General features: G+C 45.2%; 237 protein-coding genes, 5 pseudogenes, 1 riboswitch and 2 other annotated features (2 of these 245 only partly in view). Of the genes and pseudogenes, 132 read left to right on the top strand and 110 right to left on the bottom strand.

Going from position 1 to position 230686, the window contains the following annotated elements; all coding sequences use genetic code 11:
- The 10 genes from MTR82_RS10815 to MTR82_RS10770 all read left to right on the top strand — a co-directional run.
- Positions 1 to 1352, top strand: partial view of a DUF1846 domain-containing protein gene (locus MTR82_RS10815; protein ID WP_246809028.1) — the 3' portion only. 157 nt of this gene lie to the left of the window's left edge; 1352 of the gene's 1509 nt are visible here — the last part of the coding sequence; its start codon lies off the left edge, out of view; the stop codon is at positions 1350 to 1352.
- Positions 1353 to 1550: 198 nt separating this feature from the next.
- Positions 1551 to 3134, top strand: coding sequence for a histidine kinase N-terminal 7TM domain-containing diguanylate cyclase (locus MTR82_RS10810; protein WP_279577051.1), 1584 nt, complete (start codon positions 1551 to 1553; stop codon positions 3132 to 3134).
- Positions 3135 to 3530: 396 nt separating this feature from the next.
- Positions 3531 to 3944 (top strand): NAD(+)--rifampin ADP-ribosyltransferase, encoded by a 414-nt coding sequence (gene arr / locus MTR82_RS10805; RefSeq protein WP_246809065.1) that lies wholly within the window; start codon positions 3531 to 3533, stop codon positions 3942 to 3944.
- 15 nt (positions 3945 to 3959) lie between these two features.
- Positions 3960 to 4451 (top strand): GNAT family N-acetyltransferase, encoded by a 492-nt coding sequence (locus MTR82_RS10800; protein WP_246809027.1) that lies wholly within the window; start codon positions 3960 to 3962, stop codon positions 4449 to 4451.
- 55 nt (positions 4452 to 4506) lie between these two features.
- Entirely contained in the window at positions 4507 to 5226 is a 720-nt protein-coding gene (deoD, locus tag MTR82_RS10795; protein ID WP_246809026.1) for a purine-nucleoside phosphorylase, read from the top strand.
- Between the two features lie 22 nt (positions 5227 to 5248).
- Positions 5249 to 5731, top strand: coding sequence for a nucleoside deaminase (locus MTR82_RS10790; protein WP_246809025.1), 483 nt, complete (start codon positions 5249 to 5251; stop codon positions 5729 to 5731).
- 37 nt (positions 5732 to 5768) lie between these two features.
- Entirely contained in the window at positions 5769 to 6575 is an 807-nt protein-coding gene (locus tag MTR82_RS10785) for a hypothetical protein (RefSeq protein WP_052649590.1), read from the top strand.
- 60 nt (positions 6576 to 6635) lie between these two features.
- Positions 6636 to 7109, top strand: coding sequence for a GNAT family N-acetyltransferase (locus MTR82_RS10780; protein ID WP_246809024.1), 474 nt, complete (start codon positions 6636 to 6638; stop codon positions 7107 to 7109).
- Between the two features lie 131 nt (positions 7110 to 7240).
- A complete protein-coding gene (locus MTR82_RS10775) occupies positions 7241 to 7858 on the top strand; it encodes an NAD(P)-dependent oxidoreductase (RefSeq protein WP_246809023.1) in 618 nt (205 codons plus the stop codon).
- 135 nt (positions 7859 to 7993) lie between these two features.
- Positions 7994 to 9187, top strand: coding sequence for a DUF4317 domain-containing protein (locus MTR82_RS10770; RefSeq protein ID WP_246809022.1), 1194 nt, complete (start codon positions 7994 to 7996; stop codon positions 9185 to 9187).
- Between the two features lie 63 nt (positions 9188 to 9250).
- Here MTR82_RS10770 and MTR82_RS10765 read toward each other — a convergent pair whose 3' ends face one another.
- Entirely contained in the window at positions 9251 to 9820 is a 570-nt protein-coding gene (locus MTR82_RS10765) for a YdeI/OmpD-associated family protein (protein ID WP_246809021.1), read from the bottom strand.
- Between the two features lie 118 nt (positions 9821 to 9938).
- A complete protein-coding gene (locus tag MTR82_RS10760) occupies positions 9939 to 10853 on the bottom strand; it encodes an EamA family transporter (protein WP_246809020.1) in 915 nt (304 codons plus the stop codon).
- A 278-nt stretch (positions 10854 to 11131) separates the two neighbouring features.
- Between MTR82_RS10760 and MTR82_RS10755 the strand changes: the two genes are divergently transcribed.
- The 4 genes and pseudogenes from MTR82_RS10755 to MTR82_RS17195 form a co-directional block, all read left to right on the top strand.
- Positions 11132 to 11629, top strand: coding sequence for an LURP-one-related/scramblase family protein (locus MTR82_RS10755; protein WP_052649594.1), 498 nt, complete (start codon positions 11132 to 11134; stop codon positions 11627 to 11629).
- Between the two features lie 246 nt (positions 11630 to 11875).
- Positions 11876 to 13441 (top strand): sensor domain-containing diguanylate cyclase, encoded by a 1566-nt coding sequence (locus tag MTR82_RS10750; protein WP_246809019.1) that lies wholly within the window; start codon positions 11876 to 11878, stop codon positions 13439 to 13441.
- Positions 13442 to 13709: 268 nt separating this feature from the next.
- Positions 13710 to 15224: a malate:quinone oxidoreductase gene (locus tag MTR82_RS10745; protein ID WP_246809018.1), complete on the top strand. Its 1515-nt coding sequence runs from the start codon at positions 13710 to 13712 to the stop codon at positions 15222 to 15224.
- Positions 15225 to 15307: 83 nt separating this feature from the next.
- Positions 15308 to 15409: pseudogene (locus MTR82_RS17195) on the top strand (O-methyltransferase); the annotation flags it as partial.
- Positions 15410 to 15458: 49 nt separating this feature from the next.
- On the opposite strand, the gene MTR82_RS10740 reads toward MTR82_RS17195, so the two are convergent.
- Positions 15459 to 15992, bottom strand: a complete 534-nt coding sequence (locus MTR82_RS10740; protein WP_052649598.1) for an ECF transporter S component — start codon at positions 15990 to 15992, stop codon at positions 15459 to 15461.
- 333 nt (positions 15993 to 16325) lie between these two features.
- Between MTR82_RS10740 and MTR82_RS10735 the strand changes: the two genes are divergently transcribed.
- Together MTR82_RS10735 and MTR82_RS10730 are read left to right on the top strand one after the other, a co-directional pair.
- The gene (locus MTR82_RS10735) at positions 16326 to 17330 is read left to right on the top strand and encodes an S-layer homology domain-containing protein (RefSeq protein WP_246809017.1); all 1005 of its coding nucleotides are present in this window, start codon (positions 16326 to 16328) and stop codon (positions 17328 to 17330) included.
- A 704-nt stretch (positions 17331 to 18034) separates the two neighbouring features.
- The gene (locus MTR82_RS10730) at positions 18035 to 19285 is read left to right on the top strand and encodes a cation:proton antiporter (protein WP_246809016.1); all 1251 of its coding nucleotides are present in this window, start codon (positions 18035 to 18037) and stop codon (positions 19283 to 19285) included.
- Positions 19286 to 19452: 167 nt separating this feature from the next.
- On the opposite strand, the gene MTR82_RS10725 is transcribed toward MTR82_RS10730, so the two are convergent.
- The 3 genes from MTR82_RS10725 to MTR82_RS10715 all read right to left on the bottom strand — a co-directional run bounded on the left by MTR82_RS10725 (position 19453) and on the right by MTR82_RS10715 (position 23041).
- Positions 19453 to 21027, bottom strand: a complete 1575-nt coding sequence (locus tag MTR82_RS10725) for an NlpC/P60 family protein (protein WP_246809015.1) — start codon at positions 21025 to 21027, stop codon at positions 19453 to 19455.
- A gap of 242 nt (positions 21028 to 21269) precedes the next feature.
- On the bottom strand, positions 21270 to 22028 hold the full coding sequence (locus tag MTR82_RS10720) for a purine nucleoside phosphorylase YfiH/LACC1 family protein (protein WP_052654282.1): 759 nt from the start codon (positions 22026 to 22028) through the stop codon (positions 21270 to 21272).
- Between the two features lie 47 nt (positions 22029 to 22075).
- Positions 22076 to 23041, bottom strand: a complete 966-nt coding sequence (locus MTR82_RS10715; protein ID WP_425024018.1) for a DMT family transporter — start codon at positions 23039 to 23041, stop codon at positions 22076 to 22078.
- Positions 23042 to 23184: 143 nt separating this feature from the next.
- Between MTR82_RS10715 and MTR82_RS10710 the strand changes: the two genes are divergently transcribed.
- The 10 genes from MTR82_RS10710 to MTR82_RS10665 all read left to right on the top strand — a co-directional run bounded on the left by MTR82_RS10710 (position 23185) and on the right by MTR82_RS10665 (position 35011).
- Positions 23185 to 23664 carry an Lrp/AsnC family transcriptional regulator gene (locus MTR82_RS10710; protein ID WP_246809013.1) on the top strand — a complete coding sequence of 160 codons (480 nt, stop codon included), beginning with the start codon at positions 23185 to 23187 and terminating at the stop codon, positions 23662 to 23664.
- A 153-nt stretch (positions 23665 to 23817) separates the two neighbouring features.
- The gene (gene mnmH / locus MTR82_RS10705; RefSeq protein ID WP_246809012.1) at positions 23818 to 24879 is read left to right on the top strand and encodes a tRNA 2-selenouridine(34) synthase MnmH; all 1062 of its coding nucleotides are present in this window, start codon (positions 23818 to 23820) and stop codon (positions 24877 to 24879) included.
- Positions 24880 to 25021: 142 nt separating this feature from the next.
- The gene (locus MTR82_RS10700) at positions 25022 to 28186 is read left to right on the top strand and encodes a DEAD/DEAH box helicase (RefSeq protein ID WP_246809011.1); all 3165 of its coding nucleotides are present in this window, start codon (positions 25022 to 25024) and stop codon (positions 28184 to 28186) included.
- Positions 28187 to 28195: 9 nt separating this feature from the next.
- The gene (locus MTR82_RS10695; protein ID WP_246809010.1) at positions 28196 to 28810 is read left to right on the top strand and encodes an NUDIX hydrolase; all 615 of its coding nucleotides are present in this window, start codon (positions 28196 to 28198) and stop codon (positions 28808 to 28810) included.
- Between the two features lie 149 nt (positions 28811 to 28959).
- Positions 28960 to 30033 carry a branched-chain amino acid aminotransferase gene (locus MTR82_RS10690; protein ID WP_246809064.1) on the top strand — a complete coding sequence of 358 codons (1074 nt, stop codon included), beginning with the start codon at positions 28960 to 28962 and terminating at the stop codon, positions 30031 to 30033.
- 134 nt (positions 30034 to 30167) lie between these two features.
- A complete protein-coding gene (locus tag MTR82_RS10685) occupies positions 30168 to 31040 on the top strand; it encodes a proline iminopeptidase-family hydrolase (RefSeq protein ID WP_246809009.1) in 873 nt (290 codons plus the stop codon).
- A 198-nt stretch (positions 31041 to 31238) separates the two neighbouring features.
- Positions 31239 to 32441: a multidrug effflux MFS transporter gene (locus MTR82_RS10680; protein WP_246809008.1), complete on the top strand. Its 1203-nt coding sequence runs from the start codon at positions 31239 to 31241 to the stop codon at positions 32439 to 32441.
- Between the two features lie 175 nt (positions 32442 to 32616).
- Positions 32617 to 32967: a PadR family transcriptional regulator gene (locus tag MTR82_RS10675; protein ID WP_246809007.1), complete on the top strand. Its 351-nt coding sequence runs from the start codon at positions 32617 to 32619 to the stop codon at positions 32965 to 32967.
- Complete coding sequence (locus MTR82_RS10670; protein ID WP_246809006.1) at positions 32954 to 33952, top strand: HAAS signaling domain-containing protein; 999 nt, start codon at positions 32954 to 32956, stop codon at positions 33950 to 33952. Before MTR82_RS10675 ends, MTR82_RS10670 begins: the two co-directional genes overlap by 14 nt.
- Before the next feature lie 288 nt (positions 33953 to 34240).
- The gene (locus tag MTR82_RS10665) at positions 34241 to 35011 is read left to right on the top strand and encodes a TerC family protein (protein ID WP_246809005.1); all 771 of its coding nucleotides are present in this window, start codon (positions 34241 to 34243) and stop codon (positions 35009 to 35011) included.
- Between the two features lie 66 nt (positions 35012 to 35077).
- Here the strand turns inward: MTR82_RS10665 and MTR82_RS10660 are convergent, their stop codons facing one another.
- From MTR82_RS10660 to ytvA, 7 genes are all read right to left on the bottom strand, one after another.
- Positions 35078 to 35392: a DMT family transporter gene (locus MTR82_RS10660; protein ID WP_246809004.1), complete on the bottom strand. Its 315-nt coding sequence runs from the start codon at positions 35390 to 35392 to the stop codon at positions 35078 to 35080.
- Entirely contained in the window at positions 35392 to 35733 is a 342-nt protein-coding gene (locus MTR82_RS10655; protein WP_246809003.1) for a DMT family transporter, read from the bottom strand. The genes MTR82_RS10660 and MTR82_RS10655 overlap by 1 nt, the downstream gene beginning before the upstream one ends.
- A gap of 60 nt (positions 35734 to 35793) precedes the next feature.
- Positions 35794 to 35893, bottom strand: a riboswitch (guanidine-I (ykkC/yxkD leader).
- A gap of 67 nt (positions 35894 to 35960) precedes the next feature.
- The gene (locus MTR82_RS10650; protein ID WP_246809002.1) at positions 35961 to 36578 is read right to left on the bottom strand and encodes an FMN-binding negative transcriptional regulator; all 618 of its coding nucleotides are present in this window, start codon (positions 36576 to 36578) and stop codon (positions 35961 to 35963) included.
- A gap of 13 nt (positions 36579 to 36591) precedes the next feature.
- Positions 36592 to 37110, bottom strand: a complete 519-nt coding sequence (gene paiA, locus MTR82_RS10645; RefSeq protein ID WP_246809001.1) for a spermidine/spermine N(1)-acetyltransferase — start codon at positions 37108 to 37110, stop codon at positions 36592 to 36594.
- A gap of 23 nt (positions 37111 to 37133) precedes the next feature.
- Positions 37134 to 37586: a MarR family winged helix-turn-helix transcriptional regulator gene (locus MTR82_RS10640; RefSeq protein WP_246809000.1), complete on the bottom strand. Its 453-nt coding sequence runs from the start codon at positions 37584 to 37586 to the stop codon at positions 37134 to 37136.
- A gap of 126 nt (positions 37587 to 37712) precedes the next feature.
- Entirely contained in the window at positions 37713 to 38303 is a 591-nt protein-coding gene (locus MTR82_RS10635; protein WP_246808999.1) for a hypothetical protein, read from the bottom strand.
- A gap of 77 nt (positions 38304 to 38380) precedes the next feature.
- A complete protein-coding gene (gene ytvA, locus MTR82_RS10630) occupies positions 38381 to 39175 on the bottom strand; it encodes a YtvA family blue-light photoreceptor (RefSeq protein ID WP_246808998.1) in 795 nt (264 codons plus the stop codon).
- A 229-nt stretch (positions 39176 to 39404) separates the two neighbouring features.
- Here ytvA and MTR82_RS10625 point away from each other — a divergent pair, with 229 nt between their 5' ends.
- The 5 genes from MTR82_RS10625 to MTR82_RS10605 all read left to right on the top strand — a co-directional run bounded on the left by MTR82_RS10625 (position 39405) and on the right by MTR82_RS10605 (position 44589).
- Positions 39405 to 39983 (top strand): DeoR family transcriptional regulator, encoded by a 579-nt coding sequence (locus tag MTR82_RS10625; protein ID WP_246808997.1) that lies wholly within the window; start codon positions 39405 to 39407, stop codon positions 39981 to 39983.
- Positions 39984 to 40071: 88 nt separating this feature from the next.
- On the top strand, positions 40072 to 41451 hold the full coding sequence (locus MTR82_RS10620) for a PepSY-associated TM helix domain-containing protein (protein ID WP_246808996.1): 1380 nt from the start codon (positions 40072 to 40074) through the stop codon (positions 41449 to 41451).
- An 18-nt stretch (positions 41452 to 41469) separates the two neighbouring features.
- Positions 41470 to 41940 carry a FixH family protein gene (locus MTR82_RS10615; protein ID WP_246808995.1) on the top strand — a complete coding sequence of 157 codons (471 nt, stop codon included), beginning with the start codon at positions 41470 to 41472 and terminating at the stop codon, positions 41938 to 41940.
- 261 nt (positions 41941 to 42201) lie between these two features.
- On the top strand, positions 42202 to 43326 hold the full coding sequence (proB, locus tag MTR82_RS10610; protein ID WP_246808994.1) for a glutamate 5-kinase: 1125 nt from the start codon (positions 42202 to 42204) through the stop codon (positions 43324 to 43326).
- Positions 43327 to 44589: a glutamate-5-semialdehyde dehydrogenase gene (locus MTR82_RS10605; protein WP_246808993.1), complete on the top strand. Its 1263-nt coding sequence runs from the start codon at positions 43327 to 43329 to the stop codon at positions 44587 to 44589.
- A 44-nt stretch (positions 44590 to 44633) separates the two neighbouring features.
- Here MTR82_RS10605 and MTR82_RS10600 read toward each other — a convergent pair whose 3' ends face one another.
- A complete protein-coding gene (locus MTR82_RS10600) occupies positions 44634 to 45047 on the bottom strand; it encodes a DUF4395 domain-containing protein (RefSeq protein WP_246808992.1) in 414 nt (137 codons plus the stop codon).
- A gap of 190 nt (positions 45048 to 45237) precedes the next feature.
- Between MTR82_RS10600 and MTR82_RS10595 the strand changes: the two genes are divergently transcribed.
- Positions 45238 to 46239, top strand: a complete 1002-nt coding sequence (locus MTR82_RS10595) for an EAL domain-containing protein (RefSeq protein WP_246808991.1) — start codon at positions 45238 to 45240, stop codon at positions 46237 to 46239.
- 41 nt (positions 46240 to 46280) lie between these two features.
- On the opposite strand, the gene MTR82_RS10590 is transcribed toward MTR82_RS10595, so the two are convergent.
- From MTR82_RS10590 to MTR82_RS10575, 4 genes are all read right to left on the bottom strand, one after another.
- Complete coding sequence (locus MTR82_RS10590; RefSeq protein WP_246808990.1) at positions 46281 to 47288, bottom strand: FecCD family ABC transporter permease; 1008 nt, start codon at positions 47286 to 47288, stop codon at positions 46281 to 46283.
- Positions 47285 to 48283 (bottom strand): FecCD family ABC transporter permease, encoded by a 999-nt coding sequence (locus MTR82_RS10585; RefSeq protein ID WP_246808989.1) that lies wholly within the window; start codon positions 48281 to 48283, stop codon positions 47285 to 47287. The genes MTR82_RS10590 and MTR82_RS10585 overlap by 4 nt, the downstream gene beginning before the upstream one ends.
- A gap of 84 nt (positions 48284 to 48367) precedes the next feature.
- Positions 48368 to 49294 (bottom strand): iron-hydroxamate ABC transporter substrate-binding protein, encoded by a 927-nt coding sequence (locus tag MTR82_RS10580; RefSeq protein ID WP_246808988.1) that lies wholly within the window; start codon positions 49292 to 49294, stop codon positions 48368 to 48370.
- Positions 49295 to 49297: 3 nt separating this feature from the next.
- Positions 49298 to 50089, bottom strand: a complete 792-nt coding sequence (locus MTR82_RS10575; protein ID WP_052649651.1) for an ABC transporter ATP-binding protein — start codon at positions 50087 to 50089, stop codon at positions 49298 to 49300.
- A 133-nt stretch (positions 50090 to 50222) separates the two neighbouring features.
- Between MTR82_RS10575 and MTR82_RS10570 the strand changes: the two genes are divergently transcribed.
- Entirely contained in the window at positions 50223 to 51272 is a 1050-nt protein-coding gene (locus MTR82_RS10570) for an NAD(P)/FAD-dependent oxidoreductase (RefSeq protein WP_246808987.1), read from the top strand.
- Positions 51273 to 51455: 183 nt separating this feature from the next.
- Here MTR82_RS10570 and MTR82_RS10565 read toward each other — a convergent pair whose 3' ends face one another.
- From MTR82_RS10565 to MTR82_RS10555, 3 genes are all read right to left on the bottom strand, one after another.
- Positions 51456 to 52655: an MFS transporter gene (locus MTR82_RS10565; RefSeq protein ID WP_246808986.1), complete on the bottom strand. Its 1200-nt coding sequence runs from the start codon at positions 52653 to 52655 to the stop codon at positions 51456 to 51458.
- On the bottom strand, positions 52652 to 53095 hold the full coding sequence (locus MTR82_RS10560) for a MarR family winged helix-turn-helix transcriptional regulator (RefSeq protein WP_246808985.1): 444 nt from the start codon (positions 53093 to 53095) through the stop codon (positions 52652 to 52654). The genes MTR82_RS10565 and MTR82_RS10560 overlap by 4 nt, the downstream gene beginning before the upstream one ends.
- Positions 53096 to 53333: 238 nt before the next feature.
- On the bottom strand, positions 53334 to 53675 hold the full coding sequence (locus MTR82_RS10555) for a heme oxygenase (protein ID WP_246808984.1): 342 nt from the start codon (positions 53673 to 53675) through the stop codon (positions 53334 to 53336).
- Between the two features lie 155 nt (positions 53676 to 53830).
- Between MTR82_RS10555 and MTR82_RS10550 the strand changes: the two genes are divergently transcribed.
- From MTR82_RS10550 to MTR82_RS10530, 5 genes are all read left to right on the top strand, one after another.
- Positions 53831 to 54409 (top strand): GNAT family N-acetyltransferase, encoded by a 579-nt coding sequence (locus MTR82_RS10550; RefSeq protein ID WP_246808983.1) that lies wholly within the window; start codon positions 53831 to 53833, stop codon positions 54407 to 54409.
- Between the two features lie 76 nt (positions 54410 to 54485).
- Positions 54486 to 55343 carry an AraC family transcriptional regulator gene (locus MTR82_RS10545; RefSeq protein ID WP_246808982.1) on the top strand — a complete coding sequence of 286 codons (858 nt, stop codon included), beginning with the start codon at positions 54486 to 54488 and terminating at the stop codon, positions 55341 to 55343.
- Positions 55344 to 55429: 86 nt separating this feature from the next.
- Positions 55430 to 55685: a binding site (T-box leader), on the top strand.
- Between the two features lie 61 nt (positions 55686 to 55746).
- Positions 55747 to 56985: an MFS transporter gene (locus MTR82_RS10540; protein ID WP_246808981.1), complete on the top strand. Its 1239-nt coding sequence runs from the start codon at positions 55747 to 55749 to the stop codon at positions 56983 to 56985.
- A gap of 295 nt (positions 56986 to 57280) precedes the next feature.
- Positions 57281 to 57562, top strand: a complete 282-nt coding sequence (locus MTR82_RS10535; protein WP_246808980.1) for a hypothetical protein — start codon at positions 57281 to 57283, stop codon at positions 57560 to 57562.
- Positions 57563 to 57660: 98 nt separating this feature from the next.
- Entirely contained in the window at positions 57661 to 58128 is a 468-nt protein-coding gene (locus MTR82_RS10530) for a hypothetical protein (protein WP_246808979.1), read from the top strand.
- A 208-nt stretch (positions 58129 to 58336) separates the two neighbouring features.
- Here the strand turns inward: MTR82_RS10530 and MTR82_RS10525 are convergent, their stop codons facing one another.
- Positions 58337 to 58780, bottom strand: a complete 444-nt coding sequence (locus tag MTR82_RS10525) for a DUF4181 domain-containing protein (protein WP_246808978.1) — start codon at positions 58778 to 58780, stop codon at positions 58337 to 58339.
- Positions 58781 to 59287: 507 nt separating this feature from the next.
- Between MTR82_RS10525 and MTR82_RS10520 the strand changes: the two genes are divergently transcribed.
- The 5 genes from MTR82_RS10520 to MTR82_RS10500 all read left to right on the top strand — a co-directional run bounded on the left by MTR82_RS10520 (position 59288) and on the right by MTR82_RS10500 (position 63011).
- Complete coding sequence (locus MTR82_RS10520) at positions 59288 to 59908, top strand: hypothetical protein (protein ID WP_068869109.1); 621 nt, start codon at positions 59288 to 59290, stop codon at positions 59906 to 59908.
- A gap of 273 nt (positions 59909 to 60181) precedes the next feature.
- Positions 60182 to 60850, top strand: a complete 669-nt coding sequence (locus MTR82_RS10515) for a hypothetical protein (RefSeq protein WP_246808977.1) — start codon at positions 60182 to 60184, stop codon at positions 60848 to 60850.
- A gap of 215 nt (positions 60851 to 61065) precedes the next feature.
- Complete coding sequence (locus MTR82_RS10510; RefSeq protein ID WP_246808976.1) at positions 61066 to 61440, top strand: peptidylprolyl isomerase; 375 nt, start codon at positions 61066 to 61068, stop codon at positions 61438 to 61440.
- Between the two features lie 80 nt (positions 61441 to 61520).
- Positions 61521 to 62084 carry a hypothetical protein gene (locus MTR82_RS10505; RefSeq protein ID WP_246808975.1) on the top strand — a complete coding sequence of 188 codons (564 nt, stop codon included), beginning with the start codon at positions 61521 to 61523 and terminating at the stop codon, positions 62082 to 62084.
- A 102-nt stretch (positions 62085 to 62186) separates the two neighbouring features.
- Positions 62187 to 63011: a leucine-rich repeat domain-containing protein gene (locus MTR82_RS10500; protein ID WP_246808974.1), complete on the top strand. Its 825-nt coding sequence runs from the start codon at positions 62187 to 62189 to the stop codon at positions 63009 to 63011.
- A 106-nt stretch (positions 63012 to 63117) separates the two neighbouring features.
- Here MTR82_RS10500 and MTR82_RS10495 read toward each other — a convergent pair whose 3' ends face one another.
- Positions 63118 to 63276, bottom strand: a complete 159-nt coding sequence (locus tag MTR82_RS10495; RefSeq protein ID WP_246808973.1) for a hypothetical protein — start codon at positions 63274 to 63276, stop codon at positions 63118 to 63120.
- Between the two features lie 460 nt (positions 63277 to 63736).
- On the opposite strand from MTR82_RS10495, the gene MTR82_RS10490 reads away from it, so the two are divergent.
- Positions 63737 to 64516, top strand: a complete 780-nt coding sequence (locus tag MTR82_RS10490; protein ID WP_279576961.1) for an alpha/beta fold hydrolase — start codon at positions 63737 to 63739, stop codon at positions 64514 to 64516.
- 145 nt (positions 64517 to 64661) lie between these two features.
- Here the strand turns inward: MTR82_RS10490 and MTR82_RS10485 are convergent, their stop codons facing one another.
- Together MTR82_RS10485 and MTR82_RS10480 are read right to left on the bottom strand one after the other, a co-directional pair.
- Positions 64662 to 65390 carry a MerR family transcriptional regulator gene (locus MTR82_RS10485; protein ID WP_246808972.1) on the bottom strand — a complete coding sequence of 243 codons (729 nt, stop codon included), beginning with the start codon at positions 65388 to 65390 and terminating at the stop codon, positions 64662 to 64664.
- Between the two features lie 59 nt (positions 65391 to 65449).
- On the bottom strand, positions 65450 to 66310 hold the full coding sequence (locus tag MTR82_RS10480; protein ID WP_246808971.1) for an Hsp33 family molecular chaperone HslO: 861 nt from the start codon (positions 66308 to 66310) through the stop codon (positions 65450 to 65452).
- Between the two features lie 330 nt (positions 66311 to 66640).
- On the opposite strand from MTR82_RS10480, the gene MTR82_RS10475 reads away from it, so the two are divergent.
- On the top strand, positions 66641 to 67645 hold the full coding sequence (locus MTR82_RS10475) for a potassium channel family protein (protein ID WP_246808970.1): 1005 nt from the start codon (positions 66641 to 66643) through the stop codon (positions 67643 to 67645).
- A 283-nt stretch (positions 67646 to 67928) separates the two neighbouring features.
- Here the strand turns inward: MTR82_RS10475 and MTR82_RS10470 are convergent, their stop codons facing one another.
- Positions 67929 to 69128 (bottom strand): MFS transporter, encoded by a 1200-nt coding sequence (locus tag MTR82_RS10470; RefSeq protein WP_246808969.1) that lies wholly within the window; start codon positions 69126 to 69128, stop codon positions 67929 to 67931.
- A 411-nt stretch (positions 69129 to 69539) separates the two neighbouring features.
- Between MTR82_RS10470 and MTR82_RS10465 the strand changes: the two are divergent.
- The 14 genes and pseudogenes from MTR82_RS10465 (at position 69540) to MTR82_RS10400 (ending at position 79704) form a co-directional block, all read left to right on the top strand.
- Positions 69540 to 70404, top strand: a pseudogene (locus MTR82_RS10465) (PhzF family phenazine biosynthesis protein).
- A 162-nt stretch (positions 70405 to 70566) separates the two neighbouring features.
- Positions 70567 to 70917: a DUF3221 domain-containing protein gene (locus MTR82_RS10460; protein ID WP_246808968.1), complete on the top strand. Its 351-nt coding sequence runs from the start codon at positions 70567 to 70569 to the stop codon at positions 70915 to 70917.
- Between the two features lie 496 nt (positions 70918 to 71413).
- A complete protein-coding gene (locus tag MTR82_RS10455) occupies positions 71414 to 71815 on the top strand; it encodes a DUF2716 domain-containing protein (protein WP_246809063.1) in 402 nt (133 codons plus the stop codon).
- Between the two features lie 147 nt (positions 71816 to 71962).
- A complete protein-coding gene (locus tag MTR82_RS10450; RefSeq protein WP_246808967.1) occupies positions 71963 to 72361 on the top strand; it encodes a VOC family protein in 399 nt (132 codons plus the stop codon).
- 548 nt (positions 72362 to 72909) lie between these two features.
- Positions 72910 to 73773: a DUF4240 domain-containing protein gene (locus MTR82_RS10445; protein ID WP_246808966.1), complete on the top strand. Its 864-nt coding sequence runs from the start codon at positions 72910 to 72912 to the stop codon at positions 73771 to 73773.
- A 62-nt stretch (positions 73774 to 73835) separates the two neighbouring features.
- Entirely contained in the window at positions 73836 to 74513 is a 678-nt protein-coding gene (locus MTR82_RS10440) for a hypothetical protein (protein ID WP_246808965.1), read from the top strand.
- 34 nt (positions 74514 to 74547) lie between these two features.
- Positions 74548 to 75183: a hypothetical protein gene (locus MTR82_RS10435; RefSeq protein ID WP_246808964.1), complete on the top strand. Its 636-nt coding sequence runs from the start codon at positions 74548 to 74550 to the stop codon at positions 75181 to 75183.
- A gap of 181 nt (positions 75184 to 75364) precedes the next feature.
- The gene (locus tag MTR82_RS10430; RefSeq protein ID WP_246808963.1) at positions 75365 to 75727 is read left to right on the top strand and encodes a YxiJ-like family protein; all 363 of its coding nucleotides are present in this window, start codon (positions 75365 to 75367) and stop codon (positions 75725 to 75727) included.
- A gap of 285 nt (positions 75728 to 76012) precedes the next feature.
- Positions 76013 to 76321 carry an immunity 53 family protein gene (locus MTR82_RS10425; protein WP_246808962.1) on the top strand — a complete coding sequence of 103 codons (309 nt, stop codon included), beginning with the start codon at positions 76013 to 76015 and terminating at the stop codon, positions 76319 to 76321.
- 553 nt (positions 76322 to 76874) lie between these two features.
- Positions 76875 to 77363 (top strand): hypothetical protein, encoded by a 489-nt coding sequence (locus tag MTR82_RS10420; protein WP_246808961.1) that lies wholly within the window; start codon positions 76875 to 76877, stop codon positions 77361 to 77363.
- Positions 77364 to 77479: 116 nt separating this feature from the next.
- Positions 77480 to 77707, top strand: coding sequence for a hypothetical protein (locus MTR82_RS10415; protein ID WP_246808960.1), 228 nt, complete (start codon positions 77480 to 77482; stop codon positions 77705 to 77707).
- Positions 77708 to 78317: 610 nt separating this feature from the next.
- Positions 78318 to 78761 (top strand): annotated as a pseudogene (locus MTR82_RS10410) (ASCH domain-containing protein).
- A gap of 106 nt (positions 78762 to 78867) precedes the next feature.
- Complete coding sequence (locus tag MTR82_RS10405) at positions 78868 to 79350, top strand: DUF2975 domain-containing protein (RefSeq protein WP_246808958.1); 483 nt, start codon at positions 78868 to 78870, stop codon at positions 79348 to 79350.
- Positions 79351 to 79482: 132 nt separating this feature from the next.
- Entirely contained in the window at positions 79483 to 79704 is a 222-nt protein-coding gene (locus MTR82_RS10400; RefSeq protein ID WP_246808957.1) for a sigma factor, read from the top strand.
- A gap of 80 nt (positions 79705 to 79784) precedes the next feature.
- Here the strand turns inward: MTR82_RS10400 and MTR82_RS10395 are convergent, their stop codons facing one another.
- Positions 79785 to 80315, bottom strand: a complete 531-nt coding sequence (locus MTR82_RS10395) for a GNAT family N-acetyltransferase (RefSeq protein WP_246808956.1) — start codon at positions 80313 to 80315, stop codon at positions 79785 to 79787.
- 310 nt (positions 80316 to 80625) lie between these two features.
- On the opposite strand from MTR82_RS10395, the gene MTR82_RS17150 reads away from it, so the two are divergent.
- Positions 80626 to 81480, top strand: a complete 855-nt coding sequence (locus MTR82_RS17150; protein ID WP_246808955.1) for a peptidase MA family metallohydrolase — start codon at positions 80626 to 80628, stop codon at positions 81478 to 81480.
- A 243-nt stretch (positions 81481 to 81723) separates the two neighbouring features.
- Here MTR82_RS17150 and MTR82_RS10385 read toward each other — a convergent pair whose 3' ends face one another.
- Complete coding sequence (locus tag MTR82_RS10385) at positions 81724 to 82071, bottom strand: hypothetical protein (RefSeq protein WP_246808954.1); 348 nt, start codon at positions 82069 to 82071, stop codon at positions 81724 to 81726.
- A 252-nt stretch (positions 82072 to 82323) separates the two neighbouring features.
- On the opposite strand from MTR82_RS10385, the gene MTR82_RS10380 reads away from it, so the two are divergent.
- Genes MTR82_RS10380 through MTR82_RS10370 form a run of 3 tightly spaced genes read left to right on the top strand, consistent with a single transcriptional unit; the run spans position 82324 to position 84417 of the window.
- Positions 82324 to 82791: a DUF4279 domain-containing protein gene (locus tag MTR82_RS10380; protein ID WP_246808953.1), complete on the top strand. Its 468-nt coding sequence runs from the start codon at positions 82324 to 82326 to the stop codon at positions 82789 to 82791.
- An 11-nt stretch (positions 82792 to 82802) separates the two neighbouring features.
- Complete coding sequence (locus tag MTR82_RS10375) at positions 82803 to 83183, top strand: hypothetical protein (protein WP_246808952.1); 381 nt, start codon at positions 82803 to 82805, stop codon at positions 83181 to 83183.
- 22 nt (positions 83184 to 83205) lie between these two features.
- A complete protein-coding gene (locus tag MTR82_RS10370) occupies positions 83206 to 84417 on the top strand; it encodes a leucine-rich repeat domain-containing protein (protein ID WP_246808951.1) in 1212 nt (403 codons plus the stop codon).
- 45 nt (positions 84418 to 84462) lie between these two features.
- Here MTR82_RS10370 and MTR82_RS10365 read toward each other — a convergent pair whose 3' ends face one another.
- The 3 genes from MTR82_RS10365 to MTR82_RS10355 are packed head-to-tail and all read right to left on the bottom strand — an operon-like array spanning position 84463 to position 85875.
- Entirely contained in the window at positions 84463 to 84666 is a 204-nt protein-coding gene (locus tag MTR82_RS10365) for a hypothetical protein (RefSeq protein WP_246808950.1), read from the bottom strand.
- Positions 84667 to 84691: 25 nt separating this feature from the next.
- A complete protein-coding gene (locus MTR82_RS10360) occupies positions 84692 to 85315 on the bottom strand; it encodes an HAD family hydrolase (protein ID WP_246808949.1) in 624 nt (207 codons plus the stop codon).
- Between the two features lie 41 nt (positions 85316 to 85356).
- Positions 85357 to 85875, bottom strand: coding sequence for a cysteine hydrolase family protein (locus MTR82_RS10355; RefSeq protein ID WP_246808948.1), 519 nt, complete (start codon positions 85873 to 85875; stop codon positions 85357 to 85359).
- A 628-nt stretch (positions 85876 to 86503) separates the two neighbouring features.
- Between MTR82_RS10355 and MTR82_RS10350 the strand changes: the two genes are divergently transcribed.
- Complete coding sequence (locus MTR82_RS10350) at positions 86504 to 86941, top strand: hypothetical protein (protein WP_246808947.1); 438 nt, start codon at positions 86504 to 86506, stop codon at positions 86939 to 86941.
- Between the two features lie 792 nt (positions 86942 to 87733).
- Here MTR82_RS10350 and MTR82_RS10345 read toward each other — a convergent pair.
- The gene (locus MTR82_RS10345) at positions 87734 to 88543 is read right to left on the bottom strand and encodes a hypothetical protein (protein WP_246808946.1); all 810 of its coding nucleotides are present in this window, start codon (positions 88541 to 88543) and stop codon (positions 87734 to 87736) included.
- Positions 88544 to 88848: 305 nt separating this feature from the next.
- Here MTR82_RS10345 and MTR82_RS10340 point away from each other — a divergent pair, with 305 nt between their 5' ends.
- The 11 genes from MTR82_RS10340 (at position 88849) to MTR82_RS10290 (ending at position 95733) form a co-directional block, all read left to right on the top strand.
- Entirely contained in the window at positions 88849 to 89370 is a 522-nt protein-coding gene (locus MTR82_RS10340; RefSeq protein WP_246808945.1) for a DUF2199 domain-containing protein, read from the top strand.
- Positions 89371 to 89417: 47 nt separating this feature from the next.
- Positions 89418 to 89873 carry a hypothetical protein gene (locus MTR82_RS10335; RefSeq protein ID WP_246808944.1) on the top strand — a complete coding sequence of 152 codons (456 nt, stop codon included), beginning with the start codon at positions 89418 to 89420 and terminating at the stop codon, positions 89871 to 89873.
- Between the two features lie 480 nt (positions 89874 to 90353).
- Positions 90354 to 90722 (top strand): hypothetical protein, encoded by a 369-nt coding sequence (locus tag MTR82_RS10330; protein ID WP_246808943.1) that lies wholly within the window; start codon positions 90354 to 90356, stop codon positions 90720 to 90722.
- Positions 90723 to 90747: 25 nt separating this feature from the next.
- A complete protein-coding gene (locus MTR82_RS10325; protein ID WP_246808942.1) occupies positions 90748 to 91200 on the top strand; it encodes a hypothetical protein in 453 nt (150 codons plus the stop codon).
- Positions 91201 to 91250: 50 nt separating this feature from the next.
- Positions 91251 to 91547: a hypothetical protein gene (locus MTR82_RS10320; protein WP_246808941.1), complete on the top strand. Its 297-nt coding sequence runs from the start codon at positions 91251 to 91253 to the stop codon at positions 91545 to 91547.
- 83 nt (positions 91548 to 91630) lie between these two features.
- On the top strand, positions 91631 to 91837 hold the full coding sequence (locus MTR82_RS10315) for a hypothetical protein (RefSeq protein WP_246808940.1): 207 nt from the start codon (positions 91631 to 91633) through the stop codon (positions 91835 to 91837).
- Positions 91838 to 91870: 33 nt separating this feature from the next.
- Entirely contained in the window at positions 91871 to 92188 is a 318-nt protein-coding gene (locus tag MTR82_RS10310; protein ID WP_246808939.1) for a hypothetical protein, read from the top strand.
- Between the two features lie 195 nt (positions 92189 to 92383).
- Positions 92384 to 92707, top strand: coding sequence for a hypothetical protein (locus MTR82_RS10305; RefSeq protein WP_246808938.1), 324 nt, complete (start codon positions 92384 to 92386; stop codon positions 92705 to 92707).
- A 24-nt stretch (positions 92708 to 92731) separates the two neighbouring features.
- Positions 92732 to 93037, top strand: coding sequence for a hypothetical protein (locus MTR82_RS10300; RefSeq protein WP_246808937.1), 306 nt, complete (start codon positions 92732 to 92734; stop codon positions 93035 to 93037).
- A gap of 146 nt (positions 93038 to 93183) precedes the next feature.
- Positions 93184 to 94440 carry a Y-family DNA polymerase gene (locus MTR82_RS10295; protein WP_246808936.1) on the top strand — a complete coding sequence of 419 codons (1257 nt, stop codon included), beginning with the start codon at positions 93184 to 93186 and terminating at the stop codon, positions 94438 to 94440.
- Positions 94441 to 94758: 318 nt separating this feature from the next.
- Complete coding sequence (locus tag MTR82_RS10290) at positions 94759 to 95733, top strand: S-layer homology domain-containing protein (RefSeq protein WP_246808935.1); 975 nt, start codon at positions 94759 to 94761, stop codon at positions 95731 to 95733.
- Between the two features lie 159 nt (positions 95734 to 95892).
- Here MTR82_RS10290 and MTR82_RS10285 read toward each other — a convergent pair whose 3' ends face one another.
- Both MTR82_RS10285 and MTR82_RS10280 read right to left on the bottom strand, forming a co-directional pair.
- Positions 95893 to 96831, bottom strand: coding sequence for an aldo/keto reductase (locus MTR82_RS10285; protein WP_246808934.1), 939 nt, complete (start codon positions 96829 to 96831; stop codon positions 95893 to 95895).
- Positions 96832 to 96976: 145 nt separating this feature from the next.
- Positions 96977 to 97834: a pentapeptide repeat-containing protein gene (locus MTR82_RS10280; RefSeq protein ID WP_246808933.1), complete on the bottom strand. Its 858-nt coding sequence runs from the start codon at positions 97832 to 97834 to the stop codon at positions 96977 to 96979.
- Between the two features lie 242 nt (positions 97835 to 98076).
- Between MTR82_RS10280 and MTR82_RS10275 the strand changes: the two genes are divergently transcribed.
- The 22 genes and pseudogenes from MTR82_RS10275 (at position 98077) to MTR82_RS10175 (ending at position 119126) form a co-directional block, all read left to right on the top strand.
- Positions 98077 to 98538 carry a hypothetical protein gene (locus MTR82_RS10275; RefSeq protein WP_246808932.1) on the top strand — a complete coding sequence of 154 codons (462 nt, stop codon included), beginning with the start codon at positions 98077 to 98079 and terminating at the stop codon, positions 98536 to 98538.
- A gap of 33 nt (positions 98539 to 98571) precedes the next feature.
- Positions 98572 to 98844: a hypothetical protein gene (locus MTR82_RS10270; protein ID WP_246808931.1), complete on the top strand. Its 273-nt coding sequence runs from the start codon at positions 98572 to 98574 to the stop codon at positions 98842 to 98844.
- Between the two features lie 298 nt (positions 98845 to 99142).
- Positions 99143 to 100732: a sensor domain-containing diguanylate cyclase gene (locus MTR82_RS10265; RefSeq protein WP_246808930.1), complete on the top strand. Its 1590-nt coding sequence runs from the start codon at positions 99143 to 99145 to the stop codon at positions 100730 to 100732.
- A gap of 262 nt (positions 100733 to 100994) precedes the next feature.
- Positions 100995 to 101651, top strand: a complete 657-nt coding sequence (locus MTR82_RS10260; RefSeq protein ID WP_246808929.1) for a hypothetical protein — start codon at positions 100995 to 100997, stop codon at positions 101649 to 101651.
- 27 nt (positions 101652 to 101678) lie between these two features.
- Positions 101679 to 102245, top strand: a complete 567-nt coding sequence (locus tag MTR82_RS10255; protein WP_246808928.1) for a DNA-3-methyladenine glycosylase I — start codon at positions 101679 to 101681, stop codon at positions 102243 to 102245.
- Between the two features lie 126 nt (positions 102246 to 102371).
- Positions 102372 to 103229 (top strand): M15 family metallopeptidase, encoded by an 858-nt coding sequence (locus MTR82_RS10250; RefSeq protein WP_246808927.1) that lies wholly within the window; start codon positions 102372 to 102374, stop codon positions 103227 to 103229.
- Positions 103230 to 103330: 101 nt separating this feature from the next.
- Positions 103331 to 103726: a hypothetical protein gene (locus MTR82_RS10245; RefSeq protein WP_246808926.1), complete on the top strand. Its 396-nt coding sequence runs from the start codon at positions 103331 to 103333 to the stop codon at positions 103724 to 103726.
- Positions 103704 to 103823: pseudogene (locus MTR82_RS17190) on the top strand (VOC family protein); the annotation flags it as partial. The gene MTR82_RS10245 and the pseudogene MTR82_RS17190, both read left to right, overlap by 23 nt.
- A gap of 20 nt (positions 103824 to 103843) precedes the next feature.
- Entirely contained in the window at positions 103844 to 104494 is a 651-nt protein-coding gene (locus tag MTR82_RS10240; protein ID WP_246808925.1) for a uridine kinase family protein, read from the top strand.
- Between the two features lie 98 nt (positions 104495 to 104592).
- Positions 104593 to 105327: an SDR family oxidoreductase gene (locus MTR82_RS10235; protein WP_246808924.1), complete on the top strand. Its 735-nt coding sequence runs from the start codon at positions 104593 to 104595 to the stop codon at positions 105325 to 105327.
- Between the two features lie 119 nt (positions 105328 to 105446).
- A complete protein-coding gene (locus tag MTR82_RS10230; protein ID WP_246808923.1) occupies positions 105447 to 105935 on the top strand; it encodes a DUF1648 domain-containing protein in 489 nt (162 codons plus the stop codon).
- Between the two features lie 207 nt (positions 105936 to 106142).
- Positions 106143 to 106736 carry a TetR/AcrR family transcriptional regulator gene (locus MTR82_RS10225; RefSeq protein ID WP_246808922.1) on the top strand — a complete coding sequence of 198 codons (594 nt, stop codon included), beginning with the start codon at positions 106143 to 106145 and terminating at the stop codon, positions 106734 to 106736.
- A gap of 375 nt (positions 106737 to 107111) precedes the next feature.
- Complete coding sequence (locus MTR82_RS10220) at positions 107112 to 108590, top strand: PTS mannitol transporter subunit IIBC (RefSeq protein ID WP_052651641.1); 1479 nt, start codon at positions 107112 to 107114, stop codon at positions 108588 to 108590.
- Positions 108591 to 108623: 33 nt separating this feature from the next.
- Entirely contained in the window at positions 108624 to 109061 is a 438-nt protein-coding gene (locus MTR82_RS10215) for a PTS mannitol transporter subunit IIA (RefSeq protein ID WP_246808921.1), read from the top strand.
- Positions 109062 to 110216, top strand: coding sequence for a mannitol-1-phosphate 5-dehydrogenase (locus MTR82_RS10210; RefSeq protein ID WP_246808920.1), 1155 nt, complete (start codon positions 109062 to 109064; stop codon positions 110214 to 110216).
- A 156-nt stretch (positions 110217 to 110372) separates the two neighbouring features.
- On the top strand, positions 110373 to 110528 hold the full coding sequence (locus MTR82_RS10205) for a hypothetical protein (RefSeq protein ID WP_246809069.1): 156 nt from the start codon (positions 110373 to 110375) through the stop codon (positions 110526 to 110528).
- Between the two features lie 180 nt (positions 110529 to 110708).
- Positions 110709 to 111680 carry an HNH endonuclease gene (locus tag MTR82_RS10200; RefSeq protein ID WP_246808919.1) on the top strand — a complete coding sequence of 324 codons (972 nt, stop codon included), beginning with the start codon at positions 110709 to 110711 and terminating at the stop codon, positions 111678 to 111680.
- A 103-nt stretch (positions 111681 to 111783) separates the two neighbouring features.
- Complete coding sequence (locus MTR82_RS10195) at positions 111784 to 113817, top strand: Na+/H+ antiporter (protein ID WP_246808918.1); 2034 nt, start codon at positions 111784 to 111786, stop codon at positions 113815 to 113817.
- A gap of 122 nt (positions 113818 to 113939) precedes the next feature.
- On the top strand, positions 113940 to 114941 hold the full coding sequence (locus tag MTR82_RS10190) for a LacI family DNA-binding transcriptional regulator (protein WP_246808917.1): 1002 nt from the start codon (positions 113940 to 113942) through the stop codon (positions 114939 to 114941).
- A 154-nt stretch (positions 114942 to 115095) separates the two neighbouring features.
- Positions 115096 to 116517, top strand: coding sequence for a DUF3360 domain-containing protein (locus MTR82_RS10185; protein ID WP_246808916.1), 1422 nt, complete (start codon positions 115096 to 115098; stop codon positions 116515 to 116517).
- Positions 116498 to 117928: an aldehyde dehydrogenase family protein gene (locus tag MTR82_RS10180; RefSeq protein WP_246808915.1), complete on the top strand. Its 1431-nt coding sequence runs from the start codon at positions 116498 to 116500 to the stop codon at positions 117926 to 117928. The genes MTR82_RS10185 and MTR82_RS10180 overlap by 20 nt, the downstream gene beginning before the upstream one ends.
- Before the next feature lie 22 nt (positions 117929 to 117950).
- A complete protein-coding gene (locus MTR82_RS10175; protein WP_246808914.1) occupies positions 117951 to 119126 on the top strand; it encodes an iron-containing alcohol dehydrogenase in 1176 nt (391 codons plus the stop codon).
- 50 nt (positions 119127 to 119176) lie between these two features.
- Here the strand turns inward: MTR82_RS10175 and MTR82_RS10170 are convergent, their stop codons facing one another.
- Positions 119177 to 119950 carry an arylamine N-acetyltransferase family protein gene (locus MTR82_RS10170; RefSeq protein WP_246808913.1) on the bottom strand — a complete coding sequence of 258 codons (774 nt, stop codon included), beginning with the start codon at positions 119948 to 119950 and terminating at the stop codon, positions 119177 to 119179.
- A gap of 102 nt (positions 119951 to 120052) precedes the next feature.
- The gene (locus MTR82_RS10165) at positions 120053 to 121723 is read right to left on the bottom strand and encodes a DUF2207 domain-containing protein (RefSeq protein ID WP_246808912.1); all 1671 of its coding nucleotides are present in this window, start codon (positions 121721 to 121723) and stop codon (positions 120053 to 120055) included.
- A 274-nt stretch (positions 121724 to 121997) separates the two neighbouring features.
- Between MTR82_RS10165 and MTR82_RS10160 the strand changes: the two genes are divergently transcribed.
- Positions 121998 to 122528, top strand: a complete 531-nt coding sequence (locus tag MTR82_RS10160; protein WP_246809062.1) for a divergent PAP2 family protein — start codon at positions 121998 to 122000, stop codon at positions 122526 to 122528.
- Between the two features lie 274 nt (positions 122529 to 122802).
- Positions 122803 to 124848 (top strand): bifunctional diguanylate cyclase/phosphodiesterase, encoded by a 2046-nt coding sequence (locus MTR82_RS10155; protein ID WP_246808911.1) that lies wholly within the window; start codon positions 122803 to 122805, stop codon positions 124846 to 124848.
- A 54-nt stretch (positions 124849 to 124902) separates the two neighbouring features.
- Here MTR82_RS10155 and MTR82_RS10150 read toward each other — a convergent pair whose 3' ends face one another.
- Positions 124903 to 125469, bottom strand: coding sequence for a TVP38/TMEM64 family protein (locus MTR82_RS10150; RefSeq protein ID WP_052651653.1), 567 nt, complete (start codon positions 125467 to 125469; stop codon positions 124903 to 124905).
- A gap of 264 nt (positions 125470 to 125733) precedes the next feature.
- Between MTR82_RS10150 and MTR82_RS10145 the strand changes: the two genes are divergently transcribed.
- Both MTR82_RS10145 and MTR82_RS10140 read left to right on the top strand, forming a co-directional pair.
- Positions 125734 to 126420 (top strand): SGNH/GDSL hydrolase family protein, encoded by a 687-nt coding sequence (locus MTR82_RS10145; RefSeq protein WP_246808910.1) that lies wholly within the window; start codon positions 125734 to 125736, stop codon positions 126418 to 126420.
- Between the two features lie 241 nt (positions 126421 to 126661).
- A complete protein-coding gene (locus tag MTR82_RS10140) occupies positions 126662 to 128092 on the top strand; it encodes a carbon starvation CstA family protein (protein ID WP_246808909.1) in 1431 nt (476 codons plus the stop codon).
- A 39-nt stretch (positions 128093 to 128131) separates the two neighbouring features.
- On the opposite strand, the gene MTR82_RS10135 is transcribed toward MTR82_RS10140, so the two are convergent.
- Together MTR82_RS10135 and MTR82_RS10130 are read right to left on the bottom strand one after the other, a co-directional pair.
- A complete protein-coding gene (locus MTR82_RS10135; RefSeq protein ID WP_246808908.1) occupies positions 128132 to 128839 on the bottom strand; it encodes a Na-translocating system protein MpsC family protein in 708 nt (235 codons plus the stop codon).
- A 42-nt stretch (positions 128840 to 128881) separates the two neighbouring features.
- On the bottom strand, positions 128882 to 129748 hold the full coding sequence (locus MTR82_RS10130; protein WP_246808907.1) for an NAD(P)H-hydrate dehydratase: 867 nt from the start codon (positions 129746 to 129748) through the stop codon (positions 128882 to 128884).
- Positions 129749 to 129977: 229 nt separating this feature from the next.
- Here MTR82_RS10130 and yfkAB point away from each other — a divergent pair, with 229 nt between their 5' ends.
- From yfkAB to MTR82_RS10115, 3 genes are all read left to right on the top strand, one after another.
- Positions 129978 to 131099 (top strand): radical SAM/CxCxxxxC motif protein YfkAB, encoded by a 1122-nt coding sequence (gene yfkAB, locus MTR82_RS10125; RefSeq protein WP_246808906.1) that lies wholly within the window; start codon positions 129978 to 129980, stop codon positions 131097 to 131099.
- Positions 131100 to 131230: 131 nt separating this feature from the next.
- Positions 131231 to 132157, top strand: coding sequence for an MBL fold metallo-hydrolase (locus tag MTR82_RS10120; protein WP_246808905.1), 927 nt, complete (start codon positions 131231 to 131233; stop codon positions 132155 to 132157).
- A gap of 67 nt (positions 132158 to 132224) precedes the next feature.
- Positions 132225 to 132386: a hypothetical protein gene (locus MTR82_RS10115; RefSeq protein WP_246808904.1), complete on the top strand. Its 162-nt coding sequence runs from the start codon at positions 132225 to 132227 to the stop codon at positions 132384 to 132386.
- A 32-nt stretch (positions 132387 to 132418) separates the two neighbouring features.
- On the opposite strand, the gene ptsP is transcribed toward MTR82_RS10115, so the two are convergent.
- Both ptsP and MTR82_RS10105 read right to left on the bottom strand, forming a co-directional pair.
- Positions 132419 to 134134, bottom strand: coding sequence for a phosphoenolpyruvate--protein phosphotransferase (ptsP, locus tag MTR82_RS10110; protein ID WP_246808903.1), 1716 nt, complete (start codon positions 134132 to 134134; stop codon positions 132419 to 132421).
- Positions 134131 to 134400, bottom strand: coding sequence for a phosphocarrier protein HPr (locus MTR82_RS10105; protein ID WP_235199168.1), 270 nt, complete (start codon positions 134398 to 134400; stop codon positions 134131 to 134133). Before MTR82_RS10105 ends, ptsP begins: the two co-directional genes overlap by 4 nt.
- A gap of 177 nt (positions 134401 to 134577) precedes the next feature.
- Here MTR82_RS10105 and MTR82_RS10100 point away from each other — a divergent pair, with 177 nt between their 5' ends.
- From MTR82_RS10100 to MTR82_RS10085, 4 genes are all read left to right on the top strand, one after another.
- Positions 134578 to 135330: a DeoR/GlpR family DNA-binding transcription regulator gene (locus MTR82_RS10100; RefSeq protein WP_246808902.1), complete on the top strand. Its 753-nt coding sequence runs from the start codon at positions 134578 to 134580 to the stop codon at positions 135328 to 135330.
- A complete protein-coding gene (gene pfkB / locus MTR82_RS10095; protein ID WP_246808901.1) occupies positions 135327 to 136259 on the top strand; it encodes a 1-phosphofructokinase in 933 nt (310 codons plus the stop codon). Before MTR82_RS10100 ends, pfkB begins: the two co-directional genes overlap by 4 nt.
- On the top strand, positions 136256 to 138175 hold the full coding sequence (locus MTR82_RS10090) for a PTS fructose transporter subunit IIABC (RefSeq protein ID WP_246808900.1): 1920 nt from the start codon (positions 136256 to 136258) through the stop codon (positions 138173 to 138175). Before pfkB ends, MTR82_RS10090 begins: the two co-directional genes overlap by 4 nt.
- Before the next feature lie 172 nt (positions 138176 to 138347).
- Positions 138348 to 139574, top strand: a complete 1227-nt coding sequence (locus MTR82_RS10085; RefSeq protein ID WP_246808899.1) for an AI-2E family transporter — start codon at positions 138348 to 138350, stop codon at positions 139572 to 139574.
- A gap of 23 nt (positions 139575 to 139597) precedes the next feature.
- Here the strand turns inward: MTR82_RS10085 and MTR82_RS10080 are convergent, their stop codons facing one another.
- Positions 139598 to 139804: a hypothetical protein gene (locus MTR82_RS10080; RefSeq protein ID WP_246808898.1), complete on the bottom strand. Its 207-nt coding sequence runs from the start codon at positions 139802 to 139804 to the stop codon at positions 139598 to 139600.
- Between the two features lie 132 nt (positions 139805 to 139936).
- Here MTR82_RS10080 and MTR82_RS10075 point away from each other — a divergent pair, with 132 nt between their 5' ends.
- The 8 genes from MTR82_RS10075 to MTR82_RS10040 all read left to right on the top strand — a co-directional run bounded on the left by MTR82_RS10075 (position 139937) and on the right by MTR82_RS10040 (position 147029).
- Positions 139937 to 140659, top strand: a complete 723-nt coding sequence (locus MTR82_RS10075) for a 3-ketoacyl-ACP reductase (protein WP_246808897.1) — start codon at positions 139937 to 139939, stop codon at positions 140657 to 140659.
- A gap of 131 nt (positions 140660 to 140790) precedes the next feature.
- The gene (locus MTR82_RS10070) at positions 140791 to 141243 is read left to right on the top strand and encodes an SRPBCC family protein (RefSeq protein WP_246808896.1); all 453 of its coding nucleotides are present in this window, start codon (positions 140791 to 140793) and stop codon (positions 141241 to 141243) included.
- 167 nt (positions 141244 to 141410) lie between these two features.
- Positions 141411 to 141923: an AAA family ATPase gene (locus MTR82_RS10065; protein ID WP_246808895.1), complete on the top strand. Its 513-nt coding sequence runs from the start codon at positions 141411 to 141413 to the stop codon at positions 141921 to 141923.
- A 159-nt stretch (positions 141924 to 142082) separates the two neighbouring features.
- Positions 142083 to 142736 (top strand): Yip1 family protein, encoded by a 654-nt coding sequence (locus MTR82_RS10060; protein ID WP_246808894.1) that lies wholly within the window; start codon positions 142083 to 142085, stop codon positions 142734 to 142736.
- Between the two features lie 50 nt (positions 142737 to 142786).
- Positions 142787 to 143419, top strand: a complete 633-nt coding sequence (locus MTR82_RS10055) for a YIP1 family protein (protein WP_246808893.1) — start codon at positions 142787 to 142789, stop codon at positions 143417 to 143419.
- A 166-nt stretch (positions 143420 to 143585) separates the two neighbouring features.
- Positions 143586 to 144407: an MBL fold metallo-hydrolase gene (locus MTR82_RS10050; RefSeq protein WP_246808892.1), complete on the top strand. Its 822-nt coding sequence runs from the start codon at positions 143586 to 143588 to the stop codon at positions 144405 to 144407.
- Positions 144404 to 144910 (top strand): GNAT family N-acetyltransferase, encoded by a 507-nt coding sequence (locus MTR82_RS10045; RefSeq protein WP_246808891.1) that lies wholly within the window; start codon positions 144404 to 144406, stop codon positions 144908 to 144910. The genes MTR82_RS10050 and MTR82_RS10045 overlap by 4 nt, the downstream gene beginning before the upstream one ends.
- A 112-nt stretch (positions 144911 to 145022) precedes the next feature.
- Positions 145023 to 147029, top strand: coding sequence for an ABC1 kinase family protein (locus tag MTR82_RS10040; RefSeq protein ID WP_246808890.1), 2007 nt, complete (start codon positions 145023 to 145025; stop codon positions 147027 to 147029).
- 46 nt (positions 147030 to 147075) lie between these two features.
- Here MTR82_RS10040 and MTR82_RS10035 read toward each other — a convergent pair whose 3' ends face one another.
- From MTR82_RS10035 to MTR82_RS10005, 7 genes and pseudogenes are all read right to left on the bottom strand, one after another.
- The gene (locus MTR82_RS10035) at positions 147076 to 147264 is read right to left on the bottom strand and encodes a hypothetical protein (protein ID WP_052651675.1); all 189 of its coding nucleotides are present in this window, start codon (positions 147262 to 147264) and stop codon (positions 147076 to 147078) included.
- Between the two features lie 59 nt (positions 147265 to 147323).
- Positions 147324 to 148211: a hypothetical protein gene (locus MTR82_RS10030; RefSeq protein ID WP_246808889.1), complete on the bottom strand. Its 888-nt coding sequence runs from the start codon at positions 148209 to 148211 to the stop codon at positions 147324 to 147326.
- A gap of 410 nt (positions 148212 to 148621) precedes the next feature.
- On the bottom strand, positions 148622 to 149011 hold the full coding sequence (locus tag MTR82_RS10025) for a VOC family protein (protein WP_246808888.1): 390 nt from the start codon (positions 149009 to 149011) through the stop codon (positions 148622 to 148624).
- Between the two features lie 128 nt (positions 149012 to 149139).
- Positions 149140 to 149640 (bottom strand): annotated as a pseudogene (locus tag MTR82_RS10020) (hypothetical protein); the annotation flags it as partial.
- Between the two features lie 78 nt (positions 149641 to 149718).
- On the bottom strand, positions 149719 to 149877 hold the full coding sequence (locus MTR82_RS10015; protein WP_199876603.1) for a hypothetical protein: 159 nt from the start codon (positions 149875 to 149877) through the stop codon (positions 149719 to 149721).
- Between the two features lie 116 nt (positions 149878 to 149993).
- Positions 149994 to 150395 (bottom strand): hypothetical protein, encoded by a 402-nt coding sequence (locus MTR82_RS10010; protein ID WP_052651679.1) that lies wholly within the window; start codon positions 150393 to 150395, stop codon positions 149994 to 149996.
- A gap of 776 nt (positions 150396 to 151171) precedes the next feature.
- Positions 151172 to 151720 carry a hypothetical protein gene (locus MTR82_RS10005; protein ID WP_246808887.1) on the bottom strand — a complete coding sequence of 183 codons (549 nt, stop codon included), beginning with the start codon at positions 151718 to 151720 and terminating at the stop codon, positions 151172 to 151174.
- A gap of 295 nt (positions 151721 to 152015) precedes the next feature.
- Between MTR82_RS10005 and MTR82_RS10000 the strand changes: the two genes are divergently transcribed.
- The 4 genes from MTR82_RS10000 (at position 152016) to MTR82_RS09985 (ending at position 156921) form a co-directional block, all read left to right on the top strand.
- Positions 152016 to 152936, top strand: coding sequence for an iron-hydroxamate ABC transporter substrate-binding protein (locus MTR82_RS10000; protein WP_246808886.1), 921 nt, complete (start codon positions 152016 to 152018; stop codon positions 152934 to 152936).
- A 156-nt stretch (positions 152937 to 153092) separates the two neighbouring features.
- The gene (locus tag MTR82_RS09995; RefSeq protein ID WP_246808885.1) at positions 153093 to 154724 is read left to right on the top strand and encodes an ATP-binding protein; all 1632 of its coding nucleotides are present in this window, start codon (positions 153093 to 153095) and stop codon (positions 154722 to 154724) included.
- A complete protein-coding gene (locus MTR82_RS09990) occupies positions 154721 to 155428 on the top strand; it encodes a response regulator (RefSeq protein WP_246808884.1) in 708 nt (235 codons plus the stop codon). Before MTR82_RS09995 ends, MTR82_RS09990 begins: the two co-directional genes overlap by 4 nt.
- Positions 155429 to 155598: 170 nt before the next feature.
- The gene (locus tag MTR82_RS09985; RefSeq protein ID WP_246808883.1) at positions 155599 to 156921 is read left to right on the top strand and encodes a CitMHS family transporter; all 1323 of its coding nucleotides are present in this window, start codon (positions 155599 to 155601) and stop codon (positions 156919 to 156921) included.
- Between the two features lie 55 nt (positions 156922 to 156976).
- On the opposite strand, the gene arsC is transcribed toward MTR82_RS09985, so the two are convergent.
- The 7 genes from arsC to MTR82_RS09950 all read right to left on the bottom strand — a co-directional run bounded on the left by arsC (position 156977) and on the right by MTR82_RS09950 (position 166698).
- On the bottom strand, positions 156977 to 157396 hold the full coding sequence (arsC, locus tag MTR82_RS09980; protein WP_246808882.1) for an arsenate reductase (thioredoxin): 420 nt from the start codon (positions 157394 to 157396) through the stop codon (positions 156977 to 156979).
- Positions 157397 to 157433: 37 nt separating this feature from the next.
- On the bottom strand, positions 157434 to 158870 hold the full coding sequence (locus MTR82_RS09975; protein WP_246808881.1) for a DHA2 family efflux MFS transporter permease subunit: 1437 nt from the start codon (positions 158868 to 158870) through the stop codon (positions 157434 to 157436).
- Between the two features lie 295 nt (positions 158871 to 159165).
- Complete coding sequence (locus MTR82_RS09970; protein WP_246808880.1) at positions 159166 to 159792, bottom strand: HAD family hydrolase; 627 nt, start codon at positions 159790 to 159792, stop codon at positions 159166 to 159168.
- 61 nt (positions 159793 to 159853) lie between these two features.
- Positions 159854 to 161449 (bottom strand): long-chain-fatty-acid--CoA ligase, encoded by a 1596-nt coding sequence (locus MTR82_RS09965; RefSeq protein WP_246808879.1) that lies wholly within the window; start codon positions 161447 to 161449, stop codon positions 159854 to 159856.
- A gap of 321 nt (positions 161450 to 161770) precedes the next feature.
- Positions 161771 to 164203, bottom strand: a complete 2433-nt coding sequence (gene parC / locus MTR82_RS09960) for a DNA topoisomerase IV subunit A (protein WP_246808878.1) — start codon at positions 164201 to 164203, stop codon at positions 161771 to 161773.
- Positions 164200 to 166170: a DNA topoisomerase IV subunit B gene (parE, locus tag MTR82_RS09955; RefSeq protein ID WP_246808877.1), complete on the bottom strand. Its 1971-nt coding sequence runs from the start codon at positions 166168 to 166170 to the stop codon at positions 164200 to 164202. Before parE ends, parC begins: the two co-directional genes overlap by 4 nt.
- A gap of 120 nt (positions 166171 to 166290) precedes the next feature.
- Complete coding sequence (locus MTR82_RS09950; protein WP_246808876.1) at positions 166291 to 166698, bottom strand: CoA-binding protein; 408 nt, start codon at positions 166696 to 166698, stop codon at positions 166291 to 166293.
- A 204-nt stretch (positions 166699 to 166902) separates the two neighbouring features.
- On the opposite strand from MTR82_RS09950, the gene plsY reads away from it, so the two are divergent.
- Entirely contained in the window at positions 166903 to 167496 is a 594-nt protein-coding gene (plsY, locus tag MTR82_RS09945; RefSeq protein ID WP_246808875.1) for a glycerol-3-phosphate 1-O-acyltransferase PlsY, read from the top strand.
- A 25-nt stretch (positions 167497 to 167521) separates the two neighbouring features.
- Positions 167522 to 167821: a HesB/YadR/YfhF family protein gene (locus MTR82_RS09940; RefSeq protein ID WP_052654504.1), complete on the top strand. Its 300-nt coding sequence runs from the start codon at positions 167522 to 167524 to the stop codon at positions 167819 to 167821.
- A 6-nt stretch (positions 167822 to 167827) separates the two neighbouring features.
- On the opposite strand, the gene MTR82_RS09935 is transcribed toward MTR82_RS09940, so the two are convergent.
- The 4 genes from MTR82_RS09935 to MTR82_RS09920 all read right to left on the bottom strand — a co-directional run bounded on the left by MTR82_RS09935 (position 167828) and on the right by MTR82_RS09920 (position 172008).
- Positions 167828 to 168136 (bottom strand): hypothetical protein, encoded by a 309-nt coding sequence (locus tag MTR82_RS09935; RefSeq protein ID WP_246808874.1) that lies wholly within the window; start codon positions 168134 to 168136, stop codon positions 167828 to 167830.
- Positions 168120 to 168560 carry an acyl-CoA thioesterase gene (locus MTR82_RS09930; protein ID WP_246808873.1) on the bottom strand — a complete coding sequence of 147 codons (441 nt, stop codon included), beginning with the start codon at positions 168558 to 168560 and terminating at the stop codon, positions 168120 to 168122. Before MTR82_RS09930 ends, MTR82_RS09935 begins: the two co-directional genes overlap by 17 nt.
- 102 nt (positions 168561 to 168662) lie before the next feature.
- Positions 168663 to 171374, bottom strand: a complete 2712-nt coding sequence (gene acnA / locus MTR82_RS09925) for an aconitate hydratase AcnA (protein WP_052651693.1) — start codon at positions 171372 to 171374, stop codon at positions 168663 to 168665.
- 130 nt (positions 171375 to 171504) lie between these two features.
- Entirely contained in the window at positions 171505 to 172008 is a 504-nt protein-coding gene (locus MTR82_RS09920; RefSeq protein ID WP_246808872.1) for a DinB family protein, read from the bottom strand.
- 215 nt (positions 172009 to 172223) lie between these two features.
- Between MTR82_RS09920 and MTR82_RS09915 the strand changes: the two genes are divergently transcribed.
- From MTR82_RS09915 to MTR82_RS09905, 3 genes are all read left to right on the top strand, one after another.
- Positions 172224 to 173078: a site-specific integrase gene (locus MTR82_RS09915; RefSeq protein ID WP_246808871.1), complete on the top strand. Its 855-nt coding sequence runs from the start codon at positions 172224 to 172226 to the stop codon at positions 173076 to 173078.
- A 282-nt stretch (positions 173079 to 173360) separates the two neighbouring features.
- Positions 173361 to 173903: a cysteine hydrolase family protein gene (locus tag MTR82_RS09910; RefSeq protein WP_246808870.1), complete on the top strand. Its 543-nt coding sequence runs from the start codon at positions 173361 to 173363 to the stop codon at positions 173901 to 173903.
- 88 nt (positions 173904 to 173991) lie between these two features.
- Positions 173992 to 174252, top strand: coding sequence for a GlsB/YeaQ/YmgE family stress response membrane protein (locus MTR82_RS09905; RefSeq protein WP_052651697.1), 261 nt, complete (start codon positions 173992 to 173994; stop codon positions 174250 to 174252).
- A 41-nt stretch (positions 174253 to 174293) separates the two neighbouring features.
- Here MTR82_RS09905 and MTR82_RS09900 read toward each other — a convergent pair whose 3' ends face one another.
- Positions 174294 to 174941, bottom strand: a complete 648-nt coding sequence (locus MTR82_RS09900; RefSeq protein WP_246808869.1) for a lytic transglycosylase domain-containing protein — start codon at positions 174939 to 174941, stop codon at positions 174294 to 174296.
- A gap of 148 nt (positions 174942 to 175089) precedes the next feature.
- Between MTR82_RS09900 and mscL the strand changes: the two genes are divergently transcribed.
- A complete protein-coding gene (mscL, locus tag MTR82_RS09895) occupies positions 175090 to 175479 on the top strand; it encodes a large conductance mechanosensitive channel protein MscL (RefSeq protein ID WP_235199132.1) in 390 nt (129 codons plus the stop codon).
- A gap of 13 nt (positions 175480 to 175492) precedes the next feature.
- On the opposite strand, the gene MTR82_RS09890 is transcribed toward mscL, so the two are convergent.
- From MTR82_RS09890 to MTR82_RS09875, 4 genes are all read right to left on the bottom strand, one after another.
- Entirely contained in the window at positions 175493 to 176017 is a 525-nt protein-coding gene (locus tag MTR82_RS09890) for an SCO family protein (RefSeq protein WP_246809061.1), read from the bottom strand.
- Positions 176018 to 176144: 127 nt separating this feature from the next.
- The gene (locus MTR82_RS09885) at positions 176145 to 176273 is read right to left on the bottom strand and encodes a YvrJ family protein (protein ID WP_110925612.1); all 129 of its coding nucleotides are present in this window, start codon (positions 176271 to 176273) and stop codon (positions 176145 to 176147) included.
- Positions 176274 to 176332: 59 nt separating this feature from the next.
- Positions 176333 to 176548, bottom strand: coding sequence for a DUF2922 domain-containing protein (locus MTR82_RS09880; RefSeq protein ID WP_246808868.1), 216 nt, complete (start codon positions 176546 to 176548; stop codon positions 176333 to 176335).
- Between the two features lie 24 nt (positions 176549 to 176572).
- Positions 176573 to 176791, bottom strand: a complete 219-nt coding sequence (locus MTR82_RS09875; RefSeq protein WP_052651701.1) for a DUF1659 domain-containing protein — start codon at positions 176789 to 176791, stop codon at positions 176573 to 176575.
- Positions 176792 to 176912: 121 nt separating this feature from the next.
- On the opposite strand from MTR82_RS09875, the gene MTR82_RS09870 reads away from it, so the two are divergent.
- The gene (locus tag MTR82_RS09870; RefSeq protein WP_246808867.1) at positions 176913 to 177371 is read left to right on the top strand and encodes a DUF2621 family protein; all 459 of its coding nucleotides are present in this window, start codon (positions 176913 to 176915) and stop codon (positions 177369 to 177371) included.
- Positions 177372 to 177385: 14 nt separating this feature from the next.
- On the opposite strand, the gene MTR82_RS09865 is transcribed toward MTR82_RS09870, so the two are convergent.
- From MTR82_RS09865 to MTR82_RS09830, 8 genes are all read right to left on the bottom strand, one after another.
- The gene (locus MTR82_RS09865; RefSeq protein WP_246808866.1) at positions 177386 to 177886 is read right to left on the bottom strand and encodes a CcdC family protein; all 501 of its coding nucleotides are present in this window, start codon (positions 177884 to 177886) and stop codon (positions 177386 to 177388) included.
- A gap of 94 nt (positions 177887 to 177980) precedes the next feature.
- The gene (locus MTR82_RS09860; RefSeq protein WP_246808865.1) at positions 177981 to 178691 is read right to left on the bottom strand and encodes a cytochrome c biogenesis CcdA family protein; all 711 of its coding nucleotides are present in this window, start codon (positions 178689 to 178691) and stop codon (positions 177981 to 177983) included.
- A gap of 312 nt (positions 178692 to 179003) precedes the next feature.
- The gene (locus tag MTR82_RS09855; protein ID WP_246809060.1) at positions 179004 to 180779 is read right to left on the bottom strand and encodes an ABC transporter ATP-binding protein; all 1776 of its coding nucleotides are present in this window, start codon (positions 180777 to 180779) and stop codon (positions 179004 to 179006) included.
- A complete protein-coding gene (locus MTR82_RS09850) occupies positions 180779 to 182533 on the bottom strand; it encodes an ABC transporter transmembrane domain-containing protein (protein ID WP_246808864.1) in 1755 nt (584 codons plus the stop codon). The genes MTR82_RS09855 and MTR82_RS09850 overlap by 1 nt, the downstream gene beginning before the upstream one ends.
- A gap of 246 nt (positions 182534 to 182779) precedes the next feature.
- Entirely contained in the window at positions 182780 to 184153 is a 1374-nt protein-coding gene (gene argH, locus MTR82_RS09845; RefSeq protein ID WP_246808863.1) for an argininosuccinate lyase, read from the bottom strand.
- Positions 184150 to 185382, bottom strand: coding sequence for an argininosuccinate synthase (locus MTR82_RS09840; protein WP_279577045.1), 1233 nt, complete (start codon positions 185380 to 185382; stop codon positions 184150 to 184152). Before MTR82_RS09840 ends, argH begins: the two co-directional genes overlap by 4 nt.
- Positions 185383 to 185576: 194 nt before the next feature.
- Positions 185577 to 186134, bottom strand: a complete 558-nt coding sequence (locus MTR82_RS09835) for a DUF3221 domain-containing protein (protein WP_234398952.1) — start codon at positions 186132 to 186134, stop codon at positions 185577 to 185579.
- A gap of 113 nt (positions 186135 to 186247) precedes the next feature.
- Complete coding sequence (locus MTR82_RS09830) at positions 186248 to 187195, bottom strand: MBL fold metallo-hydrolase (protein WP_246808862.1); 948 nt, start codon at positions 187193 to 187195, stop codon at positions 186248 to 186250.
- Positions 187196 to 187315: 120 nt separating this feature from the next.
- Positions 187316 to 187523, top strand: a binding site (T-box leader).
- Positions 187524 to 187622: 99 nt separating this feature from the next.
- On the opposite strand from MTR82_RS09830, the gene proC reads away from it, so the two are divergent.
- On the top strand, positions 187623 to 188426 hold the full coding sequence (gene proC / locus MTR82_RS09825; RefSeq protein WP_110925613.1) for a pyrroline-5-carboxylate reductase: 804 nt from the start codon (positions 187623 to 187625) through the stop codon (positions 188424 to 188426).
- Between the two features lie 56 nt (positions 188427 to 188482).
- Entirely contained in the window at positions 188483 to 189499 is a 1017-nt protein-coding gene (gene namA, locus MTR82_RS09820; RefSeq protein WP_246808861.1) for an NADPH dehydrogenase NamA, read from the top strand.
- Between the two features lie 430 nt (positions 189500 to 189929).
- Here the strand turns inward: namA and rnz are convergent, their stop codons facing one another.
- From rnz to mce, 5 genes are all read right to left on the bottom strand, one after another.
- On the bottom strand, positions 189930 to 190889 hold the full coding sequence (rnz, locus tag MTR82_RS09815; RefSeq protein ID WP_246808860.1) for a ribonuclease Z: 960 nt from the start codon (positions 190887 to 190889) through the stop codon (positions 189930 to 189932).
- 7 nt (positions 190890 to 190896) lie between these two features.
- Positions 190897 to 192132 (bottom strand): DNA polymerase IV, encoded by a 1236-nt coding sequence (locus MTR82_RS09810; protein WP_246808859.1) that lies wholly within the window; start codon positions 192130 to 192132, stop codon positions 190897 to 190899.
- Positions 192133 to 192220: 88 nt separating this feature from the next.
- Complete coding sequence (locus MTR82_RS09805) at positions 192221 to 193342, bottom strand: M20/M25/M40 family metallo-hydrolase (RefSeq protein ID WP_246808858.1); 1122 nt, start codon at positions 193340 to 193342, stop codon at positions 192221 to 192223.
- 403 nt (positions 193343 to 193745) lie between these two features.
- Positions 193746 to 195287 carry an acyl-CoA carboxylase subunit beta gene (locus MTR82_RS09800; protein WP_052651715.1) on the bottom strand — a complete coding sequence of 514 codons (1542 nt, stop codon included), beginning with the start codon at positions 195285 to 195287 and terminating at the stop codon, positions 193746 to 193748.
- 15 nt (positions 195288 to 195302) lie between these two features.
- A complete protein-coding gene (gene mce, locus MTR82_RS09795; RefSeq protein WP_246808857.1) occupies positions 195303 to 195701 on the bottom strand; it encodes a methylmalonyl-CoA epimerase in 399 nt (132 codons plus the stop codon).
- Between the two features lie 166 nt (positions 195702 to 195867).
- Here mce and prli42 point away from each other — a divergent pair, with 166 nt between their 5' ends.
- A complete protein-coding gene (gene prli42, locus MTR82_RS09790; protein ID WP_199876604.1) occupies positions 195868 to 195963 on the top strand; it encodes a stressosome-associated protein Prli42 in 96 nt (31 codons plus the stop codon).
- Positions 195964 to 196023: 60 nt separating this feature from the next.
- On the opposite strand, the gene MTR82_RS09785 is transcribed toward prli42, so the two are convergent.
- The gene (locus MTR82_RS09785) at positions 196024 to 196635 is read right to left on the bottom strand and encodes a 3'-5' exonuclease (RefSeq protein ID WP_052651717.1); all 612 of its coding nucleotides are present in this window, start codon (positions 196633 to 196635) and stop codon (positions 196024 to 196026) included.
- A 103-nt stretch (positions 196636 to 196738) separates the two neighbouring features.
- On the opposite strand from MTR82_RS09785, the gene MTR82_RS09780 reads away from it, so the two are divergent.
- Positions 196739 to 196918, top strand: coding sequence for a CsbD family protein (locus MTR82_RS09780; protein WP_052651718.1), 180 nt, complete (start codon positions 196739 to 196741; stop codon positions 196916 to 196918).
- Between the two features lie 46 nt (positions 196919 to 196964).
- Here the strand turns inward: MTR82_RS09780 and MTR82_RS09775 are convergent, their stop codons facing one another.
- From MTR82_RS09775 to MTR82_RS09715, 13 genes are all read right to left on the bottom strand, one after another.
- Positions 196965 to 197954 (bottom strand): aromatic acid exporter family protein, encoded by a 990-nt coding sequence (locus tag MTR82_RS09775; protein WP_246808856.1) that lies wholly within the window; start codon positions 197952 to 197954, stop codon positions 196965 to 196967.
- A gap of 484 nt (positions 197955 to 198438) precedes the next feature.
- Positions 198439 to 198879 carry a BrxA/BrxB family bacilliredoxin gene (locus tag MTR82_RS09770; RefSeq protein WP_052651720.1) on the bottom strand — a complete coding sequence of 147 codons (441 nt, stop codon included), beginning with the start codon at positions 198877 to 198879 and terminating at the stop codon, positions 198439 to 198441.
- A gap of 65 nt (positions 198880 to 198944) precedes the next feature.
- Positions 198945 to 200012 (bottom strand): methylmalonyl Co-A mutase-associated GTPase MeaB, encoded by a 1068-nt coding sequence (meaB, locus tag MTR82_RS09765; protein ID WP_246808855.1) that lies wholly within the window; start codon positions 200010 to 200012, stop codon positions 198945 to 198947.
- Positions 200012 to 202159 (bottom strand): methylmalonyl-CoA mutase, encoded by a 2148-nt coding sequence (scpA, locus tag MTR82_RS09760; protein WP_246808854.1) that lies wholly within the window; start codon positions 202157 to 202159, stop codon positions 200012 to 200014. The genes meaB and scpA overlap by 1 nt, the downstream gene beginning before the upstream one ends.
- Positions 202156 to 203856 carry a methylmalonyl-CoA mutase family protein gene (locus MTR82_RS09755; protein ID WP_246808853.1) on the bottom strand — a complete coding sequence of 567 codons (1701 nt, stop codon included), beginning with the start codon at positions 203854 to 203856 and terminating at the stop codon, positions 202156 to 202158. The genes scpA and MTR82_RS09755 overlap by 4 nt, the downstream gene beginning before the upstream one ends.
- 136 nt (positions 203857 to 203992) lie before the next feature.
- Positions 203993 to 205342, bottom strand: coding sequence for a dihydrolipoamide acetyltransferase family protein (locus MTR82_RS09750; RefSeq protein ID WP_246808852.1), 1350 nt, complete (start codon positions 205340 to 205342; stop codon positions 203993 to 203995).
- A 109-nt stretch (positions 205343 to 205451) separates the two neighbouring features.
- Positions 205452 to 206435 carry an alpha-ketoacid dehydrogenase subunit beta gene (locus MTR82_RS09745; protein WP_246808851.1) on the bottom strand — a complete coding sequence of 328 codons (984 nt, stop codon included), beginning with the start codon at positions 206433 to 206435 and terminating at the stop codon, positions 205452 to 205454.
- Positions 206435 to 207439, bottom strand: coding sequence for a thiamine pyrophosphate-dependent dehydrogenase E1 component subunit alpha (locus MTR82_RS09740; RefSeq protein ID WP_246808850.1), 1005 nt, complete (start codon positions 207437 to 207439; stop codon positions 206435 to 206437). Before MTR82_RS09740 ends, MTR82_RS09745 begins: the two co-directional genes overlap by 1 nt.
- 13 nt (positions 207440 to 207452) lie before the next feature.
- A complete protein-coding gene (lpdA, locus tag MTR82_RS09735) occupies positions 207453 to 208880 on the bottom strand; it encodes a dihydrolipoyl dehydrogenase (protein ID WP_246808849.1) in 1428 nt (475 codons plus the stop codon).
- Between the two features lie 17 nt (positions 208881 to 208897).
- On the bottom strand, positions 208898 to 209989 hold the full coding sequence (gene buk / locus MTR82_RS09730; RefSeq protein ID WP_246808848.1) for a butyrate kinase: 1092 nt from the start codon (positions 209987 to 209989) through the stop codon (positions 208898 to 208900).
- Positions 209990 to 210011: 22 nt separating this feature from the next.
- Positions 210012 to 211106, bottom strand: a complete 1095-nt coding sequence (locus MTR82_RS09725) for a Leu/Phe/Val dehydrogenase (protein ID WP_246808847.1) — start codon at positions 211104 to 211106, stop codon at positions 210012 to 210014.
- A 24-nt stretch (positions 211107 to 211130) separates the two neighbouring features.
- Positions 211131 to 212039, bottom strand: coding sequence for a phosphate butyryltransferase (gene yqiS / locus MTR82_RS09720; RefSeq protein WP_246808846.1), 909 nt, complete (start codon positions 212037 to 212039; stop codon positions 211131 to 211133).
- A 132-nt stretch (positions 212040 to 212171) separates the two neighbouring features.
- Positions 212172 to 214217: a sigma-54 interaction domain-containing protein gene (locus MTR82_RS09715; protein WP_052651729.1), complete on the bottom strand. Its 2046-nt coding sequence runs from the start codon at positions 214215 to 214217 to the stop codon at positions 212172 to 212174.
- Between the two features lie 123 nt (positions 214218 to 214340).
- On the opposite strand from MTR82_RS09715, the gene MTR82_RS09710 reads away from it, so the two are divergent.
- Entirely contained in the window at positions 214341 to 214586 is a 246-nt protein-coding gene (locus MTR82_RS09710) for a DUF2627 domain-containing protein (RefSeq protein WP_246809058.1), read from the top strand.
- Between the two features lie 26 nt (positions 214587 to 214612).
- On the opposite strand, the gene MTR82_RS09705 is transcribed toward MTR82_RS09710, so the two are convergent.
- From MTR82_RS09705 to MTR82_RS09620, 18 genes are all read right to left on the bottom strand, one after another.
- Positions 214613 to 215338, bottom strand: a complete 726-nt coding sequence (locus tag MTR82_RS09705; RefSeq protein ID WP_246808845.1) for a glycerophosphodiester phosphodiesterase — start codon at positions 215336 to 215338, stop codon at positions 214613 to 214615.
- 133 nt (positions 215339 to 215471) lie between these two features.
- A complete protein-coding gene (spo0A, locus tag MTR82_RS09700) occupies positions 215472 to 216230 on the bottom strand; it encodes a sporulation transcription factor Spo0A (RefSeq protein ID WP_052651732.1) in 759 nt (252 codons plus the stop codon).
- Positions 216231 to 216263: 33 nt separating this feature from the next.
- A complete protein-coding gene (gene recN, locus MTR82_RS09695; RefSeq protein WP_246808844.1) occupies positions 216264 to 217961 on the bottom strand; it encodes a DNA repair protein RecN in 1698 nt (565 codons plus the stop codon).
- Positions 217962 to 217980: 19 nt separating this feature from the next.
- Positions 217981 to 218430 (bottom strand): transcriptional regulator AhrC/ArgR, encoded by a 450-nt coding sequence (ahrC, locus tag MTR82_RS09690; RefSeq protein ID WP_052651734.1) that lies wholly within the window; start codon positions 218428 to 218430, stop codon positions 217981 to 217983.
- A gap of 194 nt (positions 218431 to 218624) precedes the next feature.
- Positions 218625 to 219449, bottom strand: coding sequence for a TlyA family RNA methyltransferase (locus MTR82_RS09685; protein ID WP_246808843.1), 825 nt, complete (start codon positions 219447 to 219449; stop codon positions 218625 to 218627).
- A complete protein-coding gene (gene dxs, locus MTR82_RS09680) occupies positions 219446 to 221347 on the bottom strand; it encodes a 1-deoxy-D-xylulose-5-phosphate synthase (RefSeq protein WP_052654516.1) in 1902 nt (633 codons plus the stop codon). Before dxs ends, MTR82_RS09685 begins: the two co-directional genes overlap by 4 nt.
- Positions 221348 to 221442: 95 nt before the next feature.
- Positions 221443 to 222321 carry a polyprenyl synthetase family protein gene (locus MTR82_RS09675; protein ID WP_246808842.1) on the bottom strand — a complete coding sequence of 293 codons (879 nt, stop codon included), beginning with the start codon at positions 222319 to 222321 and terminating at the stop codon, positions 221443 to 221445.
- Positions 222318 to 222554, bottom strand: coding sequence for an exodeoxyribonuclease VII small subunit (gene xseB / locus MTR82_RS09670; protein WP_052651737.1), 237 nt, complete (start codon positions 222552 to 222554; stop codon positions 222318 to 222320). Before xseB ends, MTR82_RS09675 begins: the two co-directional genes overlap by 4 nt.
- Positions 222547 to 223908 (bottom strand): exodeoxyribonuclease VII large subunit, encoded by a 1362-nt coding sequence (xseA, locus tag MTR82_RS09665; RefSeq protein WP_246809057.1) that lies wholly within the window; start codon positions 223906 to 223908, stop codon positions 222547 to 222549. Before xseA ends, xseB begins: the two co-directional genes overlap by 8 nt.
- A 72-nt stretch (positions 223909 to 223980) precedes the next feature.
- Positions 223981 to 224856, bottom strand: a complete 876-nt coding sequence (gene folD, locus MTR82_RS09660; RefSeq protein ID WP_246808841.1) for a bifunctional methylenetetrahydrofolate dehydrogenase/methenyltetrahydrofolate cyclohydrolase FolD — start codon at positions 224854 to 224856, stop codon at positions 223981 to 223983.
- A 14-nt stretch (positions 224857 to 224870) separates the two neighbouring features.
- Complete coding sequence (gene nusB / locus MTR82_RS09655; protein ID WP_246808840.1) at positions 224871 to 225260, bottom strand: transcription antitermination factor NusB; 390 nt, start codon at positions 225258 to 225260, stop codon at positions 224871 to 224873.
- Between the two features lie 225 nt (positions 225261 to 225485).
- Positions 225486 to 225881, bottom strand: coding sequence for an Asp23/Gls24 family envelope stress response protein (locus MTR82_RS09650; RefSeq protein WP_052651740.1), 396 nt, complete (start codon positions 225879 to 225881; stop codon positions 225486 to 225488).
- A gap of 17 nt (positions 225882 to 225898) precedes the next feature.
- Entirely contained in the window at positions 225899 to 227248 is a 1350-nt protein-coding gene (gene accC / locus MTR82_RS09645; RefSeq protein WP_052651741.1) for an acetyl-CoA carboxylase biotin carboxylase subunit, read from the bottom strand.
- 14 nt (positions 227249 to 227262) lie between these two features.
- Positions 227263 to 227766, bottom strand: coding sequence for an acetyl-CoA carboxylase biotin carboxyl carrier protein (gene accB, locus MTR82_RS09640; RefSeq protein ID WP_052651742.1), 504 nt, complete (start codon positions 227764 to 227766; stop codon positions 227263 to 227265).
- Between the two features lie 190 nt (positions 227767 to 227956).
- On the bottom strand, positions 227957 to 228517 hold the full coding sequence (gene efp, locus MTR82_RS09635; protein WP_246808839.1) for an elongation factor P: 561 nt from the start codon (positions 228515 to 228517) through the stop codon (positions 227957 to 227959).
- Positions 228518 to 228535: 18 nt separating this feature from the next.
- Complete coding sequence (locus MTR82_RS09630; RefSeq protein ID WP_199876605.1) at positions 228536 to 229603, bottom strand: M24 family metallopeptidase; 1068 nt, start codon at positions 229601 to 229603, stop codon at positions 228536 to 228538.
- Positions 229604 to 229609: 6 nt separating this feature from the next.
- Complete coding sequence (gene aroQ, locus MTR82_RS09625; RefSeq protein ID WP_052651744.1) at positions 229610 to 230041, bottom strand: type II 3-dehydroquinate dehydratase; 432 nt, start codon at positions 230039 to 230041, stop codon at positions 229610 to 229612.
- A 229-nt stretch (positions 230042 to 230270) separates the two neighbouring features.
- Positions 230271 to 230686: the final stretch of a vitamin B12-dependent ribonucleotide reductase gene (locus MTR82_RS09620; protein WP_246808838.1), read on the bottom strand. Its footprint extends 2143 nt past the window's final position; the window shows 416 of its 2559 coding nt (coding positions 2144–2559); its start codon lies beyond the right edge, outside the window; its stop codon occupies positions 230271 to 230273.

Below are 230686 nucleotides of genomic sequence, written 5' to 3'. Positions count from 1 at the left end.
ATGCCAAAATCAAATTATTGCACACACTGAAGGAAAATGCGGAAATCATCATCTGTGTGTACGCTGGAGACATTGAACGGAACAAAGTCCGTGAAGATTATGGCATCACCTACGACCAGGATGTTTTGCGCTTAATTGATGAATACCGGGCATACGGCATTTCGGTCAACAGTGTCTTGATCACGCGCTACCAAGGCCAGCCAACCGTTAAAGTGTTTATGACAAAGCTTGAGAGAAACGGCATCAACGTCTGCATTCACCGCGAAATCGAAGGGTATCCGACAAACGTGGATGCGGTCCTTGGGGAAGAAGGGTTTGCGACGAATCCTTATATTGAGACGACCAAGCCGATCGTGGTCGTGACGGCTCCTGGCCCGGGCAGCGGAAAGCTTGCCACGTGCCTTAACCAAATGTACCACGAGAACAAGCTGGGGAATGAAGTCGGCTATGCCAAGTTTGAAACGTTCCCCGTTTGGAACTTGCCGTTAAAGCATCCGGTAAACATCGCTTATGAAGCCGCTACGGTCGATTTAAAAGACGTGAACATGATTGATAATTACCACTTTGAAGCATATGAAAAAGTAGCGGTCAATTACAATCGTGATATTGAGACGTTTCCGGTCATCAAACGGATTATCGAACGGATTACCGGCAAAGCGTCTGTTTACAGCTCACCGACGGATATGGGCGTGAATCGCCTGAAATCGGGCATCACCGATGATAACGTTGTCCAGGAAGCGGCCAAGCAGGAAATCATTCGGCGCAGCTTCGTCGTAGAGAACGACTATAAAAAAGGGCTTGCCAATGAGGACAGTGTCCGCCACATGCAAGTGATTCTGGAAGAGACCGGTTTAAAGAAAGAGGACCGGGCGCCGGTATTGCCAGCCCGCAATTATGCGAAAGCCATCCAAGCACAGCTGGACAGCACGAATTTACAAGCCGTCATTGCGCTTGAACTGCCGAACGGCGAGATGATCACGGGCCGGACGACCACGTTGATGGATGCTTCGGCAGCCGCAATTTTAAACGGGTTGAAGAAACTGACCAATATTTCTGATGAAATTGATTTATTGTCGCCGATGATTCTGCAAACGATTCAACGGTTGAAAACAGAGGACTTGAACAGCCGCGTCCCGACATTGAGCGCCAATGAAGTGCTGATTGCACTGGCGATCAGTGCCGTCACCAATCCGACTTCCGAGCTCGCTTATAAGCAATTGCCGAATTTAAAAGACACGCAAGCGCATTCCACGGTGATATTGAATAGAGAAAACGAACAAACCTTTAAGAAGCTTGGCATCGACATCACCAATGATCCGGTCTATCCGACTGAGAACTTGTATTACAACTAAAGTTTAGGAAATCATCGCTTCTTCAGGCTGTCGAGAAACTTTCTCGACAGCCTTTTTTTAATGTTATTTATTTTGAAAATTTCAACCGCTAAGAAAAGAAAGGATAGTGTAAATAAGAAACTGCATGCTAATATTACGATTAGATAGACCAAAACTAAATTTCAATTTGCATCCTTTCCCAGTCATCTGCAGAAGCTATTGAAAGACATTATCGGGGGAATTCACATTATCAGCCTTAATTTTATCCTTTCATCCATTTTATTTCTCTTCACTTTTTGCTACATGGTGCTGCTCCATTACGCATGGCAAAATAGAGCCACCCCTATTTCCATTAGTTATGGCTTAGGGGTCATGGCTGCTTTTTTCTACACCTTTGGCTACGCGTTTCAGCTTTTAAGTACGACCGTGGAGCACATGATGTTTTGGATCCACATTCAATATTTTGGCATCGCTTTCGCTCCGTTCGTTTGGATTGTGATGGTCCTGCAATTCACTGGAAATCACCGGTTTTTGAAGAAAAAATGGCTCGCATTGTGGCTTCTTGGCCCGATTTACACATTAAGTGCCCATTTTACAAACGAATGGCACCATTTGTTTTATAGGAATGCAGGCTTGGACGGTTCCCTCGGATTTCCGCTGATCGATCTCGACAGGGGACCGTTGTTTTACATCCATATCGGCTGCATTTACAGCTACCATTTAATCGGCATCGGTTTACTGGTTAACTTGTATTTGAAGGCGAATAAAGAAAGGAAAAAGCAGGCAGCCTTGATGATGATCGGCTCATTATTTGTATTTGGTGTGCCGTTCATCCATTCCATTGGCGCGGTCAAAGTGCCAATCGATATTTCTCCTTTTGGGCTTGTCATTTCTTCTTTGTTTTACTTATGGGGGATTAACCGATTTAATTTGCTGAAGCTTTCTCCGCTGGCCATGAAAAAAGTTTTTGAATCCATTAACGATGCGGTCGTTATTTTTGATACGGACAATCAGCTAAAACTCTATAATAAATCTGCCAAAAGATTGTTAGCCCAATTGCCGGACAAAAAGTTGATTGGCCACCCGGCTGCAGAAGTGCTGTCCCAATTCCCATCCCTCGTCCAATTTATTGAGCGCTCAACGAAAACCAGTGCAGCTACCCAATCCATGCAACTGAAGGATAAGCATTATACGGTTCACTTTTCATATGTGGAAGGAAGCAATCATCAGCCGATAGGCAAAATGTTTATACTTCATGACATTACGGAATCTATAAAGTATGAGAAAAGTCTGCTCGAACAATCAAAGCAATTTGAATATTTGGCCCACCATGATGTTTTGACAGGGTTATACAATCGCACTTATTTTGAAGAGGAAGTAAAACGAAAACTGGCTCAGCCCGGCAAAACAAATGCCGCAATGGTGCTATGTGATTTAAACTTTTTTAAAGAAATCAATGATGTATATGGCCACCTGACAGGAGACCATGTGCTGATGTTTACAGCCAATTGCTGGCGTGAACATTTGCCGGAGCCCAGCATCCTTGCCCGTTTAGGGGGCGATGAATTTATCATGTTTTTTGAGCATATAGCATCCAAAGAAACGTTTATGAAGCAAATCCATGAGGTGCGCTCCGCTTTTCAAGAGAATTTATTCAGGCAAGACGGAATCGAAATTGAAGTGGTCCCGAGTATTGGCGCAGCTTTTGTGGAAGAAGACGGCAATGATTATGAGCATCTCTACCATACGTGCGATACGCGCATGTATAAGGATAAAAAGAAGACAAAAGCATTCTATGTATAGAAACATCCAGTTTCCGGAATTGGCTCGTATGAACTCATATTTTATTTGGAGGGAACTTCTATGGAGACAAAATTCAGTCCGGCGAACGCCGTCGTGCAGCTTTGCATGAAGGGAATGGCTCAGGAAGACAGCGGCAGCAAAGAAGCAGCCGCCGAAATTTTTATGCAAGCCTGGAAGGAAGCCACTGATGACTTTGAACGGTTTATCGCAGCTTACCACTTCGGCCGTATCCAACAGAACCCTGCCGAAAAATTGGAGTGGACGGAAAAATCCTTGCAATGTGCACGGACAATCAACGATGAGAACGTCAAAAGCGCGTATTCCACGCTGTACCGAACCATTGCCGAATGCCAGAGGGAATTGGGTGATCAGGAAAGCGCAAAAAGACAGGAAGAATTGGCCAAATCATTTGAAGGGCCGCCAACAGATACGGGACCGTTTTATCACGGAACGAAAGCGGATTTGGCAGTCGGTGATTTATTGACGCCGGGCGGCAATTCCAATTATATAGACGGGCTGAAGATGAACCATATTTATTTCGCAGCGAATGCTGACGGAGCTGGCCTTGCAGCGGCACTTGCGGCAGGGGACGGAAAAGAGCGCGTTTACCGAGTGGAACCGACAGGCGAATTTGAAAATGACCCCAATGTAACGGACAAAAAATTCCCTGGAAACTTAACGCGTTCGTACCGCTCGAAAGAACCGCTGCGAATCATTGGAGAAGAGACGGAATGGACAGCATTGCCCGCCGCTCAACTGCAAAGGATGCGGGAAGGTTCTGCGAAGAAATCAGGGGATATCATCAACTAAAAAGGCGTGAGAAAAATGGAGACAGCGTCAGTATTTACTTCCGAGAGGTGTTTAATCCGGCCATTTCAAGCAACTGATCTGGATGATTTCATGTCTTATCGCAACAATTCCGAATGGATGAAATATCAATATTTCAAAGGCCGTACAAAGGAAGAATATGAAGAAGTGCTATTGGCAGACTCGTCCATAGAAAGCGGGGCGCAATTTGCGATTATCCGAAAAGCCGACCAGCAGCTGATTGGAGATGTCTACATCAAAAAAGAAGCGGACACGTTCTGGATCGGCTATACGGTGAGCCCGGCTTTCAAAAGACAGGGATATGCATATGAAATCGTCCGTGCACTGATTGGTTGGATCCGGCAGCAAGGAGATTACAGCATTCGGGCAGGGGCCGCGCCGGAGAATGTCGCTTCCATTCGCTTACTCGAGAAATTGCGATTTTCAAAAGTGGGAGCGAACGAAGTGGAAGTAGTTTATTTATGGGATTTTGCAAACTTCAGCCATTAAATTCCAGCATCTCTCGCAAGAGTAAAGAGAGAGAAAAACAAAAGGAGCGAGTCAAATGACCAATAACGAAATAAAAGAAACGCCGCACATCAAGCCGAACGGAGTGGAAATCGCCGAAACGATCCTGTTGCCGGGGGATCCGTACCGTGCCAAATTCATCGCTGAAACCTTTCTGGAAAACCCTGTGTTGTTTAACGAAGTGAGGGGGATGCTTGGCTATACAGGAGAATATAAGGGAAAGAAAGTTTCTGTAATGGGCACCGGCATGGGGACGCCGAGCATGGCGATCTATTCCTGGGAATTGATCAACGTCTTTGGCGTTAAGAATTTAATTCGCATCGGATCTTGCGGCGCCATGCAAAAAGAGATCAAATTATACGACCTCATCTTCGCCATGGGAGCAGCGACGGATTCGGATTATGCCCATCAATGGAATCTGCCCGGCCAATTTCCGCTGACCGCTTCTTATGACCTGTTGGAGAAGGCTAAAAAGGTGGCGGATGAAAAGAATTATAAAGTTCATATCGGAAATGTCCTATCAAGTGATATTTTCTATAATGCCGATGAAACGGCCACGGAAAAATGGGCGAAGATGGGGATCCTGGCGGCGGAAATGGAAACGACAAGCCTGTACTTGAATGCTGCGAGCGCGGGTGTCAAAGCCTTAACCATTTTGACAGTGAGCGACCACATGATTACGCACGAACAGACAACGCAGGAAGAAAGACAGACTGCCTTTACGCAAATGATGGAAATTGCTTTGGGTATGGTTTGAAAAGAAGGGAGAAGGTGCAAACGTGATCACTGAAACGGATTTTAACCATCTGCAGCGTTGTGTGGAACTTGCAGAAACTGCTTTAGAAAAAGGGGACGAGCCATTCGGTTCGGTATTGGTGTCTGCTGAGGGGGAAGTGCTGTTTGAAGACCACAATCATGTGGCAGGCGGCGACTACACCCAGCATCCGGAGTTTGCGATTGCAAGGTGGGCTGCCAGCCATATGGCGCCTGACGACAGAAGGAAGGCAATTGTTTATACATCGGGGGAGCATTGCCCGATGTGTTCAGCGGCTCATGGGATGGTTGGGTTAGGGAAGATCATCTATGCGAGTTCTTCGAAGCAATTGGCCACTTGGCTCCGCGATTTTGGGGTGGAGCAGGGGCCTGTCTACAATCTGGCCATTGAAGAAGTGATCAGAGACGCCCAAGTGGAAGGGCCGGTTCCCGAACTGGCAGAGCAGGTCCGTGAACTTCACCGCCGGCTTCACGCGGCAAAAGGATGAAAATAACTATCCATAGCAAAAGGAGCGTCTTTTACGGGTGAACATGAAAACTTTTTCTTCCTATATCGTGCTAATCGGCACTGTAATCGTGGCCTTAAGCGGAAATTGGGTGCTGAAACATTACGATACTCTTTCCCTTTATCCGAAATCCCTCTCCATAATGTTTGGAGTCGGCTGGCTCCTGATTGTATGCGCCTACATCTTAAATATCCTTTCCCCTTACCACGAAGTTCCGCCCACGGACAGAAGAGACAACCGGGACGTAATCAATCAGTGGGAGCGGCATAGGAAACGGCTGGAGAACGGATTCATCGGCATCGCACTCGTAACGCTGGTGCTCGCTGCTTTCTCCAGTTGGTCGCTTGTGTTCGACTTGTTCTTCCTGTATTTTTTCATTGGCATGGTAGCGGCCGGTTTTCTTTTTGTCATGCAAGGCGATCGAGTGGAAGGGCCGGACGATTTGAATTTTAAGGGAAAAACGAAAAAATTTCTGGATGTCATTGACTACCGGCGGCATCCGTTCAGCCTTTCCCTGATTTTATTTACCTTGATCGTGGGAAGTTTTGTGTTGAGCAAGGAATTTGGCATTCCTTTCTATATGGAAGTTAGCGGCGATCCGCGCTACGCCACGGATTTGCCGAATTTCGCCTTTTCCCTCTCCAGCCTATTAATCGTCAGCGGCTTTATCTACATCATAAACAACGGCGACCTGTTTGGAATTCGCAAAGCCAAGCAAAACGGGATGAAAGTCTTGTTCATTCATTTTTTTGAACTGATTATTTGCGGCGCTTCGTTTTGCATCTGGCTGTTCATTGTGATTGAAGCACTGGTTTTGCATTATTAGCTGGACGGAATAAAAGAATTTGAAAGTGCAAGATAAAGAATGGTTCTGAAGGAGAAGTCTATGGAATTTACAAAAGCTGCGGAAATGAAACATGCCTTTATTCAAATGTTTAATCTTTATGCCCATGAACTTTCGGCGCATAACCCTTGGATCGGAACACAAATCGATAGGGAGGGGAATTATTTATCAGAAGCTGTAAGCCAATTGCTGACGGGTGTAAGCCAGGAAGCGTTTTGCCTAACAGAAGACGGGAGGCCGATTGGCATGGCCGTATTTTCCTCTTCTGAAAAGGAATGTTCTATCGATGAAATTTTTTTGGTGCAAACAAGCAGGGGGAAGGGAATAAGCGAAAGAATCTGCACTGAGTTTTGGAACAAACATACAGGCATCTGTACCTTGCATGTATTGAAACGAAATGATGCTGCCGTGAAGTATTGGGAAAAACTCATTCCACGATGTGGGTATCGTTATAAAAAGCGTGAGGAAAATGAACAAATGTGGCGTTATGAAGTTGAACTTGAATCAGGCAGATAAGGGGAGGCAGCCCCGCTCCGCTTATTTCAAAATCGAAATGGCAGATGCATGTATAATGGGAGTGAGCAAAAGATTCATAAGAGCAGGCTATTTGGCGCTATAGCCTACACGAGAAAAGGGAGGGACCTGTAATGAAAATCATCGTTTTCGGCGCAACCGGCGGAGTCGGGCAAGCGGTTGTCAAACAAGCAGTGGAAAGCGGACTGGAAGTGACGGCATTTGTCCGGACTCCGGAAAAATTGAAAACGTCTCATGAAAACTTGACGGTAGTCCAAGGGGATGCCTTTAAACCGGCAGAAGTGTCTGCAGCCATTGCCGGACATGACGCCGTGGTGTCTTGCCTCGGTTCGAGCCAAGGCATGAAGAAATCATCGGAACTGGAAGAAATGACGAAGCACATTGTCGCAGGGATGCAAGAGCACGGCGTAAAACGGATCGTCTATACGGCTTCAGCCGGCATCAACAATGAGCTTCCGGGTATGAGCGGCAAGCTGATGATGGGCATGCTGAAGAACGCGCTTATCGACCACCGGGCGGCCGTAGACTGGATTGAATCGCATGGATTAGTCTATACGATTGCCCGTCCGATGGGGTTGACCAACGGCGATTTTACAGGCGTCTACCGCGAAGCAAAAGAAGGCGTTCCGGAAAAATCCAGAACCATCCCGCGTGCGGATGTGGCGCACTTCCTCTTAAAAGCCTTGAAAGACCCAAGCTATGAAAACACATCGGTTGGGATCGCCACTTAAAAGGCAGAAAAGGTGAAGCCATTCATTTACCCAAACTATTGGTATACTAAAAGAGCGCCAAAAGCCGGAATTTCGCTTTGGCTGCTCTTTTTTTGCACCACACGGATTTTATGAGCCAGGGAGTTGGAATTGAAAATGAATAACAAAGATATAGCCGATATTCGCAAACGTTTTAAGCTTGATACGGATTTACTGAAAATCGCAGAGATTTACAATGTCTACATCCAGGGAGAAGCGACGGAAATTTTCCACGAGGACAGCCGTTCGTTTTCACTGCTCGACCGGGAGCAGCAAGAGCTGTTTTTAGCCAATTTTAAAAAGGTATTGGGCGGGAAGCTCGATGCCAAACTGTTTGAAGTGAAGTTTCTGCCGCAGGAAGAAGGGCAGGCAGACCATACGCAGCGCTTATTGTATGAAGGGCTTGAGGCGGAAGATGCCGCGGAATGGCAGGAAAACATGCAGCGCATCGCGTTAAAAATGATTGAAGAAAAACCGTTTGAGAAGGACATGGTCATCACATTTATCCGCGGGACGTATTTCAAGACGACGAAGCGCGAAGCGGATGAAACCGAAATCGATATGCGCGATGAAGTGTACACGACGCCGTTCATCCTTGGCAGCATGAATCAGACCGAATTGCCGAAAAGCTCGCTCGTGTTTGATTTTGCCGAAAAGGAATTCAAATCGAACATCCTGCTCGATCCGGTGATCAAATTAACTTCACCAGTGGGAGGCTTCCTGTTTCCGGGCTTCACGGACAATGCTGCAGACATCAACCACATCGTCTATTCGGCGAGCAAAGCGAACAAACCCGATTTCCAGTTTATCGAAAATGTATTGAATGGCGACGAAATCATCACGGCGGAAGAAGACAAAGCGGTGTTCGAGGAAATCGTCAAAGCGGTAATCGGCGAAGAAGTGAATTCCCGGACCTTAGCCGGCCTCTACGATGAAATCAACCTCATGCTCGAAGTGGAAAAAGAAGCGGAGAAAGAAGAGGTGGAGATCCCGGTTTTGGATACGGTGGAGGTGACGCGGGTACTGAAGGCGAGCGGCGTGAAAGAAGTGAGCGCTGAAAAAGTGGAGCGCGCTTTCCAGCAGGTTGTGGAAGACAAAAACTACGAAATGAAAGCAAGCCATGTCGTGCCAAGCTATGCATCGAAATCCATCAAGATCAACACAAAAGTGGCGGAGATCAAAATCAGCCCGCAAGACTTGCGCTACGTCAAAGGCGTCAATTACAACGGCAAGCGCTGCATCCTGATTGAAGTGGAAGAAGACACGATGATCGAGGGCTTTAAGCTGCTGGAAGAAGAACAGCTGGAATAGAGAAAAATTACACAAATACAGGCCCCAAACTTCTCTGCTGAGAGGCTTGGGGCCTTTTTCTGTCTAGCTGTCAATCAAACGCCCATTGTCATGCCACTGGCCGTACAATTTATTTTCCCGTGTGTTTTCGATGAACTTCGCCAATCGTTTATTGAACAGTTCAGGGTCGCGTTTAACGCTTTGGATCGTGTCGATGCGAATTCGTTTGTAGGCATCCGGAAAGTCGAGGAAATGCTGCCAGACTTGTGTGTCTTCTTTCAAGCGAGCTTGGATTTCCAGATCGATGACAAAGGCTTCCGGACGCATATCCGGCAAGGCGCTCCGGCCCTGGTCTGTCATTAAGCCCAGTTTCTCAAGCCGTCGGACACGTTCTTTATTCAACTCTGTGAAGTTGCTCTTTTTCTGGCGCGGCGAAAGCCTTTGGGCCACTTCGGTATCCGAGATCCTTTTTTTGGTGCTGTCAATCCAGCCGAAGCACAGGGCTTCCTCTACCACATCTAAATAGAGAAGCGTATTCGGCCGCTCTTTGACGCTGACGACCACCCAGCAGCATTTTTCAGTGGCTGCGTGCTCTTCCAGCCAAGTTCGCAGTTCCTGCCGGGTTTTAACAGGGAGTAAATTTTCCATCTCCAATTTGGACAGATCCTTTCGCTTTAGAAATTCCTGTTCAGTTCCTATTGGCTTATATATTTCCTATTAAATCGATTTGAGTCCGTTAAATCAAGAACGAAAAGGACCAGCGTCTCAAGTTTTATTCACGAGACGGCGCGCGATTTTGCCGCCTTTTCCGGATCCAGTTCGGGCCGAGCTCGTTTAAAGCAATCGCGCCCAGTATAATGCCGATGCCGAACCACTGGTAAAGAGCGACGGATTCAGACAAAAAGAGGCTCGCTGACAGAATGGCGATGGGCAGTTCAACGGAAGTCAGGATGTTTGCTACACCTCCGGAAACCAACGGAGCGCCGGCCGCATAAAACAGCGGAGGCAGCACGGCTCCGAATAACGACACGCCTGCTGCCGAAGCAAACAAGTCTTTTTCTAACGGCAGAACCGTTGGAATTTCACCCATGAACAAAACAAGGACCAAAATGGCCGAGCCGGAAACCATGATTGAACTGCGTGTCCAGGCATCGACTTTTACGGCGACTTTGCCGCTGCAGAAAATGAAGCCGGCATAGGTGAAGGCGGAAAGAATGCCGAAAACCAATCCCTTAATCGGCAGGCCCTGAATCTCACCGCCGATAAAATTCGAAGCAAAAAAGACGCCGATCAAAATTAGAACGATAGAGAAGACTGTGATGCGGGCCGGTTTTATGTTCATGAAAATCCATTCCAGAATGATTCCGATCCATACGAATTGGAACATCAAAATGATGGCCAGCGAAGCCGGCAAATATTGCATCGATCCGTAGTAAAAAATACTGGTTAAACCGATCAGACAGCCGGTTGCCATGATTTGAAGAATGTTTTTCACGTGGAGCCCTTTGAAACTGGCCCGTTTGATCAACGTAAATCCCCACAGCAAAACGAAAGAAACCATCATGTGGACAATATTGATTTGACCTAGCGTATAGCCATGGCTAAATCCGATTTTGGCAAAAATCGGGGTAAAACCGAAAAATGAAGCACCTAATAAAATAAATAAAATTCCTTTATTGAATTTCATCCTATGACCTCCTGCATGCTGAAGCACAATTAGATTATCTTAGCATAGATAAGCGGCAGATAGGGTTTTCCGGCGCATTTGAAGCCCAAGAAATAGAGGGCGGCGACATGGTTTGGACAAATAGCGGGACACTTTCCAAAGCGCACTTCCTGTAGGTATCATTCTCGCCATGCAGGCATTTTCAAAAGCTGTATGGAATTAAAGAAGAGGAGAAATCACATTGCATGAATCCGGTACGAATATTCACAGAAAACACGACGATAAGAGGGGGACCAACAATGAAACAGTTCTACATCAAACAGAAAGTCTTCAGCCTGAGCGGCAAATTCACGGTAAAAGATTCAGCAGAAAACGATGTGTATTATGTGGAAGGCAGCTTTATGAAAATCCCTAAAACCTTCAGCCTCATGAACCCCGAAAGAGAGGAAGTGGCGCTGATCACGAAGAAGACGTTCAGCTTCCTGCCGAAGTTTTTCGTGGAAGTGAACGGGCAGGAACGGCTGACGATCCAAAAAGAGTTTTCTTTCTTGAAAGCCCGCTATAGGATTGAAGGTACAGGCATCCAGGTTCAAGGCAATTGGTGGGATATGAATTTTCAAATCCTGCAGCACGGAGAAGTGGTAGGGCAGGTCAGCAAGGAATGGTTTACTTGGGGAGACAGCTACAAAGTAGAAATTCTGGATGAAGAAATGGAAACAGTGGTGATTGCCATTGTGGTGGCCATTGACTGCGTCAAATCGGACCAGTCTGCTGCGGCTGCTGGAGGAGCGGGGTAATGAGGCGGCAGGAAAAGCTGCAAAGAATGTTTGCCCTAGGCCAGTGGGCTTAAAAAATCCGAAGTCCGCTTGCTTCACCCGGTTTGCAGGAGCACGGGAGCTCGGACGCTAGAGAAAAAATCGGAATCCATCATTATGGGAAAAATGTGCTAATTTTTTTGGAATTTCCTTCTACTTTCTATCTACTTTTACCAGAACATGTGCTACATTATAAGAAAAAATGTAAAGTTTGAAGAAGGGAATAGGATGAGTTCTCAATTAACGACCTATATTACGCTGATCTGTACATCCGGTGTATTGAATTTATATTTAGGCGCATATGTCTTTGCGAAAAGGCAGCAGTACAAGAAAATCGCTAATTTTTTTATGATCTATACAGCTTCTATCACCATCTATTGCTTCGCTTCCGCTTTTAGTTTAACCGCCGACACCATTGGGCAATTGAAGCTTTGGAACATTTTGCTCTATATCGGCATGGCAGCTTCGGCGCCTTTAGGATTGCTGTTCGTCATGCATTACTTGAGCATAAAGCTGACGAAAAAACGAATTGCAGCGATGCTTGCTATACCTGCCATCAGTGTCTTGATGGTAGCAACAAATGATGTTCATCATCTTCATTACAAAGTGTTTGAAATTGACCCTTCGCTAGGCGCCCCTTTCGTTCATCAGGAAATCGGTCTCTGGTACCTTATCCACGGAATTTATACCTTCGGCTGTATGCTGGCCGCATTCTTGCTCGTGATTTTCCGCTGGCGGGAAACGGCGAAAGCATACCGTCCACAAATCTTTGCCTTATCAATCGGCCAGCTGATTCCAATGTCCACTGCATTTATTTACTTGATCGGCTTAACGCCCGAAGGAATTGATCCGGTGCCGATGGTCATTTGCGCTTCTTCCATTCTCTATCTCTGGGTGATCAACCGCTCACAATTATTTGCAGTTATGCCGATTGCCAAAGATGCCATATTCAATAGCATAAGCGACGGCGTTTTTGTGCTGAACGAATCACTCAATCTCATCGAATTCAACCAGTCGGCTGAAAAGATGTTTCCTTCGCTCAACGCATCGCTGTTCGGCATGCATTTTGAAAGTGTATGGAAAGGCTTATCAGAAACAGCGTTTCCTTTTGAAATAAAAGCCGCAGAGTCGCTGCAGGAAATCGAGCTGAAGAACGGACTTTTGGAACGCGTTTATCAAGTCCGTATTTCTCCGTTGCGGCATGGCAGTGAAAACAAAGGCTTGCTGATCATCTTCACCGATATTACGGAAGTAAAGAGCTTACAGCGAAAGCTTGAGCATCAAGCCTATTACGATGAGCTGACCGGAATTTTCAACCGGCGGGCGTTCTTCCAAACAAGTGAGCAGCAATTTGCGAAAGCGAAGCAAATGGAAACTCCTTTCACGGTGATGCTGATTGACATCGATCATTTTAAACAAGTAAACGACAAATACGGGCATCAAGTAGGCGACCAGCTGTTAAAACATGTGGTCGACATTTGCCGAGCGGCATTGAAAGAAAATATGTTGTTCGCGCGCTACGGCGGCGAGGAGTTTGTATTGGCGTTAGACGGGATGAATATGGAGGAAGGGGCCGTAGTTGCAGAACGGCTGCGCCGCCAAGTGGAAACCAGCTTTTTGCATGTGGATGGGAACCGGATTTCCGTCACCATAAGCAGCGGCGTGGCTGAAGCTTCGGCGATGCAAGAAGAAACCCTCTATCAGCTCTTAAACAAAGCGGATCTCGCTTTATACGCAGCCAAACACGAAGGGCGCAACCAGGTCAAAACCCATGCGGCCGAACAGCTCCTATAGGCGCACGGCAGAGATCCATAAAAGTTCAAAAGCCTTCTCCTAAAGAAAATAGGAAAAGGCTTTATTTTTATGCAATTTGAAGCCTTTTGGACGGACTTTTCTCTTGAAATGTCTTATAATAGTAATGTTTTGAATTGTAAATAACTACGAACCAGTATGATATAGTTAATAGTAAAGCAGAAATCGGCAGTTGCTTTGGCGGCGCTAGTCACCAAGAAAGCGATGCCCCAAGTTTTCTGCAATAATCGGTTAGAAAAGGAAGGTTATAATGGGCAACCTACAGAAGAAAACAGACGTTATTTTAATCGGTGCTGGAGTCATGAGTGCAACTTTAGGGTCAATGCTGAAAGAAGTAGCACCTGAGATGGAGATCCAAGTGTTTGAGAAGCTTCCAAACGCAGGGGCTGAAAGCTCCAACGAATGGAATAACGCAGGTACAGGCCACGCCGCATTGTGCGAGCTGAACTACACACCTGAGAACTCTGACGGATCCATTGATATCAACAAAGCAATTAAAATCAATGAACAGTTCCAGCTGTCCCGGCAATTCTGGTCCTACCTGGTGAAAAATGGCCGGATCAGCAACCCGGAAGATTTCATTAAATCGATTCCTCATATGAGTTTAGTAGAAGGGGAAGACAACGTAAAATTCCTAAACAACCGCTTCAAAGCATTGGCTGATATTCCGCTTTTCAAAGGGATGGAGTACGCAGAAGATGCGGAGACGTTGAAAAAGTGGATTCCACTTATCATGGAAGGCCGGACTTCAACTGAGCCGTTGGCAGCCACAAAAATCGATACGGGGACAGATGTAAACTTCGGTGCGTTGACAAAAATGCTCTTTGAACATTTGAAAGAGCAAAATGTCGACATCAACTACAAACATAGCGTAAAAGACATCAAACGCAACAGCGAAGGCAAATGGGAAGTGAAAGTGCATGATCTTGAAAGCGACAAAATCGAGTATCATACAGCAAGCTTCGTATTCATCGGAGGCGGAGGCGGAAGCCTTCCATTGCTGCAGAAAACAGGCATTCCGGAATCCAAGCACATCGGCGGATTCCCGGTAAGCGGCTTGTTCCTTGTCTGCAACAAACCGGAAATCGTTGAACAGCACCATGCAAAAGTATACGGAAAAGCCAAAGTCGGAGCTCCTCCGATGTCGGTTCCGCATCTGGACACACGCTTTATCGACAACAAAAAGTCATTGCTGTTCGGTCCATTTGCCGGCTTCTCGCCGAAATTCCTGAAAACCGGTTCAAATATGGACCTAATTGGATCTGTTAAACCGAATAACGTTTTCACCATGCTTGCAGCGGGTGCAAAAGAGCTTTCGTTGACGAAGTACCTTGTCCAGCAATTGATGCTTTCAAACGAACAGCGCATCGAAGAATTGCGTGAGTTCATCCCGACGGCAAAACTGGAAGACTGGGATGTCGTGGTCGCAGGCCAGCGCGTTCAAGTGATCAAAGATACCGACAAAGGCAAAGGGACGCTTCAGTTCGGTACGGAAATCGTAACAGCGGCTGACGGTTCGATCGCAGCATTGCTGGGAGCTTCTCCAGGGGCATCGACAGCGGTTCACGCCATGCTTGAAATCTTTGCGAAATGCTTCCCGGACCAAATTAAAGAATGGGAGCCGAAGATCAAAGAAATGGTGCCGTCTTACGGCAAATCATTAAACGAACATCCGGAACTTCTAAAAGAAGTCCACACTTCAACAGCCAAAACATTGGGCTTAGTTGAAGAAAAAGAAACAAAAGCAGCAGTGTTGACGAAGTAATTCCAAAAGAACCATTCCTCCCGCAACCGGGAAGAATGGTTCTTTTTTTGATCGGGAAGTTATAATAAAGGCAGCATCCATTGTTCATGAAAAAATACAATGAACTGGTTGCCAATCATCTGCGCCTGGAATCTTTATTAATTCCGGTTGGAGATGGAATAACCGTATCCAGAGTCATCAATTGATTGAAATGAAAAAGGGGATGCAGCTATTTTGCATCCTCTTTTTTAGCAGTTATTTAAAAAATGGGGTTTTCTTTAAGGCTGCAACAACTGGAATCGCCACCGCAAGGCCGACAATATTTTGAACAAGGTTGCCGGGAATCGAAGCCATCGGAATGATCCAGCTGCTGAATAGAACCGCCTCGCAAATATAATAGCCGGCCAGCATAAACGGAAGTGAGACAAGAGCCGCCAGAATATTAAAGCCGATGCTTCCGCCATTCCGCCCGTTTGCCCAGGAAATTTTGCCGACAATGTAACCTTGGAGGCCGCGTGTCACAAGGCTGAAGGGAGCCCAAAGCGTCCAGCCGGAGAACAAATCGAATAATCCCATACCGACACCGCCTGCGATTGCGCCTTTTTTAGGGCCGAAAAGAGTGGAAATGATGAACAGCATAGCGGTTCCTAAGTGGACCAATCCGCCATTGGCCGCAATCGGAAGACGGATATTCAACAAAAGAGTAGCTACAAATACAAGAGCAATGGCCATGGAAGTCAAAATCAAATCGAAAGTGCGTGTATTCGGGTAAGTAGTCGTTTTTTGCATAAGAATCCATCCTTATCTAGTTGTTTCAGTCCATTGATCGGCTGTAATGGACTGTTACCATACATTATCAAAGGGGTGATCTAGTGAAAAGTATCAATTTAGAAGAAAATATAGGGGTCAGTTATAAAGAAACTGAAAAAACTAATTTTTATTTCCTATAAACGTCAATAGATAATTAGTACGAATTTTCAAAATTGGGTATTTCTATTCTATTAATATCGATGGGGCATTGGTATAAATAGGAGAAGGCCTTTATTACAAATATTACTAAAATGTTTTAATGGTTGGGAAATAAAGGCGAGAATGCACCCATTTAAGAGGAGGAATTAGTGGATGAGAATCGATTCGAAAAAATTCAAGTATTTTGCAGTAGCAGGAGCTTCGGCAGCTTTAGTGGCCACTGCAGTAGTACCGGCGGTTGCAGCTGACGAAGTAAAAACTGCAGCTTTCACTGATGTTTCCGAGCGTTATGCTATGCCAATTACGTATTTGGTGACAAACAACTTATCAAATGGATTGACTAAGACTTCATTTGGCGTCAACGAAACGATCAAACGCGGCGATGCAGCCATCATTTTGGCTCAGGCATTGAACTTGAAGGATCCGAAAGCTCCGGCATCCGGATTCAACGATGTGCCAACGCGTGGTACCCTTGCGATCAATTCATTGAAAGCAGCGGGAATCATTAAAGGAAAAACATCAAAAACGTTTGGCTTTAACGACACGATCACTCGTGGAGAAGTCGCGTTGATGATGAGCAATGCCAACGCTTATAACTTTAAAGGCGATGTGTCGAACATGACATTCACGGATGTAAACAGCCGTTATAGCCAAGCAGTAGCGGGCTTGATGGCAAATGGCATCACGCAAGGCGTTTCGGCTACAAAATTCGCTCCGGACAATTCCATTAAACGCGGAGATTTCGCTATCTTCATTTACAGAGCAGAAATGCTTGAAGTTGAAGAGTTGAGCGAAGATTTCCGTGATGCCATGAACGGATTTGCTTCCCTTGGAGCAGAATACGGCTACAATGTGGTAGTGGATGAATCCCGCGTGAATACATTCAACATCGAAGGATCTGGAGATCTTCCAGCACCTGAATCAGGTACAGGATTCTTCCAATCGTTGGCTGACCAAGGAATTGAAACCGTTCTAGTCAATAACGCTTCGTATGAAATTTCTGATGGCAATGGCAATGTTGCAGCTGGTGCACAAAATGCAAAACAAGCCATTATGGTATCATTGGCAAGCAAAAATACGGTAGACATTACATTTAACCTTCCATACAACGATGAATTCCGTGGCATTACTTATACATTCAATTTCTTCCCAGAATGAAAAAAGTAAATGAACACTGATAGTTTTTCCTCTTAAAGAAAATGGCCTGCAGCTGTTAAAGATTATTTAACGACTGCAGGTCTTTTTTTTATACATACTGAAAAGGAAGGGTATCGAAAACAATCGAAACTCTTCTTTTTTTGCTTATGAGCAATTTCAGACTGTCAATCTAAAAAAATTTCCGTATCGCTTGCTAAAAAGAGATCTCGATAAGTTAAGTATTAAATTCTTCCCAGCTTTAGAATGTTTCACATGAAACATTTTAAAGAAATGAATTAAAACTAATTTTTTCTCTTTGAATTTATTCGTATATAGTTTCTCGACCATAAAAAATTGGATGAATTTGCTGAATTCCTGAAAAAGAAGAGAGTAAGGTGTTAAATAGTTTAAAAATAGTACTTTGTTCAAAGCACTATTTAAAAAGTGAAACCACAAGAGAGAGAAGGAAATGATCGACGTGGACGAATCAAGAAAGAACTTTGTTGATTTCATGAATAATTATTTTAACAGCAGAGCATATAGCCCATTGGATCGAAGAGACGATCAAACGCATCAAAGAAAGAAAAATCTAGAAACTGAAAAGCTTCAGGCAAGACACTATTAAGGTGTTCGTTTGCTGAAGCTTTTTTTATAAAATCTAGAATCGAGTAGCGGAGCCGACTGGTGCTTTGGAACGCAAAAGTTTAACTTTGAGAAAGAAAGGAATGAAGGGAAGTAAGGTCATTGTAGAAAATTCGAAAGGCGTGGATAGCTTGCTGGCTCATCAAATTTTACTGCTCTTATTGATTGGGTACATTGTTTACACAATCGATATCAAAAAAAATTACTTTCCGGTTCCTGTAGTTCTTGTACTAATCGGAATCGGTCTTTCATTTCTTCCATTTTTCTCAAATCTGCATATCACCAAAGACATCATTTTCACTGTTTTTCTTCCTGCTATTTTGTTCACATCGGCCTATCAGTTTCCAATCAAGCAGCTGAAGGAAAATGCAGGGATTATTGCGGTACTCAGTACATTGGGACTGATGGCGACCGCAATGCTTTTAGGGCTTGGCATCTACTGGATGAGTGGATTGTTCATATCCATTTCACTGACGGCGGCCTTTCTTCTGGCTGCGATTCTGGTCCCGACAGATCCGGTTTCGATTACTTCCATCTTGAAGCAAAGCAAAGGAGAAGAAAAAATTGCGGATATAGTGGAAGGGGAATCGATGGTCAATGATGGAACAAGCGTCGTCATTTTTACAATTTTCCTTGCCATGTTCCAGACAGATAGCGGCTTTTCTGCAGGGAAATTTATTTCCGAATTTTTGCTGGTCTCGATAGACGGCATTGCTATTGGCTGTTTTCTTGGCTGGCTCATGAGCAAAATTATCCATTATACAAAAAATCGGCATTATCATGTCATGCTTACAGTGATTATTGCTTATGGCGGTTTTTACATGGCGGAAGCGCTTGGGGTTTCCGGAGTCCTCGCAACCGTAGCAGCCGGAATCATGCTTGCGTTTGAATTCGGCAAAAATATTAAAGAGAATCATATTCAGCAGTCGCTGGACGGTTTTTGGGATATTCTCAACCCGACACTTTTAGGATTGCTGTTTCTCTTGATCGGAATCCAAGGTGCTGAATACTTGGCATTTTCGGAATGGGGGCTGGCTCTTGGGATTTTTGTTTTGTCTATTTTGGCCAGGTTCCTTGTTCTTGGCGGGTTCGTTTACGGCGTTCCTGCTTGGAGAAAGGAATTTGCAAACGATTTTTCCACGACTTCATTGATTACCTGGTCGGGCATTAAAGGAGCCATGTCGGTTGCATTGTTGCTGTGGCTAGAAAATGAAGTGGGAGGAAAAGATGATTTATTGGTGTCGCTGGCTTTTGCTGTCATTCTTTTGTCGCTTGTAATTCAAAGCATTGGGGTCTATCCTTTAACCAAGTTCATCAATAAACAAGACAAATGAGAAGCTAAAAGCATTGACACCCTTTCCGCGATGCTCTATTGTTAAAGACGCGATGAGCTCGTTTGCGTAAGACGGACAAGCATTCCTTATGGAGCACGTTGTGGAGCGTGGCTTGATACGCCGCAAACTATCGAAAACCCCCATGCCTTTGGCGTGGGGGTTTATTTTTATTTCAAATATCTTCGGGCTCCTGAATAGTTTTTCAAATAAACCCCGGAATTTAACGCCTCGATTCGCACTTTGGAAGATGCATTCGGCGCATGGAGCATTTTGCCTGAACCGATGTAGAGCCCCACATGATAGACTTTTCCTCTCCCGCCGTTATAGGCGAAGAACACCAAATCGCCAGGCTGCAGATCTTTTTTCGCTACTGCTGTTCCTTTCGTTGCCTGGTAGAACGAATCGCGCGGAATCGTGATTCCGAAGTTTTTGTATACCGCATAGATGATTCCGGAGCAATCAAAGCCGTACGCGGAAGTGCCAGCCCATAAATAGGGGAGGTCCAGGAACCTTTTCGCTTCATTAACGATGTTGGCCTGAGACGGTTTTGGAACGGCTTTATCATTCTTATATGATTTGGCATCCGCTTTCCGCAGAAGTTTGACGCCATTAGCCGGTGTTTGTACATGGTACCACTTGCTGTCCGATTTAATGACCGGCAAGATGGTCGAATAGCTGATTTCCATGAACTGTTTTTGGTCGCTTGTATTGTACAGCGGTGCAAGTTTTGCCGTAACGATGGCAATTGCGCAGTCCGAATAGTCTTTTGTCACTTTTGCGATATGGGATTTCGGCACCCAGCCCGGATAGCCTTCTTTCTGGTAAGGGACGTACTGATCGTTCGCTGCAATTTCAACCCAGTTGCTGCCGGTTGTGAGCAAACTGACGTCTTCGCCGAACACCGCTTGAGTATCGGTTTTTTCGACGAGCCATTTCTTTTCGTTCAACGTCATGCCATTGATCCATTTTTTCATGTCAACCGGCTTTGACAGGGAAGGCTTGTCGACGGCGCGGGTTTTGTTCGGGTTCTTCCACATATTTGTGACAGCCACATTCACTTTATAGCTGGCAGTTTTGCTCGGCTTTTCACAGGAAGCCGGCGGGGCTGGCGCTGGAGCAGGCGGCTTTGGATCTGCCCGGAATGCCGGATTCAGGATTCGTGCAATGAATACGGCAAAATGCGATTTGGTTAAATACGTATAAGGCTTGAACGTGTAATCGTTGTAGCCCGCTGTGATTTTATTGGCAATCAAGATTTGAATCGCGCCGTAAGCCGCTGAACTAGGGGAAACGTCTTTGAACACGGTGGTGGTTTTGCCGGATAGTTTAAAGGCTTTTACCAGAACGGTGGCCATTTGGGCGCGTGTCAGTTTTTCATAAGGGTTGAATTGGCCTTTGCCATTTCCAACCATAATTTTCTCGTCAACGATGGTGGCAATGAGCGGGAAATTCGGGTCGGCTGCTTTCACATCGGTGAAGACGGGAGCCGGCCGGTTGTTGGTGTCGAGCTTTAAAGCCTGGATCAAGATGCTAACCGCTTCAATGCGGGTAATTTCTTGATCCACACCAAATTCTACCGCCGGATCTGCGGTCAAAATTCCTTGTTTCACTAAATAATCAAACTCTGCTTTAAATTTGTAGGGGTCCGGAACGTCTTTGAAAACAGGAGCGGCCAAGGCAACGTGAAACGGCGTTAACAAGATGAAAAATGCAATTAACACCACCAGCAATTTTCTTTTCATGTAATTTCCCCTTTTAATCTGTAATTTTATGTTAACTATACCTGATAAAGAAACGAAATATAAGACTAAATATTTAGAAATATTAGTTTATAATTGGAGTAAGTGAAAAATAAAAAAGAGGTGTCCCGAAACGCTCTTGGGACACCTCTTTTAGCATGCAGATGAAATAAATCGATAGGGGGGAGAAAGAAGCAGAAGCCCCAATCAGCCGAGCCGCTTCCTTTGTATTGCTTTTCATGCATTTATTTTTTCACAATAAAGCCCATATGGCGGCCGCTTTTTTTGTTTTCGCGGTACGAGAAGCCGGCGGGATCCTGAAATGTACAAGTCCGGTCAATGGTGATTTGGCTCGCCGGAATACCGGCCAGTTCACATTGTTTTTTAACCACTAATTGATTGTCGATATGGTATTTGCGCGTTTCAGCGTTATAGCTAATAAACTCTTCGGCGTAGCCCAAGTCTTTGAATTTCAAGAAAACATCTTCGTCGACTTCAAATTTCTCCTGGCTGAGGGCAGCGCCGATTTGCACATGGAAATTAACCGGATTGCATTTTTCGTTTAGCTTCAAATGTTCGAAAAGTTTGAGGGAAATTTCCTTCGTTGTGCCTTGCCAGCCGGAATGGACAGCACCGGCAACGCCTGAGATTTCATCATAGAAAAGGACCGGCACGCAGTCAGCGGCAAAACAGCTTAAGACGATGTCCGGTTCAAACGTATACAGCGCATCGGTATCTTTGATGGCAGTAGCCATTGTGTCAGCGCCGCGTCCTTTATCGGCCATTTCAACCCGGTGGAAATTTGCGCTATGCGTCTGTTCGGCCGCCACAAAATCTTCTAAAGAATAGCCGAGGCCGGCCGCCAATATTTTGCGGTTTTCCACAATAACCGAAGGATTCTCGCAAGCATGCAGTGCCATATTATGCTGCTCCGCTTCTGTTGGATCTTTAAACGTCATTCCAACAAGAAACGCTTCATTATTTCCATACATTTTCTTTTTCATCTTCATCACCCGCTTCCAATATAGCGGAAATCTTCGGTTCTGTGTAGTTAGACCTTCGAGCTTTGCAAGTTTGCCGGGATGACCTTCTGAGCAATGAGTTTTCGGGTTTTGAAATAGCTGAAGAAATAACAGCCGCTAATGACGATCAAGCTTCCGAGAATTTGAATCGCTGTCATCTTTTCACCGAGTACGAAAAAGGCCAGAATGGCTGTAAAGACCGGATTGAAATTCAAGAAAAGGCCGGATGTGGTCGCACCGAGTTTTTGGACGCCTAAATTCCATAACACAAAACAAAGAACAGTTGAAATGACGCCGGTGTAAAGAATGGAATAGACAAAAGAAGCATTGATATTTGTAATGGCAAAATCTGCAGCATTGAACGGCAAAAGAAAAGCGAGCCCGAAAATTCCGGAATATAAAGTGGCCATGGCAGCAGAAGTATAGGCCATGGCCCATTTGCTGAGAACCGAATAGATGCCCCAAATGCCGACAGCAGCGAGCATATACAAATCGCCTTTATTGAACTGCAGCGACAGAAGCAAGTTCAGCTGGCCTTTGGTCAGGACAAGAAGAACGCCGAAAAAGGAGAAAGCCATTGCCGCCATCTGAAAGGGGTTAAGGCGCTCCTTCAAAAAGATCACTGAAAACAAGGCGATGGAAAGCATATTCAAAGTGGAAATCAACCCTACGTTAGAAGCGGAAGTCTGCTCCAAAGCAAGGAATTGGAGAATGTTAAAAAAGGCTACGCCTGTAATCCCCATTAAAGCCAATGGAACGATCGCTTTCCGCGAAGGTTTGATCTTTTTCTCTGTCACCCACACTAAAGGCAGAAGGCAGAGGATTGCAATCATCCAGCGAAGGCTGGTTAATGTCATAGGAGAAGCATGGCCAACAAGCCATTTTCCGACGATAAAATTGCCGGCCCATAAAAAGCTCGTCAACAACAGTAAGAGGAAATACAAATTGCGCATCTTCAGCCCTTCTTTCGAATCGATAATGAATAATTTTATCATTCTTAAAGATTTTTCCGTATATTATTCTGCGAATTTTGATATATTTAAAATAAAATAAATTATTTCAATTAAATTATTTATTTTATTCTGTGAGAGTGCAGAAATGGCTGGCTCGATGGAATAAATGAAAAGGGGCGAAAACGATGGAATCGATTGTCAACAAAGTGCTCGACCAAACCGATGTGCACATTTTGGATATTTTGCAGAAAGAAGCACAGCTCAGCAATACGGAAATTGCCAAACAAGTGAATTTGTCGCCGCCCGCTGTCCATTCCCGCATCAAGCGCTTGGAATCGGAAGGCTACATCATTCGGCAAGTGGCCATCCTCAACCAGGAAAAGCTCGGCTTCGATTTGCTGTGCTACATTTTCATCAGTACGGATATCCATCAGGCGGAAGAACTGCACCGGCTGGAACGGGCATTAGTGGAGATGCCGGAAGTGCTGGAATGCCAGTGCCTGACGGGGGAGTATGATTACTTGCTGAAAGTGGCCAATAAAAATCGGAAAGACCTGCAGGATTTCATCCGCAAGCTGAATAAACTGGGGATCACCAAGATTCAAACCAGCCTTGCGCTTAGAGAAGTCAAATATTCAACGGTGCTGCCAATCATGGAAACTTGATGCCTCTCAGTCCAAATTGTTCCAAAATGGGTGTATACTTAATAAAGGAAAGTCCAAATTAAAGGACCTTAAGCCAGTAAAATCAGGGGAACTCCCCGGTACTATAAAGCGCTAAGCAAGCGAAAGCTCGCAGCAATGCTTTTGGAGGAAAAAATGTTCAGCAATATCCGAGTAGAAGAGTTAATGTCCGGCAATCGAAAAAATGAAATGACGCTGATCGATGTGAGGTCGCCGTCTGAATATAAAAGTTTCACGATTCCGGGAAGCATCAATATTCCCTTTTTCGATGATGCGGAACGGGCAGAAATCGGTACACTCTATAAACAAGTAAGCGTCCAAGCGGCAAAAGAGCGGGGCCTTGAAATCATTTCTGCCAAATTGCCGAATTTTGTCCGCCAGTTCAAAGAAGTGGAAGGCGATAAAACAGTCTTTTGCTGGCGCGGAGGCATGCGCAGCAAGACGACAGCCACGCTTCTCAGTTTGATGGATGTCCACGTCAGCCGGCTGGAAGAAGGCATCCGAGCTTACCGAAAATGGACAATCGATCAGTTGGAGCACATCGAGGCTCCCCAAAAAGCGATTGTGCTAAACGGGTTGACCGGGACGGGCAAAACCCGGGTTTTGAAAGCCCTTGAAAAAGAAGGCTATCCGGTGATCGATTTCGAAGGGATGGCCAATCATAAAGGCTCAATTTTCGGCCAGATCGGCCTGGAACCGCACAATCAGAAAACGTTTGATGCGTTATTGAATGAACGGTTGATGGAACTTAAAAGTGCACCCTATATTATTTTTGAAGCGGAAAGCACGCGGATTGGCCGAGTCGTCATTCCACCGTTTCTCAGCGAACTGAAAAACGACAGCCTTCATTTGATCATTGATTTGCCGATGGAAGAGCGCATCAAAGAAATCATGGAAGATTACAATCCTTCGAAATACCAAGCGGAATGCCTGGAAGCTTTCCACCGCATCCAGTCGCGCATCCACGTGCCGGTTGCGAAAAAAATTGAAGAAGATCTCCAAACAGGGAATTTTGAGTCTGCGATTCGGCTGCTGCTGGAGTATTACTACGATTCCCGGTACAAGCACACCGGCCTGCAATATCCGGACTCCCAAAAAATGCATTTGGACGTCAAAAATCTTGAAGAAGCCATTCAAGCGGTCAAAGGGCAATTGCCTGAACCTGAAGGCAAACTGTCCAGCCCAATAAAATCATAATTCTCCCAAAGCCAGCTCTTCACACTCGAGCTGGTTTTGTTTTCTTTAGCTGCCGCCGGAAATTTTGACCCTTCGGGGAGCGGGTGGTAGGGTGAAAAGACAAGAACGATAGCTTGGCTGAAAGCTAGGAAAGGATGGCTGAATGAAATTCGCATTAAGTGAACAGATGATTAAAGAACTGTGCGGAATCGCCGCTTATAAAAAAGGAAAAGCCTATTATGAAGCGAATAAAGTGCTGCTGCATGCGGCTCCAAAAGAAGAAGCCGCAATTCGTGCTACGGTAAAAGCAGGGGAAGATTTCACTGTCTTGATTCGCCACGGAGAAGGCAGCCAGCTTATGGCGGAATGCAGCTGCCCGCCGCTTGGTTTTATCAAAACCCATTGCCAGCATATTGCAGCGGCCCTGCTTGCGGCAAAAGATGTTCAGGCGGTGGACAGTCCACTCGCTGACCAAATGCTGAGCTTGTTCAGCCGTCCTGCCGGCCGTCCTGCGGGCAAACAGCTTCGTTTTGATATGCGCCAGACAGTGGCGGTGGAATTTATCTGTTTTCCTTTTTTGCTGGAAAACTCGGAATATGGAATGGGCCTTCGCCTGGAAGCAGGAATCAGCGAACGGCATCCTGTCTCAAACATTTCAGCTTTTTTGAAGAATATCGAACGGAAAGAACCGGCGGAAATCGCCAGCGATTTCACCTATAATCCGGAACGGCATAATTTCAACCGTGAAACCGATGCCGTCCTTCAGCTCCTTATTAAGAGCGCCCGCATCCCGAGCCTGCGGATGGACCAGGAAAGCATGCTTTTAGTTTCTGTGTCGGACTGGCAGCAGCTTCTCCCGCTATTGCAGCAAGCGCCGCATGCCAGCATCCAACAAGAAAATCAATTATATAAAGGGCTGCGGTTGGCAGACCGGCTTCCTGTCCGGTTTGAAGTGGAAGAAGGGCCTTTGGGCAGCTATATTTTGGAGGCAAAAGGCCTCACGGGCGTCTCGGTATTAAGTGCTTACGGCTATGCACTTGCAGATGGAGAGCTTGTGCCGCTGCCCGAAGAAAGCTGCAAGCAGCTAATGGAATTGAAGAATCTGCTGGAACTGGCGGGGGAACCGCGCCTAACGATTCCGGCAAGCCAGATGGAGCATTTCATGAAAACGGCCATCCCAGGGCTGCTGAAGCTTGGACATGTAAAAATGGATGACGGCGTAGCCATAAGTTTAGGCGAAGTGCCGCTTCGGGCAAAATTATTCCTGGACCGTGTCAGCAACCGGCTTCTCGCGGGGCTTGAATTTCATTATGGCCAACTAATCATCAATCCCTGCGCGGAAGAAGAAGCGGGGCTTGAGCATTATCCAGGGCTTCGCCGGCATATCGCAGAAGAGCAGCGCATCCTGCAGATGATGCACGACAGCCTGTTCAACCAGACTGACGGCGGATTTTATATCCATAACGAAGAGGCAGAATACGATTTCCTTTATCATTGGATCCCGAAATTCGAGGAAGTTGTGGAAGTCTATGCCACTACTTCGGTAAAGATGCGGCTCCATACCGGGTACATCGGACCGAAAATCAAAATGGACTTCGGGGAACGGACGGACTGGCTTGAATTCCGTTTCGATTTGCAGGGAATTCCCGAAAAAGAAATCCAAAAGCTCCTAAAAGCGCTTGAGCATAAACGGAAATATTACCGGATTCCGAATGGCCAGCTGTTGTCGCTGGAAACACCGGATTTTAGTGCCTTCAACGATTTTATGAATGAACTCGAACTGACGGCGCAGCAGTTGGATGAACAGGAATTCCGGATTCCGCTGCTGCAGGCGATGAAAATGCTGGACGTGGTGGAAGACGGCCAAGTGATTGAGCCGGGAGAAAATTTTGCAAGGCTTTTGAAGAATTTGAACCAACCGCTTGAACATGCAGCAGAGGTTCCGGAAAGTTTGGAAAGCACGATGCGGGATTACCAGAAAGCCGGCTACAGATGGCTGAAACTGCTGGCAAAATATCAGTTCGGGGGCATTTTGGCGGATGACATGGGTCTCGGGAAAACCTTGCAGAGCATTGCGTATATCGTGTCGGTGCTGCCGGAAGTCCGCGCCCATAAACGGCCGGTGCTCGTCGTTTCACCGGCATCGCTCACCTACAATTGGCTGAATGAAATGACGAAATTCGCACCCGAATTGAATGTACGCATCATCGACGGACCGAAAGCGAAAAGAAAGGCTGTTTTCGAAAGTTCGGCAGATGCGGATGTCTTCATCACATCGTACCCGTCGCTCCGTTCAGACGCCGCTTTTTACAGCGGAAAAATTTTTCATAGCCTGTTCCTGGATGAAGCCCAGGCGTTCAAAAATCCACTTACCAAAACCGCCCGGTCGCTGAAGTCGATCCAAGCGGATTATAAATTCGCATTAACGGGAACACCAATAGAAAACTCCATCGATGAATTGTGGTCGATTTTCCATGTCGTCTTTCCGGAGCTGCTTCCGGGCAGAAGGGCGTTCAGTGAGCTCAGACGCGATGACATTGCGAAAAGGGTTCGACCATTCATCCTCCGCCGCTTGAAAAAAGAGGTGTTGACCGAGCTGCCGGAGAAAATAGAAACGATGCAGTATTCCGATCTTCAGAAAGAACAGAAAAAAATCTATGCAGCTTATTTGGCTGAACTTAAGCACGATGCGTTGAAACATCTTGCGAAAGGCAGCTTAAAGAAAAATAAAATCCGGATTTTGGCCGGGCTCACAAGGCTTCGCCAAATCTGCTGCCATCCTGCGCTGTTTGTAGAAGGATACACGGGAAGCTCTGCGAAATTCGAGCAATTGCTTGAAATCCTTGAAGAAAGCCGGTTATCAGGCCGCAGGGTGCTGGTTTTCTCGCAGTTCACCCAAATGCTGGGGCTCATTGGCCGGCAGCTTGCACGCCAAGGCCAGCCGTACTTCTATTTGGATGGACAGACGCCTGCAGCAGAACGTGTAGCGCTTTGCGACCGCTTCAATGAAGGAGAAGGCGATCTGTTCTTGATTTCATTGAAAGCAGGCGGTACGGGGTTGAATCTGACAGGGGCCGATACGGTGATTTTGTACGATCTTTGGTGGAACCCTGCAGTTGAGCAGCAGGCAACAGACCGTGCCCACCGGATGGGCCAGCAAAATACGGTGCAGGTGATTCGCATGGTGGCCAAAGGGACAATTGAAGATAAAATCAACGAACTTCAAGAGAAAAAGAAGAGCCTGATTGATGAAGTCATCCAATCCGGCAGCGAAGCGCTGACGGCGTTGACCGAAGAAGACATCCGGGAAATCTTGATGATTGAATGAGGTGATGGAATGGAACCGGAAAAAATACTCGAAAAGATAAAAGCGCATGACCCGGCTGTCTTGGGCAGCAAGGATTTCTCGAAGTACGCCATCTTGTTGCCGCTGTTGGAGCGGAACGGAGAAATCCACATTGTTTTTGAAGTCCGGGCCCATACATTGCGGAGGCAGCCGGGAGAAATCTGTTTCCCGGGCGGCCGGATCGATGCGGGAGATGCGACCCCGCAAGCTGCGGCGCTTCGGGAAACACGGGAAGAACTTGGCATCCGTTCAGAAGAAATTTCCGCTGTCTATCCGCTCGATTACATGGTCTCGCCGTTCGGCATGATCATTTATGCTTTTGCGGGCACTATTGACGCAGAAGCGGAATTTAAACCAAATCCTTCTGAAGTCGATAGCCTCTTTAGTGTGCCGCTGTCTTTTTTCTTAGAAACCCCGCCGGAAATCTATTACATGAATTTTAATATACAGCCAGAAGAAAATTTCCCTTACGATTTGATTGAAGGCGGGCAAGATTACAGCTTTCAGCCAAGGCAGATGGAGGAGTATTTCTATTTATACGAAGACAAGGTGATTTGGGGGCTCACGGCCCGCATATTGGCGCATTTTGTAGAGATCATTCGCTGAATGGTCTTTTTTTATGGAAAAACAGCTCGGGTCTTTTTTCTTAATTTTCACTAATTGAATAAAAGAAGCTTGAAATTCAACGAAGAGAATGTATAATCATTCAAATACCTGTAATTATATTGCTTAAGCGAGAGGAGTGCCGCACAATGGTGAATACATATCAATTGGAAGTTGTAGAAAGCACAAATAAGAAAGACAAGCCGTTGCATGACCAAGTGCCGTTTGGCACCATCTTCACGGACCACATGTTCACAATGGAATACGAGGAAGGAAAAGGGTGGCATGAACCGAAAATTGTTCCTTATGGCCCGATCACTTTAGATCCGGCAGCAATGATCTTCCATTACGGCCAGACCGTTTTTGAAGGCATGAAAGCCTATCGCACCGAAGATGGACGCGTCTTATTGTTCCGTCCGGAAAAGAACTTTGAACGCTTGAATTTATCAAGTGAACGTTTAAGCATTCCGCCGGTAGACGAAAAAGCGATGCTTGAATATTTGACAGAACTGATCAAGCTTGAAAAGAATTGGGTGCCTGCCACACAAGGCACTTCGTTATACATTCGCCCGTTCATCATTTCAACAGAAGCAAATCTGGCCGTAGCTCCCGCCAAAGCTTACAAGCTGATGATCATCCTTTCACCGGTGGGCTCGTATTTTACAGGAGGGCTGACGCCAGTCATCATCCACGTGGAAGATCAGTTTACGAGAGCGGTAAAAGGCGGCACAGGGATGGCCAAAACAGCCGGGAACTACTCATCGGGCTATCAGGCCCAGGCTAATGCGAAGAAAGCCGGAAATGCCGATGTGTTATGGCTTGATGGAATTGAGAAGAAATACATCGAGGAAGTCGGCAGCATGAACATTTTTTTCAAAATCAACGGGGAAATCGTGACACCCGAACTCAATGGCAGCATCTTAAACGGCATCACCCGGACATCGATCATCGAATTGCTGGGTTCCTGGGGGATATCCGTTGCGCAGCGGAAAGTATCGATCAATGAAATTTACGAAGCGTATGAGGCGGGGCAGCTGGAAGAAGTGTTCGGCACCGGAACAGCAGCCGTTATTTCGCCGGTCGGCGAGCTGAACTGGCAAGGGAAGAAAATGGTCGTCAACAATCACCAAATCGGTGAATTGTCCCAAAAATTATACGACACGATCACAGGCATCCAGACAGGAAAAGTGGAAGATCCGCTTGGCTGGACCGTGGAAGTAAAATAGGGAAAAGGTGCGTATCTGCTAAGGATGCGCGCTTTTTTCTATGAGTACCCTATTCTGAACCATACCGAAATAAAGGAATTATCCTTCACTTGAAGAATCAGTAAACAAGTGATCTTGAAGGGGGAGGGGAAGAAATGGATAACGTAACGGAAGGGTTTGTTCGTGTTAATGGCGGGAATGTTTGGTATCGCATTACTGGCAGTGGGCGAAGGACTCCGCTCTTGCTGCTGCACGGGGGGCCAGGCGGAAAAAGCAATAGCCGGGATCCGCTTCGTGCACTTGGCAACGAACGTCCGATTATCCAATACGATCAATTGGGCTGCGGCAATTCGGGCCGTCCGAGAAATACGGAGCTATGGACGGTGGAGCGCTACGTAGAAGAACTGGTACAGGTCCGAAATGCGCTCGAGCTGGAAGAAGTCCATATTCTTGGCCATTCATGGGGAACGATGCTTTTGGCAGCCTACCTTTCCAAACAGCCGCAAGGCGTAAAAAGCGCCATTTTTTCAGGGCCGGCACTGCAAGCGCGAAGATGGGAACAGGATCAGCGAAATCACCTGAAGAAACTTCCTTTGGAACTGCAGGAAGCCGTAGAAAAAAATGAACGCCTGCATACGACCGATTCTCCTGAATATCAGGCGGCTATGTACAGCTTCTACCACCGCCACCTTTGCCGGCTCGATCCATGGCCGCCTGAAGTAAACGAGGAATTGGAGAATATGAATCCGCAAATCTACAATTTCATGTGGGGCGCTTCTGAATTTACGGTGACGGGAACCCTGAAAGATTACGATGCGTCAGAGTGGCTTCAGGAATTGAAGATGCCGGCTCTTTTCACTTGCGGCCGCTATGACGAGGCCACGCCGGAAGCCACTGCCTATTATGCAAGCCTGGTGCCGGAAGCCCAATTCCATGTATTTGAAAACAGCTCCCATATGCCAAGCGTAGAAGAACCCGAAGCCTACATGAAAAAAATCCGTGAATTTTTAGTTCAACAGGAAAAATAAGCGATTTATCTGCCTTCATTCTGAGAATGAAGGTTTTTATATGGATTAAAAAGCGTTGCAGGAACCACAAAACGAAATAATGAAAAGTCAAATAAATTCATACAGGCAAAGTTTTGTGCTACTGTATGAAGATGTATTTCAAGTTCCGAAATAAAAAGCGTGATTGGCTGTTTTTTATATAGAAAGGTTGTTGCTGGAATGGAAACATTGGTTGGCTTTAAACGCGTCCGCTTTATTCTTTTACTGGGTGCCCTTACGTCCTTGATCCCTTTTACCATTGATATGTATTTGCCGTCTTTTCCTGTCCTGGCAGAAGTATTTGAAACGAATGCTTCTTCTATCCAATTAAGTTTGACGGCGTGTTTGCTTGGGCTTTCGGTAGGGCAGCTAGTCGCCGGTGCGTTGAGTGATGTGCATGGACGGCGCAGGCCTCTGGTGATTTCGCTGTTTATCTATGCCGCCGCTTCTGCCGCATGCGTATTTGCACCGAACATTTATGTTTTTGTGTTCCTTCGTTTTCTGCAAGGATTTGCGGCTTCTGCCGGCCTAGTTATTTCCCGGGCAATTGTCCGAGATGTCAGCAGCGGGGCAGAACTAACCCGGCTGTTTGCATTATTGATGGTGGTAAATAATCTTGTGCCGCTATTGGCCCCTTCGGTAGGCAGCGGGGTGCTATTGTTTGCCGACTGGAAAGGGATTTTCCTGGCTTTAACGATTTTAGGCGTGGTCCTCCTCCTGATCACCGGTTTTCGCCTGCCAGAAAGTTTGCCGGTGGAACAGCGGGTTCCAAGCAATTTAAGGGCTACATTCTCTAACTTTGCGGCCATCCTAAAAGATAAAAAATTTACAGGGTACGCACTGGCCCAAGGTTTTTTGATCGGCGGGGTCTTTGCCTATGTTTCCGGAACGCCGTTCATTTATCAAAATATTTACGGCGTGTCTCCGCAAGTCTTCAGTTTGCTTTTCGGCATGAACGGTATTGGCTTGATCATCGGCAGTTATGCCGTCGGAAGGTTCAGCCATGTCTTTTCAGAAAAGAGATTTCTTGAAACCGCTCTTTATGGGGCGACGCTTGCCGGAGCTGTTTTGCTTGCCGTCGTGATTTTGCAGGGGCCATTATGGGCAGTCGTAGTGCCGATTTTCTTTTTCGTGACATCGATCGGAATCGTCGGAACAGCGTCTTTTACACTGGCTATGGAATCCCAGAGCAAAGCGGCGGGAAGTGCTTCCGCTTTGCTCGGCCTTCTGCCATTTGTCTTGGGTGCATTAAGCGCACCGCTTGTCGGGATTGCCGGAGAAGAAACCGCCGTGCCGATGGGCTTGACCATTTTTTCCATGTGCCTGATTGCTTTGGTGGCTTATTTGTTTTTAGTGAAAAAAACGGAACGGAAGGCTGTGTAAAGCATAACTCAACTGGATTTGCAGACTGTTCGAAATTGGCTCTTTGGAGGGCCAATTTTTTTATGCTCAAAAAACAGTTCGAATTATCAGATTATTATTGTTTTCCATTTCATATTAGTGTATTATACACAGTATAAAGGTGTACGTCGTACAGTATAGATCGGGAGGTGTAAAAATGGACAATTCCTTATTGAATAGCTTATCCACTGAACTGCGGAGAGGGACTTTGACCTTAGCCGTTTTAAGCCAGCTGCAGACGCCTCAATATGGCTATTCGCTTGTTCAATTATTGGAGAGCAGCGGGATATCGATAGAGCAAAGCACGTTGTACCCGCTGCTTCGCAGGCTAGAAAAACAGGAACTTGTCACAAGCAGTTGGGATACGACCGAAAATCGTCCACGGAAATATTATGTGCTGAGCGATTATGGGACGGAAATTTTTGAGAAGCTGAAAGAAGAATGGGAAAAGACGTCGCGGGAGCTCTACACTTTACTCAAAGGAGCGGAGACTGATGAATCTGATTGAGCTGTACATTGGAGAAGTGACGCGCAGGCTGCCTGAGAAGAGCAGAGAAGACATTGCCTTGGAATTGCGTTCGACCATTGAAGATATGCTGCCGGACGACTACACAGTGCACGATGTAAAAGAGGTGCTGGCAAAGCTCGGAAATCCTGCAATTCTTGCCAGCGGCTATAAAGAACGGCCGATGCATTTGATCGGACCGCGGTTCTATGATCTTTACATCGATTTATTGAAGCTGATCTTGCCGATTGCCGTCCTTGTTTCCTTAATTGCCGTCCTCATCACTTCGATTTTCACTGCAGATGGAGGGGGTGTGCTTGCGGAAACCATCACAGCAATTGTCGGGAATGCGATTTCAGCAAGTGTCAATGCAGCCATCCAAGTGTTTTTCTGGCTGACCGTTGTATTCGCGATCATCGAAAGAGCCGACCATTCAACGGCCCAAACGCCTTTAACGTCGAAGTATCAGGAATGGACGCCGGATGATTTAAAAGAAACCATCCATATTCCAAAAGAAAAAAGGATTACCAAATATCAAATTGCGGGAAGTTTGATTTGGACGGCGATTTGGTCTGTGTTTTATTTCAATGCAGACAGCTGGGTAGGCGTTTACCGGAACGGCGAACTGATTACGCCGACATTCGATCAGGAAGTTCTCGTATCTTATTGGCTTCTCGTCGCGCTGGTCATCGTATTGGAAATTGTTTTATCGGTTTTCAAATGGCGCGAGGGGCAATGGACAGTTAAGTTGGCCGTCTTGAATGCTGCTGTCCAGGCTATTTCGACGATCGTGTTCGTCATTATTTTCACCGACGCAACCTTGTTCAACAACCGTTTCTTAACGGAAGTCAACACGATATTCGATGCGGATCTGAATATGAACTGGGCCGTCGGCAGTGTCCTCGTGCTGGTGATTGTGTTTGCTTTGGTGGATATTGTCCAAGGATTTCAAAAAGCACGCATCCAAGAAGCAAAAAGAAGCATTTAAGGAAACGGTTGGCCGATGCGGGCTTCCGGCTTTAAATGGCTGCTGTGCCATAATTTAGACAAATATGATGGTTCATAGTGTTGAAAGAGATGCTATACTGGCCTTACAACTCAATAGACTTTGACTTTATGTCAAGGGGGAGTAGCTATAGGGAAACCTATTTCACAGTCGTCATTACATGGTTCGGAGCCATCGGTTGTGATAGCAATCAATTTTGCTTAGCGAGACCTTTGCCTTTTATTAGGCAAGGGTCTTTTTTGTTGGCAAAAATCAGGAGGAGGAAGAAAGATGGAAGCAATTTTATTGGAGTATTTATGGGTGCTGCTTGTATTGGTAGCGCTGGAAGGGTTGCTGGCAGCCGACAATGCGGTGGTCATGGCGGTCATGGTGAAGCATTTGCCGAAAGATCAGCAGAAAAAAGCATTGTTCTACGGTTTACTGGGCGCGTTCGTTTTCCGCTTTGCTGCACTATTCATGATTACGCTGTTGGTGGACGTTTGGCAGATTCAAGCTTTGGGAGCGGCTTACTTGCTGTTTATCGCCTTTAAGCATATTTACGATCAACGAAAAGGCAAAGACCATACGATAGAACCGGAAGCGACAAAAGGTTCGGGGTTCTGGATGACGGTATTGAAAGTGGAGTTGGCGGATATCGCGTTTGCGATCGATTCGATGCTGGCTGCTGTGGCTCTGGCTATTACCTTGCCGCATTTGGAATTATTCGGCATCGGTGAAATCGGAGGCATCAACTCCGGCCAATTTGCAGTGATGTTGGCAGGCGGATTGGTCGGACTTGTCATTATGCGATTTGCTGCCCATAAATTCGTTAAGTTATTGTCGAACTATCCGCAATTGGAGACGACCGCTTTTGTGATTGTCGGCTGGGTTGGAGTTAAATTGACGGTGCTTACATTAGGGCATAAAGAGCTTGGCCTTATCCCTTATGAGTTTGCCCATTCGACCGAATGGAAATTGATTTTCTGGGGAGTCCTGCTCGGAATTGTAGCGGTTGGCGCGTTAATCAGTGTGAAAAAGAAGAAACAGGAACAACAGCAATAAATAACTGGATAGGAGAGGAAAAGAAAAGAAGGCGAAGTCTACCGCAGACTTTGCCTTCTTTTGCGTTTAAGAAACTAATTTCAGCCCCACAGCTGCCCCCAATACCAGGGCAATGAAAAAGATTCGTTTCCAGTCTTTTGATTCGTTGTAAAAAAGCATTCCGATAATAGCGCCGCCGGATGCCCCGATGCCAGTCCAGATGGCATAAGCGGTTCCCATCGGCAAAGTTTCCATCGCGTAGGCCAAAAAGACAAAGCTTGCCCCGAACCCCAAAACGAGTAGAACGGCAGATTGCCAATTCCGGTCGTGATGCAATCTATTGATCATCGCGACGCCGACCATTTCACAGATGCCAGCTAGTATAAGTGCTGCCCAAGCCATTACGCATCGCCTCCTTCCGGTTTTGCATCAGGGGTGACGAGCTTCAGCCCTATGACGCCTGCCAGCAAAATGCCGACCAAAATTAATTTTTCGATTTTCAGCGGTTCTTTGAATAATAGAATATCTGAGAGAACCGTCCCGGCGGTGCCGAGCCCGACGAATACCGCATAAACGGTTCCGACGGGCAGTTTGCGGCCGGCCAGAATCATCACGGTAAAACTGATAATGATCGCAACGACCGTAACCGTCCATTCCAAAAAACTATCCGCATGCTTTAACCCGATGACCCAAAGCACTTCAAAAACAGACGCCAGTATGACTTTTAGCCAATTTAAATTCATGATTGCTACCTCCTTTTAACTAATGAAAATAAAAAAGCCTGGGAGAACTGTAAAAACAGTTTCTCCCAGGCTTTTGTCCTTCCGTGGCATAGCGAAAAGCTATGAGTTTTCTCTCGGACCAGGCCAGCACGCAGGCTGCGGAACCCTAGAAAACATTTCTGATATGCGGTTACTCCAAAGTCTACTTGAATTCGTACGTTGTTTCAAACGAAAGGGGTGCGGGAAAATCAGTACACGCGCTTTTTCTTCATTACGTGCGCCATTTCTACAGAAGCAGCTGATTCTTCTGCCTGCAAATTTTGAACGATATTGCGGTAATCCGCTTCGCTGCGATTTTGGCTGAGTTTATTGGCAGCCAGGATTTCAGTGATTCGAATCTTGAAGCCGACGATGCCTTTCAGCTCTTTTTCCAGCAGTTCAGGAGACAGGGTCTCCCAAAGTACAGCGTGTTTGCGGTGCTTCTCGTATTGGTCCAGAAGCGCCGCCAGATCCTGCTGCAATTCTTGTCCGGATAGAAGCTGAGGCGTTCCGTAGACATGGACAGACTGATAGTTCCAGGTCGGGACATTCTCCTGTTCATACCAGGAAGAGGAGATATAGGCATGCGGCCCTTGGAACATCGCGAGCACTTCTTCCGTAGTTTCGAACGTCCGCCATTGGGGATTTCCATAAGCCATATGCCCGGTTAGATAATCGCCTTCCTGTTCTTTTGCAAATTGGAACGGGAGGTGTGTGGCAATAGGCCGTCCTTTTCTCGTGGTGACAAGTGTTCCAAACGCGTGCTGCTGGAGGAATTCCCGGACTTCATCAAAATCAGTGACTTTAAACTGTTTTGGAATATACATATCGTTCCGCCTTTCACGAAAGGTTTTTGGCCATGATCAAATCCACTTGCTCGTCATCGCCCATAAAGAACGAATGCGTGCCTATCTGGACAAACCCTTTCTTCTGATAGAAGCCGATGGCATTTTCATTTTCTTCCCATACCCCGAGCCATATTTTCTGTTTCCCTGATTGCAGCGCAAAGTCGATTGCTTTTTGCATCAATTGTTTGCCGAGCCCGTGTTTATGGAACTTTGTTCTGACGTAAATCCGCTCGATTTCGAGAGCATCTTCGTCCATTTCTTCTGTTTGGGCTGATCCTGTGTTGATTTTCAGGTAGCCGGCAAGTTCCTGGCCGCTGTAAATGAAAAAGAAGTGCGAAAGCGGATTGGCCAATTCTTCCTCTAATTTCTCTAAATGATAGGCCTTTTCCAGGTAGGCCTGCAAATGTTCGGGCGAATTCTGTTCCTGGAATGTATCCGTGAAGGTTTCAATACTGATTTTCTGAAGTTCCTGCAAATCTTCTGCGGTGCATTTTTGTATAATTGCTGTCATCGAGCCGCCACTCCTTTTCCGGATTAATAAATTCGTTTATGTCCTTTTTTCACGAATTCCCAGTCTTTTTCCACGTTTTTTCGGATACGTTGGAGTAAGGAAAATGCCATTTCCTTCTCTTCTTCTGAAAATCCATCCATAGCCATACGATCCGAATGGACATTTTCCTTTTTGATAAAAGGATAAGCTGCTTTCCCTTTTTCAGTAGGAAACAGCTTTTTCGTTTTTTTATTCTGCGGGTCTTCGCGTTTCTCGATAAAACCGTTAGCTTCCAGCTTTTGAACGGCCCGGGCTGCGGTGGAACGGTCAACTTTAATCAGTTCCAGCAACTTCTCCTGAATGATGCCGGGATGTTCACAAATCCGGACCAGATAGAGGTATTGCCCTTTTGTCAGATTCAATTCCTTGAATTCGATATTGCTGATGGAATCCAATGCTCTGGAAATCATCCCAATTTCCCGAAGAATTTCTTTCATGGCTGCCGCCTTTCTTTTTGTTGCAAATGCAACAAAAAATACGTTAGATTCAATTTAATTCATTTTAAGATCAATTGCAATCGTAATCGTATTTTTTATGAATTAATAATCAAGCAAAAAATCCAGTCAGTCTTCCCAATAAAAGAAAGCATCAAGTATCAAGTAATCTTTCGGCTTGCGATAAAGGGTGGGAATCCGGCCCTGAAATGGGAGAAGTTCACCAAGCTTTTCGGCTTCCATTTCTTCGTAGCCAAATTCTTTCAATGCTTGGACCAATTGAGAAGCAAGAGGCTGTAATTTCTCCGGCACGTTTAATCGTTCTGGTCCGTCCAGAAGGGAGCCGTATGCTCCGCTGATTTCTTCGCCTGTCCTTCTGTCGATGGTTCGATAACGGACATCTCCACCTAAAATGGCTGCGGGGGCCAATCGGCATATATCAATAATCAAGCCTTCTCTTTTTTCCTCACGGATCGTTGCTTTTTCTTGAATGACAGAAACATCCTCGTTTCGATAACAGAAAAACTCCACAAAAGAAGCATAGCCGCTGCCGAAATGATTCCATTCGGCTTCGCACACCACATTCGGAATTCTGCAGATCCGGTGGAACAATCGGTTAATATGGGCGCTGACTTCCTTTTCGTCCCGAGTATCGTATGGGAATTGATCGCTGATGATTCTTCCGGCAACCAATTGTTGCAAGTCGTCGTTCGAAAACATAAACAGCCTCCTTAAAAATAAGCCTTGATCCCTCGTTGGTTGCGAAAGGATTAAGGCTTCTGATTTATCTAGTTGTTTTAGTTGTTCAGTTTTCCGTTAGCACCCATCACGGTTTCAATCGCTTGCTGAACGGTCGAGAACGTCCGAAGGGAATGCTCAGGTGCTTGCATGCTGGAGATTTCGATAGCAGTCTTTGGTGTGATGCCGGTAATATACAAAGTTCCGCCCATTAGGCGAAGGACATCCTGAATCATTAAGAGCCGGACATATAAGAAGCTTTCTTCCCAAATGACGCCGGAAATATCAATAATGATATGGCGGGTTGCATTCTTTTGGACGTATTCACTCAATTTTTCAGTTAAAACAGTAAAACGCTCTTCATTCATTTTGCCGACTAATGAGACAGCACCCAAGTTTTCGTGGATGGGTAAAATCGGCAGCAGCAGACGATTGATTTCGTCCTCTTTTTCTGCAAGCAAAAGGCGCTGATATTCTTCAGTTGAAACATCTGTCTGGGTTCCGATGAAGTATAGATGGTCTTCTATAGTTATAGGTTCAATATTCAAACGGTTCCAGAAAGCTGTACCGTCTTTACGGAAGTTCTTTATGGTCACAGTAGTTTGCTCTTTGTTGGCAATGGCATCTCTTAATTGCTGAATCGCTGCTTGATCCGTTTCCGGCCCTTGCAAAAAGCGGCAATTGTGTCCGATTGACTCTTCACGGGAGTAGCCGGTCAGTTTTTCAAAAGTTTTATTCGTATAAATAATCGGGTTATCTTGCTGCTGCGGATCTGTCACAACAGTCGCTACACGACTGCCATTCAACATTGCTTCAAAAATAGCAATTTGTGTTTCAGGGGTTAAATTTTTCATGAAGATTACTCCAGTCTATTATGGATTCGCATACTGTTTTCAACTATTTCAATTTTATAGATAAATTAAATTCTACAGAATATGAGAGGTTTCAGCAAACTGGAAACAAGGGATTGTGAATGTTCATCATAAATTCACATTTATCAACAAGAAGTACTAGTTCTTTCATAGCCTTTCTTTTAAGATGAAACTTAAGAGCAAAAATTATAAATGAGAAGAGGGACAAGCCATGCTTCCTATTGAACGGCAGCAACAAATACTAGACTGGTTAGAAAAAGAAGGGGCATTAAAAGTTTCCGCCATCAGCAGTCGATTAGGCACATCAGAAATGACAGTGTACCGGGATATACAATCACTCGTCGAAGAGCAGAAAGTGGAAAAGACGTCGAACGGGGTAGCGCTAAAAACAGCGGTTTCCACTGCGGCAGATACATGTTCTTATTGTTTTAAAAAAGCAGATACGCGCTTAGCATTCCAACTGATCAAAAAGAATCATCAGGTAGAACAGGCTTGCTGCGCTCATTGCGGGCTGCTGCGTTATCGCGACATTGCTGATGAAGTGGCCTATGTCATCGGCAAAGATTATTTAACGGATATAACCTTTAATGCGAAAACAGGAAGTTTTTTAATGAACGCGGAGATTAAACTCAATTGCTGTGAACCACAATTGATCCCGTTTGCAAACAGCAGCCAGGCAGACCGCTTCCAGCTTGGGTTCAGCGGTGAGAGTTATCCCTTTGAAGAAGCGGTGGAACGCTTAGCCAAAGAGATGGGCGGCGGACATTGCTGCAGCAAAAAAGAGATCTAAAACGGGATTTCTTCCGTTAGATAAAGTAAAAAATAAAACTGCAGGAATTCACCGGAAATCTGTAAGTTTCTGAAATGAGGAAAACCAAATGGAAGAAAACAAAGAACAAAAAGGTATTGCTGGTGCACAAAAAAGTTCAAAAAATAATCAGCTCCATAAAACCATTTGGCGTTGGCATTTTTATGCGGGCATTATCTTTGCACCGATTCTCGTGCTATTGGCAGTAACAGGATCCATTTATCTATTCAAGGCGGAGATTGAGAATGTACTATACGCGGATTATTACCAAGTGGAGCCTCAAGGCGATAAAGTATCTGTATCGGCGCAGCTAGAGGAAGTGCAAGCTTTGCATTCAGGGGCAATTGTCACCAAATACCGTCCCGGAGAAGATGAAGCGCGATCCAACGAAGTGACGGTCAGTTCAAATGGAGAATCGCTTACGGTATTCATGGATCCTTATACGGGCAAATCGGTTGGTGAATTAAAAGACGACGACCGAATCATGGATAAAATCGAAGAAATCCATGGGGAGCTGATGGCGGATACGCTTGGCGACCGCATTGTAGAGTTAGCTGCCTGCTGGACGATTGTGCTGATGGCTACAGGCTTTTTCCTGTGGTTTCCGAAAAAGCGGAAAGGCCTCGGCGGCGTATTATTCCCCCGCTTTGGAAAAGGCAGCAAAATCCTTCGGCGCGATTTACACGCTGTACCGGCTTTTTGGGTAACGGGCGGTCTTCTGTTTTTAGTAATGACCGGCTTGCCGTGGTCCGGCTTTTGGGGAACCAATTTCCAAGCCATCATCACAAATTCCGGTGAAGGCTATCCGCCATCAGTATGGATCGGGGACGCTCCATCTTCAGACATCGAGACCCAGGAAATTGCAGAAGTTCCATGGGCAGCAGAAACATTGGATGTCCCGCTTTCTTCTGTGCAGGGACTGATTCCTATGCCAATAGATAAAGTAGTGGAAATCGCAGATCAGCAAGGAATCTATCCGGGATACTCGATTTTCATTCCGCAAGAGCAAGACGGGGTTTATACTTTGTCAGTCTTCCCGCCGAAAGCACAGGATGAAGCGACGATGCACATCGATCAATACTCAGGTGCTGTTTTGGCCGATTACCGGTATGACAATTACGGCATCATCGGAAAAATAGTGGCATGGGGAATTACGCTTCATAAGGGGTCGCAGTTTGGGTTGGTTAACCAGTTAATCAGTTTAGCCATCTGCCTAGGAGTGATTTTCACCGTTTTCACCGGCATTTATCTTTGGTGGAAACGCAAACCGAACAAGGGGTCAGGCGCTCCGAAAGCACCGGCCATCTTCAAGACAAAACCATTCTTGGCGCTAATGATCGGCTTGGGGATTTTGTTCCCATTGGTCGGATTGTCGATCCTGATTGTCTGGCTTGTGGATTGGGCAATCATCCAGCGCGTGCCTGCAGTTAAGCGATGGTTGAATGCTTAGTGAAAGAGGGAGATTCAGATGAAATCAATTCGTTTGCTGCTGTTGCTCTTTAGCAGTTTGTGCATTCTCTCCGCTTGTTCTGCAAGCGAGGATGCGGCAGACTTATATAAAAAAGAAAAGCCGCTTCAAGTGGAAGTCGATATGCCGAAGTCGCTGTCGGCAGAAACCACACAGACAGTGAAGGCTATCTTAAAACAAGACGGAAAACCGGTGGAAGGCGCCGGGTTTGTCCATTTTGAAATTTGGAAACAGGATCATTCAGTCCGTTATCCAATGGAAGAAGCGGCAGAAATCGGAAATGGCGTCTACCAGATGGATATCCGATTTAAAGAAGATGGCCTGTATTACCTGGAAGTCCATGCCGGCAACGAAGGTTCGCTGGTCAGCCCGGTCCGGCAATTCATTGTTGGTGAATTGTCCGAACAGGAAATGGAAAGCTTAAAACAAGGTGCTCCAACTCAGCAGGAAGTTCCGGGACACCATCATTGAAGGTACTTAGGTGCGAATTCAACAAATAATAATTCCATTTCTACGAAAGCCTGAGAAAGTCATTCTCAGGCTTTCATTATGCATTGAAAAAGAATAAATATACATAACAGGTAAATTGAAATTGTCGAAAAGCCAGAAAATAAAAGAAATAATCCGAAATGATTTCTAGTATAGTGTTGACTAAAAATTCAATATAACGCATAATAATGCTATTATTCTTTTTCAGAAAAGTCTCGGAATACAAACAGGTGGTGTCGGTGCGTGAAAAAGAAAAGAATCGTAGTGAAAATCGGCAGCAGCTCGCTGACGAACAAAAACGGCGGGCTGTGCCTGGAAAAATTGCAGGAACATGTTCAGGCGCTTGCCCGGTTAAAAGCGCTGGGCCATGATGTCATTTTAATTTCATCCGGGGCAGTTGCAGCCGGTTTCACCGATCTTGGCTACACGTCGCGCCCGGTCAGCATTGTCGGAAAACAGGCAGCCGCTGCTGTCGGCCAAGGGCAATTGCTGCACGCCTACTCGCAGGAATTCAAAAAGCACGACATTGTGTCCGCTCAATTATTGTTGACGAAGCAGAACCTGCTCGCAAAAGACCTTTACCAAAATGCCACAGCCACTTTAACGGAATTGCTGAAACGCAATGTGCTGCCTATCATCAATGAAAACGATTCAGTGTCCGTAGACGGCCTTACATTCGGAGACAATGATATGTTGTCTGCACTTGTCAGCGGATTGGTCCAAGCGCAAATGCTCATCATTTTAACGGATGTAAACGGCATTTACCGGGATAATCCACGCGTCAATCCGGAAGCCGCAAGATACGATTTTTTGGCGGAAATTCCAAACGAGCTGATCAAAGCGACTTCGAGCGAAGGGTCTTCTGTCGGGACCGGCGGGATGAAGTCAAAAGTGGAAGCAGCCCAAACGGCTTTGGCACTCGGCTCCCAAGTCTTTATCGGCACCGGCTCAGGAAGCGGCAAGTTGGTGGATATTTGGGAAGGCAAAGGAGACGGCACATACATTGGCGACGATCCGCAGGCTACAGTCAAGAATTCAAAACAATGGCTGGCGCTCCATTCGATGCCGACGGGAAAAATCGAAGTGGACGACGGAGCCGCATTAGCGATTTCAGCGCAAGGAAGAAGCTTGCTGCCGGTGGGCATTACAAAAATTGGCGGGCGCTTCAAAGCGGATGATGTCGTCGAAGTCTTAAATCCGGCCGGTGAAGTGATCGGCAAAGGGCAAGTGAATTTCTCCTCGGAGGATTTAGCGGAAATTAAAGGATTGTGCAGCGAAGAAGCCCGTGTCATAACCAAAACAGGGAAAAGGCAAGTTGTTATCCATCGAGACCAATGGTTCAGCGCTACCCGAAAGGAGCAGATGTGAATGAGTGAAGTTCTTCAAAAAACTAGTGATCTTTTAGAAAAAGCAGCTCTTGCCAAAAAGGCGGCTGCTGAAATGGCGAAACAATCCACGGAAGCTAAAAATAAGGCCTTGCGGCTGATGGCAGACCAATTGCTGCAGGAACAGGATTTCCTGCTGGCTGAAAATGAAAAAGATATCGCTGCCGGCCGGCATGCGGGAATGAGCGATTCGCTGATTGACCGGCTCCAATTGGATGCAAGCCGTTTAAAAGGCATGGCGGATGCGCTGGTTTTATTAACCCAATTGGAAGACCCGGTCGGAGAAGTGCTGGAATCCTGGGAGCAGCCGAATGGACTTGAAATGGCCAAAATCCGTGTGCCGCTTGGCGTCATTGGCATGATTTACGAAGCGCGCCCTAACGTAACAGTTGACGCATCCAGCCTCTGCCTGAAAACCGGAAATGCTGTGGTGCTTCGCGGCAGTTCGACCGCCATCCATTCCAACAAAGCTTTAGTAGCCGCGATTCACCGTGCGCTGGCGAAAAGCGAGCTGCCGGTGGATGCCGTTCAATTGATCGAAGATACGAGCAGGGAAACCGCATCCCATATGTTCAAGCTGAATTCTCACTTGGATGTGCTGATTCCAAGAGGCAGCGCGAAACTGATCAAGACCGTGGTGGAAAACTCTACCGTTCCCGTTCTTGAAACAGGGGCAGGCAATTGCCATGTCTATATTGATGAAACGGCGAATGTGGAAATGGCCATTGCCATAGCACTTAATGCGAAAACGCAGCGTCCCTCTGTCTGCAATGCCTGTGAAACGATTTTAGTGGAGAAAAATTGGGCAGCCGCCCATCTCGGGAAATTGGTGGAAGCTTTGCAGGAAAAAGCCGTTGTGATTCATGGCGATTCTTTTGTCCAGCAATGGGAAAACGTCATTCCGGCAATCGAAGAGGATTGGGGAACCGAATACCTCGGCCTTGAAGCTTCGGTGAAGGTGGTGGATGCGGTGGACGAAGCGATTCGGCACATCAATTCATACGGAACGAAACATTCGGAAGCCATTATCTCAGAAACGCCGGAAAATGTTCAACAATTCTTTATGGAAGTGGACGCAGCGGCGGTCTATCATAATGCCTCGACGCGGTTTACTGATGGCTTTGAATTCGGCTTCGGTGCAGAAATCGGCATCAGTACCCAAAAGCTGCATGCAAGAGGGCCGATGGGGCTGCCGGCGTTAACGTCCACAAAATACTTGATTAAAGGAAATGGCCAAACCAAATAAATGAAAAAGGAGTTGTCCCACATGCTTTTGGGACAGCTCCTTTTTCAATTTGCCGCTTTCGCGCGATTGTGCTTCCACATCATATAACGGTAGCGGATGGTGCAGCCGATGCAATAGCCGAGAAGGGCCACCCCTGCGGCCAAAACGACCATGATGCTAAAAGCATAGCCCATTACCGTAAAACCGAAAGCGAAAGACACAAGCGACAAACCAAGGCAGATCGTAGCGATCCATTGGTTGAACAACTGTTGGTCCCGGTCTTCCTGAATATAAGACATAGGGGGACGTTTCAAAAATCGTTTACTGAAACGGATAACGGGATTGGATTTTGTGGCCAACGTGTAAACTCCAACTGCAAAAGGAAGGAGCAAAAGGGCTTTATGGAAAACGAGTGCTAGTATGACGGTCAAAACGATAAAAGCTTGATTGGTTTGCACGAGGGGTTTTGGGATAGTCAAAGAAAGACCTCCTTTTTCGATTAGTATACCAGGTTGTTTACTCGGAATAAATAAAGGTGCTTGTTTTCTGTCCCTTGGTAATATATTTTGCCATTTAAAAAAATTCCAGCACATTGGGTACAAAATACTTTCTTTAGTTAGGTATTTTGAAGTAGACTCAAGTTATACAAGAAAAGGGAGGCTTCCTAATTTGGAATGCAATAACTGTTCCGTTAACGAACTGAAGTTTGAAATTAAAGTCGAAGGCGAATTGAATCAGTCGATTTTGCCGCAAGTCATTGAGCATCTAGTGAGAAGAGATATAGAGGTAAAAGAAAAAGAGCAAGGCCTTATCATTCCTGAATCAGGCGCAAAAGAGTTCATGGATTTTTGCGAGCACTTCATGGCAACGGAACTGGTGGAATTCCGCATCAACAAAGAAGAATGGAAGCCTTTTTCTCAAATTGAAACCGTCATGGATATGCAATGGATCGACAATGTCATTAAAAAAGAGCTGATCACTTGCCATTACCAGCCGATTATTAACGGGGATGGAACCATCTTCGCGTATGAAATGCTGTCGCGTTTCCAAAACGAAGACGGCTCAATGATTTATCCGAATGAAATTTTTCCGGCTGCTAAAAGCCGCGGCCGCTTGTACGCCCTTGACCGGGTATGCCGAATGACCGCTGTGAAGTATGCAGCGAAGCTTGAAGATAAAAAAGCTTTTATCAATTTCATTCCGACATCGATTTATTCTCCGGAATTCTGCCTGCGCTCAACGACGCTTTTGGCCAATCAATTAAATGTGGATCCGAAGCAGCTTGTGTTTGAAGTGGTTGAAACCGAACAAGTCGACGATTTGGATCATTTAAAGAGAATTCTTACCTATTACAAGGAAAAAGGCTTCAGTTATGCCTTGGATGATGTGGGCGAAGGATTCAGCACAGCTGAAGTACTGGCCGAGCTAAAACCGAGATACATGAAGCTCGATATGCAATATGTGCAAGGCGTCGCAGAGGAAGCGGGCAAACAGAGAGTCGCTTTGTCGTTCTTGGAAAAAGCGATTGCTGTCGGTTCTGTGCCGTTAGCTGAAGGAGTGGAAACCGAGGAAGATTTCAATTGGCTGAAAGAGAAAGGCTATGAATTATTCCAAGGCTATTATTTCGGCAAGCCGGAAGCCGAACCGAGAACAGAACTTGTATACGCATAAAATCGAAAAAACTCTTGGGAAGCGTTTGCTTCTCAAGAGTTTTATTTTTTAAGCAATAAATACATAAAGTAAGGGGCGCCGATCAAAGCGGCGACAATCCCTGCTGGAATGCCTGAAGGCTCCAACACATTCCGGCCGATCGTATCTGCCAAAAGCAGCAGCCAGCCGCCGATTAAAATAGCGAGCGGCAGGGCCAGTTGATTCCGTGGACCGATCAGTGATTTAGCAATATGCGGAGCCATAAGGCCGATAAAGGCGATTCCGCCCGTTACCGAGACGGCAGAAGCAGCTAGAGCGACAGCCGCAAGCAGCAGCACAATGCGTTCTTTTTCGATGGAAAGGCCGAGTCCGATGGAAACCGGTTCGCTAAGGCTGAGCATGTTCAGCTTATTCGCTTTATACAAAGTGAAAGGGATCAAAATGAGCAGCCAAGGCAGCAATGCCCAGATGAACGGCCAATCCGCCCCCCAAATATTGCCGGCAAGCCAGCTTGCAATGAAATCCACTTTTTCCCGCTCCGTCGAGGAGATCAAGACAATCATGACGCCTGACAAAGCTAAGGAAAAGCCGATCCCTGTCAATACAAGGCGCACCGGCTGCAAGCCCGACTGGCGGCTATAGGAAAACACGTAAATCAGCACAGCGGTAAGCAATGCGCCGCAGAAAGCGACAGCCGGCATTAAGTAAACGAAAGAACCGGCTTCAACTGGGATGAACAAAAAGAAAACCGCAATGGCAACCCCAGCTCCGGAGTTGATGCCGATGATGCCGGGGTCCGCCAAATCATTCCGCGTCACGCTTTGAAGGATGGCACCGGAGAGTGCCAGCGCCATGCCTGCAAGCAAGGTGATTAGAATGCGCGGCAAGCGGATGGAGAATAGAATGAAATCTTCTTTGAACGTTCCGTTTCCAAGAAAAGCAGGAAGCAGACGGTCAATCGGAATGGAAGAGTAGCCCAGGCTTAATCCCAGAACAATGGTAATCAGGATCATGGCTAAAAGAATAATCATCAATATGCGTTGTTTTCGCAATAAAGCAGGCTGCATCATGAGAAAGCTCGCCCTCCTTTACGGACAATGAATAAGAAGAACGGCAAGCCGAAAATCGAAACGATGGCAGCCACCGGCGTTTCAAAAGGCGCATTGATCGTGCGTCCAAGCAAATCAGCGAACAGCATAAAAATGGCCCCGGCAATGGCGGACATCGGGATGATGAAGCGGTAATCGGTTCCGACAATCGCACGGACGATATGCGGGATCATCAACCCGATAAAAGCCATATTTCCGGCAAGGGCCACTGCAGCCCCGGCTAAAATGGTAATGCCGAAAAACAGCACGGCTTTGATGAAGCCGGTTTTTTGGCCAAGGCCAATCGCCGTTTCTTCGCTTAAACTTAAAATTGTCAACTGTCTGGCGAGGACCAAAGCGATGATCAGCCCAACGGCAATAAATGGCACGACAATCTGCAACTGGCCCCACGAGGTACCGATCAATCCGCCTGCAGTCCACATAGAAACGTCTTTTGAAATTTTAAAATAAAGCCCAATTCCTTCCGCAACAGCGGCAAGGAATGCGGACACGGCGGCTCCAGCGAGAACAATGCGGAAAGGCGAAAAGCCGCCGCGCTTGGATGCGCCAAGTCCGAAGACGATGCCGGCGCCGGCAGCGGCTCCGATAAAGCAGGCAACCGTAATCCAGAAATAATTCGCAGATGGAATGAACGCCAGCGTCAACGCCAGAGCGGCATTGGCTCCTGCTGTAAGCCCAAGCAGTCCGGGATCCGCTAAAGGATTCCGGGTCATTCCCTGCATCATGGCGCCGGAAACGGCAAGAGCGGCACCGACAACAATCGCTGCCAGCTCACGCGGCAGCCGGATTTCCTGGATGATGGCGATGCTGTCATTCGAGACATTTGAGAAGAGGGCAAGCCCCACATCTTTCAAGCTGATATCTGCTGCTCCAAAGACGATGGAAGCCACAAACATGAGGACGAACACAGCGAGGCTCAATATAATTTTGATAGAAAAAGACATTTTCCCGGGCATAGTCAACCATCATTTCTGTTATAGAGTGAAAAGAGGGATTCTCATAAGCAGAATCCCTCTTTTTGGTATGGTCCAGATTCTAAATTACTTGCCTAAAAAATTCTCCAAGAAGAACTCAAGCTGATACTCCAATGAAATAGGATCATTAAAGTAAAATTCTTTTGCATTGGCTTCAAATACTTGGCCGTTTTTCACAGCTGGCGTATTCTTGAACAACTCGGTTTCTTGGAATGAGTTGTCCTGTTCACTGTCTTTGCTGAAGATCACATAATCTCCCATGTATTCAGGAAGCACTTCCTGAGACAAAGCATAGAATCCGTCAGCTAATGCCATTTCAGTAACTTTTTCAGGCATTTTCAATTTCATTTCCTGGTAAAGGATTTCGGTGCCGCGGCCCCAGTTATCGCCGAACACATATAGTTGCTTGTCAAAGTTTTCAATGACAGAAACGGTTGCATCTTCACCGATTTCAGCACGGATTTCTTCGCCAGCTTCCTGTGCGCGTTTTTGGAAATCTTCAATCCAGGTTTTCGCTTCTTCTTCTTTGTTCAAAAGCTTCCCGATCTCCAAATGCTGGTCAAGGTAGCTGAGTTTGCCATAAGTGAAAGTCACGGTTGGCGCGATCTCTTTCAGTTTATCGATATTGTTGATGGTAGACAAGCCGATGATCAAATCCGGATCCAATTCGATGATTTTTTCCAAGTTCTGATCTGTAACTTCTTCCACGCCCTCTAAATCTTTTTCAAAACGAGGATTCATTTTTGACCAGGAATCGACGCCGACTAAAGGCACATCAAGCGCCATCACGTCACCTGCGTATGTAGACAATACAAGAACCCGCTGCGGGTCTGCCGGTACTTCGACTGGTCCGTTTTCAGATTCATACGTGATTGTGCCGGATTCCTCTTTCGGTGCATCTGCTGTATTTTCATCTTTTGCTTCATCATTTCCGCATGCTGCCAGCAGCATGACCATAATCAATAAGAATGGAAGGATTAATTTCTTTAACATGATTTAAGCCCCTTTTATTAAATTATACGTAATGCACATCGGTTTTTGCGTTCTCGGATCCAGGCCGATTTCAGCGTCGATTCGGAACACTTCTTTTAAAACAGGTTGTGTAATGATTTCATGGCAATTTCCGGCTTTGACCACTTGGCCATCTTTCATGGCGATAATGTGGTCGGCGAAACGGGCAGCCTGGTTTAAATCATGGAGTACCATTACAATGGTGCGGTGCTGTTCACGATTCAACTTTTCAAGGAGTTCAAGGATTTCAAGCTGATGGGCCATGTCCAGGTAAGTGGTCGGTTCATCGAGGAAAATCATTTCCGTTTCTTGAGCCAAAGCCATCGCAATCCAGACCCGCTGGCGCTGCCCGCCCGATAAAGCATCTACCGGATGGTATTTAAAGAATTGTGTGCCGGTGACATCGAGTGCCCAATTGATGATTTCATAATCTTTTTTCGAAAGGCGGCCGAATCCTTTTTGGTAAGGGAAGCGTCCGTAGGAGACCAGCTCTCCGACAGTCAATCCATTGGCGCTTTCCGGCGTCTGGGGAAGAATCGCCATCTTTTTCGCCAATGCTTTGGTGCCTTCCTTGGCAATATTGCCGCCATCCAGTACAACAGAACCTGATTGATGGGAAATAATGCGCGTAATCGTTTTCAGAAGCGTCGATTTCCCGCAGCCATTCGAGCCGATAATTGTCGTGATTTTTTTATCCGGAATTTCAATGCTTAAGTCTTTTACGATTAATCGCTCACCATAACTTACATTCAAATCCTCTGTAAAGAGACGAACCATAATTGAAGGCCCTCCATTTCTCAAAAATTTATCAACAAATCAATTGATAATGATTATCATTTTCGGTACAATACATACTATAAGATGAAATTTTTTCAATGTCAATTGAAAATATGCGAACGGGAGTGATCACGTGAGGGAGCAAGAGGTTTTCGACGTAACGATTATCGGTGGAGGTCCGGCTGGATTATATTCAGCTTTCTATAGCGGGTTGAGAGAAATGAAAACAAAATTAATTGAATATCAGCCGCAATTAGGAGGAAAGATTCACGTTTATCCTGAAAAAATGATCTGGGATGTTGGAGGGCAAATGCCGATTCAAGGCGCGAAGCTCATTGACCAGCTCGTTGCCCAAGGCCTGACTTTCAACCCGGAGGTCGTGCTGAATGAAAAAGTGGAAATGATTTCACGCAACGGACAGGGCCTGTTCGAACTGACAGGCTCATCAGGTGAAATCCATTTCTCCAAAACCATAATCGTTGCCGTCGGCGGCGGAATCTTGAACCCTCAGAAACTCGAAATCAAAGGTGCGGAACGTTTCGAGGTCTCAAACTTAAATTATACAGTAAAATCCCTGGAACGGTTTAAAGATAAGGTTGTCTTAATTTCCGGCGGCGGCAATTCCGCAGTGGACTGGGCAAACGAATTGGAGCCGATTGCTGAAAAAGTTTTCGTCACATACCGAAAAGGTGAGTTGGCTGGCCACGAAGCGCAAGTTAAACAATTGATGAACAGCTCAGCTCATTGCCTTCTGAACACCACTATCACAAAATTGATTGCATCGGATGGACGCGATGCGATTGAGCTGGTGGAACTGACGAATCAGGAAACCGGCGAGACTTCCTTATTGCCGATTGATGAAGTCATCATCAACCACGGCTATGAACGCGATGCTACGTTATTGGAAGAAAGCGATCTGGATATTGAAATTGCGGACGGCTATTACATCTCAGGCAACGCTAACAGCGAATCATCTGTTCCCGGACTTTACGCAGCAGGCGACATCCTGCAGCACCCAGGCAAACTGAACCTCATTGCCGGCACTTTCCAGGATGCGGCGAATGCGGTCAACAAAGCGAAGAAATACATCGAGCCGGATGCAAACGGCATCGCGATGGTTTCCTCGCACAACGATGTCTTCAAAAAACGCAATAAAGAACTCGTGAAACAATTAATGTCTTAATAGAAAAGAGGCTCCTCTGATGAGGAGCCTCTTTTATTGTTGAGAAACCAGTTGGATTCGAGTATCTGCTTCTGGAATCCGCACTGCGGCGCCATGGACTTGCTTCCCGCAATAAGCCGGGAAAACCATTCGCTTTGCAGCTGTTTTGCAAAATATCGAGTTTCTAAACCAAACTTTTTTCATTTATTGGGCAAGAGTGGCGCGGTTGGCTTTGTGTTCTTTGATGCCGTGCAGGAAATAATAGAGCACAGCAAAACCGAGCGCTGCAAAAGCCAAAATGAAATAGGTGGAGCTATAGCCGATCAACGGGATGATGAAGCCCAATACGTAAGGCCCGAAACCGAGTCCCGCATCCATAAAGATGAAAAACGTCGAAGTGGCAAGCCCCATCCGGTGCGAAGGCGTCAGCTTAACTGCCACAGCCTGCGTCGTGGACTGCATGTTCCCGAAGCCCAGTCCGATTAATACACCGGATAACAATAACGCTACGCTATTGCCCGCGGTGCTAAGCAGGAACAGGCCTGCAGCGAAAAGAATGAACGCCGGATACATGACGTAATTGGCACCTTTAATATCCATTAAACGTCCAGTGAACGGACGGGAGACAAGCACCGCTAACGCATAGACCACAAAGAACAAACTCGCTGTGTCGACCAGGTCAATTTCAATGGCATAGAAATTGATGAACGAGAGAACGCTTGAATAGCAAAGGCCGACCGCTAACGTAATGACGGCAATCGGAATCGCTTTCGGTTCAAGGAAGTTTGAAAGCTTAAAGCCTTTCGAATCGTCTGCTTTTGGTGCTTCTTCCAACGGCGGAACTTGCACTAATAAGGAAATAAAGAAACTAATAACGCCTAGAGCAAGGCAAACTGCAAAGATGGTTTCAAAAGTGGTGCGCTGGCTCATGAACAGCCCGATAAACGGTCCGATGGCAGTAGCCATGGTAGCGCTCATACTGAAATAGCCGATCCCTTCCCCTTTTCGTGACATGGGAATGATTTGCGCCACGATTGTTCCGGCAGCAGTGCTCGCTAAACCGAGTGTCATGCCATGCAGCAGCCGGGTAACAATCAGGAATGCGGTACCGAGATGCACGAAGTATAAAAGACTGGTTGCTGTGAAAAGGATGAGTCCAATGATCAATGTCCGTTTGCGCCCGATCTTATCAATATAGCGTCCGATTACCAAGCGCCCAATCAAGGTGCCGATGATGAAGATCCCGGTTACGAGGCCGGCTTCGCTTGTCGTCGCTCCATATTCCTTAACCGCAAACGTAGCAATGGTGACCATTAATAGGTAGAAGATCAGGATAAGAAAGAAATTGATGCCGGAAGCGGCGATAAAATTCCTGGTCCATAATTTCGGTTTGTTTTCGTTCATTTTGTTGACTCCTTATTGATTAGATTCATGCGGATTGTTTTCATCGCATCGATAATCAGCCGCTGCGTTTCTTCCGGAATCCCATTGAGAATTTCCTGTTCGAACGCATCAACGGTGATCCGCACCTGTTCGTATACTTTTTCGCCTTCTGCTGTCAGCTGCATGCGTTTTTCCCGGCGGTCTTTGCCTGGTATATGGGTGACATACCCCAGCTCTTCCAAGCGGCTGACCGTGCGTGTCATCGTCGGCTTTTCGACGCGCTGATAATGGGCAAGTTCAACGAGAGTGGAAGGCCCTTCATTGACTAAGTAATAAAGAATGGTCCACTGGGCTCTGTGTATGCCATGTTTGCCAAGCTCCTGGTTCAGCTGGCTTTCAAAAGGACGGTACATCAGCAAATATTGCTGGAAAAATTCCTGGAATGTTTTAATTGGAAACACCTCTTTTAAATATAGTTAGCTAAGCTAATGGTTAGCTAAAGTAACTTTATTAGTTTAGCAAATCCGTTTAGCTGTGTCCAGTGTTTTAGGGGATTCTCTTCTGTTGGAGGATCTGCTCTGGATCCGAAGTGCTTGAAAACGGAATCATAAACCGGAGCGAAAAGCTGCATTGGTTTGAAATAATTTTAAGCCATAAAAAAATCCGAAAGCCTCAAAGAAAATGGCTTTCGGATCTTTTTTATTGTTCAGCTGGCGCTGCTTCAATGGTAGAAGCTACTTTGGTGATGATCAATTCGCTGCCAAGCATTGGCGATTCTTTTGGCGTTTCGTTGGAATCCGTTTCCGGACGTTTGTGGGATTCTTTGAAAGCGTCGCTGTTTTTCCAAGCGTCAAAGCTTTCAAGGTCTTCCCAGTACATGTTGACATTCAGCTCATCATATTCTGTCAGGTTTTGCGTAACAGTCACTTCGACTTTTACAAAACCTTTCATTTGCTGCAAAGCACCTGGGCGAGTGAAGTTTGGCGCCATTCTTTCGGCAAAGCCAGGTTGCATTTTGATGCGGTTCGTTACGATATACATTGGGCAGGTCTCCTTTAAGTTGATTTATATTCATTCTATAATTCTTTTCAATTATAACGAAGGAATAAAGAGGAATCTATTCTTAGCATAAGGCCGTAGCCCAAAAACCGGTACTTATCATATAATTGGAAGAATAAGTTCAAGGGGGTGCAAGGATGGGGAGAACGGAAGAGTGCATGAACGCTGAAAAATTTTATGGAAATTTGCCAAGTATTGAAACAGAACGCCTGATTTTAAGAGGGATAAAAGAAAGTGACGCGGAAGATTTATTTGCGTATGCTTCCGAACCGAAAGTTTCGCGTTTTATGCCTTGGGCAGCACATCGAACCATTGAAGATTCCAAAGCGTTTATCACGTTTGTGTTGAATGCTTACCGTCAGAAAAACAAACTGACATGGGCAATCGAATTGAAAACAGACCGGAAAATGATTGGGACCATCGATTTTGTGAAATGGCTTCCGAAACATGCAAGAGCGGAAATCGCCTACACCTTGTCGGATCATCATTGGGGGCAAGGATTAACTGCAGAAGCAGTGAAGGCTTTAGCCGAATTCGGTTTTACGGAAATGCAGCTGAATAAAATCGAAGCCCCGATTGTGCCCGAGAATGTCCAATCGCAGCGCGTACTCGAAAAAGTGGGAATGAAATTGGAAGGTGTGGCTAGACAGCATTTCCGGCTAAAAGGGGAGCTCGTCGATTTGGCGCAGTATTCGATGTTAAAAGAGGAATTTTAAAACGGTCCGATGAAAGCATAAAATGACAGGAGAAACGGGAAAGAGCCCGATAAGATAGAAGCAAGGGGTGAGCGATATGGGATGGGTAGAATCACTGCAGCAGGCAATCGATTACATGGAAGCGAATCTGACGGAAGCGATCAGCATGGAAGACATTGCACGCGAAGCGAAGAGTTCCGGGTTTCATTTTCAACGGACCTTCTCCATTTTGACCGACATGTCAGTAGGCGAGTATTTGCGGGGCAGGCGCTTGACTTTGGCTGCACACGAATTAGCGAGCACAGACCATAAAATCATCGATATCGCCTACAAATATGGCTATGACACCCCCGAGGCTTTCACAAAAGCTTTTCGCCGCCAGCACGGCGTGACGCCGAGCGACGCGCGAAAGCATATAGGAGAGCTGAAATCCTATAATCGCCTGGTGATCCAGGTGAATCTGAAAGGGGCAAGTCCAATGAAGTACCGTATTGTGGAAAGGGAAAGTTTTCAGGCGGTGGGTATCAAGGAAGAATTTTCTTTAGTAGACGGAGAAAATATGAAGGGCATACCGAAAATGTGGGAAAGGGCCAATGCCGATGGAACAAGCGACTTGTTAGTCGGCTTGAACAATGGAGAAATCAAAGGGCTGCTTGGGATTTGCGATGGAAATGCGGACGGCAAAAAAATGGACTATTGGATTGGCGTAGAAGCGTCTGGCAAAGTTCCTGCTAATCTGGCAGCCATAGAAATACCCGCTGCCAAATGGGCGGTTTTCGAAGTGCACGGCGCTATGCCGGAAGCCATGCCCATTGTATGGAAACAAATTTTTTCGGAATGGTTTCCATCAAACCAGTATGAACATGCACCGTCTCTCGAATTGGAAGTCTATCCGGCAGGTGATGCTTATCAAGATGATTATTACTCCGAAATTTGGATTCCGTTGAAAAAATAAGAAAAGCGGCTGGAGCTCCTCCAAGCCGCTTTTTTCGTAAATTATTTATAGACTACATAGCTTGTTAAATGCTATTATTAGCAAAATCAAATGCGATGAAGAGAAGAGTAAGTGAGGAAATTCTTCAAAGAGAGCCCGGTGTGCTGAAAAAGGGCAAGAACCAGTCACTGAACCAAATCTCTGAGCAGCGCATCGGAACCGTTTTTCGGGGGTGATGCGACAGGAGCTCCTGTTACAGGGCAAAAGTATAAGCAGTGAAAACTGCCGTACTTAATGAGCTTAATATGGCGACATATTAAAGGAACTGGAGTGGCACCGCGATTTTCGAATCCCGCCTCCAAGACAATCAGGTCTTGGAGGTGGGCTTTTTTGCGTTTTATGAAAATCGAAAGGGTGGGTCTACATGGCTGAAGCAAACTGGAGAAATCCGGTCATTTTGTTGATAAGCATCGGCATTGCGAATGTCGGTGCCTGGATTTATTTAATCGCGTTGAATTTGAGTGTCTTGCAAAGGGCAGATGGGTCTGCTTTTGCAGTCGCAGCCTTATATGCGATTGCCCCGGCTGCTATGCTCGTGACGAATGGATGGGGCGGCAGTATTGTGGATCGCTTCAATAAAAAACAGCTGATCATCAGTTTGGATATTTCCCGGGCAATACTAATTGGGCTCCTGCCATTCATCCATTCGCTTGAGATGATTTACTTATTGGTTTTCTTACTAGGTATATTAAATGCGCTCTTTGTTCCTGCATCTATGGTATATGTGAGCATGCTGCTGGCACCGGAACAGCGGAAACGCTTCAATTCTTTTCGGAGTCTGGTAGATTCAGGAGCATTTTTCCTAGGTCCGGCAATAGCAGGAGTTTTGCTCGTCATAAGCTCAGTGGAAGTCGCGATTGCGATAAACGCTGCAGCATTGCTGGGGTCTGGCCTGCTTGTAACGCTATTGCCGAATTTGGAAGGAAAGAAAGTGAAGGGAGAAAAAGCTGAATCAATCTCATGGACTTTATTAAAGCAAGATCTTGCGATGGTCCTTGCTTTCAGCAAGTCTAACTCTAACGTTGCGAGAGTGTATTTAGTGTTCAGCGGATTGATGGTAGCTGCCACCGCCTTAGATTCGATGGAAGCCGCGTTTTCCATTGAAGTTTTGCAGTTGAGAGAAGAGGAATACGGACTTTTGGTCAGCGTGGCGGGAGCGGGAATCATCGCGGGTTCCATTCTTACAACGATTTTTGTAAAGAAGCTTTCAGTAGCGTTTCTAATGCAAATCGGTGCTATAGGAACAGCGGCAGGATATTTAACTTATGCATTTTCATCCTCTTTCTACGGGGCTGCTGCCGGTTTCTTCGTATTGGCATTTGCACTCGCATTTGCCAACACGGGTTTTCAGACGTTTTATCAGGAGCAGATTCCTGCAGATATCTTGGGGAGGGTTTCCAGCATCTATGCTCTTTTAGAAGCCATGGGCATCATAGCATTGACTCTAGGATTTGGTGCAGTTTCTTATTTCTTTTCCATCCGGTTGGCTGTCATTATCGGTTGTTTCGGGATAGTAGTGATTGCACTGATTCTTTGGCGGCTCGATTTTCCACACAATGAAGAGCACCAGTCGAATGCTAAAGCCTTCTTGAAGGAATCTTAGCAACGCGAAAGCTTTCTCTTCTAAATGGACGGTGAACCGTTCGTAAATGTATATGACAATCAGTGAACGTTCGTAAAGTGATTGGATACATTTACGAACGCTCTTTTAAGCATCGTTCAGCTGATTTTTAACCGTTCGTAAACGTGTACTTTTACGAACGGTTTGAACCAGAAAAATTTAAGAAAATATGAAAGGCATTTTTATCAAATAAAGGGTTAAGGTAGAATCTATATTCCATATACGAATCAATGGTGCATTGATATACTAAAATCTAGAAGAGAAGGAGGGAATTGGAATGAGAATATTTTCGAAAGCTTTACTAGGATCAACGGCTATCCATGGCATTTATTTCGTAACTACTTTTGCAGTAGGATACGTAAAAACAATGACTTATAAACCGGATTGGGAAGCAGCTTGGTCAAATGTAGAAAATCTGCGAAGCGATGTTGCTTTCGGTTATGTACCTTCTCCTATTCTTTATGTAGGTTCGTTTTTAGTAACGGCATTAGTATGTAGCATTATTTTAAGAAGGTATGAAAAATTTTCTTCCACTTCTTCTGAAACAGGGGTGTCATAAACCTTTGATTATTAGCGAATCTGAATGTAACTTATGTGCAGTTAAGTTACATTCGATAAAATATAGAATGGCTGAATTTTAAAAAGGGAGAGTAGAAAATGAAAGATATCATTGGTGTTATTTTTGTTCTCCTGTCATTTCTTGGTTTCTATCTAATAGAAAATGTGTTTACGATTGAGCCACAAGTAACTTCTGGTAATGGAAATCTTGGTATGTTAATTATCTTGCTTCTGTCCCCCATTTTCTTTGTGAGCTATTTTTACACCTTTAAAAAGACCAGAGAAGTATTTTACAAGGTACAGAAAAAGATAATAAAAGCACTAATATTATCTTTATTACTTTTATTGATCGTAGTATTGGTGTTTTTAAATATTGAATATACAAATGAATTGATAATTGCACTGGGAGGAACGCCTTCTGATCCCGACTCTCGAATTTTTCGTTTTGGTTGGTTTAATCAGTATACAAATAGTATTTATTTTAATCTCTACACCTTTTTATTGACCCATATACTAGCTGTAATCATTGGCATTCTATCTGCTATTCGAAATAAAGAAAAAAGATAATAGTCTACTTTAAATTACAGAGTTGTTAAAGATCTCCGTCACTTTTTTTGATTTTGAATGAAACTTAATGTGAATTAAGTTACATACACTTATAGATAACAAGGCTGTTTAGATACCATAGAAAAAAGCCCTCCCAACAGAAGGCTTTTTTCTATGAGAATTGTATGGTTGATCACTTGATTATTAGCTTAAACTATAGGGGTTTAGGTCAAAAAGTGAGAACATTTGGTTCGATAATACCGAAAAAGTTAGTCGCAAACAATAAAGTTAGAAGAACTAGTATAAAAGCTAACTGACTGATTGTAAAAACGTAAGAATTGGAATTCTTCTCGTAATTCCTTTGCATGATTGCTCTTATAATTTCAGTAACAAATATTAGCACAAACAATAAAAACCAGGGTTGCAATAATAAATAGGGTCCTCCTGGAATCACTGTTACATTGAGAAAACCTCCTACTATCATTACTACAATGAAGAAAATCCTAACACTCCAATCGATTTTTTTATGTTGATCATTTACATGGTTATGTGAGAATGCTTTTGGTTTTTCGACTCCTAACAAACGCCTCGTAATGATATTAAATAAAGCCATTAATACAAAATAAACGGTAATTAAGAGAAGTAATTTTAACCAGAACGATGTCAATGACATACATGAAATTGCCTCCTTGATTGTTTAATTAGCTATTATTACTATACCAATCTATTCCCTAGAATGTTTCATTTTTCCTAAAAAGAGGGAATTGCAAAAAAATTTTTATTATTTTTGAATGTTATTTCTTAAAAAAATTAAGTTACATTCAGATTCTTGATTCCATTGATTTCACTAGAAAACCGTACAGAACGGGTTCCATTAGAAAGAAAGATACATTTAAAACGTTGTTCTGTAAGGTTTTAAAGCTTGAATCTCAAAAGGATAGAGGTTTACATATCATGTGTTTTATCGGAAGTTGTATGAACACAAAATGGAGAAAAGCGGCCAATCAAAGCGTCTCTTTTCTCCAGTTTTTTCGTCAAGGTATATTTACGAGCAGATTTATTCTGACATAAAAAAAGATAAGAGATATTAGAAAATTTTGATATAATATTAAAAGGGAGAAATATCCCTGCTAATTTATGTAAGTTAGGCTTAGGAAACAATACGGAGGAGGACATTCAGATGATGGAAGAAAAGCGCATGCCGCCTGAAGCAGCCATATTTGGAACAGCAAACGGCGTATTTTTCATGGCGATATTCGGCACATTATGGGCATACACTGGCATTATGGGTTTGCAATGGCCGGGAGGAACGCAAACAGCATTGCTTATCATTGCACTATTAATCGGAATCGCTTTGTGCACAACGGGCTTTCTGCTGCTGCGATCGGGAAGGAAGTTTTCTGGCACCAGCGCTGGTTCAAAGTCCGGAAAAAAACAGCGCAATGCATTTAATCTTATTTTCGCTGCTGAAGGGATTGCCATCGCAATTGCCATCTTTGTTTGTAACGCGACACAAATTACGCAACTCATTCCAATTATCGTGGCGTTGATTGTTGGTGTGCACTTTTTCCCATTGGCTTCACTTTTCGGCGTTCGTGTTTATCATCTGACGGGGGGACTGATTTGTGCAATCGCTCTCGTCGCCTGGATTTTTATTCCGGAGAGAATTTCGATTGGCGGATATGAAGCAAATGCATACATGACGGTAGTTGGCCTGGGGTCTGCACTGGTCCTATGGCTCACGTCTTTGCAGATTGTCCGTATCGGCAGGGGAATTGTTCAGAATGCAGAAGCACGTTAATTCGAACAAAATTGGAGTTAAGAGATGGAGCCCGAAAAGCTTCTTCTCTATATTGATAAGCTCTTTTCTATGTATGAATTGTACTAAATCCAGTTACATATAATTGCTTATCTGAAGGAAAGAAGTGATGGAATAAGCTTCTTTCCTTTCGTTCGTGTAAGTGTACTTTTACGAACGGTTCTCTTTTCGAAAACTTACTGGTTTTCCATTCTTTTACTTAATATAGTTAAAGGAAATGTGTGATTACAAAAGGTAAATAAAGGGGGAAACAAATTGTCTCCATATCTAATCATGGAACAAGGGTGGTCACATGAGGAATTGCGGCAAGGCTGCATTTTGGCATCCATCGCTCATGCTATTTTCATCGCTGATGCTCCAGAGCTTGCCCATGAAATTTCATGGGATGGTTTTAACTGTAATATGAATAACAGTCAGGGAAGTAGAGGCACCATAACCTTTCATCCGGATTTTTTTGTAGCCGGATTTCGGAATGATGAACTTTCGTCTGACAGTTTAAGCGCAAAAGACTATTTAGATCAGGCGCCTGAAAAAGTCATCCAACTCGCTGAGCAGGAAACGCTCCAGTACTTGCTGGACGATGTAGATGGGGAGACTCTTCCTTCAATTACTACAGCCATGTGGGGAGATAGAAATCAGGTTTTCTCCTGCCATTTTTTTGATGAAATGCTTGTAAGAGGAGGGGAACTTTTAGAAATTCAATCCCTGGACCCTGAAGCAGCATTTGAGGCTTGTGAAGAAGAATATGAATTTACGGAAGAGCAAATGGCGTTGTTGAAAAAACTCTTTTACTTGAAAATAGCAAAGCCTAACGAAGCAATCACTTTGAGTCAACGTGATATAGATGCCATTGGATCAAGAAATGAAGAAGGAATGAACGAAAGTAAACTTTTATTTGCTGAGATAGGTATTGAATGGATATAGCCTCTTAAAAAATTTTGTGTTAGATAGAATTCGAGAAGAGGGAAGACAAGATTGATTTGGAGAAGTAATAAAAGATTCTCGGCAAAATCCAATTGAAAGTGTTGGCTTAAAGACTAGGATTTGAATGTAACTTAAGTGCAGTTAAGTTACATTCAAAATGAATAAAAATTTAAAGTTATTGAGATTTAGTATTAGAAAATATAGGGGGAAAATTCATGAAAAAAATATTACTTTTAATTTTGGTATCTGTTCTTTTATCAGCCTGTAACTCAAATGACTCCGAACTCAGTTTTAGCGAGATTGAGACGGTGCCAGACAATATACAAGCACTGATTGAACCGACTTCTACTTTGCAATTGATTAACGAAGGAGAAAGTGTCGCTTATATTGTTTATCAAACCAAAGGGACAGTGGCTACCGACCTTGAAGCACAAGAGGATAAGGTAAATGTAAAATTGGATGTATCAAATAGTGATAATGATGATATTAAGCAGCATGTCTATAAATTAACATTGGATCCCAACCACGAAATAATTGATGTTTATATAAACGGTGACTCTACTTCATTCGATAATATTTCAGGTTTATGAAAATAATTCTGTTGGCTCTGAATGTAACTTAATGTGAATTAAGTTACATTCGCTTATAAGTCTAAGTAGGAGGGAAGCAATTGAAAAAGCAATATTTTGTCCAATATGCAGACGTTAGTCTAACAAATGCGTTTGTCCTTCCAAAAGACATGTTTCAATCAATTGATGTTGGAATCCGAGACATGGACACGGATTTTCTTTTTACGTTGATTCAGAATATCAGTAGTTTCCCTGTTTTTTTCGTACTGGAATCTGTGGTTTTTGAACATATAGAAGCCAATATTTCCGAGAAGAACATTTCTCACTATAAATTTTCTTCGGACGGTTATATCCTCGAAATTGATTCGGCTGATACATTAGAATGGGTTTGCACTAGTACGGTTGAATTGGTTTTAAATGGATTGGAAGTTTTTATTTTCTTTGGAGAAGATATTTCTGAAGTGGATCTAGTCCCAACAAGAAATTGGGATAGACCGACTGAATTTAAAAACCTTGATTTTGATAAAGTCGAGACATTCATTGATGTATCTGAGGTCGGCCTTACACTATTTACGAAGAATGAAACATACAACTCACCTAGAAAACTCACGCCCTACATATCGGCAGATTACTCGCTTGATTTAGAGAATAGTGACACTGAATAGTAACAGATTTTCAGTAATAGCAGCACCTGTTTTATTCCGGTTTGAATGTAACTTATTAGCAATTAAGTTACATTCAGAAATAAGGAAATGGGGGATTCACTTATGAATTATGTATATAAGAGCCCGCAGTATTTGTTTCGGGCAGATATCCAGCCTAATTTGGTTGAGGACCTTAATGGCTTAGATCAAAATTCAGAAGAACTTTTTATCCATGGAAAAACCAAAGGGATAGATTTGCTTGCTTCCTTTTCCCGATTGACTAAGTTATGGGTTCATTCCGTCAATCAAAAAGAGTTCAATCAGATCTTAGGCCAAGTGAACCCTAAAATGCTCTATGTCTACGAGATGCGGGCGGAAGATTTATCTCTTCTCAGCAATTTGTCGAACCTACAGACTTTAGGGTTGGAATGGAATACAAAAGCAACACGTTTATGGGATTTGTCGAAGAATACCAACCTCAAGGCACTCACCATTAAAGGGTTCTCTAAGCTCAGTGAAGTTCAAATACTGGCACAAGCTCAAAAAATCGAACTCCTGGAACTTGAGGGAGATGAGTCTAATGCGTTAAAACTAGATAACCTTGAACCATTGAAGCATTTGCATCATCTTGTCTATCTTGGCTTATCGCACATCAAGGTGCTGGACGATTCTTTGTGGCCTATTTCAGAATTAAGAGAGCTTAAAGAGCTAGTAATTTCTAACCAGTTTCCAACAGAGGAATTCGCGAAGCTATCAGTTGCCCTTCCAAATACCAAGTGCGATAAATTTTCAGCTTTTGTACGATTGCCTTCGCTTGCCGATGGCTCGGATATCATGGTGATTGGAAAACGAAAGCCTTTCTTAAACTCAAAAAAAGACTCATCAAGAATGAAAAAGTATGAGGATCGCTTCCGAGTATTACAAGAAACCTTCAAAAAAGAAGTGTAGAAAGTTGAGGAACGAATTTGACGCGATTGAATGTAACATAATCCTAATTAAGTTACATTCAAAACCAATAAAAAATACTCACCAGTCGAGTGAGTATTTCCTTCTTTTATTCCGGTTCTGGTTCACTTATTTTTCTCAAAATAAAGCCAAATGAAATTCCAATAATCATGGTACCCATCCCTCCAAAATCCATGTCTCCTGTCACAAGACCCAATACTGGCCAAATAATCATTACTACAAAAATAGACAGAATAAGATATTTCATCTCACACCTCCTATAAAGGATTTTATTTTTTCTGTTATTTTAACATACATAAAAGCTAATGAATGGGAAATTTTTCAATAAAATATCCTTTAATATTAAATTTGAATGTAACTTAATCGTAATTAAGTTACATTCAGATCCTTCTTTTCATTGACTTAATAAGAAGACGAAGAAAAATTGAACTTGCTAGAAAAAATGATACATTCAAAGGGCTATTCTATACGGTTTTAGAGCCGGAATTGAAGTACATATTTTACAAATCAAGATCTATTAAGAGAAGGAGCTTCAATTGAAAATTCTCCTATTCTTGTTTGTAGTAGTGTACTTTTACGAACGCTTTAAGATTATGGAAGGAACCATACTAACAAGTAAATTTAATGTAAAATAGTACTTGGTAATAAGTTTTTGAATTTTCATAACTTATTGTATTGAATTAAAAATATTTAAGGAGGTGGATTAATTGAAATTATATTATCAAGAGTATGGAAATAAGAATGCTCCGTTAATGGTATTTTTACACGGTGGCGGAGTTAGTAGTTGGATGTGGGCTAAACAAGTCCAATATTTTTCTGACTATCATTGCATCACCATCGATTTACCAGAACAAGGGGAGAGTAAGAATGCGGAATACTTTTCCATTCGAAAAAGCGCAGAGGATATTGCTAAGTTAATAGAGAAGCTAGCTAATGGTAAGAAAATAATTGTTATTGGTTTTTCATTGGGTGCACAAGTACTTATTCAAATGTTGAGTATGAATCCAAGTTTAATTCACAGCGCTATTATCAATAGTGCATTAGTAAGACCGAATGGGTTTGTACGAAAAATGATCAGACCATCTATCAAAATTACACTTCCGTTAGTGAAAAATAGATATTTTTCAAAGCTTCAATCTAAAACGCTGTACATTGAGGAAGGAGATTTTGAAAAGTATTATAAAGAGAGTTCTCAAATGAGTTCAGATACTCTTATTCGAATATTAGAAGAAAATATGTCATTCAAGATACCTGATGAATTTGATAAAACAATGGGCAAGGTGCTAGTTACTGTTGGAGAGAAAGAAAAAGGACTAATGAAGAAATCAGCTATGGACATCTTGTCGAAAAATCCAAATTGTATAGGAATCATTATACCTGGTGTAGGTCATGGCATATCTCTAGTAAACCCGAGTTATTTTAATCAAATGATTAAAAACTGGCTGGAAAATAGTGTTTTACCACATGATGCCATATCTATAAAATAATTTTCTTTACCTTATTGCTGTCCAAGAGGCACTAACTAAAATTAGAGTTTACATATCATGAGTTTATCGGAAGTTCTTTAAAAACAAATACAAGAAAGGAAGAGGGAAGCCAATTTATCAGCTTTCCTCTTCCTTATATATAAAATCACTTATGATTCAAAGCTTGATTGATAAATTGGTATAGCTCGCCATCTATTTCATATTGCAGTTCGTTCCCTGGGTTTTCGGCGTGGAAATGTTCGGCTTGCTTGCGGAAAGTCCTATCGTCTTCGGAAAAGGCATTCACGATGTCATTCCATTTTTTCGCTAAATCTTGTACTTTTTCATCGGAAGGAGAAGCGCCTTTTTCTTTTTCCAAACGTATTTCCTTGATAAGACCGTTAAATTCTTGCTCTGCTTGCTTTAAAAGTTGTTTGTCGGCATTTTCATATCTGCTTTCCATGGTATCCAATTGCTGCTTCGAAAAGTATTTTTCCTTATTCATTTTCAGCGCCTCCATTAATTTAGTAAGTTCTGTAATCGAGAGGGTCCGGTTGCTGTGTACAGCCGATAACGCATTTTCCAACTCCGCTACTAGTTTTTGCTGAACCTCTATCTCTTTTTTGACTCGAGAAATTTGGGTTTGCAAAATCTCCGCAACGGTTTGTTCCTCCGGATTAGACAACAGAAGTTGTATTTCTTCTAACGATATTCCCATCTGCTTTAAGGACAAAATTGGCTGAAGACGTACCAAATCTGCTTTCGTGTAAAGCCGATGTCCTGACTCCGTATACTGAGAAGGTGAAAATAAACAGATTTGATCGTAATAGCGTAAAGTTCGAATCGTTAAACCCGTCAATTCTGCAACTTCTCCGACTTTCCAATATTTCTTCATTCGCTTAGCCTCCATTCAACACCATTTCTATTCACCAACTAAAAACGAGAAATTCGAAGTTAGAAGAGTTGCTGCATCTCCTTTTGCTCAAACGTGTAGGTTTTCCCGCAAATATGGCAAAAAGTTTCGATGTCTTCATTTCGTTCAATGCTCCGTTTGATTTCCTCTTCACTCAATGAATAAAGCATGCCATAGAACATTTCTTTACTGCACCCGCAGAAAAATTGACTGGAGCTATGGCCGATAATTTTTGCATCCCCAAAGAACTGGGTTAACGCTTCTTCGCTGTCACTCGCTTCTTCAGCGTTTAATTTACTGAAAATATCCGGATTGGCTTTTACAATCATTTTCACTTCTGAAAGCAGTTGTGATGGTGCACCGGGAAGTAGTTGTGCATATAGTGCATGGCTGGAAAGAAGGGAAGCTCCATTATCTAACTGAATGTCGGAATAAAGATAGGTCGGCGTCTGATCACTCTGCACAAAATAGTTGGCGATATCATCCGTGATATGTTGATTTGGCATATCGGTAATGCTGGTGAATTGATTCATCTCAGAACCCTTTATGACACGGATCATCCCAGAAGGTCCAATCAAATCTTGCATCGACTTTTCTTCTATATTAGAAAATCTCAAAAGTTCCTCGTTCAGGTATCCTCTGACATTTCCATTCGCTTCGGCTTCCGCAAAAATCTTATGGCGAGGGTTGCTCAACGTTACCTGGAGGCTCATTCGCTGGTTCCCTTTGAGCGTACCAGAGAGTATGCTCATTGCTGATATCGTTTTGCCTAACAACAGTTTAAGCGGTTTAGGTAGTTCCTGGTTTAAGGCATAGATATCGCGAAGCAGCTGGGTATTATCAATAAAATATAGACGAATTTGTTCTTCTTTAATTAAAGTCTTTACAAGAACATTTTGCACAATGATTCCCCCCTTGTAAAAGTAGAATAGTTTCACTATAAAACATTACCCTACGTAAGGTTCAAGGAATAAATGTAATTTTTACGGTATTTATTTTTAGTTAACATATGAGGGATTATCGGAAGAGAAGTAACTAACAAGTTATTTCTCTTCTTTTTGTTTGGATAAGTAGACTATCAGGAACGCTATTTGTAGGAAACTTAGGTTTTTAATATGTATGGTTCATTTCTAATCTTTGAATCTATTAAAAAGAAAATTGTTTGTTGCAATACCTATCAAATTGAGGAAGAGAGGGTAGGGAATTAGTAAAGAAGAAATGGGGGAACGGCAGTGGAAATTTTTTATTTATTCATAGGGATTTTCTTGTTAGCAGCAGGAATTCTGGATTTTTTATGGACGACCTTATGGGTGGACGGAGGAGCCGGACCACTTACGAATCGATTGGCTGCGATTACGTGGAAGAGTTTGAAGCGAATGAGCAAAAAAGTTCCAAAACTTCTCAGCTTCTCCGGTCCGCTTATCATTACGCTTACGATTAATTTATGGATTTTATTGATATGGATGGGATGGACATTCATATTTGCGGGAAGCGGGACTTCAATTTTGGATTCAACCGATAATCATCCGGTTTCTTGGGTAGAAAGAATTTACTATACCGGCTACAGCATCATCACATTAGGAAATGGGGAATACAGCCCGAAAGAAGGAGGGTGGCAAATTGCGTCCATACTTGCTTCCGGAACTGGGATGCTATTGATTACCATGAGTGTCACTTACATACTTTCCGTGATTAATTCTGTAACGCAACAACGTTCTTTTGCCGATAGTGTCACGGCTATGGGGAAAAGTGGCGTGGAAATGGTGAAAAACTCATGGAATGGGAAAAATTTTCGGAATGTGGATTTGCTTTTGAATACATTTGCCGCCCAATTGTCCAGTATAGCTGAACAAAAGAAGGCCTACCCGATTCTGCAATATTACTATAGTGAGAATTCGGGAAAAGCGATAGCGCCGGTATTGGCACAATTAGATGATGCGGTAACCATCTGGCAATTTGGCATCCCGGAAGAGAATGTGCCCAATCAACTCCTTTTGCAGCAGGTTCGCTCGGGGATTGTCAGTTACTTAAATACATTTGAAGGAGATATGGACAATGCTCCTGATAATTTGCCTCCACGTCTTGACTTAGCTGAAGTCCAAGCCGCCCATTTGCCCACTGTTTCTAAGGAAGCTTTTGAAGAGGAAGTGAAGGCTCGCGAAGACCACCGCAGAAAATTGCTGCGGTTAGTTCAAGAAGAAGACCGGGAATGGCCAGGGGAAAAAGGAGAGAGGTAGATACTTCAACTAAAGTGGGGATGTGCATGTTTTAGTCAAGTAGATTTGAATGTAACCTAAGTGCAGTTAAATTACATTCACCACTTTGATTCCATTAACTTCGAAGAGCCGAAAAAGAAAGTGAATTTGCTGGAAATAATCATACATTGATAAGCTTATATACCAGACTTTGTAATTGAGCTTCTAAAGAGCGAAGTTTCCATTTCTAAGCGTTATCGAAAGCTAACAAACAAAAAGGAGACATTCAGAATATTGTCGAATGTCTCCTTTTTGTATTAAGTCCTTACACCGTTCGCCGCAAGAGGATTCTTCCTTTGTAAGCAATCAAGCTGACGATAGCCAATAAAATTCCGGATAAGATGAAGACACCCCGAATACCAAATGCATCAGCTAAAACACCCATTAAGAGAGAAGCAATCCCGAAGGTTCCCGTACCAATTGCTCCGAGTGTGGTAAACACGGTCGGCAATTGAACTTTTGGAACACTTGTCTGGACGACCGTCTGTTGCGGAATGTTTTTGAGTTGGCCTGAAACTCCAACCAAAAAAGAAAAAAGCAATGCTACCAACGGCAGGCTTGTCAATCCAAAGAAGATGGTGACTAGGCTGCTGGAGATGGCTCCGATAAAAATAAAGTGGCTGAGTCTCTGTTCGATCCACTCTGAAAACCGTAGACAAAATAGACTGCCCGCAATCAATCCCAGGAAAAATGCGCCGTTAATGAATCCCCACCATTTTTCACCTGCCATTAGGGCATCACTGACGAAGACATAGAGAATCGCGGCAATCCAAACCGTGCCAGCAATCGTCTCTAACACATCCATCCAGACAATTCGTTTGAGTACAGGCGAAGTGGAGACGGTCTGCCAGCCTTGGGTGATTTGCTGCCACTTCCCATGTGCCTTCGAAGGGGCAAAGTCGACAGTTTCCAAAAAGCTTAGAAGCAGGCTGGAAACCAAAAACAAGCCAGCTGTCAACCAGACCAATTCATTTGCAGAGAGCCATATCAACAAGGAGCTGCCAACAAACCACATGGTGGTCTGGATCAGCTGGGTAACCGTTTCCGTAAGGCCATTCGCTTTCAGCAGCTGTTCGCTCTTCACATAGTTCGGAATAAGGGATTGGGTCACCGGATTGGCACAGCCGTCCAATAAGGCGACCAGGCTAATGACCAAAAACAGTCCGTAAAAATTAGACAATGAGAGTTTCGGCAGAAAGAATGCCAAAGCAAGAAGCAGGATGGTTTTTCCCATCTGCGAGCATGCCAATAGCCATTTCAGATTGAACCGCTGCATCAGCAAAGGCGTCAAGGCATTTGAGATGAACATTGAGCTGGTGATAGTAAATGGCACAAAAGCAGATGCAGTAGCTGATCCGGTCAATTCAAAAATAACGTAAATGATGCTGACAATGTACAGGACATCGCCTATATTGGCAAGTGATTGCCCGGTCAGCAATAAGTTGAAATTTTGATTCAGTTTCATGATTCAGTTCCCCCAAGAGTTCATTTCTTAAAATGATTTCTACTAGAGGGGAGTTATCAAATTGGACGAATGGTCATGCCAGCAGTTCCTTTCCGGTTGAAGATAAATCTTGGGGGACTTCGATTTATCGAAAAGTTTGATTGTTTCCATTATACCTATGAAAAGCAAGAAATATATAGCTCTAATAGCAAAGAATGGATATAAAAATAAAGCGATGAAAATGAAAAGGAAAACCGACACGATCTAGTTATGATCTTTCAGTTAAAGGAAACAGAAAGCATTATAATGAATGAAGCGATTGTAATGGAGAAAGTTTTATAATAATCCATTAGGAAGAGAAAATATAAAGATAAACGAAAAACAGCTTTATCTATGCTACGGTTTCTTGAAAGTAAAAGGGGGAGTGGTCGAATGAAAATAGCTGTGTATGTTGCCAGTGCGTTTAGTATAGACGGGAAAGGTGAAAATAAAGCAGGCGTCGTATTCATGGAGGAACTATTGACAACTGCTCAAAAAATGGAAATCGCGAAGCAGTTAGACTTTGCGGAAACGGCTTTTATTTCAGAGTCGGAAATGGCTGATTACAAATTGGAATATTTCACGCCAAAAGAAGAAGTGCCGTTATGCGGACATGCGACCATCGGTGCGTTTGCAATCTTAATGCATTTACATAAGATTTTTAAGGATCGCTATACGATTGAAACTAAGAGCGGGGTCCTCTCTATTACAATTAAAGACGATTTGATATATATGGAACAAAACAAGCCAGAATTCTATGAAGTTATCCCTCCAAATGAGTTGATCGGCTGCTTTGATTTGGAAGCGATAAAACCTGAACATCCCATTCAGATTGTTTCAACGGGCTTAAAAGACATACTCATTCCCATTAAAACTGAAACTCAATTACGGACAGTGAATCCCAATTTTGAAAAAATCAAAGCTATCAGTAAGGCCTACCAGGTAGTCGGGATGCATTTGTATGCTTTTGAAGGGAACCGGATCGTCTGCAGGAACTTTGCTCCGCTGTACGACATTCAATGAAGAAGCCGCAACTGGAACTTCAAACGCGGCATTGGCTTGCTGCCTCTACGAACGGTTGGGTTTAGAAAAAGAGGAGTATATTTTCGAACAAGGATATTCTTTGAATTCACCATCTGAAATTGCAGTAAAATTAACGGTCAATAAATGGGAGCAAGTAGAAAAAGTCCATGTGGGCGGAAAAGGCTATTTTTGTGAATTGAAGTATTTGGAAATATATGTATATATAATGCGTTAAAATGAAACCGGTCAATGTATTGTAGATAAGAGCTAAGGACGTTTATAGATTCCCAATATAAGTTTGGAAATGGGCGAGGATAATTACATTAGCTTATAACAATATAATGAAGGCTTATAAAGAAGGATTTACTTCAATAGTGAATCCGCTGGAGGAAAATATATGAAAAAAATAGGCATTATAATTGGTATGATAATTTTAATTGCTGCCGGACTAATCTTTTGGAATAATACCCAAGAAAGTATAGAAGGATATGTTTATTCTTCTAAAGATTCCGCTTTGTGGGTCATTGAAATTGAAGCCGAAGAAGTAGAGGATGGAAAAGACCTTACTAAACTATTGGAGGCAAAAGCGGCTAATTCAGAAGGTATCATATTTGAAGAAGCATTTTTAAATAAAGTAACCAACACCTTTTCTTTCAAAAAAGGAGAAAAAGTAAAAGTTTTTTGGCCAGGCGGAGCATTTCAATCAGCACCTAGTCTGGTTGAGGATACTTTTTTTATTGTAAAATAAATCATACATGCTTCCTGTAAGGGTCCTCTATAGCTAGAGAATATAAAAAAAGAAACTCAAGGGATAACATTGATGTGGTAAAGACGCCATAAGAGCTAAAAGCTGCTAATAGATAGTAAAGAACGGAGATCCAGGAATGTTAAAAAGAATTCTTGCTGTAATTATGAGTTCCATCATATTTGCATTTGGCCTGTCATTAAGCACCTATATTCCAGAAGCACAAAGAGACGCTAATGTAGGGTATATGAGCCTATCCGGAAATTTCATTTTCATAATCTATTTTTCCCTGATTTTTTATACAGTTATTGGTTTACCTGCTTCTTGGATAATAGACATATGGAGAAAAAGATTTAGCGGCTCTTCCATTAGCAAGAGCTATCTCACAGGAGTGGTCTTGTATTCTATTGCAGGAATTGTTGTTGGATCTATTTTTTATGCTATGGCAGGTAACAGTCAATTCTTTCTAGATTTTTTCTTCGTCACAGTCTTTTATGGGTTGGGGGCTTCGCTATTGTATTTCCATAGTTTATGGACGTTTGAAAATTCTAATTATTTCAAAGATCATGCGGAGTCAGACGCTTACGAGAATCTTGAAGAGAAAACACTAGCTGCATTTAAAGCGATTTCCTCAGTTGATGAAACTATATTGGCGCTTGATTGGCAGCACCAAGGCTACTGGGTCAATCCTTATCTGGAATTTTCAAGAAATGAGTTCGAAGAATGGATAATCCCGATCTTTCCGAATGGGGATTATTATTTTTTTCTCCAGCAGGATTTTAACTGGGGGTTTTTAGGGCATCCTTGGGAAAAAAGCATAACCATATTCGGGGAAGAATTGCTGAATGCTTTGACTGAATACAAACCTATCATGCTGCAAAAGATTTTAAGGCAAGGCTGATTTCTGCTCAAATCCAATTTGCAGACGAGCAATGAGTTGAAATGAGATGCGGATGAAAATGTGATAAAATTATAAAAACAATTTTAGATTGATGAATTTTTTCGGAAATGAAATAGCCTAACAAAAATGAAGAAAGGAGAGTTGAATATGAAGAACGTAACCCCATTTTTAATGTTCCAAGGCGGCGTTGCGGAAGAAGCCATGGATTACTACACATCACTCATCGAGGATTCAGAAATTAAAACCATCACGCGGTACGGAGCGGAAGGGCCGGGAAAAGAAGGAACTGTCTTCCAGGCGGTATTTTCATTGAAAGGCCAAGAGTTCATGTGCATCGACAGTTATGTTGACCACAAGTTTACGTTTACCCCGTCTTTTTCCATTTACCTGACATGTGATTCCGAATCGGAAATTGAGAGCTTATACGATAAGTTAATGGAAGACGGCGAAGCCCTTATGCCTTTAGATAACTATGGATTCAGCAAGAAATTCGGCTGGTTAAACGATCGGTTTGGCGTATCTTGGCAGCTGAATTTGCCGGAATGATTTCGTATAAATTGAAGTTCAAGAAATTTTAAAGCGAACGCTAATCTGGCAGCATGGATTAGCGTTTTTCTTATTCATAAAACTCTCTAATAAATAATAGTAAAAATCCTGCCTGAAACGATTCAAACTCTGTATACTGATAGAAATAAAAGAAAAGCATTGAAAATTGGAGCTAGATAACTGGTTAGCGCCCAGTAGTGATTTTGTTGATTATTGAACTTGAAGGATATATGTTCCAAGTATTATTGAGTGGGAAAAAGTGTACTGTAAAGCAATTAGAACAGATGCATCTTCAAGCAACTCAATTAATTTATGAGCATAACAATTTTCCAGAAGTGTTTTGCCGGCTTCATAACTTTGAACAAATTCCTTATTCAGAGAATATTAAAGTGGACTTTGTCATCGATACTGATACAAGTAGGATTTACACGCCGAATTATTAGATTTTAAAAAAATTATAGATAATTTGCAGCTTGTTGTGAATGAACAGATAAGATGGTTAAGATAATTCATTTCTATTTATTATAGAGAACAAGGGAGTCTAGAGCATGCAAAAAACAAACCGAGCTCCAAAACCTGGAGAAGTCTATATAGCAAAACTTCCGAACGGGTATTGGAGTGCTCTTGTGGTGCTGCATAAGATTGAGAGATCTTACTTAGTCTACGCCGCTGCATATTATGAGCTGATTCCACCTGCTCTCGAAGACGTGTGTTTAACTGAATTTTACTACGAAAAAGATTTATATTCTGAAGGTCTAAAGCCGTCCATATATTGGCTGGATGGTAAGCCGAGCGGAGATTTTTTGTTGCTAGGGAGTATAGATTTAGAGGAAAAAAGTGAGATTAAAGAAAGTAATATTTACGCTGGCATTTGGAAAAACTATTTACCCTCTCATATCATGTGGGAAAAGGAACGTGAAGCAGGCGTATTTCAAGAGAAGATACAATCATTTGAACAAGCCAATTCGGAAGCAGTTGTTGTGGAGTTGGAAGATGACGTGTTTTGGAACTTGATTGATTTGATTGATTGGAAGAAAAGACATCCCATGAATCCATTGATCAGTCGTTTGAAAAAAGGCACGGAGGAAATGATCTTTGCTTTTGAAGAGACCCTTGGCCATAAACTCTTTTTGTTGGATGCACCTGCACATGCAGGCATCACGGATCAACCTGATACTTATCTATCGGTCGACGCATTTCTTTATGCCAGGTGTGCAGTCGTTGCTAAAGGCAAAGACTGCTTCAATCAAACAGTGAAAAATGCAGCAGCAATTAATATGGAATGGGACGCAGAGGAACTTTTGGAAGTGGCAAGTGAAGCTTACAGCAAAAAGACAGGTGAGCCTTTTGATTATGCCAGTTCCTATGACTACGAAACATATTCGAATAGGTTGGCTTGGGAAAGCAAATAGACAGTAATGGTTTTAGAAATACCAGGTTAAAATTTAATATATTTAATGGAAGGAGAGGCGCATTGGATAACTGGAAGAATAATACGATATGGTTCGAAGATATACCTGCTGCTTTACAGAGGGATTTCGATTTAAAAGAAGAAAAGTTGGATGTAGAATCATTTCGTGATCTGGAATACTTGACGTTATGGCATTATAAAAGTAAATTTCATAACTTTGAAGATCTTCCCCAGATGAAAAAGCTTTTGTACCTCCAGCTGAACTGGTCCAATCAGGTTGATTTGGTCGGGGCTGAAAGATTTACTGCACTTAAACGATTGGAGCTTCATTACTGTACTAGATTGACAAATGATCGAGGAATGGTCGACTTGGCTCCAACCTTGCAGCATCTGCATATTAATCAATACAAAAAATTTAGAATGACTGATGAACTTTTCTCATTAAAGAACTTACGCGTACTCAGATTGAATGCTTGTGCAGAACTTCCCAATTTGGATTTTTTAAAGCATTTTCCAAAATTGATAGAATTCAGTTTTGTGGATACAAATGTAAAGAACGGCGATTTAATGCCTATTTTGGAGCATCCTACCATTCAAAAAACGGGTACTTTGAATAAAAAACATTACAATCTAAGTTCTAAGGAATTGGACCATTTATTGGAAGAAAAACACACCGGTAAGGCATACAAGTTAGTGGTAAAGAAAAAAGGAATCGAAACTTTTCAGTATATAAAGGAATGAATAACGCCTATTTAATCGAAAACCTCAGAATGGAATGGACAATCAAATGGATAAAAATTTTTACTTGAACTCCGATAATTGGATTGGTGGATTTTACGAGCTTTCCATTGAATATCACCCGGCTGGTAATGACAAAAGGATAAATGACGCACTTTTTGCTTTGAAAGCCAGTCGTTGCTTTCATGGGTTGTGGGCAGAGAAAAAGGATTTTCAAAAGCCTGCTGTTTCCCTCCCCGTAGCAATAGAAGATGCGAGTGTGAGATCGTTTTATGGCATGATCTCCCGTGATCCCGGGGAAGAGGAGCTGCCTTGCATGATCACGGTTACCAGAATAGAAGGGGAATCGGATTGGTTGGACATTTCCATTCCGCAAGCTGTACTTGAAAAGAGATTCCGCTATCGTTATCCTCTAACAATCGAAGAAAATCATTGGTTAATGGCAATCCATGAAATTTATGAAGATTTAGCAGAGAGCATTTATCTTAAATCACCCTTTGATTTGGCGATGATTGGTGAAGAAATCACAGCTGAAACAACTCAAAAAGAATTAACTGTTGAATTTATGGAGAACAAGGAATATATCATTTTTATCCTTCCAAACCGATTGGTAGATAGGCTTGGAATGAATGGAAGTACGCCAATATTTTCTAATCGACTTAGAATATTTTAATGAATTCACATTAACGCCTTTAAAGACGGAAAGAGTTAATGAATGGAAATAGAGATTGGTTATATTCGACTTAGATTTTATGAGACAAGTCCTGATATAGGAGTTTGTCCTTTGGCATTCGAATTTGCAATTACTAAGTGGGAAAATCTAACCATTTACTGATAGGAGTGTCAGTTACAGAATGAGCAGCATAGATCGCAGTAATCTGATTACTGAACTGAAAAAATTGAATCTCACAAATGGATTCCCTTATGAAGACATCAACTTAATTCAAGAAAACTACAACAACTTTCTGCCTGGTCTTAAAGAAGAAAATCAACTAATTGAAGACTTTAACGAATTCCAATTGTTAATAGCAGGAAGCGGGACCTATGCCATAAAAGGAAGGAAAATACCTTCTTTTCAAAAGAAATATCTTGCTAACAGTTTTTTCGAAAGGTATCCGTATTACTCTTTTTTAGAAGGAGAACTGGGTAAATACCCTGATTTCAAGGAAGAATTGGAAGTGTTTGAAGCGGCCAGAGAAATTTTATGGAAAGTGTAACGCTGATTGGATACTGGAAATTACTTAGAGAAACTAAGAAAGTGTTTGAAAGGAGACTCTTCTGGTTTGATTCACTAAGATTGGAACTGATTTTTCCTTCATGGACAAGAAATCATACTAGTGGGAGTCGAAAGGGCAAACAATCTTTTAAAACTGTCGAGTTTCATCGTTTCATGCCGGTAAAAAGCTTTTTAGGTTGATTTTCCCACAAGAGTTTGCGGACTTGAGTTCCACCTATTAGGGAATAAAAAGTATAGTTTATGAAAATAAGCAGAGGGGGATATCATGGACACGCTAGAATGGATTCAACAATGGTACTGCCAACAGTGTGATGGAGACTGGGAACATCTATATGGAATACGTATTGAGACCTTGGATAACCCTGCGTGGTCTGTCATGATTAGCTTGGAAGCTACAGAGTTGGAAAGTAAAAGATTTGAAAGCGTTGATATTAATCGTTCTAATATTGACTGGGTTCATTGCAAAACCGGTTACATACAAGAGCGCCCAGGATTGCAATTCTTGGGGTATGGTGGACCTATGAATTTAACTGAAATTTTGAAGACGTTTAAATTATATGCAGAAAAAATATAACTTATCCTCTTGCCTAGCTGAAAGTTCTAAGGAGACTTTCATTTGTAGATCATCTTATGTAAGTTTAACTACGCCATTTTATCAGAAGAAACTTAGTGTCAATTAAGTTACATTCGATTATGGAATAGCAATTACCATTATTAGGAGCAATTATTCTATGAGCAGAATCAATTATATACATTTATTCTCATACTATTTCTTTAAAAACCTCATTCTTTTTCTGGGGATTTTTTATGCAGAAGACAATTTCCGAAAATCACTCCAGGCATTCACTTTAACGGATGTTCTTCAGTCTTGTACCGTCATATTCATTATTTTTCTAGCTTGGAGTACTTCTTCCCAAAGTTTTGAAATGTTCGAATTAGCATCTAAGAAAACTAGATTTCTGTTTGGAATTACAGCTGGATTAACGTCAATTTTTTTAAGTGGATATTTGCTTAGTGTTTATTTTTAAACACAAATTGTTAGCAGCTAAATTACATTTACAACTTGATTACATAGCAAAGATATTCAACAAGTAGTTATTCAATCTTTAGGCAGTCAGGAGGTCCGAATGAGCAAGAAAGAGTTTATCGAAGAATTAAAAGAAATCGTTGAAGATCCTTTATTTATTGGAAAAACTATTAAAGACCTGCAATATGAAACAGCAGAAAATACTTGGTCTGTATCAATGAACCAAGAGTTGGCAAATGAATTTACTGTAGAGGAATTGGTTTCATTCTTCTCTCAAGTAAAGTCAAATAGAAAAGAACAAATCGTTGAGAATAGTGAGCATCCGATGATTTTTTATGCTTGGTTCGATTGGCAGTCAGCTAGTTTAAAGTTTAGTTTAATTTCGGCGTTCCATGGAACTTTGCCTTTTAGCGCATCTCACAAAATGATTCCAAACATAGAGCCCATTCTAGCCGAATTTTTGCGATTTCCGTATCATGATGGTTTCCCTATAAATGAAATAAATAATGAGATTTCCGAATGTCCCGAAGATGAGCAGGAAATTACAGAGCCATTCAAGGTTTTCTCCGTTGTAATCTCTAATTTGTAAAACTGCCAATTATACTAAATTCCAAAACTTTTTAATGGCGAAAACTGAATAGTGTTAATTTTATGTCTTTTATGTTAAAATTATATCGATTAAAAGTGCGATGGGAGGCGTTGATCGTGGTTCAAAAAGATCCTTTGGAAAAAGAAGAATTCCAAAACGCCCAAGATTCTGCCGAACCTGTCAATCCATTGGAGCATGATCACTCTATGCACCACAGAGATGGTTTAGTGGAACCGAAAGTCAAGGAGTATGTGCCGCTCGAAGTCGGGATTGTCGTCTTCACGATTATTGTTTTAGGGGTAATCTTTGTCGGATTATTTTCGGATATGTGGGGATTGATGTAGTGGCGGATGAAAAGTAGAGGATTACTGCAAGACAAATAAGGATGCGCCCAAACTGATCTGTGATTTGCTTTTTAATGAAAGTACGATCAGAATTTAAGGTTCCATTAACGAAATGTCCGAATCTGCGCAACGCACAGACTCGGGCATTTTTTATTGGCAGCATTATTCAAGTTTCTTCTTACTGCGAAAACGGAAACCTTAAAATAAAACTTGGATCATCTGGAACGACAGGAACAGGTTCAGCAAAATGATTATCGAAGCGACGGACCAGGCAAAAACCTTTGTCAGCCAGTGGTTGACTAAACTGCCCATGATTTTTCGGTTGCTGGTGAAAATAGAAGCCACATTAGGAAAAAACGCAACTTAAATAATCCGATTTATTAAATTTTTTTGTTGTTAAATGAAGAGCGTTATGGCAACTATTTAATGAGAAGGCCGCTAGAGGAAGCGTTGTATTATTGATTTTTATCCATTGGTTTATTGAATTCCGGCTTAAAATTTATGATAAACTTTGGGTATGTAAAATTTTATAATAGAGCGGTAAGCCAATCTTTCTCTGTAGTGCAAGAGGAAGGAATGCGGAAAATCAAAGTGGATTGAGGTTTTGTAAATGAATGATCAAACGTTAAAATTCTGGAATGATTATTGGGCAACTCAAGAGCAAGCTTCTGACAAGGAAGCGGAGGCATTCCAATTCTGAAATGATGCGGATTGGCTCGCCAGTTTAGTCGTGGAAGGCAAAAAAACCGCAACTTGTTCGGCTCACATCTTATATGAATTGGAGAACGAGCCGCTACCTCAAGTTGACCAATACAATATCGTATTGGATTCGAAAGAGATGCCTGTTGCCATTATTCAAGTGGTCGACGTGAGTATTTTGCCAATGAATGAAGTTCCTGAAGATTTTGCTTTGGCTGAAGGAGTGAAGGATTATGCCTACTGGTGGAATGCGCATGAAACGTTTTTCAAAGGGGAATTGGGAGAGCGGGGACTAACTTACTCTGAATCCATGCCGCTCGTATGTGAGCGGTTTAAGGTTGTATATAAATCTTAAGACAGGAGGGAAGAAGCTTAAAATAGCTTCTTCTTTTTTACTCCGTAGCAAAGAAACCAAATAAGGTTGTTCCATAAAAAATCCTAAAAGGAATGAGGGACTTTGGATGCGCACGAAAAAAAGATCCACCACATTTTTAAAAGTACTAATCATCTTGGTTGGAATTGCCATAGCTGCTCTTGGAATCTTCTGGTTGCCTGGATTTGCCATTGACGATGCCAAGGCACATCCAAAACCAGCGTATTTCCTGATCCCTTTTTTAATTTGTGCTTACGGTTTCGCCATTGCATTCTCCATTGCGCTATTCCATGCATTTAAACTATTAACCTATATTGAGAGAAACAATGCTTTCTCTGTACTGGCGTTGAAGTCCTTAACCGTTATCAAAAAATGCGCTATTGCGGTCATTTGTTTGATTCTGCTTGGAATAGCAAGCCTTATGGTGCTGGCAAGAGCAACAGGGGAAGATTCCACAGGTCCCATTTCGCTGAGTCTAATGAGCATTTTTGCCGTAAGTGTCATTATCGCCATTTTAGATGCTCTTCAAAAGCCAATAAAGAATTGTCTCGAAACAAAATCGAAAGACTAGAAGGCTGCCGATTTAGTAGCCTTCTAACTATGGATGGAAAAGAAGTTCCAAATTTTAATAAAATTGAAACCCATATCGATTTACCCCCGTCTTAGGGAGGGTCAAAAATAAAGTTAAATAGGAGGGATGGAAGTGACTGAGCTGGAAAAGATTGGCTTATCAATCATCAATAAAGATCAATGGCTGAAAGACTTGACGGATGAATACGGAGACCGCCTGACAAAGCTTTCTTACAGCTACCTCCGTGATTGGGGAAAAGCACAGGAAATTGTGCAAGACGTTTTTATAACTTGTTATCAGCAATACGATACATACAGAGATATTCAATCCTATAAAGCATGGAATGAAAGCTGAAATTTTAAGTTTCTATAAATTTATAAAAAAACCAAAAGCGATCTTCACGAGGAAGATCGCTTTTATGGTTAAGTTCTGCGTCAATCCGATTTCAACTTCGAATACATATTCACATAGAAAAATTGCTGGTTTATTTTTTCGGATTGCCTTTGGGTTCCTTCGAAATGGAAATTCAGTTTTTTTAACAAATGGATTGAATTTTTGTTAAGCGGATCGACTTTGGCTTCAATCCGGTTAAGGCCCATTCCGTAGAATGCCTGATGCAATAGGGCGGCAACGGCCTCAGAACCAAAACCGCATCCCCAAAAGTGCCGGCTGAGGTCATAAGCAATTTCAGCTTTTGCATTTTCGGAATCCACATAGTTAAAGCCGCATGAACCGATAAGCTCTTTTGTTTCCCTGATAAAAATAGAATAGCGAATGGCTTGCCTGTTCCGGTGCAGCCGATCAAACAGCTGGATTATTTCCTTTGCTTGAGCTTCGGATGTAAAAGGATCAATATTCATGAACCGGGTCACTTGTGGATCGGACCAAAGTGCAAAAAGCGCAGAAGAATCTGCGGCCTCCATTTTTCTTAACATCAATCGTTCGGTGCTCATTTCTGTAATCAATAGTTTTCCCTCCATTTTTTCGTTCTCTGAGGTAATCACTTTGACATCTGCGCATAATTCAGTCCCTTCAATGAAAAGTTATTCCTAGTATAGGATAGGGGAATGTGAGGTGCAAGGGGGAGGTTGGGACCGAAGTTACCGAATGAAATTTGCTTTCTTTGGTTGTAAATATTTATAAAAATGTAAAAAATACCATAATTAATAGTAATTTATTTTTACAATCGGTATAATTATTTTAGTAGTAAATACCAGGAAAGTGAAGCCAAAAAGAAAAAATAGAGGAATTTAAGCTTAGGGGGAGATGTGAGAAGTGAAAAAGATCTTATGGGTTCTTGCAGGTTGTTTCGTTCTTTTCTGTCTCATTGGCTTCGCTTTTCAAAAACCGAAAGACCTCATCGCTGATTTTATTTTTACAATGGCGGTAGAACAAGTGGCAGCTGATTCAAAGGAAGAGCTTCTAAAACCATACAAACAAATAGCAGCGCATAAACATTCAACACTGTATTTTACAGAATCGGATGAGAACCTAATTGAGCTTACAAAAAATGCTCTCGATCGAGGAATGGAACTCAATAAGAAGTTCGTCGGTTCTTATGATGAGCCTGTTGATCTTGTCCTGTTAAAAAACAAAGAAGATATGGAGCGAATCGATATGAGTTTAGGCAACGGCCTCTATTCGCCCCAAATGAACTTGATCGTCATCGTTCCTGAAGACAGAGAAGCTTTAGCCGCTGGACCGGGTCCAATGAATTGGGAATTCAATAAGCAAGTTATGCATGAATACACTCATTACATTCTTGGACATAAATTTCAGGAACTCAAAATTAAACCGGAAGAAATTCCTTCTTGGCTAGCGGAGGGGTTTGCAGAATACATTGGGAGTGAAGAAAATAGCGTCACGGTCATGGAGCAGGAACGGCCTCCTTTAACTGCACTTTCGACGCAGGACCAGTGGCAAACGTTGGATGCTGATCCAACAGCCAATATCTACCTGCAGTCCTATATAGCAGTCCGCTATTTGATCCATACATACGGAGAACAGGTCATTTTGGATCTATTGAACGAAACTCAGATCACTCATGACTTCAATCAGGCGTTTAAGAAAGTGACAGGATTAGAAATCGACGAACTCGAGTATTACGATGAGAATGATATAGGGATATGAAAGGGGGCAGCGCTATGAATCGATTTATCTTGCCGCATATGTATTTATTTTTTGGGATACTCCTGTTTATATTAGCTGAGAATGTAGTCTATTCAGGAACTTTGTATGCCATAGCCATAATGATTTCGATAATTTGTGTGCTAGTTGGGCTCGTCTGGAATATTGGGTTGCTATTGTATCGTGAGTAAAGGAAGCAATTCTTACTTTTAAAAGAAAGCTCTTTTGAGTTTAGAAGAATTAACTTCAACCTTCTTTATCTACAAACAGTTCTTTTGCATAACAAGTTCGTGGCTCAGTATCGATACAGGAATCTTCTAAATTCGCTTTTGCTTTTTCTTGTATACGCAAATCTTGTTTTTCTAATTTATTCTTTTGGAAATCACTAATGCTAGTATGTTCACTAACAACCAGCCACATTTCTTTCTCATTTTCTTCAAGCCCTTGGGATAATTCCAAAAGTACTTTATCAGAGTAAGTTTCTGTGATGATTCCTGTCACATCATAAGTGGAAGGATCCGATAAACTATTAGCTTCTTCAGATCCTTGGCAGCCGCTCAATAATAGAACAAATACAAGAGCCTGTTTTTTCATCCTGCTATCTCTCCATTTCGTCAGTATACGTGAAAACTTTTCATTTTATAATAGATGATAAACAGGTTGGTGTCTTGCAGGAGGGAATGATCGGGCAGTTTTTCTGAGAGCGGCAAGCGCAGACGTCTGTATGTCGTTAATTTAATGAGCAGTATAGTGTGACTTGTTCCACTTGATCATTTTTCTCGCTATAATCATTGGAAGAGAATGTATTTTTTGAATATTTTATGCTTAATCAGTAAGGGGTGTCGAATGGAGAAGACGAACAGCTACACTTATTTTGCTATTAAAAGCAATGGTCAATTTGATAATGGATTTATAGCTTATGAAAAAGGGATCTTTGCGCCACAAGAACTGACGCATACTCTAGGGATTCAACCTTTCAGCTATTGGGCTTATGGTGATAAAAGGATCGATGGTTCTGTATACCGTTTCTCGACATGGAGCGCTGAAAAATCTGAGGCGGGAAAACTGGATGTAGAAGCCCAGTGCAAAGAAACCATCCGGAACCTCAAAAACAAAATCCCCCAATTACTTCAAATAAAAGAGCGATACGATGTAAATTTTATACTCACCATCGTTCCAAGTATTTATGGAGACGAACAACCTTGGCTTTCCTTTGACGAAGAAATCATTGAGTTTTGCTATTTAACTGGCACTATTATCGATGTGGATATGTATATCTATCCGCTCGAGAATGGTAATGAAGAAGGGATGTAAAGGAGTTAACGATGCGAATACCATGGTATGAAACAATTGGGCTGGCAATGAAAATGCCCGATGCTAAATTTAGCGGAACCTTACTGATTCCAGCTTTTCATTTTTACGAAGAATATAACGATGTTTTTGATAAGATTTCATCTTTGGAAATGACCTTGATCCCAGAAGAAGAGAAATCTTTTGAAGTGATTTTAAAATTTATCAATGTCTCGTCACTTCAATTAACTGGCTTTGGAAATGCCTATAACCAGTTATTAGGATTCCACATAACGGATTTAAAAGAGTACGGGGTTGAAAAGGAGCGCCGTTATTTAATTGAGGACTATGAAGACGATTCAGTGAGTTTCTATTGTGAAAAAATAGAAATTTTAAATGAAGCAACAGAGAATTAAAAAAACGGATTATGGAGGGCTTATGGATAACAGCAAACTTCGCTTACGAGAAGGCGAGAATGGAATCACGGTGCGGATTGGCAAATACAATGTTCTGGAATCAATTCAGTACATCCAAATAAATCAAATTAAAAATGTAGAGATTTCCGAATACTATCAAGCGTCTCAAATCGATTTTCTCAGCGATTGCCCAAGCATCGAATCGGTAGGATTGTACGGACCAAATGTGAACGATTTAAGCGGCCTCTATAAGTTGGAGGCATTAAAAGCTCTGTCAATCGGTGACCTTGTGCCGGTCTCTTCCGTAGATTTTAGCCAGCTTTCTTCGTTGGAAGAGATATACGGCACGCTGCCGCCTAAAGCCAAAGCGATTGGCAGTCTCCATCATTTGAAAAGCATGAAGATTTGGAGCTATAAGCCGAAAGGGAAAAATCTAGAGGAATTTAGAAGCTTGAAAGCACTTGAGAAATTAGAGCTCATTACTTCTAATATTACTTCTTTAGACGGCATTCAGGGGTTAACCCGGTTGCGGCACCTGGAGTTATATGGAATGAGAAGCTTAAAAGAGATTGAAGCGATCCAGGAACTTTCGGGCAATTTACGATCACTTTCAATGGAAGGTGTAAAAAACATTCAAAACTTATCGCCGATTGGAAAAGTCCAGTCGCTCGAACAATTGGACCTCAATAACTGCGGAACCATACCATCCATCGGGTTCATTAAGCAACTGCCTCACTTGAATAGCATACAATTTTGGGATACGACGGTCCTCGACGGCGATGTTTCACCATGCATCAATTTGGACTACGCGTATTTTACAAATAAAAAGCATTATTCCCATCGGCTAAAAGATGTATATCCACCGACGTTTATCGAGAAACCTAAGCGGAATGAGGAAGGAGAAGCAGCTTTGGCAGTGCCGCTTTTGCCTACGGATGCATGGAAAATACGGATGGAGGAAGATGACTTATTTACGGAAGAAAATCTAGCGGCCGTTGCAGACGTGCTCGAAGATTATCAAAAGAAGCTTTTACGTCTTCGCGATCCTTCTGAAAAGCAAATCTTAAAACAAGTAGAAAAAACAGTGCTCCGTTTAAATGCCTTAAATGATCAATACGATTACTTCATAGAGACGATGGAGCGGGAAGAGCTGCAGGAGTTCCTTATGGAAAAAGCACAGGAAGCCGGGTTGGAGACGGAAGAGGACGTTACCGAAGAATGGCGCGAATGGTAGGGGAAGCTTCCTAAAAAAAGCGAAGAAAAGCAGGAGGGAATAAGACTACGCCTCTTTGCCTTTCTTCGCTTTTATTTTCCTATAAATTACATAGCCTGCATTTAGAAAGAACAGAACGATGGCTGATATTAAGAAACCGAGTATTCCTATCAGATTAGGCCCTGTTATCAAGTAGAAGATTGAGCCTAAAATAAACGCTGTAAAGCCGGCCAAACTAAGTTTCCATTTGGAATTTTCGATTCTCGACATCGTTCTGTTCCTCCTTTTAGGCTAATCACTCGTTAAGTAATTGCAACATATCTTTTGGTTCCGCCAATACGTAGTCAGCGGATTCAAATCCTTTTCGCTGCTTCGCTCCCCATAACGCAAGCGCGAATTTCACGCCTGCCTCCTTAGCGCATTGCATGTCATAGACCGAATCGCCAATGTATATAGCTTCGTTTGGAGGCGCGTTCAATTTCGCTAAACAAAGCAATAACGGATCCGGATGCGGTTTATGATTTTTGGTGTCATCTGCGCAGACGATCTGTTCAAAATTAGAAGTTAACCCAAACGGTTCGAATTCATCTGCCAATTGCTGCTTTGTTTTTGACGTGACAATTCCTGTTCGAACCGGGATTTCCGGCAACGACTGTATCACTTCTCGCAAGCCTTCGAAGACCTCTACTTCATGCGAAAATTCCAATACGGCTTGCGACCATTTTGAATGGACACGCTCCAAATCGTCAACTTTCAGTTTTCTTAAGGTTTCTTGTCCGGGGATGCCCAGCGCAAAACGTAACTCTTCTATCGGATACGCATGGCCTTCTTCTCGCAAAACTTGGTCCAGTGATTTTAAAATGGCCCGTTCCGTATCCAAAATCGTTCCATCCACATCGAAAATTACATATTTAAACAACTAGAATCCTCCTTAATAATGGCAACTTTTTTGATAGGCAGCTATTGTTCGAACGTGATTTCGTTTGTTCCTTGTAAAGTGGCGAAATGGCTCAATAATTCATTTTGATGGTTGATGATTTGCTTGGCGGTGAAGTCGTCAGAATCCCACGTACCATGGGCATCTTTCACAAGAACTACATCAAACCCCAAATCGCTCGCACGGCGAGTCGTCGCAGCAATGCAATGTTCGGTCTGGTTTCCGCCTATTACGAGTTTCTGTATGCCTTCATTTTTCAAGGTTTCTGACAGCTCGGTTTCTTGGAAGGAATTCGCAGCCCACTTCTGGATGACGACGTCGCCTTCTTCCGGCGTGAGGGAGGAATGGATTTGCCAAAAATCCGTGCCTTTTACGAGCCCGGCATCGTTATGCTGCACATAAATGACCGGAACCTTAGCTGACCGTGCTTTTTGAAGAAGGGACTGCAGATTTTCGAGCAGTTTCTCGCTTTGATCGACAGGGTTGGCAGCATCGAACATCTCATTTTGAGCATCAACGATTAAGAGCGCAGTTTTAGACATCCGGCATTCTCCTTTTCATGAAAACGTTTTCTTTATATTACAGAGGATCTGCTTGTTTGTATAGCTTTCATTTATTTCGTGAGACACGAATTTTTAGTGGTGATCAACTGAAAGACAGGAAGAAAAGTAAAGGGTTAACTTATTCTACTTCATTAAGTGTGTATAGAAAAATGGGAATTAATGTTATTATTAAGTCGAATTTTCATCTTATAAATGAGACAATAAAATGGAGGCAATGATTTGATAATTCTTTTTATGTACTTAGCTTGGGTTCTTGTTCCTGCATTAAGTATTATTTTTTGTCTAAACTTGGTGGCCATTATTAAAAAGGTGAAGACAAATGAAAAGACATCGATAAATACGTTCTGGCTAACGGCTTCTTTTGTACTTATCACTTGGAGTATTGCTGTTTTATCTTCTGCCGGTATTTATTAATCCAGAGAATCAAAGTACAAAATTCAATTGCGCGTCTGCTTGGTTTTGCTGTCTTCTTTTTGGTTGATTCTGCGCATAAACCAATAACAAATGCATATGAAAACCGTGATATATAATGAACGGAAAATGTTATATCGAAGATTCAATTCGTTATTATTAAGGGTTTTAATTTATTCTAAAGGAGGATGAAACAATGATGAGGATAAAAAGCAAACCCGTCGATGAATTGACTATAGAAGATTTGAAACAATTTCCCATTTGGGACTGGGCAATCGGTTCAGAAGGCGAGGAAGGGCAGGACGAAACTTGGGTCCAGCCAGCTGAAACCACTAATTTCACAGCAGTCTTAAACGGCTCAATTGTCCTGGGCGAAGCTATGATAAACGACAAAGAATTGTTTCCGCTCTTGTGCAGCCTGGATACTGAAGGACAGGAAGCATTCATCAGTTCCATCGTTCTCTATGACAAAGAACGCGCAGCCTACTATGCGATTGAAGACAAGATTAAGCAGCTCGATTTTCCAGTAGCCATCACGATTCACCTGCAGATCAATGGAGTGTTAAGGAAACTCCACTTTAGTGCCGCTAAAGTGGATCTCTATAAAAATAAGGTGAGTACCGATTTGTTTTAAGTATTTAACAGACAGCTGAATTGGTAGACGGAAAAGCCAGATTACAGCCTTCCGTCAGAGATGAAAGGAGAAAGTTTTGATGGATGTTCATTTCAAAAAATGTCCAATAGACGCCATAGCCAAGCAATAAAATCACACTTAATCCAAAATATTAAAGACATTTATTCTTTATTTGCTTCTCTTTTTAACTCTTTTCATGAGGCTCGGGAAACGCTAGTTAAATTTCGTCTATATACTACTAGGTTAAGCCGTTTTCTTGTATTTTTGATACTTTAAAAAGAGCGAAACCACCATGGCGATTGTTACGAAGATGGGTAAATAAAATTTAACAAAGAGACTGCCTTCGTATAGATAAACGGCAACATATAAAAAGGATAGTGCCAGAACCCCTGTCCAAAGTGAACGTATAAATTTTTCTCTGTCTGACAGATTCCAATAGAAAAATTTCACCGTTAACGCCTCCGTTTTCGTTAAATAGAATCTATTAATATACGAAATAATTTCCAATTAAGTTTCGTTTTTTCCGAAAAAGAGAAATTCATTGAGTTTTCAGGAGGCGCAAGGGAATAAACGAAATCGTTTATAAACATACAGAACATCATGGAGACAAATATCGGCTACATCCAATAAATGAAGGCTTTGATACTCTTAAAACAAAGAAATACAAATTGGCTGGGCTTTTAGCTTAACAATCCTAACTTTGCTAAATTTTAATATACTAATTAGGGAGGAGGAGAGACGTAAATGCGACAACCTCTTTTCTCCCTTTTATTTTGATTAAGGAACTAACCATTAATCTCTGAAAGGGAATGTTGAGAATATTTCTTTTATAGCATTTTTATTTAAGCCATGCTTCCCTGTCCACCAACAAACTGGATAGGACCAATCGTTTTTCGCATGTGAAGGTTCCTCTCTTTCTAGGTAGGGAATGAAATGATCGATAAAGCCAGGGCGGTCATTCGTAGACAGTATGGAACAAAAGCCGAGAATTTCCAGTAAAACTCGGCGTTCATCTTTATTGGATTTCAAAACTTTGGAGAGTGCTTTTTCCAGCTCTCCAACTTTTCCTTCACCAGGGAATTCATCCACCACAGAAAAAATACGATGGAGAATTTCATGATCTTCGCGAGTCGGTGTAAGCTTTTCTGCCTTGCTGAACTGTTCAAGATCAAAAGCTATATAAAAAGGGTCAAGATGCCTTACGCCTCCCCATTTGAACCGTTCAAAATTAAGTACATTCAAATCTACAAACTCCTGTTTTTTGTTAAAACCTCCGCAATAACTACAAATATTTTCATCTCCCAGATATTCGTGGGCTATTAAGTGTCTGCCGACCATAAAACTACCTAATGCGGAACGGAGTTCTAGTCTTCTGGAAGATAGGCTCGCTACGAATTGAGTGGCAATATCCTCTAAGCTTAAAGTGCTAATGACTGCAGCCAATTTTTGAATCGCCTCATCATGAGATAGTTTCTTTTGTTCAAACATAACGCCTGCTGCTTTTGCATAATTTAATTCTTCTTTAGTCAAATATGAATTAGTCCAACCCTCAGAGGACCAATAACGCTTAAAGAGTATTTTAAGTGCCTTTTTATCTGCCATTTTTTTATCACGTTCCTTTGATGAGATTCAGCAGTTCAGTAGTGTAAGCATCCTATATCTTTTTGAAAAAAGCTATCCTCCAGAAGAAAAAAATTTCCTAGTCTGAGGTAGGGAACTTGGTAATTGATTCATATAGATGGAAACGATAATTATTTTAAAATACGCAAAGCTGTAAAAAACATCTTTTTTATTTCCCAAATTTAGCTAGCTATCTTTATCCGTACTTAATATACTTGAAAGAACGGCCAGTCTAGTATTTTTATGACATTTAGACACTTGAAATTAGGTGTGAGGAGAAGAAAAGAATGAGCAGAATCGACCAAGGATATTTCTGTAAGACTTGCGGTGAATATCATGCAGCGCTGCCAATGAGCTATGGGAGCCCACTGCCTGACTATTGTCTGGACATTCCTGAAGAAGAGCGGGAAAGCCGGATTGAGGCGAATGATGATTTATGCATTGTGGATGAGGAATACTTCTTCATGCGAGGAGCGATAGAAATTCCGGTAACGGGCGGAGACCATCCGTTTATCTGGAACGTCTGGGTTTCGCTAAGTGAAGCTAATTTTGATCAGACACTGGAATATTGGGAAACGGAAGGGCGGGAACAACAACTGAGCCCCATGTTTGGGTGGCTGTCCACTTCCATTCCGTGTTATCCAGAAACGTTGGAACTAAAGACGATGGTCCATACGCGTTCAGTTGGAATGATTCCGTTCATTGAACTCGAGCCAACGGATCACCCGCTGGCGATGGAGCAAAGAAATGGCATGACCCTCGACCGGATCCAAAAGATTGCGGAAGAACTCTGCCATAATGAGAAGTGAGGAGACCAATCGTTTTCGAATTTTGTTTTTAAAGAAGGAGGCACTAAATGACCTGGCATCAAATGGACGATTCTACAGCAATCGCAGATTTTATGGAACTTTTCGGCGGTTTTCATGACAGCTGCTTGAAAGAGCTTTACATGTGGACCGAGACGTTTGTGGATGAGGATCTCGATATGAGTATGTCGACTGATTTAGATGCTTGCGCGCGGATTTTATTTCAACGACAAGCGCCAGCGCCATCCGCAGTCGAATTGCTCTTTAAAGGCGTCACGAATTTTCATATTTGTCCTTCATCAAAAAATAGTGATCCGGTTATTTATAGCGCTAAGTTAATGGCATACGACGGACAGTTTTATTGGGCACAAGACGAAGATTGGCAAATTGATCAGCCGTTTCGTCACTCGGTTAGCTGGATTTCCGCACAAGAAGTTTACTGGCGTGACGCCAGTTCCTGGATGGGTGAAAGGCAGCGGTATGGCGTATTGAGGGTTGAGGAGTAAAAATATTGGAAATAGCGGAGTGCGTGGAACTGCACGTTCCCGTTAATTAAGTGAACAGCAAAATCTCATGCTTCTAAATTGAAAGGGATGTACGATGTTTCAAAAAAAGCAAAATTCAGATCCGGAGAGGCCTGTGATATACGTTCCCGTTCTATATACATTATTCTTAGTGGTCTCTCTAATACGTATAATTCACAATGTATATACCAATGACACCGAAAATCTAGTAAGGAATACCTTGTTCGCCATCGGCTTCTTTTTCCTTTCGCTTATCACTTGGATTATTTACAAAAAGCATTCTGCCTTATTTCAAAAAGCTTCACATTCGGTGCACCGATGAGGATCCTGGAATCTACAAGCTGCCAGACATAATGGAGAGAAGGCAGCGTGAACGGATTCGTTGAAAGAATGAAATCTAGCAGTTGGGATTTAATCTGTCAATGAACGAATATAGATGTGTTTTTATAGGGAGGAATTTGCATGTTAAGCGGCGTTGGGCTTGATTTTTATGTTGCTAATACCCGAGGTGAAGTTTTACATTCTGAAAAACACGTGAAATTTGAAGAAGAACTTCAAGCTTTTTTGTTGGAAAAGGAGGGTTATCCAGCAAAAAGCTTCGGCCTTCTTTTAAATCTTGACCAATATAAGGACCGGGTGTTTTCAGCTAGAGAGGTGGAGGAACTGGTCCTCATTTGTGAGGAGCTGCTTCAAGAATATGACATCCATACTGAGAGACAGTGGGAGGTAAATGAACGGATAAGGGGAATCAATGCATTCGCTAAAGAATTAAAAGCGCTTTGTTTGAATGCGCTCGATAATAGCAAAAAAGTAATCGCACTGGGAGATTGAAGTGCCGATAAAAAAGGGTGATATATTGAAGAAGTTTGAGAAAATGTTGTTGGCTATTGATAAATCTGAGCTTAATTGCCACGGCAGTAAAGGAAGCTGGCTCTATCTTGCGAGTAAAAAGGATACGAAGAAGCGATTGTTCCGCCTTCCAAGAGAGCATTATTACTTCGTCTCATTGGATGACCAGCGCATGCCCTGCGAGATTGGCGTAGTTAAAAAATTGTCAGAGCCTATCACGGCACTGGAACTGGCTGCAAAGGATTATGAAAGCAGAAATATGGATCCTGTAAGTTTGAATGATGAAGTGATAAAAGAATATGAACAGTTTTTAGAAAAAGTAAACGCGCAACCCGAACATACGCCAATGGCAGCGACTTGGCTAGAAAAACCATTATCGAATACAAGGCAACTGAGAGTTCATAAAGTGTTTTTTACGGGTCTTACGACAGAAGAGAAAAAAGAACTGTTTGAAAAGTGACGTGGGTACATGAAACATCGCTATAAGCGACCAGGAGAATGGAGAAACTTATGGAAATATGGATACCTTGGCTTGCGACTGTATTGTTCGGGTACTTTGGGCTCGTTAGCTTCTATGCAGGAGTGAAGCCATATCAAGAAAATGAAGAGCGGGGGTTTGATGACGCTTTTTCGTACAGCGATGGGCCGTTTGCGATTATCGGACTGTTTTTTGCTTTTGTTTTATGGGGGAGCAAAAAATTATTTTCGCCAGCGGTTCAGCTGATTGTTTTTAGAGGAGTCGCACTTGCGACGGCCTTATTCATGATGGGGCTGATTTATTTGTTTTGGCATTTGTATTTCAATTAATTAGAGATTTGAAGGCATCATGTGAAAGAATTTAACTTGAACTGGATTCTCTTGCTTTACTTCAAATTTAAAAGGAGGTTCCCTTGAATAGTATTTTATCAAAAGCAATTTATTGCATAATCGCTTTTGGTCTGTTTCTTTTTTTCCTCAACCTATATGGCTGGATCGAAAATGCTTATTTGCCGTTTACTGTGCAAACGCAGCTCATCTCGCTCATGGTTGTGCTTCCCGTTCTTGCGGTTGTTTCGTTTGTGTTGTCCAGTGTGATTGTGAACAGGTGGAAAGCGTGATGAGGAAGCAGCAAAGAAAAAGGAGAAGGTGGAATGTTCCAGGTGGATTATGCAAATAACAGCCCCCAATACTTGTTTCGGACCGCGATTCAGCCAGAGTTGGTTGAAGACCTCCGAAACACAGATCCCCATGCAACAGAACTTTTTATCCACGGAAAAACCAAAGGATTGGACTTGCTTGCTTCTTTTCACCGGTTGACTAAGTTATGGGTGCATTCTGTTAACCAAGAAGAATTCACCCGAATTTTAAGCAGCGTGAATCCTGAAATGCTGTATATGTACGGAATGCGGGTGGAAGATTTGTCGCTGATCGGGAATTTGTCCAATTTGCACGTCTTAAGGCTGGAATAGAATCCAAAAGCAATCCAGTTATGGGATTTTTCCAAAAACCTGAACCTTGCAGCGCTCACGATCAAAGGGTTTTCTAAGCTGCGGGACATCTCTTCACTCGTCCAAGCCCCAAACATTCAACTGCTCGAATTGGAGGGGGATCATACGCACCCGCTGCTGCTTGAAACGCTTCAGCCGCTAAAGGAGTTAAAGCAGTTGGCCTATCTTGGCTTATCCAATATTAAGGTAGCGAATGAGTCTCTACAGCCGCTTGCAGAACTGAAGGGATTAAAAGAATTAGCGATATCCAACCAATTTTCTACAGAGGAATTTGCAAAGCTGTCGGTTGCGCTTCCGAATACCACTTGTGATAAGTTTTCCCCTTTTGTGCGAGTTGTTCTTCCGGATGGTTTAGATCTTATGGTGGTTGGAAAACGGAAGCCGTTCTTAAATTCCACTAACGATTCAGCAAAAATGAAGAAATATGAGGAGCGCTTCCGGGCTTTGCAAGAAGCTTTTCAACTGAGGTTAGATGGTTAAGGGAGATGGAAGGAGAAGAGAAGGATGTTTGAGCTCGCCGGAGAAGGCCTTTGGGAACTCCTGAAAGCACTGAATGGAAAAATAAAATACGGTTTTCTTTCAACAGATCAAAAAGTGGAATGCAATTTGAAGAAGCTTCAGGAAAAATACTGGTTCGAGCAGCTTAGTAAAGAAGCCCCTTTTTTAGCAGACCGGATGAAAGAAGAGGAAGAGTTAAAAATCTATTTAACTTCCAGAAAGAAACTCCGAAGGCTGCTGCATACTTCTAAAGAGCGGCAGCTTTTTAAACAACTTGTCAGACGAAAAATTGAATCGAATCCAACGCCCTGAGAGCTATTAACAGCTTAAGAGCTCTCATGGCGTTTTTATTTGCACACGTTTTGCGCCTTGCAGCCAAAATTTAATTGTCCGGAAGGATTGTTCCCTTGAAATCCGTGGTATAGAATAAGAACAAGTGTTCTTTTGGGGGGGATCAAATGACAGGTTATTCAGGAAGAAAACGGGTGATTGCCTGCATCGATATGCGCAGCTTCTATGCCAGCTGCCTCGCTGTCGAAACGGGGCAAGATCCGATGCAGGCCTGCATTGCGGTGGTGGGGAATCAGGAGCGCAAAGGCAGCGTGGTCTTGGCGGCTTCGCCGCGCATGAAAACGGAATTTGGCGTCAGAACCGGCACTCGCCTTTTTGAAATTCCGGATGACCCGCGCATCCAGCTCCTTGAACCGAAAATGCATTTCTTCCTGCAAATCTCGATGGCGATCACGGATTTACTGGGCCAATATGTGGCGCACGAAGACATCCATGTCTACAGCGTCGATGAAAGTTTTATCGATTTCACGGGCATTCTGAATCAGTGGAACAGCCCGGAGGAAATTGCGGTGGATATCCAGGATGCCATTTACCGCCAATTCGGGCTGCCTTCTGCGATCGGCATCGGGCCGAACATGCTGCTGGCGAAACTGGCGCTTGACTTGGAGGCGAAAAAGAAAGGCGTCGTGCACTGGGAAATGGAAGATGTCCCGGAGAAATTATGGCCTGTCACCCCGCTCAGCAAAATGTGGGGAATCGGTTCCCGGATGGAAACCAACCTCAACCATATGGGCATTTTTTCGGTCGGCGATTTGGCGAAGGCGGATCTCAAGCGATTGGAAGAGAAATTCGGCATCATGGGCCATCAATTGTACCAGCACGCCAACGGCATCGATTTTTCAGAACTCGGTGCACCGCTTGTCGAGGGGCAGATCAGCTACGGAAAAGGGCAGATTCTGTACCGGGATTACGTGAAAACCGAAGACATCTTCACGGTGATCTTGGAAATGTGCGAGGATGTATGCAAACGGACGCGGGACGCGGGAATGGCGGGGCGGACGATTCAACTGGGCGTCGGCTACAGCAAATCGGCCTTCGGCGGAGGCTTTTCCCGTTCCCGGACCATCCATGAAGCCACCAACGATACGATGAAAGTTTACCGGGTGTGCCAGGACTTGTTCCATGAATTCCATCAAAACTTGCCGGTTCGCCAAATCCATTTGTCCATCAGCAAACTCGAAAGCGAATCTTCCGTCCAGCTGAGCCTGTTTGAAGAGCGGAAATGGGAGCGGAGAAAACTGGCGGCCGCCATGGACGAGATCCGGAACCGGTACGGCTACGCAGCCATTTTTCGGGCGGTTTCGAAAACCGAAGCTGGAACAGCCATTGCGCGGACCCAGTTGATCGGCGGACATAAAAAGTGAACGATTTGCTTGCAGGCTGTTTCATTTAAACGGAAACTCCACAACTTGGATTGTTTTCAAATACATAGTAGAAAAATGGCATATCAGGACAAGCCGATTTAGATTTAAGTTCGGGGCATCCTGAGAAAAGCAGGAATATTCTGCAGTTCTTTGTAGAAGCAAAATTAGTAAAATAAATTTCTAAAGTAGGATTGTTTTTCTAAGGAATCCCGCTATACTAATTTGGTACCGCTTATTTCGAACGACGGAACAGGAAAAACCAGTCAATAAACCCGGAGCAGAGTAGCGAGATCACATAGAGAATAGGGGATTATCCAATTGAACAACCGTAACCTTTTTATGGCTGCCAGTGCAGCCGTCGTGGCTGTAGCCGCAGTGGCATCACCTGTCAGCGCATCATCCACCCACACTTTCAGCGACGTAGGACCGCGCTATGACGAAGCCGTCAGCTTCTTGTACGAATACGAAATCATCAACGGAAAAAGCGCCACACAATTTGGCACGTACCAGCAATTAACGCGTGGAGACGCAGCGGTCATTTTAGCGAATGCCGTTGGGGTAGACACAGAATCCGCGCCGGATGCGGGCTTTACAGATTTGAATAACCGGGTGCGCGGCGCTGTCAACGGCTTAGCAGAATACGGCATCGTTTCCGGCGTCACCAAAACACAGTTCAAGCCGAATGACATCCTGACACGCGGCGCGATGGCGAAACTATTGGTCGCAGCATTTGAACTGGAAGAATTTGAAGAAGACACACCATTTACCGATGTGGGCGGCGTCTTTGCACCGTATATCGGCGCTCTTTACGGCACCGGCATCACAAACGGAAAGACCGCCACTTCTTATGGCACATACACCAATATTACACGCGGCGATTTCGCGAACCTTTTATACAACACCATTTCTTTCGTCATGGAATCGTTCTATTTCCCTGAAGCGGCGTCAGCAGAACTCGTTGGCAGTACATCCGTTAAAGTAAAACTGACAGAGGCTGTCCCAAGCGAATTCCGCGCGCAGGATGTAGCGGACCTCTTCTATTTTACTGTGCAGTTTGAAGATGGTTCTGAATTTGAGTTCACGCCGACTACAGCTTCGTTCTCTAAGGATCGCCTATTCGCTACCTTTAACTTGGGTAACTTGGATCTGGCCGGCAAAAAAGGGCAGCTCATCATCGATGACTATGAAAAAGAATTGGCTGTGCCGTTCGACTTCTCTGCACCGGTTGAAGCTCCTGTAGAAGAGCCGGTTGAAGTTCCTTTAGAAACACCTGTGGCAGTGCCAGGCGAATAAGGTAATTGCCGATGAATGATCAGTTAATTCCAGCTTTGCTGATTTTGTTATTCGGAATCATGAATTATTCATCCATTTATGAGCAAAGAAAGATAATAGAAAAACATGAGAAAGACCCTGGCATGAGTAGCCAGGGTCTTTCTTCTTTCGTATAAGAAGTCAATAACGGTCTCCAACCGCTGAATTTTTCGGCAATAGGGCATCAATGCGCTGCAAATCATCGGCTGTCAATTCGACTTGAAGCGAAGCAACATTTTCTTCGAGGTATTTGATGCGTTTCGTGCCGGGAATCGGCAAAGCGCCATTGGCGATGGTCCAGGCAATGGCTAGCTGGGAAGGCGTACAATTTTTATCTGCAGCCAGTTCTTTCACTTTCTCAACCAATTCCACGTTTTTCGCGAAGTTTTCGGGTTGGAAACGGGGAAGGTTCCGGCGCCCGTCGTTCTCATCGAAGTCTTCAAATTTCTTTAATTCGCCCGATAAAAATCCTCGGCTAAGCGGGCTGTAAGCGACAAAACTGATCCCGAGTTCTTGGACCGTCGGAAAAACGTCCGTTTCCACGTCCCGGCTCCAAAGCGAATATTCGGTTTGCACTGCCGTTATCGGATGCGTCGCATGGGCACGGCGGATTTGGTCCGGAGACGCTTCTGATAAACCGATCGCCCGCACTTTTCCGGCTTTCACCAAGTCTGCCATCGCTCCTACTGTCTCTTCGATCGGCACATTCGGATCTACACGGTGCTGATAATACAAATCGAGATAATCGACCTCTAAACGCTTCAGGCTTTTATCAATAGATTCCTTCACATAATCCGGATGGCCGTTGATGCCTTGAAAATTGGGGCCGAACGCAAATTTGCTGGCGATGACGGCTTGGTCGCGTCGGCCTTTTAGCGCTTTCGCTAGCAATTCTTCATTATGCCCATTGCCGTAGACATCCGCTGTATCCAGTAATGTTACACCTAATTCTAAAGCACGGTGGATCGTTTTGATCGATTCTTCGTCATTCACTTGTCCGTAAATAGGGGACATCCCCATCAATCCTAATCCAATCGGTGACACTTCTAAATCGCTATGGCCTAACTTTACCGTTTTCAATGTGTACCATCCTTTCTTGTATGGAAACTCCTGGTATACGTCATAAATACCTCTCTTTACTTATAGTAAACTTTCAAAAAACAATCAGCTCGATCCAACCTGTATCGTCTTTTACTGCTTACGCTGGAAACTGCTAAAAGGTATTTCAGATATTCCAATGTGACGGACGATCCAAATGAACCGGCAATTGTGTTTGGCGATTGCCTGTTGCTGAGTTGATCTGCATCTGCGTTAAAAAGAGGCTTGTCGATAAGTCTGTTCCGCAAAAGTTAGCATCCCGCAGATCGGCTCCGATAAAATCGACCGCGCGTAAATCGGCCTGTTCCAAATTGGCCGCAATCAAATAAGCGCCGCGAAGGTTCATGCCCCTTAAATCCTTGCCCTTCAAATTTTTGCCCATCCAATCAACGCCAGGCTGTTCAAGTTTCCGTTTTCCATTGTCGGGAACAGCCCGTCTTCGAATTTCGCGGCTGGCTTTCACTAATAGCTCTTTGACCGGATGACGATAGCCAATCAAGTCCAAGTTCAGCAGTTCATCTGCGTTTAGCTTCGTCAGCCTCTGCAGCAGATCCAATTGCTCGGTAAGTTCTTGCTGCAGCACTGGATTGCTTTTATAAGAAAGGGCTTCGGCGATAAAAGCGATCATTTCAAACAATTGCTCCATGACAGGGAAAGCTTTAAACATTTTCTCCGCATTTTCCGGCTGGTTCTGCCAGCTGCTTCCACCGAAAGTAGTCTGCGCAATCATTTGGCCAGCGCCAAGGCAATCAAAAACGGTACATCCTTTAAATCCTTTTTCGCGCAATTCGCTGTGAATCCGGCAGCGGTAATCCTTCTGCAAATTCGGACACGGAATCCCTGCAGGTTTATTGATGGCAAAATCGTTTGAAGCAATCAAGTTCAGGGCGGTGCAGCACAAGCCGAAACACTGTGTACAATCTGCTTTTAGACTGGATCTGATTTCTCTTGCTTGGTTCTGTGGGATTGGTTGAAGTAAAGTCATGGCTACGCTTCCTTTTCGCTTAGTCTCTTGCTATGCCGCTGCCAATTTTACATACTGTTAACTTCTCGAAAATAAAGAAAAATCCTGCTTACAGGAATGTTCAACAGCGTAGACGAGGAAAGGGCTGATTGAACTTAATATGCCCCTGAAAAGATTTCCTTAAATTGCTAGCGTTCTCCAGGCTTGCTTAGTATATTGGAAAGACAACGATTATCAGATCAAGGCGAAAGGAAATGAACTCAATGCAATTACAGGAAGACACGCTATTCGAAAGCGAGAAATGGCCCATTATTGATGCTGATTGCAAAAACCGCCAAGTCTTGGTGCTGCTAAAAGGAAAAGGCGAAAACCTTGTTCAATTGAACGGTGAAACAATTATGACAGGTTCGACCGGCCATTCGAAGATCCGCTTTACGAAAGAGCATTTCTGTCTCTTGAATGATAGGACCCTATCGTTTTATACCTTGGCGGGAGAATTCGTTTCAGATTGTGAAGTCGGCCCGTTTATTTTTGAATTGATGCCTTATCAGCAAGGGGTACTGTGCAGTTACGGCGACGAGGGCGTTTTTGGCAATCGAAATGGACAAAATCGATTAAATTATGCTGCGCCTTTCCAGCAGTTGGAATCTTATTATGATATCGCCGTTCAAAATCAGCTTTTGTACGATCCGCTTTTTGCTCGCTATAAACCTTACGCATGCTAGGGATTTAGGACGGAAAGCAACGAACTGCTCTTTTTGGATGCGCAGCTAAAAAAACAAAAAGCGCTTGCCGCACCTTTTGATACCGGAAACGTCATTGCCTTTGCGCTTACCCATGAACTTGGTGTGTTTCTAAAAGAAAACCAGTTTATTGTTTGGGAATTTGGAACAACCGGTAAAGTGATGGATTATCCGGGCTCCTTCGGCTACAACACGAGAGCCATTTATGCTCGCCACGAATCTATGTTTTTGACTGTGTCGGATTATAAAGTTCGGGTATTAAAGCTAATGGCAAGCGAATGCACATAACAAGGAATCGCTATAATAATTCGAAAAGATCAGGATATGCTTGTGCTCTTAGAGAAAACAGGTATTGTTGCAAGGCTGCCTACTTTGGTTGCCGCACCTGTTATTATTAAAAGCGCTAAGGAGGGGCTGTATCCTATCAATGAAGTGGTGGGTAAAAGTATGCTTTCATAGCATACTTTTTTGAATATATTATGTAAGTTTCAAAAATCCATCTATTATTTCCATTTTTAGCGCATTTTTTTTGGGAAACAAATATAATAGAAAAGATGTCATTTATTTTTTTGAAGGGGGCCTTTGAATGAAGAAGTTAAAAAAGAGGCGAAAAGTGAATCTTGCCGGATTGTTGACTTCTCTTGTCTCCGCTTCCGTCATTTTGACTCTGTTAATTTTGACAGTCTCCTATTATCATTCGAACAAGCAATCTTTGACGGAAACTTATTTAGCCCTCAACTATTCAAAGGCAGAAAAGATGAGTCACTCAGCTGACTCTTTATTTCTTTCAATGAATAAAAGCTTGGAAACGACGGCGGAATTTTTAGAGGATCCCGAGGCGATCAGCGAGCTTGAACTTCAAACGCAATTAAATCTTCTGCATGAAAGCAGCGGCTATTTCAATTCGCTTTCCTGGATTGATGAAACAGGCACTATCCGCGCAATCAGTCCGGACAGCATAGGATTAAAAGGGAAAAAAATAGAAGACGGCGCTGCCCAAGAAGCATTGGATGCCGAAAAACCAGGCTTAAGTCTTCCTTACACCGGGTTATCCGATCGTTTAATCGTTCTGATGAGCCACCCCATCTATGCAAAAGACGGAACTTATAAAGGAGTAATTGGCGGCACCATCTTTCTTCAAGAAGAAAACGTCTTAAACCAGCTTCTTGGAAATGATGCAGTTGAACAAAATGGATCTTATTACTTTGTAGTCGGGCCAAAAGGAACACTGCTGTTTCACCCGGACAGCCGTCAGATTGGGAAAGGCGTTTATGAAAATCCAGTGGTTCGACAACTAACTTTAGGAAACAATGGAATGGAATTAATTACAAACACGAGTGGACATAAAATGCTTGCAGCGTACAGCCATGTATCTGAAGCAAAATGGGGAATTGTCCAGCAAACCCCTTATGCATTTGTTCAAAACTTGCTGCTTGAACAATTGTGGCAGACATTGAAATATGTATTAATTCCATTTTTAATCCTGCTTCTATTTTCCATTTTCATTGCGCGTAAATTGGCAGCACCTTTTACTCAGTTAGGAAACTTGGTGAATAGATTGGCGGAAGGGAAGAAAATCGCCCAGCCTTTGAAAGAAAGCTTGATGAAACCCCATTGGAACCGGGAAGCCGATCTATTAACCAAGAGCGCTGTCATGGCCTTTGAGATTATCGAGCGCAATAATCAACAACTTACAGAGTCCGCTGTCACGGACTCATTAACAGGCCTTCCGAATCGCCGAAAACTTGAAGAAGTATTAGCTGAGTGGGCAAGCGACAAACAGCAATTTTCTATGCTCGTCCTGGATATTGATCATTTTAAATCCATCAATGATGCTTTCGGGCATCAGACAGGGGATGTGGCTTTAAAGAAATTAGCAGAAAAGCTCCAAGCGATGTTAGGGGAGAAAGACCAGTGCTTTCGATATGGTGGCGAGGAATTTGTCTTATTGCTGCCGGACCAAACCGGTATAGACGCTTATCAAAAGGCGGAGAAAATCCGGCTGGAAGTAGAGGCAACGCGCCTGATTCCGCATCAAGCTGTTACGGTTTCCATCGGAATATCAGAGTTCCCTGCCCAAACCAATTCCACTCAAAATCTTTTTAGCTTGGCTGATAAAGCGCTCTACCAATCGAAGGCTGAAGGCAGAAATCGTAGTACGCTTTCCAGAGGCTAAGGGTTTGTATCACTTTTATTAAAACGGTTGATCGAGTCCAGTAGCTGAAGGAGTTAGCTGTCGATCCAATAAGAATTAATAGAGCGAAAACTTCGGAAAAGTTTTCGCTCTTTTTGTTAAGAATGGCTTTCCTGCCATCCTTAATTTGTAAATTAATTGACCATCTTTGACTAATTCAGCTAGATTGTATAATAGTAAGTAAATTTAAAATTTAATTTTACTTCTATTTAAACAAAGCGTTGATAGACCGGGAGGGCTTAAAATGAGAAAAAACTTGCAAAGAACAGGGTATCAAGTTATCGAGGGGAAAGGAAGCTACCGGCATCTTTTTGGCGGGCAATCAATTGAATCGCTCCCTTGTCCAACTTGCGGCCTGCAAGTGCAGCTATTGTTGACTTTTGATCTTACCGATCCGATTTTTGAAAACCTTGGTACAGACATTCCAAACTTGCCTTTAGTCAGCTGCTTAAATTGCTCAGGGTGCTGGAGTACTCAATTCTATAAAATAGAAGAAAAGCGTATACGCAATTTGGAGCAGGATGACGAAGAAAAGTGGGTGATGGAGCAAGAAGATAAATTGCCAGTGCCTCTGCCGGAAGTTGAAGTCCATTTAATGCCTTTGTCTAAGAAAGGCATCCTTTCCAAGAGATCAAGCGATGAAAAAAGAAATGAAGTCTTTGATGAACTCGGATTACTTTACGTGGCGCGGCTTTTTGGAGGCGAATTAACCGACGGGGAGGAAGAGGAATTTATTTGCCGATTTTGTAAGGGCAAGATGGATTATATTGCTTCTATTGGCGAAGATGCCACTGAAGGTGAACTAATTACGGTCGTACCATTTTTATTCGGGGAGATGGTGCTGAATTTTTACTTCTGCCGCCACTGCAATACAATTAGAGTGGAGCCAATCGCAACATAGTTTCTATCAAAGAAAGGAAGGAATCCTATGCCACAATGCCAATGGCCGCAGGCAAACGAACTGATGCGGGCCTATCATGATGAAGAATGGTGCCGGCCAAGCCGGGATGACCGCTATATTTTTGAATTGCTGACGCTGGAAGGAGCGCAGGCAGGGCTGTCGTGGAACATCGTTCTAGGCAAAAGAGAAGCTTACCAGGAAGCATTCCATCACTTCGATATGGCCTATTGTGCTGGTTTGAGTGATGGAGAACTGGAAGACATTAAAGAAAATTTTCCTGTCGTTAAACATTTAGCGAAGCTTCAATCGGTTCGCACCAATGCGAAAGCCGCGTTGAAAATTCAAGAAGAGTTTGGGAGTCTTTCGGATTTTCTGTGGAAGTTTGTTGATTTTGAGCCAACCGTTAACAATTGGGAAACCGATGCGCTGGTGCCTGCAGAATCCCCTTTATCCATCCAAATCAGCAAAGAACTGAAAAAGCGCGGATTCAAATTTGTCGGGCCTGTAACGACTTATTCATTTTTGCAGGCCATAGGCATGGTTGATGACCATATCCGCTCATGTTCATTTCATACGGCTAATCGAAGCAAGTAAGCTATCGTACACTTGGATTTCTTGATTCAATCCAGGAAACTTAAGAAAACGTTAAGAATTCCCTGTGCTTTTCCTTCATATCTTTTCGTTATTCTTCTTTAAAGAAGGATAAAAGGAGACGGAGCTATGAAGAAATGGGGATTTTTGTTACTGGGTATGAGTCTTTTTTTCATTGGAGGCCAGGTTTATTCGCCGGGTCTGGATATTGAATTAGAGAGCCAACTCAGCTCTTATGAAACGGACAAGCGAGCTGCGGAACTTCAAGAGGTGGAAGTGAACGCAAATCAGCTGCATGCAGGCGACTTATTATTGGTCAACCGGGAATATGCCGCTGAAGAGCAAGGGATCAAACAAGACTTAATAGATCTTACAATTCAGCAGGAACTCGTTGAAGGCTTTTCAATCTTTGAGAAAGAGCTCGTCCTTTCAAAAGAAATTGCGAATAGGTTCGTGGAAATGATGGCGGCAGCTCGAACGGATGGCGTTTCGAATTTCGTCATGACGAGCGGCTATCGGAGTTTTTCCCAGCAAGAAGCGCTCTATGAGGAGATGGGCTCTTCTTTTGCATTGCCTGCAGGGCACAGCGAACACCACCTTGGGCTCTCGCTCGATGTTGGAAGTACGGAGATGAAGATGGAAAAAGCGCCGGAAGGAAAGTGGATCGAAGAAAACTCGTGGAAATACGGGTTCATCCTGCGCTATCCGAAAGACAAAACGGATGTCACCGGCATCGAATATGAACCATGGCATATCCGGTATGTGGGATTGCCTCATAGTGTTATTATGAAAGAAAAGAATTTTGTGTTAGAAGAATACCTAGTTTATTTAAAAAACGAGAAGCGCATTTCCGCGACGGTAAACGATAAAAACTATCTCATCAGCTATTATCCGGTTTCGGAAGCTGAGAACATTCGCGTTCAAAAGGGCAGCTCCTATGAAATTTCCGGTGATAATATGGAAGGCATCATTGTCACGGAGTTTTAGAAGCGAGAAAGAGCAATTTGAAATGCCCTAGGAGGATTATATTGAACGAATATTGCACGACTTAAGTAGTTTACACGATTCCAGCATCAGAACAACACGTAATGGAACTCATCGACGCGGATTGGACGGAAGCTTTTGGAGTGGCTTTACTTCTATTGAAAGGCGGGAAGACACTCATTCGGATAAATGGATCGGATATAGATATAGGTGTTGTCCAACATCACTTTTCACAAATACGCTGGATAAATGCGTCCACATTCTTAGTAGCCGCAATGGGCGCTGGAGAAAACGAAGATAGTATATTTATCGTCCGTGCGGATGGCACTCTGTTGCACTCATTTTTCGGCGGAGATTCCATTGCAGAAATTGTTGCAGGAGAAGAAGGAATTTGGATCAGCTATTCGGATGAAGGGATTTTTGGAGATGGAATTTCTTCTGAAGGACTGGTGCTTTTTGATCGGACCGGCCAAGTAAAGCCGAAAAGGGGCGAAGCTTGAAGGCGAAGTGGTTCAATATGAAGAATCTTACCGCCTTTGCTACCTTCGGGGGCCTGAAGGGATTTTGATGGGGTTGGCAGAGGAACTCGAAAATTGATGAGAGAAAGCAGGAAAACGATGGACATTTTCATTCAAGAATTAGCAGAAAAGATTGGCCGTTCGGAAACGAATCTCCTGATCGGCATTTCCGGTCACGGAGCTGCCGGAAAAACCGTTTTAGCCAATAAGTTGATGGAACGACTTGGTGAAAATAAGACAAATTATCTGAATACCGATCCGTATATTGTCAATTCCAGTGTCCGGATGAATACAATCCTCGAATATTCGTATGAAGAACAGCTTCATCGCTTTAAAATGACTGCTTGCCATTCCGGCGCCCATCACCTCCCGTCTTTGGACCGCGACGTCCGAAGCCTCCGGGAGGGGCTGAGCGTCAAAACGATTGGCACTCACTACATGCACAGTGAGCTGTTAACAGCGGATAAAAAGACAACAATTGTCGAAGGCATGAGTGTCGCTTTTCTGGATCCCGCACTATTTGATTTGAGAATTTACCTTTATACGGATGGTCCGACTGAATTCGAAAGAAGGGTAGGGCGCGATGTCGTAAAGAGAGGTGCGGATCTGAATTTTTTGCGGCAGTCGCACGAAGAGCGGCGGATTCAATACGAAATCTTTATGCATCCGTTTAGCCAAAACTTTGATATCATCATAAAGACAGTTGGGGAACAGGTTTATTTTGAAAAAAATGAACTTCGTTCATACTAGTAGACCCCCAGTTGTTTCCGTGTTTTTAAAAGTGTCAAAGTCCAAAGAATGGGTACATAATGAAAGTGAGAGCAATTTAGAAATGGAGATGAGTACATATGGCGACGAAATCAGCAATCATTACAGGAGCAAGCAGCGGCATCGGACAGGCAGCTGCAAAAGAACTTGCGGGGCAAGGGTATTCGGTCATGTTAGCTGCACGGCGGGAAGACCGCCTTGCGGAATTAAAAAAGGCTATTGAAGAGGATGGCGGAACAGCGGAATATCTGGTGACGGACGTTACTTCCGCTGATCAGATGAAAGCTTTGGCAAAGGCAGCTATCGAGCACTTCGGACGCATCGATGTGTTATTGAACAATGCGGGCTTAATGCCGCTGTCGTTTATGAACAAATTGAAATTGGATGAATGGGACCGGATGGTGGATGTAAACATTAAAGGCGTTCTTTACGGAATTGCGGCGGTGCTTCCGCAGATGGAGAGCCAAAAAGAAGGGCACATCATCAATATTTCTTCAGTCGCCGGGCATTCGGTCACGCCAGGCAGCGCCGTATACAGCGGCACGAAATTTGCGGTGCGGGCGATTTCCGAAGGGCTGCGCCAGGAAATTGATCCAGCCATGGCAATCCGTGTAACCATTGTCTCGCCAGGAGCCGTGGCAACGGAACTGGTAAATACCATTACCGATGACGATGTGTTAAATGGCTTCAAGGAGGGCCCTGAAATGGAATTCCTTCAAGCAGAAGATATTGCTCGCGCCATCGGCTATGCCGTGCAGCAGCCTGCCCATGTCGACGTCAATGAAATTTTGATCCGTCCAAGACAGCAGCCGTAAAAAAGGAATATAAATGAATGAATTGCCGATTTGCGAATAACGCAAATCGGCTTTTGTGTTTTTTGAAACCATTCCACTGGGTTTTCGTAAAAAGAAGAGAGAGGGGAGGGGACTTTCAGATGAAGCAGCCTAAAATAGATCTTCCTAAATCACGCTTTGAACAGGTGTTGGATGCAATTGGCCTCATTGTATTTATTGGATCAATCGTTTACTTAGTCTACGTATTCGGCGGGTTGCCGGATGAAGTGCCGGCGCATTTCAACGGGAGCGGCGAAGCGGACCGCTGGGGCAGCAAGATGGAATTATGGATCTTGCCGCTGATTGGCGGCGGTTTGTGGCTCTTGATGACTTTTTTATCGAAATACCCGCATACCTTCAACTACCTGAACTTACGGGAAGACAATATCGAAGCGCAATATCAAAACGCGCACTTGATGATGAATGTGCTGAAAAACGAAATCGTAATATTTTTCGGTTTCATCACCTATCAAACCATCCAGGTCGCTAAAGGTGCAGAAGAGGGATTGGGCATCGCATTTTTGCCAGTCTTCCTTGCCGTAATTTTAGGAAGCACTTTTTACTTTATGTTCCGTATGCTCAAATTATAAAATGCCTATCTCTGAGGAGAAGGGCATTTTTTTATTCACGCAACTTTCCATGCAGTAACCCACAGCCCCGAGAGGTTATCCACATCACATCAAAGTTATCAAGTTTTTGATAATACATCCGTATTAAATAAAGAATCGACTTATTCCGATAATAATACGACTGTATTAATTAATTGAATTTTAATATTATTCTGATAAAATGGAGGTATGCCAAAACTTATCGAACATGCCAAACGTAAAGAAATGATTGCTAAAGCCGCGTGGAAAGTTATTTTAGAACAAGGGATGGAAGGGGCGTCTGTCAGGAATATAGCGAAGGAAGCTGGGATTTCTTTAGGGTCTTTGCGGTATTATTTTGCTTCGCAAAATGACTTGCTGGGGTTTGCCCGAGACTTGATCTACCAAAAAACTGCTGAAAGGATGACGAGGATTTTTAAATTGGATATGCCGCCAAAAGAAAAAATCGTCCAGGTTTTATTGGATTTAATGCCGACGCCAGGAGAAACAAAACTGGAAGCCGAAGTAAGATTGGTGTTCAAAATCCATGCCCGCCATCAAGGGGAGGTGTTTGATGCGGAAAAAGACAGTGTCTACCTTGCGATCAAAGAAGTGATGTCGTATCTTGTTTTGCTCAATTTATTGAAGAAAGACGCGGATCTTCACCTGGAGACGGAGAGGATGTATTCATTGTTGGACGGATTGGCGCTTGATGGAATGATCCGGCCGCAATTGCTGGAAACCCATAAACTGAAGCGGATCATTGTTTATCATCTTAATTCGATTTGCATGGAGGAGTTTTAATCGAGTCGCCAATTTACCGCTTTTCAAGGAGACTGCATTTTTATGCATTGCGAATTTAGATGACATAATAAAAATATTTAGTATTAATTTGAATCAGTGAAAAGTTGAAAACCGTCTCCATTAATTTGATAATTAAGAATTTTTTAACCTTCTTCACAAAAGTTTATGCTACATTAAAATTAAGTGATATTTTTTATTCGGCTATTTAGTTCCTGTGGCTTTAAAATGGCCCAATTTCGAATTTGGGGATTAAGCAGCGGTTTAAATAGGGTACTAACTTAATATTGGGCATAATTTCAAAAAAGAAAGGGCTTGATGGTTATGTAAGATGAAAGCGTTCACTTCATTTAACTAAATATGAAAAGGGGGATTTAAATGGCGGAAACAAATGTCCGTGCAAAAGTTCAGCGTTTTGGGAGCTATTTAAGCGGCATGATTATGCCGAACATTGGAGCATTCATTGCATGGGGGATTATTACGGCTTTATTCATACCAGATGGCTGGATTCCGAATGAAACGCTGGCAAGTCTCGTCGATCCGATGATCAAATACTTGCTTCCATTATTGATCGGTTTTACCGGTGGGCGGTTAGTCTATGATTTTAGAGGAGGCGTAGTAGGTGCAACGGCCACATTAGGGGTCATTGTAGGCGCCGATGTTCCGATGTTCCTAGGGGCCATGATTATGGGGCCGCTTGCCGGTTATCTCATGAAGCTGATTGATAACCTGTTTTTGGCAAAAATCAGAACCGGTTTCGAAATGCTTTACAACAACTTTTCTGCCGGTATTTTAGGGGCGATTCTCGCCGGCTTTTCCGTCTACATCATCGGGCCAGTCGTCAGTTCATTGACGAATATCCTGGCAGATGGCGTTGAAGTGATTGTCGATATGGGCTTATTGCCGCTCGCAAGCATCATCATTGAGCCGGCAAAAGTTCTCTTCCTGAACAATGCGATCAACCACGGGATTTTAAGCCCGCTCGGCGTTGACCAAGCGGCACAAGCAGGGAAATCCATTTTGTTCCTGCTTGAAACAAACCCTGGGCCTGGTCTTGGCATTCTCCTGGCTTTCAGTATTTTCGGCAAAGGGGTTTCAAAAGCTTCGGCTCCAGGTGCCGCAATCATCCAGTTTCTCGGTGGTATCCATGAAATTTACTTCCCGTACATCTTGATGAAACCGATGCTGCTGTTAGCGGCAATTGGGGGAGGCATGAGCGGGGTATTCATGTTTACACTGTTTGATGCCGGCCTTCCGGCGACGCCGTCACCGGGAAGTATCTTCGCCTTATTGGCATTGACCCCTCAAGGAAATTATCTTGGCGTAATTTCAGGCGTTGTGGTCGCTGCTGCTGTTTCTTTCGCCATTGCTTCCGTTATCTTGAAAACGAGCAAAGTGGAAGACGAAGATTTAGCTGCAGCAGCTGGCAAAATGGAAGAAATGAAAGGCAAGAAAAGCGATGCGACGGGCTATTTAACGCCTAAACCAGCTCAAGCGGCCGTTGGTGCAGCTGCAGGTGGACAAGTCGAGGCTGATAATACGCAGCCGGCGGATTCTACAATGCTTGCGCCGGAAAATGTCCATAAAGTGGTATTTGCCTGTGATGCGGGCATGGGATCAAGTGCGATGGGTGCATCCTTATTGCGCAATAAGTTCAAGAAAGAAAATATCGACATTCCGGTTACCAATACCGCAATTAATCAATTGCCGGATGATGCCGATATCGTCGTGACACACAAAGATTTAACAGATCGCGCAAAAGCGAAACTGCCAGGGGCTGAACATATTTCTGTTGACAATTTCATGAACAGCCCGGAGTACGATAAATTAGCCCAACGTTTAAAAACAGATAAGTGAGGCTAAACCATCTTTAAAGGAGTGGTTTAATAAATGGCAAAAGAAGTATTGAGCAGAGAAAATATCAAATTAAATGTTTCTTTATCCGGAAAAGAAGAAGCGATCCGCTATACCGGGAGCATTCTCGTCGACGGCGGATATGTAGATGAAGGCTATATTGAGAAGATGCTGGAACGGGAAGAGCTGACGTCTACGTTCATGGGGAATTCGCTCGCAATCCCTCACGGCACAGAAGATGCGAAGAAAAATGTGTTGGAAACCGGTATTTCGGTCGTGACCGTTCCGGATGGCATCGATTTTGGCGGCGGCAACATTGCAAAAATCCTAATCGGCATTGCCGGAAAAGGAAATGAGCATTTGGAAATCCTTTCAAATATTGCAATTGTTTGTTCGGAAGAAGAAAATATCGATAAAATTTTGAACGCCACTACGGAAGAAGAGATTTTGGACCTATTCAGCGAGGTGAGCTGAATGAAAGCTGTTCACTTTGGCGCCGGCAATATCGGAAGAGGGTTTATCGGCGCCCTTTTATACGAATCAGATTACGAAACGCTATTTTTGGACGTCAACGGTGCAGTTGTTGATGCTTTAAATGAGCGTAATAGCTATGAAGTGACTTTAATGGGTTCTGAACAGCAGATCATTCGTGTGGAAAAAGTTCACGGCATCAATACGCTGAGCCATCCGGCAGAAGGCGCAGAAGCGATTGCTCAAACGGATTTAGTGACTGCTGCTGTCGGCCCGAAAGTATTGCCGATGATTTCAAGCCTGATTGCAGAAGGGCTGAGAGCCCGTTTCAAGAAAAATCCAGAGCCGCTGAACATCATTGCATGTGAAAACATGATCAACGCCAGTTCCTTGTTGAAAGAGCATGTCTATACGCATCTGTCAGAAGAGGAAAGGGAAATGGCGGACCGGTTGATTGCTTTCCCGAATGCGGCGGTCGACCGGATTGTACCGGACCAGACGAGCGATGATGTATTAGCAGTCGCGGTTGAACCATACTACGAATGGGTGGTGGAAAAACCGGCCATCAAAGGAGCGGTTCCTGCCGTTGAAGGCATCACTTACGTAGATGATTTAAGCGCGTTCATTGAACGGAAATTGTTCACTGTTAATACCGGCCATACGGTTCCCGCTTATTTTGGCCGTTATAAAGGGTTCCAGACGATTTACGATGCGATGCAGGACGAAGAGATCGAAGAGCTTTTAAGAGGAGCTTTAGGTGAAACCGGTGAAGTGATCATTCAAGAGCACGGTTTTGACCGGGCAGAACACGAAGCGTACATCCAAAAAATCATTGGCCGCTTCCAGAATCCGAACATCTCGGACCATGTCACGCGTGTCGGGCGAGGGCCTTTGCGCAAATTGGGCAAAAACGACCGGTTGATTCGGCCGGCAAGCCTTTACTGGCAGTTGACGGGGAAAGAGCCGATCCATTTAGCAACGGTCATTGCAGCTGTCTTGCTTTACGTGAATGACGAAGATCCGGAAGCTAAACAACTACAAGAAATGATCGCAGCCGAAGGATTTGAAAAAACACTTCAAAAAGTGGCAGAACTTGAAGCGGACGATCCGCTTATCCCGATCATTTTGAAGCGAGTGGATGAACTTCGTAGAAAATAAGAGATTTGCAATTTAAATGCCGATGAAGGTTCCTTCTTCATCGGCATTTTTATGCGCGTTTCTGGACTAATGAAGGATGACGGAATAATAAAACAATTTTATACTGAAAAGAAAAAACGTCTCCAAAGCGACTATCGACAGGAAGGAAGAAACTTCATGCCTAAATTTATTTGTGAAACGTGCGGTGTACAATACAGCGAGTCAGAAACCCCTCCAACTGAATGCATCATCTGCAATGAAGAAAGGCAATACGTCTTTGTCGCAGCCAACCGTTATTTTGTCCGAAGCGTGATCAGTTCTGGCATCAAGTAAATCAAATCTTTTATGTTAAGGGCGCTCAAAGCGAGCGTCCTTTTTCTAATGCGTGGCCGAACTTCTTGTCGAACATTTAAATAGAATTTGAGTTATGATAGAAGCATGGAAGTTTACATAAACGAATTTTCGCAAGTTAGATGAAACGCCGATTCGGCTGAGCAATTAGGAGGAAGAGTTTTGAACGCATATATCGTCATGCAAGGTGAAACGTATCAGGAAGAAAAGAATGCCGGCTTGCTCTGGGCTCCGGAAACGGATAAAGCGGGAATGGTGCCGCATTCCTATCAACGGCTGATGGAAGTGAAAAAAGGAGATCGCATTTTTCATTACGTCAAAGGGGCAATTGTGGCCATCAGTGTAGCAAAGGATACTTTCAAAAAAGAACGGAAGCCGTATGAAGAAGGGATGCTTGAAAACGAGTCAGCGGCCGGCTATTTGGTGCCGGTTGAATACCGGGAGCTGGAGAATCCGTTACTGGTGAAAGACTGCTTGGTGGACATCTTACCGCTTTTGCCGGTTAAATATGCTGCCTTTAAAGAAGACGGCACCGGCAATCCGGGATACCTTTATCCTTGCAACGAAGAGCTCGCCATTGAATTGCTGGAAGGCATCAGCCGGTTGAATGTCTATGTACCGGAAGCGGAGCAATTGGAACTTGCAATGGAAGTGGTCCGGATGACGGAGCATAATCCGCTCATCACGCTCATTGCAGAAACCATTATGGAAATGAAGACGAAAATCCAGCGCGGCCAGCTGCAGTTCAGAAAATCATTGCTGCCTTTATGGCATAAGGAATGTCCGCTTTGCGGCATGGACATCGACGCCGCGCTAAAAGCCGGCTATGCAAAACCCTGGAAAGACAGCACGGATGCAGAGAAAATCAATCCTTTTAACGGCTTGCTGCTTTGCAGCAACCACGAAGCGATGTTCACTGCCGGGTTCATCAGTTTCACAGCGGGAGGAACGCTGCACATCGCCCAACAGATTCCGGAAGAGCGCTACGCCGAATACGGTTTGAAAAAAGGCAAGAAAATCTCGGTGTATCCGGAAAACGGCGAATTTTTCCGGTGGCATAAACGAAAGATTTTTATCGATAAAAGAAAATCTGCAAATGCAGAGGCAGTAGAGGAAACCAGGGAAGGCGAATAAGCGCCGTCCCTGGTTTTTTTGTGATTCCATACGGATTTTTGTCTAAAGCCATACGCTTTAGGGGTATACAGGTAGAAACCATGAAAACGACTGGAGGTCATTTATGGACATTTTAATGACAGTCCTTCTTTTGCTTGTAGCATTGCTCATCTCAAATGTCATCAGCCATTACACACCATTCATCCCGACGGCCTTGATCCAAATCGCTTTAGGGGTCCTATTGGTGCTGTTTTTTGAAGATATATCTTTTGACATCGATACCGAATGGTTTTTGCTGCTGTTTATAGCCCCGCTGCTGTATAATGACGGCCGTCATTTTCCGAGGGAAGAACTGTGGCGCATGCGCGGCCCGATTCTTGGAAATGCGATCATCCTCGTACTGCTTACTACGGTGCTCGGCGGCTATTTCATCCATTGGATGATTGCCGCCATTCCGCTTTATGCGGCATTTGCTCTTGCCGCCATCTTGTCGCCGACTGATCCGGTTGCAGTCAACGGCATCGCGAAGCGCATCCATATCCCTGATAAAGTGCTGAATTTAGTGAGAGGCGAGTCCTTGATCAACGATGCATCCGGACTGGTTGCGTTCAATTATGCCGTCGCTGCTGTGGTTACCGGTTATTTCTCAATCCAGGAAGCGGTTTTTGACTTTTCCTATAAATTTGTAATGGGCGGCGTGCTGGGGATTGTCCTCGGGCTTTTGGTCATCTGGATTCGCCATTTGCTTCGCAAGCAAGGCATCAACGATGTCACGTTCCAGTCCTTGCTGCACATTATGACGCCTTTTTTCATTTTCATCGTGACCGAAGAATTGCTCCACGCTTCCGGAGTCATTTCGGTAGTGGTTGCCGGCATCATCCATTCGCTCGTGCGGGAACGCACCGAAACTTTAGTCGCTGAAGAACAGATGCTGGCTGAAAACATCTGGACGATTATTCTGTTTGTGCTGAACGGCATCGTCTTCTTGCTGCTTGGATTGAACATTCCTTCTTCCATGAGCGGCGTACTGGAAAATCCGGATATCGGCTATTTGCTGCTCTTCTCTTATGTAATCGGCATTGGCGTTTTCATTTTTGGCGTCCGGTTTATCTGGTCGTACCTTTTTGCAAGCTTTGAGGCCCGTTTCACAAAATCGGATCAAGTCGAAAAGCCGAGTTTTAAACAAACTCTCTTGACAAGTCTGACAGGGGTAAGAGGGACGGTGACGATGGTCGGGGTGTTGTCTATCCCTTATGCGTTGGAATCGGGAGAAGATTTTCCGAACCGTTCGCTTATCATCTTTTTAGCTGCCGGAACGATTCTCTTCACGCTGCTGGCTGCGACCATCTTATTGCCGCTCTTGAGCCGCGGTGAAACGGTGGAAGGGCAAGTTGTCGGGAAAATTGATACGGAAGAAGCGAGAAAAAGGCTCCTGCTTGCATCCATCAAGAAATTGAAAGCCGAGACGACGGAAGAAAACGAAACCGTCGCATATGAACTGATTGAAGAATATAAATTAAGGCTTAAACAAATTTTGCCGGAAGAAGAATTAAGATCGGATGAAAACAAACAGCGGCGGAAACAATTGAAGAAAATCCGGATGAAAGCTTTATCGATTGAAAAATCCCATGTCGAAATGCGGCTGAAAGAAAAAAGGTTCGGAGATGAAAAAATCCGAAAAGCCTTTGCGAAATCATTCAGAAGACGTGAAGCGGCGATCGAAAAAAACGTGCATTCCTTAAATGTCTATATTCAAAGCAAACTGATCCGGGCTTGGCGCCGTTTTAAAGGCGAGTATTTAAAAGATGATGAAACGCGTCTGGTGAATATTCAACTTGGAAAAGAAGTGCAATTGGAAGCGCTGGAAAAAGCAATGGACTATTTGCAGGGATTTTCAAATGAAGGCGAGAAACAGATGGCAAGTTCCGTCATGCACGACTACCGCCGGATGATCAAAGGATTGGAAACGCCTGAATCGCACTTCAATGAACAATACGAAATTCAAAAAGAAGAATTGCGCCTGATCATGATGGACATGGGCCGATCAAAAATCTATAAAATGTATGAAGACGGCGAAATATCGAGAGAACAAGCAAAAGAGCTGAGACGCTACCTAAACCATATTGAAAGCATTACACTTTATGAATACAGTGAGTAGTAGGGGAAGCCTAAGCGGATGCTCAGGCTTTTTCTATTTCTGCTTGGCATTCTTTTGAAATCCTGTGGTACATTATTAGTAATATACACAAGCAGACACTCATGGCTGGCAAAGAAAGATAGGTGAACGGATTGGTTTCCTCAAAAGACGTAGCGAAACATGCAGGCGTTTCTCAAACGACGGTTTCCCGGGTTTTAAATACCCCTGAACGCGTAAAAAAACCTACACTACAAAAAGTGATGGATGCAATCGAAGAACTGAATTATATTCCGGACGGCAATGCCAGGTCGTTGGTGCAGCGGAAAACGCGGACGATTGCTTTGATCTCCGGGCCATTGCATAATCCATTTTTCTCTGAATCAACAACGGCCATCATCAACTACGCGAATGCCCAAGGATTCCGCACCAATGTGCATTTCATCAATGACGACAATAGCGAAGAAGTCTATCATTCTGTCTTTGAAAACAAAGTGGACGGCATCATTTTGTCTTCGATTTACCTCGATGATCCTATCTTCAATAAATTAGAAAAATCGGGCATTCCTTTTATATCGTTTAACCGGAAACACCAAAGCGAGAAGAACTATGTGGAAATTGACAATCGGCAGGCAGGCTATTTAGCAGCCATGCACTTACTGGATAAAGGGCATGAAAACATCGTCTGGATTGGCGGCCCTCTGACCATCAGCACATTCAAGGGGCGGATGGAAGGTTTTATCCAAGCTATGCAGGATCAGCAAATCGCTATTCCAAAAGAACGAATGATTGTTACCGATACGAAAAAGGAAGAGCTTTACGAAACTTTTCTCGCATTACAGAAATCCGCTGAACGGCCCACAGCGATTTGTGCGGCGACGGATGCCATCGCGATTCGCCTGATGGACTTTTATATATCTGCAGGCATTCGCATCCCTGAGGACCTAAGCATTATCGGCATCGACAATGTGGAACTGAGCCGGCATGCTTCATTGGATTTGACGACCGTCGGCATGGAAGATGAACGCGGATTGGGATTTTTAGCAGTGGAAAAATTATTCGAAATGATTTTTCAGAAAAATAAGTCTTGCATCCAGATTAAAAAATCTGTTAGACTATTCGAAAGAAATACAACCATGAAAAAATAAATTCATATAAATGGCTATATGAATTTATTTTTTCTTTAAAATGGTTACGTATTCATTTTTTTGGAACTTTTATGTATGCGGTTTCATCAAAGGGGGAGAACGTTCATCCAAACTTGTTTTGCGATCAACTACTAAACAGAAACGAGGGGTAAAAATGAAATGGAAAGACCGTAAGTTTGGGGAAGAGTCGCCATACATACCAGCTGGCCCGTTTAAGATCAGATTGCCATTTATTCATTATCGATTTGAATGGCCCGATTATATTCAAGGGTTATTGATGTGTGCCGTTGATTTATCTGCGATTCCTTTATTGATTGAATTGCTGGGCATGCCTTTTGAAGTGGCGCTTGCCATTGTTGTATTGAACGGGGCTTTCTATTTGCTGCATCATTTGCTTGGCGATCCGGCAGTTCCTGGCTGGATTACACCCGCCATTCCGTTGATCATGCTCTATTGCATGCAGTTCCCGGAAGGCCCGGAACGAGTGCACGCACTCATCGCGTTCCAAATGACTTTGGGGATTTTATCGCTTTTCCTGGGTGCCACTGGATTGGCGTCAAAAGTGGTTCAGCTGGTGCCATCCGCGATTAAATCCGGCGTTATTCTCGGAGCCGGATTTGCAGCCGTCATTTCCGTTTTTGAAGTAGGCGGCCGGTTTGAAACCTTCCCTTGGACGATTTCCATCGCGATCGGCATTGGGTTCTATCTTTTGTTTTCAAAACATTTCAGCAAGCTGCGAAACAAAAACCTCTTTTGGAATACTATCGGGAAATTAGGGGTTTTCCCGATTATCGTTTTAGCCATTATTTTAGCGCCGTTATTTGGCGAAGCTTCATGGCCGAGAATTGAGTGGGGCATCAGTTCGCCGGACTTCGTAGGATTGTGGACAAATTACACGCTGTTCGGATTAGGCTTCCCGCCGCTTATGCTATTTTTAACAGGGCTTCCGACAGTACTGGCTACGTATATTGTGCTTTTTGGAGATGTACTCCAGACCAGTGCGTTGGTTAAAGAAGGCGCCAAAGCTCGGCCAGACGAAAAATTGGATTATAATCCGAGCCGTGCCCACTTGATCTTTGGCACAAGAAACTCCGTTATGAGTATCATTGGACCAGACGTTACGATGGCTGGCCCATTATGGTCAGCGATGCAAGTCGTCGTTGTGGAACGGTTTAAAGAAGGGCGCAAGGCGATGGATTCCTTCTTCGGCGGCGCAGGCTCTTTCCGCTGGGGAACGAATACCGGATTGTTCTTGCTGCCGATTGTCACTTTGGTTGAACCGATTCTTGGTGTTGCGCTCGCGCTTACGCTGTTGATCCAAGGATACGTTAGCGTCAAAGTAGGGATTTTGGAGGCGAAGAGCCAACGGGACCTCGGGATTGCCGGAATTATGGGTGCGGTGTTGTGCGTAAAGGGCGCTGCTTGGGCGTTCGCCATCGGCATCGGTTTATGCTTATTGATCTACGGCAAAGATTTCTTCAAAGGCGAAACCGACCGGACTTTCACTAAAGATGTGGACGGTTTGCAAGACAAATTGGAATTGGAGGCTGAAAATCGTGAGAAAAAAGCTATATAGAAACGGAGAATGGGCAGAGGCGAAGGAATATTCGGATTTGCTGTCGCCTTATTCAGCTGAAAAATTGGCTGAAATCCCAAAAGCGAGTTTGGAAGATGTCCAGCTCGCCATCGATTCAGCCGAAGCCGCCAGGGAATCGATGTCTCGTTTGACTGCATATGAACGTGCGCAGATTTTAGAGCAGCTGACGTCGTTATTCATTGACCATAAACAAAAAGCGGCTGAAATGATTGCGTTGGAATCAGCAAAGCCATTAAAGTATGCATTGGCTGAAATCGACCGGACGATTGAAACCTATAAATTCGCAGCAGAAGAAGCGAAAAGATTGACGGGTGAAATGATTCCGCTTGATGCGGCTAGAGGGGGAGCGAACCGGGTTGGCTACACGATGCGTGAGCCGATCGGCGTTGTGGCAGCCATCACGCCATTCAACTTCCCGCAAAATTTAGTAGCCCATAAAGTCGGTCCAGCGATTGCGGCGGGAAACACCATTGTTTTGAAGCCGGCTTCTCAAACGCCGCTTTCCGCCCTTTTCCTGGCCGAACTTCTCGATCAGACGGATTTGCCTAAAGGAGCTTTTAATGTGGTGACGGGCAGCGGCAAAACAGTCGGCGATGCATTGGTAGAAAGTGAAAAGGTACGGATGATTACGTTCACAGGAAGCCCGGAAGTTGGCAAAGGAATCCGAGACAAAGCAGGATTGAAAAAAGTATCGCTTGAACTAGGATCAAATGCCGGTGTGATCATCGATAAGGGCGTCAATCTGAAAGCGGTTGTCGATAAAGCGGTGACCGGCGCTTTTTCCAACCAGGGCCAAGTATGCATTTCCCTTCAGCGCATCTACATTGTAAGAGAACTGATGGAAGAATTTATTGCATTGTTTAAAGCGGCTGCGGAGCGACTTGTGATCGGCGATCCGCTGGATGGACATACGGACCTTTCTGCTATGATTTCCCAAAAAGAACAGGAACGGGCGGAATCTTGGGTGGAGGAAGCTGTTTCGGAAGGGGCAGCGTTAATCACAGGCGGGAAGATTGAAAACGGCATTTTTCAGCCGGCGATCCTCACTAATGTTCAGCGCGATTCAAAAGTCTCCTGTATGGAAGTATTTGCGCCGCTTGTCATCGTCAATCCGATTGATTCGGTCGAAGACGGCATTCGCGAAATCAACGATTCTGATTTCGGCTTGCAGGCGGGCATCTTCACGAATGATATCAGCACCGCATTCAACGCTTCGCGGAGCCTCGAAGTAGGCGGTGTCATCATCAATGACATCCCGACATTCCGGGTGGATCAAATGCCTTACGGCGGCGTCAAAGAAAGCGGCAACAGCAAAGAAGGACTGAAATACGCGATTGAGGAAATGACGGAAATGAAACTGATTGTGTGGAACCACAATCCGCTGCAATAGACCGAAGAAGGAGTGGAACACGATGTCGCATAAAATTACGTTTACCCCGCTGAGCTATACCGGCTGGGGAGCGCTCGACTATTTAACAGACGAAGTGAAAAAACTGAACGCCAGCAATATCCTGATCGTCACCGATCCTTTTTTAGTGGATCTTGGAATTGCGGATAAGATCGAAGCGCCTTTAAAAGAGCAAGGCTGGAAAACAAGCATCTATACAGAAGTGGTTCCCGAACCGCCTCTTGCAGTAGGGGAAAAACTCGTCGCTTATACGAAAGAGCATCAATTCGATTTGGTAATCGGGTTAGGCGGGGGAAGCGCCTTGGACCTTGCCAAACTAGCGGCAGTGTTAGCTGCACACGAAGGCCAAGCTGCCGATTATCTAAACTTGACCGGGTCACGTGAAATTTCAAACAAAGGCATCCCGAAAATCCTGATTCCAACAACTTCCGGGACAGGCTCTGAAGTGACCGACATTGCTGTCTTATCTCTTGAATCGACAAAAGACGTGGTGACCCATAATTTCTTATTGGCAGATGTCGCAATAGTGGATCCGGTGCTTACGGTTTCATTGCCGCCAAAAGTCACAGCGGCAACAGGCATCGATGCCTTGACACATGCAATTGAATCGTATGTTTCGGTCAATGCGAGTCCTGTAACGGATGCGCTAGCGCTTCAAGCCATTCGGCTGATCAGCGGTTCGATCCGCATCGCTGTAAACGAAGGAGACCATAAACAAGCGCGTTCGGACATGAGCTATGGCAGCTATTTAGCAGGTCTCGCCTTCTTCAATGCCGGAGTTGCCGGTGTCCATGCCCTGGCTTATCCACTGGGCGGCCAGTTCCACATTTCACACGGCGAATCGAATGCGGTATTGCTTCCCTATGTCATGGGCTACATCCGTTCAAGTTGCGAAAAACGCATGAAAGACATCCTTGAGGCATTGGGAGTCAGCTCTACTCAACTGTCCCAAGAAGAAGCTTCCTATAAATGTGTAGAGGAGCTGCAGCGTTTAGTGGCAGACGTTAATATTCCATTGAACCTTCAAGGGTTTGGCATTACGCAGGAAGCTCTTGATCACCTAGCAGATGATGCCATCAAACAGCAGCGGATTCTTGCCAGAAGCCCGATGCCTCTTGAACGCGACGATATTTTCGCGATTTACGAATCGGCTTATCATGGTGAAATCAAAGAAAAATAAAAAGAACCGGAAACAGTGGGAGCCAATCCCGGTTTCCGGTTCTTTGCTTTTTATGTGGCGTTCTCAACGGCTTCTTCCGCGTCCAATAGGATGCCGAATTCTTCTTTTAAAAGTTTCGACTTTTCGTCTGCAGTCAATTCTTTTTTCGTTTTCTCGCCATTTGCCGAAATGGTCAGCTGCATGCCGGATAGGGTGATCCGTCCGTCCGGCGTTGCTTTGGTAACCAAATCATCATGGGTGAAAGGCGATTCTCTGGAGACTTGATTGAAAACACAGCCTTCATGGAAGTCGGCAAGCATCCGTTCGTCGGTAGTAAAGCGGTAGAGGATCTGCTGATCTTCGCCGTTTTCGCGGACTAAGTCGTAGTATAGCCCTTCATGGCCAACCACCGAATACGTTCCGCTATTGTCTGTATGGCGTTCGCCGCCAAGCGGAATTGGACTGACAGTGGAATCGCCGAATCCTGCATCCACTAAATAAGGCGTATCCAGGTTGACGAGAATGGCCGCATGGGTATCGGCTTTTGTCCATGTACCATCCGGCTTCATAACAGTTGCAGAAATCAATTGTGCATCAAACCCGAGCTCCTTCAGCAGCCAGTGGAACAGCCCGTTGATTTCATAGCAATAGCCCCCGCGCCGGTGCGTGACGATCTTTTCGTAGATGTTTTCCAGGTTTAAGTAAATCGGGACTGACCGGATGACATCCAGGTTTTCAAAAGGCACATTCTGCATATGGAGCGACTGGAGCCGGGCCAAATCCTGCAAATAAAGCTCCTCGACCGGATAAGCGTTAAAACGTTTTAAATAAGCAGTGGTATCCATTTCATCAGCATCCTTTTCCGTTTAATAACATGCCTTTATCATAGCACGGACCCTACAGCAGGCCGAAGCCTTTTGACTTCGCAGGATTTCCGCAGCAAAAGGTTAGAATGCACCGGATCCGCCTCCGCCTCCGCCAACTCCGCCGCCAGAAGAAACACTTGAACTTCCGCTGCTCGCAGAAACGGAAGTATTGGAACTCGCCGCAACGAAAACGCCTGAAAGAAGAATCGGATTAAAATACAAAGCCGAATCGGTTTCTTCTGCATATTGGCCAGCCGCTGAAAAACTTCGCGATTTCTTGTCGAGCTGTTTTCCGTCGACTGCGAGAAGGTAGGCATAAGCCCGAAGTCTGTCGTCTGCATCTAACGCCTGCCATTCACTTGCCGGTAAATTCTGCATGGCAGCCCGCATATCTTTCCATTGCGCTTTGACCGTATGTCCTTCCGCTGTTATCGGTGAATAGAAAAGGGCAAAGCTGGCCGCAATCAAGGCAACTAAAAGGGACAGGGCCATTAGCGGATAAAGCTCATAAATGCCGGTATAAATGGCCAGACCGGCAGAAGCGGCAGCGATTGAAGCAACCATCCCCCTGAGGGCCGGCACCTTCTCTTTAAAATGCCGTCCTTTCACTTCATCTGCCACTTCGCGGTTCCATTTCGCAACCGCATCGTTATAAGCCGAATGATTTAATTCTTTCTTGGAATAAGCTTCCACTTCGGACAATTGAAAGGTTTGTCCGTCTCCGATTTTGTGGAACAGCAAATCGATCAATGTCTGTTCATGCGGCAGCGACGCTTTTTTGCCGGTCAGTTCAAATTGATCTTTCGACAGTTGTTTTACGATTTCCTTCCGGACAAGCTCCAGTAAAGCGGCGGCCATCGCGTCCGGCGTCAAATAAGGGGAATGGGTGAAATAGACGGCGGCAGGAAGGCTGAGTTTTTCATCGGGTACGGAAAACCCGTCTTTTCTTACTTCAATTGCCGCTTTTTTCTTCCGGGCACGCCAATAAGCTGAAAAAAGGATACCGGCCAATATCAGCCCCAGAGCGGGCAGCGCAATTTTTCCGATTGTGGAAGCTGTGTTTTGATTCGCTGTAAATGCCGCGGCTTCAGCTTCCTGCTGCTCGCGGTCGGCCAATAACTGCTCCTTTACGGTTCCATCTGAGGAAGCTGCTCCAGGGAATAATTGTGCATCATAGATGACCCGTATATCTCCGTTGCTTCCTTCAGGCACTTTGCCCAATTTAAAGACAACAGACCCTTCATCGCTTGCAATCCCTTTCTCAAATGCTTCATCGTATCCGAGAAATAGCACTTCTTCCGTTGGAGCGGGCGGGTGAACAGCGATGGTCATTTGTTCATAGTCACTTTCGTTCCGGTCATCAAAGAACGGCCAATAAAATTCAGCGCCGTCATCGAACTTTTCAATCGCTCCTTCAATGACATAATTGAGCGAAACGGTTATGGTTTCATCATCCCCGCTCCGGTAGATCTTATAAAGGCTTTTTTCTTTTTCGACTTTCAACTTTTTGTTGTTTTCGTGGGCCGTGAAGCCGGTGATCTCCGTACCGGTTTTCGGCTTGAGTTCCCGGGTGATTCCTTCAAAATCCCCATCGAATTCATAAGTGAATTGTTCTTCAACGGCTACGGTGCCATCTTCCATCAAACGTGCGTCAATGGTTGCTTCATCGATTTCAAAATCCACTGCAAAAACCGTCACAGGCAGAAGGAGCATTAAAATCAGGAGCAAAGGCATTACTTTTTTCATTTGCATCTGTCATCACCTCCCTTTAGTTTACGGCTCAGGCTGCTGCAAGTTTCATAAACTTCGTTATAGGAGCAGCAGAAAGCACGCGACGCACTTAAAAGTTTCGATTGAAGGGAATAAAATGATTTCACTTCGGGTATAAAAGAAAGACTGGAATATCTCATCCGGACGCCGGAGCGGCGATTAAAATCTGCACAGGGTGCAGTGCAGTCACGGCCATCAAATTAAAAATTAGGCAATGAGACTTGGACTGGAGGCAGCGGCTATGGAAACCACAGGAATTGAAAATATGAACAGAGGCATCGTGACAGCATTATCAGCTATCGGCATTGCGCAAGGACTGAAAATTTTTACCCATAAGAAATTGACGGGCAATTGGGATTGGAAGCAGGCCTTTACTACAGGAGGCATGCCCAGCTCCCATTCTGCCGGCGTTTCAGCTCTTGCTTCTTATGTGGCGGCAAATAAAGGCACGGGCCATACTGAAACGGCGCTGGCTGTTGTGTTCGGCACCATCGTTATGTACGATGCGCAGGGGATCCGGCGCCATACGGGGGAAATCGCCCAATTGGTCAATGACCTGGAAGACAGTTTCGTGTCTCTGACAGGGGATTTCCCGAGTTTGAAGTTTGAAAAACGCGAACATGAATTAAAGGAGCTTCTGGGACACCAGCCCATCGAAGTGCTCGGCGGCGCCTTATTCGGGGTCGTGCTCGGCTTGATATCGGCGAAAATTGAAAACGACGAAAGAGGCAAGCACCGAAGATCCCGCAGACGGTCCAACCGCAATTTGCGGATAAACCGAAAATAAAACCAATTATATAGAAGAAAAAAGCGCTTCGATTTCCAGTCGAAGTGCTTTTTTGTATTTTGTTAGATTTTTTGTAAAAAATTTCTTTATTATAAAAAAATATTCCATATTATATGATAAGATAGTCCTTTCATAAGAAAACAAAAACAGGGTACTATGGTTCACTTTTCAATGAATAGCTTATACATATATACCTTTTCTCTTTTGCTATGAACTACCCGTAGCAAAGGGAAAAGTAAGCCCCAACCGGTTACCATTCAGGAGGTCGAAAATATTGGAGAAGATCCCGCTCGCATTCAATTACCCGATTGTCATCATTTCCGTGGTCATTGCCATGTTTGCCTGCTCCACGTCTATTGAATTGCTCAAACGCTCTTTTATGAAGAACGCAAACAGCCATCTGTGGTTAATCTGCAGTGCTGTCATTATGGGTCTAGGGATTTGGTCCATGCATTTCACGGGGATGCTTGCTTATAAAATGGAGCTGGCCGTTTCCTATGACGGCTTGTTGACCATCTCGTCCATGCTATTAGCGATCATTTCTTCGCTTTTATCCTTTTGGCTTTTGCGCTTTCGCAAGACTTCTCAACGGATGCTTGTCTTGATTTCGCTGTTTATGGCCATCGGGATTTGGTCCATGCATTTTGTCGGCATGCACGGAATGAATTTATCGGCGAACATGATGCATGATTATAGGCTGGTGGCACTCGCCGGGGTACTCGCATTCAGTATTTCCTATCTGTCGTTTCTTGCTTTTGCCCGTGTCAAGAATCGGCCCTATTCGTTGCTGCACCTGTCTGCAGCGCTTCTAATGGCTGCTGGAGTCAGCGCCACCCATTATACCGCGATGGCTTCTGTGACGTGGATTGCATCTGTAAGTGAAAATCACTCCATTCATTCAGCTGTTCCGAACTTCGTCTTAAATTCAGATTATATGCTGATGGGAATTGTGATCGCGACCTTTATTTTTATTGCCATTATGCACAGCTTGCTGATGATGGATAAAAGAAAAACGGAAGAGAACATGAATTATTTAGCGTTTCATGACAATTTAACGGGACTGGCAAACCGCCTTCAGCTGACGAAGCACATTGAAAAGGCGATCCGATCCTCGAATCAACAAGAACTGGCGATCATCTATGTAGATCTTGACCGTTTTAAAATTGTCAACGATACGATGGGCCACGATTATGGAGATGAATTGCTGATTCAAGCAAGCACAAGATTGCGGGAATGTGTCCGGAAAACGGATCTTGTCGCTCGCCAAGGCGGAGATGAATTCATTGTTCTGGCCAAAGGGGTCGCCCGTGAACACGCAGCGACAATTGCAAAGAAAATTATCCATTGCTTTTCCAAACCGTTTTACCTAAAAGGCGAAGAGTTTTTCATGTCGGCAAGCATCGGCATCAGTACATATCCTAAGGATGGCAATCAAGTGGATGAGCTGATTAAATATGCTGACAAGGCGATGTATGAAGTGAAAAAACACGGCAAAAACAATTTCCAATTCTATCATCATGAAGAAACAGCGGAAGTTGCAAAAAAATTGAAGCTGGAGAAAGGCTTAAAACGGGCATTGGAAAACGGGGAATTCGAACTGTACTACCAGCCGAAAGTAGAGCTGGCCACACAAAAAGTTTATGGAGTCGAAGCTTTGATCCAGTGGAATCATCCCGAACTTGGCATGGTGCCGCCTTTGGAATTTATATCGATTGCCGAACAGACAGGACTGATTTTGCCGATCGGCGATTGGGTTTTAAATGAAGCGATTCGCCAAAACGCCAAATGGCTGAAAGAAGGCAAAGAGATTCAAATGGCAGTTAATGTATCGAACCTGCAATTTGAAGACCATATGTTCATCGACAAAGTAAGGGAAGGATTGGAAATCCATCATCTTCCTGCCGGATACCTGGAGCTCGAAATCACAGAAAGCGTCATGCAGAATATTGGCCATTCCGCTGTGATCATCCATGAATTAAAGGAAATCGGCGTGCTCATATCCATCGATGATTTCGGAACGGGCTATTCTTCGCTGAGCTTATTGAATAGTTTGCCGATCGATATCGTGAAAATTGACCGTTCTTTTATCAACGAGATGCTGTTGAGCTGGAATGCTTCCGTCTTGGTTAAAACGATTATTGAAATGGGAGAGAATTTGAATTTTCGTTTGGTGGCTGAAGGCATTGAGGAAATAAACCAATTAAAGCTGCTGATTGACAAAGGCTGCCATTATGGGCAAGGTTATTTATTCAGCCCGCCGCTGGCTGTCGGAAAGTTCGAAGCTTGGCATCAGGCAAAGAGAACGGAAGAAGTGTCGTAAAAAAAGGCTGAACGCAAATGCGTTCAGCCTTTTTTTGCCCCTTATTTAGCCCGATTAAGAAAGTTTATTGTTTTGGGCATTCATATGGTGCTTGTTGTAGCGCTCAATGGCCGCAAATAAAATAGCGAGGATGATAAACATCAAGAGGCTGACATACCAGGGCATTTCCGTTATCGCTTGGCCAAATGCCGTGTAGAGGATTGCTGGCATAATGAGCCCAAGTGTTGAAAAATACATATACTCCCGCAAATTTTTAGTCATTTCCATCAAATAAAGCGACAGCAGATGAAAGTGAATGAAAGGCATGATGCGCAAAATCATCACTTGGCCGACTGACAGCGTCCGGTCTGGAAACATTTTGTCTTTAAGCTTCGACATTTTCTCCCGGAAGTTCGGGAATTTATTGACCAGTACATATGAAACGAAGCTCATGAGAGACAATCCGATAAAAGAAAGAAGTGCACCTTCAAAAAAACCGAAAACTACGCCGCCGACAATGCATACGACAATGACAGGAAGGAATAAGATCGGCCTGATTAAATGCAGAGCCACAAATAGAATAGGGGCTAGCCACCCAAAGCTTTCGATGAACGTTTCCAGGGTTTGATCGAAATGATTCATAACGATTTCTCCTGTCTGTATAGATGATCCTATTGTTGAAGATAAGCTAAGCTGTATTTAAATGCAAGGGATTGAAACTAAAGCGACAGTCTGCCCATACCGCCGTATTTTTGCCAAGGAGGAGAGCTTGATAAGAAAATCGCAAAAAATTGGCATGGAGAGAACGACCATCGAAAGGCGCTTTAATCGAAAATTATCCCATTTTATGTTAAAATAATGTTATCAACTTTGAAAGGGATGTGCTGCTTTTTGGCGAAAACAAACATGTCAAAGTCCCTTATTAAAGGGGCAAGATCCACTCAAAATTTCAAAGAAAAAATTGAAATAAAACATATTGTGATTTTAGGCGATTCCGTTGCCTACGGCTACGGCACAAGAGGCGGCATTGCCAAATACCTGAAAGAAACGTTCCACCATAGTACGGTAACAAATTTAGGGATCAATGGCTTAACGAGCAATGGATTGGTTGATCGGCTGCAAAACGGGCAATGGGACCGGGTTTTGGCGGATGCCGATATGGTGCTTCTGAATATCGGAGGCAATGATTTGCTCCGCGGATTTAAAGGGAGCGGTGCCAAAGGGCTGGTCAAACAGTTTGCGAACCTGAAGAAAAATTACCGCAAAAACCTCCTGGAGATTTATCGGCATTTGCGCAGCCTCAATGAACATCAATTGATTGTACAAAACAACCTCTATAACTCCATGAAAAAAGAAGTGCAGTATTTCGGCTTCACCAATCTATTATTCCGCATGTGGAATTCGGCTATCGGCGAAGAAGGCATCATTATCTCGCGTACAGAGCCGATGGGGAAAAACCCTTCCATTTGGCTGGACGCAATCCATCCAAATGAAGAAGGCTATAAAATGATGCATGAGCTTCTCTTAAATACCTTGGCTTCAACCGGCATTTCCATTCCGGAAAGGGAAGCGGCTACTGCTAAACAAATATGACGTAAAAGCTGCCATTTCGAGATGGCAGCTTTTTTGTCTTTTTTTTAAAAATAATATTGTGAAATATTGACTTAAGAAAATTCTAATAATATAATTAGAGGCATTCGTAATACTTTTCGCTTTATTCTACATATTGAATACGTAACCAATATGCAAGAAGAGGAAAATTGGTTAAAATTATGTTCAAATATCGCTATTTTATGAAAGCGTTTACTAAGAAAAATAGGAAAAGAGGTTCCAGATGATTACATTCTTTGCTTCAATTATTATCCTCATCATCGCTTATTTTACATACGGTAAATTCATCGAAAAAATGTTTGCACCGGCAGAATCCCGGAAGACGCCAGCCTATGCTAATGGCGACGGAGTGGACTTTGTCCCGATGAACAAACATAAAAATGCGATGATTCAACTTCTGAATATCGCAGGTACGGGACCGATTTTCGGTCCGATTATGGGAGCATTATATGGACCTGTCGCTTTTCTTTGGATTGTCATCGGTTCCATTTTTGCTGGAGCTGTCCACGATTACTTGACAGGTATGATTTCCATCCGCAATAAAGGAGCGCATATTCCGGAACTGGCCGGCAAATTCCTTGGCACGGTTTCCAAACATATTGTGAATGTGTTCGCGTTATTGCTTCTTTTATTGGTCGGTACGGTATTCGTTACGACACCGGCATCGCTGTTATCCATTTTATTGGACGGGAAAGTGGCTGTAGCCGTACTAATTGGCGTCATCTTTTTGTATTATTTCTTGTCGACCATCTTGCCAATCGACAAAATTATCGGACGCCTGTATCCGTATTTCGGAGCGGTTTTGCTGATTGGTACACTCGGCGTCGGTATTGCACTTGTCTTCTCGGATTATAAGATTCCTGAATTGTCATTGACGAATTTGCATCCGGATAATTTACCGATCTTCCCAATGCTGTTCTTTACAATTACATGCGGAGCTTTATCCGGATTCCATGCAACACAATCACCAATCATTTCACGGACTGTACAAAAAGAATCACAGGGCCGCTACATCTTTTACGGGATGATGATTGCTGAAGCGATCATCGCGATGATCTGGGCTGCTGCATCAATGAGTATTTTCGATGGGCAGACATTAAGTTCGATGATCAACTCAGGTACACCATCAGCTGTCGTAAATGAAGTTTCGATGACATTGCTTGGTGCTGTGGGGGGAACCATCGCCGTTCTCGGTGCTATTGTTCTGCCAATCACTTCAGGGGACACGGCTTTCCGTGCTGCCAGATCGATTATTGCCGACTACATCAAATTGGACCAGCAGAAAATAATGAAGCGTTTGATCATTGCTATCCCATTATTTGCAGTGTCTATCATGCTCACTCAAATTGACTTTAACCTCTTATGGAGATATTTCTCCTGGGCAAATCAGGCAACTGCTGCCATCGCTTTATGGATCGGTACGATGTATCTCTACATCCAAGGCAAGAATTACTTGGTTGCGATGGCACCGGCCATTTTCATCACATATATGGTGTTCGTTTATATACTAAATCAAAAAATCGGTTTCAATCTCGATTTGAATATTTCCTTTATTGTCGGCTTGATCTTAACAATTGTCATCGTGGCTATGTTCTATGCGAAAGCAAGAAAGAACCGCATCGACAATGTGGAAACCGCCGTAGCCGTAGAGTGATAAAAAAACTGGCCGAACTCATTGGAGTTCGGCCAGTTTTTATTTTCCAGTTTTTGAGGGAGCTTCCAAGATGAACACCATATAACCTAAATCTTTTTCGAAATTCCAATCAACAAATGTCTCGATGACTTTTCTTTCAACAATAGCTTCTATGCTGCTGATATCCAACATTTTCCGCTCTAAGGGCCGTTTGGCCATTTTTAATTCTTCTATAACGCCGATGCGGATCAGTTCTTTCTCGAGCTGGATTAAGATTCCGGACCGTTCCACCAAAATCATGCGGTCATTCAACCAGACAAGCTTCGTCTGTTCTGGAGTTTTTTCAGCTTTTGCACTCGCTTTATTGATTTCGCCTTCAAAAGCCTTATGATCAACTTCTTTAGGCCACGGCATCTCTTTTTTTCCGTCATCCGCTTTAATCACACCGATGATCAAACCTGTTTCATTCTGCAAATCCCAGTCTGCATAGATTTCCTGAATTTCAAGGTTGGCAATTTTCCATAATTCCAAAATGATATCCGATCGCAACTCATTCAACAATAGATCCCGGATTTCCATAATGCGTTTCATTTCATTTTGTTTCAATAGAATTTTTTCCATCGGCCCTATAAATCCGCGAAGATGGATGGCTAAATAAGGACCATTGATAGCGACGAATACGGAAGTGGGGCCCTTGCCGAAATTGGTACGCAATAAAGTCGAGAAATAGCCGCCAATCAAAGATTCTGTTGTTTTTACTTTTGCCATAGCAATTCCTCCCGACACACATAAATTTTACTAACAGGTCTATTATTCCTCTGATGAAAGGCCCTCCAGGCTTTTCCAAACTTCCGGAAGCATAGAAGAGAGTTCGTGGGCCAATAAGGTATGGGGCGATTTCGTTTTCGTCCAATGTTCTGCGCATGCACCGTGCAAATAAACTGCATTTAATACCGCGTGTTTCCAGTTGTCATGGCAGCACAGCATCCCGAGCATCATGCCAGTCAGCGTATCGCCGGTGCCGCCTTTTGAGAGAGCGGAATTGCCGGTCGGATTTGTCCAAGCTTCGCCGTCCGGAAAAGCAATCACCGTTTCGGGACCTTTTAAAACGATTGTCGCATGGAGTTCTTTTGCTAAGCGTTTTGCATGTTGTGCATTATCTCTAGCGATCTCTTCTACTGGGATTCCGCTGATTCTAGAGAACTCCCCAGGATGCGGCGTCAAGATGGTGGGTGCATTTCTTTTGGGATAAGAGCGTTTTGACAAAGCTCCGGCATCGAGTATAACCGGAACTTCTGACTGGAATAACTTTACTAAGTTCTGTTCCATCTGGCTATCCGGAATTTTTCCGGGGCCGATGGCGATTGCTTTATATCCATCAAATTTAAAGTCATTGGCAGAGAGTGCTTCTTCAATGTTTCTTATATAGGTGGCTTCAGGAAGTGAAGGGAGGATCATCGGAATCACTTCCGCTTCTGTTGCAATTTCGAGTTTCCCTAAACCGCTTCTCATGGCGCCTAGACCCGCGAGAAGTGCAGCGCCTGGCATATCACGGGTTCCGGCAATCAATAAACCTGTCCCGAAGCTTCCTTTATGCCCATCTGCGCTGCGAATAGGCAAAGTGGATTTGACTTGCTGTTCGTCCCAAGCTGGAACGGTCTCATAATGAGCTGGCAATATAATTCAACCGCCTTTCGTATTTTAAAGAAATCTTGATGTTAGAATATACCCATAAACGCCATTCGTTTAACAAAAGAAAGCCATCCACTGTGAAATCAATCTTTAATCGCTCATAGCATGAATGATTTTTTGAACAGTATCAAAAAACTGACTTTTTGAATAGCCTTGCGCCGATTAACTTCGAAGCTCATAATTAATAGCTGAAGAAAAGTAAGGAGACTTTAGCATGAATACACCACAGCAAATGAAAGAAATAACGCCGGAATTTGATCCTTGGGAAGCATACATGGACATCGAACAGCACGGCAAATTGACTTTATCGAGCATTGAATTTACAACGACGTACCTTTGCAATATGCGCTGTGAGCATTGTGCGGTCGGCTACATGCTGCAGCATAAAGACCCGGATGCCTTGCCGATCGATTTGTTGATCGCCCGCCTTGAGGAAATTCCGCATTTACGGACAATCAGCATTACAGGCGGAGAACCGATGTTTTCCAAAAAGTCTGTCGAGCAGATCGTTTTGCCGTTGATGAAATATGCACATGATCGCGGCATCCGTACCCAAATGAACTCGAACCTGACGATGCCGCTTGAACGGTATATGCTGATTGCCCCTTATTTGGACGTCTTGCATATCTCCCATAACTGGGGCACGATTGACGATTTTGTGGACGGCGGATTTGCCAATATGGAACGCCAGCCGCCGCGTGAACGTCGAGCAGCACAATTCAAGCGCATGATCGATAATAGCCGGGCTTTAGCTGAAGCGGGCGTGATGGTCTCTGCTGAAACGATGCTCAATAAACGGACATTGCCGCATCTTGCCAAAATCCATAAACAAGTGATCGAAGAAATGAAATGTGCAAGGCACGAAGTACACCCGATGTACCCTAGCGATTTTGCGAGCCAGCTCGAAGTGCTGCCGCTCGATGAAACGCGAAAAGCGATCCATCAATTGCTTGATGAACGCAATGAAGACGTTTGGATGCTCTTTGGAACGCTTCCGTTTTATCCGTGTAGTATGGACGATGAAGATATTCAGCTGCTGAACCGGATTCGCAGCAGCAAAAACGTCACGGTCCGGAATGACCCGGATGGCCGGTCCCGTTTGAATGTCAACGTCTTTACTGGAGAAGTGATCGTTACAGATTTTGGCGACACGCCGCCAATGGGCAATATCCAAACCGACTCGCTGCCTGAGATGCTGGACCGCTGGCTGGAACGTCCATTGGCTAAGACAATCGCCTGCCATTGTCCGGCTGTCAAATGCCTAGGGCCGAACCTGCTCGTGAAAGACGCTTATTACGCTGACCAAGATTTTACGAAAAATAAAGCTAGAATCTAAATGCGATTTGAAAGCAAGGGGACTTATAGAGTCTTCTTGCTTTTTTATTTGCCCCTTATTCATTGGTCTTGTTTCAGAAATTTGTTAAAATGGGTGAATATTCAATCTAGTTTAAGAGAGGGGAAAATACGATGCCGCAGCAATTGGATGACCGAATTTTTATCATTGATGACCATGATTTAAAAGTGGAAGAACGGACAGGCACCTATGTGTTAACCGAAGAAGAGCTGACCTTGATTGACACATGCGCGAGCCCTTCTGTTCCATATATTAAAAAAGGGTTTCACGAGCTCGGGCTTTCACTGGAAAGTGTGAAATACATAATTGTCACCCATATCCATTTAGACCATGCCGGGGGAGCGGGCTTATTGCTTGAGGAATGCCCGAACGCAAAAGTAGTGGTCCACCCTAAGGGAGCGCGCCTTTTAGCGGACCCCAGACGGTTGATCGCTGGAGCGAAAGAGGTCTACGGAGATAAATTCGAGCAATTATTCGATCCGATTATTGCCATTCCGGAAGAGCGGCTGCTTGTAAAAACAGAAGGGGACCAGCTCGATATCGGAGCGGGATGCCGATTGGAATTCTGGGATACGCCAGGCCATGCAAAACATCATTTTTCCATCATCCATCCGCCGAGCAACGGTGTTTTTGCAGGGGATACAGTCGGCATCCGCTACGAACAACTGGCAAAAGACGGCATCGAATTTTACTTGCCGTCGACTTCACCGAATCAATTCGATCCCGTCGCTATGCAATCAGCAATCGAACGCTTTCGGGATGCCCAGTTTGATGCGATTTACTACGGCCATTACAGCAAATCTTCCTTTTCGGAAGAAGCGCTGGCTCAAGTGGAAAATTGGCTTGGGATTTTTGTAGAAGAGGCAAAATCTGTTTGGTCAGCAGGAGGATGCGCTGCCGATTTAGCCGCTCGGTTAATGAACCGGGTTAGAGTCCATTTGGAGGCATTAGGCGTTCCGGAAAACCATCTGGTATATGAAATTATCCAATTGGATCTTGAAGTCAGTGCGATGGGGTTGATCGACACACTCAGCAAATAAGGGATTGCGTTGCCTGATTTCGGGTAAACAGCCAATAAGACGACAAATTTACCGGAGGAGTGAGACGATGGCTGATAAAAAAAGGGAAGAAGAGAAAGACAAGGAAGAATTCACTGAAATGCCGAATGCAGACCTTCCGGATTTTGAACCCGAACAAGACAAAGAAGAACAGCTGAAGCAGTTCAAAAAAACTGCCAATACCGGGAAAGAAGAATCCGAAAAAGAATAAAACCAGTGGGGTTGAATCCCCACTGGTTTTTATTATGAAACAATCGATTTTACGTAAGCTTCAACTTCATCAGAAGTGCCAAGCGCTAAAATGCGTTCGGTATGGCTCGCCATTTCCGCTTTAGATAATTTGCTGATTTGCGCACGTGCTTTTAAGATCGATGAAGCGCTCATTGAGAATTCATCGAGTCCGAGGCCGAGCAGGATTGGGATGGCAATTTCATCGCCTGCCATTTCTCCGCACATGCCGGTCCATTTTCCTTCCCGGTGCGACGCATCAATGACCATTTTCACCAGCCGCAAGATCGCCGGATTGAACGGTTGATACAAATAAGATACTTGTTCATTCATCCGGTCTGCAGCCATCGTGTATTGGATCAAGTCATTGGTGCCGATCGAGAAGAAGTCCACTTCTTTCGCAAACACATCGGCCATAACTGCCGTGGATGGAATTTCCACCATGATGCCCACTTCGATGCTGTCGCTCACTTCGATGCCTTCTTCAAGCAATTTCGCTTTTTCTTCCAGCAGCAATGCCTTCGCTTCGCGGAACTCTTCCAACGTCGCAATCATCGGGAACATGATCTTCAAGTTGCCGTGGACACTTGCGCGAAGCAAAGCGCGGAGCTGGGTCTGGAACATGTCCGGCATTTCCAGGCATAAACGGATCGCTCTGAGGCCAAGGAAAGGGTTGAGTTCTTTTGGCAAATCCAAATAGGAAAGCTCTTTATCGCCGCCGATATCCAACGTACGGACCACGGTCGGTTTGCCATCCATTGCTTTTAATACAGCAGCATATGCTTCGTACTGCTGCTCTTCTGTCGGGAATTCATCCCGCCCCATATAAAGAAACTCGGTCCGGTAAAGGCCGATCGCTTCGCCGCCGTTTTCAAGAACCCCGGTTGTATCTTTAGGCGTTCCGATGTTGGCGCCGATTTCAACGGCTTGGCCGTCTGCAGTTACCGTGGCTTCATTTTTCAATTTTGCCCATTCGGCTTTTTGTTCTTCGTATTGGGCTTTTTTCGCTTGATATTCGGCAATCGTTGCTTCGTCCGGATCGATCAGGACTTGGCCATCCAAGCCGTCGACAATAACCGAAACGCCGTTTTGAATCGTCCCCATCAATGATTTCGCACCGACGACAGCGGGAATTTCAAGTGTTCTCGCAAGAATCGCTGAATGCGACGTACGTCCGCCGATTTCTGTCACAAAGCCTTGCACGAATTGCGGATTGAGTTGAACCGTATCAGAAGGCGTCAAATCCTCCGCAATGATGATCACTTCTTCCGAAATCATGCTTGGGTTCTGGATGGAGACGCCGAGAAGGTGGGCAAGGACACGCTTCGTCACATCGCGGATATCCGCAGCCCGTTCCTTCATGTATTCGTTGTCCATCGCTTCGAACATGGCAACGAAACCATCCGCTGTCTCTTTTAAAGCCGACTCGGCATTTTGCTTGTCATTTGTAATTTTTTCTTTGATCGGTCCAATCAGTTCAGGATCGCTGAGTACGAGCAAGTGCGCACCAAAAATTGCAGCTTCTTTGTCGCTTATCTGCTCGCGCGTCCGTTGTTGGATCACTTCAAGTTCGGCTACGGATTTTGCTAAAGCGGCGTCCAGCCGGGAAATTTCTTTTTCCGTATCTTCGACTGTCGTTTTTTCAACATCCAGCTTTGGGTTTTCCAATCTGAATGCTTTCGCAAAAGCGATTCCGTTTGAAGCCGCAATTCCAGAGAGGGAAGTGCTCATTGATCAGCAAGCCCTTCGGATTTCATCACATTTGTAATTTGTTCGATGGCTTCATTTTCATCTTCGCCATCAGCTGCGATTGTAACGGTTGAACCTGAAGAAACGCCTAAAGACATAACGCCTAAGATCGATTTCAAGTTCACTTTCTTGCCTTTATGTTCCAACGTAATGTCCGATTTGAATTTAGCCAACGAGCCGACTAGGGCTGATGCCGGACGTGCGTGGATCCCTGCTTCATCTGTAATTGTGAATTGTTTTTCTACCATGTAAAATTCCTCCTAATGAAATGTGATTGAATTTGCTTGTATCAAAGTCATTCATGAACGATTTTGAAAGGAAAACTAAGTTCATGAATGTTTTTGACTGCTTATGAATGATTATGATTGATTTTGGAAGGGGTTTCAAGTATTATCTACTTAACCTTAAATAAAGAAGGTGCAAACATGCTGACGAATGAACGCCACGAATACATTTTGGGCTTGCTCGACCAAAAACAGACCATCAAAATTCAGGAAATCGTAGATGATACCGGAGCTTCCGAATCAACCATCCGCCGAGATTTGACGGAACTCGAAAACCGCCAGCTTTTAGTGCGGGTATTTGGCGGCGCCGTTTTGCCTGGCCGCAACCTTTCTGAACCGAGCATCTCCGATAAGTCGACACGGAATCTTGAAGAAAAGATCAAACTTGCAAAATATGCGGCATCATTCGTCCAAGAAGGCGACAGCGTCTTCCTGGATGCCGGCACCACGACATTCCAAATGATTCCTTTTCTAAAAGACAAAGATGTGGTCGTTGTCACCAACGGCTTAACCTTGGTGGATGCTTTGAATGAACATGGCATTACGACGTATCTGACGGGAGGGTTGATGAAATCCCGTACAGGTGCCATGGTTGGCTCCCAAACCATTCAAGCATTGATGAATTACCGATTTGACCTTTGTTTTCTGGGCGTCAACGGCTTTCATCCCGACTACGGCTATACGACGCCGGATCCCGAAGAAGCGGCCGTCAAAAGGCTTGCCAGTACCTACGCGCGAAAAACCTTCGTCCTTGCAGACCATACGAAAGCGAATCAAGTCAGTTTCGCTAAAATTATGGACCTGGACGGCGCTGATCTCATTGTAAATGAAATCGATCGGCACATGATGGAACAGCTGGAAAAAAAGACGACAGTAAAGGTGGAGAAACAATGATTTATACATGCACGATTACGCCGTCTGTTGACTACACCACGTATTTACCCTCTTTTGAAAACGGAAAACTGAACCGCACATCAGAGGTATTCTATTATCCCGGAGGCAAAGGCATCAATGTCTCACGCGTCTTAAAGCGACTGGGAGCCCGCAATAAGGCACTCGGGTTCATAGGTGGATTTACAGGCAATTATATAGAAGATTTCCTTCTGCGTGAAGGTGTTGAGACAGATTTTATTGAAACGGCTGAAATCACCCGCATAAATGTCAAGATAAAAGCGGCGGAAGAAACGGAATTGAATGGACCCGGACCCGCGCTTCGTGCAAACGATTTGGCCCAATTGACTGAAAAAATAAACAATATGGAAAAAGGGGATTGGCTGGTTCTTGCAGGAAGCCTTCCTGCGGAAATACCTCTTTCTTATTTCAGCGAAATTGCTGAACGCTGCAGCGAACGGCAGATCCGGTTTGTGTTGGATACATCGGGTCCTGCTTTAAAAGAGCTGGTGAAATTTTCGCCTTTTCTGATAAAGCCAAACATCCATGAGTTGGGCGAACTGTTCGATGCTGCCATTTCCACGAAAGCGGAAGCTTTGCATTATGCTAAGAAATTGGCAGCGGGCGGAGTGGAGAATGTCATTGTTTCACTGGGCGGCGACGGTGCCCTATGGATTAATGAATCATCGGCATTTGAAGCAAAAGCACCGATCGGCAAAGTCGTCAATACAGTCGGATCAGGTGACTCGCTCGTTTCGGGCTTTATCGCTTCGTATTGCGAAACAGAAGACCCGCTTGAAGCGTTTAAATACGGAGTGGCCAGCGGGAGCGCTACCGCTTTCCGATCCGATTTGTGCCGAAAAGAAGATGTTGAAGCGTTGGCGGGGGAAGTTCACGTGAAAGAAATCAAACATGGGGATGTGATCGTATGAGAATTACACAATTATTGACTGAAGAAACCATTATTTTGGATCTCAAAGCCGGCTCGAAACAAGAAGTGCTTTCTGAACTGATCGGCCAGTTGGACCGAGCCGGAAAATTAGCCGATCCGAATCTTTTCCAATCCGACATCCAAGCGCGCGAAGATCAAAGCACGACAGGGATCGGCGACGGCATTGCGATTCCGCATGCGAAATCGAAAGCGGTGAAGTCGCCGGCAATCGCCTTTGGGCGCTCGCTGGATGGCTTGGATTACGAGTCGCTTGACGGGCAGCCTGCACATTTATTCTTCATGATTGCTGCGACAGAAGGCGCAAATGACGATCATTTGGAAGCGCTGTCTCGCCTTGCCACATTTCTGATGGACAGCAAGTTCCGGGATCGAATGCTTGCGGCAACGACAAAGCAAGAAGTGCTTCAAGCCGTAACAGACAAAGAATCGGAAGTGGACGGGACAGGTACTGAAGCTGTGGATGCAGGCAGTACACCCTCAGCTTCAGGCAAGAAAATCCTCGCGGTCACAGCGTGTCCGACCGGCATAGCCCACACGTATATGGCGGCTGAGAAATTGAATGAACGGGCGAAAGAGCGCGGCATCCAATTGAAAGTGGAAACGAACGGCTCAAGCGGCGTCAAGAACCGGTTGACGGATGCGGAAATTGCAGAAGCGGACGCCATCATTGTTGCGGCCGACACGAAAGTGGAAATGGCCCGTTTTGCCGGAAAGCCGGTGATCCAGACAAAAGTCGGAAAAGCGATCTATGAAACAGACGATCTGCTCGACCGTGCAATTGGCGGAGATGCACCGGAATACAAGCACGACCGGACAAAAGAAGACGCAAACGACGGCGATTCTAAAGGCGGCTTTTACAAGCATTTGATGAACGGTGTTTCGAATATGCTGCCCTTTGTGGTCGGCGGCGGGATCCTGATCGCCATATCTTTCTTCTGGGGCATTAATGCATCGGACCCAGCAAGCCCGGATTACAATGAATTTGCGGCCATGCTGAATACGATCGGCGGCGGCAATGCATTCTTCCTGATGGTGCCGGTGCTTGCCGGATTTATTGCGATGAGCATCGCCGAGCGGCCTGGATTTGCGCCTGGGATGATCGGCGGTTTGATTGCCATTACCGTCACAGGTGTGGAAGAAGCAAGCGGCGGTTCCGGATTCCTTGGCGGTTTGATCGCCGGTTTCCTGGCGGGTTATGTAACGCTTCTTGTGAAAAAAGCGTTTTCGGTGTTGCCGGATGCGCTTGAAGGCCTAAAGCCGGTCTTGTTTTTCCCGGTGTTCAGCATCGCCATTACCGGCATCATCATGATGCTTGTGAACCCGCAGCTGACAAAAGTCTATACGGCGATTTCCTCGTTCCTCGAGAGCCTCGGCGGAACAAACTTAGTGCTGGTCGGCTTGCTGCTTGGCGGCATGATGGCGATCGACATGGGCGGCCCTGTCAATAAAGCGGCCTATACATTCGGCATCGCCATGCTCGATGCACAGAACTTCAATTTCATGGCGACGGTCATGGCGGCCGGTATGGTACCGCCGCTTGGCATGGCCATCGCAACCACGCTTTTCAAAAATAAATTCACAAAGCCCGAGCGGGAAGCCGGAAAAACGGCGTACGTCCTCGGTGCTTGCTTTATCACAGAAGGTGTCATTCCTTTCGCGGCAGCGGATCCGGCACGCGTCATTCCGGCATGTGTGGCGGGAGCGGCGACTACTGGTGCGCTCGTGATGCTGTTCGATATCGGATTGCGGGCACCGCACGGCGGCATATTCGTCATGGGGCTGGTTGACGGCGGCATTACGAAAGTATTGTTCTACGCACTCGCCATTATCGGAGGCGCAGTCATTACTGCAATCGTTGCAGGGCTATTGAAGAAAAAAGTGGCGGCAGCCGTTTAATCAAAAACCGGGTGGATCTCAACAGATTCATCCGGTTTTTTGTGCTGGGTAAGAAAAATAGTTAAGCGCTTAACTATTTTTCAACCGGGTATTTTATTGCTATAGAAGCTTTTGGCTCCCCATATACATAGAGGCATCAAGCGGTCCTCAAATTCGCTAAGGGGGCTTCATCATGGAAGAGCAGAATGACAAGCAAATGCTGAAACTCGCGGCCAGCTGGTTTATGAAATGGGTATTGAACAATAAAGCGGTGTCCATTTTGTTCATCCTGCTGCTCGTGCTCCTGATTCTATTCCTATTGCCGAAAGTCAGTTTTGTGTTTCGGCCATTCGTTGCTTTTTTTGACGTCATGGGACTGCCGATCATCATGGCGGGTGTGCTGTATTATTTGTTGAACCCTTTGATCGACTGGATGGAAACGAAAAAGATCCACCGTGCGGGCGGCATCGCACTTGTCTTTCTCATCATCGCAGGATTACTGGCATGGGGGATTGCTACGCTGATTCCGATTCTTAGGGAGCAGACGCTAAGCCTGATTGACAATTGGCAGGACTATTTGAACCGCTTCATCTCCCAAGTGAATGGCGTTTTTCAAAGCGATGTCCTGTCCGAACTTCAAAAGCAGCTGACTGGAGACGAAGACGGCATTACCGATTCCATCAGCGGGCAGACGGAGGATGTTGTGGATACGACGGTCACGGGAATCGGCAGTGTGGTCGGTGTTTTGTCCACAACGGTTCTTGCGGTGATTACGACGCCGTTCATCTTGTTTTATTTGCTGAAAGACGGCCACCATTTGCCGTACTACTTGATGCCGTTTGTGCCATCCAAAATGCGGGTGAAATCGTATGAATTGCTGCGGGAAATGAATCTCCAAATCAGCCAGTATATCCGCGGACAGCTCATTGTCGCTTTTTTCGTCGGCTTGATGTTCTGGATCGGCTTCAGCTTAATCGGCCTGGAGTACGCTTTGATCCTCGGCATCATGGCGGGGGCATTGAACCTGATCCCTTTCCTTGGGTCGTTCATCGCTTTTATTCCCGTCGTCGTTATCGCGATCGTGCTTCATCCGCCGTTTATGCTCGTGAAAATTGCGGCTGTGTTTTTTGTCGAGCAAACTTTGGAAGGCCGGGTCATCCAGCCGCTCATCCTTGGCAATAACTTGAACATTCATCCGATCACGATCATTGCGGTGTTATTGACTGCAGGGAATCTGTTCGGGATTCCGGGCGTCATCCTTGGCATTCCTGCCTATGCAGTCATCAAAGTGGTCTTCATTCATTTGTTCCTGTGGTATAAAGCGTACACCGGCCTTTACGACGATGAATTTAATCCGGCACCGCCGCCGGTCTATTCCAAGAAGAAACAGAAGCGGACATTGAAAATAAAACGCCAATAAAAAATGAAGTCATCGACATGACTTCATTTTTTGGCTTTGGTTGAAGTTGGCGGCGTTTCTTTGCTGTCTTTTTCCCGTTTCCATAAGTAGAAGGAAAAAGCGAAGAAGAAAAGTGCGGTATTAAAGAAAAAGACCAAGTCGTTCAAAGCACCATCGAGGAACACGATATTCACCATGGTCAAAAGGTGCATGATGCCGAGCGTTAAAAGTAAAACGGTTGAAGTTTTCATAGAGCCATCCTTATGTGTCTGTCTTTCTTCTATTGTACCTAAAAGCGGGAAGGGAAGGAATCTAGAATTTTTGCGTTTTAAAGGCAATTCATTCAAACTGAACGTATGAATAATTAAAAAGGTGGAGAGCATATGGCACAATCATTGGCAGGAAAAACGGCATTCATTACAGGTGCGGGCAAAGGGATTGGGCGAGCAGCTGCCTTGGCGCTGGCGAAAGAAGGCGTCCATCTCGGTTTGATTGCACGTACGGAAAGCGATCTGCAAAAAGTGGCGGCAGAAGCGAAAAAAGAAGGCATCCAAGCGGATTATGCTGTGGCGGATGTTTCTTCGCTGGAAGAAGTGGAAACGGCGATTTCGAAATTGACGGAGGCGTTAGGTTCGGCAAACATCCTCATCAACAATGCAGGAATCGGCAAATTCGGCACGGTTCTGGAAACGTCGCCGGAAGACTGGAAGCAAGTCATCGATGTAAATTTGATGGGCATGTTCTATGTGACGCGCACGGTGCTTCCTCAGCTGGTAGAGAAAAACGGAGGAGACGTCATCAATATTTCTTCGATGTCCGGACTGAAAGGCGATCCGGGGTCGAGTGCTTACAGTGCTTCGAAATTCGGGGTGCTCGGCTTTACCCAATCTTTATCCCAGGAAGTGCGCAAACATAACATCCGCGTTTTCGCTTTGACGCCGAGCCGGGTCATTACAGAATTCGCCGGATCGACGGAAACGCCGGAAAACAGCGAAGAAAAATTCATGCAGCCGGAAGACATTGCAGAATATATCGTAGCGCAGCTGAAACTGCATCCGCGTATTTTCATTCCAACCTCCAGTCAATGGGCGACGAACCCGTTTTAAGAGGCGGCGGATAGTATTTCAGCTGGAACCGACAGTAAATCGCCGGCTTTGGACAGTATTTCGAGCCTGACGGACAGTATTTAGACGCGCCAGGCTAGTAAATCTTTAATTTGGGAAAAGGAGCTATCATCGTGGCCAAGTGGAAAAAAGAAATCCTCATCGATGCACCTATTGAACAGGTCTGGCAATTATTCATGGACCGGAACGTCAAAAGAATCATGCCGAAAGTGGAAGAGCATCTGTTGCTGGAAAAAGAAGACGATACGCTAGGCGCCAAACATTCGCAAAGCTATTATGCGGGCAGCCAGCTCGAAAGCTATCTCGTCGAAACGATTGCATTCGATGACACGCCTGAGCGCAAGCATAAAGCGGTAAAATTTGAAATGAGCGGCATGTTTGAAGTGGAGTACCGGTATACGCTCGAAAAAGTAGATGATAACCAGACGAAATTTATATACGAAGGATCAAATAAAGGCACCAATATGACCGGCAAAGCCATGCTGCTAGCAGGATCAAAGAGAAAGCGCGAGGAAACAATCCATGCATTCATGGAACGCGTAAAAACAGAAGCAGCGAAAACTTAATGATCAACTGTCCTGGGAGAAAATTGTAACACTACATGAGCCTAAGCGTAATTTTCTTAGGCTCATGTATTTTTTTGCCCATTTTCAGCAAACCCGCTTTTTCCGTAAAGCGCTTCGGTATAATAAATGAAAGCGAAGGCCAAGTCTGCATGAAGGCGTGATAATTATTGAAAATCTACATAACAGGTTCGGTAGGCAGCGGAAAAACAACATTGGCAAAACATTTGGCGACTGAACTGGGTCTGCACCATTTCGAGACGGATAATTTTGTCTGGAAACGTGCACCGGGCGGTGATATTCGGAACTCAGAAGAGCAAAGGAATGCTCATTTAGCCGAAGCATTGATGTGGCCGGAATGGATCGTTGAAGGGGTCCATATGGATTGGACGGACGCCGCGATCGATCAGGCAGATTGGATAATTTTTTTAGATATCCCATTAAAAGAGCGGAAGAGACGCATTATCAAACGTTTCTTAAAACAAATAGCGGGAGCAGAGAGCGCAAATTATAAACCGACATTCAAGATGCTCCAGAAGATGTTTACCTGGAATCGCTACTTTGAAGAGAAGATGAAGCCCGTATTCGTAAAGAAATTTCATGCTTGTCCTGATAAGACCGTTATTGCTACATCATCGGAAGAAGCTTTAAGGATTTTATTCGAAAAAATAAAGTGCAACTGATGGTTTTTCAGAAATACATGTAGAATATTACATAAGGTTTATAAATAAAACCCAAAAAAGCGCAATCAAGAACTTCAAAAGCAAAAGATTTCTATTTTATTTGAAACCGATATGGCTATATTACGTATAAAGATTATAGAGAATAGAGGGGGAAGTCTTATGAATGAACAGCACGAAACGACTTACAACAGCAAACTCAATCCATTTTTATCCGTGTGGTTGAACACACGGAACACGGTGCGCTATGTCATTGAAGAAAAATCGATGGTCTATGTTTTTCTGCTCATTTTGCTTACGGGAATCACCAGTACTTTTGTCAGCCTGTACCAAGGAACGGATGATATCGGGATTCCTATCGGGATATTAATCGTTGGGAGTGCGATTATTTCGCCGATTGCTGTCGCGATTGGAATCGCCATTATGTCCGGCATCTATTTGCTCGTCGGGAAACTGTTTAAAGGAACAGGGACTTACATCGAATTGTTCAAAGCGGTTGCCACTTCCATGATTCCGCAAATCTGGCTGCTGCCACTGTTCCTCATTTTGATGATTGTTTCACCTGATTTATTTTTCGCGGGCAGCGAATCAGCTTCTAATGGCGCAATTTTCTTTATGGCCATTTTCGCCGTGATTTTAGCGATTGTGACGATTTGGGGCATTGTGATCCAAAGCAAGGCAATTGGGGAAGCGCATCGTTTTTCAAGCTGGAAAGGATTTTTCACCTTGCTCATTCCATCGCTCATCATTGGAATAATTGTAATCGCATTTATGGTTATTATTTTTATGATTCTTATCGGCACCGCTTCACTCTAAGAGACTTCGGTCTCTTTTTTTATTAAATGAATACGGAAGGAGTGCAGGGAATGGATAAACTTGAGAAAGAACAGCAACTCAATCCATTTACAGCCATCTGGCTGCATACTCGCGAGGCGATTCGCTGGGTCCTGGTGACTAAAGCATGGCCTTATTTTTTCTTTTTGCTTTATTTGGCAGGCATTAGCGCCGGATTTATCAGCCTGTCCCAATCCGCCATGCTTGAATTGCCATTGGGGGCAGCACTGTTATTTGCTTTTGTCATGGCTCCAGTTCTGCTTTTAATCGCATCCGCTTTTATGTCGGTCCTTTATTTATGGTTCGGGAAAATAATGAAAGGTTCAGCTGCTTATAAAGACGTTTTTAAAGCGGTGATTGCCGGATTGATTCCGCAGATTTGGCTGCTTCCGCTCATATTGTTTTTCTGGATCATTGCCCCCGAAATTTTCCTGTCGCTAACGCCAAAGGAGGATCCGTTTAATGTCTTTTTGTACGCAGCCTATTTTGTGATTTTGATGGCTACGAGCCTTTGGAGCATCGTAATCCAAAGCAAAGCGATAGCAGAAGCCCACCGGATGGCGACTTGGAAAGGATTTTTGACTTTGCTTGTACCGAGCGCCGTCATGTGGGTGATCATGACTTACGTATTTATTCTGCTCGTTTTTGCGTTAGCCGGTTTTTAACGGAGACTTCGGTCTCTCTTTTTTGCAGAAATTAGTCAATTGTAGATTTCTACATAAGGAAAATAATATAAAAAAACAAAAACGTAATAAAAGAAGGGCTTCAAGAAGATGACAGAAAATAAAGCGATGCGTATGATTAAGGAAATGCATTCCAAGGGGGAATACGATGTTAAGCAGCTACGTTAAAGAAGGAGTCTTTTGCGCAGAAGGGACTATAGAGAAATACGGAAGAAAAGTATTTGTCTATTTAGTCGATGGCATGCTGATTGATTCAGGCCCTGAAATACTTTTAACCGAACTCGAGTCTTTTTTTGAAGAACATGATTTTGATCGAGTGGTTTTTACGCATAACCATGAAGACCACACGGGGAATGCCGCCTTTCTTGCAGCAAACTTTCGCGTGCCGCTCTTGATGTATGAAAAAGGCATCCCGCTTTGCTTGGCAGACGGAAAGTACCCATTATACCGCCAAATGATCTGGGGACAGCGAAAAGCGTTCGAAGCAGCCCCGATTCCAGAAGTGATTCATTCCAACAATCTGGAATGGAAAGTCATCTACACGCCCGGGCACGCCCACGATCACGTGTCTTTGGTTAATGAAGAAACGGGGCGGCTCTTCAGCGGCGATTTGTATGTGTCCCCCCACACGAAAGTGACCATGGCCACTGAATCGGTCAAACAGATAATGGACTCACTTGAGACTTTATTATCTTATCGCTTCACGGACCTTTACTGCAGCCATGCAGGCTATTTTCCAAACGGCAAAGAAGTTCTCCAGAAAAAGCTGGACAAACTCCGTGAGATGAGCGAAAAAATTATCATGCTGGATGCTGAAGGGCTGTCCATGAATGAAATCAATGAAGCCCTTTTTCCGGGGAACTATCCAATCGTTCAATACTCTGAAGGGGAATGGGACACGCTCCATACCATCCGCTCCGTCATTAGCGAGTTAAAACCGCTTGCGCCAAAGGGACAGCACGGCGTATGAAGGCTTTAGCGGAATCAGAGCGTTTAGGCCTTGTGGTGATGAATGAACAGCATATTGAAGGAGCTATGCAATTTTGGGGCGATCCCGAAGTGATGGCAGCGTCTGGCGGAGCCACCGACCGAGAAACGCTGCCGCTTGTGATCAATGCTTACCGGAAGTGCTTTGAAACGACCGGGCTTACGGTGTTTGGGGTCATAGAAAGGCATTCCGGGCAGCTGGTCGGAGCATGCGGATTTAATCCAGGGGAAGATGAGGAGAAGAGCGAATTGATCTATCATTTCGCCGCTGCTTTTTGGGGAAAAGGCTATGCTACGGAAGCTGGGGCACTTGCATTAAGCCTTGCTCGGCAAAAAGCCGGAATTGCCACCGTTTATGCTTCAGCCGATCCTGCTAATGAAAGTTCCAAGCGAGTGCTCGAAAAACTCGGATTTCACTTCATCGATCACCGCTGGTTTGACGATACGCAGCAAGAAGAGCCTTATTATGAATTGCCGATTGAGTGAACGGACCCTTCTTTGTGAAGGGTTTTTTTGTTTCGCCCCAAATTTTGCTATACTGAAACTGACAAAATGTTAAAACAAATCAGCTATTTCGGAACGGGAAGGAAGAGTTGCCTTGGTTTATGTAATCCTGCTCGCAGAAATCCTATTAATTACCGTCTTCATTTATTTCGTCAGCGGCCGTCTGATGGGAGCCAAAGTGAATTTCACGAAACGCGTTCTGTCAGTCACGATCGGTGTGGCGCTTACCACTTTTGTCTACTGGTATTCCTATTTGCGCTATACCGATTTCCTGAACGAAAGCGTCGTGGAAAACGCCGCCAATGTCAGCACCATCATCTGGATCGGCAGTATTTTACTGATTTCGATGCTCCTGTATTTGCTTTTTGAATTATTCGATCCGATCGAATTAGGATCTAGAGGCGAACGGATCACCGGACGCAAGTTCTTCCTGAAACGCATCCAGCATCGTTGGAGACGGCAGAAACGGTTGAGCCAGGTCGTGGAAATTGCCGTTCGCAACGGCATATCACGGGCCTTGAAATACGCAAGACACCGGGAAAATGACCGGGAGCTCGCGATTGCCTTCCGGGATACCCTGGAACAAAGCGGGGGGATTTTCATCAAATTCGGCCAGGTGCTTTCTACACGGACCGAACTTTTCCCGCCGGTGTTCGTTGAAGAGCTCGGAACGCTCCAGCAAAACGTCAAACCGCTCACAACGCTGCAAGTCCAGACGATTCTTCAAAACTCGTTAGGCCATAAAATGGAGGATGTTTTCTCTTCTTTTGATATGGAGCCGCTTGCTGCTGCGTCGATTGGGCAAGTCCATAAAGCGGTTTTAAAGAAAAACCACCAGCCGGTTGTCGTGAAACTGCTGCGGCCGGACATTAAGCGCATTATGCGGGACGACTTGAACATCCTGGTGGAATTCGCCGAATGGGTCACAAGCAAATCCAAATGGGCGGAAAATCTCGGGTTTAAAGAGCTCGCCATTGGATTTGCAGCGGGTTTGCGCGAAGAAGTCAATTTTGATATCGAAGCCCGCAATACGGTGCAAATTTCAAACGCCTTAAAAAATAGCCCTTATCAAGTGAAAATTCCGCACATCTACACCGAATACAGCAACAGCCAACTCATCGTCATGGAACAGGTCATGGGCAAAAACCTAGCGCAAGGGCAGGAACTTTTCGATCGGTTTGACACCGATTCAAAAGAATTTGCACGGACCATCCTTTTTTCCTTCTTTGAACAGATGCTGTTTTCCGGCATTTTTCACGCAGATCCGCATCCCGGAAATATTTTCATTGACGAACGGGATGGATCGCCAATCTTGCTTGATTTCGGGGCAGTAGGGCGCTTAGCGTCTTCTCAGCAGGAAGGGCTGAACCTTTTCATCTTAGGCGTGCAGCAAGGGGATTCCAGCGTGATTTACGATGCGATCACTTTGCTCGTTGAAGACAACAAGCACATCGACCGCCACCGGTTCGAGCAAGCCATCGGACAATTGCTGCTGCGCATTTCGTATGTGGACCGGATTCCGACAACTGAACTCATTCATTCGCTATTTGATGTCGTCAGAGATTTCGGTTTGTCGTTTTATCCGTCAGTCGGCATCGCGCTGCGGTCGTTGATCACGCTCGATGGCACCCTCCATTTAATCGATCCGACTTTTGATATGTTCACGGAAGCGAAGACGTTTGCGAAGAAATACAAAACGTCGTTCCTGAAAAAGCCGTTTACGGAACCGAAAGCGACGAAGGAAAAAGTCGAAAGCGAAATGGCTGTATTAATTCCGGAACTTTTGAAGCTGCCAAAACGCGTAGACCGTTTAGTGGAACGGGTTGAAAGCGGCAAAATTATCTTGCACCATGATGTCTTTTCCGATAAGCAAAACGCCAATTTCGTCGTTCAATTGTTTTCACGGTTTGTGCTCCTGATGACCGGAATCACATTCGGACTGGTGTCGGCGGCGCTGCTCGCCATTGCCCAGTTCATTGAGACGGCTTATGCGGTGTATTTGAATACGGCAGCCTACACAGGCTTGTTCCTATGCGTCATTTTGCTGGTGCGGTTATCCGTGCAGGCCATCCGCGACATGAAACGCAGCAATAGCAGCTAATCCACAAAAACGCCCCTAAACCGGATCAGGTCTAGGGGCGTTTCGTTTAATTGGATTTCCGTTCAGCAATTCGTTTCACTAACGCATCGGATTTGGTGACGTGAACCGGTTGGATGAGATTGCCTTTAATGCTTGGTTTTTCAGCGGCCCGGCTGCGTGACCGAATGGATGTCAGCCGTTTTTCGGCACGTTCTTTAACCGTTTTCTGTTTCAGTGGAGTATTCGCGCTTACCATAGTACATCACTCCTTTTTTTCATCATAAGGCATCAAGGCCATAAGGTCAAAAGAATCGGTCAGGCATTTGCATCCATTGTCGCAACAGCAATCAGCAACTCATAATATTCCTGGTTTCTCGTGACTGTATGGTGCAATGTTTCAAAAAGATACTGGTCGAATAAATCAAACAGGCTCGTATAGCTGCTAATGACAGTGATGGATTCTCTTTCAGCATTTTGGTACGCATAGACGAAATAGCTTTTCTTCATCACATTATCCGGATCCGCTTTATTGCTGATGATCGAAGCATTTGCTTCTCGAGAAGCGGCAATCAGCTCGTTCAATTCAGCAGGGGGGTTATGCGTGTAGACGGTGAAGGAAAAATTCGTATTCAAAGGCGATTTCTTGTAGCCTGCTTGAATTTCTTCCAGAAAATAAGCCAATACATCAGCAAATTGGGCAGATTCAGCGTCCAACAGCGCAATTGTGCGGTCAGTTGCTTCTGAACTCGATAAATAAGCCATTAACTTCGCTTTCGGGGCACTGACTTCAATCGTTTCAATGACCGTCTGAGCAGCTGCATCAACTTCAATTTCTAAATTGAAGAATTTAAACCGCGTAAGCCGCCTAAAAGCTAATGGAATGACCAAAAAGAGCAGCATCCAGACCAGCAGCATAAAAAGCCCTTTAAAAACGATCTGGTTGAAATCAGAGGCAAGAATCGGTTTAATTAAGACATCGAGCCAAGAAGTTCCAGCGATTAAGTCAGAAGAGCTCGTACCAGTTGCTGTCAGCATCAGCAACGAAGCCGGATCGTCCCGGAAAGTAACGATAGCCAATGCGATGGCTGCAACAGCCATCCATAACAAAATGGCCAAGATGCCGATGGTATAAAGATAAGGAATCAGGAAGTTAATCCATTGGAAGAAAGTTCGTTTCTCGTTGGCAGGTGTCACTGGATGCATCACTCAATTCGTATAAGATAGAAAAGGAATACTTAATCCATCATAGCATAATTGCAGGTAATCGAGAGAGCTCATCTAAGAGGAGAGCAAGAATCTCAGCTGCAAAAACGAAAATAAAATTTAAGTTTACATAATATAAATTATCGGAAGTAAAGTTTCACTTAATAAGTATACTTAAGACAGTGAGACAAAATCGTTTTTTTACGTGATTTTTGCAGTTTCAGCATTTTCACTTTAAAATTCGTTTTGCACATTTTAATGGTCAATCAAATTCCATTTATCATTTGCAAATGAATCATTAAACAATCCCGCTGAAAAATTTTATAAACAATCCTCAAGCGTCGGGTTTGTTAATCGGCATCGGCTGACCATGCGCTTGAGGATTTTATTTCGTTCTTCAGCATAACTTGCTACATGATCAGTAAATTCCACCGGTGCCCATCCAAATCGCAGAATCCCGCTCCATATATGCCGTTTCGTTCTCCAGGCTCGGCAAAAACCTTTCCACCTGCATTTTTTGCTTTTTCGGTCATTTCACGGACTTCCCGCTGTGAATTCATGGATATGGACAATAAAACTTCGCTTCCTTGCTGCGGATCTGCTACGGGGCTTCCTGTAAATGATTGGAATGTCGCTTCCGGAAACAGCATAACCATCACTTGGTGGTCGCCAATCACTAATCCTGCCATATCCTCACTATCAGCAAACCGCTCATTCAGTTTAAATCCAAGCATTTTAAAGAATTCACGCGACTTTTTTAAGTCTTTTACCGGCAGATTGATCCAGAGTTCATGTGCCATTTCGACCGCTCCTTTTTCCAATTTTCATCAACTGCTTTTTCGCCCTTTTTTCCATTTTCCGAGTCTAACCCCCGTAAAAACGGATAATTACTTGCTTTTTTAGCAATTTTACGCTGTATCCATACCCGTTAAACGGTTAAAAAATTTCCAGTAAATGAAGCGGGATTTGCCGCGATTTGCTCCGGCGTACCGATGGCTACGATGTCCCCGCCCGCATCACCTCCTTCCGGCCCCATATCAATGACCCAATCGGATTCTTGGATCATTTCCGTATTGTGCTCGACAATGATCACCGTATGGCCAGCATCGACGAGTTTATTCAACAGCACCAGCAATTGCTTGACGTCATTCGGATGGAGCCCGGACGACGGCTCATCCAGAATATAAAGCGTCGGACCTTTCGCCGGCTTGTTCAGCTCTTTTTAGAGTTTCAAGCGCTGTCCTTCGCCTCCTGACAACGTCGTTAGCGTCTGTTCCCATTGGAGATAGCCGAGCCCTTGGCAATGTTCGCACCGTCCGCCTTCGGTATTAAAAGAGAAATGTTTGGCTGTCAACTGCCGTTCTTTCGTTTCCGGCATACGGGCATATAAATTCCGGAGCATCGTGTAAACATCGGTATAGGTTGCAATCTACCATAAAAGACGGTCGAAAAAACCCCGAACCATGACGGCCGAGGCTTTCGAAAATTATATGCTTGCAACTTCCTGTTACTGTGCGACTTCCATATTAGAAAACGCAGCGTCTTTTTTTGATTTCCGCTTTTCTTCTTTGTATTTCTTGTATCCGGCGATATGATTCAAGTAAAGTTCCAGGTAGTTGATTGCGTTTTCTTCCATCTCGATTGTTTCTTTTTGAATGATTGTCATGTTCATTTCCCCCTTGTAATGGTCAGTCATTGACTAGAATGAATACTGAATTTCCGTGGCTGAGGCTAAAATGGACAAATTTATGAAACAAAAATCCGGAAACCCTAATGAGAAGATCAACTTGCCGCTTGCCCGTTCAATTGCTTGAGGGCTTGAGACAGCCGCTTGGCAAAGTCTTCGGGCGGCTCAGTGGTCGTCAGCTGAATGCAAGTCAGGCCCTGGGCTGCGGTTTGCACTTGCGAAAAATTCGTCGGAAACGGAATTGGGTGGCGCCAAAGCGCGGTGCTGAATGCCGAAAGCTCATCAGGCAGCAAGTAAACGCTTGCTTGGTTGGCCGCTTGCGCATCCTTGCTCAATTTATCAAGCGGAGCGATTTCAAGTGAACAAAGGAGCTGTTCTTTGCCCTGGAGGGTTCGCTTTGTTTGGAATCGGTAACGCCCCGCAAGAAACTCTCCCTCTGTTTCCAGCCATAAGCCGATTTTTTGAACTATTGCTTCTTCGAATGAGATGCACACCATATCGATCCTTCCTTCCTTAAAAACTGGCAAACCTTCTTTTTCGTTCTACTATATAAAACTGAATGGTCTTTTTAAAAATAACCACAAATTCAGAAAACTTAAATTAGTAAAAAAATATAAACATTCGGACTATATCTTTTAGCATATATTTGTCAGATTCCCTCTTTCGTTTTTCTTCTTTTCGTTACCAACAGACTATAATATCCTATATCTTTTGTAAATACTTAATTTTACGGTATTTTTCTATCGTCCTCGTTTTCCTTAAAAATTGTTATTTTTTGATAGCTTTATGAATTATTAGATAATTCAAACTATTTTAAGATATATTTTACCTCTCTTTTTATCGGCTCTTTTTATTAATGTGATCAAAATTTCAGGTTCAATAAATGAGATTCATCGACAGTAAAAAGAGCCATTTTACTGGACCGACTATTTCCCGAAGGCGCGCGCTAAGCAGATGCGGTCAATTATCCACTTTTAAGGATTATGGAAAATAAAAGGAAATCGCTATACTCGGAAAGCAAAAAAAAATTAAAATTTTTTTCGCTTTCGGAGTTTCAGAATCGGGCATTTTACTCTAAAGCGCTCCCTTTTATCGATTTCCAGCCATAAACCGCTTCTTCATATTTTTCTCCTGCGATCGTTCCGGCTTCCGTCGGAGTCTATTGAGCACCGAAGTCTGAATGGTGATGCTCCTTCCTGAAAGAGTTTCTACTATATGAATAAAAGAAAGGGCAGAAAACCTGTCTCTGCCCTTAAAAACGTATGGTTCGCCATCAATTGATCAGTTCCGTCATTTTTTCTTCATTCGCTGCGTAAAACGCTTCAAAATCTTCTTCGTAATCTTTTGCGTTCTTCTTGTCGATATTTCCCGAAAGCGCGAGTTGATTAAACTCTTCCAAAAGCTGATGATAGCCGATCAGTTTCGCGTAAGATTTCTCCGTCAGCACGCCGTCTTTCGCATCGTCCATGATTTCCCGGATGCCGATCGGCAAGTAGAAATCAAATTGATCCTGCACTTTATAGAAGAATTCCATATTTGAAAAATAGACAAAGCCTGGGACCGCTTTGAGATCGTTCGGCAAGCCGTATAGTCCGTCTGCTGCACCATAAGCAATGATTAAATCATCCGCAAGCGCTTCGGCATTTTGGGATTCCGTGTATTCTTCAATCCCGATCTGAAGCGCTTGCTCTACCGATGCATGCTGCAGTACATAATCTTTGATCACCGCTTTCTCCACTTGCCGGTGCTGAGCTACCAGCAGGAAAGCCAGCGAAGCGACTAAGATCACCAAAATTCCGCACGCCCATTTCCATTTATTCATTCCCTGTCCTCTTTTCTCATTTCACGTGAAATGTAAAATTATCCCTTGGTGCTAGCGTACCATTCTTATCAGCTTTTCCACAATGCCCATTCTTCCAATAGAAGAGCCCCTTTCCCCCATAACCGCATCGTCGGGAGCGAATGTGAATCTTTACAGAGTTTGCTATAGGCAGCTTTAGCACCTTCTCCAATAAATTTAGGATTGACAGCCGCCCGCTTTCATTTTATGATTTAAAAGAATCTAATTGAAAATGATTATCATTTTCACGGATGACCGAAAGGGGAAAGAGAATAAGATGAAAAAGTTGATCTTGCCGTTTCTTTTCTTCCTGCTGCTTTTGCTTGCGGCATGCGGAAATACGGAAAACGAAGGAACTGCAGCGGAAGCTGACAAAGACTCGGAAAAAGATACCATTACCTATGAGTCGGAAACAGGCCCTGTTGAAGTGCCAAAAGAACCGCAGCGCATTATCGCATTGACGAATGCACCGAACGTCCTTGCACTCGAAGGCAATATCGTCGGAGTGGATGAATGGACCAATGCCAATCCCCTCTTTACCGATAAGCTGACAGACGCTGAAATTGTGACAGAAGACAACTTGGAAAAAATCCTTGAGTTGGAGCCCGATTTGATCATCGCAGGTTCCCATGTGAAAAACTTGGACAAACTCGGCGAAATCGCACCGACTGTCGCTTTTACATGGGGCAAGCTCGATTACTTGGATCAGCAAGTGGAAATCGGCAAATTATTGAACAAAGAACAAGAAGCAACGGATTGGGTTGCGGACTTCCAAGAACGCGCGGCAGCTGCTGGCGATGAAATCCGTGCGAAAATCGGTGAAGACGCGACCGTATCGGTAATCGAAAGCGGCAATAAAGAATTTTACGTGTTCGGCGACAATTATGCGCGCGGCACCGAAATCCTGTATCAGGCCATGAAATTGAAAATGCCGGCCAAAGTTGAAGAATTGGCGCTTGAAGCAGGCGTGTACATGTTCTCTTCTGAAGTGCTTCCGGAATTCGCCGGAGACTATGTCATCTTCAGCAAAAACCCGGATGTCGACAACTCTTTCGTTGAAACCGATGTCTGGAAAAACATCCCCGCTGTGAAAAACGGCCAAGTGTTTGAAATCAACACGAAAGCTTCCACCTACAGCGATCCGATCACATTAGAAACGCTTTTAACTTTCTTTGAGGAATCATTTTTAGGAAACTAAGCGAAAACGCCCCTGGGTGACAGCACTCGCCACCGAGTGCCACTGTCCCGGGGCGTTTTTCTTTTTGATCGAAAGGCAACGACCTCCCTTCCTCTGCTTTCCCCTCGCCGCATTTATGCTATTATGGCAAAAGCAACTACTAGAGGAGAGGCTGCCATGATCTACTCACAAAAAACTGCGTACAAGCTACAGCGCCGATTGAGCTTGAAATTAAAAATGACGGTTTTGATTGGTGTATTAATCATCGCCATCACAGCAGTCACCGGTGGCTTCCTTAATTACTTTGTCACTGACACCTTAAAAAGCCAGCTGGGTGAACAGGCTTTAGGGTTGGCAGAGAGCATCGCCCTCAACCCGAACATCGCAGAAGCGTTTAAAGAGCCCGATCCGGCGGCTGTGATCCAACCGCTCATTTCCCCTATCCAGCAAGCGACAAAAGCAGAATTTATCGTCGTCGGCAATACTGACGAGATCCGCTACTCGCACCCGATCCCTGAAAAGATCGGTAAAAAGATGGTTGGCGAAGACAACAGACGGGCACTGGCGCTTGGCGAATCATACGTATCGGAAGCCAAGGGGTCGCTTGGAAATTCCCTGCGTGCGAAAGTGCCGATATATGAGGGAAACGAAATCATTGGAGTCGTATCTGTCGGGTTTCTCGCAACGGATGTCCAAACGCTGATCCAGGAATATAAGCAGGAGCTTTGGTTGATGCTTTTACTCATCGCGGCAGCCGGGTTGATAGCGGCTATCGGCATTGCGACCTATATCAAGCGCCTTCTGCACGGCCTTGAACCCGAAGAGATTTCCCACCTGCTGTTCCAGAAGGAAGCGATTCTGCAATCGACGCACGAAGGAATTGTTGCTGTGGACGGCAATGGCCGGATCACTTTGCTCAATCAAAAAGCCCAGCACTTGCTCGTTGGCCAAATCCCTGCAGAAGAACTAATGGGCCGACCGATTTTAGATGTCCTGCCTGACTCGGAACTGCCGGACATTTTAACCACAAAAGAAAGCCGTTTTGACAAAGAGCGCTTGTATGGCAAGACAGCCGTTTATGTCACATCCGTACCGGTTTACTCGGAAGGCGAACTCGCCGGAGCCATCTCCACTTTCCGCAATAAAACCGAAATTGACGAATTGACGAAAGAGCTTTCCCAAGTCAAACAGTATGCACAGGCATTAAGGGCTCAAACCCACGAATTTACCAATAAGCTCTATACCATCTCGGGGCTGATTCACTTGAACAAGAAAGAACAAGTATTGGAGTTTATTCAAATGGAACGACAGACGCAGCAAGAATGGAGCCGCCAATTGATCGATAAAGTGGCTGATCCGTTGATTAGCGGCCTATTGCTCGGCAAATTCCATCAAGCCCGGGAACAGCACATCGACATGATGCTCGAACCGGAAAGCACGTTAAGCGCAGCCATGACGGTTCACCAGAAACAAGCACTGCTTTCTGCCCTTGGCAATCTGCTGGACAATGCATTGGAGGCCGTTAAAGCGATGCCAGCGGAAAATCAGCGCGTTTCGCTGTACTTCACGGATGTCGGACAGGATATTTTAGTTGAAATCGATGATTCCGGACCAGGCTTCGCGGAAGCTGAACTTGACCGGTTATTTGATCGAGGCTATTCTTCAAAAGCAGGCAAAGACCGCGGCTACGGCCTTCACATGGCCAAGCGCTTAGTCGAATCGGCAGGCGGCGAATTGCACGCAGAAGAAAGTGAACTCGGCGGCGCCTGCTTCATTATTTCCTTGCCAAAAGAGGTGAATTTCAAATGACACAAAGGATCCAAGTATTGATTATAGAAGATGATTTCCGCATCGCGGACATCAACCGGGAACTGGTTGAACAAATTGACGGCTTTCAAGTGGCGGCAATTGCCAAAACCGGCAATGAAGCGATCGCATTTTTGGAACAAGCGGACCCGCTGCCCGCACTAGTCTTCTTAGACGTCTACATACCGGACCGCGCCGGTTTGGACCTGTTCCGGGAAATCCGTCATCACTATCCCGCTGTGGACGTGATTATGCTGACAGCCGCAAACGATGCCGGGACCATTCAACAAGCCTTGCGCGGCGGAATTTTTGACTTTCTGGTCAAACCCGTCAATTTTGAGCGGTTTGAACAAAGCCTTCTCCGCTACCGGGAGCAGCTAGCCGTCTTTACCACCCATGAGGAGCTGGGCCAACCCGATATCGACCGCTTGCTCGGCCAAAAACACGTGGATACCCCTGCCGGTACAAGCGATTCGGAATTGCCAAAAGGCATTGACCCGTTAACGTTAAACGATGTCTTTCACGTCTTGCTGGCTGCAGCTGCTCCCGGTGTCAATGCGATGGAAACGGGGAAAGCGGTCGGCGTCAGCCGGTCGACTGCACGCCGCTACCTCGAGCATCTGGTGTCGACAGGAGACGCGAAAGCCCAATTGAATTACGGTGAAATCGGGCGTCCGGAAAGGCGTTATGTCCCGTGGACAAAATGAACAAAACAACCGCAATGCGCATTACTTTCCTTAATTGAATAATCTTATTTTTCGAATCTCTCTGTGCTAAATTTAGAACACTTGCTGCAGAGAGATTTTTTTTCGTAGTTATTGTATGCGTTTTCATTCTCCTCTCTCAGCTGATTTTATTCGTTACGGGAGGAATGTATATGTTAAGTATTATCGGATTATTGACCATCGTCCTGATCGTCGGTTTATTGATCAGCAATAAAATTACGCCGATTGCAGCACTGGTGCTGGTGCCGATTGTTGCAGCCTTTGCAGCCGGCTTTAACTTCGCAGAAATTGGCGAGTTTTTCAACAGCGGCATTGAATCGGTTATGAGCGTTGTCGTGATGTTCATCTTCGCTATTTTGTTTTTTGGCATCATGCAAGATGTCGGACTTTTTGATCCCTTGATCAATAAAATGATCAAAGTGTCCCGCGGGAATGTGATTGCGGTGGCAGTTGGCACCGTGTTAATTGCAGCAGTCGCCCATTTGGACGGCTCCGGTGCTTCGACTTTCCTCATTACCATTCCGGCGTTGCTGCCGCTTTACAAACGCCTGAAAATGAATCCGTATTTATTGCTGCTGCTAGTCGGTGCTTCAGCAAGTGTCATGAACATGGTTCCTTGGGCGGGTCCTCTCGGCCGGACCGCAGCAGTTCTTAGTATGGACGTCACGGAATTATGGCGTCCGCTGATTAAAGTGCAAGTGATTGGGCTCGTCTTATTAATCGGATTGGCTGTACTGCTCGCAATCCGGGAAAAACGGTTAATCGCCAAACGCGGCGATTTCAACCAAGCCTTATTTGAAGAAGCTGATCCGTTAAGCAAAACCGCAGAAGACGAAGCGTCGCTTAAAGCCCAGTCCCTCCGCCGCCCGAAATTATTAGGGGCGAATGCATTGCTCGCGCTTGCCGTAATCGGGATTCTTGTGTGGGGAGTTATCCCTGCCGGCTTCGCTTTCATCATTGGTGTCAGCATTGCGCTGCCGCTAAACTATCCGAATATGAAAGATCAAATGGAGCGCATTAAAGACCATGCACCGAATGCATTGTTGATGGCTGCCATCATCCTTGCGGCCGGTTCGTTTCTTGGCATTTTAAACGGGACATTGATGCTCGATTCAATCGCAAAAGACCTTGTCACCATCTTGCCAGCATTTGTGCTTCCGTATATTCATCTTGTGATCGGCTTTTTCGGGGTTCCATTCGATTTGCTGCTTAGCACGGATGCCTATTACTTCGCTCTTTTGCCGATTGTTGAACAAGTGGCATCAAGCGCTGGCGTTTCCTCACTGTCTACTGCGTATGCGATGATCATCGGCAACATCATTGGTACCTTCGTCAGCCCGTTTTCTCCGGCACTGTGGCTTGCTCTCGGCCTTGCCGGTCTGGAAATGGGCCGCCACATCCGCTACTCGCTTTTGATCATGTGGAGCTTCAGCATTGTGCTGCTTGTCATTTCCATCCTGATTGGCGTCATTTGAACAGAAAAAATACCGCTTCCCAAAATCGGGAGCGGTATTTTTAATTGCTATTCATTCAATTGCCGGTCCGGCTAAATTCACGGATCCGTTCGCCGATTGCATCGCGGACCCTTTGGAAAACCTGCCATTTTTCTTCTTCTGTGCCTTCCGCTTTTGCCGGATCTTCAAATCCCCAATGAGCGCGTTTTACATGGGGCGGAGTTACCGGGCATTTATCTGCTGCGTCGCCGCATAAAGTAACCACAAAATCAGCGTGATTAAGAATATCCAGATCAATTCTATCCGATGTTTGAGCAGAAATGTCAATTCCCACTTCCTTCATCGCTTTGACTGCATTTGGATTCAAGCCGTGCGCTTCGATTCCCGCACTTAGCACTTGCCAATCCTCGCCAAGAATTTCTTTCCCCCAGCCTTCAGCTATCTGGCTGCGGCAAGAATTGCCTGTACATAAGAAATACAAAGTTCTTTTTGCCATAATGAAAACTCCTTTCAAAAAACAAATGGTTCTGACCTCACTCTTTCGCAGCGAGCGGGGATTTGATGAAGAACGAAATGACCAATCCGACAGCCGCTAAAATCAAGCCGAATGCGAAGGCGTTTTGAATGCCCGCTGTCAAAGACGCGGCGATGGCAGAAGGATTTGCCGGTTCAGCCGCACCTTTTAGGAAACTTTCCTGCGATGTGGACATGATCGTAATCGCGACAGCTGTACCGATTGCGCCGGACACTTGCTGCAGCGTATTCATTAACGCTGTACCGTCCGGATACAAGTTTCGCGGCAACTGGTTCAAGCCATTTGTCTGAGCGGGCATCATGACCATCGAGATGCCGATAAATAAGAATGTATGCAGTACGATGATCCAGTAAATGGACGTTTCGGTTGTAACGTTTGTAAATTGCCAAAGCATGATCATCATGAGGATGAATCCGGGTGTCACGAGTCCGCGCGGTCCGTACTTATCAAATAAGCGTCCCGTCACCGGTGACATCAATGCGTTCAAAAGCCCGCCTGGCAGGAGCACAAGCCCCGCGATTAAAGCAGCTAAGCCAAGCCCCGTCTGCAAGTAAAGCGGCAGCAGGATGCTCGTTGACAAAATAACCATAAAGGCGATGAAGACGCTCAATAAGCCCAATGTGAACATCGGAAACTTAAAGACGCGCATATTGATCATCGGCTGCTTCATTTTCAGTTGACGCAATACGAACAGGGACAGGGCGATGACACCGACAAGCAAAGTCGATACAACAATCGCGCTTCCCCATCCTTCTTCTCCTGCACTGCTGAAACCGTAGACGATGCCGCCAAAACCGATCGTCGAGAGAATGATGGAAACCACATCGATTTTCGGTTTGGTGATTTCAGAGACATTTTGCATGAAGACAATGCCAAAAACTAAGGCAAAGACTAAGAACGGCAATGAAATCCAGAAAATCCAGTGCCAGTTCAAGTTTTCAATCAATAAACCGGAAATCGTCGGCCCAATGGCAGGCGCCGATACGATAACCAGCCCCATCAATCCCATGATTGCTCCTCGGCGATGGACCGGATAGATGACCAGAATGGTATTGAACATCAGCGGCAACAATAAGCCGGTGCCGATTGCCTGGATAACACGGGCTACCATTAAAACTTCAAAAGTTGGCGCCAGCGCTGCGAGCAACGTCCCTCCGATCGAAAAGCCGAGTGCGGCCATGAACAGCTTGCGCGTTGTAAACCATTGCAGCAATAGACCTGATACCGGCACCAGGATGCCGAGCGTTAACAGGTAACCGGTCGTCAGCCACTGAACGGTGGCTGAATTGATATTGAATTGCATCATCAAATCCCCTAATGCCATATTTAAAGCCGTTTCACTGAAAAGCCCGATAAAGCCGGCAATCAGGAAAGAAATGAGGATGGGGGTGGTTCTGAAAATAGGTTGTTTCGGTAAAGCGGTTGTTTCGGCCATGAATGAGTTCCTCCAATAATCATAAATCTACATGTTTCGGTTTGGACAATGCAGGATGGCCGCTTGGTGTGCGAAGGATGGTTGCTTGACCCGGCAATTTTCAAAAGGGGCCTGCCTCCCCTTTTTATCGTCGTCCGGCCAACCAAGTGTCTTTCTGTATTTCTTCTATAACCGCCAAGGGGATTCTGCAGCCCGTTTTTTTCTCCTTTGTCCATACTACCTCATTCAGGGCAAACAAAAAAGAAGGGCTGTGAATGTAAGCCCTTCCTTTCTTAAAAAATAGAGATGCGAGAGATCAAGCGAGCTCTGCGACTTCAAGCAGGTGTTCAAAACGGTCAATTTTTTGGTCGAAGCTTTCTACTTCGCCAAAGCCATACGCAGCATAGACAAAAGGAATTCCGGCATACCCAGCCGCTTGCTGATCGCCTATTGTATCGCCTACATAAATTGGATCCTTCAGCCCGTTCCGCTCCATCAGCAGCTGAATGTTTTCGCCTTTCGTCAATCCTGTTCTTCCCGGATTTTCAAAATCCTTAAAATACTCCTCCATCTCATGGAAAGCGAGAAAAGCTTCAATATAGCCTTCTTGGCAATTGCTGATGATGTAGAGCGGATACTTTTCTGCGAGCTGGCCGATAATTTCCTTCACCTCGGGGTAAAGCACCCCTCCGCTTTTCTTCAAATAAACGCATTCAATTTCCCCGCACGTCTCGATCAACTCATTCCTCGCCGTCTCATCATATTGCGGAAACAGTTTCTTCATGATGTCCGGCATTTGAAGGCCCATCGTCGATTTTAAATCTTCGACCGTGATCGGCTCAGCGTCCAGCTTGTTTTGCTCGATTGCGGCGTTCCACGCAGCAGCGACGATTTTCCGGGAATCCCATAACGTTCCATCTAAATCAAATATGATGCTATCCACTGGCGTCCTTCCTTCCTTTCTTTCTCAAACAAAAACGGAAGCAGTTTGCTTCCTTCAATGATCAATTTACTTTTTTCGAGCTGTTCCAATACATTTCCCGCAGCCGGAACTTTTGCAGTTTTCCTGTCGCTGTTTTCGGCAGTGCTTCAACAAATTCAATCGATTTCGGCGCTTTAAAGTGCGCCATTTTCGAACGCGTATAATCGATGATTTCTTGTTCTGTTACCGTTGCTCCCGGCTGCAGCACAATAATGGCTTTTGGCACTTCGCCCCATTTTTCATCCGGCACGGCAATGACGGCGACTTCCATCACGTCGGCATGCTGGTAAAGCACGCCCTCGATTTCCGTAGACGAGATATTCTCGCCCCCTGAAATGATCATGTCCTTGATCCGGTCCTGGATCTCGATATAGCCATCTGGATAAGTAACGGCTAAATCGCCTGTATAAAACCAGCCATCTTTGATCGCTTCCGCTGTTTTTTCAGGATCCTTGTAGTAGCCGCTCATAACGACGTTGCCGCGTGTGATGATTTCGCCGAGTTCTTTGCCGTTCCAGGCCACTTCACGGCCATCTTCTTGATTGACCACTTTCGTTTCTCCGTTGAAGGCCAGTTCAATTCCTTGCCGCGCTTTTATTTCTGCCTGTTCTTCCGGCGTTTTGCTGTTAAACTCCTTTTTCCATTCACAATAAAGGATGAACGGGGACGTCTCCGTTAACCCGTAGACATGCATCATGTTCAAGCCGAGAATCTGCTGGGCTTTTGCGATCAATGCGGCAGCAGGCGGAGCCCCGGCTGTCGCCATCCGCGGATTGGTGGTGATTTTCACTTGTTTTGACTTCGGTTCATTGACAAGCATGTTCACGACGGTCGGAGCCCCGCAAAGAAGCGAAATGCGGTGTTTCTCAAATAGCTCGAGTATGAGCGGAGGATCCACTTTCCGAAGGCACACATGCGTCCCGCCGGCAGCTGTCAATGCCCAGATCCCGCCCCAGCCATTGGCATGAAACATCGGCAAGGTGTGCAGATAGACATCATCATGGGTGACATTCAGATGATGCAGAAAGTTTGCCGCATTTAAATAATTGCTGCGGTGCGTCAGCATCACGCCTTTAGGGTTTGAAGTCGTGCCGCTTGTGTAGTTTAACGTCAGCATCTGATTTTCGTCGATCTCGCCTTCAGGCAATTGCCCTTCGCTTCCGGATGAAGCAATAAACGATTCATACGTTTCTCCCTCAATGCTTGAGCCATGTCCGTCCACTTCGACGACAATATATTTTTCAATTGGCAATTCTTTTTGGATAGTTTCAATGATTTTCCCGAATTCGGCATCGACGATCAACATCCGTGCATCGCTATGGCGAATGATGTATTCCAAGTCTTTAGCAGTCAGGCGGTAATTCAGCGGAACCATGACCGCACCTAGCTGGCAAATGCCATAGAAGCTTTCCAGCATATAGTGGGTATTCGGCAGCATGACCGCTACATGGTCGCCCTTTTGGATGCCTGCATTATGTAGGGCTAGAGACAATTGATCGGTGCGCTTACCAAATTCCCGGTATGTAAACGACTTTTCTTCATCAATGACCGCCGTCTTGTCAGGATAGTACTTGATCGCACGGCGTTTCCAATCGAGCGGTGTTAAAGGTGCAAACATAATAAACGTTCCTCCCTTATATCCAAAGATTTTGCCTCTGCAATAGATCAAGTATATTTCTGTGGAGAAAGAGTGTCAAATGAATCGTCGGAATTCACCGACAATTAGAGGAGTGGCCATTCGGTCATGCTATATGATTATGTTTTGTTTACATAATTTATTTATTTAATCAATAAGTATGGACTTATATGAATGATTTCAAATTCAATTGAGTTAGTATACATAATAAATTTATTAATTCTATAAGCGTTTGCTTATGTATCAATTCTAGTCCTCTACATACCAAAAAAAACACTGCCCAAGGACAGTGCTTTTTAAAGTCTATTCTTCTGTTTTCGTTTCTATCCGATATGCGGCAATGACTTTTCCATCCGCCCCTTCATCTAAGATGAACGATCCATTCGAATAGCGGTCAACCGTCTTCAAGTTATTCGCTGGCAGATTCATGCGTATGCCTTTAGCTGTTTCAAGAAGCACTTCTTCCTTCCCGGCAGCGGCCATAACAGCAACTACTCGGTGAGGGTTCGATTTCAACTCGCGCAGCATGACCACACCACGCTTCGCCCGGCTCCCTACTTCAAATTCCTGAAGCTTCATTTTTTTCGCAGCTCCACGGTGTGTTACCAAAATCAAATCCTGTTTCTCATCCGGATTGATCAGGATGGCAGATACCACTTCGTCGCCGTCTTTTAAATTGACGCCTTTAACGCCGGCTGTACGAAGCCCTGTAACCGGAATTTCTTCAATTGGGAATCGCACGCCATATGCTTGGTTTGTTCCGATGAAAAGTTCGGTTTCTTTTTTCATCACCCCGGCAAAAATCATAGCATCGTCTTTTTTCAAATTCATTGTTTTGATTGCACGGGAATAGCGCTGCACATGATAGTCCTTCAAGGCAGAGCGTTTGACCAATCCGTTTTTCGAGACAGTCAAGATATAAGCGTCGTCTTCGAAATTCTCAAACGGATATGCTGCAAGAATCGATTCATTCGGCTCCAACTGCACAATGCTTGATAAATGCTGGCCTAAGTCTTTCCATTTAATATCCGGCAATTCATTCACCGGCTGGTAGACAAAGTTGCCGGCCGTTGTAAACAGCAAAATGGTATTTTGCGTATTCAGATTGCCTTCAAACAGCAGATGGTCCGTCTCTTTCATCGCAAAATCCTGGCCGTTGGATGCCGCGTGCGAGCGGGTGCTTGTACGTTTCACGTATCCTTCTTTTGTTACGGTGACTACCACATCTTCACTCGGAATCATCACTTCGCGGGTAATCGTGATTTCCTGGATTTTCTCTTCAATGGAAGAGCGGCGCGGCTCTGCAAATTGCTTGCGGACATTCGCCAATTCTTTCTTGATGACATTCTTCAGTTTCGTAGCGCTTGTCAAAATTCCCGTCAATTCCGCAATCAGCTTTTTCAAGCTCTCCGCTTCCGCTTTCAGTTCCGTGATATCGGTGTTCGTCAAGCGGTATAGCTGCAAGGAAACGATGGCTTCTGCCTGGGCTTCCGAAAACGCGTAGGAAGCGATTAAATTATTTTTCGCATCGCGTTTGTCTTTCGAAGCGCGGATCGTTTTGATGACTTTATCCAGAATAGATAGCGCTTTGATCAATCCTTCGACAATATGCATGCGGTCATTGGCTTTTTGCAGATCAAATTCCGAGCGTTTCGTCACGATCTCTTTTTGGTGGTCAATATACGCATCGAGCATCGTCGGCAGCGTCATCATCGTTGGACGGCGGTTGTAAATCGCCACCATATTGAAGTTATAGCTGACTTGCAAATCGGTATTTTTGTAGAGATAATTCAAAATGCCGTTCGCATCCACGTCTTTTTTCAATTCGATGACAATGCGCAGCCCACTTCTATCCGACTCGTCGCGAACTTCAGAGATCCCTTCCAATTTGCGGTCAAAGCGGTGGTCGTCGATTTTTTTGATCATCGAAGCTTTATTGACTTCGAATGGAATTTCGGTGATGACGATCTGCTCTTTTCCGCCTTTAAGCGGTTCAATAGCGGCTCTTGAGCGGACAATGATTTTTCCTTTACCGGTTTCATAAGCCTTTTTAATGCCGTCCACTCCTTGGATAATTCCCCCTGTCGGGAAATCCGGTCCATGGATGACGGTCATCAACTCGTCAACGGTCGCTTTCGGATTGTCCATGCGCATCAATACAGCATCCAATACTTCGTGCAAGGCATGGGGCGGAATATCGGTAGCATAACCGGCCGAAATACCGGTCGAGCCGTTGACTAATAGATTCGGGAAGCGCGACGGCAAGACGGTTGGCTCCATATCCGAATCATCGAAGTTCGGAATGAATTCAACGGTCCGTTTATCAATATCGCGCAGCAATTCCGAGGAAATCGCGGATAGCCGCGCTTCCGTATAACGCATGGCTGCCGGTGAATCGCCGTCCATCGACCCGTTGTTTCCGTGCATTTCTACGAGCATGTGGCGGATTTTCCAGTCCTGGCTCAAACGCACCATGGCTTCATAGACAGAACTGTCTCCGTGCGGGTGGTAATTGCCGATAACATTCCCGACGGTTTTCGCCGATTTGCGGAATGCCTTGTCATTTGTATTGCCTTCTTTGTACATCGCGTAAAGGATCCGCCGCTGTACAGGCTTTAAGCCGTCCCGGGCATCGGGCAGTGCGCGGTCCTGGATGATGTATTTGCTATAGCGCCCAAACCGATCGCCGATGACTTCTTCTAATGGCAGATCTTGGTAACGTTCGGTTTGTGTCATACAAGCTCCTCCTCAGCATGAATCAAATCATTTTCTAGAATATTGGCGTCTTCCTCCATGCCGAAGTCGACGTTGCTTTCAATCCATTTCCTTCTTGGTTCTACTTTATCGCCCATTAAGGTCGTGATTCTGCGTTCAGCGCGTGCGCCGTCTTCAATCGTCACGCGGATCAAAGTCCGCGTCTCCGGATTCATCGTCGTTTCCCATAATTGGTCCGCGTTCATCTCGCCAAGTCCTTTATAGCGCTGCAGCATATAGCCTTTGCCGACTTTTTTGGTGGAAGCTTCAAGATCCGCTTCCGTCCATGCGTAGTCGACCACTTCTTTCTTGCCGGCGCCCTTTGATACTTTGTAGAGCGGAGGCAAGGCAATAAAGACTTTTCCGGCTTCGATCAATGGTTTCATGTAGCGGTAGAAGAACGTCAACAGCAGCACTTGAATATGCGCGCCGTCTGTATCCGCATCGGTCATGATGATGACTTTGTTGTAGGCGATGTCGTCAATGGAGAAATCCGCTGATACGCCTCCGCCAATGGCGTGGATGATCGTCGAAATTTCCTCGTTTTTCATGATTTCTTCGAGTTTCGCTTTTTCGGTGTTGACGACTTTTCCGCGGAGCGGCAAGATCGCCTGGAAGGTCCGGTCGCGGCCTTGCTTCGCGGAGCCGCCGGCAGAATCCCCCTCGACTAAGTAGAGTTCGTTTTTCGCCGCGTTGCGGGACTGGGCCGGCGTCAATTTACCGGACAATAATGCATCCGATTTCTTGCGTTTTTTGCCGTTGCGGGCATCTTCCCGTGCTTTTCTTGCCGCTAAGCGGGCCTGGGAAGCACGGATGGCTTTTCGTACAAGCGATGCACTCAGCTCCGCATTTTCCTCAAGGAAATACATCAATTTCTGCGATACGACAGCATCGACGACGCTGCGGGCTTCGCTCGTGCCGAGCTTGCTTTTCGTCTGCCCTTCAAACTGCAGCAGCGCTTCCGGAATGCGGACCGATACAATCGCCGCTAATCCTTCGCGGATGTCTGAGCCTTCCAGGTTCTTGTCTTTGTCTTTCAGCAAATTGATTTTCCGTGCGTAGTCATTGAAGACACGCGTCATAGCGGCTTTCGCACCGGTTTCGTGCGTGCCGCCGTCACGAGTTCGCACGTTGTTGACGAAGGACAGAATCGTTTCCGAATAGCCGTCGTTGAACTGGAAAGCGAATTCGACTTCCATCTCTTCCTGCTGGCCTTCTATATAAGCGACAGGATGCAAAACATCTTTTTCTTCGTTCAAATAGCCGACAAACGCTTCAATTCCTGTTTCAAAGAAAAACGTATCGTGGGCATCCGTGCGTTTGTCCGTTAACTCGATTTTTAAGCCTTTTAATAAAAACGCAGATTCGCGCAAGCGCTCGCATAAGGTTTCATAATTGTATTTGGTTGACGAGAAAATGGTATCGTCCGGCAGGAAATGGATCGAGGTGCCGGTTTCTTTAGTCGAACCGATTTCTTCGAGCGTCGTTATCGGCTTTCCGCCGTTTTCAAAGCGCTGGCGGTATTTTTTGCCGTCGCGGTGAATTGTCACTTCGAGGAATTTGGACAATGCGTTGACGACCGAAGCCCCCACGCCGTGGAGTCCGCCACTCGTTTTATAGCCGCCTTGTCCGAACTTTCCTCCGGCGTGCAAAACGGTCAAAATCACTTCCGGCGTCGGTTTTCCGCTTCGATGCATTCCTGTGGGCATGCCCCGGCCGTAATCCCGTACGCTTAAACTATTGTCTTCGTGGATGGTCACATCTATTTTTTCACCAAATCCGGCCAATGCTTCATCGACCGAGTTGTCGACGATTTCATAGACCAGGTGGTGCAAACCTCTTGCATCGGTTGAACCGATATACATACCCGGGCGTTTTCTAACGGCATCTAGGCCTTCGAGTACTTGAATTGCTTCTTCGTTGTATGCCGTATTTTGAATTTTGGCCATTGCTTTCCCTCCATCAAACATCTGTTCGTACATCTCACTCTTTTAATCGTATCGATAACGGTGCTATCTGTCAATAATCACAGAAAAAGAGAGCTTTGCGCCCTCTTCCCCTTGGTGATCTTATTTAAGGATGGCATGTTCCACTTTGATGCACCGGTCCATGATGACCGTGTAGCCTTTTTCGGTCAAGTCATTGAAGACTTCTTCATCGACAACGTTCAATTGCGTCCAGAACACGGGGCAATCGATCCTTTTGAAATCTTCCGCAAGATCCGGTAAAAATTCACTGCGTCTGAAAACGTTGACGATGTCGACCGGCTCCGGCAGATCCAGCAAAGAGGCGTAGCTCTTTTCCCCTAAGACTTCATCGGCTGCCGGGTTGACCGGAATGATCCGGTATCCCGCTTTTTGCATCGCTTCGGAAACCATATAGGACGTCCGGTTCACGTTCGGGCTAAGCCCCACGACTGCAATGGTTTTTGCAGCATCCAACACTTTTTTGATTTCTTCACGGCTTGGATTGTTCATGCAATTCACCTGTCCTTTTTCCGTTTTTCTTTGCATTAACAGTATCATGCGAAGCCGATGATTTCACTCATCAACCGCTGTGTTCCTCTATTGTATCATATCCGACAGCAATCAGCATTTGCAATCCGGCACTCGATATTGTCGGATGAATGCGCTTCATGTTAAACTTGAACTATAAATATCAGCTGTTTAAAGGAGTTAAACATGGACATCTTGCTTCCAGTCATACTAGCCTATTTGCTCGGCTCGATCCCGTCCGCTTTGTGGGTAGGGAAAATTTTTTATAAAACGGACATCCGGACAAAAGGAAGCGGCAATCTGGGCGCGACCAATACGTTCCGCACCCTCGGCATCAAAGCAGGCATTGTGGTGACGGTTCTCGATATTTTAAAAGGAACGGCAGCAACCCTCATTCCGCTTTATATGGACACCAACATCCATCCGCTGGTATTTGGGGTCATTGCGGTCATTGGCCACATGTTCCCGATTTTCGCGAAATTCAAAGGCGGCAAAGCGGTTGCGACGTCCGGCGGCATTTTGCTCGGCTACCAATGGCCTTTGTTCATCGTGGCGGTAGTTGCTCTGCTGATTGCCTTGAAAATCACTAAAATGGTATCGCTGTCATCAATCATCCTTGCGGTCGTTGCGGTCATCTATACGTTGATCTATGCACTGAACACAGGGGATTATCCGTTTTTGATCGTCATCATCATCCTCGCATCATTTATCATTTTCCGGCACCGGGCGAATATCGCCCGCATCAAAGCCGGTACGGAACCAAAAGTCAAATGGCTGTAGCTGAATGAAAGGGCGTGCACATTACGTGGAAATCAAAATCACTGAAGATGCATTTACATGGTTCCATAACGAAATGGAAGTTGAATCCGGCGACACCGTGCGATTTTTCGTCCGCTACGGAGGCGCAGGAAATCTGCAGCCCGGCTTCTCGCTCGGCGTCACAAAAGACGAGCCGGACGAGGCGGCTGTGAAAATCGAACAGGACCAAGTGACCTACTATATCGAAGAACGGGACATTTGGTATTTTGACGGCCACGACTTAGTCGTCTCGGTTAATGACGACCTGCACGAACTGGATTATTCATACGAAAAAGAAAAAGCGTGAGGCTCCTCACGCTTTTTCTTTTTTGAATTTATTCAATTGATCGAGCATGCCTTCGGCTTCCATGATGCGGACCTGGTGTTCCCCAAAAAGGTCAAAATGCGGATAGTTGCCGCGCAGGTCCATCCATTCCGGTTTCAGCCCGTATTGGCTGCCCCATTTTTCGAGTTTTTCCAGATTGCTGCAGCCGACTTTTGTGACGGTCGACGAACCCGGGAAGCGCTCATCGATCCAATAATGGGTCAGAAAAGCGATTTTTTCTTCCTTCACGTCCTGCTTCCAGCGATTCAATTCGTCCCGCTTAATTCCGAACGCCATCGGGTGACTTCCTTTTGATTTCTTCGTATTTCGCATGCCATTCCGGATAGATTTTCTGGATCGATACGGGGCGGAAAGTGTCTTTTTTCACGACGACATGCTCGGATGTCGCTTTCGCAGCAAGTGTCCCATCTTCGTGGAGCACTTCGTAGCCGTATGTTGTGCGCAAACGGCCGTGATCTTCCACCCACGTCCGCACGATGGCTTTTTGGCCGTAGCGAAGCGCGGCTTTGTATTGGATTGAAATGTCCGTCACCGGCGACAGGTAGCCGTCTTCTTCCATTCCAGCATATGTAAACCCTAAGTCTTCGATCAATTTCGTCCGGCCGATTTCCAGCCAGATGATGTAATTGGCGTGGTAGACGACGCCCATTTGATCGGTTTCCGCATAGCGGATTTCAATTTCTTTTTCACTAATGTGCATTTCCTTTTCACCTCTGTCTGTAAGTATACAAAAAATCCCGTTAGAAATAAAAAATAAGCTGCCGAGAATTTTCTCGGCAGCTTATTGGCGATTACGCTTTTCTTAAGCTTCTACTAATTTTCTGCGCAGTACCATTTGAAGGATCCCACCATGGCGGTAGTAATCCACTTCAACTTCAGAGTCGAAGCGCACTAATGCGTCGAATTCTGTTACTGTGCCGTCTTCAGCAGTTGCAGTGACTTTCAAGATGTCGCGTGGTTTCACGTCATCCGTCAAGTTAACGGAGATGCTTTCGCGTCCAGTCAACCCTAGTGAATCAGCGTTTTGTCCATTCACGAATTGCAATGGAAGAACACCCATCATCACAAGGTTTGAACGGTGGATACGCTCATAGCTTTCTGCGATAACTGTTTTAATGCCAAGTAAGAATGTCCCTTTCGCAGCCCAGTCACGTGAAGAGCCCATGCCATAGTCTTTGCCCGTAAGCACGGCTAGGCCGGTTCCTTGTTCCTGGTATTTCATCGCTGCGTCATAGATCGGCATGATTTCACCCGTTGGCCAGTAAGTCGTGAAGCCGCCAGTTGTTCCTGGAGCCACTTGGTTACGGATACGGATGTTCGCGAATGTTCCGCGCATCATGACTTCATGGTTTCCTCGGCGTGAGCCGTAAGAGTTGAAGTTGCGTGGTTCTACGCCGTTTTCGCGCAAGTATTTCCCTGCTGGTGTATCTTTGCCGATTGCTCCAGCTGGTGAAATGTGGTCAGTCGTGATCGAGTCAGCGAATTTCGCCACTACACGGAGATCCGTAAGTGTTTGGATTGGCTGTGGCTCTCTTGAAAGACCTTGGAAGAATGGCGGGTTTTGAATATAAGTCGAATTCTCATCAAAGTTGTAGAGAGAATCGTCATTTGTTTCAATCGCATTCCATGTTTCGTTCTCGTCGAAGACGCGCGCGTATTCTTTACGGAACAATTCAGGCGTCACTGTGCTCTTCACGACTTCGTTTACTTCTTCCGTCGTTGGCCAGATATCACTCAAGAACACATCGTTGCCTTGTTGGTCTTGTCCGATTGGGTCGTTTTGAAGATCGATATCCACAGTACCAGCTAATGCATAAGCAACAACTAACGGCGGTGAAGCCAAGTAGTTTGCTTTTACAAGCGGATGGATGCGCCCTTCAAAGTTACGGTTACCGGAAAGAACAGAAGTTACCAACAAGTCGCTGTCGAGAATCGCTTCTTCAATTTCAGGAAGCATCGGGCCAGAGTTCCCGATACATGTTGTACAGCCGTATCCGACCAAGTTGAAGCGGATTTGCTCAAGGTAATCCAAAAGACCAGCTTGCTGCAAGTAGCCCGTTACAACTTTTGAACCTGGTGCCAATGACGTTTTCACGTAAGCTGGCGGCATTAAGCCTTTTTCAACCGCTTTTTTCGCAACAAGTCCAGCGCCAAGCATAACGTATGGGTTAGAAGTGTTCGTACAAGATGTGATGGCAGCGATGCCGATGGCGCCTGTCTTCATTTGGGCTGTAGAGCCGTCTTTGAAGTTGACAGTAGCTGTCTTGTTGATTTCTTCTTCGCCAAGTGCAAAACCGTGCGGGCCTTCAGGTCCAGTAACCGCTTTGTTGAATTCCGTTTTCATTTGAGAAAGAGGAATCAAATCCTGCGGGCGTTTTGGTCCAGAAAGGTTTGGCTCGACTGTTGAAAGGTCAAGTTCAATTGTATCTGTGTAAATCGGATCTTTATCTGCATCGAAGAACATGTCGTTCGCCTGCAAATAAGCTTTCACTGTCGCGATGTGGTCTTCTTCGCGGCCAGTCAAGCGCATGTAGTCAAGCGCTTCTTCATCAACTGGGAAGAATCCGCAGGTAGCGCCGTATTCCGGTGCCATATTCGCAATTGTTGAACGGTCTGCAAGCGGCAATGTCGTAACACCCGGACCGTAGAATTCCACAAATTTCCCAACTACGCCTTTTTGGCGAAGCACTTGTGTAATTTTAAGCGCCAAATCCGTAGCTGTTGCGCCGTTTGGCAAGGCATTTGTCAATTTCACTCCGATTACTTCAGGAATCGGGAAGAATGAAGGTTGTCCAAGCATTCCAGCTTCCGCTTCGATACCGCCGACGCCCCATCCAAGAACACCAAGACCGTTGATCATGGTTGTATGGGAATCCGTTCCGACTAATGTATCCGGATAAGCTTCGAATGTACCGTCTTCGTTCGCAATCGCATGGACGACGTTCGCTAAGTACTCAAGGTTAACTTGGTGAACGATCCCTGTCTCCGGCGGAACTGCACGGTAGTTGTCGTAAGCTTTTTGAGCCCAGCTAAGGAACTGGTAGCGCTCTGCGTTGCGTTCGAATTCCAATTTGGTGTTGATTTTCAATGCTTCGTTAGTGCCGTAGCTGTCTACTTGCACCGAGTGGTCAACCACTAGATCAACCGGTACGTCTGGATTGATTTTGTTAGGATCTCCACCCATTTCAGCCATAGCTGAACGAAGCGCTGCCAAATCGACAACTACTGGAACTCCTGTAAAATCCTGTAGAATAACGCGGGAAGGTTTGAACGGAACTTCAGCTTCCTTGTTAGCGTTCTTGCCCCATTTTGCAAGTTCTTCTACATGCTCGTCTTTGATGACGTATCCGTCGTGCTGGCGCAGGACAGACTCTAAAAGGACTTTAATTGAATAAGGAAGTCGTGATACTTTCGCGATTCCTGCTTCTTCTAATGCAGCTAAACGATAGTAGTTATACGTTTTGCCATTTAGCTCAAAAGAAGTACGGCTGTTATGCAAACTGCTTTTTGCCATGATCATGTTCCTCCTTTAAATCTTCTGAAAAGGCTCTTGTTAGCGTCTTTTCTCCTCTTCTATCATAACGAATCCAGAAGCATAAGTAAATTACATTAAAATTATAGAATGTGATAAGTTTTTCCAATTACTAATTCGTACTACCCTGAAGTTTTTCCAATGTCTTTTCCAACTGCTTCAGATGTCGCTTTTCATGCAGGCCCACAAACGGAAACCATTGAATCAGAGGCACTTTCCCGAAAACAGGATGCGGCAATGATTTTGCTTCTAGCGCATCTTCCGGCGCGTCTCTATAGACTTGGTCGAGCAATGCTGTGGACGCCTCCAACCGTTTCTTCATCTCTTCAAGAGAGACGAAGCCATTTGTTGGAACCACATATTTCGGGGCATCCACTTTAATCAATCGGCTAACGGTCAATTGAATCGGTTTCTTCCGTACTTTTTCGCTTTCGCTTTTCGCCAGCTCTTTGCGGATATTTTGGGCGACCACCGATTCCATCAGCTGTAGATGATCGAGGATTTGCATGGGAGACCACTCTTCCGGCGAAGGTTTCGTATTTAACACTTCGTCGGGAATCCCTTCGACCGCGTTTAAGACGGCTGTCCGCACTTTTGCATTTTCTTCTTTGTACATTCGAATGCCTCCATTTTTTGCTCATAAGCCATATGCCTTCTTGTATGCCATACCCCATTTCCACCAAATAAAAGCATTTTGCCTGTAAGATCGAAAATGACAGGAATTCCTTCAAAAAACCGCGTGAATACTGGATTTCAAAGGGGAAAGTGCGTTCTATTCCATCCAATGAATGGTATAATTAAAGGAAAGAATGAGAAGAGGGGTGTGACGAAATGCCTTATGGCTATGAAAAATATCGTTTGAAAAATGGCATTAGCCCGAATACGGTTGTCCATGAAGTGCAACTGATTCGAGCGCTCTTCGCCTTTTTGCGCAATACGTATAAAAAGCCGGTGGAACCGCACGAGATCCGGCCAGTTGATATTCAAAAATTTCTTCAGCAACAGCACGAAACGGGCATAAAAGACAGCACGCTGAACCGCAAGCTGATCTACATCCGCCTCTGGTTTGATTACATGTGGCAGATCGGTAAAATTCCAGTGGACTTCATGCCCAAATTCAAATTTGCTGAAAAGCTGGATTTGACGCCGGCTGATATCCATGTCAATTACGCTGAACTGCTCGAGAAAAAAGATTCGGTGCTGGAATCCAGCCAATTGTCGTTGAATGCCAAACTCCTTTTTATCTTATATATGAGAGGATTGCGCTTGCGTGATATGACTACGATTGAAGTGGATGATTTTGAAGATGCCGATGGCGGCCTTTTGCTGCCGCTTGAGAAAAAAGACGGCTATGTCTGCCAGCTTAGATTTTCCGGCACAGAAGTTCCGGTTTTGATGGAAGGCATCGAGCGAGCGGTTTTCCGCAATACGCCCTACCTCCTTTCATCAAAAGTGAAAGACGGCTATTCCATGTTCAAGATGGGCTCTCTATCAGATTATACGGAAGCCTTAACGGATTTTCTAGGCGTGCCGATCCGCTCTGGAGACCTTCGTTTCGCTTATGTCCATTATCTTTATACGGTGGAACATAAGAATTTGGAAGAAATCCAGGAAATTATGGGAGTTTCATTGGACTCCGCTTCGCGCATGCTCACAGAGTCCCTGACTCGACTAAAACAAGATTAAACCGAAAAAGCGCCTGTCCCATTGCCGGGACAGGCGCTTTTAGGATTAAATGAAGAATTCGAAATCGATGACGAAATTCAGAATGACTAATGTATGAAGCGCCACAAACAACAAGGCTTGGCGATTCAGCTTCTGCGTATTTTCATATACCATATTTCTCATCTCCTTATCTCCTTTTAAGGAGTATACTGAATTATGATTTTATTTGCAAAAGATTTTTTCTACTTTTCTTTAAATTGTTTTTATGATTAGATGAATCCATAATGGATGGGAGGAATTGGGATGAAAAAAGCATTATTGGTTGTGGATTACACAGTGGATTTTGTCGCAGACCATGGGGCGTTGACGGTTGGAAAGCCGGGACAAGCTATTGAATCGAAAATTTGCGCGTTGACAGAGGAATTTGTAGAAAATGGCGATTTCGTTGTTATGCCGGTCGATTTGCATGAACACGAAAATGAACTGCATCCGGAGTCGAAATTGTTTCCGCCGCATAATATTCGCGGAACAGCTGGGCGAGATCTTTACGGTCGCCTTGCAGAAGTTTATGAGCAGCATAAAGAAGAAATTATTTGGATGGATAAAACGCGGTATAGTGCTTTTGCCGGCACCAACCTGGAAATCATGCTGCGAGAGCGAAATATCACAGAAGTTCATATTGTCGGGGTCTGCACGGACATTTGTGTGCTCCACACTGCAGTGGATGCTTACAATAAAAACTTCGCGATCAAAGTCTATGAAGAAGCGGTTGCGAGCTTTGACGAAGAAGGCCATCGCTGGGCATTACGGCATTTCAAAAACACCCTTGGCGCTGAAATCCTATAAAATTTACTTGTACATGTTTCAAACGTCCTGAATAAGGTTATATATTCAGTGTAGCAATTATTCATAACCTTAAAAGGAGCTGGACAGAATGGGATTTATATTATTTTTGATCATGGGTGGTATCATCGGATGGCTTGCGGGTCTAATCCTCGGCAAAGACATTCCTGGAGGCATTATCGGGAACATTATTGCAGGGATTATCGGTGCATGGCTTGGTAGCTTGCTGCTTGGAGACTGGGGCCCAGAAATCTGGGGCGTATTTATCATCCCTGCATTGATTGGTGCTTTAGTCCTTGTCTTCGTATTGAGCTTGATCTTAGGTTCAATGAGAAAAGGCCGCAGAGCATAACCACAGGCATAAAAAAAAGCGGGGCACCTGCCCCGTTTTTTTTATGGCGTTTTAAATTGCTCTTCATACAAATGATAGTAATGCAGAATGTCCTTTACATAAGTTTCACTATGATTGTATTGGAAAATCGCGGTTTCCAAATCGCCGTCCGCCGCTCCATATTTTGATAAGAAGTTGGCTGCGCTATATAAAGCATCGGTTAAATCATAGGGATCTGCCACGCCGTCGCCGTTCCCATCGACTCCGTATCCACCGTATTCTTTAATGACAGCGGGATCGGTTTTCTCTTCCTCCGATATTTCCCCTTCCCCTTTTCCTGAACAGGTTGGGTGCTGCCAACCGACGAATGTACAGGGCATAAATTGCAAATGCCCCTCAGCGCCAACTGGCGATAACATTGGATCCATCGTTGAAAATTTGGTTTCAATGCGATGGTGCGCAGCAAGCAAAGTCCACGGAATGCCGTACGTTTCGGCCGCTTCTTTGTACAACGGAATGTTTTCTTTTGGGACTTCCAGTTCAAATAATTGCTGGGGTGTTTCTTTAATCGTATGAACAATATCTTCCGGGTTAAACACATAAAAAACCACAATCGCGAGTGTGGTCATCACAAGCAATACCGGCACCAGGAAGATCAAAAACCAGATCCGGATCCGTGTTGCCAGGCTCTTCTTTTTCTTTTTCTTCATTTCCCCACACCTATCACATATTTCCCCTAGTTTACCATAAAGTTTTTTATTTTTCTTTTGGAAAATAAAAACAGCCTGCCATTTTCCATTAATTGTGCCTAGCCAAAGGATGCCATTTCGGTATACTTAAAGAAAGGTGGTGATAAACATGTGGGAAGATTTTAAGAAATTTGCGTTAAAAGGAAATGTTTTGGATCTGGCTGTCGCGGTTGTCATCGGGGCAGCATTCGGTAAAATCGTCTCTTCTCTTGTTGAAGACATCATTATGCCGCTTGTTGGGATCTTAATCGGCGGTTTCAGTGTCGAAGATTTAACCTATTCTTTGAATGGCGTAAACCTTCGTTACGGCGCTTTCGCCCAATCGGTCATCGATTTTTTCATCATTGCATTCTCTATATTCTTAGTGATTCGATTGTTTACGAAATTCAAGCGCAAAAAAGATGTGCCTGCAGAGGAAGAACCAGAAGTGCTCGACAAAAAAGAAGAGCTTCTTGTGGAAATCCGCGATTTGCTGAGCAAAGAAAAAACCGGTCTCTAGGGACCGGTTTTTTTCATTCGATTAAATTTTCCAAGTCTTTGACGATGTCATCCACCGGCACTTCTTCGAAACCATCGTAATTATGGGCGACCTTGCCTGCCTGGTCAACGAGATAAAAGGAAGTTCCGTGTACGACCTGATTGCTGTTCGGATCATCTTTGACAAAAGCTTTAAAATTTTCTTTCGCAAAATCCGCAATCTCCTGCTGACTGTAGCCAGTCAACAAATTCCATTTGGAGTCATCCGGCACGGAGAAGTTGGCGAGGTATTCCGCCAGTTTCTCAGGCGTATCCTCTCTCGGATCCACACTGAAAGCAATAATTTTGTAGTCTTCGATGCCTTTTTTGATCAGTTCTTCTTGAATTCCTGCCATATTGAACGTCATTGGCGGACAAACCGTTTCACAATTTGTAAAAACAAATGTTGCAAGCCATGGCGTGCCTTTTAAACTTTCCAATGACACCGTTTCGCCTCGCTGGTTTGTATGCGAGAAATCGTCAATCGGCTGATCTCCGCATGCTGAAAGCAATAAGACCATAGCGAAAAGCACGAGCGTTTTAAAACCTTTCAATTGCCTGCCCCCATTCTTCTGCTCTATCCATCTTATCGAAAGGGATCGCTGAATTCAATATTTCGGGGCTCTCCTTTATCACAATTCTGTGAAGTCAGGATGTCTTCAAGGTGATGAGCGCGTCGTGTATTGCGACCAGCTTCGCTTCCACCCGGTGCATCAAATAAAATGACACAAAGATCGGAAATCCCACTTCCTGAATTAAACGCATCCATTCATCCATCGTTTTTCACCTCGTTCCTATATTAAAAAGCTCTCCTTTTTAAGGAGAGCCCTTGCTGCTTATAATGGATAATCGGTGACATTCCGTTCTACGAGCCGGGCTGCCTTCGCTTTTGCAAAAGCGTAGCCTTCCACTTCAAAGATATTTTGCGTAATGATCGTCTGCATGCCTGCGTTTAATTCTTGCGGCGAGATATCTTCACGCGGTTCTTCAACTGACAGCGTCACATCTTTTCCAGCTGCTGTTTCAAAAATCAATTCCAGTGTTTTGGCCATTTCCTATTCCCCCTATGTTTTGGATTACGCGAAGATGTTCAAGCCGGATTGTTTCTCAACAAGCATCATCGGTTTTGTGCCGAAGTCTGCCAATACGACTGCCACTTCATAAATCTGTGTAGCTCCTGCTGCTTCTGTAACATTGTGGTACGCTTTTACTTTTTTCTTTGGTTTGCCTTTGCTGTCTAAGCCAAGGTCAAATGTGCAGCGGATGCTTGCACTTTTAAATTCGCTGACTGCCATGTTGATCACCTCCTTTCATTCGCTATATAGACACAAATGAAAAAAGAAGATACCTTTTTAATGAATTTTTTAAAAAACCCTTCTATAATAGGAACAGGTATGAATAAATGAGGTGAACAACATGGCACTAGAAGGTTGGTTTTTGTGGTTTATTTTATTCTGGGGCGCTGTTTTAATTGGCAGTTTTGCCATAGGCGGATATTTCATGTTCCGCAAGTTTCTTAAATCGATGCCAAAAGAAGATGGGCTTTCAGATTTAAACTGGGAAGAATATTATGTGGATAAAACCATCCATTTATGGGGCACTGAAGAAAAAGCAATGTTGAATGAATTGGTCCAGCCTGTTCCAGATCTTTTCCGCCCAGTAGCCAAGCAGAAAATTGCCGGCCGGATCGGACAGATTCTATTAGAGGAAAATGTGAAGTCAATGAAACTTGAACATATCATTCGAGGCTATATTTTAGCTACGCCAAAGAGGGACCATAAATTCCTCCGCAAAAAACTGGCTGAAATGCAGATCGATGTGAGCCCTTATGAAGTCTATTTCAATCAGGAAAATCAAAAGGCCGTATCCCAATAAAAAAGCGCAGCCCCTTAATTCGGGACTGCGCTTTTTATTTTATTCGTCATTTTCCGATATTGCAGATACATAGCCAAGCGCCAAGGCACGATCATACTGAACGCCAGGATAAAGAACATGCCCCCAAGTTCGCCTACGTCAATGCTTGCACTCAATACCACTTTGGCAACGACGCGAATCAATAATAAACCAAATAAAATGAACATAAAGGCTTTAGACTGTTTCAAGTAAATATCGCCGTCGCGCACTTCAAATTTCGACGTCCAAATTAGGACCGTCGAAAATAGTATGCCCACTAAACAGGCTTCCAGGATTTGCATCGGATGCACCCGGAAAAATGGGAAGATGAACATCAACGCGCCGGTCGACATAAATAATGGCGGCAAAACGATCTTTTTGATAGAAGCCGGCTTTTTCGCCGATTTGCTGCGGACAAACATCGCCAAGACCCCCATGCCAAGTGCGCCGACAGTCGTCACAATCAGCATTATTTCAGGGGAGATCATATCAAACATCAAACCCCACCTTGTTTCCTCGTTTTAATAGTAATTTGTTTTTCATACTTACACCCGCTTAATCAGCTTTTACTGATGATAATCATACCATCATTTAAAACCCTTGGAAATCTCCAAAAAGTGGACCTAAAATCCGGATAATGTAGGTCATGCCGTCGAAGAAAAGAAGAATGCCGACTGCAATCATGACATAACCGCCGATTTTCATGATTTTGTTGCTGTTTCTGCGCAGCCATCCGGTTTGTGCGACGAAGAACGACAACACAAAGAATGGAATCGCAAATCCAAGGATATACGCGATCATATACCAGATCCCTGAACCCGGATTTGTTGCCGCCAGCGCATAAATTGCTGCTGTAATCGGTCCCGTACAAGGCGTCCATCCGGCGGCAAAGGCAACGCCGATGATAAATGTTCCAAGAAAACCGGATGGCCGGTTTTTAAATGAGAACTTCCGGTCCTGCATGAGGAATTTTGGCGTAAAGACGCCGACGATCATCAGTCCGAAAATCACAATAAAGATGGCACCCAATTGGCGGATCAAATCATCGTAGCGCAAGAACCATTCGTAGAAGAACGATGTGCTGAATCCAAGCGCAATAAAAATAGTTGAAAATCCTAAAAGGAAAAACAAAGTATGGTACATCCCGCGCCGCTGCATTACCTTTTTGTCATTTTTAATCTCATCGATCGTCATCCCGGTTATATAAGATAAAAATGCTGGATACAGCGGCAGCGTACACGGCGAGATAAAGCTAAGAAATCCTGCTCCAAACGCCAAAAACAAGTTTATATCAGCAGCCACTATCGGTCACTCCTTATCTTTGCTCCAACTGCAAGAATCGACTTGCGCGTCAAAGTCCAATTGAATCCACTGCTGCTCCCCAATTTCCAATGAGCATAGTTTCTCTTTTTTACTCCTCCCATCTTACCAAATAATCTCGCTCAAAACCGCCTCTTTGCCTGTGACATATTTGTGGACATTGATTTTTGCCTTATTTTCCTTTTTTTATTACTGGTTTTTTCTTTTTTTAAATAAACCTTATGTAGTTTTCTACATGTATTTCAAGAGTGCTCACCCTATATTTTTGAACACAAAAAAGCGGCCGAAGCCGCTTTACATTGTTTCTACTATTCCGTTTTGCAGTAAATACATTTTATGGTAAAGTCCGCGTTGTGATAGCAATTCTTGATGCGTGCCGCGTTCGACGATTTCGCCATGATGCAGGACTAGAATCTGATCAGCATCTTGGATCGTACTGAGCCGGTGCGCAATCGCAATCGTCGTCCGCCCTTTTCGCATGCGTTCAAGCCCTGCCTGGATCGCAATTTCCGTTTCCGTGTCAATATTCGCTGTCGCTTCATCCAGCACTAAAATTTTCGGATTCGTTGCCATCGTCCGGGCAAATGCCACCAGCTGCCGCTGTCCGCTTGAAAAAGTCGAACCCCGTTCTGTGACGTCCTGCCGGTAGCCGTTTGGCAACGCATGGATAAACCGGTCAGCTTGGACAAATTCAGCCGCTTCCTGCACTTCTGCATCCGTCATCTTTTGGTTATGAAGGCGGATATTGCTTTCGATGCTGCCATAGAAAAGGAAGGGATCTTGCAGCACCAAACCGATTTTCTTCCGGAGCTCCTGAGATTCGTAATTCTTAACCGATTTCCCATCAATTAAGATGTCTCCTTTTGAGAATTCATAAAAACGCATCAATAAATTGATGATTGAACTTTTGCCGCTCCCCGTATGGCCGACAAGTGCAACTGTCTCGCCAGGCATTGCCGTAAACGAAATATTTTTCAGCACGTCTGTTGTGCCGTCATATGAAAAACTGACCCCTTTAAATTCAATCCGGCCATCTTCTATCGTGCCAGCCGTGCTGTTTTGAGCAGGCGCCAAGTCGTCTTCGTCCAGGAGCGAAAAAACACGCGCTGCAGCGACGATCGCTTGCTGGAAAATGGAAAGCCGCTGCATGACTTGGTTGATCGGCTCAAAGAACCGGTCAATATAGGTCACAAAAGCATAAATCACTCCGACTTCAACGGTATTTGAAAAAGAAGTGATGCCAAAATAACTCAATAAAATAATTAGCGCCAATGCATACACCAAATCGATTGCGGGCCGCAGCAGCAATCCGTCAATTTTGATGTTGCGCTTTCCTGCTTGCCAGTGCTGCTCGTTGATGCCACTGAATTCATCTTTCAAACGCTCTTCCTGCCCTAATGCCTGGATCATGCCCATCCCTTGGACGGATTCTGAAATCTTGGCATTCAATTGCCCAAGCCGCTCGCGCAGATCCTGATAAAACACGGAACTGTATTTACGGTACAGATACATGATCCAAAACAGAATCGGCAAAAGAACGAGCGAAATGGCCGCCAATTTCACGTTCAGGAAAAACATCGCAATATAGACGCCGATAATCAAGAAAGCGCTCTGGAGAAAGCCGATCAAGACGCTGACAAACATTTCCTTGATCGCTTCCGTATCATTCGTCACTCTTGAAACGATGCTGCCGGCCGGCGTTTTGTCAAAATAGCGCATGCCGAGATTCTGGACTTTGGCAAAAACATCGATGCGCATTTGCTGAATGATCTTTAAAGCCGCTTCCTGGAATTTCAATAATTGAAAATAACTGATCACCACATTGGAAATTTGGATGAATAAATAGCCTATTGCCAGGCCAACGACCGGGCCTGTTGGAAAATTGCCCGGCGTCAGAAAATCATCGATAAACGTTTTAATGATGAATGGCCCCAACACATCTCCTAAAACGGTCAATACCAGAAGCAGCATAGCAAATGCCAGCATTTTCTTGTGGGGAACCAAATAAGTCAAAAGGCGCTTAAACACAATCCATTGGTCTTTGCCGGTAAGCGTCGGCTGTTTTTCCATCATACCTCGCCTCCCTGCTCAACGAGCGCCTCTAATTGCTGGAGCTCATACATTTCATAATAACGCCCTTTTCTCCGCATCAATTCATCATGGGTACCAATCTCCGCCACTGTCCCTTCGTCCATGACGAGGATTTGATGTGCATGTTGGATCGCACTAAGGCGGTGCGACGTAATAATCGTCGTCTGCCCGCTGCGCGTTTCTTTTAACGACGACAAGATGGCTTCTTCCGTTTTTGCATCAACTGCTGACAACGAATCGTCTAAAATCAGCAGTTCCGGCTTCATCATTAACGCACGGGCGATTGAAATCCGCTGTTTCTGCCCGCCGGAAAGAGAGACGCCGCGTTCTCCGACCACGGTTTCATAGCCATGCGTGAAATTCAGGATATCTTCATGGATATAAGCGAGTTTAGCCGCCGCCTGAACTTCCTCCATCGTCGCGTCCGGCCGGGCAAATGCAATATTGCCGGCAACTGTCGTTGAAAACAAGAAATGCTCCTGCGGCACATAGCCGATCGCTTCGCGCAAGTTCTGTTTTTTGTATTCATTGATCGGAATGCTGCCGAAGGTGATTTCACCTACGTATTGATCAAATTCCCTCAATAATAAACGCAGGATGGCCGATTTCCCGGATCCGGTCTTTCCTGCAATGCCAAGGGTTTCGCCGCGTTTTAAACGGAAATGGATATTTTGGAGAGCTGCCCGCTCATCATTGGTGAAATGAAACCGGTCAAGTGCAAATACCAGGTCTCCTTTCGGCTCCAGGTCAACGGCGTCTTCCTGGTCTTCAATTTCCACCGGTGCAGAAAGCAAAAGCCGGATGCGGTCATAAGACGCGCGGCCGCGTTCGACGATATTGAATAGCCAGCCAAATGCGAGCATCGGCCACACCAGCAATCCAAGATAGGCGGTGAACGCGACAAGGTCGCCGATGGTCATGCTGCCGGAAACGACAAAATACGATCCGAATCCAATCGCCAAAAGGTAGCAAATGCCGATGATGGCCGAAATGGTCGGATCAAACAGCGAATCGACGCGGGCCACTTTAATATTTTCATCGACTACCGTATGAGACAGCCTTTTAAAGTCTTCGATGTCTTCATTTTCCTGGCCAAAAGTCTTGATCACTTTCATGCCGGAAATGCTTTCCTGCGTCTTGTCATTCAAACTCGAAAAGGCTTCTTGTGCTTTGTGGAAACGCTGATGCATCAGTTTGCCGTAATAGTTTGTCATGAAAGCCATCAATGGGAGCGGGAGCAGGACAATCAACGTTAATTTCCAGCTGACCGTGAGCGCCATGGCCGCAATGACAAACCCGCCGGTAGCCAAGGAATCGACAAGAGTCAAAACGCCGGCCCCTGCAGTCTGCTGGACGGCTTGAATATCATTCGTTGCATGGGCCATCAAATCGCCGACCCGCCGCTTCTGGTAAAACGCCGGAGACATCCGGGTAAAATGCCGGAAAAGCTGTTCCCGTAAATTTCTTGCCAAAAGAATGGAGGATCCAAAAATCATGATCCGCCATGCGTAGCGAAGCGCGTACATGGCGAGTGCAGCACCCGCCAGCACTCCGAGCCACATCAGCAAATATGAAACTGTCAGCGTCCCTTTGCTGATTTCATCCACCACAAAACCGATAATCCTCGGTGGCAACACTCCAAGAAATGCCACAATCAACAGCATGAAAATACCGCCAGCATAATGAAGCTTCCGTTCTTTAAAAAACCATCCTAACTCGAAAAACACACGCATATTCTCTTCCCCTTGCTGTACGATATGGAACTGCATAAATTGAACAAGATATACTTTTATTATTCTATCAATACCGTTATGGAAAAGGAATAACTATTTCGATTTTTGAAATAAATCAGACTCATGACTGAGATTGCTTGTATAAAACAGCATAAAAAAACGGAATTCCTAAGGGGGATAGGAATTCCGCTCAAAAGGCGCCGATAGCGGGTACCAAGCGCTACGGCTTTATAACATTGGACTTGATTACCCGATGAGTTGCTTGGCAAGTCCCAACTGGTGGTGTACTTGTTCAAAGCCTGTGCCGCCGAGTGAGTTGCGGCGTTTAACAGCGGTTTTGGGCATTAGCGTCTCATAAATATCTTCGTCAATCAAAGCACTTGCTTCTTGAAGGTCGGCAAGCGGCAGATCTTTTAAATAATAGCCCCGCTGGATGCACGTAAAGACCAGTTTCCCGGTGACGTCATGCGCTTCACGGAAAGGCATGCCTTTCGCTGCCAAGTAATCGGCAAGTTCCGTGGCATTGGAAAAGTCGGAATGGACCGCTTTTTCCATCGAATCCGTCCGGACAGTCATCGTACGGACCATGCTTTCAAATATCGGCAAAGAGCCCATCAAGGTATGGACAGTGTCAAACATGCCTTCTTTATCTTCCTGCATATCCTTATTGTAGGCGAGCGGCAAGCCTTTCAAAGTTGTGAGCAAACCAAACAGATTGCCGTAGACACGGCCGGTTTTGCCGCGGATCAGCTCTGCCATATCAGGATTTTTCTTTTGCGGCATGATGCTCGAACCGGTGGAAAAAGCGTCATCCAATTCAATGAAGCGGAATTCTTCGCTCGACCAAAGAATGATTTCTTCCGCAAAACGCGACATATGCATCATCAGCATTGACGCGTTGCTTAGGAATTCGACGATGAAATCACGGTCGCTGACAGCGTCCAGGCTGTTCTGGTAGACGCCTGAAAAGCCGAGCAGGCTCGCTGACAGTTCCCGGTCAATCGGGAATGTCGTCCCTGACATCGCTCCTGCGCCAAGCGGCGAAAGGTCAATGCGCTTGAGGGATTCCGACAAACGTTCCTTATCGCGCTGGAGCATCCAGAAATACGTCAGCAAATGATGGCCGAATGAAATCGGCTGTGCCCGCTGAAGATGGGTATAGCCCGGGACAATCGTTTCCACATGGCTTTCTGCCTGATCCACGATTGCCGCCTGAAATGCAGTTACAGCTTCTATTATTTCTGTTACCCGGTTTTTCAAATAAAGATGCATATCGGTCGCTACTTGATCGTTTCGGCTTCTCGCTGTATGGAGCTTGCCGCCGACCGGACCGATTTCATCGACCAGGAATTTTTCCAAATTTAAATGAATGTCTTCATTGGCTACACTGAATTCCAAATCTCCAGCTGCCGCTTTTTCTTTCAGCGTCTCCAGCCCGGATAGGATGAGCGCCGCATCTTCTTTTGAAAGAATGCCGGAAGCCGACAGCATGTTGACATGGGCCGTGCTGCCTTCTAAATCTTCAAGTACAAGTTTTTGGTCAAAGGAAATCGAAGCGCCGAACTCATCCACCCACTGTTCGGCCGATTTCTGGAAACGGCCTCCCCACAGTTTGGTCATGACTGAACGCCTACCTTCACATTTTCAGGGATCGCGACTTCTTTTTTATTGACCTGCGCATTGACGACCGTCGGAAGCCCCCACAATTCAATGAAGCCGACAGCCGATTCATGGTTGAATGTATCATCCGTTGAATAAGTAGCCAGTTGTTCGCTGTAAAGAGAATTTGCTGACTTACGTCCTTCAACGATGGCATGGCCTTTAAACAATTTCACACGCACCGTACCGTTGACGAAAGTTTGCGTTTCTTCTAAAAAGGCTTGAAGCGCTGTACGAAGCGGCGAGAACCAAAGGCCTTCGTAGATCAATTCGGTCAATTTCTTTTCAATTACCGGCTTGAAATGCGCCATTTCTTTAACAAGTGTAATATCTTCGAGTTCTTTATGTGCCGCAATCAATGTCATCGCTGCAGGAGCCTCATAAATTTCACGTGATTTGATGCCGACCAGGCGGTTTTCTACATGGTCGATTCTGCCGACGCCGTGCTTGCCTGCAAGCTTGTTCAATTCCAGGATCAAGTTCGCGAATGAGTAAGAAACACCGTCTAATTGGACGGGAACGCCGTTTTCAAATTCAATTTCCACGACATCCGGCGTATCCGGCGTATTTTCCAACGCATTTGTAATGTCATATGCATCTTCCGGCGGCGCAGCCCATGGATCTTCTAGAATGCCGCATTCGTTCGCGCGGCCCCATAAATTTTGGTCAATCGAGAATGGGCTGTCCAAATTGATGGGAATCGGCACATTGTTTTCTTTCGCATAAGCGATTTCTTCATCACGCGACCATGCCCAAGCACGAACCGGCGCAACCACTTCAAGTGCCGGGTTCAATGATTTGATGGAAACTTCGAAACGGACCTGGTCATTGCCTTTCCCCGTACAGCCGTGCGCGACTGCAGTCGACCCGGTCGCTTCGGCAATTTCCACCAATTTTTTCGAAATCAATGGACGGGACAAGGCAGACACAAGCGGATATTTGCCTTCATATAACGTATGCGCCTGCATGGATATAAGTGCATATTCATTCGCGAATTCTTCTCTTGCATCGATCATATAGCTTTCAACCGCTCCTACTTGAAGCGCTTTTTGTTTAATAAAGTTTAAATCTTTGCCTTCCCCAATATCCAGGCAAACAGCGACGACGTCGTAGCCTTTTCCTTTCAGCCACGGAATGGCCACCGATGTATCTAATCCACCTGAGTATGCGAGTACGATCTTTTTATTCAATATGAAAACCTCCAATGTATTTTTATGCATTATCTAATATGAATATTCATATACTAACATGGAATATTTATTAGCGCAAGTGAATTTAATTACATTGAAGCAAAAAAAGAAAAGCAGCCGCAGCTGCTTTTCTTGTTGAAATATTCGCACAAATTCAGGATTTCCTACTAACACTTAAGATTGGCAAAGAAAGCTTATTCTCCGCCAATTGTATATTCATGTGTATCTAAGTCGATTTTGACTTCAGACATTTTGCCATTCTCCATATTAGTGAACAGGAAGCCGATTTCGTTTTCGCGGACAATCGGCTGGCCGAGCATCAACAAGCGCGGCAGTTTCTCGCCTTCGATAAAAGCGGTCAAAGCTTCGGCCTGTTCCACTGATGCTTCATCTTCCTGGATGGAAACCGTTTCGGCCTTGCCTTCCATCGGGAACGAATCTTCGAGCGGCCCTTTATAGTCTACGACCACTTTCATGCCCGTGCGGATATCGCTGATCACGCCGTCTTTCTGTTCCTTGCCGTCATCATGCTTTATGCTAACTTCTTCCGGAATCGTAAAGTAAATATTGTTGACGAGAATCTGGTCGGTAGTCACTTGCGTGATAAATCCTTCTTCCGTCATCGCTTGCTGCTGCTCCGTCGCAACTTCTTCTTTTTTAGGTTCTTCCACTTTCGGCTTTGCCTCTTCATCATTTGAACACGCGGCTAAAAATAACAAACTTGTCATCACCATTGCGAATTTCTTCAACATAACCCATTCCTTTTCGTGTTAATCTCAGTTGTGCTGTCCATATTTAGAAAAGTCCAACGGCTTCATTTTACCCTCTAACCTGCCATTACGCAATATCAAACGAAAGAAGGGCGCTACGCTTTTTGGTAATAAAACAGGCCGTCGCTGTCCAGCCTTTCGGTAATGAGCCCATCTTCCAAAAGATAATCGATCTGGCCAATCGTTTCGGAAAGCGTCAATCCGAGTTCTTTCACATACGCATGCGGGAACAATTCCTTAGCAAGCATATAAACTGTTTTTTCCTCGTGCGCAATCATGTTCAATACTTTCATGGCCCGGAGATGCTGCTTTTCCAAACGGGAAGAGATCAATTCTTTCATATTGTAGACTTCTTCACCATGTCCGCTGTAAATGACCTGGATCGGCATTTTCAATAGCCGCCCGAGCGACTCATTGTATTGAAGCAATGATTTTGGCCGCCCCTGGTCCGGATCAAGCGGCGGTTCAATCAATGGATTGGACGATACTTTTGCAATGACATGGTCGCCGCCGATCATTTCGCCCGTTTCTTCATTCCAAAATGACAAATGGCTTTGCGCATGGCCCAGTGTCTCCATGGCTTTCCATTCCGCATGGCCTGGCAGGGCATCCCCTTCGTTAATCGACATGTCGAGCGGCCGGCTGCCCATCAGATTCAGCGGCCGCTTCATCTTTTTGACCCAGTATTCCAAGTCATCCGGCACACCTTCTTCTTTTAAGCGTTCCAAATAGAAGGCATCGTGGTATTGAAAAAAGGCTTCATCTCTCCTTAACCATAAATCGTTATAGGGATGTCCATACAATTTTGCATTTTCAAAACCATCCACCCAGCCAGCGTGGTCGGGATGGTGGTGCGTTAAAATCACTTGTTCAATATCCTGCGGGCGCAGATTCACTTCACTAAGCCCCGCTTTTATCGCTTCCCATGCTTCTGGCGTTTTTGGCCCCGCATCGATTAACGTCAGCGCGTCGCCTTTTAATAAGTAGGAGTTTACATCTCCTACGGCAAAAGGTGTCGGAATAATAATCTTATGTATACTCATAAATTCAGCTCCTTAAAGAATGAATGGCTATTCATCTATCATACAGCTTAAGAACCGTGTCGTCACGCCTAAAAGCCAATTGACAAACGTTCAACCCACCCCCTATAATGGCAGTTACATAGCCGAGCGAAGAAAAAGACCAGTAAAGACGGTGATGGTGTAAAGAGAGTGCACTGATGGTGAAATGTGCATCCCCGCTCCCTTCTTGAACCTACTTTTGAGCTGCCGTGAAAACACGGACGTTTTATCCGCGGTAAGGATTTCGAGTCGTGCCGTTTATCGGCAAACTTAGGTGGTACCGCGGAAACCAAGCGTTTTCGTCCTTGCAGATGCTGGGACGGATGCGCTTTTTTTATTTGGCGCTTCCCCGGATTTTTAGAGTATGCGCAAACTTATATTATGACTTTTGACAAAGGACGTGAGGCAAATGAATATTGTATGTGTAGGCGCCGGTTCAATGGCAGAATCCATGGTTCATGGATGGATTCAAAAGAAGATTTTGAAACCTGAAGAAATTGCGGTGACAAACAAGTCCGATAAAGAACGGCTGGAATTCCTAAAAGACGAATATGGCGTGAAAATCGTCCAGGAAGAAAAGAATGAATTGAAGAATGCGGATTTCATTTTATTGGCTATGAAGCCTAAAGATGTGGAAGCCGCTTTAACGAGCATTAAAGACAAGCTTTCAGGAGATGCTGTCATTTTATCGGTAGTGGCTGGCGTTTCGATCCAGACCATCCAAAAATACGTCGGCAATTTGCCGGTGGCGCGCGCAATGCCAAATACGTCGGCAAAGATCGGCAAATCCGCTACCGGTGTGGCCTGGAGCCGCTACGTTTCCACAAACCAGCAGCACGATTTGCGAAACTTGCTGTCGTCGATCGGCGGCGTCACTGTCGTAGAAGAAAGCCAGCTTGATGCTGTAACGGCAGTGGCCGGCAGCGGCCCGGCATATATCTATTATTTTGCAGAAGCGATGACGGAAGCGGCTATACAAAATGGCCTGTCCCCTGGCGATGCCAAAAAATTGGTCCGGCAGACATTTTCCGGAGCTGCCGATATGCTGCAGCACGAGGATTTTGCTGAGCTGCGGAAAAAAGTCACGAGCCCGAACGGAACAACTGCTGCAGGCATCGCTGCGCTTGAAAAAAATGACTTCAAGGGAATCGTCAGCCAATGTGTCGAACAAGCAGCGGCCAGATCCCAAGCTTTGGGACGAGAGTTTGAATAAGGTATTTTGCTATACTTAAACTCTGATTGTTTTGTAAATAAGAGGAGGCATTTGGAATGGCAAAATTATTCGAAGAATACACCATCAAAAACACAACCTTTAAAAATCGCATCGTCATGGCCCCGATGTGCATGTACCAAAGCGATAAAGAAGACGGCCAGGTCACGGACTGGCACCGGGTCCATTATCCGGCGCGTGCTGTCGGCCAAGTAGGGCTCATTATTCTGGAGGCTACAGCTGTCCAGCCGCAAGGACGCATTTCTGCTCAGGACCTTGGGATCTGGGAAGACGGGCATATTGAAGGATTGGCTGAACTTGTACGCCTCATGAAATTGCATGGCTCGAAAACCGGCATCCAATTGGCGCATGCCGGAAGAAAAGCGACGGTAGACGGCCCGATTCAAGCTCCGAGTGCAATCGCCTTTAGCGACCAATACAAAATGCCGGAGGAAATGAGCGTTGCGGAAATCAAAGAAACAGTCGAAGCGTTTAAAATGGCGGCTGAGCGTTCGAAACAAGCTGGATTTGATGTGATTGAACTGCACGCAGCTCATGGTTATTTGATCAATCAGTTTTTGTCGCCGCTTAGCAATAAACGCAGCGATGAATACGGCGGATCATCTGAGAATCGCTACCGTATCTTGAGAGAGATCATTGATGCTGTAAATGAAGTATGGCACGGTCCTCTATTCGTCCGCATCTCAGCCCATGATTATACGGAAGGCGGCATGACGCCGGAATTGTACGTAGAAATGGCGAAGTGGATGAAAGCCCAAGGAGTGGATTTGGTGGACGTCAGTTCAGGAGCTGTCGTTCCAGCAAAAATCAACGCTTTCCCAGGATATCAAGTGCCGTTTGCAGAAACGATCAAACATGAAACCCCTATCGAAGTCGGCGCTGTCGGATTGATCACAAACGCGCTCCACGCAGAAGAAATTCTGCAAAACGGCCGCGCGGATTTGGTCTTCCTGGCCCGTGAATTGCTCCGTGACCCCTACTGGGCATATACTGCAGCAAAAGAGCTGAAAGCAGATATCGACGTGCCAGTGCCCTATAAACGCGGATGGGTGTAAGGCAGTTGCAAAAAACTCAAAATTTAGTATACTAAAAGTAATACAATGAAAGATGGACGGGTCTGATTCAGGCTTGGACTTCTTCATAAAAAAACCGAATGCAAAGCGCATTCGGCCAGCTGCTTACCGCCTGAGAGCGGCTTGGCTGGAACTCGGCTTTAGAAAATAACCGTCATTCCTCACCACAGGGACGGTTATTTTTTTTTATTTATGACGAGAATCAACGACACAACAAAAGTTAACGCACTAATGGTCAGGCCAATGCTCGTAAAAACAAGCCCGAATGATTCTGTAATCGTCATTTCACCACCCCCTTTCCTGGGGAATGGCCGTACCGCCCTCTGCAGCTGTACCTTTATTTTAACACAAAAGGAACGTATGTTCTATTATTTGCATAAAAAATTTTGAACTCTCAAAAAAAGCCATCTTTTTATCGATGGCTTTCCATTTTCTTCTTAAATTTTCGTGTATGCATATTCCAGTCGAATTCCATGAAATCCCGGGCGATTTCCAGATCCGGAAAGAGCTCTTTGACCTGATTTTTCAGGGTTTTTTCGTCTTCCGGCAAAAACCTCGCGCTGATGTGATTCGCAATCAGCAATTTCGCTTCTGCTCTCCGTGCCGTTTCCGCTGCGTCGGAAATGGTGGAATGGCCATAGTCTTTCGCTAATTTCTGCGTCTTCGCATCAAATGTGGCTTCATGGACCACAGCATCCGCCCCCCGGCTTAAATCGATGGCCGCTTGGCAAAAGCGGGTATCGCCCAAAATGGAGACGACAAATCCCGGCTCTTCCGCTTCTGTCACTTCAGAGCTTTTTACTATTTTTCCGTCTTCAAGCACCACGTCTTCTCCGCGCTTCAGTTTCGCAAGCAGCGGGCCTTTCGGTACACCGAGCAGCGTCGCTTTTTCAATATTTAATTTCGGCGGCCGCGGTTTTTGGGTGATCCGGTAGCCGTAAGATGGAATGACATGGTCCAGCAGAGCCGTTTCAACCACCATCGTGTCGTCTTCAAAAATGCGGCCTTCCAGCTTTTCAATAAAAACAAGCCGATAGGTCAAGTGGGTCCGGCTAATTTTCAAGACGCTTTCCACAAATTCCCGGATGCCTTCAGGCCCATAGATTTCAAGCGGCTGATCGCTCCCTTGGAACGACCTGGAGCCGAGCAATCCCGGCAATCCGAAAATATGGTCGCCGTGCAAATGGGTAATGAAGATTTTCTCGATTTTCCGGGGTTTCAACGTTGTATGAAGGATTTGATGCTGAGTGGCTTCCCCCACATCGAAAAGCCAGATGGTGCCGCGTTCTTCAAGCAATTTAAGTGCAAGCGAACTGGTATTTCGCTGTTTGGACGGCATGCCCGCTCCGGTTCCAAGAAATAATAATTGCATAATCCCCCTACTTTCTTTCGTGGTCATCCAAAAAGTCTTTGCTGAAGCTCGTTTTTGAATCATACGAGGTTTTTTTTAGTTTGACCCCTTTGCTCAGCACATTTTTGCCAAACTTTGTTTCAAGCTGCGAAATCAAATTCAGGATCGGCTCTTCTTTCGCATGCTCCTGAAAATTAAATATGGATAGCTGTTCGGTCATATCTTCTTTTGCCGCTACGTTTGATACCGTCACGCCTACTAGCCGCAAGGGCTCCCCGTTCCAATTTTTGATGAATAGCTGCCAAGCGTTGCGAAAAATATCATCGGCTTTCCATACCGTATTTCTTAATGTGACGCTGCGCGTCCGATTTTTCCATTCAGAGCTGCGGGTCTGAATGCTGACAGTAGGCCCAGCCAATTCCTTTGCTTCCAACCGGTTTGCGACTTTTGCGCTGAGGTTCCGGAAGATCACCCTTAAATTTTCTTCATCTGTTTCGTCAATCGGCAAAGTGGTGGAAGTTCCAACGCTTTTTGTATCGTAGATAGATTCCGGATCCACTGCCCGGTCATCTATTCCATTGGCCCGATTTTGCAGCCTTAAGCCATTCTTGCCCATCTTCTCTTTGATTAATCCAGGATTGGCCAAAGCTAAATCGCCAATCGTCGCGATTTTTAAGTTTTTCAGCTTTTCTGCTGTGCTTTCGCCGATGCCGTGCATTTCAATGACGGGGAGCGGCCAAAGCTTCTCGCGGATTTCACGTTTTCTCAATATGGTGATGCCCATAGGCTTTTTCATATCCGAGGCCGTTTTTGCCAGGAATTTATTCGGCGCAATGCCAATCGAACAGGGAAGATCCAGTTCCGCTAAAATGCGCTGCTGTATTTCTTCCGCGAGCGAAACCGCATTCCGTTCCTGGGCCAGTTCAGTCATATCGATGTAGCCTTCGTCGATTGACACCGGTTCGACCAAATCGGTATAGGACCGCAGAATTTCGAACATGGCTTTTGACGCCGTGCGATACCGATCAAAGTTCGGAGGCAACAGGATCAATTCCGGAAACTTTCTCTTCGCTTCAAAGACCTGCATGGTTGTGTAGATGCCATGCGCTCGCGCCTCGTAAGAGCAAGTCACGATAATGCCGCGCCGTTCTTTCGGATTCCCGGCAATCGCAATCGGCTTTCCTTTAAGGGTCGGGTCGTGAGATTGCTCAACCGAGGCATAAAAACTATTCATATCGATGTGGAAAATCACTCGCCCGCTCATGAAAATCGCTTCACTTTCGCTTTTTCTTCCATTTTAACAAAAAAAGAGAGAACAAACAGCTTGTTCTCCCTTTGTCCAACTTATTCGATTATTGGGCTTTCGTTGATTCTTTCACAATTTCAATCAGCATTTCAGCTAATTTCTCCAATTCTTCTACCGGGATGCGCTCTTTCGTCGTATGAATTTCTTCGTAGCCGACGCAAAGATTCGCGGTTGGAATGCCGAAGCCATTGAAGATGTTCGCATCGCTTCCGCCGCCGCTTGTCAAAACAGGCGATGGTCGTCCGATTTTTTGTGCTGCTTTTTTTGCAATTTGAACGACCCGTTCCGATTCTTCGAAACGGAAGCCCGGATACATCAACTTCACTTCCGTTACGGCCTTCCCGCCCATTTGTTTCGCCACCGTTTCAAAAACGGATTCCATATGCGCCGTCTGGGCAGCTAATTTGTCTTCACTGATGGACCGCGCTTCAGAAAGGATATGCACTTCGTCGCAGACGATATTCGTCGCTTGTCCGCCTTCGAAGCGGCCAATATTAGCTGTCGTTTCTTCGTCGATGCGGCCAAGGTTCATCTTCGCAATGGCTTTTGCTGCAATTGTAATCGCCGAAATCCCTTTTTCAGGTGCAACGCCTGCATGCGCCGTTTTGCCATGGATCGTCGTCCATAATTTTGCCTGATTCGGTGCTGACGTGACAATTCCGCCGACTTTTCCGTCGCTGTCTACCGCATAGCCGTATTCCGCAATCAACATGGATGGATCCAGCTCTTTCGCTCCTGCAAGGCCGCTTTCTTCTCCAGCGGTGATGACAAATTGGATATCGCCGTGCTCCACTTGCTGTTCCTGGATTGTCCGGACCATTTCAAACAACGCGGCTATTCCGGCTTTATCATCCGCACCGAGAATGGTCGTACCGTCTGATACCACATAGCCATCACGCACTTCCGGTTTGATGCCTTTGCCTGGCACTACCGTGTCCATATGGACGGTGAAATAGATGGCTGGCACTTCTGTAAAAGCGCCGCGCAGCGTCGCAATCAAATTGTTTGCCCCGTGCCCGTTGCGGACCGATGAATCATCTTCCGCCACGTGAAAGCCGATATCCTCTAATTTTCGCTTTAGCACCGAAGCGATTTCCGCTTCATTTTTTGTTTCCGAATCAATCTGGACCAATTCCAGAAACTCGTTTAATAATCTCTCCTTGTTCATCTGGCACCCCTCTTTTATAAAATCTATGAAAGTAAAGACATTCCAGTTTGAAAAGGAATGGAAAGGAACTTGTCTTTTGCGGACAACCGTTTCTCGTTTCTTTATTTGGTGCAGCGAATATGGCTGGCGAACCTGAACGGCCGTTTCTGCTTTTCTTATTGTCCAGCTGCAACGGCCAGCCTCTCGAGGTCTTAAGCCGTCTTGCCTGTGCGGCAAAAAGCGCCGCTTCGACAATCCGTCTTAAGCTGGTCGAGGCTGAACGGCCGTTTCCGCTTTTCTTATTGTCCAGACTCCAACGGCCAGATTCTCGGACATAAGCCATCCTGGCTATGCGGCATAGAACGCCGCTTCGCCAGCTTGTCTTATGCCTGTCGAACCTGAACGGCCGTTTCCGCTTTTCTTATTACAGCGGCATATTCCCGTGCTTTTTCGCCGGTCTAGTATCTTTTTTATTGCGCATCATTTCAAGCGCCTGGATCAGTTTGATGCGGGTTTCGCGCGGATCGATGACGTCATCGACCATTCCGCGTGCAGCAGCCACGTATGGGTTCGCAAACTTTTCGCGGTATTCTTCGATTTTGGCAGCCCGCGTTTCTTCCGGATTATCACTTGCCGCGATTTCGCGGGCAAAAATGATATTTGCTGCGCCTTGGGGGCCCATTACCGCAATTTCCGCATTCGGCCACGAATATACAAGATCGGCGCCGATTGATTTCGAGTTAAGCGCCACATAGGCGCCGCCGTATGCTTTCCGAAGAATAACCGTCATTTTCGGAACGGTCGCTTCTGAATATGCGTAAAGGATTTTCGCACCATGGCGGATAATGCCGCCGTGTTCTTGTTTGATGCCCGGGAAGAATCCGGTCACATCTTCAAACGTAATGAGCGGAATGTTGAACGAATCACAGAAGCGGATAAAGCGCGCTGCTTTGTCGGATGAATCGATGTCAAGGCCGCCAGCCATTACTTTCGGCTGGTTGCACACCAAGCCGACTGTTTCGCCTTTAATGCGGGCAAGTCCAATGACGATATTGCGGGCAAATTCCGGCTGCACTTCCATAAAGCTATCGGTATCCACTACTTGTTCCACCACTTTGCGGACGTCATATGGACGGATGGCTTCAAACGGCACAATGTCCGCAAGATCTGGCCGGTAATCGTCTTTTTCATCCACTTCCAGTCGCGGCGGCATTTCCTGATTATTTTGCGGCAAGTAGCTGATCAATTGGCGCACCATTTTCAGCACTTCCTGCTCGGAATCCGAACGGAAATGCGCATTGCCGCTTATTGCTGTATGTACGCGAGATCCACCGAGGTCTTCAGAAGAAATTTTCTCCCCCGTCACCGTTTCAATTACTTTCGGTCCGGTAATGAACATCTGGCTCGTTTTGTCGACCATGAACACAAAGTCTGTGATGGCCGGCGAATAGACAGCGCCGCCTGCGGATGGTCCCATGATGACTGAAATCTGAGGGATGACGCCCGAATAGATGGAATTCCGGTAAAAAATATGGCCGTATCCGTCGAGGGACAGGACGCCTTCCTGGATGCGCGCGCCGCCTGAATCGTTCAATCCGATGAACGGTGCGCCATTTTTAGCGGCTAAATCCATCACGTTGGCAATCTTTTGGGCATGCATTTCGCCGAGCGCCCCGCCGAATACTGTAAAGTCTTGGGAAAACAAATAAATCGGACGTCCGTTCACTTTGCCGTATCCGGTAACAACCCCTTCGCCCGGCCCTTTTGCCATGCCAAAATCCGTTGTGCGATGTTCCACGAACGGGCTAAGTTCGACGAAGGAACCTTCATCGACAAGCAATTCAATGCGTTCCCGTGCCGTCAATTTCCCTTTTTCATGCTGTTTGTCAATGCGTTCTTCTCCGCCTCCGAGTTCAATCTCCCGTTTTCGGTCGTATAATTCATTGATTCTTTCGTAAATGTCCATTTCCCCACTCCTCAATCATTGCTTTTCACAAAGTTCGTATAATACGCCATTTGAAGATTTTGGATGCAGGAACGCCACTAAAGCACCGCCTGCTCCTGGATTTGCATGTTCACTTAATAACTGTACTCCATTATCCCGGAGTTCTTTCATGCGGGATTCGATGTCATCTACTCCAAAAGCGATGTGATGGATGCCTTCCCCTCTTTTTTCGATAAATTTATAAACCGCTCCAGCACGATCCATCGGTTCAAGCAATTCCAGTTTAATATTGCCCGCATCGATAAAAGCCACACGCACGTTCTGCGATTCCACTTCTTCGATTTTCAATAAAGGACAGCCGAGCGTCTCCGTATAATAAGGAAGCACTTCGTTGATGCTGCGCACCGCAATTCCGATATGGTCGACTTTCTTCATTAAATTCACTTCCTTTTTTATGTTCTCTTTTATTGTACAGATTCAGTTCGGAAAACTCTAGTTCTTCTTGAATATTTGGATAATGCCAAAGGTCTTCCTATAAAATGCATTTGAAATATGCTATGATAAAGACAAAGTTCAACTATCTATAAAGGAGTTTCGATGGATGAGAAATAGTGCTTTCCGAAAAGTGATTGTCTACACAATGGTCGGTCTAATGCTGCTTTCAAGTTTGCTTATGGGCATCAGCTTCATCATTTAAAGGCTGGAAAAATAGAAAAAGACGGAAAATCGCACTTGCCGATTTTCCGTTTTTTCGTTTTCAGCGCAGCCGTTCCACACAAAATTGATAGATGGAAGCCGTCGCCAGGCAATCGCCAAGCGCATCATGGGCATCATGCTCTAATTTCAAAAAAGCGGTCAGCGTCGTCAGCTTATGGTTCGGCGTCTCCGTAATCGCTCTTCTGGCAAGTTTAACGGTATCAATGACCGTATATTCCGGGATCGGCGTAATGTCTTCCAATGCATAAAGAAAGCCCATATCAAACGGCGCATTATGTGCAACTATCGGCAGTCCGCCAATAAAAGCAATCAGTTCGTGCGCCACTTCTTCGATCACGGGCGCATTTTCAACATCCTTGTTCGTAATGCCGGTGATCCGCGTAATGGTTCCGGAAATCGGGCATTCTGGATTGACCATTAAATACATCGTTTCTTTCCGCTCGTGCTGAATGTATTTCACAGCGCCGATCTGAATGATTTTATCGCTGCCGGAACGGAGCCCGGTCGTTTCAAAATCCAATACGACGTAATCTTCAGGGGTCTGCATCGTTGATTTATATTTTTTAGGGCGCGCAGATTGGCTTCGGGTCCATTTCGGCCGCGTCTCTTTCATTTTTTGTTCCAGAATCTGTCTAGCATCGCGTTTTTCCATGCTTTCCCTCCTTGGTTTCCTGCTTCCATTATACGCGAATTTGTTTTAAATTTCTTTTTTCAGGCTATATATAGAATAAGACAACAACAAGGAGGAATACACAATGGCAGAAAACAACGGATTCGGAGACAAACTAAAAGGCACTGTCAGCAAAGCAAAAGGCGAAATGAAAGATCAGATCGGCAACGCAACCGATGATCCAAAAATGCAGCGCGATGGAAAAGCCGACAAATTAAAAGGCAAAGCACAAGACGCCATTGGCGATCTAAAAAACAAAAAATAAAACACAAAAACCGATGAAGGATCCCTTCATCGGTTTTGTGTTTTTATCAAGCAATAGCAGGTTTCGCGCTTTTAAATCCTTTATAGGAAGATTTGATTTCCAAATAAGCATCCATCTCTTCAATCACTTGATATAAAGCGGCCATTGCCAGGAATTTATCGTGGGTATCGGGCAGCGGCATGTCCGCAAATTCATCTTTGACGGCTTGCAGCTTGCCGATATAGCGGTAAGCGGTATTGCCCGAATGGACATGGCTCGCCAGATCTTCCAAAAAATCTGCGATCAAATGGGAATGTCCGACAATAACCGGCAATGCTGTAATTTTAGGCAAGATGCGTTCGATGATTTCCAGTTGCTGCTCCCTCATGTCAAAGTAATGGTAATATTTGTTTTCAAGGCGGGTCACGTGGTTTTCAACATCCTGATAAGCGAGGGCTTTGGCATTTTTCAGCAGCTCTGTGCTTTCCATCAATTCTTTTCCCGTCCAGTCCGATTCCCCTTGCCGGAGGTAATTAGCAATTTCCGAGAAAATCGAGGAGTACATCACTTCAATCTGGTAGCGGTAATCGTCCAGCTTTTTCTCGATGCTCGGCATGTACATATTGACGGCGAGTGCCGTGCCAAAACCGACAGCCATGAGCGATAATTCATTGACAAACAGATCCAGCGTCAAGTTCTGGGAATCGTAAATATGCAAAAGAATGACCGAACTTGACACAAATCCATCCGCAAAACGGAGCGTCACCAAAGTCGGGATGAACAGCAAAATCATAATGCCGATGGTCAAAGGATGATACGCAATTCCTTCAAAAAACAGAAAAGCATAAGCAATTGCAATTAAACTCGCGACCAGGCGGGAAAAAGCAGCGCGGATCGATTTCTTTTTCGTCGGCTGGATGCAGAGAATCGTTAGGATTCCAGCCGAGACGTAATAATCAAGCTGCAGCAACTGCGCTAGCGAAATGGCAATCGCCACGCCCGCAGCCGTCTTCATCGTGCGGTAGCCGATCCGGTATTTCTTAAGTTTCATAGGCATCCCCTTATAAGAAAAGCGTAAACGGCCATTTAAGTTCGAAAGGCATAAGGCGAATGGCCGAAGCGGCGTTCTTTGCCGCACAGGCGAGGCGACTTATGACCCGAGAACTTGGCCGCTGGAGTCTGGACAAAAGAAAAGCGTAGGCAGCCGTCTAGATTCGACGGGCATAAGACAATCTGGCGAAGCGGCGTGTTCTCAGCCGCACAGCCGGATTGGCTTATGACCCGAGAATCTGGCTGCCGTAGTTTGGACAACGCAGAAAAGCGTAAGCGCTCGTTTAGCCCCGACAAGCGCTGGAGGGCTTGCAGTGAATGGCGTCTTTTTGCCATTCACAGTAAGACCGAAGCGACTCGAGGGGTTGGGCGCTGGAATCTGGACAAAAGAAAAGCGTAGGCGGCCGTCTGGATTCGGCGAATAAATACCAAACCTTTAACCTCCACATTCTCCGTAATAAAAAAATGCCCCTTTTTGAGGGGCATTCTCTTTAGATTTCTTCGCAATGCTCTTCAAAGATTTCTTGAATATGCGTGATTACAGACATCGGGTCATGCCCTTCAATTTCATGTCTGCCGATTTCATCAACCATTTTGCCATCTTTCATGAAGACGAACGATGGAGATGAAGGCAAGTGGTCTTCGCCGAAAATCGCACGTGCTTGAGCCGTTGCTTCTTTGTCCTGGCCTGCAAATACCGTTACTAAACGGTCAGGGCGCTTGTCGTAATGCACGGCATGCGTAGCTGCTGGACGTGCAATTCCGCCGGCACAGCCGCATACAGAGTTGATCATCACAAGGCTAGTCCCTGGCTGAGCTAATACATCTGTCACTTCTTCAGGCGTTTGCAATTGCGTATAGCCAGCGTCAACCATTTCCTGGCGGGCTTGCGTTACTATATCATTCATCAGAAAATTAAAATCCATTGCCATATCGAACACTCCTTATTTATTACTCTATTTATCATAGCAGGACTTGAAAAGAGTTGCAAAAAAGCTTACTCGAACAGATCCGCAATGGCTTGGGAAACCGTCATTTTTTCTTGAAGCACTTCGCGTTCCAGCATTTTCACCTGCTGGCTGCGGCTGGGGTCTCCATAAAAGCGGCCGAGCAATTCATCCGTGATCATGGAACGGAACCAATCCTTCGTTTGGTTTTGGCGCCGTTTCTGCCAATAGCCGCTCGACTTGATCAGCTCTTCAAATTCCCGGATCATGGCCCATGTTTCCTGGATTCCGGTCTTTTCGAATGAAGACACCGGCAGCGCCTGCGTTTTCCAGCCTTCAGTTGCCCGCTGCATAAAATGCAGAATCTGTTTGTATTCGCGCACCGTTTTCTGGGCAAGCTCCAGATTATGCTGGTCTGCTTTATGGACAATGATAGCATCAGCGAGCTCCAGTATGCCTTTTTTCATGCCTTGGAGTTCGTCCCCGGCACCAGTCAAGACGAGCAGCAGGAACATATCGACCATGCCCCGCACTAAGGTTTCGCTTTGTCCGACGCCGACCGTCTCAATTAAAATGACATCATAGCCGGCCGCTTCGCAAAGAAGCATCGTTTCGCGTGTTTTTTTATGGACGCCGCCGAGTGTGCCAGCTGTCGGGGAGGGCCGGATGAACGCATTCGGATTTTTGGCCAATTGCTCCATCCGGGTTTTATCCCCTAAAATGCTGCCGCCGGTAATCGAAGAGCTCGGATCGATGGCAAGTACAGCCACCCGGTGGTCTTCCCTTGTCAGCATTTCGCCGAACGTTTCGATGAACGTGCTTTTGCCGGCTCCCGGCACTCCGGTGATGCCGAGGCGGATGCTGTTGCCGGTATGCGGCAGGAGCCGGTTCAACAGCTCCTGGCCATTCGTTTTATCCGCTGGATTCGCGCTTTCTAGTAAAGTGATCGCTTTTCCGAGATGCAGACGCGAACCGCTGCGCACCCCGTCAGCCATAACTTCCACATCGAACGGTTTAGCTTCCGGCTTTTTGAATTTTTTCCGCGGAGAAGACTTCATGCCGTCATGTGCGGCTTTCACGCCTTCCATGACACGACGCGACCCTTTTTGCCGGTCCATCAGTCTGCCACTTCCTCATATCCAAGGCGTACATAAATTTCCTCAATGACTTTTTGGGCAGCGACAGGAATGACTGTTCCCGGCCCGAAAATCGCACTCGCCCCGTTGTTGCGAAGGAACTCGTAATCTTGCGCCGGGATGACCCCACCGACGACAATCAGAATATCTTCCCGGCCGATTTTTTTCAGTTCTGCTGCAAGGTCCGGCACCAACGTCATATGGCCCGCTGCAAGTGAACTGACCCCGATCACATGGACGTCATTTTCTGCCGCCTGCTGGGCCGTTTCTGCCGGCGTCTGGAATAGGGGCCCGATATCTACATCAAAGCCAAGATCGGCAAATGCGGTAGCGATGACTTTCGCTCCGCGGTCATGGCCATCCTGTCCCATTTTCGCGACCAAAATGCGCGGTCTCCGGCCTTCATTTTCAATAAAGTCCTCGGTCATTTCCTTGACCGTTTCCATTTCCTGCTGATTGGAGAAGTTCGAGCTGTAAACGCCGCTCACCGAACGGATCACCGCTTTATGGCGGCCGAACGCGGCTTCGATCGCATCTGAAATTTCCCCAAGTGTCGCCCGGTATCTGGCAGCTTCAACAGCGCATTCCAGAATGTTTGCTTCGCCAGTTTTCGCAGCTTCCGTCAACTTCGCAAGTGCTTCCTTCACTTTTTCCTCAGCGCGATTTGCTTTCATCTGTTCAATCCGCTCAATTTGTTTATTGCGGACCATCGTATTGTCGATATTCAAAATGTCGATCGGGTCTTCTTCATCTAAGCGGTATCGGTTAACCCCGATGATCACTTCTTCATTGGAATCGATTTGCGCCTGCTTTTTAGCCGCCGCTTCTTCGATTCTCATTTTCGGAAGGCCGGTTTCAATCGCTTTCGCCATTCCGCCGAGCTCTTCCACTTCCTCGATCAGCTGCCATGCTTTTTCCGTCAATTCCTTTGTCAGAGATTCCACGTAATAAGAGCCGCCCCAAGGATCGATCACTTTGGTCATCATCGTTTCTTCCTGCAAGAATAATTGCGTATTGCGGGCGATCCGCGCAGAAAAATCGGTCGGAAGGGCAATGGCTTCATCCAATGCATTCGTGTGCAGCGACTGGGTATGCCCCATTGCTGCAGCGTTTGCTTCGATCAATGTCCGCGTGACGTTATTGAACGGATCCTGTTCGGTCAAACTCCAACCCGAAGTTTGGGAATGCGTACGCAATACCAATGATTTTTCATTTTTTGGATCAAAGCTTTTCATCATTTTCGCCCAAATTTCACGGGCGGCACGCATTTTCGCAATTTCCATGAAATAATTCATGCCGATGCCCCAGAAAAATGACAAACGCGGCGCAAATGAATCAATGCCGATGCCGGCAGCAAGGCCCGTGCGGACATATTCCAATCCGTCTGCCAACGTATAGGCCAATTCGATATCCGCTGTCGCTCCTGCTTCCTGGATATGGTAACCCGAGATCGAAATGGAATTGAATTTCGGCATCTTGGTTGATGTATATTTGAAGATATCGGCAATGATCTGCATCGACATCGCCGGCGGATAAATATAGGTGTTGCGGACCATGTATTCCTTCAAAATATCATTTTGAATGGTCCCGGCCAGCTGCTCTGGAGTGACCCCTTGTTCTTCAGCCGCAACGATGAAAAATGCCATGATCGGCACCACAGCACCGTTCATCGTCATTGACACGGACATTTGGTCAAGCGGAATTCCGTCGAAAAGAATCTTCATGTCTTCTACACTATCGATCGCAACTCCCGCTTTTCCAACATCCCCCACTACGCGCGGGTGGTCAGAGTCGTACCCTCTATGGGTCGCCAAGTCAAATGCGACGGACAGCCCTTTTTGTCCCATCGCCAAGTTTCTGCGGTAAAAAGCATTGCTTTCTTCTGCAGTCGAGAATCCCGCATATTGCCGTACAGTCCAAGGGCGCGACACGTACATGGTCGAATAAGGACCGCGGACATTCGGTGCAAATCCTGGAAGACTATCTTCTGTTCCCGCTGCATCTTCTGCCTGATAAAAAGGTTTGACAGCAATGCCTTCATTTGTTTCAAATGCCTCTTGCTGAAAATCTTCTGTTTGGGAAGCTTTTAGCCCATTCAAGTCAACTTTCGTAAAATCCGGTTTTTTCATTCTTGAACAGCCTCCTTTCCTAACTCTAAAATTTCCTCAAGTTTTGAAGTGATGTGTTTGCCTGTATAGATGGCATCGTTGATCTGGAAAGCTTTCCATTCCGCCATTTGCTGCTCCGGATATCTTCCTGCCACATCAACTACTGCATTTGTATCCAAACCTTGGATAATTTCATCAATTTTTTCTTTCCCTCCGCATAAGACCGCGAACTGGATTTGATTTTCTGTTAAGAACTGATTCAATTGCTGCGCTGTCCGGATTTCCGGGCTGATTTCCGGCTCGATTCCACCGACAGCCAAAAAGCCTTGCACAAAATCCGATTGTGCTTTCACGGCTTTTAATGGGCCGAGATGGACAATCGCTGATTTCAGCATCACTTCTTTGCTGCGCGCCCGCAATTTCTCAAATGGCGCCGCCAAACGTTTCGCAGTCATATATTCCAGATGCGTCTCATCAATTTGGCCGTCTTTAACCGGTTCTTGCGGATTTGCATATACATTTGTGCCGATCAGGGACATTTCCCGGAGTGCCGCTTTTTCTTTGCGCTCCATCCACTTCGCTTGGATGTCATCAGTCAGCCAACCGGAATTCATCGCTTCTGTATAGCCGCCTGCCCCTTCGATTTCCAGGAAATAGCGCCACGCCGCATCGACGTATTCATCCGTCAATGTTTCGATGAAATAAGATCCCGCACTTGCATCCATGACATGATTGACGTGCGTTTCTTCTTTAATGACCAATTGGACATTCCGTGCAATCCGTCGGCTCTGGCCGTCTGAAACGGTCAGGAAATCATGCGGATGGACCGTATGCGCATTTGTTCCGCCAAGCACCGCTGAAAAAGTGGCATTGCCTGCGCGAAGCAAGTTGACGTATGGATCCAATTTTGAATACGAACGGACCGATGTTTCAGTGAAAATCGGGATTGGCGGGGCTTCCTCGCCATATGCTGAACAAAAGGCCGTCCAAAGCACACGGAATGCCCGCAATTTTGCAATTTCCTGGAAGAATGCCGTATCGACTGCAAAGCGCACCCACGTATTTTCAGCTTGATTTTGAAAATCTTCTTTTTTAATTGTTTCCGCTAAAATGCTAAGCGCTACCCCAAGTTCATGGATTATAGTGCCGCCAGCATGATGGACCGGGATCGTATCAATAAGCTGCGTGCGTACTTTTGCAGGCGCTTTCACAAATTCTTCCGAATAAATCACGCCTTGGACATTTGTCAGCTTGGCTTCATCGACAAAATCGAAGACGCGCAGAATTTGCGTGTCATCTGATGTCAACCGGAAGTACAACGGGAAACGTTCGATGAGTGCTGCCAATTCCTTTAGTTCGCTGTCATTCCATTCCAGGCGCTGAAAGCTTGTATAGACAATCATTTCATTTCCGCGTGCCAGGTCTTCTTTGACAGCTGCTAAATAATCCGTTGCAGTAGCCGCTGCCGTTTCCTGTGCAATAAACCAGCCCGGCAGTTGCTTTCCGCTGCGGACAGCTTGGATCTGCTCATCAATCTTCTTGCCGGACTGTCCCAGCATTTCTTTTGTATAAAGAGGTTCGAGCGTTATTCCTTCAAGCGTTTTTGTTTTTAAAGTTTCATCGAACCGCTTGCCTTTCAATGCTCCTTCAGCGGCAGTTTGCCATTCTTCATATGTACGCTTCGAAAATTTAGTCTGTTTCATGGAATCGATTGTCACTGGGTTCCCTCCTCAAAGGCGATCTATCTTCATTTTACCCGACAGAGCACGGACATTAAAGGAAAAAAAGCCCGAAGTCCGAAGACTCCGAGCTTTTCTCTCTGCTTTAAAAGGTGGAAACCTCTGTTTCAAGGAATTAATAAACAGAGGTGTTGCCTTTGTTCATGTTTTCGAGAATTTCTTTTACGCGGGCCATGAACTGGCCGCAAATCAACCCATCCAATACGCGGTGGTCAAGAGACAAGCACAAATTGACCATATCACGCGCTGCAATCATGCCATTGTCCATGATCACCGGGCGTTTCACAATCGACTCGACCTGCAGAATCGCCGCTTGCGGATGGTTGATAATGCCCATTGATTGCACAGAACCAAATGAGCCCGTGCTGTTGACGGTAAATGTCCCGCCTTGCATATCAGCAGATTTCAATTTGCCGGAACGGGCTTTAACAGCCAATTCGTTGATTTCCTTGCCGATGCCTTTAATCGATTTTTCATCCGAGTTTTTGATGACCGGAACGAATAAGGCATTGTCAGACGCGACAGCAATAGAAATATTGATGTCTTTCTTCTGGATGATTTTATCTCCAGCCCACATCGAATTCATCATCGGAAATTCTTTCAATGCCTGAGAAACGGCTTTGACGAAAAATGCGAAATACGTGAGGTTGAATCCTTCTTTGCTCTTGAAATCTTTTTTCAAAGAATCGCGGTAGGAAACCAATTCCGTCACGTCAACTTCGATCATCATCCATGCATGAGGCGCTTCGTGCTTGCTCTTCAGCATATTGGCAGCAATCGCACGGCGGACACCCGTAACAGGAATTTCAATATCGCCAGGTGCACTTTCAATCGGCGCGGATTTCTGTGCCGGTGCTGGTGCAGATGGCGCTTGGGCTGGTGCAGACTCACTTGCAGCCGGACGGCTTTCTTCTTGGGCCGGCGCTGCAGGTGCATCCCCGGCTTTTGGAATATTGCCGCTTTCGATTAAGGCAAGCAAATCTTTGCGCGTGATGCGCCCTTCGTTTCCAGTGCCCTGCACTTGCGCCAAGTCGATGTCGTTATCTTGCGCGAGGCGCAATACAGCCGGCGAATAGCGGGCTTTCGAACCTTCCGGACGGACAGGCTGTGAGGAACCTTTCGTTCCTTGCAAACCTTTCGTCACTTCCGTATCTGCAGCAGGCATGACGTTTTCTTTTCCGGCTTCAGCCGGTTTTTCCTCTTCAGCCGGCGCAGCATCTCCGCCTTCGGTTTCGATCGTACAAACGATCGCTCCGACCTCCAACGTATCGCCTTCGCTTGCAATCAATTCTTTAATGATACCCGTGAATGAAGAAGGCACTTCAGCCGTTACTTTATCCGTATTGACCTCAGCCAAAGGATCGTATTTATTGACGTGGTCTCCTGGCTGAACGAGCCATTTTTCAATGGTTCCTTCTGTTACACTTTCGCCCAGCTGCGGCATTTTAATATTTTCTATAGCCAAAAGGGATTCCTCCTTTTATTGAGTGCATCTTTTACTTTTCTTTGTTCACAACGGGCAACTCCTCGGGTCATAAGCCTTTCAGAGCTGAACGCCCGCCTCCGCTTTTCGATTAAAATTCCGCAAGTTCCCGCATCGCTTTTTCCACTTTATCCGGGTTGATCATGAAGTATTTTTCCATTGTCGGCGCATACGCCATCGCCGGAACATCTGGACCTGCCAAGCGTTTGATCGGTGCATCAAGGTCGAATAGGCAGTTTTCAGCGATGATCGCCGCCACTTCACCGATAATGCTTCCTTCTTTATTGTCTTCTGTGACCAATAGAACTTTTCCGGTTTTCTTCACTGCTTCGATAATGCCGTCTTTATCCAACGGATAAATCGTGCGCAAATCTAGAACATGTGCAGAAATGCCGTCTTCTGCCAGGCGCTCTGCCGCTTGAAGTGCGAAATGGACAGCCAGTCCGTAAGTGATGACGGTAATGTCTTCGCCTTCGCGTTTTACATCCGCTTTTCCGATTTCAACAATATAGTCGTCTTCTGGAACTTCGCCTTTGATCAAACGGTAAGCCCGTTTATGCTCAAAGAACATGACCGGATCTTCATCGCGGATCGCCGCTTTCAGTAATCCCTTTGCATCGTATGGAGTGGACGGGATGACAATTTTCAATCCAGGCTGATTCGCAAATACCGCTTCCACTGATTGGGAGTGGTAAAGCGCCCCGTGAACGCCGCCGCCAAATGGCGCGCGGAAAACGATCGGGCATGACCAATCATTGTTCGACCGGTAGCGGATGCGCGAAGCTTCCGAAATGATCTGGTTGACTGCAGGCATGATGAAATCTGCAAATTGGAATTCAGCGATCGGGCGCATGCCGTACATCGCTGCTCCGATTCCAACACCGGCAATCGCTGATTCCGCAAGCGGCGTATCAACTACGCGGTCTTCTCCGAATTGATCATACAATCCTTGCGTCGCTTTAAATACGCCGCCTTTTTTCCCGACATCTTCACCTAGGACAAAAACGTTTTCGTCACGTTCCATTTCTTCTTTCATGGCAAGCGTGATGGCGTCAATATAATTCATTACTGCCATTATTCGTTTCCTCCTTTTTCCGCATAGACATATTTAAGTGCATGTTCCGGTTCTGCGTATGGAGCGTTTTCAGCGTAATCTGTCGCTTCGTTTACGATCACCATGATGCGGTCGTTGATTTCTTTTTCCAATTCATCATCCATGATGCCGTTTTCTTTCAAATATGCACCAAAAGTCAGGATCGGATCTTTATCTTTTTGCGCAGCCAATTCGTCTGCTGAGCGGTATTGGCGGTGATCATCATCCGATGAATGGGCCGTCATCCGTTCAGAAACCGTTTCGATCAAGCTTGGGCCTTCGCCGCGGCGTGCACGGTCAGCCGCTTCTTTCACGTGTTTATAGACTTCAATCGGATCATTTCCGTCAATTGTCACACCCGGCATGCCGTAGCTTGCTGCGCGGTCTGATACGTTCTTGCTCGCCACTTGGCGGTCGAATGGAACAGAAATCGCGTATTTATTGTTTTCGACCATTGTGATGACCGGCAATTTATGGACGCCTGCAAAGTTCAAGCCTTCATGGAAATCTCCTTGGTTGGAAGAACCTTCGCCAAGCGTATTGAACGTGATGAAATCCTGCTTTTTCATTTTCCCGGCAAGTGCAACACCGACTGCATGCGGCAATTGCGTCGTTACCGGCGAAGAACCCGTCAGAATACGGTTTTTCTTTTGGCCGAAATGCCCTGGCATCTGGCGGCCGCCGGAGTTCGGATCTTCTGCTTTTGCAAACGCTGAAAGCATAATGTCTTTCGGAGTCATGCCGAAATGCAGCACGACGCCCAAATCACGGTAATAAGGTGCAATATAGTCTTTCGTATTATCCAGTGCATAAGCTGCTCCTACTTGAGCCGCTTCTTGCCCTTGGCATGAAATGACGAATGGGATTTTGCCGGCCCGGTTTAGGAGCCACATCCGCTCATCCACACGGCGCGCCGTCATCATCGTTTCATAGATCTTCAATAAATCTTCTTTCGTCAAACCTGCTTCTTCGTGTTTTGAAGCCATTTGAATTCCTCCTTTAGCTATGGATCGCTTTTCCGTCTACAGCAAGTGCCGCTTCTCCCATGACTTCAGACAATGTCGGGTGCGGATGGATCGTTTCGGCAATTTCCCATGGCGTTGCGTCAAGCACCATTGCAAGACCCGCTTCAGAAATCATATCCGTTACGTGCGGCCCAATCATATGGACACCGAGAATATCGTTCGTGGCTTTGTCAGCGATAATTTTCACAAATCCGTCTGACTCGCCGTAAACAAGTGCTTTCCCAATTGCTTTAAATGAGAATTTGCCGACTTTGACATCAAAGCCTTTTTCTTTTGCCTGATCTTCCGTAATGCCGACGCTTGCCGCTTCCGGATTCGAATAAATGCAGCGGGAGACCAAATCGTAGTTGATGGCATGCGGATTATTTCCTTTAATATGCTCGATCGCTGTAATGCCTTCATGCGAAGCCACGTGCGCAAGCTGAAGGCCGCCAATAACATCGCCAATTGCGTATATATGCGATTCTTTTGTCTGGAAGGTGTTTTTCACTTGAATAAACCCTTTTTCCACCACGATGTCCGTATTTTCCAGGCCGATGTTTTCAACATTTGCCTGGCGCCCAACCGAAACCAGCATTTTCTCAGCTGAGAAAGATTCCGTGCCGTTTTTCGTTTCTGCTTGGATCGCCACGCCGTTTTCGCCCGTTTGAAGCGTTTCAGCCATCACTTTGGCGCTCGTTGCAAATTTGATGCCTTTTTTCGACAGGAGTTTTTGCATTTCTTTCGAAATGTCTTTATCTTCCGTCGGAAGGATGCGGTCAGCGTACTCAATTACCGTGACTTCCACCCCGAAATCGTTCAGCATAGATGCCCATTCGATGCCGATGACTCCTCCGCCGACAATAAGAATAGATTTTGGAAGTTCTTCCATCGCAAGCGCTTCATCCGAGCTCATGACGAATTTCCCGTCGATGGCAAGGCCCGGAAGCGTGCGCGGACGAGATCCGGTCGCAATGATGACGTTATTCGGGATCAGCATCTCATTTTCTTCCCCGTTGTTCAGTTCCACTGAAATCGTGCCTGGGTTTGGCGAAAAGATGGACGGCCCGAGAATTCGGCCGATGCCTTCATAAACATCGATTTTGCCTTTTTTCATCAAGCCTTTGACGCCTGCATGCAATTGGTCCACAATGCCTTGTTTTCGCTGTTGGACACGGGAGAAATCCAATGAAACATCGCCTGTGTTCACGCCGAAGTCCGCTGCATGGTTTTTCGTTGTAGAGTAGACTTCCGCACTGCGCAGCAGCGCTTTGCTTGGAATACAGCCTTTATGTAAACAGGTCCCGCCTAAATTTCCTTTTTCAACAATCGCCGTCTTTAACCCTAATTGTGCTGAACGGATCGCAGCTACATATCCGCCCGTTCCGCCGCCTAGAATGACTACATCATAATTTTGTGCCATAAGTGAAGATGACCTCCTTATTCTGATAATGCTGGGTAAACTTTCGCGTCTTCTTCATTTCTTAGAACCCGGACTGCTCCTTCAGCCAATGCCTGAAGCTCGTTTTCCCCCGGTACGACCACCACATCCGAAATCCAGCGGATGCGCTTCGTGATTTCTTCGGTTAACGCTTTGCCGTGCACCAACGATCCCGTTAAGATGATGGCATCAATGCGGCCTTCAAGAACTGCGCTTGCTGCCCCGATTTCTTTCGCTACTTGATAAGCCATAGCGTCAAAAATCGATTTTGCTGCAAGGTCGCCATTCTTAATCCGCCGTTCGATTCGGACGCTGTCGCTTGTCCCTAAATAGCCGGATACTCCAGAATTCCGGACAAGCTTCAGCAGCATTTCCCGCCGGCTGTATTGACCGGAAAAACACAACTCCACCAGATCGCCGGAAGGGATTGTCCCTGCGCGTTCCATGCTGAATGGGCCATCGCCATGGAGGCCGTTGTTGACATCGACCACTTTGCCGCCCTGATGGACTCCGACAGTAATGCCTCTGCCTAAATGGGCGACGATCAATCGGACCTCTTCATAGCTTTGCCCCCGCTCTTTTGCGTATCTGCGGGCAACCGCTTTCTGATTCAGGGCATGGAAAATCGATTTTCGTTCAATGCCGCTAAAGCCGGAAACTCTGGCAAGCGGCGATAGCTCATCAACCACTACCGGATCGACAATAAATGCAGGGATATTTAAGCCACTTGCAATTTCATACGCAACAATGCCCCCTAAATTGGAGGCATGCTGACCTAATATTCCTTTTTGTAAATCTTCGAGCATTGCTTCATTCACTAAATAGGTCCCGCCTTCTATCGGACGAAGCAATCCCCCCCTACCGCATACGGCCGCCAGGTTCGAGACATTCATGCCTTCTTCATCCAACGCTTCAAGAATCGCTTGTTTTCGAACGGCACTTTGATCTGCTAATGAAGCAAATTCATCAAATGCATCCGATGAATGATGGAGCGTTTTCTCCATAATCAAAATGTCGTTGTCAAAAACGCCGATTTTAGTCGCATCTGAGGCGGGATTCAGGACCAAAATACGATGATGCTGTTCTTGCACAAGCGAATCCTCCATTTCTCTATTATCTTCTGCTTAGGATGTTATGTCCGTTGCGCAAAAATTGTGATCTTGAGTTTTTAACGCGGTTGATGCGTTCTTCCGCCATGCGCTCAGCTGCGATGTAGCTTGGAATGCCATCGCGTTTTGCGATTTCAAAAATGCGAGTGATGCTGTCATAGATGGTTTCTACGCGCTTCATCGCACGTTCGTTATTGTAGCCGTATAATTCATCCGCAACGTTGATTACGCCGCCTGAGTTGATGACGAAGTCCGGTGCATAAACGATGCCTCTTGCTTCCAATTCATCGCCGTGGCGCTCTTCTTTCAATTGGTTATTGGCAGATCCTGCAACGACTTTAACTTTCAGTTGAGGAATCGTATCGTCATTGATGATGGCACCCATTGCACATGGTGCGAAAATATCCGCTTCCTGTGAATAGATTTCATTAGGTGCAACAGCCACGGCGCCGAAATCATTGACAGCGCGCTGCACCGCTTCTTGGTTAATATCCGTAACAATCAGTTTTGCGCCTTCTTCGTGAAGATGTTTGCAAAGGGTATAAGCTACGTTTCCTACGCCTTGAACCGTAACCGTTTTGCCTTCAAGCGAATCATCGCCGAATGCTTCAAGCGCAGCCGCTTTCATGCCGATGTAAATGCCGTAAGCAGTTACCGGTGAAGGGTTTCCTGAAGAACCGAATGCAGGTGAGATGCCTGTAACAAAATCTGTTTCTTCATGGATCAAGTCCATGTCTGCAACAGTTGTACCGACATCTTCAGCTGTGATGTAACGGCCATTCAAGCCTTGGATGAAGCGTCCGAATGCACGGAACATTTCTTCGTTTTTGTCTTTCAACGGATCGCCGATAATAACCGTTTTGCCTCCGCCAAGGTTTAATCCGGCAGCTGCGTTCTTATAAGTCATTCCACGGCCAAGGCGGATTGCATCTTCGATTGCTTCTTCTTCAGTGTCATAATTCCACATGCGTGTACCGCCTAGAGCAGGTCCGAGCGTCGTATCGTGGATGCAGATGATTGCTTTTAATCCTGAGTTTTTATCTTGGCAAAATACCAATTGTTCGTAGTCGTGCTGTTCCATTCTTTTGAAAATTTCCATTGTAAATTCCTCCTAGTGGTCTCGTTAGATAGTCGATGAGCGAATGGCGAGTGCAAGCGAGAACAATTTCGTTTCTGCGCTGTCTGCCCGGGAAGTCAGCACGATGGGCGCTTTCGCACCTACAATGACGCCTCCCACTTTCGCTTTCGAAAAAAACACCAATGATTTATACAAGATATTGCCTGATTCGATATTGGGGACCAACAGAATATCAGCTAATCCGGCTGACTTCGCAGCGATCCCTTTGTGTTTTGCTGCTTTTAGCGAAATCGCATTATCAAGGGCTAGCGGCCCTTCTACAATGCATCCTGTTAGCTGTCCGCGCTTATTCATTGCGGTAAGCGCGGCGGCATCAACAGTTGCCTGCATAACGGGATTGACGACTTCAATGGCAGCGAGCGGCGCAACCACCGGCATTTGGATCCCCAGGGAATGTGCGAAAAAAACAGCATTCTGGATGATCTCAGCTTTTCGCTGCAGATCCGGATGGATGTTCATTCCGGCATCCGTCACAAATACAAGCCGTTCGAAACCTTCGATTTCAAAAGCGGCTACATGCGATAAAACCTGATCGGTCCGCAGGCCAAATGCCGGCTGTAAAACCGCTTTCATTAATATTGCTGTCGGTATATGGCCTTTCATCAATACGTCAGATTCCTTGTTGGAAACTGACTTTACAGCTGCTTCTGCTGCTGATTGAGGATCGGCTGCATGGTGAATTTTTATTTTAGGGTGATTGCTGAGATAAGGATGGCTTTTTCCAATTGCAGCATGCAATTTTTCCAAGTCGTCGAAAAGCCTGAAACTGGCAAGATTCCGCTCGAGCGAACGATGGACCGCTTCCAGGACTTCAGAGTCTGCCGCAGCTGCAACGGCTACTACCGTTTCTTTGCTGCTCGCCGTATTTTCCAGGATCTCCGCTAATGTGGCCATCAAAATCACCCCGTTCCTTTCTAATTAAAGCAGAATAAAAGCCAAGATATAAGTCTTGAAAGCGCTTTATTTCCTTTTTAAGGCTATTTACTGTGCAAATTATTGCAAAACCCTGCAATAATTTGCACACATTCATGATAAGCCATATTTTTCGAGTTTATAATATAAAGTTCGAAGAGAAATTTCCAGCTGCTTGGCAGTCTTCGATTTATTTCCTTTGAATTGCGTGAGCGCATGATGCAAAATGCCGCGCTCGACAGCGTCCAGCTGTTCCTGGAGCGGCACTGATGATTCAACGACGACTTCATGCTTTGCTTCAGCCGCTTTCAGCATGTTCCGCGGAATGTGTTCTTCGGTTAACGTCTTGTCATTCATCTGCATGAAAATCATCGACCGGCTGATGACGTTTTCCAATTCCCGGACATTGCCTGGCCAATCATAGACTTTCAGCAATTGCGTCGCTTTTTCGGTGACCGCCTCTACATTCCGTCCGTATTCCTGATTCAACTTCAGCAAGAGCCGTTCAACGATTTGCGGAATGTCCTGCTTCCGTTTCCGCAGGGGCGGAATTAGGATCGGCATGCGGTTCAGCCGGTAGTACAGATCCTCGCGGAACGTCCCGTCAAGAAGCGCTTTTTCCATATTCGCATTGGTTGAAGCGATTACTCGGACATTGACCGGAATAGGAATTGTACCGCCGATGCGCAGCGTTTCATGCTCCTGCAGGACACGAAGCAATTTGCTTTGGAGCGCCGGGGACAATTCACCGATTTCATCCAGGAAAATACTGCCGTTGTTCGCTTCTTCAAACAATCCGCGCTTTGCTCCGCTGTTAACGCCTGGGAGCGCGCCTTCTTCGTAGCCGAACAGTTCGCTGTCGAGCAGCGATTCCGATAGAGCTGCACAATTGACCCGCACAAACTTATTGAATTTCCGTTCGCTCGCACTGTGGATGGCATGGGCGAATAATTCTTTGCCGGTTCCGGATTCCCCTCGAAGCAAGACGGTTACGAGCGTCTGGGCGGCAAGCTTCGCCTGCTGAAGGCTCAGCTGCATTTCGGAAGAATAGCCGACAATGTCATCAAATGTATATTTCGATTCCAGGGTCCGGATGATGCTCCGCGCCCGGTCCAATTCTTTCATCAGTGACCGGATTTCGGTCGTATCGTGGATGACGCCGACACTTCCTTTTAGTTGGTTGTCTACGATTATCGGCGCCACATTGACAATGACTTCCCGGTTCGCAGGGCCGACTTTCAAATTCACTCCGCGGTAGGGTTTGCGTGTCTGCAGCGCTTTTAAGTGCATGCTTTCCCCTTCCGAAATATCCGCTGAAGCCGGCTGCCCGATGACATCTTCCGTCTGCAGGCCCGTAATGCGCGTATACGCCGGATTGACTAACAGCCCATTGCCTTTCTCATCGACTACGGAGATGGCATCATCGCTCGACTGGATAATCGCTTGCAGCATCGTCTGCACTTCTTTTAGATCGGTAATCTGCTCTGCTAGCGAAACGACTTCGCTGATATCTTTAAACACCGCAAATGCGCCGATGGTTTCCCCGTTCTCGTCAATCATCGGAAATCGGGAAGTGACAATTTTGGTGCCGTTTTTTAGCACGAGTTCCCGGTTCAATTCGGTGCGCGCAGTTTCATAAATCCGCGACAGTTCACTCGACGAAATGATTTCATTGACCGGCCGGCCGATGGCAGATTCGATATCTACGTTGACCATGCGGGCTGCGCTTCGGTTCATGAAATTGACATGCCCGTCTCTATCGATTCCGATCATGCCTTCTTCTATGGAATTAAAAATGATATTCTGTTTATGGCTTTCTTCGCTTAGCAAAGAAATCAAATGCTCTTTTTCGATCAATAGCCGGACAAGGGCATTGGCAATGCTGCCGGGTATGATCACCGTATTTTCCGAAAAAAATTGCGGCAGGTCTTTTTGTACGGCTTCGCTTCCCGTTACGTTAAAAACCATATCCACTAATTCTTTATCAAAATCCCGGTAGTTGTCCGTGGTGAAAATCCCTTCAGTTCTCGCAGTACGAATGGCCGGGGCATCCGGATTAGTGTCCGCGATGCCAACGACCCGCATATAATCAGACTCCAATAAAATTCGTAAAATGGCAGAGCCTCCAGCGCCGCCGCCAACAATCGCTACGTTTTGCAAATGGATTCATACCTTCCCTGAGTATTTTGCAATTAATTGCAGTACCTCTTTCAAGCGTACCTCAGGATTGAATTCTTGACAACTTTATCAGAATTGGAAACAATGGATGAAAGGAGTGAAAAGATGGGCCGTTTAATCGCTTTTATTATTTTGCTGATTCCAGGTATCCTGGCTGCATATGGCATCAAACTTATGCGCGATACTTTGTTCAATAAATTATTGGAGCCGTATCCTGCACTATGGCTTCAATTTACCCTGGGCACACTGTTTGTCATTATCGGAATTGGATTTTTCGCCGGCTTCCTATTGAACCGGGACCGCAAGAAAGGGACAGTCGCTGAAAAATTTCAAAAGCGCCCCCAAAAATAATCTTCAAAATCCAAAAAAATTGCGTCTTACCTTTCATAGGCAAGACGCAATTTTTCTTTAATCCGATCCGGATAATCCGTAATCACACCTGCAAGCTCCGGCGCCAGCTCCCGTAAAGCAGCTTCTCGTCCGAGCAGCCCGTAGATGCGGATTTTTTTCTTCATTTGATGCAAGTTCTTTAAAAACTCCATGGAATACAGCCGCTTGTGGAGATGGATGCTGTCGATCCATTCCATTTTTTCGATCTTTTCAAGCGGCATGCCTTTTTTGACGATCAAGGCCATTTCGGTTTCCGGCATCCTTTTTTTCATTTTCCGCAGCAATTGAGGGTCAAATGAGGAAAGGTGAAACTCTCCTGCCCCTTCAAGCATCGCTGCCAAAATTTCAGGTCCTTCCGGATGGGTGGAGACCGACTTTTTCATTTCTATGTTCAATGGCACGTCTTTCTCTTTTGCCCATCGAAATACTTCGTAAGCAAGTGGAATGGAATGGCTGATAAACCGCCGCTTCCAGCGCTTGCCGATTTTAATATCCTTCAGCGACTCGTAGTTATTGGCTTCAATCAGGCAATTCTTCCCGCTGAGCCGCTTTAAATTGTCGTCGTGGTAGACCACTACAACTCCATCTTTCGTTATTTGCACATCCAACTCGATGCCCACTCCGAATTCGCACGCTTTTTGGAAAGCGCTCCATGTGTTTTCCAACATGTATCCGGAGGCGCCGCGGTGAGCGTACACTTTAACTTCAGACACGTTTCATCATCCTCTTTCTAATATAAAAAAAGCCAGGTCTGTGTCCTGGCTTTTTTCTATTTTAATTCCGATGAATAGACATTCGTTGAGCTTTCAAGCCCAGAAGTTAATCAGGATTAACCGCATATTCCTATTATAAATGATGATCGTGGCGAATGCTATCCGCAACCATTGCAATGAATTGTGAATTGGAAGGCTTGGATTGCAGGTGTTCTTCGCTGTAGCCGAAAATCTTTGATATGTGGGTGGTTTCGCTTTTGTTCCATACCAATTCGATCGCATGCCGGATCGAACGTTCGACCCTTGCAGGCGTTGTATCGAAAATATCGGCGATTCCCGGATACAAGGCTTTCGTAATCCGGTTTAAAATATCCGGATTATCCAGTACAAGCGAAACCGCTTCTTTCAAGTACACGTAGCCCTTAATATGAGGAGGAACCCCAATATCCTTCATCATCGTGCTGATGCGCTCTTCTTTTAATGTTTCGCTGCTCGCCGTATGCTGCGGAATCGACCGGTTTTGCATGATGTGGTTGATTTGCACAGCAAGGCGCTCGGTTTCAAACGGCTTCATAATAAAGTAAGACGCACCGTATTGGGCCGCTTGGCTCATGATCGATTCCTGGCCGAATGCCGAAAGCATGATAACGTCGATCCCCCGTAAGTTATTGTCTTCTTTGATCGCATCCAAAACCGCAATGCCGTCTAAATACGGCATAATGATATCCAAAACCAAAATATCGATTTTTTGCTTTTTCAGCATTTCAATGCACGTTTTTCCATTGTAGGCGATCGCGACAACTTCCATATTCGGTTCTTTGCTTAAATAATCGCTCATCAGCCTGACAAGTTCCCGATTATCGTCCGCAATTGCAATTTTAATTTTTTCCATCAACTTGTCCCCCTGTTGACTGCTTTTTGCATACTACCTCATGGCAAGTTTTCTGTCGCGCGCAAGCGTGAGCAATTCTTCGGCATGCTGTAAAGTCAAATCAGTAATTTCCGCTCCTGAGAGCATTCTGCTCATTTCTTCTGTCCGTTCATAGCCTTCAAGTTCATGGACGGCTGTGGTTGTACGCTGTTTTTCCACTTTCTTTTCGATGAATAAATGCTGGTCAGCCATCGCGGCGACTTGCGGCAAATGGGAAATGCACAGCACTTGGGAATGGACCGAGATGGCGGCAATTTTTTCAGCGATCGCCTGCGCCACTCTGCCGCTGACACCCGTATCGACTTCATCGAAGATAATGGACGTAATGCCTTGGTGTTTTGAAAAGATCGTTTTCAGCGCCAGCATCATCCGCGACAATTCGCCGCCGGAGGCCACTTTAGTCAACGGCTTCAGCGGTTCGCCAAGATTCGTTGATATATAGAACGCAATGGCGTCGCGGCCGGTGCGGTCAAACCTTCCGCCAGGCAGCGAAGCGAAATTCACTTCAAAAGAAGCTTTTCCCATATGGAGCTCGCGCAATTGTTCCATGATGGCTTTGCCAAGCTTCGCGGCGGCTTTTTTCCGTAAAATCGTCAGCTCTTCCGCTTCCACGCGCAGGTCTTCAGTCAATTCCTTCAGTTTTTCCTGATCCAATTGAATGCGCTGATCACGGTTGATCAACTTGTCCAATTCGTCCACTTGCGTTTCATGGTACAACAGAATATCTTCCACCGAAGCCCCGTACTTCCGTTTAAGCGACTGGATCAAAACAAGGCGCTGCTCGATTTCATTCAGACGGGCCGGGTCAAACTCCATATCATCCAGGATCCGCTTAATATCAGCCGACACGTCTTGGATTAAATAGAAAGCGCTTGAAAGCGTTTCGGAATGGCTATTCAACTGTTCATCTACAGAAGCGGCATGTTCAAGTTCCGACATGGCAGACCCTACCCAATCGAGCCCTTTCGACTCCCCTTGGATCGCTTCATGCGCGGCCGAAACCGATTCAAAGATTTTATTGAAATTTTGAAGTTTTTTTCGTTCTTGCTGGAGCTCTTCCTCTTCGCCAGCGATCAGTTCTGCCGCTTCGATTTCCCGCAGCTGGAACGTCAGCAAATCGATGCGCTGGGCAATCTGCTGCTCGTTTTCATTGTAAGAGGCAAATTCACGCTTCAGTTTCATGTACTTGTCATACGTATGGAAATAACTTTCTTTCGCTTTCGTCAACGTTTTTCCGGCAAATTGATCCAGCAAATGAAGATGCTGTTTTTCATCCATCAATTCCTGCGTTTCGTGCTGGCCGTGAATGTCGATGAGGGCAGCGCCCACTTCACGAAGTATTGAAATGGTTACTAGTTTGCCGTTGATCCGGCAGACATTTTTTCCGCGGTCGTTCAATTCCCTGCGGAGCAGAATATCCCCATCACTTGAACCAATGCCGAATTCTTCTAATTTGCGAAACACTGGATGCTTTTCATTATCCAATGTGAACAATCCTTCTATTTCGGCTTTTTTAGCGCCATGGCGAATAAATTCCTGGCTGCCTCTGCCGCCAGCCAATAAATGGACCGCATCGATAATAATCGATTTTCCGGCCCCAGTTTCCCCCGTCAACACTGTCAACCCTTCTGTAAAGCTGACTGTCAAGGAATCGATGATCGCAAAATTGCGTATATCCAGTTCCCGAAGCATACACCCATCCACCTCTTTTTTAGAGCATTTCAATTAAACGCTGTTTTAAAATTTCGCGCTGTTCGACATCACGGCAAATAATCAGGCATGTGTCATCTCCGCAGATCGTCCCTAAAATTTCTTCCCAGTCTAAATGGTCAATTAAAGAACCGATGGCATGCGCATTCCCCGGCAGCGTTTTCATAATCAGGAAATGGCTCGCTCCGTCAATGCTGACAAACGCATCGGTCAACGCCCGGTGCAATTTTTGCATCGGATTGAAACGCTGGTCTGCCGGGAGGCTATATTTATAACGGCCGTCTTGCAGCGGCACTTTCACTAAATGCAGTTCTTTGATATCTCTTGAAACCGTCGCTTGCGTTACTTCATAGCCTGCTGATTTCAATAAGTCGACTAATTCATCCTGCGTCTCGATTTCGCGGTTCGAAATCAGATCACGGATTTTGATGTGGCGTTGGCCTTTGTTCACGTTTTATCCTCCTAGAATGAATAAATATTCTATTTCCTTAATATCGTACCTTTAAACAGAGGCGCTGACAAGTCAATTAGAAAAACACGAAATTTACTGGTTAAATTGGCAGTTCTGAAATACGACCAGTCGAATTTTCATTTGCAAAACAGGTCCATTTTCACAAAAAGAAAACACATCCCAAATGGAATGTGTTATAGGCGTTCATGTGCTTCCTTTACGGTTGCTAAAACCGTTTGTTCCGAAACCGCTGAAATTTCTTCACCGTCCAAAGCGGACTGGAGATGGAACAGAAATTCAATATTTCCTTCTCCCCCCGTGATAGGGGAAAAAGACATATTCCGCAGATGGAATCCGGCGTCCACCGCAAAGCCGCCGACTTTCATCAGCACGTCGCGGTGGGTTTTCGGTTCCCGGACAATCCCTTTCTTGCCGACAGCTTCACGCCCGGCTTCAAACTGCGGCTTCACTAAAGCGATCACATCGCCGCCTGGGACGATGATTTGCTTCAGGACCGGCAAAATGATGCGCAAAGAAATGAAACTGACATCGATGGTCGCAAATTCAGGCAAGCCTTCTGTAAAATCTTCCGGTTTCGAATTCCGGAAGTTGGTGCGTTCCATCACCGTTACGCGCGCGTCTTGCCGAATTTTCCAGGCGAGCTGGTTATAGCCGACATCCAGTGCGTAGCAATGCTTCGCGCCGTTCTGCAAAGCGCAATCCGTAAACCCGCCAGTCGAAGAACCGATATCAAGCATCAACTTGCCGTCTATAGACAAATCAAATTCGGCAATCGCTTTTTCAAGCTTTAAGCCGCCCCGGCTGACATATTTCAAATCATTGCCTTTCATTTGCAGCGGTGCATCTTCCGGAATTTTTTCTCCAGGTTTATTCATGCGTTCTTCGTTGGAATAGATAATTCCAGCCATAATGGCGCGTTTTGCTTTTTCCCGGGTTTCACAAATTCCCCGTTCGACCAGGAGAACATCCACCCGTTCTTTTTTCACTTTATTCGTCATACGTTCGTTTCCGCTTTCGCAGAAGCATTTACACGCTTTTTGATGACTTTTACCACTTCATCGCTGTTCAAATGAATTTCATCCATCAGTTCAGCAACATCGCCGTGTTCGATAAATTGATCCGGAATGCCCAAACGGTCGATGATTGCGCCGCGGTAATCATTTTCTTCAGCAAATTCCAGTACGCCGCTGCCGAAGCCGCCTTGCAGTACAGCTTCTTCAATCGTTACAATTGGCACATTGCGCCCGAAGATCTGATGAAGCATGGCGGTATCCATCGGTTTGATGAAGCGCGCATTGACCACTTCTGCCTGTATGCCTTGTTCGCGCAATTGTTCCGCAGCATGAAGCGCCATCGGAATCGTCGTACCGAAAGTCAAGATGACGGCATCTTTGCCTTCTTTCAATACTTCCCACGAACCGATCGGCAAAGCCGCCAAATCGGAATCCATCTCTACGCCTAGACCATTTCCGCGCGGGTAGCGGAGTGCAATCGGCCCATCGTTGTACTCAATGGCCGTTTTCACCATATGCTGCCCTTCATTTTCATCTTTCGGCATCATGATTACCATATTCGGCAAATGGCGCAAGAACGCAATATCGAATACGCCTTGATGCGTTTCTCCATCCGCTCCAACCAATCCTGAACGGTCAATGCCAATAAACACATTTAAGTTTTGGCGGCAAATGTCATGGACTACCTGGTCATAGGCGCGCTGAAGGAATGTTGAGTAAATCGCCAGGAAAGGCTTCATGTCTTGCGTCGCCAGCCCTGCAGCCATCGTCGTCGCATGCTGTTCGGCAATGCCGACATCAAACATGCGGTTTGGGAACTCGGAAGCAAAGCCTTCAAGTTTCGAACCGACCGGCATTGCCGGTGTAATGGCTACGATGCGTTCGTCCGTTCTTGCCAGTTTCCGTACAGTTTCAGCAATCAAGCCGCTCCAAGAAGGCGCCTTGGAAGATGACTTCACAAGATCTCCTGTTTCCATCTTATAAGGCCCGATGCCATGCCACGTACCGATGCGGTCTTGTTCAGCCGGCAAATAGCCTTTGCCTTTTTTCGTGATCACATGCAATAGGACAGGTCCGTCCATTTTTTTCGCATACCGCAGATTTTCTTCCAGCTCTTCCAAGTCATGGCCATTGATCGGTCCAAGATATGTAAAGCCCAGTTCCTCAAAGAACATGCCGGATACAAGCAAATACTTCAAGCTGTCTTTCAAGCGTTCTGCTGTAGAAGCCAATTTCCCGCCGACCGCTGGAATTTTCTTCAAAAGATATTCCAAGTCGTCTTTGACTTTATTGTATTTACCGGCGGTCCGCATTCTGCCTAGAACGCTATGCATCGCTCCAACATTCGGTGCAATGGACATCTCGTTGTCATTTAAGATAACAATCATATTCGTTTTTTCGTGTCCGATATGGTTAAGGGCCTCAAAAGCCATGCCGCCCGTAAGCGCTCCGTCTCCGATAATCGGAATCACGTGGTTTGTGTCTTTTTTAATATCGCGTGCAGCGGCCATTCCCATAGCAGCCGACAATGAAGTGGAACTATGCCCGGTCTCCCAGACGTCATGGTCACTTTCGTTGCGTTTCGGGAATCCGCACAATCCTTTGAATTGGCGCAGCGTATCAAATTGGCTGGCACGCCCCGTCAAGATTTTGTGCACATAGGATTGATGGCCTACGTCCCAGATAAATTTGTCTGTCGGGCTATTGAACACCCGGTGCAGGGCAATCGTTAATTCGACCACTCCTAAATTCGGGCCGATATGCCCGCCTGTTCTTGATAAATTTTCAATAAGAAATTGCCGGATATCTTCACTTAATTCAACAAGCTGTTTTTGATCCAGCTGTTTTAAGAAAGATGGACTAGTAATCGTATGCAGATCCATTGCCATCACACACCTTTTTTCTATATTTTTCACCGTTAAATTACCTTTACCTATTATAACAATCTATTCCAAATGTACAAACTTGAGCGCATCGCTTAATTGTTTCGTTCCACGATCAAAGCGGTCAATTCGTTAAGCAACTGTGGATTTCCGCCAAGCGATTGGATGGCTGCCAATGCTTCGGAAGCATGGTAATCCAGCTTTTCTTTCGCTTTCGGAAGGGTCAAAAGGCCTGGATAGGTGCTTTTTTCACTCGATTCATCTTTGCCGGCCGTTTTGCCAAGCTCCTGGGAAGTTCCTGTCACATCCAAAATATCATCCTGAATTTGGAAAGCGAGCCCGATATGTTCGCCGAACTTCGACAAGGCCACCATTTGTTCCGGAGTGGCACCTCCGAGTATCGCCCCAGCTACAATGCTGAAGGTCAGCAAAGCCCCCGTTTTCAGGCGATGGACTTGTTCCAGTTCCGCCAAAGTCAATTTCTTTTCTTCGCCTTCAATATCCAGCACTTGGCCGCCCACCATGCCTTCAGCTCCTGCTGATACGCTCATCAAGTCGATCAAGCGGATTTTATCGTCGCTAGATACATGCTGAAGACGTGCCACAATGCCGAAGCTGTAGGTCAATAAAGCATCGCCTGCAAGAATGGCCACCGCTTCGCCATATACTTTATGGTTTGTCGGCATGCCACGTCTCAAATCATCGTTGTCCATGCTTGGCAAATCATCATGGATCAATGAATACGTATGGATCATTTCTATGGCTGCCGCCACTTTTAGCGCGTCCGGATGGCTGCCGCCCAGTTCCTGCACGACGGCCAGCAATAAAATCGGACGGATCCGCTTACCGCCAGCCTGCAGCGAATAATCCATCGAATCTTTTAGCGAAGCAGGAATGTTCAGCTCTTGGATCAATGACGACAATTCTTGTTGGATCAACGGTTCATTCATTTCTCGGAATAAAGTTAAATTCATTTCGACGTCCCATCCATTTCTACGTCAACTGAAACTTCCTTGCCGTTATTCATCATCGTGACGAGCTGCTTCTCTGCGCTCTGCAATTTATCGTGGCAGACTTTGGAAAGCTCCATCCCTTTTTGATAGAGCGTCAGTGCTTCTTCGAGCGGTACATCCCCTTGCTCTAACTGACGGACAATCTCTTCTAATTGTTCCATCGCCTGGTTAAACATAATCTCTTTTTCAGCCATTTTCTTTATCTCCTTCGTTCATCAGATTTCGTTCAGTCACTAGCGCTTTTAACGTGCCATCCTGCAAGGAAACGGTCAACTCATCTCCCGCTTCCACTTGTTTGATGCTTTTCACGACTTGGCCCTCTTTATAGGAAATTGAATAGCCCCGGTCCATAATTTTCAACGGGCTTAAGGCGTCCAGCGTCCGCATCGCAGCTGAGAACTGCTGCTGATTTGAGCGAAGCTGCGCAGTCAATAAATGATCCAGCCGCCGCTCCAACTGGCTGATATCCAACGCCGATTGTTTAATCCGATGGACTGGTGCACGATTTGCCAATTGGCCATGCAAATAGGCATGGCGCTCTTTAGTTCGGTTAATCAGCTGCCCCGCTTCACGCTGCAAAGAATCCGTCGCTCTTTCGATCCGTTCGATGAATGGCCGGTATAAACGTTCCGGGTAAGCGAATGGCATCGAATTCGTCAACCGATTTAGCGCCGTCTGATCTTTCATAATCATATTCGAGGTCATCCGATACATGGCTGACCGGTAGCCAAGCAGCCGGTCGATCAATTCAGCTTTGCTCGGCACTGCCAGTTCCGCCGCTGCAGTCGGCGTCGGAGCCCGAAGGTCTGCGACGAAATCGGAAATGGTCGTATCCGTTTCGTGCCCAACTGCGCTGATGATCGGAATATGCGACTGATAAATCGCGCGTGCGACCGCTTCTTCGTTAAACGCCCATAAGTCTTCGATCGAGCCGCCGCCGCGGCCAACGATCATCACATCAAAATCACTTTTTCCGGCTGCTTGAATCGACTGGACAATCGACTGCGTTGCTTGGGCCCCTTGCACCAGCGTCGGGAAAATCACCACTTTCGCCAAAGGATAACGCCGGTTCAACGTTGTAACGATATCTCTTACCGCGGCGCCAGTCGGAGCAGTAACGACGGCGATCCGCTTTGGAAAACGAGGAAAAGGCTTTTTATGGGCAGCACTGAACAAGCCTTCTTTCGCCAGTTTTTCTTTCAACTGTTCGAAGGCCAGGTAATAATCCCCTATCCCGTCCGCTTGCATCGACTGGGCATATAATTGGTATTGTCCTGATGCTTCATAGACATTGACATCTCCACGGATTAAAACCGTCATCCCGCTTTCCGGCTTGAATTTGACCGATTTGGCATTCGCGGAAAACATGACGGCTGCAAGGCGCGCAGAGTTGTCTTTCAACGTGAAATAAATATGTCCGCTTGTATGGATTTTGACATTTGATAATTCCCCTTTGACATAGACGTCGCGCAAATGGGGATCCGCGTCAAATTTCTTTTTTATGTATCTGGTTAATGCTTTTACGGATAAGTACGGGTCGGCCGACAACACATTTCAACCCCTGTCTTAGAAATTAAAAAGCTGTCTTTCTTTCGAAAAACAGCTTCATTTCTATCTATTTTACATCGTTTCGCCCGATTTGTCTTTCGCCAAACCGTTTTCAGCCGATTGAAGGGTGTTTCCCATCAGCATCGCGATGGTCATTGGACCGACGCCGCCTGGAACCGGCGTGATGTAAGATGCTGTATCCAGCACATCGTCAAAATCAACATCCCCGCATAATTTTCCGTTTTCATCGCGGTTCATGCCGACATCAATAATGGCAGCCCCGGGTTTTACATAGCGGCGGTCGACAAACTTAGCAATTCCGATCGCCGAAATCAAAATATCCGCCTGTTTCGTATACGAAGGCAGATCGTTTGTTTTTGAATGGCAGTAAGTGACTGTCGCATTAGCCTGCAGCATGAGTTGGCCAACAGGCTTCCCGACGATATTGCTTCGGCCGATCACGACTACGTGCTTTCCGGCTGGATCGATTTCGTAATGCTCGAGCAATTTCATAATGCCATGCGGCGTACACGGAAGAAATGCTTCTCTGCCAATGACCATATTGCCGACAGATACCGGATGAAAGCCGTCCACGTCTTTTGATGGGTCGATGGCCAGAATCACTCCGAATTCATCAATATGGGCCGGCAATGGCAATTGCACAAGGATTCCATGAATTTCCGGATCATTATTCAGCTCTTCAATCGTTTCGAGCAATTCCTTTTCACTGATCGTATCGGGATATTGGTGGAGATCGGATCGCATCCCCAGCGCTTCGCATGTTTTTTTCTTATTTTTCACATATGTAAGAGATGCAGGATCTTCGCCGACGATCACGACCGCCAGTCCGGGCACCACACCTTGTTGCTTTAGATTTTCCACTCTCGTTTGCACTTGCTCTTTAATTTTACGGCTTACTGCTTTACCATCAATGATTGTTGCAGCCATTTAAAACCCTCCAATTAGTTTGCCAGTTCGTCAGTGAATTTCGATAGTACACCGTTAACAAAACGGCTTGACTTGTCATCTCCAAAAGTTTTGCTCAATTCGATTGCTTCGTTCATGACCACATTTGAAGGTGCATCTTCCATAAAGGAAAGTTCGAATACCGCCATCCGAAGAATGGTGCGTTCGACTTTCGGAAGGCGCTCAAGCGACCAATTCTCCAAATGCCCTTTTAATTTTTCGTCAATTGCCGGCATATTTTGGTGCGTTCCTTGGACAAGCAGACTGTAGAAATTGTCCTGCTCCGTTCCCATTACATGCTCAATCGCTTCTTCAATCGTCAATTCGGTGCCGTCCAACTGAAATAAAGTCTGGAGCGCCTTTTCACGTGCTTCGTGTCTTTTCATATCTATTCCCGATCTCCTTTTCGCAACTAATTACCCCTCATTATACAGGTATTCAGCCTGAACTTCCATGTTTGGAATCTTTAGACTAATTCCCTTTACGGCAACATCGTGCTGTTATCAAACGCTGTCAGATTCGGGATCTGCCTCATTTAATTGCAGAGCCTGGCGAGCGGCAAAACAAAAAGCCATACCTTTTCCAAAAGGAGGAAAAGGTATAGCTTACAATTATTCGCCTGCCGGAGTTTCGAACTGGACTCCAGTAATATGCACATTCACTTCTTGCGTTTGAAGAGACGTCATATTTTCAAGTGTTTGGCGCACTTGTTCTTGAATTTTCAATGCCGTCTTCGGTATCGAAACACCGTAATTGACGACGCAATACACATCAATCATCAATCCTTCTTCGGATAATTCGGTTTTGATGCCTTTGCCATGCACTTTTTTGCCTAAACGCTCTACTACGTCTGAAGCAAAGTTTCCGCGCATGCTGGCCACTCCTTCAATATCCGTTGCAGCGATGCTCGCAATAATTTCCAGCACTTCAGGAGCTACTTCGATATTGCCAAGGTCTTGAGCGCCTTTTGATTGCATGCGTACATAAGGGGCAGTTTTTTCAGCCATCGGTTGGTCTCCTCCTTTTAGGATTCCAATACATCATATTTCTCTAGGAATTTTGTATTGAAGTCTCCAGATTTAAACACTTCATGGTCCATCAATTTCGAATGGAACGGAATGGTCGTGTGAACGCCTTCGATGACAAACTCGTTCAGCGCACGCTTCATTTTTGCAATCGCTTCTTCGCGGGTGTCTGCAAATGTGATCAATTTCGCGACCATTGAATCGTAGTAAGGCGGGATGCTATAGCCCGGGTACATCGCTGAATCGATTCGTACGCCAAGTCCGCCCGGCGGAAGGTACATATTGACCTTGCCTGCTGAAGGCATGAAATTCTTCGCCGGATTTTCAGCATTGATGCGGCATTCGATTGCCCACCCTTTAAATGTCACGTCTTCTTGCGTATAAGCCAAAGTTTCGCCCGAGGCCACTCTCAATTGCTGCTGGATCAAATCAATTCCAGTAATCATTTCAGTGACGGGATGCTCGACTTGAATTCTTGTATTCATTTCCATGAAATAGAATTTTTGGTTTATGGCATCAAAAATGAATTCGACTGTGCCTGCACCGCGGTATTCAACGGCCAATGCCGCTTTAACCGCTGCATCGCCCATTTGCGCACGGATTTCAGGTGTCAATGCCGGTGACGGTGCTTCTTCGACTAGTTTCTGCATGCGGCGCTGAATCGAACAGTCGCGTTCCCCAAGATGGATTGCGTTTCCATGGGAATCGGCCAGAACCTGGATTTCCACATGGCGGAAATCTTCAATGAATTTCTCGATATAGACACCCGGATTGCCAAAAGCAGCTGCCGCTTCTTTTTGGGTCATGCGCAGTCCAGTGATAAAGTCTTCACGATTGCGAGCAACCCGGATGCCTTTGCCGCCTCCGCCGGCTGTTGCTTTGATGATGACTGGGAAGCCGAGTTCTTCAGCAATTTCCAAGCCTTCTTTTTCGCTTCCGACGATGCCAGTCGAACCCGGCACTACCGGCACGCCGGCTTTTCTCATCGTTTCACGGGCCACGTCTTTTGTTCCCATTTTAGAAATGGCATCAGAAGTCGGGCCGATGAACATGATATCGCAAGCTTCGCAAAGCTCGGCAAAACTCGCGTTTTCAGCAAGGAAACCATATCCCGGATGTATGCCGTCGCAGTTCGTCAATTTCGCAACGCTCATGATATTCGAGAAGTTCAAGTAACTGTCTTTTGAAAGTTTTGGGCCGATGCAATAAGCTTCGTCGGCCAATTCCACATGCAGCGCTTCTTTATCTGCTTCTGAATAAACCGCTACGGTTTCAATGCCCATTTCTTTGCAGGCACGGATGATCCGGACGGCAATTTCTCCACGGTTTGCTATTAAAACTTTTTTCATGGCCATTTCCCTCCTCACTTCGTTTTGACGAGGAATAAAGGTTGGCCGTATTCGACAAGCTGGCCGTCTTTAACAAGAATCTCAGCAATTTCCCCATCCACTTCCGCTTCGATTTCATTGAATAATTTCATCGCTTCGACGATGCATACCACTTGGTCTGCAGAGACTTTTGTCCCTGGCTGAACATACGCTTCTTCTTCCGGTGACGGCGACTGATAAAATGTGCCGACCATTGGAGACAGGATTTTATGCATATTCTCTTCTTGGGCTGCTGGAACTTCAGGTGCCTCCTCAGAAATCAATTCCTCCGCTTTAGCTGCAGGAGTTGAAACTGGCGCTTTAGCCGGTTGCGCAGCCGGTTCAGCTGCAGGTGCCGAAGCTTGGACAGGTGCTGAAGCGCTTACTGTGCTTCCGCTTTTCTTCAACTTCACTTTCGTGCCTTCAGATTCATATGTGAATTCATCAATTGATGAATTGTCCACTAATTTAATGATTTCTCGGATTTCTTGAATTTTCAATGTATCCAACTCCCTTTATGTATGTAATGAACTACTCTACCATTTTAGACTTTTTTGAATGGTTTGGAAATAGCTAGATGTATATTTAAAAAAAGGCCTCTATAGTAAGAGGCCGGATTTTTTATTAAGCAGTATTTCTGCTGCGACTTAGCAAAATATCCCTATATACAAACAGGATGAAAGGCCTTGCTTATTGTGCGCGTGATACATATGAAGAGTCTGTCGTATTGATGATCAAATGATCGCCTTCGTTGACGAAGAATGGTACTTGGACAACCAATCCTGTTGTAAGCTTCGCTGGTTTTGATCCGCCGCTCGCAGTATCGCCTTTGATCCCTGGATCGGTTTCAGCAACTTCCAATACGACTGTGTTCGGCAATTCAACACCCAGCACTTCTCCTTGGAACTGGATCACTTGCACTTCCATGTTCTCCTGCAAGAACTTCAATTCGTACTCGATGTTTTTTTCGTTCAATTCGATTTGGTCGTAAGTTTCTGTGTCCATGAAGGCATGCACATCGCCGTTTGCATAAAGATATTGCATTTTGCGGTTGTCAATCTGAGCTTTCGCGACTTTCTCACCGGCACGGAAAGTTTTTTCCGTTACGCTGCCTGTGCGTAAGTTGCGCAATTTCGAGCGGACGAATGCTGCGCCTTTACCCGGCTTCACGTGCTGGAATTCCATAACGCGCCAAATTCCGCCATCCACTTCAATTGTTACTCCTGTTTTAAAATCGTTTACTGAAATCATTTTAAGTTCCTCCGTTTGTTATAAAATGCGTAGCTCTTTTGTGGAGTTAGTTAATCGTACGTTTCCTGACTCGGTAATTAGTATATCATCTTCGATGCGTACTCCGCCAATTCCCGGAAGATAAATTCCCGGTTCCACTGTTACAGCCATGCCTGGCTCAAGCACCGTCTGTGATTTAAATGATAACCCAGGACCTTCATGGACTTCAAGCCCAATGCCGTGCCCTGTAGAATGGCCGAACGCCTCACCGTAGCCTTTTGACTTGATGTAGTCGCGCGCAATGGCATCTGCTTCAATTCCAGTCATTCCCGGACCGATTTTTTCAACGCCAAGCAATTGAGAGTCCAAAACGATTTGATAGATTTCCTTCATTTTTTCAGACGGCTCTCCTACTGCAACTGTGCGGGTGATATCTGAAATATAGCCGTTGTAGAGCGCCCCGTAATCAAGCGTGATCATATCGCCTTGTTCGACGATTTTGTCGGTCGCCACGCCGTGCGGCAACGCAGAACGATGGCCGGATGCGACAATCGTATCGAATGATGAAGAAGTCGCGCCTTGTTTGCGCATGAAGAATTCCAGTTCATTTGAAATTTCGAGCTCGGTTTGCCCTGCTTTAATGAAGCCGCAAATATGTTCAAACGCATCGTCCGCAATTTTTGCTGCCGCTTTTAAGATCTCGACTTCTTCCGGTGTCTTGATCATGCGGATTTTTTCGATCAGGCCGCTGACCGGCTCCAATTCTGCTGCCAGCTTTTCTTTGTATTGAAGATAGGAAGAGTAAGTCACATAATCCTGCTCAAAAGCCAGCGCTTTGATGCCGAGTTCTTTTGCCTTTTCGGCTGCTTCTTCCAGTAGATTTGTTTTGGCTTGCACCACTTCAAACTCCGTTACCTGCTCGGAAGCCTGCTCCGTGTAGCGGAAATCTGTAATGAAAAATGCCCGATCCTTCGTAACAAGCGCCAATCCTGCTGAACCGGTAAAATTCGTTATGTACCGAAGATTATAAGAACTCGTGACCAATAGTGCTTCGATGTTTTGCTCTGCCATTTCATTGCGCAATTTTTGTAATTTCAATTTCGCCATTCCCTTCTAGTTTCGAAATAATAAAGCTTGCAAGCCAAGTTTGTATCCATCTTTTCCGAATCCTGCGATTTGTCCGGCAGCTACCGGTGCAATATAGGAGTGATGCCGGAATTCTTCACGTTTATAAATATTTGAAATATGTACTTCGATGACCGGTACTTCTACCGATGCAATGGCATCTCGGATGGCGACACTAGTGTGGGTGTATGCCCCTGGATTTAGGACAATGCCTTCCGTCCCATCCTCTGCCGCTTCGTGAATCCAATCAACCAGGATGCCTTCGTGATTTGATTGCCGGCATTCCAATGTGATGCCGTTCTGGCCGGAAAATTCCATTAATTCAGTTTCCAGTTCGGCCAGTGTAAATGTTCCGTATGCTTCTTTTTCCCGTTTGCCTAATCGGTTCAAGTTTGGACCGTTCAAACATAAGATTTTCATTCCCATCACTCCTCTCTTGCCTCACCTTTTTTATTTTATCACAAGCCTTCATTCGAGCAACTTCTTCTCTCTTTCCTTCTTCCTTGTTTCTTCTTTGATTTTTTCCTATTTACCTTATGTAATAATCTACATTTATTTCCGAAAAACCCTGGAGACTTTTTTATTTAAAATCGGCAAAATAAAAAAGCGATGGCAAGAGCCATCGCTTTTAAAAATTTATGAATAGAACTTACAATCCGCATTTCAGCTGCGCATTGCAGTTTGTGCAGGTATTGCAGCCACCCATTTCTTCGACAGTCCCTTTTCGGCAGACCGGGCATGTGTCGCCTACTTCAGAACCGATTGTCACGTTTGTGGAGCGCAAATCTTGAATGGTATCAATAAGGACGATTGGGCGTTTCCCTTTCACATCTTCCTGGTGATCTTCTTCAAATGTGTTCTCTTCCGCTTTCAGCGTCAAGACTTGTGAATCACGGCTTCCGTCTACGTAAACCGTACCGCCTTTGGCACCGCCTTTATAAAGACGCTCATACACGCCTTCCACTTGCTCGACTGTATAGCCGCGCGGTGCGTTGACCGTTTTAGAGATGGAGGAATCGATCCAGCGCTGGATAATGCACTGCACATCCGCATGGGCTTCCGGAG

This window comes from Planococcus ruber (assembly GCF_022819085.1).
Taxonomy (GTDB): Bacteria; Bacillota; Bacilli; order Bacillales_A; family Planococcaceae; genus Planococcus; species Planococcus ruber.
This window is presented reverse-complemented; position numbering and strand designations above follow the sequence as displayed.

Coding starts and splice junctions, on each gene's coding strand:
- MTR82_RS10800 (WP_246809027.1), top strand. CDS start 3,960: ATGGAGACAGCGTCAGTATTTACTTCCGAGAGGTGTTTAATCCGGCCA.
- deoD (WP_246809026.1), top strand. CDS start 4,507: ATGACCAATAACGAAATAAAAGAAACGCCGCACATCAAGCCGAACGGA.
- MTR82_RS10780 (WP_246809024.1), top strand. CDS start 6,636: ATGGAATTTACAAAAGCTGCGGAAATGAAACATGCCTTTATTCAAATG.
- MTR82_RS10775 (WP_246809023.1), top strand. CDS start 7,241: ATGAAAATCATCGTTTTCGGCGCAACCGGCGGAGTCGGGCAAGCGGTT.
- MTR82_RS10770 (WP_246809022.1), top strand. CDS start 7,994: ATGAATAACAAAGATATAGCCGATATTCGCAAACGTTTTAAGCTTGAT.
- MTR82_RS10760 (WP_246809020.1), bottom strand. CDS start 10,853: ATGAAATTCAATAAAGGAATTTTATTTATTTTATTAGGTGCTTCATTT.
- MTR82_RS10755 (WP_052649594.1), top strand. CDS start 11,132: ATGAAACAGTTCTACATCAAACAGAAAGTCTTCAGCCTGAGCGGCAAA.
- MTR82_RS10750 (WP_246809019.1), top strand. CDS start 11,876: ATGAGTTCTCAATTAACGACCTATATTACGCTGATCTGTACATCCGGT.
- MTR82_RS10745 (WP_246809018.1), top strand. CDS start 13,710: ATGGGCAACCTACAGAAGAAAACAGACGTTATTTTAATCGGTGCTGGA.
- MTR82_RS10740 (WP_052649598.1), bottom strand. CDS start 15,992: ATGCAAAAAACGACTACTTACCCGAATACACGCACTTTCGATTTGATT.
- MTR82_RS10735 (WP_246809017.1), top strand. CDS start 16,326: ATGAGAATCGATTCGAAAAAATTCAAGTATTTTGCAGTAGCAGGAGCT.
- MTR82_RS10730 (WP_246809016.1), top strand. CDS start 18,035: ATGAAGGGAAGTAAGGTCATTGTAGAAAATTCGAAAGGCGTGGATAGC.
- MTR82_RS10725 (WP_246809015.1), bottom strand. CDS start 21,027: ATGAAAAGAAAATTGCTGGTGGTGTTAATTGCATTTTTCATCTTGTTA.
- MTR82_RS10720 (WP_052654282.1), bottom strand. CDS start 22,028: ATGAAAAAGAAAATGTATGGAAATAATGAAGCGTTTCTTGTTGGAATG.
- MTR82_RS10715 (WP_425024018.1), bottom strand. CDS start 23,041: ATGATAAAATTATTCATTATCGATTCGAAAGAAGGGCTGAAGATGCGC.
- MTR82_RS10710 (WP_246809013.1), top strand. CDS start 23,185: ATGGAATCGATTGTCAACAAAGTGCTCGACCAAACCGATGTGCACATT.
- mnmH (WP_246809012.1), top strand. CDS start 23,818: ATGTTCAGCAATATCCGAGTAGAAGAGTTAATGTCCGGCAATCGAAAA.
- MTR82_RS10700 (WP_246809011.1), top strand. CDS start 25,022: ATGAAATTCGCATTAAGTGAACAGATGATTAAAGAACTGTGCGGAATC.
- MTR82_RS10695 (WP_246809010.1), top strand. CDS start 28,196: ATGGAACCGGAAAAAATACTCGAAAAGATAAAAGCGCATGACCCGGCT.
- MTR82_RS10685 (WP_246809009.1), top strand. CDS start 30,168: ATGGATAACGTAACGGAAGGGTTTGTTCGTGTTAATGGCGGGAATGTT.
- MTR82_RS10680 (WP_246809008.1), top strand. CDS start 31,239: ATGGAAACATTGGTTGGCTTTAAACGCGTCCGCTTTATTCTTTTACTG.
- MTR82_RS10675 (WP_246809007.1), top strand. CDS start 32,617: ATGGACAATTCCTTATTGAATAGCTTATCCACTGAACTGCGGAGAGGG.
- MTR82_RS10670 (WP_246809006.1), top strand. CDS start 32,954: ATGAATCTGATTGAGCTGTACATTGGAGAAGTGACGCGCAGGCTGCCT.
- MTR82_RS10665 (WP_246809005.1), top strand. CDS start 34,241: ATGGAAGCAATTTTATTGGAGTATTTATGGGTGCTGCTTGTATTGGTA.
- MTR82_RS10660 (WP_246809004.1), bottom strand. CDS start 35,392: ATGGCTTGGGCAGCACTTATACTAGCTGGCATCTGTGAAATGGTCGGC.
- MTR82_RS10655 (WP_246809003.1), bottom strand. CDS start 35,733: ATGAATTTAAATTGGCTAAAAGTCATACTGGCGTCTGTTTTTGAAGTG.
- MTR82_RS10650 (WP_246809002.1), bottom strand. CDS start 36,578: ATGTATATTCCAAAACAGTTTAAAGTCACTGATTTTGATGAAGTCCGG.
- paiA (WP_246809001.1), bottom strand. CDS start 37,110: ATGACAGCAATTATACAAAAATGCACCGCAGAAGATTTGCAGGAACTT.
- MTR82_RS10640 (WP_246809000.1), bottom strand. CDS start 37,586: ATGAAAGAAATTCTTCGGGAAATTGGGATGATTTCCAGAGCATTGGAT.
- MTR82_RS10635 (WP_246808999.1), bottom strand. CDS start 38,303: ATGTTTTCGAACGACGACTTGCAACAATTGGTTGCCGGAAGAATCATC.
- ytvA (WP_246808998.1), bottom strand. CDS start 39,175: ATGAAAAATTTAACCCCTGAAACACAAATTGCTATTTTTGAAGCAATG.
- MTR82_RS10625 (WP_246808997.1), top strand. CDS start 39,405: ATGCTTCCTATTGAACGGCAGCAACAAATACTAGACTGGTTAGAAAAA.
- MTR82_RS10620 (WP_246808996.1), top strand. CDS start 40,072: ATGGAAGAAAACAAAGAACAAAAAGGTATTGCTGGTGCACAAAAAAGT.
- MTR82_RS10615 (WP_246808995.1), top strand. CDS start 41,470: ATGAAATCAATTCGTTTGCTGCTGTTGCTCTTTAGCAGTTTGTGCATT.
- MTR82_RS10605 (WP_246808993.1), top strand. CDS start 43,327: ATGAGTGAAGTTCTTCAAAAAACTAGTGATCTTTTAGAAAAAGCAGCT.
- MTR82_RS10590 (WP_246808990.1), bottom strand. CDS start 47,288: ATGATGCAGCCTGCTTTATTGCGAAAACAACGCATATTGATGATTATT.
- MTR82_RS10585 (WP_246808989.1), bottom strand. CDS start 48,283: ATGCCCGGGAAAATGTCTTTTTCTATCAAAATTATATTGAGCCTCGCT.
- MTR82_RS10580 (WP_246808988.1), bottom strand. CDS start 49,294: ATGTTAAAGAAATTAATCCTTCCATTCTTATTGATTATGGTCATGCTG.
- MTR82_RS10575 (WP_052649651.1), bottom strand. CDS start 50,089: ATGGTTCGTCTCTTTACAGAGGATTTGAATGTAAGTTATGGTGAGCGA.
- MTR82_RS10565 (WP_246808986.1), bottom strand. CDS start 52,655: ATGAACGAAAACAAACCGAAATTATGGACCAGGAATTTTATCGCCGCT.
- MTR82_RS10555 (WP_246808984.1), bottom strand. CDS start 53,675: ATGTATATCGTAACGAACCGCATCAAAATGCAACCTGGCTTTGCCGAA.
- MTR82_RS10550 (WP_246808983.1), top strand. CDS start 53,831: ATGGGGAGAACGGAAGAGTGCATGAACGCTGAAAAATTTTATGGAAAT.
- MTR82_RS10545 (WP_246808982.1), top strand. CDS start 54,486: ATGGGATGGGTAGAATCACTGCAGCAGGCAATCGATTACATGGAAGCG.
- MTR82_RS10540 (WP_246808981.1), top strand. CDS start 55,747: ATGGCTGAAGCAAACTGGAGAAATCCGGTCATTTTGTTGATAAGCATC.
- MTR82_RS10535 (WP_246808980.1), top strand. CDS start 57,281: ATGAGAATATTTTCGAAAGCTTTACTAGGATCAACGGCTATCCATGGC.
- MTR82_RS10530 (WP_246808979.1), top strand. CDS start 57,661: ATGAAAGATATCATTGGTGTTATTTTTGTTCTCCTGTCATTTCTTGGT.
- MTR82_RS10525 (WP_246808978.1), bottom strand. CDS start 58,780: ATGTCATTGACATCGTTCTGGTTAAAATTACTTCTCTTAATTACCGTT.
- MTR82_RS10520 (WP_068869109.1), top strand. CDS start 59,288: ATGATGGAAGAAAAGCGCATGCCGCCTGAAGCAGCCATATTTGGAACA.
- MTR82_RS10510 (WP_246808976.1), top strand. CDS start 61,066: ATGAAAAAAATATTACTTTTAATTTTGGTATCTGTTCTTTTATCAGCC.
- MTR82_RS10500 (WP_246808974.1), top strand. CDS start 62,187: ATGAATTATGTATATAAGAGCCCGCAGTATTTGTTTCGGGCAGATATC.
- MTR82_RS10495 (WP_246808973.1), bottom strand. CDS start 63,276: ATGAAATATCTTATTCTGTCTATTTTTGTAGTAATGATTATTTGGCCA.
- MTR82_RS10485 (WP_246808972.1), bottom strand. CDS start 65,390: ATGAAGAAATATTGGAAAGTCGGAGAAGTTGCAGAATTGACGGGTTTA.
- MTR82_RS10470 (WP_246808969.1), bottom strand. CDS start 69,128: ATGAAACTGAATCAAAATTTCAACTTATTGCTGACCGGGCAATCACTT.
- MTR82_RS10460 (WP_246808968.1), top strand. CDS start 70,567: ATGAAAAAAATAGGCATTATAATTGGTATGATAATTTTAATTGCTGCC.
- MTR82_RS10450 (WP_246808967.1), top strand. CDS start 71,963: ATGAAGAACGTAACCCCATTTTTAATGTTCCAAGGCGGCGTTGCGGAA.
- MTR82_RS10445 (WP_246808966.1), top strand. CDS start 72,910: ATGCAAAAAACAAACCGAGCTCCAAAACCTGGAGAAGTCTATATAGCA.
- MTR82_RS10435 (WP_246808964.1), top strand. CDS start 74,548: ATGGACAATCAAATGGATAAAAATTTTTACTTGAACTCCGATAATTGG.
- MTR82_RS10430 (WP_246808963.1), top strand. CDS start 75,365: ATGAGCAGCATAGATCGCAGTAATCTGATTACTGAACTGAAAAAATTG.
- MTR82_RS10425 (WP_246808962.1), top strand. CDS start 76,013: ATGGACACGCTAGAATGGATTCAACAATGGTACTGCCAACAGTGTGAT.
- MTR82_RS10420 (WP_246808961.1), top strand. CDS start 76,875: ATGAGCAAGAAAGAGTTTATCGAAGAATTAAAAGAAATCGTTGAAGAT.
- MTR82_RS10405 (WP_246808958.1), top strand. CDS start 78,868: ATGCGCACGAAAAAAAGATCCACCACATTTTTAAAAGTACTAATCATC.
- MTR82_RS10385 (WP_246808954.1), bottom strand. CDS start 82,071: ATGAAAAAACAGGCTCTTGTATTTGTTCTATTATTGAGCGGCTGCCAA.
- MTR82_RS10380 (WP_246808953.1), top strand. CDS start 82,324: ATGGAGAAGACGAACAGCTACACTTATTTTGCTATTAAAAGCAATGGT.
- MTR82_RS10375 (WP_246808952.1), top strand. CDS start 82,803: ATGCGAATACCATGGTATGAAACAATTGGGCTGGCAATGAAAATGCCC.
- MTR82_RS10370 (WP_246808951.1), top strand. CDS start 83,206: ATGGATAACAGCAAACTTCGCTTACGAGAAGGCGAGAATGGAATCACG.
- MTR82_RS10365 (WP_246808950.1), bottom strand. CDS start 84,666: ATGTCGAGAATCGAAAATTCCAAATGGAAACTTAGTTTGGCCGGCTTT.
- MTR82_RS10355 (WP_246808948.1), bottom strand. CDS start 85,875: ATGTCTAAAACTGCGCTCTTAATCGTTGATGCTCAAAATGAGATGTTC.
- MTR82_RS10350 (WP_246808947.1), top strand. CDS start 86,504: ATGATGAGGATAAAAAGCAAACCCGTCGATGAATTGACTATAGAAGAT.
- MTR82_RS10345 (WP_246808946.1), bottom strand. CDS start 88,543: ATGGCAGATAAAAAGGCACTTAAAATACTCTTTAAGCGTTATTGGTCC.
- MTR82_RS10340 (WP_246808945.1), top strand. CDS start 88,849: ATGAGCAGAATCGACCAAGGATATTTCTGTAAGACTTGCGGTGAATAT.
- MTR82_RS10335 (WP_246808944.1), top strand. CDS start 89,418: ATGACCTGGCATCAAATGGACGATTCTACAGCAATCGCAGATTTTATG.
- MTR82_RS10330 (WP_246808943.1), top strand. CDS start 90,354: ATGTTAAGCGGCGTTGGGCTTGATTTTTATGTTGCTAATACCCGAGGT.
- MTR82_RS10320 (WP_246808941.1), top strand. CDS start 91,251: ATGGAAATATGGATACCTTGGCTTGCGACTGTATTGTTCGGGTACTTT.
- MTR82_RS10310 (WP_246808939.1), top strand. CDS start 91,871: ATGTTCCAGGTGGATTATGCAAATAACAGCCCCCAATACTTGTTTCGG.
- MTR82_RS10300 (WP_246808937.1), top strand. CDS start 92,732: ATGTTTGAGCTCGCCGGAGAAGGCCTTTGGGAACTCCTGAAAGCACTG.
- MTR82_RS10295 (WP_246808936.1), top strand. CDS start 93,184: ATGACAGGTTATTCAGGAAGAAAACGGGTGATTGCCTGCATCGATATG.
- MTR82_RS10280 (WP_246808933.1), bottom strand. CDS start 97,834: ATGACTTTACTTCAACCAATCCCACAGAACCAAGCAAGAGAAATCAGA.
- MTR82_RS10275 (WP_246808932.1), top strand. CDS start 98,077: ATGCAATTACAGGAAGACACGCTATTCGAAAGCGAGAAATGGCCCATT.
- MTR82_RS10265 (WP_246808930.1), top strand. CDS start 99,143: ATGAAGAAGTTAAAAAAGAGGCGAAAAGTGAATCTTGCCGGATTGTTG.
- MTR82_RS10260 (WP_246808929.1), top strand. CDS start 100,995: ATGAGAAAAAACTTGCAAAGAACAGGGTATCAAGTTATCGAGGGGAAA.
- MTR82_RS10255 (WP_246808928.1), top strand. CDS start 101,679: ATGCCACAATGCCAATGGCCGCAGGCAAACGAACTGATGCGGGCCTAT.
- MTR82_RS10250 (WP_246808927.1), top strand. CDS start 102,372: ATGAAGAAATGGGGATTTTTGTTACTGGGTATGAGTCTTTTTTTCATT.
- MTR82_RS10245 (WP_246808926.1), top strand. CDS start 103,331: ATGGAACTCATCGACGCGGATTGGACGGAAGCTTTTGGAGTGGCTTTA.
- MTR82_RS10240 (WP_246808925.1), top strand. CDS start 103,844: ATGGACATTTTCATTCAAGAATTAGCAGAAAAGATTGGCCGTTCGGAA.
- MTR82_RS10235 (WP_246808924.1), top strand. CDS start 104,593: ATGGCGACGAAATCAGCAATCATTACAGGAGCAAGCAGCGGCATCGGA.
- MTR82_RS10230 (WP_246808923.1), top strand. CDS start 105,447: ATGAAGCAGCCTAAAATAGATCTTCCTAAATCACGCTTTGAACAGGTG.
- MTR82_RS10225 (WP_246808922.1), top strand. CDS start 106,143: ATGCCAAAACTTATCGAACATGCCAAACGTAAAGAAATGATTGCTAAA.
- MTR82_RS10220 (WP_052651641.1), top strand. CDS start 107,112: ATGGCGGAAACAAATGTCCGTGCAAAAGTTCAGCGTTTTGGGAGCTAT.
- MTR82_RS10215 (WP_246808921.1), top strand. CDS start 108,624: ATGGCAAAAGAAGTATTGAGCAGAGAAAATATCAAATTAAATGTTTCT.
- MTR82_RS10210 (WP_246808920.1), top strand. CDS start 109,062: ATGAAAGCTGTTCACTTTGGCGCCGGCAATATCGGAAGAGGGTTTATC.
- MTR82_RS10205 (WP_246809069.1), top strand. CDS start 110,373: ATGCCTAAATTTATTTGTGAAACGTGCGGTGTACAATACAGCGAGTCA.
- MTR82_RS10195 (WP_246808918.1), top strand. CDS start 111,784: ATGGACATTTTAATGACAGTCCTTCTTTTGCTTGTAGCATTGCTCATC.
- MTR82_RS10185 (WP_246808916.1), top strand. CDS start 115,096: ATGAAATGGAAAGACCGTAAGTTTGGGGAAGAGTCGCCATACATACCA.
- MTR82_RS10175 (WP_246808914.1), top strand. CDS start 117,951: ATGTCGCATAAAATTACGTTTACCCCGCTGAGCTATACCGGCTGGGGA.
- MTR82_RS10170 (WP_246808913.1), bottom strand. CDS start 119,950: ATGGATACCACTGCTTATTTAAAACGTTTTAACGCTTATCCGGTCGAG.
- MTR82_RS10165 (WP_246808912.1), bottom strand. CDS start 121,723: ATGCAAATGAAAAAAGTAATGCCTTTGCTCCTGATTTTAATGCTCCTT.
- MTR82_RS10150 (WP_052651653.1), bottom strand. CDS start 125,469: ATGAATCATTTCGATCAAACCCTGGAAACGTTCATCGAAAGCTTTGGG.
- MTR82_RS10145 (WP_246808910.1), top strand. CDS start 125,734: ATGTCAAAGTCCCTTATTAAAGGGGCAAGATCCACTCAAAATTTCAAA.
- MTR82_RS10140 (WP_246808909.1), top strand. CDS start 126,662: ATGATTACATTCTTTGCTTCAATTATTATCCTCATCATCGCTTATTTT.
- MTR82_RS10135 (WP_246808908.1), bottom strand. CDS start 128,839: ATGGCAAAAGTAAAAACAACAGAATCTTTGATTGGCGGCTATTTCTCG.
- yfkAB (WP_246808906.1), top strand. CDS start 129,978: ATGAATACACCACAGCAAATGAAAGAAATAACGCCGGAATTTGATCCT.
- MTR82_RS10120 (WP_246808905.1), top strand. CDS start 131,231: ATGCCGCAGCAATTGGATGACCGAATTTTTATCATTGATGACCATGAT.
- MTR82_RS10115 (WP_246808904.1), top strand. CDS start 132,225: ATGGCTGATAAAAAAAGGGAAGAAGAGAAAGACAAGGAAGAATTCACT.
- ptsP (WP_246808903.1), bottom strand. CDS start 134,134: ATGAGCACTTCCCTCTCTGGAATTGCGGCTTCAAACGGAATCGCTTTT.
- MTR82_RS10105 (WP_235199168.1), bottom strand. CDS start 134,400: ATGGTAGAAAAACAATTCACAATTACAGATGAAGCAGGGATCCACGCA.
- MTR82_RS10100 (WP_246808902.1), top strand. CDS start 134,578: ATGCTGACGAATGAACGCCACGAATACATTTTGGGCTTGCTCGACCAA.
- pfkB (WP_246808901.1), top strand. CDS start 135,327: ATGATTTATACATGCACGATTACGCCGTCTGTTGACTACACCACGTAT.
- MTR82_RS10090 (WP_246808900.1), top strand. CDS start 136,256: ATGAGAATTACACAATTATTGACTGAAGAAACCATTATTTTGGATCTC.
- MTR82_RS10085 (WP_246808899.1), top strand. CDS start 138,348: ATGGAAGAGCAGAATGACAAGCAAATGCTGAAACTCGCGGCCAGCTGG.
- MTR82_RS10080 (WP_246808898.1), bottom strand. CDS start 139,804: ATGAAAACTTCAACCGTTTTACTTTTAACGCTCGGCATCATGCACCTT.
- MTR82_RS10075 (WP_246808897.1), top strand. CDS start 139,937: ATGGCACAATCATTGGCAGGAAAAACGGCATTCATTACAGGTGCGGGC.
- MTR82_RS10060 (WP_246808894.1), top strand. CDS start 142,083: ATGAATGAACAGCACGAAACGACTTACAACAGCAAACTCAATCCATTT.
- MTR82_RS10055 (WP_246808893.1), top strand. CDS start 142,787: ATGGATAAACTTGAGAAAGAACAGCAACTCAATCCATTTACAGCCATC.
- MTR82_RS10050 (WP_246808892.1), top strand. CDS start 143,586: ATGTTAAGCAGCTACGTTAAAGAAGGAGTCTTTTGCGCAGAAGGGACT.
- MTR82_RS10045 (WP_246808891.1), top strand. CDS start 144,404: ATGAAGGCTTTAGCGGAATCAGAGCGTTTAGGCCTTGTGGTGATGAAT.
- MTR82_RS10035 (WP_052651675.1), bottom strand. CDS start 147,264: ATGGTAAGCGCGAATACTCCACTGAAACAGAAAACGGTTAAAGAACGT.
- MTR82_RS10030 (WP_246808889.1), bottom strand. CDS start 148,211: ATGCATCCAGTGACACCTGCCAACGAGAAACGAACTTTCTTCCAATGG.
- MTR82_RS10025 (WP_246808888.1), bottom strand. CDS start 149,011: ATGGCACATGAACTCTGGATCAATCTGCCGGTAAAAGACTTAAAAAAG.
- MTR82_RS10015 (WP_199876603.1), bottom strand. CDS start 149,877: ATGACAATCATTCAAAAAGAAACAATCGAGATGGAAGAAAACGCAATC.
- MTR82_RS10010 (WP_052651679.1), bottom strand. CDS start 150,395: ATGGTGTGCATCTCATTCGAAGAAGCAATAGTTCAAAAAATCGGCTTA.
- MTR82_RS10005 (WP_246808887.1), bottom strand. CDS start 151,720: ATGAATAAATGGAAATGGGCGTGCGGAATTTTGGTGATCTTAGTCGCT.
- MTR82_RS10000 (WP_246808886.1), top strand. CDS start 152,016: ATGAAAAAGTTGATCTTGCCGTTTCTTTTCTTCCTGCTGCTTTTGCTT.
- MTR82_RS09995 (WP_246808885.1), top strand. CDS start 153,093: ATGATCTACTCACAAAAAACTGCGTACAAGCTACAGCGCCGATTGAGC.
- MTR82_RS09990 (WP_246808884.1), top strand. CDS start 154,721: ATGACACAAAGGATCCAAGTATTGATTATAGAAGATGATTTCCGCATC.
- MTR82_RS09985 (WP_246808883.1), top strand. CDS start 155,599: ATGTTAAGTATTATCGGATTATTGACCATCGTCCTGATCGTCGGTTTA.
- arsC (WP_246808882.1), bottom strand. CDS start 157,396: ATGGCAAAAAGAACTTTGTATTTCTTATGTACAGGCAATTCTTGCCGC.
- MTR82_RS09975 (WP_246808881.1), bottom strand. CDS start 158,870: ATGGCCGAAACAACCGCTTTACCGAAACAACCTATTTTCAGAACCACC.
- MTR82_RS09965 (WP_246808879.1), bottom strand. CDS start 161,449: ATGTTTGCACCTTTAACACCGCTCGATTGGAAACGCCGTGCGATCAAG.
- parC (WP_246808878.1), bottom strand. CDS start 164,203: ATGACACAAACCGAACGTTACCAAGATCTGCCATTAGAAGAAGTCATC.
- parE (WP_246808877.1), bottom strand. CDS start 166,170: ATGGCCAAAATTCAAAATACGGCATACAACGAAGAAGCAATTCAAGTA.
- MTR82_RS09950 (WP_246808876.1), bottom strand. CDS start 166,698: ATGAACAATCCAAGCCGTGAAGAAATCAAAAAAGTGTTGGATGCTGCA.
- plsY (WP_246808875.1), top strand. CDS start 166,903: ATGGACATCTTGCTTCCAGTCATACTAGCCTATTTGCTCGGCTCGATC.
- MTR82_RS09935 (WP_246808874.1), bottom strand. CDS start 168,136: ATGGCGTTCGGAATTAAGCGGGACGAATTGAATCGCTGGAAGCAGGAC.
- MTR82_RS09930 (WP_246808873.1), bottom strand. CDS start 168,560: ATGCACATTAGTGAAAAAGAAATTGAAATCCGCTATGCGGAAACCGAT.
- acnA (WP_052651693.1), bottom strand. CDS start 171,374: ATGGCAAAAAGCAGTTTGCATAACAGCCGTACTTCTTTTGAGCTAAAT.
- MTR82_RS09920 (WP_246808872.1), bottom strand. CDS start 172,008: ATGTACAAAGAAGAAAATGCAAAAGTGCGGACAGCCGTCTTAAACGCG.
- MTR82_RS09915 (WP_246808871.1), top strand. CDS start 172,224: ATGCCTTATGGCTATGAAAAATATCGTTTGAAAAATGGCATTAGCCCG.
- MTR82_RS09910 (WP_246808870.1), top strand. CDS start 173,361: ATGAAAAAAGCATTATTGGTTGTGGATTACACAGTGGATTTTGTCGCA.
- MTR82_RS09905 (WP_052651697.1), top strand. CDS start 173,992: ATGGGATTTATATTATTTTTGATCATGGGTGGTATCATCGGATGGCTT.
- MTR82_RS09900 (WP_246808869.1), bottom strand. CDS start 174,941: ATGAAGAAAAAGAAAAAGAAGAGCCTGGCAACACGGATCCGGATCTGG.
- mscL (WP_235199132.1), top strand. CDS start 175,090: ATGTGGGAAGATTTTAAGAAATTTGCGTTAAAAGGAAATGTTTTGGAT.
- MTR82_RS09890 (WP_246809061.1), bottom strand. CDS start 176,017: ATGGTCTTATTGCTTTCAGCATGCGGAGATCAGCCGATTGACGATTTC.
- MTR82_RS09885 (WP_110925612.1), bottom strand. CDS start 176,273: ATGGATGAATGGATGCGTTTAATTCAGGAAGTGGGATTTCCGATCTTT.
- MTR82_RS09880 (WP_246808868.1), bottom strand. CDS start 176,548: ATGGCCAAAACACTGGAATTGATTTTTGAAACAGCAGCTGGAAAAGAT.
- MTR82_RS09875 (WP_052651701.1), bottom strand. CDS start 176,791: ATGGCAGTCAGCGAATTTAAAAGTGCAAGCATCCGCTGCACATTTGAC.
- MTR82_RS09870 (WP_246808867.1), top strand. CDS start 176,913: ATGGCACTAGAAGGTTGGTTTTTGTGGTTTATTTTATTCTGGGGCGCT.
- MTR82_RS09865 (WP_246808866.1), bottom strand. CDS start 177,886: ATGTTTGATATGATCTCCCCTGAAATAATGCTGATTGTGACGACTGTC.
- MTR82_RS09855 (WP_246809060.1), bottom strand. CDS start 180,779: ATGGAAAAACAGCCGACGCTTACCGGCAAAGACCAATGGATTGTGTTT.
- MTR82_RS09850 (WP_246808864.1), bottom strand. CDS start 182,533: ATGCGTGTGTTTTTCGAGTTAGGATGGTTTTTTAAAGAACGGAAGCTT.
- argH (WP_246808863.1), bottom strand. CDS start 184,153: ATGACCAAACTGTGGGGAGGCCGTTTCCAGAAATCGGCCGAACAGTGG.
- MTR82_RS09835 (WP_234398952.1), bottom strand. CDS start 186,134: ATGTTGAAGAAATTCGCAATGGTGATGACAAGTTTGTTATTTTTAGCC.
- MTR82_RS09830 (WP_246808862.1), bottom strand. CDS start 187,195: ATGAGTATACATAAGATTATTATTCCGACACCTTTTGCCGTAGGAGAT.
- proC (WP_110925613.1), top strand. CDS start 187,623: ATGAATATTGTATGTGTAGGCGCCGGTTCAATGGCAGAATCCATGGTT.
- namA (WP_246808861.1), top strand. CDS start 188,483: ATGGCAAAATTATTCGAAGAATACACCATCAAAAACACAACCTTTAAA.
- rnz (WP_246808860.1), bottom strand. CDS start 190,889: ATGCAATTATTATTTCTTGGAACCGGAGCGGGCATGCCGTCCAAACAG.
- MTR82_RS09810 (WP_246808859.1), bottom strand. CDS start 192,132: ATGAGCGGGCGAGTGATTTTCCACATCGATATGAATAGTTTTTATGCC.
- MTR82_RS09805 (WP_246808858.1), bottom strand. CDS start 193,342: ATGAACAAGGAGAGATTATTAAACGAGTTTCTGGAATTGGTCCAGATT.
- MTR82_RS09800 (WP_052651715.1), bottom strand. CDS start 195,287: ATGGACATTTACGAAAGAATCAATGAATTATACGACCGAAAACGGGAG.
- mce (WP_246808857.1), bottom strand. CDS start 195,701: ATGAAGAAAGTCGACCATATCGGAATTGCGGTGCGCAGCATCAACGAA.
- prli42 (WP_199876604.1), top strand. CDS start 195,868: ATGAGAAATAGTGCTTTCCGAAAAGTGATTGTCTACACAATGGTCGGT.
- MTR82_RS09785 (WP_052651717.1), bottom strand. CDS start 196,635: ATGGAAAAACGCGATGCTAGACAGATTCTGGAACAAAAAATGAAAGAG.
- MTR82_RS09780 (WP_052651718.1), top strand. CDS start 196,739: ATGGCAGAAAACAACGGATTCGGAGACAAACTAAAAGGCACTGTCAGC.
- MTR82_RS09775 (WP_246808856.1), bottom strand. CDS start 197,954: ATGCCTATGAAACTTAAGAAATACCGGATCGGCTACCGCACGATGAAG.
- MTR82_RS09770 (WP_052651720.1), bottom strand. CDS start 198,879: ATGGCAATGGATTTTAATTTTCTGATGAATGATATAGTAACGCAAGCC.
- meaB (WP_246808855.1), bottom strand. CDS start 200,012: ATGGACCGGCAAAAAGGGTCGCGTCGTGTCATGGAAGGCGTGAAAGCC.
- scpA (WP_246808854.1), bottom strand. CDS start 202,159: ATGAAAAAACCGGATTTTACGAAAGTTGACTTGAATGGGCTAAAAGCT.
- MTR82_RS09745 (WP_246808851.1), bottom strand. CDS start 206,435: ATGGCAGTAATGAATTATATTGACGCCATCACGCTTGCCATGAAAGAA.
- MTR82_RS09740 (WP_246808850.1), bottom strand. CDS start 207,439: ATGGCTTCAAAACACGAAGAAGCAGGTTTGACGAAAGAAGATTTATTG.
- lpdA (WP_246808849.1), bottom strand. CDS start 208,880: ATGGCACAAAATTATGATGTAGTCATTCTAGGCGGCGGAACGGGCGGA.
- MTR82_RS09725 (WP_246808847.1), bottom strand. CDS start 211,106: ATGGAAATTTTCAAAAGAATGGAACAGCACGACTACGAACAATTGGTA.
- yqiS (WP_246808846.1), bottom strand. CDS start 212,039: ATGGCCACATTAGCGGAGATCCTGGAAAATACGGCGAGCAGCAAAGAA.
- MTR82_RS09710 (WP_246809058.1), top strand. CDS start 214,341: ATGGGCCGTTTAATCGCTTTTATTATTTTGCTGATTCCAGGTATCCTG.
- spo0A (WP_052651732.1), bottom strand. CDS start 216,230: ATGGAAAAAATTAAAATTGCAATTGCGGACGATAATCGGGAACTTGTC.
- recN (WP_246808844.1), bottom strand. CDS start 217,961: ATGCTTCGGGAACTGGATATACGCAATTTTGCGATCATCGATTCCTTG.
- MTR82_RS09685 (WP_246808843.1), bottom strand. CDS start 219,449: ATGACGAATAAAGTGAAAAAAGAACGGGTGGATGTTCTCCTGGTCGAA.
- dxs (WP_052654516.1), bottom strand. CDS start 221,347: ATGGATCTGCATACGATTACTAGTCCATCTTTCTTAAAACAGCTGGAT.
- MTR82_RS09675 (WP_246808842.1), bottom strand. CDS start 222,321: ATGAATTTAACTTTATTCCGAGAAATGAATGAACCGTTGATCCAACAA.
- xseB (WP_052651737.1), bottom strand. CDS start 222,554: ATGGCTGAAAAAGAGATTATGTTTAACCAGGCGATGGAACAATTAGAA.
- folD (WP_246808841.1), bottom strand. CDS start 224,856: ATGGCTGCAACAATCATTGATGGTAAAGCAGTAAGCCGTAAAATTAAA.
- nusB (WP_246808840.1), bottom strand. CDS start 225,260: ATGAAAAGACACGAAGCACGTGAAAAGGCGCTCCAGACTTTATTTCAG.
- MTR82_RS09650 (WP_052651740.1), bottom strand. CDS start 225,881: ATGGCTGAAAAAACTGCCCCTTATGTACGCATGCAATCAAAAGGCGCT.
- accC (WP_052651741.1), bottom strand. CDS start 227,248: ATGAAAAAAGTTTTAATAGCAAACCGTGGAGAAATTGCCGTCCGGATC.
- efp (WP_246808839.1), bottom strand. CDS start 228,517: ATGATTTCAGTAAACGATTTTAAAACAGGAGTAACAATTGAAGTGGAT.
- MTR82_RS09630 (WP_199876605.1), bottom strand. CDS start 229,603: ATGGCGAAATTGAAATTACAAAAATTGCGCAATGAAATGGCAGAGCAA.
- aroQ (WP_052651744.1), bottom strand. CDS start 230,041: ATGAAAATCTTATGTTTGAACGGTCCAAACTTGAACCGATTAGGCAAA.